The organism is Microlunatus endophyticus (assembly GCF_014646195.1).
Lineage (GTDB): Bacteria > Actinomycetota > Actinomycetes > Propionibacteriales > Propionibacteriaceae > Microlunatus > Microlunatus endophyticus.
The window spans coordinates 1-223454 of the sequence record NZ_BMMZ01000001.1; the positions used below are offsets into that span (position 1 = coordinate 1).

Consider the following 223454-nt stretch of genomic DNA (forward strand, 5'->3'; position numbering starts at 1 on the left):
ACCTCGAACACAGTTGATGGCATACACCATCATCCCACACTGTAAACGAATTAATGACGCGCAACACTAGCTCCGCGGCAAGCATCACCGGACGGGGCGAGGCCCCCGTGCCCACATGCCGAGAAAGCTCAGTGGGTGGTGCGGAGCCCGGTGAGGTGGAGGCGGAGGAAGCGTCGCCAGGCGGTGTCGTCTCCGTCCGGTGAGACGGCGACCACGGCGCGCATGGCGACGATGAGCGCTTTGATGTCGTGAGCCGTCACATGCGGCGCGAGGGCTCTCGCGTCGACCGCGGCCTGGGTGAGCTGGTGGACTCTTTCGCTTGTGCGGGCGCTGACCTCGTCGCTGGCGACCCGGTCGATCAACGCGGCGGCGTAGCGGCGCTTCTCGGCGTTGAAGGCGCCGACGAAGTCGAGAAAGCGCTCCAGACCGTGAGCGGGATCAGGGTCGGCCAACGCGGTCTCGGCGGCCTGGTCCATCTCCTGGACGAAGGTCTGCGCGATGGCGTCGAGGAGGGCGTCCTTGCCTGCGAAGCGGCGGTAGATCGTCCCGACGCCGAGTCCAGCTCGAGCTGCGATGGCCTCCATGCTGGCCTGAGGCCCTTGTTCGGCGAAGACCGCACGTGCCGCCTGGATGACGATGGTGTCGTTGCGCAGCGCGTCGCGGCGCGGTGCACGGCGCGTACGTGAGGCATCGGTCGGGGAGGGCACAGTCCATTCTATCAAAACGGAATACGGATTCACGATCGTGCTAAAATGAATTAGGATTCCGTTATAGAGGAGGACATCGTCCATGAGAACCACCACCGGCTGGCAGAGCCTCGACCCCGAGACCAACGCGCTCACCCGCGTCACCATCGAGCGCCGGGACCTGCGCCCCGATGACATCGCGGTGCGTATCGACTATTGCGGGGTCTGTCACAGCGACCTGCACCGCATCCACGGGATGCTCGGCGAGAAGGATCTCGTTCCCGGGCACGAGGCCACCGGTGTGGTGACCGCTGTCGGCAGCGGGGTCAACGGTTTCGCCGTCGGCGAGCGGGTCGCGATTGGCACGATCATCGACTCCTGCGGGGAGTGTGCCATGTGCCTGGCCGGGCAGGAGAACTACTGCTACAACCGCCCCACCACTACCTACGGCGGTACCGACCGCGTCGACGGCACCCCCACGAAGGGCGCCTATAGCCGCGAGTACGTCCTGCGGGAGAAGTTCGCCTTCCACCTGCCCGACGGACTCGACCCCGCGGCGGCCTCGCCGCTGATGTGCGCGGGCGTGAGCGTATGGGAGCCCATGCGAGCCGCCGGGGTGGGCCGCGGCACGCGGGTCGCCATTGCCGGGCTCGGGGGGCTCGGGCACCTCGCGGTGAAGATCGCCGCGGCCCTCGGAGCGGAGGTCACCGTCCTGAGCCGCAGCACCGCGAAAGAACAGGACGCTCTGAGCCTGGGGGCGAGTGGGTTGCTCGTCACCACCGACGAGACCCAGGTCGCCGCCGCGCGAGGACGGTTCGACTTCATCCTCGACACCATCTCCGGCGACCACGACCTCCTGCCGATGATCGGCATGCTGGACCTGGACGGCACCCTGTGCGTCCTCGGGAATCCCCTGCTCGACGGTCCGAAGCTGTGGGCACTCGGCGCCGGCCGCAAGAAGCTCACCTCCTCTGGCACCGGCGGGCTCCCACAGACCGAAGCCATGCTCCGATTCTGCGCCGCCCACGGCATCACCGCCGACGTTGAGATCCTTCCCTCGCACGAGGTCGAAACCGCCCTGGACCGGCTCGCCGCCGGCGACGTCCACTACCGCTTCGTCCTAGACCTCTCCGACCTCGACCAACCCGTCGCCTGACCGGCGTCATTCCTAGGCTGGCCGCTCACTGACGGCAACGGCCGGACGGCGGCGCAGGAACAAAGACCAGGGCTGTGAGGCTTCACGGACGGGCAATACCAAATGCGCGGCCGCGGAACTGAGCGCGGCCGTTCGGGCCGAGGTGCGATGTCGCCAATTCACGCTGCGGGCTGGGGGCGGCGTCCGCGGGGCGGATCTCAATGCTTTCCGCAGCTACCGCCCTTCTTACTGCCTGTTGGCTGACGCCGAACTGCAGTCCGACCTCCATGAGCGTCAGCCCGCTCTCGTACAGCCGCACGGCTTCGGGAGTGTCCACTTCCGAAATCCTTCGCTGATGCAGTGGGACGGAGCGACGGACAAGATGGGCGGCGGTCGTCCTGGTGTAGATGCCGAACGTCCGGCTGCCCTCGGCGATGCTCAGTCCCCTGCCGTACAGGGCGATGAGTTTCGTCGACCTAGGTGGCGGTCAGAAATTTGAGTCTTCCCAACTGAACGGATCAACCGACCCCGGTCTCGGTCATCGAGGGCCCCGAGGGCCGCTCGCCATGCTTGTAAGCCCCCGAGACGGGCAGGAAGCCACGGTTTCAGGGCTGGGAAAAAGTTCTCAAACCCTCTACTAAGGTGCACAGCGTTTCTCCTAGCGAGAGCCAAACTAGATCGCCAAGACTCGCCAGACGTGCAACCTCCGTGCAACATCTCTCCGGCTCGGGCGGGAAGAGATCCTCAGGTTCGAGCAGCCAACCAAACCAAGCCGGGCGATGGCTCGCGTCGACGCCGAACAACCCACCTATCACGGCCCGTCGTGGTGGACTGTCGGCGACTTCCACGACATCGAGCGGTTTCCCCGGCGGACGGCTGGGCTCATCGTCGGGAGACGTTCAGCCCCGGCGATGGGGACTTTGTCGCTGCCGAATTCTACGAGTGCGGTCCGGGCGAGCGCGGCGGCCACGAGCTCGGCGACGGGATCAGTCTCTGCTACCGAGGCCGGTCGGTCGAGCGGCCCCGGGATCTCGCTGCGGCGATCCTGCGGGCCGCCGACCTGGTCGAGGGGTCAGGCGTGACCTTCGACCTCATTCCGACCGCTGACGCCGAGCCAGACACCTATCGGGTGATCCTGTACGGCACCGACTGACCCACCCATGTCGCCATCACGCGGAGCACGCTCGCGTTTCCGGACTACTCGGAGCTATCGGCCGTGTTCGAGCCGGTCGACGCCGTTCGGTTTGCTACCGCACTGCTGAACGCGGTGACGGCGCTGAGCGACATCGCCGCCACCCGCGAGATCGAGGGACTGGCATGGCCGCACCGATCGAAGTTCCTGAGGGCTGGGAGATCATGAGGGCCCGCGTGATCGACGGTGCCGAGGAGATCCTGTGGAATCAGAAGCTTGTGCTGATCAGCGACACCACAGACGACAAGGAGCGTGCCCGAGCGCGCGCGATCGTGCACATCGTCATGCACGACCAAGGACGCTGGCAGTTCATCCGCAGCAAGAGCAGCAGGCTGACGATCTCGTGGAGATCTGGGCGGCCAGCCGTCTGACTTCACTGGGGGTCAGTCGAAATGAACGACACCAGGGACCGTGTCTCCGCACCTTGTTGCGTGTACGGCGAGCAACGAACAGTCAGCGACGACTACCATGGCAATGGGTATGTCGGAGAGCCAACGTATCCCGCCTTGGGGACACCTCGTTGTGTCCAGAGGCTTAAGTGCAGTCACCGCGGGCGCAGGACTGTCCACGCCCCTGCTTTGCCCCTGCTTCGCGATGACAGGCGTGCAGATTACATCGCGTTACGATCGCGCCGGAATCTCGGCCAACCAAATGGTGCTCCGCGGTGCCGAATGCTGGTTGCGCCGTGGATGGGGGATCTAGCTAGCGGCCTCCCCCGCACTGAATGGTCACGAGGTCCGGGAGCGAACTCTTTGAACGGCATCGTGCGTTTCGCGGGTGGATACATGTGCTCCATCGAGGTACAAGACGGCTACCTCGTAATTACCGCCAAGAACCTGATGTCTGGCCAACCCTCATTGGCGCAGGAGATGGTGGCCAGTAGGTGATGGGCTCCAATGTCGCCATTCCTCTGAACAACCTTCAGGCCGTTCAAGTATCACCGGCGACCGTGCTCACCAATGGGCGGTTCACGATGTTTGCTGGCGCCGTTGATGGTTGCGGACCTTGGCCTTCCACACAATGGGCAGATCGAAGTTACGCGAGACCCATCACACCAAGAGCCGCCGCAAGCTGTTCCACGATAACGGTATCCCGATTGCGGCAACCGGCGTGACGCTACAAAACCTGCGTTGCGTATTCGTCCCCGCGGCATGGAACGAGCACGATCCAAATGCTGTAGCTGTCACAACCGGTCGACATCACATCGGCTACATTCTCGGAGCTCTAGCGCCTGCCTACTCGCAGTATCTTCTCGCGTGTGCCCGCGACCGGAAGCTCATCGCTGGAGTCGCCAGGGTGTGGGAAAGACGATGGTGGAGGAATGATCCGTGCGTAGGTAACCATTCTGGTGCCAGAGGTTGACCTCTTGTGAAGCTTGGATGTTCCTGACTCCGAAGGCCATGAATTGCCCTGCATCCCATCACCTATGGGGCCCCTTGTCGACCTCTGCGGGATCCTTGACCTGCCCAATCGGTTCACGTCGGCTTCCAACAGATGACCATAATCATCGAGCCCGGCATTGACGAGGTCGTCGTCATCCGGTCCGACAAGCTGGCAGAGGCATCTGATCCAGAGACACAGAATGCACACAGCTAGCTCAGTCGATCTGCTCAGCGTCCGCTCCGACACTTGAACTATGAGACAATCGCAACGACACCCGCGGCGTACGCGGGCCAAGGTCGTCAACCGAGGCAACCGCCAAGGCCTAGAGGTCCTCGGGGTGTTCGCAGTGATCGCGTTAGCGCTGTTCTGGGTTGTCTTCGGCTAGCTCGTCCCAGGTCATTCCGGGTGAACCCATCAACTCAGGATACCCAGGCCGCGCTCTTGCCAGTCAACTGCGGCGATCCGTGCGGCTTCTCGTCGAGGCTAATCGCAACCGCCGACCACTTGCTGCACGTCTTGTAACTCCGGATCTCACTCACGTAGCCGCCAGACGTCGCCCGCGCCTCACGTCTGCCGTTGGTGCCGAAGATCTTCTTCACGTGAGCTTCGGTCATCCCCTTCTCCGCCTTCTTGTATTCGGCCTTCGTCACACAACCCGGCGACTTGTTCGCCGCCGCGGCAGACGGCACCAAAGTGACAGTGCCGACCAGCAACGCCAGAACGGCGCACGCCGATACCAGAATCTTCCTCCTCATGCCCTCTCCAGCCCCCCGAGAGAAGCGCACCATTCGCTTCCTGCGGGGTAAGCATCGACCCCGCGTATCTACGCCGCAGGAAAACCAGCAAGTTCGCTTGAACCATTCGAGGCAGGCCACGTGAGCAACCACACCGCCACCGTTATGCGCGACGGCGAATTGTGGATCATCGAAGTCGTCGACCTGGAAAGCGTCACCCAGGCACGCGTCCTGGGCGACGCCGAACTGGCCGCCCGGGAACTCATCGCCGTCAGCACCGGCAGCGCGCTCGAAGATGTGACCGTTGATCTGGAAGTTCTCGTACTCGGAGTTTCCCGGCTGACGGAGCGCCTCGACAAGATCCGCAACGAACGCGAGCATGCCGCGGCACTCGAGGCTGATGCGGCAGACGAAAAGTAGCAGGAGCGCCCGGTGGTGACGTCTCGGGTGGATGGGTAATCCCGGCTCGGACGGTAGGTCTGCAGCGCCGGTGATTTTGTGGACCTATCGTCCGTCGGCGCTACCGCGTTGGCGCGGCATATGCCCGAGGGCGGCAGCGGTTAAGCAGTCAGCCGCTGTCGCCCTTGGCGCGCCAAGGGGCTGCACAATCTGCGGAGCCCGTAGGCGAGGTTGCCCGAAGGTGAACGACGGAGCCGATCCGTTGTGTAAAGACCCTGACTAGGAGTAGAAACTGCTCAGGGTCGGGACGCGACTACTGGGGGTGTCCGTCCCGGGGTTCTAGGTGCTGCCGGCCGACCCGTACAGAAGGCCGGCAGCACCGCCACGAGGCCGGGGCGGACCCTGGGGCACATCGAGTTCGGGCGTTCCCCCGAATACCACCGGCATAATGCGCCACCAGAGGACCGCCGCTCATCATGGCATTTGGTGCAGTTCCATAACGGGCTCAGTTTCGAAAATGGGACAATTTGCTCGTACCAGCCGCGAACTGGTCTGACCGGAGTTACTGTGAATGACAGAGGGGACGAGGACCCTCTTCGGCGAGACACGGCAGGGCTCCCCCCGTCATAGGTATCGTCTCGTCGCCGCATCCCGCCCGGTCGTGATCGAGGCCCCCGACTCTCCCATCCGACCGGGCGGGAACGACGGACAGGGCACAGATCAGAGAGGACGAACCATGCTCATCTGTCAGTCCTGCCTCACCCGTACGTCAACCCGGCCAACGCCATCTGGCCACCGATCCGCGTCGTCAGAACGCGCGTAGCTGTTCCGGGTCCTTGACGTCGTTGTCGTGCACGTCGACGTTCGCCCCGGGGCGCTGCACTAGCGCCTGCTGGAGCGCGTTGTGCTGGTTGCCGTTGAACACCGGCTCCGGGTGACCCGTGGCACCATGCACGACCGTCGTCCCCGGCTGTAGCCAGCCGCCGTTGTTGTCGTACCAGCCGGCCGACAACTCGTGAGCCCACGGTTTCGCAGGATCGCCGTACTGGTCCGTGATGTACTGCAAACCCCACGTGATCTGCGTCAGCGTTCGTCTTCCAGTCGGCACCCACCAGAGCCGACCTGGATGCGATCGCGGCCGGAGTGCTGTCCGATGCCGCCGTGACGCACGACCTGACGACTTCGGGGTCGGTGATGCGATACATCTTCGACAATCTGAGCTATCACCTTCCCAAGGACTTCGACGCTTTGGACACCCACCACGCACAGCAGGTGCAGCAGTTCCTGGCGGGGATGTTCTCCCAGGAAGTACAGGACAAGATCGATCTGCTGGCCGAGGACGAGCTCTTCGCCCGGTTTCAGAACATCGTCTTCCTGAAGTCGATCGACGTCGCCTGGATCGAGCAGGTCGACTTCCTGGAGCAGTTGAAGACGGTTGTTCAGGATCGCAACATGGCCCAGCACAAGGTCGAGTACGAGTACCGCCGGGAGGCCTACTTCGCATTCGAGGAGATGAAGAAGCGCATCAACCGCGACATCGTCCGACTGCTCTGCCTGAGTCGCATCGAACAGGGTGACGACGGCGGTCTGATCATTCAGTTCGCGTGATCGGCGACGACGCGTGCGGGTCTTCAACATCAACAAAGCGGTCGGCCTGGCCTCCAGCGGCGTCGAGTACGCCCAGAAGTACCGGCGCGACGTGCTCGCCGACATCGCCGGCATCGACGACTACTACGTCTTCACCGACTACCTGGCGACCAACCCGAGCAGGTTCACCGACCGGCTGGGATTCGAGCGCTCACAGGTGCTCTGGATCTACAACGTGCTGACCGGGCGCGACACACTCGGGTGCACGCTCGGGGTGGACGACTTCATCGCGATGATCAAGCAGCCACACGCCGCTCCCCAGGTCGCACCCGACCACACCGACGTCGTCGTTTCCGGCTCGGCCGTGCGCTATCGGATCCAGACGCTCCCGGGTCGACTCGTCAATCGGGTCGAGATCATGATCAGCGATCAGCTGGTGAGCGTGGAACATTACGACGAGTCACTGAACAACATCGAGCACTTCTACCAGAACCGGCTGGTTCGGCGTACGTTCTACTCTCCCGACGGACGCCTTGCCGCCGAGCAGTTCTACCGGCCCGGGCCTGAGCCGGGAGAGACGGAGATCACCCGGACGGTGATCACGCCGGTCTCACCGCTCTACGACTCGACCATCCGGGCCGTCCGACGCCGGCCCAGCTCGTTCGTCGGTGATGTCGTGCTCGAAGGCCGGTCGCAGTTCTTCCAGTATGTCTTCGCTCGCCTCTTCAGCCGGCCGGACGATGTGGTGATCGTCGATCGGGCACTGGACGTGATCGACGGCATCTACCCGGTGATCGGCGACCACCGGCTGTATTCGATCGTGCATGCCGAGCACTACGACCTCAAGCAGATCGAGGACGGGGTGCTGCTGTGGAACAACCACTACGAGAATGTCTTCACCCGGCCGGACCTGGTCGACGGATTCATCGTCTCGACCCATCGCCAGCAGGAAGTGCTGGAGGCTCAGCTGGCAGGGCGTCTGCGGTCGGAGGAATTCTCGGTGGCGTGCATCCCGGTCGGAGTGATCAAGGAACCTGTCGGCCGACCCGATTACGACCGATCCGCAATCGTCACCGCGAGCCGGCTCGCGGACGAGAAGCACATCGATCTGCTGATCCGTGCGGTCGCTGCGGCGCGGAAGGTGCTGCCCGGACTCCGGCTGGACATCTACGGCGAGGGGAAGCGGGACGGTCTGCTCGCCGCCGTCCGGGAGACCGGGACGCAGGACTGCGTCCGGCTGATGGGTCACCAGAAGCTGGACGGCGTACTGGGCTCGTACGGCCTGTACGTCTCCGCGTCGACCTCGGAGGGCTTCGGGCTCTCGCTGCTCGAGGCGATGGCCGAAGGCCTGCCGATCGTCGGCTTCGACGTCGACTACGGGAACCGGGAGCTGGTCGAGCCTGGTGTCAACGGTGAGCTGGTGCCCTGGACGTCTGATGATCACGGCGTCACAGCGATCGCCGACGCCATTGTCAAGATCCTGACCGCCGGATCCCTGGATGACATGCGCAAGCAGAGTCTGCGGAAGGCGGGGGCCTATACCGCGCCCAACATCGGCAAGCTCTGGGAACGGCTGTTGCGCCCGGAGCAGATGTGCTAGCGCTCTTCGATCACTACGACGACGCGGCCCGGGAGCTGCTGCGGTCGTTGGCCACAGCGGGCATCACCTGCACGCCGGTGGTGATCTCCTACGACGGCGAGTTACCGGACGGTGCGGTCTGCCCGTTCACGACCTATACCGGGATCGAGCGGAAGGGTTCGCCGCTGTTCTTCAACGAGGTCCCGGTTCCGGCCTGGTGCGAGATCCGGCACGCGCAGCAGGCCTACGGCGAGATTCTGCGCGACGGGAGCCTGCTCGGCCGGATCAACTACGAGCCGAACTCCTTCCGGCAGGTGGCCAGCGTCGACTGGCTGCTGCCGGACGGCACCCTCGGCCACACCGATCTCTATGACCGCTACGGCAACCGGTACGCGACCATCCACGCCAGCGACGGCGTCGCCTACCAGACCGTCTACCGGGGGCCGGGGGAGTACGAGATCGAGGTCGATCATCGCAGCCGGCTGGTGACGATGCGGTCGCGGGACAGCCGGTTGAGCTTCGCGACCCTGACCGACTTCGTCTCGTACTTCCTGGATGATCGTGTGGTGGGCGACTCAGGGCCCGTCGACGATCGGGTCTTGATCAACTCGCTGTCCTATCCGCTGTTCGTGGCGCGCAAGCGCGCTGCGGGGCAGCCGAACACCACCTTGTTCTGGCAGGAACTGATGCCGGGCGCGGTGCCGGAAAACATGGTCACGGAGCTGGAGCAACCGACGGCTCTGACACGTATCGTGTTCTGCGACCAGCGACTGCTCCGGAAGGTGGTGTCGCAGCACCCGGACACCGCCGTGGAGCTGACCTACCTCTCGCACCTCGGACAGTTCGCCGACAAGGAGGGCTATCACCTCCGGCGTGCATTCACCCTGACGAACAGCGACGAGATCCCCGCTCTGGTCGACTTGCTCGAGACCTTCCCCGAGGTGACCTTCTCGGTGGCGGCGCTGACGCTGATGAGCCAGAGGCTGCACGAGCTGGCGGCCAGGTACGCCAACCTGACGCTGACTCCGACGATCAATCTCCGGGGGTTGAGTGAGGAACTTGACAAGGCGTCCGTCTATCTCGATATCAACGCCGGCTCGCAGGTCCTCGATGTCGTCAGGGCGGCGTACTACCTCGACCTGGTGGTGCTGGCACTCACCCCGTACGCCAAGGCGCCCGACTACTCCCTCACGTTCTCGACAGTCGAAGAACTGAAGGAGCAGCTGGCTGCCGTGATTACTGATCCGGCCGGCCGATCGCGGGCACTGGATGCGTTGCACACCCAGCACGGCCCGCGATCGACCCCGGCTGATTACCGACGGCTCTTGTCCGAGGCGGACTTGTTGTAGGCGGACTTGTTCAGGCGGACTTGTTCAGGCGGACTTGTTCAGGGCGGCGGGAGTCGTGGGCAGGGCCTGGGTGTTCCAGTAGTCCTTCTGCGCCATCGGCACCACGACCTCCTTGAAACAACGGGTTGCCGATCGTCGCCAGCGGATCGGTGACGCCTTTCGGCCGGTGACCGTTGTGGGTCAGGTCGGTGATCGGCACCTGCAACGCGATCGGGTGCACGTTGAGGTTCTTGGTGACGTTCACCCATCCTGACGACGAGGTCGAGGATCGGCTCGACCACGTCCAGGCCATCCGACCTGTGGTCGAAGAATTGACCGGGGCCGATCCGCACGACATCGCCCGCTTCTGCCGGGTGGCGATCAACCGGCTCCGGCCCGACGAGCAGTTCCGGGGTGCGTCCTGCTTGGGCCGATACCCGTCCGGCGTTCGTCACTTCTCCTGCTTGGGGTCCTGGTCGACGAGTTGGTCGATGGTCCCGATCAGTTCCCGTACGGCCGGAAGTGCGGCGGTGATCAGGTGCTGCCAGCCCGGGTGCAGGTCGTCGTAGGCGGTCCGCAGGATCCCCGCGTTGGTGGCCTGCCACCGCAACACCGCATCCTCGCCGGTCGGCGTCAGCGTGAGCCGAACGGTCCGGCGGTCGTCGGTGTTGCTGCTTCGGGTGATCAGATCAAGTGCTGACAAGCCGTTGACCAGGGTGGTCACCGAGTTGGGTGCCAGGTGCAGGAAGCGGGCGATCTGGCTCGGCCGGGCGCCGGGATTCTCCGCGACCGCGGATAGCAACTCCAGTTGCGCCACCGACAGCGCGTTGTCCGGGTCGGCGGACCGGGCTGCCCGGCGCATCGCGCGGCGGAGTCGGGCCACGGCGTCGGCAAGCTCGCGCTCGGACCCGGGGGCGACCGGGTCCCTTCCGGTCTGCCGTGTCGATCCCTGATGCTCCAGTTGCGTCACGTCGGTCACTGTATTCCTATATTTCCTGCACAGAGGCAATGGATCACACGGTGGGCGGTGCGGATTCCGTGTCACGTGGCGAGCGGGTCAGCACCGCCGTGGCGATTCCGACCAGTCCGACGGTGGCCAGGCACAGCAACGCCACCCGGCCGCCGGAACCGGTGTCGGCGGTGTGGAGGGAGAGGGTGACCACCGATACGCCGAGGGCGGTGCCAAGGCTACGGGCGACATTCACCAGCCCGCCGCCGGTTGCCGAGAGCCGTGCCGGGATCTGGGACATGATCGTGGTGTTGTTGGCCGGAATGAAGAGCCCGAGCCCGGCTCCGACGGCGAACAACAGCGCCGCCGGTGCGAGTGGACTCGTCGCCACACGGGGCATCACCCAGGCGAGCCCGGTGACCGCGGCGGTCGCCACGAGCGCGCCGAGGATCGCTCGCGCGCCCACCGTCAGCCTGGCCGGTAGTAGGCGCTGGACCAGAACGGCCGCGAAGCCGAAGCCCAGTGGAAGGCACGACAGAACGAGGCCCGAGGCGCTGCGGGAGCCGAAGAGCTGGGGCAACAGTGTGAGCGGACCGAAGAGCACCAGGTAACCGCACAGGGCCCCGATCAGGCCGAGCCAGACCTGCCGCGGCCGCAGCATCGACGGCCGGATCAGCGGATCGGCAGCCGAACTCTCCCAGCGCAGGAACCCGGCGCCGGTCACCAGGCCGCCGATCAGCAATGCCAGCGCGAGCCACCACGGCATCGGCAGGCCGGACAGCCCGGAGATTCCGAGCAGGACCGCGGCCGCCGCCGCCAGCAACGTCGTCAGGCCGGCCAGATCGAAGCGCTGGACCGCCGTACGCTCCCGGGTGCGCGGCAGCAGGAACCATCCCGAGACCAGCCCGAGGATCCCGAACGGCAACCCGATCCAGAAGATCCAACGCCAGCCGAGGGTGGAGACCAGAATGCCGCCGACCAGCGGGCCGGCCGCCAGGCCGATCGCCTGGGCGGCGGACTGGATCCCGAGCGCCGTCCGCATCTGCTCGCGCGCGACGCTGGTCACCACCAGTGCCACGCTGTTGGCCTGCAGCATCGTCGCGCCGATCGCCTGGACGACCCGGAAGCCGATCAGCCAGCCGAGGTCCGGCGCGAAGCCGCACGCCACCGAGGCGGCCGTGAAGACCGCGAAGCCGTACAGGTACATCAGCTTCCGGCCGCTGGCGTCGGCGATCCGGCCGGCCGCCGGCAACAGCCCCACGAGGGTGATCAGATAGGCCAGGGAAACCCATTGCACGCCGGCCAGCGGCTGGTGGAACTCTCGTTGCATGGCCGGGAACGCCAGTGTGGTGATGCTGGCGTCCAGTTGTCCGAGAAAGGCGCCGAAACACACCGTGGCGACGGCGAACCAACCTGCCGAGCGGTGCTCGCGGACGGCGTCCGGGCGGGGGCGTTCGGTGCGCAGGGCTTGGAAGGGCTCGAACATCCAACTTCTTCTGTAACCGAATGATTGGGGCGCTTACGATCATACGAGTCAACGGAAGTGTCACCAAAATCATTCTCAAACAGATGTAAAACGCCCGGTATCGGGCAGCCGACTGGCTTCGGGCGGTCGGTCAGGTGGCCACTCCGGGCGGTCGCCTGCCAGACTTGCGCCGTGGATCTGCGCTACGGAATGAACCCGAACCAACCGCATGCCTCGATCGAGCCGGTCGGCGACCGGCTCCCGTTCGAGGTGGTCTCCGGATCACCCGGCTTCATCAACCTGTTGGACGCCCTGAATTCCTGGCAGCTGGTCCGTGAGGCCACCGCGGCGACGGGCCGTGTCGCCGCAACCTCCTTCAAACACGTCTCGCCTGCTGGTGTTGCAGTGGACGGGCCGGTGCCGGGCTTCCTGCTGGACGTGCTGCGCACCAGCGACGACAAGCTGAGCCCGGTCGCCTCGGCCTATCTGCGCTCCCGCAGCTCCGACCCGCGGGCCTCCTACGGTGACTTCATCGCGGTCAGCCACGAGGTCGACGAGTCCTGCGCCCTCTTGATCAAGAAGGTCGTCTCCGACGGAATCATCGCTCCCGGATACACCGCGAAGGCACGCGAGATCCTGGCGCAGAAACGGGACGGCAGGTACCTGGTGCTGCAGGCCGACCCGGATTTCGAGCCGCCCGCGACTGAGACCCGGGAGATCTTCGGCGCCCGCCTGGTGCAGGACGCCGACATCACGCCGCTGACCAAGGACTCCGAGCTGGGCAATGTGATCATCGGCAAGCTCGAGGACGGCGTCGGTGATGACCTCATCCTCGGCCTGATCGCGTTGAAGTACACCCAGTCCAATTCGGTCGCGTACTCCCGCGAAGGTCAGGTGATCGCGATCGGAGCCGGACAGCAGTCCCGGATCGCCTGCACCCAGCTGGCGGGGGAGAAGCTCGCCACCTGGCTGTGGATCCAGCATCCCCGGATCCGCGAGGTCGCCTCGGCCCAGAAGGGCCAGGACCGGCTGAATCTGCTCTATGCCTTGGCTTTGGCCGACCAGGCCGGCACCGGCGACTTGATCAGCCAGGCGTTGACCGATGCCGAACGTGCCGAGATCCTCGACCGGGCCACCGGGGTGAGCTTCACCTCCGACGGCTTCCTGCCGTTCTCCGACAACGTCGAAGAGGCCCATAAGTACGGGGTCTCGGCGATCGCCGCGCCGACCGGCTCGGTCCGCGACGACGCCGTTTTCAATCGTTGCGAGGAGCTGGGCATCGCCTTCGTCGGCACCCCGAGGCGCTACTTTCATCACTGATTCGTCCGCCGCTGCCGCGATCTTGGTCTTGTGGCGCGACTTCCGGGGACGAGCTCCGTACGCGTTTGCCACAAGGATTCGATGAGTCGCGCTGGAGGTGTTGATCATGGATTGGCAGTCTGTACGCGAGTATCGGGTGCTGTACGGCGATGATCACGTGCTGGTGATCGACAAGCCGGCAGGGATCGCGCTGGTCGGGGAGCGCAACGACACGGATCTGATGCAGCAGGCACGGGAGGCCGGCGACTTCGTGATGCCGGCGCACCGCATCGACAAGGTCACCAGCGGCGTCGTGCTGCTGGCCCGTGATCAACCGACCCACGCCGTCCTGACCCGGCAGTTCAGCGACCGGACCGTGATCAAGGACTACCTGGCGATCGTCCGCGGCACCGGCTTGGCCGACGAGGGCGAGATCGACCTGCCGCTGAGCGTCGGGCGCAAGTCCCGGGTCCGGATCGCTGCGGACCGCGAGGCCATCCGCGAGCAGCCGCCCGGGCACTGGTCGGTGCCCGACGACCGGGTCTTCGACCACGTACGCAGCTATCCCGCCCGGACCAGCTACCGCCGGCTCGCCCGGAGCGAGCCCGCCCGGGACGAGGGGGACACCGGGCACACCGTTCTCCAACTGCGGCCGCACACCGGGCGTCGGCACCAGTTGCGCGTGCAGTTGGCCTGGATCGGACACCCGATCGAAGGCGATCCGCTGTTCTGCCGGCCGCCGGTCGACCGCACCTTCCTGCACGCCTGGCGGCTCACCTTCGCCGACCCCGCGACCGGTCACCCGATCACTGTGACCGCGGAACCGGATGACGCCTTCTGGGCCGGGTTCGACGGGTCGCGCCCACCGACCCGCTGAAGGCGGGAGCTGCGGTTGCTCGCCGGGTCCTGCGGGTAACCGGGCAGACGATGAACACTGCGCCGGACAAAGTGATCGCCTCCTTCGACTCGGCGAGCGTGCTGCACGCCGCGCTGGTGGCCGCGCTCGAAGGACGGCCGTTCTCCAACCTGGGAAATCCCGAGCCGCTCGGGCGCCTGGTGCGGGTGGCCGCCCGGTTGCCGTGGCCGCTGCTGCGGGGCATCTACAGCCGGATCGGCGGCGCCGAGGGAATCCCTCCGGACAGGCTCGGCGAGATCGACCTGTCCGCCGTCGCATCGGCATTCGCAGGCGCCTACCCGCGGCGCCGCTATCCGGCCGCAGTGATCGGCGCCAGCAACGGCGCCCTCACCCATCTCGCGGCAGCGATGCAGATCCCCTGGTTGCCGCAGACGGTGTTGGTCCCGGTCAGCCGGCACGCGGAGCCGGAGCGGGCGGACCTGGCTCTGGAATTCGGCCGGCGCTGGGGCGCCGACCTGCTGGCCGCCAATCCGCAGGTCGTTCTGCACCAGATGCACGACGCCGCCCAGGACGAGCTGATGATCGCCCGGATGGCCTATTTCCGGGTCAAATGGCAAGCGCTGCCGGAAGCGTACGCGACCTTCCTGGCCGAGCGGCTGACACCCGGGGCCCCGGTGTTCCTGGCCGAGGACCGGCTCACCTGGCCGGCCACCCGGGTCGGTGACCGGCACTGGTTCCAGACGGGCGGGCTCGGCGGGCTGTCGCCCGAGGAGCATCTGGCCGCGCCGCACGCCCCCGCTCCGGACGAGCAGGCGCCCGAGGCCGAATGGGGGGTCGAGCCCGGGTTCGTGGACGCGATCCGGCAGTGGTGCGCCGACCATGATCATCCGCTGGTAAGAATCAGCTACCGCGGACCGCAGCAGGCTTCCGGTCCGGTCGCGCAGATACTGCGATCATGGCAGCGCGAGCGGGGCGAGCGCAGCGACGAGTTGATCATCCCGTCATTCATCCTCGGCGATCCGTGGCGGACCATCAACCGGGCACTGGTCCCTTACTGGACGTACTTCGCGGTCCGTGACGCGGTCTCCGCCCTCGACGAATACCTCGCATCCGCCGATCGGTTCCGACGAGTGTTCGTACTCGGTTTTCAGCACGGCGCCGAATCGCCGGGGCTGGCCAGGCCCGAGGACTACCGGTCGGTCATCGGCCGACACGGGGCCGAATCGGTGATGGTCGGTGTCCGAACTCGCCAGTGGCCACACGACATCGGCAGCCTGGCCCGCTACGGGCAGGCCCTCGATGATCTGCCGCCCGGCAGCCGGCCATGGGAGCCGCTGTGTCCCGACGCCGTGATCACGGCGTTGCAGCAGTCGGGGATGGTGACCGGCTGATGGGCTACGTGATCATGGTGCCCGGACTTGCGGTGCAGGGTTATCTGCGGCCGTCGGCGGCCAGACTGCGTGCCGAGGGTCACGAGGTCGACCTGCTGCCACCGATCGGCTGGCCGGAGTCCGGTACCGATCTCGACGGCTATGCGGCGCGGATCGTCCGGCATGCCGAACGCCACGGCCCGGTGGACCTGCTGATCGGGTTGTCGGTCGGCACCCAGGCAGCCACCCTGGCAGCAGCCGGGACCGGGGCCGTACGACGGCTGCTGCTGATCAGCCCGACCATCGATCCGGCCCGAAGATCAACTGCGGCTGCGCTGCGTGCCTGGTCCCGCGGAGAACAGCATCCCGACTCCCCGCGGCTCAGCGTCCAGGCCCACGACTGGGTACGTGCCGGGCCGACCGGGATTTACCGCGGCCTGCAATCAGTGATCATGATGCGGCTGGAGGAGGAGCTTCCGCGGGCAGCAGATCCCGGCCGTCCGGTGACCGTCGTCCATGGCGAGGCCGATCAGCTGAGCCCGCTGCCGTTCGCCCTTGATGTCGCGGGCCGCGCGGGCGCCCGGATGTTGATCATTCCGGACGCACCGCACTCCTGGCCGATCGGCGACGGTGACCGGTTCGCGGCGCTGGTGAGCGATCTGATCATGGAGCCTGGTTATGGCAGGATGCCTGCCAGGGAAGACGTAACGTCGGCGGACCGCGGACGGTGACGGCCCCATAACCGGCCAGACTTGTGGGGGTTCGATCGTGGATGCGGCGTTCGGTGAGGAGTGGCAGGCCGACGGGCTGCGCACGCTCGGACGGATGGACAGCCTGTCCGAGATGCTGGAGCAGGCAGCAGATCTGGCCGTTGGGTTGCCGGGTGCGGACATGGCGGCAGTCAGCCTGGTCACCGACCAGACCCGGATCGAGATCGCGGCGGCGACCGACCCGATTGCAGGCCAGGCCGGCCGGTTGCAGGTGGAACTGGGGGAGGGCCCGTTGTTCCGGGCGATCTCACGTCAGGTTGTCGTCTACCTGGACGACCTGCACTCCGAGCACCGCTGGCCACGGTGGGCCGCGAAGGTGTCGGGGGATCTCGGCCTGCGCTCGATGCTGACCTACCAGTTGTTCACCGACGGTAGCGAGCTCGGTGCACTGAGCCTCTACAGCCGGAAGCCGGACGCCTTCGATCCCGAGGTCGTTGACACCGGATATCTGGTCGCAGCCCACGTCGGCGTCGCGGTCTCGCAGATCAAGGAACGAAAGTCGCTGCAGTCGGCGATCGCGTCGCGGACGCTGATCGGACAGGCGGAAGGGATCCTGATGGAGCGTTACGGTCTCGACGGGGATGCCGCCTTCAGCGCCTTGCGGAGAGTGTCGCAGAATCGCAATGTCAAGCTCCGCGAGATCGCCTCCGAGCTCGTCCGGACCCGGCAACTGGAGGGTCTCAGCGACGCTGCGGCGGATGAACGGCGACCAGATTGATCTTGTGGTGGTGATCCGGTGGGGGCTACTTTGGCGCCGTTGAAGCTATCCGCTTAACCAATACTTGCGGATCGTACGGTCGCGTGGTTGGCTGAGGTCCAGTGGTCGAGCAACCTGCCACGTGACGTTTTCTGACCTGACAAGGCGGAGAACCATGAACGCAAGTGCCGTCGCTTCACCCGATTCCCGTAATGAATCGGCCCAACGAGAGCAGCAGACAATCGATCTGCTGACCACAGCACGGGATTCCAACACCTCGCAGGCGGAAGCCGAGCGGTGCCGTGACCAGGCTGTGCAACTCAATCTGTCCGTCGCCGACGGACTCGCCCGCCGCTACCGATCCCGGGGCGAGGATCTTGATGATCTTGTCCAGGTAGCTCGACTGGGACTCGTCCACGCTGTCAACCGGTTCGAGCCGGGCAGCGGAGCTTTCCTGTCATTCGCAGTTCCGACGATCACCGGGGAGATCAAGCGACACTTCCGGGATCACTGCTGGACCGTGCGGCCGCCACGTCGGTTGCAGGAACTGCACAGCGAGGTGATGGCTGGCTGGTCCGATCTGGCCCAGGAACAGGCGGCCACGCCGACCGCCAAGGACATCGCCGATCGCATCGGCGCTGATCGTGCAGATGTCAACGAAGTCCTGCACAGCAACGCTTTCACCTCGAGTTCCTTGGACAACCCCGAGGCATCGTCGTGGATGGCCGCTGCAATCGGACATCGTGAGACCGGCTTCGATGCCGTCGAGGACGCCATGGAGCACGAGGACTTGATGCAACAGGTCCGCCACGCTTGCACGGTGTTGTCGGACGAAGATCGGCAGCTGTTGATGATGCGGTTCGTCGACGGATCGTCCCAGTCGGTGATCGCGGAGAAACTCGGCATCAGCCAGATGTCGGTGTCCCGCCGGTTGCGCAAGATCACCACCACGTTGCGTGCACAGATCACTGAGGGCAGGTCCGCCACGATCGTCGGGCCGTCGTCCGGTCGGGTGGTTGCCGCCGCGTGACGGCTGCTCTGCGCGGGTACTGGATCGCGAGCAGGAAGGAGGCAGCTCATGCCCATGCTCAAGAAGAGTGGAAAGCCACGTAAGAAGGAACTTCCGGGCACCATTGCCCGTTCCGGCAAGCACGCCCAGAAGACCTTCGCCAAGGCCCACGACGCCGCCGCCGAGGAATATGGTGACGGCCGGCGGGCTCACCAGACGGCCTACTCCGCGCTGAAGCACAGTTACGAGAAGGTCGGAGATCACTGGGAGCGCAAGGACAAGGGCGCTCGGGGCCCGTCGGATGCACACGCTGCCGAGGGCCGCAACAGCCGCAAGAAGACTGCTGGCGGTGTCGATGCCAACGCCAGCAAGGATCATCTGATGGACGTCGCACGGCGGTTGGACATCCCCGGGCGATCGAAGATGAAGAAGCGCGAGCTGGTCTCGGCCATCGAGAAAGCCAACTCACGCAAGGCAAAGAAGAAGTAGTAGCCGGAGAACCCAGTGAAAGCCCCGCCGATCCCGATCTGAACGGCGGGGCTTTCACTTGATCAGCACTCCTTGATCATCACTCATCGATCATCATTGGAAGCCGGCCTGGTTGTTGAATCGCCGTACGGCATTGCGGGCCAGTGCCGTGAACCGATCGAAGACCTTCGGCAGCCCGGCAGCCGCCCGAAAGCCAGGAGCCTGATCATCGTGGGTCTGATCATCGCCGGATGCGTCATCGGGTGGGCGTGGCAGCAGTCTGCCGGCAGCACCGACCACCGTGCCGACGCCGACCGGGGACAGCCGGTAGACGAAGTCGCCGAGCCTTGCCGGCAGCGTGAAGATGATCTTGCGGCGGCCCGCCGCGACCCCGGCGGCGATGATCCTGGCCGCTCGGGAGGCATCCATCGCCACGATGGGTAGCGCCGACAACCCGGTGAACCAGGCGTACTCCTGCTCCGACCGGCCGACGTAACCGGCTTGCCAGTGGCCTCCGGTCCGCATCAGGCCCGGAATGATGGTGCTGACCGTGATGCCCGAGCCGGTGAGTTCCTCCGAAAGCCCCCGTGCGAATCCGACTGCACCGTGTTTGGCTGCGGAATAGGCGAGCAGATGGGGGACCGGGATCACCCCGGCGATCGAGGTGACGATCCCGATCCGACCTCGGCGACGCTCCCGCATCCCGGGCAGGACCGCATGGACGACGTTGATCGGGCCCCGCAGCATGATGTCCAGTGACTCGTCGTAGGCCTCCGCGAGGTCGGGCACGGGTCCGACGGTGATCACTCCGGCGACGCTGATCACGGTCTCGATCGACCCATAGCGGGATTCGATCTCCTGGACCAGGTCCCGGGCCCCGGCTGCATCACGGACGTCGTGGACCCGGGTGGTCACCTCCGCGCCCGCGGCCCGGAGCTGGTTGGCCGCCCGGGCCAGATCGGTCTGGGTGCGCGCCGAGATGACCACGTGGTAGCCGGCCCGTCCGAGCTCACCGGCCAGCGCGTAGCCCAGTCCCCGGGATCCACCGGCAACCCAGGCCACCGGCTTGCGGTCCTGCGGGGGCGATTCGGTCATCACCATCACCTCGTGTCCTACGCGTCGACATCACGTTCCAGCTGTGCATACCCCGTGGACTCTGCGACACACGGGTGGGTGCGGTCCGCCACCTACACTGGATCCAGCGGGACCGTCGGGCCCGCTGCTCGACCGGACGCCGACCAGGCTCCGGTTGATCCAGGACAGGCAATGTCGTATCAGGACAGGCGAGGACAGGCAATGTTGCGTAGCTCGAACCCGGTGCTCTCACGCCGGGACGCGTTCACACCGGCTCCTGCCCAGGGGCAGTCACCCTTCATCGGCCAGCAGGCCGACCAGTACGCGGGCCAGCCCTTCGGCTACGGCCAGCAGTACGGCCAGCAGTACGGCCAGCCGTCCGGTCAGGCCTCGTACGGCGTCCAGGCGCCGCCCGAAGGGCGGATGACCTTCGACGATGTGATCACCCGCACCGCGATCACCATGGCCGTGCTGGTAGCCGCCGCGGTGGTCAGCTGGTGGAGCATCTCTGCTGGACTGGTGCCCCCCGCCGTGATGCTCCCGGCGATGTTGCTTTCGGCCCTGGTCGGCTTCATCACTGCCTTTGTGGTGACCGTGCGGCACCGGGTCAGCCCGCCGCTGGTGCTGGTCTACTCGGCCATCCAGGGTGTCTTCATCGGCATGCTGAGCCGGCTGTTCGAGTCGCTCTACGACGGGATCGTCGGCCAGGCGGTGATCGGCACCTTTGTCGCCGCCGGGGTCACCCTCGCGGTGTACAAGATCTTCAACGTCCGGGTCACCTCGACCTTCCGCAAGGTCGTCATCATCGCCACCGCGGGCTTCGCCGTCACCATGCTGATCAATCTGGTGTTCGCGCTCTTCGGCATCGACCTCGGGCTGCGCGGCGTCGGCAACTTCAGCGCCCTCTCGGTGCTGTTCTCGGCGATCGGCGTCACCCTGGCGGTGCTCAACCTGGTGCTCGATTTCGACTACATCGAACGCGGCGTCCGGATGGGTGCGCCGGCCAGCCGGTCCTGGCTCGGCGCCTTCGGCCTGACCGTCACCATGGTCTGGCTCTACGTGGAGATCCTGCGGATCCTCTCCTACTTCCGTCGCTGAGCCGGTCCGGGCCGGCAGCACCCCACTAGGCTCGCGTCCGTGGAGTATGTGAACTCGCTGATCGAACTGGTCGGAAACACCCCGCTGCTGCGCCTGACGCGGATCACCGGTGAGGTCAAGCCGCTGGTCCTGGCCAAGGTGGAATACCTCAACCCTGGCGGTTCGGTGAAGGACCGGATCGCGGTCAAGATGATCGAAGCGGCCGAGCGCGAGGGCAAGCTCAAGCCCGGCGGCGTGATCGTCGAACCGACCAGCGGCAACACTGGGGTCGGGCTGGCGATCGTCGCGCAGTCCAAGGGCTACCACTGCATCTTCGTCTGTCCCGACAAGGTCAGCGAGGACAAGCGCAACGTGCTGCGGGCGTACGGCGCCGAGGTCGTCGTCTGCCCGACCGCCGTCGAGCCCGAGCATCCCGACTCCTACTACTCGGTCTCGGACCGGCTGGTCCGGGAGACCCCGGGTGCCTGGAAACCCGACCAGTACAGCAATCCGAACAATCCGGCCAGCCACTATGAGAGCACCGGCCCGGAGATCTGGAAGCAGACCGAGGGCAGGATCACCCACTTCGTCGCGGGCATCGGCACCGGCGGCACGATTTCCGGAACCGGGCGCTACCTCAGGGAGGTGTCCGGCGGCAGGGTCAAGATCATCGGTGCGGATCCGGTCGGGTCGGTCTACTCGGGTGGTAGCGGTCGGCCGTATCTGGTCGAGGGGGTCGGCGAGGATTTCTGGCCCGACAACTACGACCGACAGATCTGCGACCAGGTGATCGAGATCTCCGACTCCGACTCGTTCGCGACCACCCGGAGGCTGGCCGGCGAGGAGGCGCTGCTGGTCGGCGGATCCTCGGGGATGGCCGCTGCGGCGGCCGTCCGGCTCGCCGAGCAGGTCGATGACCCCGAGGCGGTCATCGTCGTGCTGCTGCCTGATTCCGGCCGCGGCTATCTGACCAAGATCTTCTCCGACGACTGGCTGGCCCGTTACGGCTTCGCGCCGCGGCCGGATGCCGCGGTCCGCACCGTCGGCGACGTGCTCCGGGAGAAGTCCGGTGCGCTGCCGACACTGGTGCACACCCACCCGAACGAGACGGTGGCCGAGGCGGTCCAGATCCTGCGCGAATACGGCGTCTCCCAGATGCCCGTCGTCCGGGCGGAACCGCCGGTGATGGCCGCTGAGGTGGTCGGGTCGGTCAGCGAACGCGGGCTGCTCGGTGCCCTCTTCAATCATCAGGTGCAGCCTGCGGCCGCAGTCGATGCGGCGATGGAGCCCGCGCTGCCGATGCTCGGCGCGAGTGAGCCGGTCTCGGCCGCGGTTGCGGCGCTGGTGGACAACGACGCGTTGCTGGTGCTCGAAGGCGGCCGGCCTGTCGGCATCGTCACCCGCCAGGATTTGTTGACCGACATCTGATCCAGGCTCGCTTGGCGCCCGGCCGGGCTTTGCCGTCCGTTTTCCGATCAGGGCCGGCTTTCTCTGGCTGCGCCGGGTTCCATGGTGGACGGAGCAGGACACCAACCTCGGCGTGCTGTTGACCAGGATGCTCGCCGAGACTGCTCAGCATGCCGGTCATGCCGACATCGTGCGTGAGCTGATCGACGGGAAGGCGGGAAACACCGAAGATCGACTCGGCGACGATCCTGTGTTCTGGAACAAATTCACCGGCCGGATCCGGGATGCAGCCGAGACGTTCAGATCCGCCTAGCCGAAGAGACGGGTGACGATCTCGAGCCAGTTCGGATTCCAGGGCTGGTCCGGCCAGCTGTCGTACGGGAACCAGGTCGCGGCCGAGGTCGTGCCGCCGACGTCGATCACCACCGGATCGGTCGGCTCCGGGCAGTGGGCGCGGTAGATGATCCGTACGGCGTGGAAGTCCTCGAGCACGCCTGTGGGGCTGTGGCCGATCCAGTGCCCGGTGTCGACCCCGACAAGCTCGCCGAGGTCGATCGTCTGCGAGGTCTCCTCCATCACTTCGCGATGGACCGCATCGACCGGTTCCTCGCCCGGATCGATGCCGCCGCCGGGCAGTCCCCACCGTCCGACCGGTGCCGGGCGATAGAACTCCGAGGCCAGGATGCCGCGGCTGGACTCCACCCAGGCGTACGCGGCGACCCGCTGACGGCGTACGGCCTCGGCTCCGTCGGCGCCCGGCTCTGGGGGTGGCACGTCCTCGCGAGTGGTCGGGGCCTGCGGAACCGGAGTAGGGCCAGGGTCGGGCTCCACCCGCCAGCTGATCGTCAGGTCGCCATCGGCGCCTACCGCGGTGAGCGCCTGCACGGTCCGGAAGCCGCGGATCCTGAACTGCTCGGTGGGATCCTCACCATGGCCGAGATCGAATTCGGCCAGAATCTGCCCACTGCGGTCCTGACCGACGATGCGCATCCCGCCATGATGCCTGATCCCACCCTGAGCCATCGACCAGCGCCTGTATCACCGGTGATACCATCGAGCCGTGGACAGGGTTTCGGTACGTGATCTTCGCAATCATGGCGGTGAGGTGCTGTCGCGCGTCGAGCGGGGCCAGGCACTGATCGTCACCCGCGACGGTGCCGAGCTGGCCGAACTCCGGCCGTTGCGTCGACGCAGCGCGCGGCCGGCCGAGCTGATCGAGCGTCGTCGTCATGTCCGTCAGGTCGATCCGGAGGCACTCCGGCGCGACCTCGATGACGTTCTGGACGCGTCGCTGTGAACGAGACCGCGTGAAGGAGTTCGCGTGAGCGATTCCGCGGTCGACAGTCGCGGGGTGCTGGACACCTCGACGGTGATCCTGCTCGGCCGGCTGACCGATCCCGGCGAGTTGCCCGACGATTGTGTCGTCAGCGCCATCACCCTCGCCGAGCTCTCCGCCGGACCGCTCGTCGCTCGAACGGATGCTGAACGGTCTGCCCGGCAGGAGCATCTCCAACTCGCCGAGTCGGATTTTGATGTCCTCGCATTCGATACAGCGGCGGCTCGTACCTTCGGTGCGGTGGCCGCTGAGCTGCGTCGTAGCGACCGCAAGCACTCGGCGCGGGCCTATGACGCACTGATCGCCGCTACCGCGATGGCCAACGGGCTCCCGCTCTACACCTGCAATCCGCACGACTTCGCGGGGATCAGTGGGCTCGATCTTCGACCGGTGAGTCACCCTGATGGACTTTCGGACACTGCAGAAGATCCCGACGAATGATCGCATGGTTGACCTATGTCGTGATCGGCATCGCCGTGGTGGCGGCGATCTGGGGCGGAATCTCGACGGCGCGCGGCAAGCCGCCGGGCGATGCCCAGTTCTACTGGAGTTTCCTGACCGAGCTGGGAGTAATCGTCCAGTCCGTGGTGGGCTTCGTGGCGATCGCCCGCGGGCACGGGCCGGCCGAGACCGCGACCTCGATCGGTTACCTGGCAGGGATCATCGTCCTGATGCCGGCCGGAATCTGGTGGGGTGTCAGCGATCGCAGCCGTTATTCCGGTCTGGTGATGACCATCGCCGGTGCGGCGATTGCCGTGATGTCGTTGAGATTGCTCGATCTGTGGAGTGTGTGACCGTTGCCCGACCACGTATCTGATCACCTGCAGGACCGGTCAGACGTCCCGGCTACGCGGACCGGGCCGGGACGGGTCCTGATCGCGGTGTACGGGTTGTTCGCGATCGCAGCGACCTCCCGGGCCGTCGTGCAACTGGCCATCCAGTTCCACGAGGCACCGTTGGCCTATCTGCTGTCGGCGTTCTCCGGTTTGGTCTACATCCTGGCCACCATCTCGCTCGCGCTCGGCAACCGCACGGGGCGACGGCTGGCCTGGGCGACGATCGGCACCGAACTGGTCGGCGTGCTCGCTGTCGGGACCGCGAGCACGGTCGTGCCGGACGCGTTCCCGCAGGCAACAGTCTGGTCGACGTACGGCATCGGGTACGGATTTGTCCCGCTGGTGCTGCCCTTCATCGGCCTGTTCTGGTTGTGGCGGACCCGTACCAAGAGTTGATCATCGGGTTGATCGCACCACCTCGAGAGTTACGTCCGGCTATTGCGATCCGAGTCTTGACCCTCACGCTACGGAAGGTGCTGGACTTGCGGTATGACCGAGACGAATGTTCCCGACGCCATGCGATCGTGGTCGGTGCACACCCCGTACTCCGACCCCGGCCGCTACACGGATCTACTGACGGCCGTCCCTCCGCGGATCCCCGAGCTGTCGGCGGTCGCGCGCAACCTGATCATCCACTATCGGGCCTCCGGCCTCGACCTGCCGGAGGAGTCCAAGGGCGACATCAACGCGCGGTGGATCTCCGCCATCCTCGATCTTGATCAACGACGCCACCGGCAGCCGCTGGATGCCGAGCGGGATCCGCTGACCCGGGTCCAGGGATGCTGCCGTGATCACTCGCTGTTCAGCGCTGCCGTGTTGCGCCAGCACGGCGTCCCGGCCAGGATCCGGTACGGCTTCTCCCACTACTTCGCGCGGGACCACAACTTCGACCACGTGATCGTCGAGACCTGGCTGCCCGAGGGCCGTTGGCTGCGCTTCGATCCGGAGGTCGGCGAGCCGATGGAGCGACTCGCCACTCCGCAGGACATCCCGCACGGCCCGGACTCGCCCTTCACCACCGCGGCAGAGTCCTGGAAGGAGTACCGCCAGGGGAGCATCGATCCACAGCTCTACGGAGTCGCCCCGGGCGTGCCGATCGGTGGCGCTTGGTTCATGCAGGGCGCAGTCTTCTACGACGCCGCCTTCCGTGCCGGGATCGAGCTCCTGCTCTGGGACGGCTGGGCGCCGCTCAGTTCCCCGGACGGCGTGACCGACGAGGAGGCCGGGACCGCCGACGAGCTCGCGGAGATGATCATCGCCGCCGACAACGGAGATGCCGAGGCTGAGCGGCGGCTCATCGAACGCGTCCGGACGGATCCGCTGGTCGGGCCCGGGACAGCCGTACGCACCAATTCGCCCTACGGCGACCCGCCGATCACGACTGACCTCACCAAGATTCCTGAGCTCGTCGAAGGGCACTGACGGCTCGGATCAGGGCATGCTTGGGCCATGATCCTCATCGTCGTGAAGTACACCATCCTGCCGGAATACCGGGATCGCTGGCTGCCGGCGCTCGATTCGTTCACCCGGGCCGTCCGGGCGGAGCCCGGCAACCTCTGGTTCGACTGGTCGATCGATACGGAGGACCCGGATCGGTACGTCCTGGTGGAGGGATTCGCCGATGCCGATGCGGGAGCGGTGCACGTGGCAACGGATCACTTCAAGGCCGCGATGGAGCTGATGCCGACGATGTTGGCGAAGACCCCGGAGATCATCAACATCGAGATCCCCGACCGCACGGGCTGGTCCCAGATGGCCGAGTTGACCGTTCCTGACCGCCGTTGATCCCACCGGGTGACCCGGGAGCGGGCATCAGGTCACGGTCCGGCAGGCTGTAGCCATGGCAGACACCGGGACCAGTCCCGTACGACTCCGGCTGGGCATCCACATCCCGCCGACGATCCGACCGGAGCGGCTTCGTGATCTTGCCCGGGCCGCGGAGCAGGCCGGGCTGGACGACCTGTGGGTCTGGGAGGACTCGTTCAAGCAGAGCGGGATCGCCTCGGCAACCGCAGCGCTGGCCTGGACCGAGACCATCCGGGTCGGGATCACCTTGTTGCCGGTGCCGTTGCGCAATCCGGCCCTGGCGGCGATGGAGATCGCCACCATCTCCCGGATGTTCCCGGGCCGGTTCGTCGCGGGTATCGGTCATGGGATCCAGGAGTGGATGGGCCAGGCCGGCGTCCGGGCGGCTTCGCCGCTGACGCTGCTGCGGGAGCAGGCGACGGCGATCCGGCGACTGCTGCAGGGCGAGACCGTGACCGCCCACGGTCGCTACGTCAACCTTGATCAGGTACGCCTGGACTGGCCGCCGGCGGTGCTTCCGCCGTTGATGCTCGGCGGCTCCGGGCCGAAGTCGGTCGCCCTGGCCGCCGAACTCGGCGACGGCAATCTCCTCGGCAATGCCTACACCGACGACGAGGTCAGAGCGATCGGCGAGGCGGTCCGGTCGGCCAAGCAGTCTGCCGGACGGCCGGACGCCGATCACCCGCAGATCGTCGCCTGCGAGATCGTCGCGACCGGCCCGGACGCCGGGCGGCGACTGGACGCAGAGCTGCCGCTCTGGGGTGCCGCTACCGGCCGCGGCATCGGTGTTGCGGGCGGGGCGGCCGACATTGCCGACTCGGCGCTGCGTTACGCATCCTTCGGGGTGACGGCGTACGGCGTCCAACCGACCGCCGACGAACCAGACCTCGAGGGCTTGATCAACTTCCTCGGCCGCGAGGTCAAACCGCTGTTGACGAAGGGAATCCAGTGACGCGCAGCGAATCGATGACAGCCCGGATCGTCACCCCGGACCGGCGGGCGACCAGAGCCGGGCAGGCCGTCCTCGATGCCGGCGGTACGGCGGTCGACGCGGTGATCGCTGCCAGCGCGGTGTTGTGTGTGGTGTATCCGCAGAATGTCACCCTGGGCGGCGACACCTGGACCTTGGTCGCGCCGCCGGACGGCGACCCGATCGCGATCAACGGCACCGGTCGGGCACCGGGGGCGCTCTCGGCGCAACTGCTCGTTGACGAAGGATTCACCGGTGTTCCCGGCAACGGACCGCATTCGATCAGCGTCCCCGGATTGGTGGCCGCCTGGGGCGATCTCTACCGGACCTGGGGCCGTACGCCGTTCGCCGACCTGATCACTCCCGGTCGTGATCTTGCCCGCGACGGGAGCCCGGTCGCACCGGCACTGGCCCGCGATCTGCAGAATCTCGCCGACGTGTTGATCAACGACCCCGGCTGCGCCGGAGTCTTCTTCGCCGACGGGAAGGTGCTCGGCGAAGGAGATCCGATGGTCCTGCCGGCGCTGGCCGACACGTTGTCGCAGATCGCCACCGAGGGACCGGCAGCGCTCTACGGCGGGGCGGTCGGACGGCGCTTCGTCGACGGTCTGCGCCGGGCCGGCTCGGTGATCAGCATCGATGATCTTGCCGGGCATCGCACCGACCGGGTCAGTCCGCTCGCGATCTCGTACGCCGGATTGGACGTGCTGACCACGCCGCCCAGCTCCCAGGGCTTCACCCTGCTGAAGATCCTTGCCCTGATGGCAGAACTCGGCCTGGACGACCCTGCGGGGTCCGACCAGGCCGTGATGATCATGAATGCGGTCGCGCTGGCGGCCCAGGACCGGGACGCGATCTCCGGAGATCCTGAATTCGTCGAGGTCGCCCTGGACCAGGTCTTGGCGGCGGATCGGATCGGCACCCAGGCCGCGGCCATCCGGGCCGGCGCCGTCCCGGCGGATCTGGCCGGTGGCCCGTGGCCGCCGCTTGGCGGCGACACGATCGGTATGGTCGCGGTCGATGCCGAGGGTTTGTGGGTGAGCTCCGTGCAGAGCGTCGCAGGAACATTCGGATCCCGGGTGCTGGAACCGTCCACCGGCATCCTGGCGCACAACCGCGGCAGCGGTTTCAGCCTCGATCCGGCCCGTCCCGGCTATCTCGTCGGCGGTCGACGGCCACCGCACACACTGATGCCGTCGCTGATGCGCCGAGACGGCCGGACGGTCGGCGCGATCGCCACCATGGGCGGCCACAACCAGCCCTTCATCGTCACCCAGGTGCTCTCCCGGATCCTCGCCGGTGATCATCCGCAGCAGGCGGTCGGCGCCCCGCGCTGGGTCGTCCAGCGGGCCAGTGGCGACAAGCTGGTGCTCGCCGACGAGCGCCTCGACCGGGCCGTACGCGACCGGCTGGCACAGTCGTCCGCGACTCAGACGGTGCTGATGAACGACAACCGGCTCGGCCATGCACACGCGATCTGGACAACCGCCGAGCCCGGTGAGCTGGTCTGGGGAACCGATCCCCGCGCCGACGGTGGCGAATAGGAGTAACCGGTCAGACGGCAACCGTCAGACCACGAGCAGCTTGGGCCCGGCATCCTCCAGATTCCTGCGCTGGTGGGAATCCACGTCGGAGTCGGTCACGATCTCGTTGATCTCGGCGAGATGGGTGATCCGCGCGAAGGTCACCCTGCCGATCTTGGAACTGTCGGAGACCACAATCCTGCGTTGTGAGCGGTGCAGGAAGGCCCGGTCGGTCTGGGCCTCCATCTCGTCGAAGGTGGTGCAGCCCTCCTCGGCGGTCAGGCCGTCGACCCCGATGAACGCCGCATCCAGGTGGTAGTTGGACAACATCGCCTCCGCTGCCGGCCCGACGAGTTCCAGCGAATGCCGGATGATGCCGCCGATGACGATCAGCCGGATGGAGTTGCGCTCGGCCAGTTCGGACGCGACGTTGATGGCGTTGGTGACGATCGTGATGCCGCGGCGCTCGGCCAGCGCCCGCGCGATCTCCAGCGTCGTACTGCCACCGGTCATCCCGACGACGGCGCCGTCGGGCACCAGGTCCGCCGCGGCCCGGCCGATCCGCTTCTTCTCGTTGCGGCGCAGTACTGCCTTGACCCGGGTGGAGACCTCCTCGCCGGTTTCGACGGCGACCGCGCCGCCATGGGTTCGCATGATGTGCTGACTGCGACTCAGTGATTGAAGGTCCCGGCGCACCGTCGCTTCCGACACACCGAAGCTGCTCGCCAACCCGGCGACCTCGACGCTGCCGTTCTCGGCGAGCCGATCGAGGATCGCCGACAGCCTTTCCACCTTCCGCACAGGATGCGATTTTAGCAACCTGCGCGGCCACTGCTCATATGCGCAACCGCATCCGCATGTGTTACAGATTCGTGCAGATCGTTGACGATTGCCGTTCATATCTCCTATGTTCCAGAAGGGATCGCGCAAATCGATCACACTCGCGCAGCGTGAAATGCGCAGCCGGGTGTGCTGCGGGGTCCTCACGACAAAGGCGTCCGAATCGCACTCGAGCACCGGGGAGGCACCATGTGGGGCAACGGAGAACGTTCGGTGAAGCGCGGCTGGCGAGCTGCATCAGCAGCGCTGATGGCAGGGCTGCTGGTGGCTGCGGCCGGTTGTTCGGGTGGCGGACAGCCCAGCGGCGGTTCGACCGAGGTTTCGGGCGCGACGATCACGGTCGCGCTGGGTGCTCCGCCACCCGCCGCGGCGCTGAAGGATTTCACCGCCCAGACCGGGATCAAGGTCAAGTGGGTCAACCTCGACTGGGACAGCCTGCAGACCAAGATCTCGGCGGCGGCGACCGCGAAGACGTACTTCGCCGATGCCACCGACGTCGATTGGTCCCGTGTCGGCCAGCTGGGCAAGCTCGGCTGGTTCTATCCGATGGACTCCTATCTGGACACCAAGTCGATGGCGGCCGATATGCCGCAGCTCGCCTCGTTCACCACGGGCGGCCACGTCGTCGGGATCCCGTACGACGCGTCCTTCATGGTCACCACCGTCAACACCAAGCTTCTCAAGCAGGCCGGGGTCAGCGGTACGCCGAAGACCATCGACGAGTACACCGCCGATCTGCAGAAGGTGAAGTCGTCGGGCACCGTCAAGTATCCGCTGAACATCCCCTTCTCTGCTGCCGAAGGCCTGTCGACCTACTGGTACGAGACGACCGGCGCCTTCGGCGGTACGGTGCTGGACAAGCAGCAGAAGCCGGCGTTCACCTCGCCCGACTCAGCCGGCTACAAGGCGGCTCAGTGGATGGTCAACGCTCTCAAGACAGGGCTTGTCCCGCCGGGGAACATCAACGTTGCCGACAGTCAGGGGCAGCAGACCCTGATGGCCAAGGGCCAGGTCGCCAGCACCTTCTCCGACTACTCGGGCAATGTCGGAACCCTGTACAACATCAAGTCGTCCTCGTCCGTCGTTGGTGACACCCAATACATCCCGACTCCGGGTGCGAACGGGCCCGCCGGCAACCTCAGCAACCCCGACGGGATCGGGATTCCCAAGCAGGCCAAGTATCCGAAGGCGGCGGCCGAATTCATCAAGTGGTTCACCTCCGCACAGAAGCAGGCTGATTTCACCGGCCTCAACGGCACCGACAAGGTCTACTCCGGCTTCACCATCCCGTCCCGGCTCTCGGTGGTGCAGCAGATGACCGCCAAGGGCAACCTGGACGGTGGCGAGGAGTTGCAGGCGATGCTGAAGACGGCGCAGCCGGTCTTCCCGGGCGGCGCACCGTCCTGGTATCCGAAATTCTCCAACTCCGTCTACACCAACCTGCACGCGGCGGCGACCGGATCGATCACGGTCGACGCAGCGATGAAGGCGATCGCCGACACGGCGAACCAGGCAGCGAGCGGCTCGTGACGTTCTCCCGCGGAGTGGAGTCGTCATCACAGGCGGTCGGTCAGCCGGGCGCCGCACCCTCCGGCGGTGTCACGACTGTCGTGGTGCGCCGCGGTCGGCGACGGTTCGAGGTGCTGCCGTACGCCCTGGTGGCGCCAGTGATGATCTTCATCATCGCGTTGGCGCTGGTGCCGGCGGTATTCACCATCGTCGAGTCGTTCTTCACCGTCAACCCGCTCGATCCGCCGACCCGGTTCTCCGGCCTGGCCAACTTCGTCCACATCGCCCACGACAAGGCGGTCATCTCCAGCATCGGCAACACCGCCTTCTACATGGTGGTGGGCGTGCTGCTGTCGACCGCGATGGCACTGGCGATCGCCGTCGTGCTGCAGCGGCCGTTCCGTGGCAGGAGCCTGGTGATCGCGGTCCTCATCCTGCCGTGGGCGCTCCCGGGCGTGGTCGAGGGCATCCTGTGGACCGGCATCTTCGACCCGAACGCAGGGCTCATCAACAGCCTGTTGACCACCCTGCACCTGGGCGGCACGGGTGTCCTGCTCGGCCAGAGCCGGCTGCTCACCATCACCTTGATCGAATTGGTCCAGGTCTGGCAGATCACCCCGCTGTCGGTGTTGCTGATCCTGGCCACTCTGCAGTTGATCCCCGACGAGTTGTACGAGGCGGCCGAGATCGACGGCTGCAGTCCGTGGCGCTCGTTCCTGGCGATCACCTTTCCGCTGGCGCGGCCCGGGATCGCCGTCTGCATGGTGCAGGCCGTGATTGCGACGATCAACATCTTCGACCAGCCCTACATTCTCAACGGTGCGGCCGATACCGGGGCCTCCCTGACGATGCAGACCTACTTCATCAGCTTCCAGAACCTCGATTTCGGTCAGGGGTACGCGTTGAGCTTGTTGATCACGGCAGTCACCCTGGTGATCTCACTGGGCGTCGTCCGCGCGATCTATCGGAAGGTGGAACTGTGAGCCCGGCCTGGAGTGCCCGCAGGCGTCGGCCGGTCAGGGGCGGCACCTCGACGGTCCGGCGGATCGGGGTCGTCCTGATCGTGCTGTGGTCGGTGATCCCGATCTACTGGGCGCTCAAGATGAGCTTCCAGACCGAGGGCGACGCCCGGGCGATACCGGCGCAGTTCTTCCCGATCCGTCCGACGCTGCAGAACTACGCGCGGCTGCTGGGCAGTGGCAGCGACGTCTCGGGAGGGATCCGGCAGTCCACGATCAACATCGTGATCGAATGTGCGCTCGCCACCATCATCACCATCCTGCTGGCGACCATCGCGGCGTACGCGTTCTCCCGGCTGCACTTCAAGGGCAAGAACATCTTCTTCTACGCCGTGCTGGCGACGATGGCCTTTCCGCCGTATACGACGCTGATCCCGCTCTACCGGATCATGAGCGGCTTCGGCCTGGTGAACACCTATACCGGGATCGTGCTGGTCTATGTGTCCGGCTTCCTTCCGTTGGCCACCTGGATCATGCACAACTACTTCCAGAGCCTTCCCGACGGCATCGAGGAGGCCGGCCTGGTCGACGGTGCGCGCCGGTTGCAGGTGCTCTGGCACCTGCTGCTGCCGCTGGCACGTCCTGGCATCATCTCGACCGCGCTGATCACCTTTCTCTTCGCGTGGGGACAGTTCCTGTTTCCGCTGGTGCTCTCCAGTGACCTGTCCACCCAGCCGCTGACCGTGGTGATCGCCGCGCTCCAGGGCCGGCACGACGTGCCGTCCACCCTGATGAGCGCCGCGGGGGTGCTGGCGATCATCATCCCGGCGCTGATCGCACTGATCTTCAACCGGTACATCGTCAACGGCCTGCTGACCGGCAGCACCCGCTGACCCGGTGCTGGAAGAAATGGGCGCACTCGAAGGAAATGGCGTGGACAACTCAATCGTGCTGATCGGCGCGGGCAGCACCGTCTTCACTCCCGGCCTGATGGCCGATCTCGTCGCATCGCCGGTCTTCTCCGGCTGGACGGTGCATCTGGTCGACCTCGTCGCCGATGCTGCCGAGACGATGGCCCGGCTCGGTTCGCGGATGGCCGCCGAACGCGGCGCGGACCTCACCTTCGTCCCACACGTCGACCGGCGTGAGGCGCTGCCGGGCGCCCGGTTCGTCACGACGACCGTCGCCGTCGGCGGGGCTGCAGGGTGGAAGGCTGATCTTGAGGTGCCGGCCCGCTTCGGCATCGCCCAGACGGTTGGAGACACGGTCGGACCCGGTGGCGTCCTGCGCGCGCTGCGACACGTCCCCGAGCTGGTGGCCATCGGCGAGGACATCGCTGAGCTGGCCCCCGATGCCCAGCTGATCAACTATTCGAATCCGCTGACTGCCAACGTCCGCGCCGTTTCAGCGGCGACGCCGATCAAGGTCATCGGGTTGTGCCACGGGACGATGCACACGCTGTCCAAGCTCGCAGCCGATCTTGACGTTCCGCGGGCGGAGATCCACGGTGTGTTCGCCGGCATCAATCACCTGTGCTGGTTGCTGGATCTGCGTCAGGGAACGGCCGACCTCTATCCGCGGCTCCGCGAGCTGGTCGACCGGCGGGCAGATGGGATCGACGCACCGTCCACCCGCGAGGAGGGCGTGCACCTGGCAGTCAGTGCCCAACTGCTGCAGACCTTCGGCCGCTACCCGGCTCCCGGCGACCGGCACGTGGGAGAGTTCTTCGGCTGGTATCTGCGCAACGCCGACGGCACCACCGTCGATGATCAACGGCTGCCCTGGGGACTGCAGGCCGGGCGGGACGCGACGATCGAATACATCGACGAGAAGCGCGATCTCTGGGACGTCCTGCACGCCCAAGCCGCCGGCAGCAGCCCGCTCCCGGCGAAGGACAACCAGGAGGCGGAACGGTTGGTCTCGATCGCAGAGGCCCTGGTCACCGGGAAAGACCACGTCGAGTTGGCCGTCAATCTCCCCAACCGGGGCAAGATCAGCAACCTCCCCGACGACGCCGTGGTCGAGGTACCGGCCGTCGTCGGCGCCGCTGGGATCACCGGCCTGTCGGTCGGCGCGCTGCCGGCGGGGATCGCTGCGGTCCTGCAATCTCGGATCGATCAGCAGGAGATCACGGTGCAGGCCGCACTGACCGGACGGCGGGACCTGGCGATCCAGGCGCTGGCGTTGGATCCGCTGGTGCCGAATCCTTCGGTCGCCGAGGCGATCCTCGACGCCGGTATCCAGGCGCACGGTGCGAGACTGCAGCAGTTCGCGGCGGTCACTCGATGACAACGGCCACCGAGAAGGAGATCCTCCAGCAACCGAACGCATGGCGCCAGCTGGCCGGCGACATCGAAGTCCGCTCCGACCAACTCTCCGGCTTCCTGGAGCCGATCGTGGCTGTCCCCGGCCTGCGGACCGTGCTCACCGGCGCCGGTTCGTCGGCCTTCGCCGGTGAACTGCTGGCCCCGTCGCTGGCCCGCAGGTCCGGCCGGCGAGTGGAGGCGGTCGCCACCACCGATCTGGTGTCCAACCCCCGCGATGTGTTCGCCGAACCACTGCCGACACTCCTGGTCTCCTTTGCCCGCTCGGGAAACAGCCCCGAGAGCCTGGCAGCCACCGATCTCGCCGACGCACTGCTGCCGGACGTCAACCATCTGGTGATCACCTGCAACCGGGACGGCGCCCTGGCTCGGAACCATGATCACAAGCAGGGGTCGCTGGTGCTGCTCACGCCCGACTCCACCCATGACCGCGGCTTTGCGATGACCTCCAGCTTCACGTCGATGGCCCTGGCCGCCTGGTCCGTGCTCAGCGGTGCTGCCGTCGATGATCAACGTGCCGCGCGGTTGTCGTCGGCAGCGGAGTGGGTGAACGACCGCCGGGCCGAGCTTCGCCGCCGCGCAACGGCAGGATACGAGCGGATCGTCTATCTGGGCAGCGGGCCGTTACGGGCAGCTGCGCGGGAGTCGGCGCTGAAGGTGCTGGAGCTGACGGCGGGCGAGTTGATCAGCTACCACGAGTCGTCACTGGGATTCCGACACGGGCCGAAGAGCGTGCTACGGGACCGTACGCTGGTGGTCGTCTACGTCTCCAATGACCCGTACACGCGTCGGTACGACCTGGACATCGTGGCCGAGGTGCGGCAGGCGGTGGGCAGGGAGAATGTGCTCGCCATCGGCGCCAACACGAGCCCGGCCGGTGCCGGGTCCTTGGACTGGATGCTGCCCGCTCTTGGTCAGGAGGATGACAGCCTGCTGGCATTGCCGTGTCTGGTGGCCGCGCAGTGGCTGGCCCTGGAATCGTCCATTGCTCTCGGCCTGACGCCGGACAACCCGTTCCCGAACGGCGAGGTCAACCGCGTCGTCCAAGGCGTGACCATCCACCCGCTCTAGCCGCCGATCGCCGGTAGCGCCGGGGGAATGCCGAACCAGCCGTGCAGGTCCTTGACCAGGCGGCCGCCCTGCAGGACTGCGCCGACCGCGTCCGGATCGCCGATCGTGGTGATCGCGGTCAGCGGGTCGCTGTCGATGATCACCAGGTCGGCCAGCTTGCCGGCGGTGACTGTGCCGAGATGATCATCCAGCCGGAGCAGTTCCGCCGCACTCGACGTGCCGGCGACGATCGCCTGCATCGGGGACAGACCCAACTCGACGAGGTGGCCGAGCTCGGCCAGATTCCGGCCGTGCGGGCAGACGCCGGAATCGGTGCCCAGCGCCACCTTGACCCCGGCGGAGAGCGCCGCCGCGATGTGTTCGCGCGCGACGGCCGACCAGCGGACCTTCTTCTGATACAGGTAATCCGGCACGAGTTTCGGGTCCGGCACCCGCAGCGCCGCGCTCAGGGTCGGAACCAGCGTCGTCTCGTTGGCCAGCATCAGGTCGATCGCCTCGCTGTCGATCTCGTAGCCGTGCTCGACGCTCGCGACCCCGCCGCGGACGGCCTCGAGGATGCCCTGAATGCCTTGCGCGTGCGCGGCGACCGGCTGGCCCTGGCGCTTGCCCGTCTCCGCGCGGATGATCTTGATGTGTTCCGCCGGAACGCCGACGTCGGTCGGCAGGTCCGACGGGCTGGAGACGCCGCCGCTGGTGCAGACCTTGATCACGTCGGCGCCGTATCTGACCAACAACCGGGTGGTGCGGCGGACGTCGTCGTCGGTGTCCACGATCGGATCCAGGGTTGCGAAGCTGCGGGTCGGTGCCCCGCTGGGCAGGTGATAGTCGGAATGCCCGCCGGTCGGCGACAGCGCCGACAGGGCCAGGTGCAGCCGCGGGCCGAGGATGGTCCCGTCGGCGATCGACTCCCGGAAACCGGCGTCGATGCCGCCAAGATCACGAGCCGTGGTGACCCCGGCCAGCAGCGTACGGCGGATCGTCACCGCGGTGCCGAGCACCTTCTGCGAGCCGTACGCGGCAGCCAGCTCGGCATCGGAGGTCTCCAGATCGGAGCCCATGTGCAGATGGGTGTCGATGAAGCCGGGCAGCACAGTCCGCCCGCTCAGATCGACCTCCGTCGCGGCCTCGACCGTGACGCTTGCGCGGTAGGACCCGGCATAGCTGATCCGGTCGCCCTCGATCACCACCTCGGCATCGGCGATCGGGTCGGAACCGCTGCCGTCGATCAGCCGGGCATGCACGAGGCGGACTGAGACCGTCCGGTCAACCGGGGTCAGCGGCAGCCGGGCAACGTGGGCGTCGACGGGGATCATGCGGTCCTCTCGATGGGGATCGTGTCGGGCAACCAAGTCGCCACACGTGAAGGTCGCTCGATGCCGCACCGTATCGATCGTGGTCCCATGCCGCGACCGGGGTCACCAGCCGCCGCGGTGTTCGGGCACCTTGTAGATCAGCGGCAACACGATCACCATCAGGCAGGCGAAGCCGATGAACACGTGCCCGAGGGTCAGGCCGTGTTCACTGCTGCGGGCGATGATCGCGGTCGCGATCGAGACGGCGATGATCGAACCGCCCTGCCGGAACATGCCACGCATGCCGGAGATGCCGGCGACCTGGTCCGGCGCCAGCTGCAGGATGGCGTTGTTGGCGGCCGGCAGCGCCAGGCCCATGCCGACACCACAGATGCCGCTGGCGATCGACAACCAGGCAAAGGGCGTGACGCCCTGCGGTGCGCCGATCGCCGTACCCAGCATGCCGACGATCAGTAACGAGAAACCGATCGTCATCGGCGGACGGTAGCCGGTCCGTCGCAGCGCGAAGGTCGCCAGCCCGGCAACGCAGATCATCCCGATGGCCCGGGCGGTGAGCAATGTGCCCGCTTGCAGCGTCGGCACCCCATAGCGGCTCTCGGCGTACAACGGGACCAGTGCCCCGAAGCCGATCGCGGCAGCGCCCTGCAGGAAGTTGATCAGATTCATCACGCCGAAACCCCTGCCACGCAGGAGATTCATCGGGATGAAGGGCGCCTTGCCGCGCGACGCGTGGCGCAGGAAGAGCACCAGCGCGACGACGGCGATCACCTCGGGGACGATGAAGCCGAGGCTCAACACGCTGCCGTTGCTGTTGCCCAGATGCGTGACGCCGAGCATCGTGCCGAGGATCAGGACACCCATCAGCAGCAGTCCGTACAGGTCGATCGACTTGCCCTTGGTCCGGACGCTCTCGGGAAGGAAGATCAGCCCGAGGATGATCAGCGCGGCGCCGATCGGCACGTTGACCAGGAAGATGCCGCGCCAGGACCAGTAGGTGACGAAGACGCCGCCGAGGATGGGGCCGACGATGCCGCCGATCGGGAAGATCGAGGTGAACATGCCCAGGGCGCGGTCCCGGTTGCGGCCGAAGTGGTCGGCGACGATGCCGCTCGCCGACGGCAGGAAGGAACCGCCGCCGATCGACTGGATGGCCCGCAGGACCACCAGCAGCGCGATGTTGTGCACCAGGCCGCAGCACAGCGAGGCGATTGTGAAGACGGCTGCCGCGGTCAGGAAGACCCGCTTGCGTCCGAACATGTCGGCGAACTTGCCCGCCAGCGGCAGCACCAGGACCTGACCGAGCGAATAGATCGTGATCGTCCAGCCGCTCCACTCGATCGATGCGCCGAGGTCCTTCTGGATCGCGGCCAGCGCGGTGGCGACGACGGTCTGGTCGACCGAGGCCATGAACAGGGCCATCGCGACGATGCCGAAGACCAACCGACGCCGGGGGAGCGGTTCGTCGGGAAGCGCCGGCGGGGTGGGCTTCGCCGGGGCCGCCACGGTGCCCGGGCGCGCGGTCACAGGGACCTCGACCCGCTCGCCGGTCCGGGCGGAGGCGACGGTGGGATTGGTGAGCACGGGATTGGTGAGCACGGGCTCGGGGTGCACGTGCTCGCGGAGCACGGGCGGCAGATCCTCACGATGCGAATGGCTGAGGACGTCTTCGGTTGGGTGACGTGGCATTCCGGGCGGATTTCCCTAAGGTGAGCAGGAGGTGTGTGGACCGGCGAGCCCGGGCCAACTATATTGCGTGCCGGCAAGCAAGTAAATGAGTGACCGGATGACGGACGTGTCCGGCTCAGGTAAGGGGTGGGTGTGGATCTCGACGTGTCCGCAAGGCTGCGGGGTGTCGTGATGCGGTTGTCCCGGCAGTTGAACGCATCGGCCACCCATGAGGGCCTGACGCCGTCACAGGCGTCGGCACTCGGGCTGATCAACGGACGGGGGCCGCTGAGCCTGTCGGAGCTGGCCGCCATCGAGGGACTCAACCCGACGATGGTGTCGCGGATCGTCGGTCGGCTGGACGAACTCGGGCTGATCAGCCGGCGACAGAACCCCCAGGATCTGCGATCGGCCGTGGTCGAGATCACCGACCAGGGGCGGCAGACCCACGACCGGGTCCGCGGCGAGCGGGCCAAGGTGCTGTCGGACTGCTTGGAAGAGCTCAGCGCCGCCGAGCAGCAGGCGGTGGTGACCGCTCTGCCGGCGCTCGAGGCGCTGGCCGAACAATTGATCAACTCGTCCACCGGCCAGCGGGACAAGTGACCGGTCGTCACCAGACATGAGCGAGTAAACGGAAGAGGCATTCAGATATGAGCACAGCACAGGCGGAAGCCGGGTCCGAGGTCGACGTCTACAAGGCCGTTCCGACCGGAGAGATCAAGGGCGGCCTGATCGTCATCCACGAGATCTGGGGGCTTGTCGACCACATCAAGGACGTCGCCGACCGGTTCGCTGCGCAGGGCTATGTCGCGTACGCACCGGACATCCTGAGCAAGGCCGGCATCACGCCCCAGGCCGGCAAGGAACTGAGCGAACTCGTCAGCCACCCGGACGAGAAGGTACGCGTCGCGGCCCAGCCGCGATTCCGCGAGTTGATGGCTCCCGCGCAGGACCCGGCGTACGGCGCATGGGCGGTCGGCGCGCTGAGCGCTGTCGTCGATGATCTTGCTGCCCAGCCCGGTGTGGACGGCCGGATCGGTGTCGTCGGCTACTGCTTCGGCGGTTCCTACAGCTTCGCGCTGGCCGCGACCGATGACCGGATCAAGGCTGCCGTCCCGTATTACGGTGCGCCGCCGGACCAGATCTCGGTCGCCAACATCACCTGCCCGGTGCTGGCGATCTACGGCGAGGACGACGAGCGGCTGATCAGCGGATTGCCCGAGGTGACCAAGCGGTTGCAGGACGCCGGCGTCGATTTCACCAGCAAGGTCTACCCGGGAGCCGGGCACGCCTTCTTCAACGACACCAGCTCGCGCTACGACGCCGAGGCGGCCGCAGATGCCTGGACACTGACCTTGGACTTCTTCGCCCGCCATCTCGGGTCAGCCGGCTGATGACCGACTGGATCCGTCCGCTCGGCTCGACCGGGTTGCAGATCAGTGCGATCACCATCGGCGGCGGGCCGCTCGGCAGTCAGCCGCAGCTGTTCGGCTACGAGACGCCGCCGGAGCAGGCCGCCGAGTTGATCAAGGAGATCCTCGCCGGTCCGATCCGCGCGATCGACACCTCCAACGGCTATTCCGGTGGTGAGAGTGAGCGGCGGATCGGCCAGGGGCTGGCCGCTGCGGGCGGTCTGCCCGACGACTTCCTGGTGGTCACCAAGGTCGACGCCAAGGACCGGGACTACTCGGGCGCGCGGGTGCGTGCTTCGGTGCAGGAGAGCCGGGAACGCCTGGGACTCGACGTGCTCCCGCTGGTGCACCTGCACGATCCGGAGTCGTACGACTTCGAGCTGATGTCGGGTCCCGGTGGTGCCGTGGAGGCGTTGGTCGCGTTGCGGGACGAAGGAGTGATCGGCCACATCGGACTGGCCGGCGGACCCGCGCCGCAGATGCAGCGCTATCTCGATCTCGACGTCTTCGAGGTGCTGTTGATGCACAACCGCTGGACGCTGGTCGACCGCAGCGCGACCAAGATCATCGAGAACGCGGCGTCACGAGGCATCGGCGTCGTCAACGCGGCGGTCTACGGCGGCGGCATCCTGGCCGCGCCCCGGTCGGGCTCGACGAAGTACGCCTACCGCCCGGCGAGCGCGGAGACGCTGGCCGCGGTCAGTGCGATGGCCGGCCTCTGTGACGAGTACGGCACCGACCTGGCGACCGCGGCCCTGCAGTTCTCCCTGCGGGATACCCGGATCGCATCGACGATCGTCGGGATCAGCAAGCCGGAACGCCTCGGGCCGTTGATCACTGCCGCTGCCGCGGAGCTGCCGGACGAATTCTGGGACCGGATCGAGGAGTTGGTTCCGGGCCCCGCCAACTGGCTCGATCACTGAACCGGACCGCTAAGAACGTTCTCGCGGATTCTGGAATCGCGCCGAAATCGCGCGACACGCTGATCCGCGATGACGTTCCTGGCGGTTTATGCGATGCCCTCCAGCCAGCCGATCGATCGGAACGTATTGAGGGCGAAGTCGCCCACGGTCGGCGCGCGCAAGTCGCTGCGAGAGAACCACCGCGCGGCGTCTACTTCGTCGCCGTCGGGGACGACGGTCGGGTCGCCGACGATGCGTGCGGTGTAGACGATGCTGACGCACGCGACCTGATCACCGTTCGGGTAGATGATCTTGAACTCAGGGCCGCCGATGGCGCCGACGAGCTGGGTCAGTTCCACTTCGAGTCCGGTCTCCTCCCGGACCTCGCGGCGCCCGGCGTCGGCTGGTGACTCATCTTCGTCGATGGCTCCGCCCACGGTGCCGTACGTGCCGAAGTCGGTCTGTCGTACGAGAAGCACTCGACCCTGATCATCCATCGGCAGCACTGCAACCGTCGGAAGCAGTAGAAGGTCATGGCCCACCTTGGCTCTCAGACGAGCGATGTGAGGGGATACCGGCACGATGCCAATCTAGGCGACCGATGGACGGGATGGTGGTCAGCACCTGGTTCTGTAGGGTCGACTGCGTGACGACTGCTTCCGCCAGCCTGGAGGCGCACCGTGACAGTGTTCGCGCCATCGCCCACAACTTCGGTGTCTCGGACCGGGAGATCTCCCTTGCGCCGCGGCAGGGCCAGGTGAACCTCACTGTCTTCTTGGGGAACGATCTCGTCCTCCGGTTGCCGAGAAAGCAACGGTTCGAAGATCGACTCTCGAAGGAGGCCGAGCTGATCCCCTTCGTGCTGGATCGCGGGATACCGACAGCCCGGCTGGTGAGTTTCGATCCGGGGCACACGGTTGCCGACATCACCTACATCGTGCTGGAGCGACTGCACGGACAAATGATCAACGACATACCATCGCCGGCGGACGGCGGCAGTCGACTCTATGGCTCCCTGTTCGAGATCTTGTCCAGCCTGCATTCAATACGCAGGGATTCCGAGCCGCAGATTCGGAGCGTCGAGACCGCGGAGTTCGCGTACGAGGTGCTCGACGAGTTGACGAGCTCTGGCGAGATCGGGGGAAGTCAGGCAGCTTGGCTGCGGAGATGGTTCGATCATCTGGAGTCGCAGGGCGCGCGCGACTCGGAGCCGGTGCTCCTGCACGGGGACGTCATGCCCTCGAATCTGATCATGAACGAGTCGGGTGACGTGACCGCGATCATCGACTGGGGATCCGCCTGCTGGGGTGAGGCCGCCCGCGACCTGGCCAGCTTCCGAACCTCGACGCTTCCGGTTGTGGTGGACACCTATCGGGCTGCTACAGCATCGCACCAAGCCGCCGCCGGTGGCGTTGGAGCGCTCGAGGCGAGTGTGCTGTGGTATCAGTTGATCTTCGCACTGTTGAAGCTGCTTGGTCGGCAATCGACCTCCGAGACGCGCAACTGGTCCGCGCCCAGGGAGGCGAGGCTGATCGAGATCGTACGGTTCCTGACGACGAACGTTCCGGATCGTTGGAAGAGCCTCCTTCCGGAAGATTGAGCAGACGTGACGGGTCACGAGCTCGCTGGCTAGCAGGAGTTGAGCCTGTCTAGTGCGACGCGGCGGTCGAAATTCACGGACCCGCGCGGACTGCAGTCGATCGATGAGCTCGACCCCAAAGGCTAACCCGCATCGGATGTCGCCCGCGCGTGGTGATCCTGCGGCCGACTGATGAACAGATCGAGTGCCACCGGGCCTCGATGCAGGATGTGGGGTACGTCGACCCAGGTGAGCCAGGGATCTGTAGGTCCAAGGGCTTCTAGTCGTCTGACCGCTGCGACGCTCACTTGATTGACAGCCCGCAGTGTCGCCGTAGTCATCGGCAGGTAGTCGTGCTCGTCGGCGGGGTCGGGCCAGTGGCCGTTCCGGCCATGGCGCATCAGTCGGATGATGCACCGGCTCGGGTCCAGGGCAGAGGCATCGATTGTGGCTGGCTCGATGTCGCGGACGTCGTGACCGGAGCGGCGCAGCGCGTCGAACAGCGGACCAGGGTGGAGAGGTGCGAAGAACACAACGTCGGCCCAGGTGCAATTCAGCGCCGGTATCGGTTCATCGAGGTCTTGTTCTCGACCGCGGTACTTGGCGACGTGGCGGGCGTACAGGTCGGGGTAGGCGTGTTGCAGTTGGCGCAGGGGCAGCAATCGGCTTCCGCGGGTCGTGCTGGGGAGCAGGTGGTAGAGCGTGCCTCGGACGGGCGCGCTGCGGGTGACGGCTTTTTGCTGTGTGGGCATGAAAAAAGCCTCCACACGGCGATCCGGTGAAGGCCTGCTGTTTCCAATGATTCTACCACTGCGGGGGTTCAGCCGCCGGCAGTCGACGTAGTCGGCTTCCGTCCAGTTTCATAGCCGGACCAGCAGTGAAGTATCCGGTCTACTACCTCGGCTGGCGCCTTGTCGGTTACGTCGACCCGGATTGCACCGGGGAGCGTGACGCCGCGCCACCGCTCATAGAAGGTCACTGCCCAGTCCATCGGCACTGGAGTGTCGCGCAGTTGTAGGTGCGCAGCGAGGGCTTCCGGCGAGCAGTCAAGCTGAACCAGCATGACTCGACCGGTGGCACTGCGCCGGATGGCGTCGGCTTCTCGAGCGGTCATGGCGGTAAGTTCTGCCACCACCGGCCAGTTGTTGCTCAGGTACGCGCCGATAGCATCGACGTTCGCAGCGAACATGCGTTGCTCGAGGGCCAGTCCTTGTTCAGGCGTCAGACTCGTCGGGATCGGATGGTGTCGTGGTTGGCAGAGGTCGGCCTGCCAGAGCAGCCAGTCGCCACCAAGCCGATCATGTATCTGCTGTGAGACGGTGCTCTTTCCCACGCCGGAGGGACCGGTGACCAAGATCAAATCGGCGGTGGTCTGTGACACTGTCTACTCCTCGTGAGGACGTTGGCCGGGGCGACACTATGTCCGGCCCTTGAGCACGGCGACGAAGTCGGCCCGTCTTTTCCTGATCATGTCTCGGTCAGCAGTCGCCCAGGCGATAGCCGTTGTGGCGTGTGCCCTTCGACCGGGAGCGCTGGCTGGGTGGTCCAGAACTCGTTGCTCCGTCGTGACCAGATTCTGTTGCGCGGTGACGACCCGGTCGAGAAGGTCGCTGGCCGACAGCCCGAGGTCGCGTGCCTGGTAGCCGTCGGCCAATTCTTTCAGGCGATGCGCTTGCTCGCTGATCGGGACGTTCCCTGCGGATTGGATGCACCACGTCCACGCCATGTAGGCAAGATCGTCGACGGGGTTGCCGGGATGTGCCGCATCCCAGTCGATCAAGGCAACAGGCGATCCGTCCTGGAAGATCGCGTTGTACGCGCCAGGGTCGCCGTGCAGGATGCATTGTCGATCGGCGATCGACTCCGGCCACTCGGTGATCAAGGAGTCCCGCCGAGTCAGCTCGTGGAGTTGCCGAAGCATCCCGCCACCTATCCGGTAGGCGCCGGACTGTCGTTGGCTGGGATGGTCGGTGGTCACCCCGGGTATGAAGCTGAGGATGTCCCGATCCTGATCATCGACGCCGTAGTAGCGCGGCGCGTACGGGTAGCCGAGCTCTTCGAGGCGGATCAGAACGCGGTTGATCCAGTCGGAGTGCTGATTCCGGGGACGGCGCACCGTGTTGCCGATGCGTACGACCCCCGGGGTGATGCGACCACCTGTGAGTTCGATCTCCTTCACGTCCCCCAGAATCGCACGTCGCGTGCTTGAGCCGGATCGACGTTAACCTCCAGTGGGATGGTTCGGTCGGCTATAGGAGTTGCTCGGAACGTGGTTGGCGTCGCGGACATGCTGGGAGTCGTTACACCCGATCGAGCGGCGTTGCCGACGATCGGTCGGGATGGGCGGTTGGTCGCGATGACCGTCCGAGTCCGGGCACATGCCCGCTCCCGGCATGGTCTTTCAGATTCGAGGTCGTCAGGGCTTCCCGACGAGGCGTCCGCGGGACAGCGCGTTCGGGTGTGGCAAACAGGCGACGGCGGCTGGCTCGAGCCATTCGCGGACTGGACGACGAGTTGGGGCGCCCAATGGTCGCCAGATGGGACCAGGTTGGCGGCCTATGTGCATCGTGACGGCGGCGCGGCGACGCTCGCCGTCTGGGATACGCAAGACCGCGTCGTTCGTGACCTGGCGATCACGGCCGGAACCCACTTCACCTTCGAGCGCCCGCAGTGGGCTCTCGACGGCAGCGCGCTGCTGGCCGAGACGTACGGCCCCGTCGTCGCGACCGAGGAGCACAGCGTCGCCCCTGATGCGTCAGGGCCCGCCTTCGTACGGGTGCTGCGCTCTGATGACGATCCGCAGGACTCGCGGGCCGCCCCCTGTGCTGGATGCATCAGACCTAACGCTGATAGGTCTGGACGGGACCAGCAGGGTCCTGATCCGTGATTGGACCGTCCGGAGCTGGAGGGTTGCACCCGGGGGTCGCCGGGTGGGGTGTCTGCGGCTGCGCCGATTGGACGTTCTGCATCATCAGCCACGATTCGATCTGGAGATCATCGATCTGGATTCGGGACGCGTGACGACCGCTGCTCGCGAGATCCCGCAGCAGTACGGCTTGGCCTGGTCCTGGTCGCCGGACGGCGCGACCATCGCCTATCTTGCGTCGGAGCAGCACAGCGCGGACGAGTTGTGGGTGGCGGCGGCCGACGGCACCGGCAGCCGGCGATTGATCGGTAGCGCAGATGGGCGATACGGCGGCTTCCGTGCTGGCGACTCGCACTATCAAGCGCCGCGGTGGCTGGATCACCACACCGTGATCTGGCATCGGGAGGGGGAAGGCTTCCTCAGCGTCCCGCTCGCCTCGGGTAACCCCACGCTGGTGCCGACGCCGACAGGTCAGGTTGAGCAGTGGCTGATCGATCCGGACGAGTCCTCCATCCCCGTCGAGAGCGCCGATTTCTTGTACTCCGTCCGCAGTTCGGCAGGCCAGGTTGCGCTCGACCAGATCGATCCGACCCACGGATCACGTCGTACGGTAACCAGTCTTCCGGGCTCGATCTCGCCGTCTCAGTTGCATGTGGGCGGCTGGCGCGGCGGCGGTACGTTTCTGATCCAGTCGGCGGACCAGCCGGGCGAGCTGTGGATCGGAGAACCTGAGGGCGCTCGGCGGATCGCCTCCTTGAATCCTTACCTGGAGCCAGTCCATACGGCTCGCCGGATCAGCTGGGGTGAGGGCGAGGCCGGGCTGGCCGCCGGCGTGCTGGTTCCCGCGGGTTCGCCGCCCGCGACGGGCTGGCCGGTAGTGATCAGCGTGTACGGCGGCGATCGCGGCTCACGGAGGGTCGACCAGTACGAGCCCGAGAACGGCATCCTGTACCCGAGTCTGCTCACCTCCCGTGGGTGGGCCGTCGTCTATCCTGACCTTCCGCTGACCGACATCGACCCGATGCGGCAGTTCGCCCCACTTGTCCGAGCAGCGCTGGACCACCTGTCGGAGGTCGTCCCGATCAATCGCCGCCGGATCGCCCTGATCGGCAACAGCTACGGCAGCTACACGGCCCTCAGTCTGCTGGTCACGATGCCGAAGACGTTCTGCGCCGCCGCAGTGTCAGCGCCGCTGATCAACCCGTTGGCGTCCTACGGCGCTCTATACGCCGACGGCCGCTCGCTCGAAGGATTTTGGGAGAACGCTCAGGGCAGGATGGGGTGCCCGCCATGGGAGGCACCACAGAGGTGGCTGGAGAACAACCCGTACCTGTGGCTTGATCGGGTCGACGCACCGGTGCTGATCGGGGTCGGCGGTCCCGGCCTGCCCGGGGAGGAAGCCCAAGCAGAGCAGCTCTTCGCCGGGCTCCGACGGCTTGGGCGCCGGGCAGAGTTGCGTCACTATCCCAGGGAGGGTCACGCGCCGTCCAGCTGGGGGACCGCAGCCTACGGAGACTTCGCTACCCGGATCGTCGACTGGATCACCGGTCACGATGGGCGGGTGGGATAGCGTTCGAGCATGGTGCAACCCGCCGGCTACTTGGAGGGGCTGACCGACAGCCGACGATGGGAGGGATTCCTTTTCCGTCCCGGCGACATTGTGATCAGTGTGCCTTCGAAGTGCGGGACGACCTGGTTGCAGATGATGTGTGCACTGTTGATCTTCGGTCCGGAATTGCCCGGGCCATTGACGAGGTTGTCACCATGGCTGGATATGCGGCTGCGGCCGGTGGATGAGGTCCGCAGTGTCTTGGCCCGGCAACAGCATCGGCGGTTCATCAAGACGCACACCCCGTTGGACGGATTGCCGCAACGAGATGACGTCACCTATCTGGTGATGGGACGAGATCCCCGTGATGTGGCAATCTCGATGGCTCATCATCGGGCCAATCTCGACGGCGACCTGATCTCAAGACGGCTGGCCGCTCCGTCCGATAGTTCGGATCGTCCGTCATCTGGGTCGCCTCCGATGAGTCTGCATGACCAAGTGATGAACTGGATCGAGGATGATCGCGCGACACAGATCGCGTTGTCGACGCTCAAGGGCGTGGTCTGGCATCTGGGAGACGCCTACCGCAGACGTGACCAGGCGAACATCGTCGTGTTTCATTACGCCGAGCTGACAGATGATCTTGAAGGCGAGATACGTCGGCTGGCGAGCCGACTGGGGATCGACGCTCCGACTGCGCCGTGGCGGGAGCTCGCGCGGTTGGCACGGCTGGACTCGATGCGCGTTGACGCGTCCATGGTCGTGTCGGACGAGGGCATCGGATTGCTGAGGGAGCCCGATCGATTCTTCCATGCCGGCCGTAGCGGGCAGTGGACGGATTTGCTCGACTCAGACGATCTCAACCGCTACGAAACCCGTTTGGCGGAACTGGCCGAGCCGGAGCTGATCGCCTGGCTGCACCAAGAGGGTCGGTGATCCCTCTATCGCTACTCGATCTCGGGTATGGCATGCAGCTCAGTCGTCTTGGGTGTGGCGCCGATCGGCTTGCTGAGGGTGGCCAAGAGGCTCCAACTGCCATGAGGGGATCCGTCCGGTGGCTTGGACCAAGATGCCGGCGACGGGCTGTCGGCGAGCATCCGCGGTGATGACCACATCAGCGCCCCTAAGCAGATATCGCAGCCCACCGGTCGATGATGATTGGGATCGCCGTGTTGTGCCACCAAGAAGGGCTGACGTTGCACGGGCTTTGACGGCGGCCGTTGACATTTAGAGACGATCGGTCTAAATTCAAGTTCCGTGACTGAGACACCCGTCCGTGGCCGTCGGGGCAGACCCCCGAAGGTGCCGCGAGAGCACGGCGATACCCGCGAGGTGTTGTTGCACTGCGGCGTGGAGATCCTCACCGCCCAGGGCCTGACGGCGACCGGGATCGACACTGTCCTCAAGCGGGTCGGTGTACCGAAGGGCTCCTTCTATCACTACTTCGACAGCAAGGAATCCTTCGGTCTCGAGGTGTTGCAGCGCTATGCCGAATACTTCGCGCGCAGGCTGGACCGGCGGCTGTTGGACGAAGATCAACTGCCGTTGCAGCGGCTGGCCGGAATCGTCGAGGACGCCAAGGCCGGCATGATCAAGTACGACTTCGAACGCGGCTGCCTGGTCGGCAATCTCGGCCAGGAGGTGGGGGCGCTTCCGGACAGTTTCCGGGCGGAACTGCAGGCCGTCCTCGCGGACTGGAAACAACGCCTTGCCGCCTGCCTCCGGCTGGCGGTCGAGGCCGGACAGCTCAGGCTTGACACCGACTGCGACAAGCTCGCGGAGTTCTTCTGGATCGGGTGGGAGGGCGCGGTCCTGCGCGCCAAGCTCGATCGCAGCGTCCACCCGCTCGACGTCTTCATCGACGGATTCCTCGAGCGGGCATAGATCACCTCGCTCATCAATCAACCACTGCCAACCAGGAAGTAGCAGTTGTGACGAAAGTTGCTGTGCTCGGCGCGGCCGGAGCGATCGCGAAACTCGCGATCCGGCAGCTCCTCGAAGATCAATCCAACGAGCTGACACTCTTCTTGCGAAACTCCAAGCGCCTGAAGGACCTGCCCGATGATCATGTCCAGATGGTCGACGGCGACGTCCTTGATCAAGAACTGCTGACCAGGTCGGTCAGCGATCAGGATGTCGTGTACGCCAACCTCGGCGGCCATGACATCGAAGCCCAGGCCAGAGCCGTGGTCTCCGCGCTCGGCGCGGCGGGCACGCGCCGGCTGATCTGGATCTCGACCCTCGGCATCTACAACGAGGTGCCCGGCGAATTCGGCAAGTGGAACCACCAGATGCTCGACGGGGGCTACCTGGAGCCCTACAGCGCCGCCGCCCAGGTCGTCGAATCATCGGACCTCGACTACACGATCATCCGGCCGGCCTGGCTGACCGACACGGACGAAGTCGACTATGAGCTGACCCAGAAGGGAGAGCCGTTCCAGGGCACCGAAGTCTCCCGCAGGAGTGTTGCCGACCTGGTCGTACGCCTCATCCAGGACCCGACCCGCGACATCGGCAGTTCCCTGGGCGTGGACAAGCCCGGCACCGACGCCGACAAGCCCAGCTGGTACTGATCGGCCTGTTCAACCGATCTGCTCACGCCGCAAGGCGGCGACGGCAGCCCCGACAGGTACGTCACCGCCGGTCAGCACCAGCGTCCGACCCGGCGCCGGATTGATCAACAACTCGGTGATCACCGCCGCAACATCAGCCCGCGGGACACTGCCCGGCGCAGCCGGGGCATTCTCCAGTCGGACCCGGCCAGTGCCCGGATCATCGGTCAGCCGCCCGGGGCGCACGATCGTCCAGTCCAGGTCACGGGCCCGAAGATCATCCTCGGCCTTGGTCTTGGCATCGAGATAGGCGGCCCAGACCTCATCCGAGCCGGCAGCAGGCGGTTCACCGGCCCCGATGGTCGAGATCTGGACGAACGCTCGTACGCCTGCGGCCCGGCAGGCGTCGGCCAACAGCACCGAACCGCCCAGATCCACGCTGTACTTCCGTTCCAGGCCGCTGCCCGGGCCGGCGCCGGCAGCGAAGACCACCGCATCGACGTCGGCCAGGACGGGGCCAAGATCGTCGGCCGAGCCTCGCTCCAGATCGAAAAGCACGGGCTCCGCCCCGGTCGCCCGCAGCTCGGGTGCATGATCAGCATTGCGGACCAGATTGTACGCCTGATGGCCGGCTGCGCTCAGCTGGCGGGCCAACAGCAGAGCGATCTTTCCGTGACCTCCGGCGATCAGCACCTTCATGATCAACTGCCTCCTCGTCAGCCGGGACGACCCGACTCTACCCGGCTGCGCCATAGTGGCTCCTGACGCAGATCGACGATCGAACGAGAGGCAGTCATGACCGAACCGGCCGAGGGCCCGACGAAGCAGACGGTTCCAGCGTGGTCGAGGGGATGGCTGGAGATCCGCCAGCTCGCGACCGGCCGCGGCAACTGCGCACTGATCATCGCACCCGATGGCACCAGCTACGTCGTCGATGTCGGCGAGTCCCACCGGGAAGCTCGATCCTCGACAGCGCCCAAACCGGACGGCTCCCGGCGCCCAGGGGAGTGGGCGGCCCGCTATATCGCCCGCCATCTGCCCGAGGGCGGGCGTGACCGGATCGACTACCTGATCGCCACCCACCTGCACGGTGATCACATCGGTGAGGTCGGCGGGGAGAACGGTGTCACCGGGCCGGCGTCGGCCGACGGGTCGTACGTCCTGACCGGCATCCCCGACCTCGCCCAGCACCTGGAGATCGGGATGCTGGTCGACCGGGCATTCCCTTCGTACGACTACCCGCAGTCGCTGGAGGACCCGACGGTGAGCAACTACCGCAACTTCGTCCAGGCCAGGGTGCACGGCGGCGGATCGGTCGCCCGGATCGAGGTCGGCGCCACCGACCAGCTGGCCCCGCGCACCGACCCGCAGGCGTTCCCCGGCTTCTCCGTTCGCGGCCTCGCTGCGAACGGCGTCGTCTGGGCCGGCAGCGGCAACCACACCCGGAGCCTGTTTCCCGATCTTGATCAACTGCCTCCGGACCAGTATCCGACCGAGAACATGTGCTCACTGGCGCTGCTGTTCTCCTACGGCGCCTTCCGGTTCTACACCGGCGGTGATCTCCCGTTCGCGACCGCCGACGGCGCCGAGTCCTGGCGCGACATTGAGACCCCGGTCGCCCGCGCTGCCGGTCCGGTCGACGTCGCGGTCCTGAACCATCACGGTTATGTGGACGCCGACGGCCCCGAGTTCGTTCGCGCGCTCCGGCCGCAGGTGTTCGTCGGGTCCGGCTGGGACTCCTGCCATCCGACGATCGAGGTGCTGGCCAGGCTGCTGGACCGCCGGCTCTACCCGCAGGACCGGGAGGTGCTGGTGACGAACATGATGGAGGAGAACCGGATCGTCAATCGTCGGCTCGACGAATGCGGCAGCGACGAGGGGCACATCGTGATCCGGGTGGCACCGGGCGGGTCGACCTTCGAGGTCAACATCCTCGACAACTCCGACGAGGAGGATCGGCTGTTGAAGACGTTCGGACCGTATCAGTCCGGACGCGCGAGACGTTGAGCATCGCGGGCTGCCGCCAGTGCTTCGTCCCGTTGGTCCCGCCAGGAGGCGCGATAAGCGAACGCGGCGTCAGCCGCGTCGGCGGAGATCACGGCCAGCGAGGCCGGAGCCAGTTCGGCGACGTCCGCCGGATCGACGGCATGAGCCAGCGGAAAGCCGTACTTGTCCCGGAAATGATCCATCCACAGCACGACCAGCGCCCGATCACCGGGCAGCCGGGCGGTCTCCTCGTTCCCGCGTTCCGACCTGACGACCGTCCAGCTGCCGTCTGCGCCCGGCATGGCGCTGAAGCTCGGATCACCCAGCCAGGCCCAAGCCGCCCACCGGGTCGGAGCGGGTGCGTCGCGGTGGTGCCGGCTCAGTGTCCGCGCCAGCGACTCTGGCGTCCACGGGGCAGGAAACCAGCTGGTCAGGCTCACCGACAGCTCGACCGCGGTGAGCCAACCCCAGGACTGATCAGCGGCGCCGGCCGCGGCATGGTCCAGCGCTGCCGACAGCGCTACCGTCGACAGCGCCGGCGATCCTCCGTCGAGCAGTGCGAGGTGCAGTTGCAGGAACCGTAGATACCGCCGATGCTCGGCCTCGTCGCGAGACGGCGGCAGCGGGATGTTCGCGACAGTCGGGCTCTCCCAGCTCAGCTCGACGTCCCACGGTCCCATCCGGTTCACTCAGCCGACGTTGCAGGTGACGCCCGTCGCGTGCACCGGGCAGTAACCGTTCGGCACCTTGATCAGATACTGCTGGTGGTATTCCTCGGCATAGTTGAACGGCTCTGCCGGCAGGATCTCGGTGGTGATCTCGCCGTAGCCCTTCTTGGTGAATTCCGCCTGGAACTCATCGCGGACCTTGGTCGCGACCTCGGCCTGCTCCTCGTTGGTTACGTAGATCGCCGAGCGGTACTGGGTGCCGACATCGTTGCCCTGCCGCATGCCCTGCGTCGGGTCGTGGTTCTCGAAGAAGATCTTGAGCAGCCCGGCGTAGCTGATCTTGTCCGGGTCGTAGGCGACCTTGACCACCTCGGCGTGACCGGTGCCGGCGCTGCAGACCTCTTCGTAGGTCGGGTTGGGGGTGTAGCCGCCGGCATAGCCGACCGCGGTCTGGGTGACGCCCTCGGTCTGCCAGAACAGCTTCTCCGCACCCCAGAAACAACCCAGGGCGAAGTAGCCGACCTCGGACCCGGCCGGAACGGTGTGCAACTCGGTCCCGTAGACCTCGTGGAAGGTGGGGGTTTCGAGGATCGGCGTATCCCGGCCCGGCAGCGCACGCTCCGGCTCGATCATCGTCACCTTGTGGCGCAGCGATGAGAACAGTGACACGATTTCTCCCCTTTCGTCATGGTCTCCCAACCTGGTGCGGCGGGGGAACCACAGGAGTCAATGGCCCGGGACGGGCAGGTATTCCCCTTCCATTGTCCACGCCATCTGTGCATGCCGTCTGTCCACGCCATCTCGATAGCCGACTCAGGCCGGCCGGTACGCTCGCCAACTATGAGCCAAGAGCCCCACCCCCGATTCCAGCAGCCAGGATTCGAGACGCTTGCGATCCACGCCGGACAGGAGCCCGATCCGACCACCGGAGCGGTGGTTCCGCCGATCTATGCCACCTCGACCTACGCCCAGGACGGCGTCGGCGGGCTGCGCGGCGGCTACGAGTACTCCCGGTCCGGCAATCCCACGCGTACGGCGTTGGAGGAGTGTCTGGCCGCGCTCGAGGGCGGCGTACGGGGATTGGCCTTCGCCAGCGGGCTGGCGGCCGAGGACACCCTGATCCGGACGCTCGCCAACCCCGGTGACGAGGTGCTGCTGCCCAATGACGCCTACGGCGGCACGTACCGCCAGTTCGCCCGGCTGCACGACCGCTGGGGGATCGTCAGCACACCGGTCCCGATCACCGATGCGGACGCCGTCGCCGACGCGATCACCCCTGGCAGGACTGCCGTCGTCTGGCTCGAGACACCGACCAATCCGCTGCTCAACATCGCCGACGTCGCCCGGATCGCCGAGGCTGCTCATGCCGCGGGTGCCAAGGTGGTCGTCGACAACACTTTCGCCACGCCCTACCTGCAGCAGCCGCTGACCCTGGGGGCCGACGTGGTCGTGCACTCGACGACCAAGTACTGCGGAGGGCACTCCGATGTCGTCGGCGGCGCCTTGGTCACCAGCGATGTCGATCTTGGAGAGAAGCTCGCCTGGGCCCAGAATGCGATCGGTGCGGTGGCAGGGCCGTTCGATTCCTGGCTGGTGCTGCGCGGCCTCAAGACCCTGGCCGTACGGATGGACCGGCACTGTGTCAATGCTGCCGCAATCGCTTCCTGGCTTGAGGATCACTCGGCTGTTGCGGAGGTCTTCTACCCTGGGCTCGCGTCCCATCCTGGTCATGATCTTGCTGCCCAGCAGATGCGGGCCTTCGGTGGCATGATCAGCTTCCGGACTGCGGCCGGGGAACAGGCGGCCGTGGACTTCTGCGGCCGCACCAAGATCTTCACCTTGGGCGAATCGCTCGGCGGCGTCGAATCCTTGATCGAGCACCCCGGACGGATGACCCACCAGTCCGTTGCCGGAACCGCGCTCGAGGTGCCCGCCGATCTCGTACGCCTCAGTGTCGGCATCGAGAACCTCGACGACCTGCTCGCCGATCTCGACGCCGCCTTCGGCTAGCCTTCGACCCGCCAGTCGATCGGGTCGGCGCCGGCCTTGATCAAGTAGCCGTTGGCACGGCTGAAGGGGCGCGATCCGAAGAAGCCGCGGTCGGCCGACATCGGCGACGGGTGCGCGCTGGCGATATAGGGAACCTGACCCAGCATCGGGATCAGCGACTGGGCGTCGCGGCCCCAGAGGATGGCGACCAATGGGCCGCCGCGTTCCACCAGTGCCTCGATCGCCCGTTGGGTGACCTGCTCCCAGCCCTTGCCGCGATGCGAGCCCGGTCGGCCGGGCTGGACCGTGAGGACTCTGTTGAGCAGCAGTACGCCCTGCTCGAACCACGGGCCCAGGTCACCGCTGCGGGCCCTCGGGATGCCGAGGTCGGCCTCGAGTTCGGTGTAGATGTTGCCCAGGCTGCGGGGAATCGGCCGGACATCGGGAGCGACCGAGAAAGACAACCCGACCGGATGGCCGGGCGTCGGATAGGGGTCCTGGCCGACGATCAGCACCCGGACGTCGGCCAGCGGTCGACTGAAGGCGCGCAGCACTGCATCGCCCGCCGGCAGATAGCCGCGTCCGGCGGCCAACTCGCCGCGCAGGAATTCACCCATCGCGGTCACCGTGCCGGCCACCGGCTGCAGCGCGGTCGCCCAATCCGGGCTGATCAGTTCGGACAGCGGCTTCGGGGGCACGGATCCCTCCTGTGGGTCGAGTGGCTCGCGGACGATCGTGCCATGCCGGGCGCGGGATCCGTACGCTTGGTCGTCGCGGATGGAAGACTGGCGGCGTTGTGGTCAGCCGGATCCGGGTACAGCTGGACGAAGGCGAAGGTCTGACCCGAGTCTGAGGAGGAACGCGTGGCGAATCGTCGATTCGGCATCGGTCGGCTGCGTCGTACCCGGCGGTCCGGGCCTGATCGCGCCGCCGGCACAGACGGACCCACAAGCGCGACCGGTGGCGACGCCAAGAGCGCCGCCGACGCGGATCTCACGGTGATCAGCAGGCCGGAGCCGACCGAGCATGAGGTCATCGAGCGCGATGTGCCGCGCCCGGTCCGGGTCGCGGCGGGGTGGGCCTGGCGGATGATCGTCATCGTGATCATGATCGCCGGGATCGGCTGGCTCTTCGGCTATCTGTCCGAGGTCACGATCCCGATCGCGGTCGCGATCCTGCTGACCGCGCTGATCTCCCCGGTCGCCAACTTCTTCAACCGGCGGCGTTTCCCGAGGGCCCTGTCGGCGCTGTTGGCCATGATCATCGGCGTGGTTCTGGTCTCCGGCACGTTGACCCTGATCGCCACCCAGATCGCCAGCCAGGCCGAGGGGATCGGGACCAAGGTCGCCGACGGATTCGGTCAGCTCACCGACTGGCTGGCCAATGGCCCGCTGAACATCCCTCAACAGTTCCTGCAGATCGACCAGTTGACCAATCAGGTCCGGTCGTTCCTCAACTCCAGCAGCGCAACCATCGCCAAGTACGCCGCCGGCGTCGGCAGCGGGATCGGGCACTTCTTCGCCGGGTTCGCGATCACGATCTTCGCCACCTTCTACTTCCTCTACGACGGCGGCGGGATCTGGTCGTTCTTGATCAAGTTGGCTCCGTCGCGGGCCAGGGCCGGGATCGACGGTGCCGCCAAGACCGGCTGGATGTCCTTGGTGCACTACGTCCGGGCCACCATTGCAGTGGCCTTCGCCGACGCCGTCGGTGTCCTGATCCTCGCCCTCATCCTGCGAGTGCCCGGTGCTGCAGCGCTGGCTGCGCTGGTCTTCCTGGGTGCGTTCATCCCGCTGGTCGGCGCCTTCGTGTCCGGATTCGTGGCGGTCTTCGTCGCCCTGGTGATGCTCGGTTGGGTGCAGGCGCTGATCATGCTGGCCGGCATCGTCGCGGTGATGGAGCTGGAGGCCCACATCCTGCAGCCGTTCCTGTTGGGGCGCGCGGTCAAACTGCATCCGTTGGCCGTACTGCTCGGAATCGCGATCGGCGTGATCGTCGGTGGGATCGTCGGCGCGCTGATGTCCATCCCGATCCTGGCCTTCGCCAAGACCTTCATCCAGTACGTGGCGACCAGGAAGGAACCGCCCCTGGCCGCCGACCCGGTGGTGATGAGACCCGAATAGCCCCGACCCGCAGCGGCGCCTGCCCCCAGGGCGGCATCTCTACAGCGCGGATCCTTCGGCGTACGTGTCGAAGTCAACATTCCAGTCGGTCAGCCCGTTCAGCGCGTCGAGTGAGCGGCTGGTTCCGGAGACCACCACCGGGCTTCCCGCCGGTGCGTTCTCGTAGAGCCAGCCGGCGTCGGCTTCGCTCATCCCTACGCAGCCGTGACTGGCGTTCTCCCGGCCGAAATAGCCCGCATTCCACGGCGCCGAGTGCAGGAATTCACCGGAGTTGGTGATCCGCAACGCGTACTTGACGGTCAGGTCGTAGGACTGCGGCCCCTTCTTGGGCAGGCCGATCATCTGCGAGGTCATCCGATAGTTCATGGCCTTCTGGGTGATCAACGAGGTGCCGCTGCGCGTCTCCCAGCCGGGCTTGCCGCCACTGACCTGGATCGTGCGCACCAGATCGCCGTTCTCGTAGACCTTGGCGACGTCGGAGCCGAGATCGACCTTGGTGATCACCGAGTTCCCGACAGTGAAACTGGTCGAGGTGCTCAGCTGCCCGTACTCGCCGCCGCCCGCCGGGATGCTGTTGAGGTCGGCGGTGGCGGTCACGGTGGTGCCGGGCTTCCAGTAGTTGGCCGGGCGCCAGTGCACCTCGGTGTCGCTGTACCAGTGCCAGCTGCCCTTCTGGTGGTCGCTGCTGGAAACATGCAGGTGCTTCTCGAAGGTCGCCTTGTCCTTCACCGGACGGTCGAAGGTGAGCACTACCGGCGTGCCGACCCCGACGGTCCCGCTCAAGGTGCCGTTGAAGCTGGGGTAGATCTGCTGGTCGAGGCTGAGCTCGTCGGAGGTGAACGAGCTGGTCGTTGTCGACTTCGCGCCGTGGTCGCTGACGCCGGTCATGGTCACGGTGTACCTGCCGTTGGGCTCCAGCAGGTCCGACGCCGTCCACCCGGTCTTCGCGCTGTTGAGCTTGCCGTCGATCGTGATCGACTTGGACTTGCCGTGGTCGGTGTAGTGTCCGCTCACCTTGACCGAGGACAAGGTGCCCTTGTGGGAGGACACCTTGATCACCTTGTTGACCTTCACACCGGTTGCGCCGTCGCTGACATTGGCGGCCATGGTGACCGGGTCCGGGGTCGGGGACGACTTCGGGCTGGGCTGACTGCCGCCGGTCGAGCCGTCCGTCCCGCCGGCATCGGTCCCGGACGTCGCGTGGGTGCCGGGCAGCGGGCTGCCGCCGTGGGCGATCTGGCCGCAGCCGGCGAGCGCGGCGCTGGTCAGCAGCGCGGCGATCGCGACAGCCGTCCTGCGGCCGTGTCGTGCACCGAACGGGGTCATGCTTCCTCACTCACTCGTCGTAGGCACAGGCTTCGGCAAATGTGCCATCGCTGGCCGGTCAGGTCGACCGCGCGGCCCAATGGGTTGTGAAGATGTGACCTCGGGCGCGTGACAGGCCACCCGTGACAGGCCACCCGTGACAGGCCACCCGTGACAGGCCACCCGTGACAGGCCACCCGTGACAGGGGCACACCCTGACGGCACCCTGGAAAAGCGAAAACGGGCTTTCCACTCTCGAAGGTCCGACTTAGATTCTTTCCATGACTTCATCGCAGGACATGACCGCGATCCTCGAAGATCTCGCCGCCGGACGGATCGATGCTGCCGAGGCCGCCCGCCGGATCGATGCGCTGTCGACCTCCGAGCCGGCTGAGCCGGTGACCGAAGCGCCCACCGAAACCGTCGACGCCGATGCCTGGGCTGCCACGACGGATCGTCCGCAGACACCGGGCGCCACCCGGGAGTCCTTCCGCACCGAGCCGGCCGAGTCGGCCTCCGCGGCTTCCGGCCCGACGTCCGGATCATCCCCGTCCGGATCATCCTCGTCCGGATCATCCCCGTCCGGATCCCCGTCCGCTGGGGCCGGCGGCCCTCGCGGCTGGCTCGGCCGGTCGCGGGTCCCGGCCACGGGCAACGGCACCAACGGGGTCGAGAAGCTGTCGGTCCGCGCTGTCGGACGCCGGGTCCGCATCGTCGGCGAGCCGTCGGTCGCCACCGTCTCCGCAGACGGGCCACACGTGCTGCGCCGCAACGGCTCCGTGCTGGAGGTGTCCAGCGACGGCGAATTCGGCGCCTCGATCGACGGCTTCCAGCTGCTCCGCGCCACCCGGAGCCTGGACGACTTCCGCTCACTGGGGCTCGGCAAGGAACTGCTGCTCAAGGTCAACCCGGCCCTGCTGGTCGATGTCGAGGTGACGGCGGGCAGTCTGAACACCGAGGGCGTGCCGCGGCTCGGCAGCGTACGAGTCACCGCCGGCGGAGCCCGGTTACTGGACGTCAGCGAGATCGCCGACGCCCTGATCCAGGCCGGTCAGGCCACCGTCAAGGCGGCGATCATCAGCGGCCGCTCGCGGATCCGGGTGGAGTCCGGCTCGCTCAGCCTGCAGCTGGCCGATTCGTCGAATGTGACGGTCTCCACCGACTCCCAGCTGGGCAAGGTCAGCTGGGGCGGCGCCCACGCCGGCTTCACCGGTGACGAGGTCGTGATGGGCAACGGCAGCGCCCGGCTGGAGGTCGAGGTCGTGATGGGCCACGCCTCGGTCAAGGCCGGCACCGTCCCGGCGGCCTCGGGCACGGCAGCGTCGGGGGCGGCGTGACCGCAACCGGCCACCCGCACCTGAGGTCGTACGACTCCGGGAGCGAGCCCGTCGCCGACCATCGGGCACCCAGCGACTGTCCGGTCTGCGGGGACCATCTGGTCGTCACCCGGCTCGGCTGCGCCTCCTGCGGTACGGAGCTGGCCGGGATCTTCGCCCCGTGCGAGTTCTGTGCCCTGTCGGCCGCCGAGCTGGACATGCTCCGGGTCTTCCTGGCAGCCCGCGGCAATCTCCGCGAATTGGAGAAGCACCTCGGCGTCTCCTACCCGACGGCGCGCGCCCGCTTCACAGACCTGCTGCAGAAGATGGGCCTTGCCGATCCTGCACCCGAGCCCGAACGGCCGACCGCTCCCGGCCGGGAACAGATCCTGGCCGAGGTGGCGACCGGTGCCCTCACTCCGGCCGAGGCCGTCCGCCTGCTGGGGTGAGTCTGCCGGCGTGAATCAGGACCTGGTCAGGACCTGTACGGCTCGACCTTGATCACGGTCACGCTGATCGGCTTGCCGTTCGGCGCCTGATAGGTGACCTCGTCGCCGGGCCGCTTGCCCAGGATCGCCGAACCCAACGGCGACTGCGGGCTGTAGACGGCGTCCTGGCTGTCGTCCAGCCCGAGCACCTCGCGGGAGCCGAGCAGGAAGGTCTCGGTGTCGGACTCGTCGCCGAAGAAGGCGATGGTCACCTGCATGCCCGGTGCGACCTCATCGGAGTTGGTCGGCGCCTCGCCGACCTTGGCCCGGCGCAGCATGTCGGTGAGCTGCCGGATCCGGGCCTCCTGTTGGCCCTGTTCCTCGCGGGCCGCGTGGTAGCCGCCGTTCTCTCGCAGGTCGCCCTCTTCACGCGCCGCGGCGATCTTGGCCGCGATCTCGGCCCGACCCGCACCGGAGAGGTGGTCGAGTTCGGCCGCCAACTTGTCGTAGGCGTCCTGCGTCAGCCAGATCGTCTCGGTAGAGGTGTTCTCAGACATTCGACAAGCCTAGCAACGTGGCCGTCGCGGGGACCAAACTCAGGCGCACAACGCGCCACTCAGCTGTTGGCCCAACCCTCAGCTGTTCACCCAACACTGGCTCACCGAGACCGAGGTGGCCTCGCGGATCGTCTTCAGCTCCTGGGGCACGTCGACCACCGAGGTGGGCGCAGCGGGCACGCTGATGGTCTTCTGGCCGACCGTCTCGAAGTCGCTGGCCTGGGCGATCACCGTGCAGCTGACGGGCACCGACGGATCCTTGCGCTGCACGGTCAGGGTGAAGCTGACCTTCTGCGCCGAGTCGATGGTGAACACGTGGACGTCACCGCTGACCGCCGGGTCGGCCTGTTCGTACGCCGCCCAGAGCAGCCAGCCCAGACCGATCGCGGCGACAGCGGCGACGATCGCGATCAGCAGCGGGCGACGCCGGGTCCGGCGACGGTGGGGATAGCGGGTGACGCTCGGGGCAGGCACGCAGGCCATTGTCCCCGAGCACCGAAGCGGTCGTCAGGCCGAGGCCGGATTCTGTTGTCCGGGATGGGAAGATAGCCAGCGTGACCTTTCCTGCCCGACGCGTCGACGAGTCCGGCGAGCGGCTGCGCTTGCTGGCCGTCCACGCCCACCCCGATGACGAATCCAGCAAGGGCGCCGCGACGGCGGCCAAATACGTCGCCGAGGGCGTCGACGTCTGGGTCGCCACCTGTACGGGCGGTGAGCGCGGGTCGATCCTCAATCCGGCGATGGACCGGCCGGACGTCCTGGAGAACATGGCCACGATCCGCAAGCAGGAGATGGACGCCGCCCGCGAAATCCTCGGGATCCACCAGGTCTGGCTCGGCTTCGTCGACTCCGGGCTGCCGGAGGGCGACCCGTTGCCCCCGCTGCCGGAGGGCTGCTTCGGGCTGGCCGACTTCGATGAGGCGGTCGAGCGGCTGGTCCGCGTGGTCCGGGAATTCCGGCCGCACGTGATGACCACCTACGACGAGAACGGCGGCTACCCGCATCCGGACCACGTCCGCTGCCACCAGATCAGCGTGGCGGCCTTCGAGGCGGCCGGCAAGGACGGCGCCTATCCCGATGCCGGGCCGCTGTGGCAGCCGCTCAAGCTCTACTACCACATGGGCTGGCGCAAGCGGTACGAGACGCTGCACGCCGCGATGCTGGCCAAGGGCCTGGAATCGCCGTACGCGAAGCGGCTGGAGAACTGGAAGTCCGACCCGGCCCGCGACGACCGCGTCACCACCCAGGTCGACTGCGCCGACTATTTCGAGGTACGCGACCGGGCGCTGATCGCGCACGCGACCCAGATCGATCCGACCGGCCACTGGTTCGCGGTGCCGCTGGACATCCAGCGTGAGGCCTGGCCCACCGAGGACTACGAATTGGGCCAGTCGGTGATCGAGGCGCCGGTTCCGGAGACGGACCTGTTCGCCGGAATCCCGACCCGGCCCGGACCCGGGGCTGCGGAGTAAGGTCGAATCATGCTCTTCCTGGACGTCGACCCCAGCCTGGTCAAGCCCGGCTGGACCCCACTGATCATCACGATCCTGCTCGCCGCGGCGATCGCGCTGTTGATGATCAGCATGCGTCGTCAGATCCGCAGGATCAACGCTCCCAGCCGCAGCGAGCTGGACGGCTCGACGACCGCCGAGTCGGCGGCCGCCGGCGACCCGTCCGAACAGTCCGACCAGTCGAGCGATCCCGACCAGACCGCCGGGACGACCGGCGAGCGGCACCCGATCGCCCACAGCTGAGCTTCCCGGCGGCCGTCACCCTCGGCTTCCCGGTGAGACGCTGCGGACCTCGACGTAGCGCGACAGGTCCGACCGGGTGACGATGCCGACCAACCGATCTCCCTCGAAGACCAGCACCCGGCCGCCGGTGTCCGGGGTGATCTGCTGGAAGACGTCGATCAGCAACTGCGAGGGCTCCGCTCGGGGCACTCGCTCCAGCGGGATCGCGACGTCGCTGACCCTGGTCGTGGCCCGATGCTCAGCCGGCACGGCACGGAGCTGGGTGAGCGTGATCATGCCCTGCACCCGGCCGTCGATGTCGGTGACCGGGAATGCCGAGTGCGGCTGCGACATGACGTACTGATCGACGAAGTTGTCCAGGGTGAACCAGCCCGGCGCCGTACGCGGCCCACGCGTCATCACGTCCTGGACCCGTACGCCTTCCAACAGTCGACGCAGACCGGCCTGCTGTTGCTCGCCACGCGCTGCCGAGAGCAGGAACCAGCCGATGAAAATCGTCCAGATGCCGCCCAGATTCCGGCCCGTCAGGAAGTCCAGCAGGCCCAGGGCGATCAGCAGCACGCCGAGCACCACACCCGCCCTGGCTGCGCCGACCGTGGCCTTCAGCCGATCCTTGGACCGCGACCAGAGGATCGAACGGACGATCCTGCCGCCGTCCAGGGGAGCGCCGGGGAGCAGGTTGAAAACGCCGAGCAACAGGTTGACGCCTGCCAGCCACCAGCCGACCCGTACGGCCAGCGGCCCCAGGCCGAGAGCAGCGGTCGCCGCACTCGCACCGCCGAAGGCAGCGGCCAGCACCAGACTGGTGGCCGGTCCGGCAGCCGCGATCCGGAAGTCGGCAGCCGGTGTCTTGGGCTCGTCGGTGAAGGTCGCGACGCCGCCGAACATCCACAGTGTCAGGCCTTCGACCCCGATCCCGTGCGCGCGGGCGATCACCGCATGCATGATCTCGTGCGCGAGCACGGAGGCGATCAACAGCACCGCGCCGCAGATGCCCGCCAGCCAGTAGATCGCCGGCGGATGTCCGGGGGCGGCCGCGGGCAGGGTGGCGCTGGCCAAGCTCCAGGCGAACAACCAGATCATCACCAGGATGCTCCAGTTCATCCGCACCGGGAATCCGAAGAACCGGCCGACCGGAATGCCACTCCTCATCGAATGCCTCCTTGCCCACCCGCACTGCCCACCCGCACTGCCGCTCGCACCGCGCTACGACTCGGCGCCGGCCTCCAGGCTGGACCGCAGCCACTCCTCGACACCGGCGATGTGAACGGTAGCGCTGATCGCTGCCAATTCGGGGTCCCGGCGACGGAGCGCGTCCAGGATCGCCTGATGCTCGGCCAGCGTCCGGGTCAGCGCGCCGTGTTGGGTCAGACCGCGCCAGACCCGGGCACGGTGGGTCGGACCCGCCACGCTCTCGATCATCGAGGCCAGCATCGGGTTGCCGGATCCGGCGGCGATCCGGCGGTGGAATTCGGTGTCGACGTCGACCAGGTCCTCGACCGGCGACCGGTCATCGGCGCGGGCCAGCAACTCGCCGAGCTCCTCGAACTGGTCGTCGGTCATCCTGGCGGCGGCCCTGCTGGTCGCCGCGGGCTCCAGGATCCGGCGCACCTCGAGCAGGTCCAGGACCGAGTCGTCGTGGTGGAACTCCACCACGAAGGTCAGTGCCTCCAGCAGAGATTCCGGCGCCAGGCTGGAGACGTAGGTGCCGTCCCCTTGGCGTACATCGAGGATCCGCATCAGCGACAGTGCCCGCACGGCCTCCCGCAGCGAATTCCGGGACAACCCGAGTGAGGTGGCCAGGTCGGCTTCGCGCGGCAATCGGTCGCCGGGCCGCAGCCGCCCGGAGATGATCATGCTTTTCAGACTCTCGATCGCTTCGTCCGTCACCGCCATGGGCCCAGGCTAGTCAGACATCGGGTTACTCGCCGGCAATTGTGCTGTCCGAGCCCTGGCACCCCCGGTGCGGTTGGGCATTGATCCGATCTATGGTGGTGCCTGCTTCGCGCGACGACGGGAGAAGGGACCAGATGCGACTCGCACGCCACGGCCGGCCGGGCCAGGAGACTCCGGTGATCGGTGACAACTCGGGCAATTGGTGGGATCTCAGCCCGCTCACCGCAGGGATCGACGGGGCGTTCCTGGCCGACGGCCTCGCCGGCGCCGTTCGGTCCGCCACTGCCGGTGAGCTGCCTCGGGTGGAGGTGGCTGATCGTTTCGGGCCGCCCTTGTCGGGGATCGGCAAGATCATCTGCATCGGGCTCAACTATCGTGATCATGCTGCCGAGACCGGTGCCGCGATCCCGGAGGAGCCGATCGTCTTCCTCAAGACTCCGGACACCGTCGTCGGTCCCGCCGACACCGTGCTGATCCCGCGCAAGTCGGTGAAGACCGACTGGGAGGTCGAGCTCGCGGTGGTCATCGGCGCGCAGGCGCGCTATCTCGATTCGCCCGATGACGCGCCGGGGGTGATCGCCGGGTACGCGATCAGCAACGACGTTTCCGAACGCGAGTTCCAGATCGAGCGTGGCGGCCAGTGGGACAAGGGCAAGAACTGCGAGACGTTCAACCCGCTCGGGCCGTGGATCCTGACCGCCGACGAGATCGCCGATCCCCAGCAGCTGGGATTGCGGCTGTGGGTCAACGGCGAGCAGCGGCAGGACGGCACCAGCGCGGACATGATCTTCGGCGTCAACCACCTGGTCTGGTACCTGTCGCAGTTCATGGTGCTGCGTCCCGGCGACGTGATCAACACCGGCACTCCCGCCGGGGTCGCGATGGGGATGAAGGACCAGCCGTATCTGCGGGCCGGCGATGTGGTCGAGTTGGAGATTGACGGGCTCGGCCGGCAACGGCAGACCTTCGAGCAGGCGTAGAGCCAGGTACAGGGGAAGAGACGGGCATGGGTGAATTCGACGGACGCAAGGCGCTGGTGACCGGTGGCGCTTCGGGGATCGGGGCCGCGATCGCGGCTCGCTTGACTGCCGGCGGCGCCACGGTCGCCGTCCTGGATGTCAATGTCGATGGGCTTCCAGAGGGTCTGGTGGGGGTGCGGGCCGACGTCACCGACGACGCATCGGTACGCGCCGCGGTGGCTTCTGCCGTTGATCAACTCGGTGGCCTGGACCTCGTGATCAACAACGCCGGCATCGGTGCGCAGGGTGGTGTCGAGGACAACGACGACGCCGAGTGGCACCGGGTACTCGACGTCAACGTGGTCGGCATGGTGCGGGTCACCCGGGCCGCACTGCCGGCATTGCGGCAGTCGGATGCCGCTGCGATCGTCAACACCAGTTCGATCGCCGCCACCGCCGGCCTGCCGCAACGGGCGCTCTACTCGGCCAGCAAGGGCGCCGTGCTGTCGTTGACCCAGGCGATGGCCGCCGACCTGATCGATGAACATATCCGGGTCAACGCGGTCAATCCCGGGACCGCGGACACCCCGTGGGTGGGCAGGCTGCTGGACAAGGCACCGGACCCGGCCGCCGAGCGGGCCGCACTGGAGGCGCGCCAGCCGCACGGCCGGCTGGTCGCCGCCGACGAGGTCGCTCAGGCCGTCTGCTACCTGGCCTCACCCGCGGCCGGATCGACCACCGGCACCTCGATCGCCGTCGACGGCGGCATGCAGGGTCTGCGACTGCGCCGGTGACCAGACGGGTGATCGGATGATCCGCGTCGACGCACACCACCACCTGTGGGACCTGGCCGTCCGCGACCAGCCGTGGACGGAGGACCAGCCGGCGATCCACCGCAGCTTCAGCCTCGATGATCTTCGCCCCGAGCTGGCCGGTGCGCGCATCGATCGTACGGTCGTGGTGCAGACGATCACGGTGTCGGAGGAGACGCCGGAGCTGCTCGCACTCGCCGATCGGGAGCCGGTGATCGCCGGCGTCGTGGGCTGGGTCGATCTGACCGCCCCGGAAATCGGTGATCGCCTGGCCGAGCTGAAAGGCCTGCCCGGGGCCGGGAAGCTTGTCGGGATCCGGCACCAGGTCCAGGGCGAGGAGGATCCACGCTGGTTGCTGAGGCCGGAGGTGATCAAGGGGCTGCAGGCAGTTGCCGATCATGATCTGGTCTACGACCTGTTGATCATCCCGCAGCAGCTGCCGGCCGCCGTGGAGGTGGTCCGTGCCCTGCCCGGGCTGACCTTCATCCTTGATCATGCGGCCAAGCCGGCGATCGCCCGGAACGGCTATGACGCCTGGCATCCCGGCTTCGCCGAGCTGGCCGGGTCGCCGAATGTCGCGGTCAAACTGTCGGGCCTGATCACCGAGGCCGATCATGATCGTTGGACGGTTGCCGACATTGAGCCGTACGCACGGTCGGTGATCGAGGACTTCGGTCCGGAGCGGGTGCTCTTCGGCTCCGACTGGCCGGTCTGCCGGGTTGCCGGGGGCTATCGACGAGCTCTCGACGTGGTGGATGCGGCGATCGCCGGACTGCCGGCCGGCGATCAGGAATTGATCATGGGTGGCAATGCCGTCCGATGGTACGGACTTGATCACGACAACGAGGACTCGGGGGAGCGCTGATGCAGCGTCACAGATTGGGCCGCACTGCGGTCGAGGTGACCGAACTCGGCTTCGGTGGCGCGCCGATCGGGAATCTCTACACCGCACTCAGCGACGAGCAGGCGTACGCGACCGTGCGGGCCGCCTGGGACGGCGGCATCCGCTACTTCGACACCGCACCGCACTACGGCATCGGGGTCTCGGAACGCCGGCTCGGCAAGGCGCTACAGGAGTTTCCGCGCGAGGAATTCGTGATCTCCACCAAGGTCGGACGGCTGTTGCGCCCCAACCCGGATCCGGTCGGCGCGGACCAGGAGGGTTTCGACACTCCCGACGATGTCATCCGGGTGCGTGACTACAGCGCCGACGGCGTACGGCAGAGCCTGGACGAGAGCCGGGAGCGGCTGGGCCTGGACCGGATCGACATCGCCCTGGTTCACGATCCCGATGATCATCTGGAGCAGGCCGCCGAGGAGTCGATCCCGGCCCTGTCCGAGCTGCGGAACCAGGGCGTGATCGGTGCCGTAGGGCTGGGCATGAACTTCGTCGATCCGCTGCTGGGATTCGTCACCCGGGACTATCCCGACGGCGTCGGGATCGACGTGATCCTCGTCGCCGGTCGCTGGACGCTGCTGGACCGATCCGGACGGAAGCTGCTGGACGCCTGCGCGGAACGGGGGATCAGCGTGATCTCGGCCGCGCCATTCAACAGCGGCCTGCTGTCCAGTCCGGAACCGCCGACCAGTGGCACCTTCAACTACGAGCCGGCGTCGGCGGCCCTGCTGGCTCGGGCACGCGAATTCGCGACGGTCGCCCGGGAGCATGGTTCCCAGTTGCCGCAGGCAGCCGTACGCTTCCCGCTGCGTCACCCGGCGGTGGCCGGCGTGCTCGCCGGGATGCGGTCACCCGAGGAGGCGGCGATGGACTGCACGCTGATCGCCGACGATCTTGATCCTGCCGCCTGGCAGGCGATCGACGCGATACCGGCGGCGATCGCCTGAGCCAACCGCAGGGCTTGCGCAGACAGGCCGCGGTGTCACTCGTAGTGGGCGCGGTAGTTGTCCTCGAGCAGCTCGGCCTTGCGGCGCATCTTCTTGGCCAGTTGCTTGAACATCGTCGTCGGCGCGATCCCTGAGGAGTAGAGCGTCTCGAACGCGTCGTCCATGAAGTTGCTGGCGTCCGGGATGACCAACCGGGCGAGGTCCTGGGTGCGTGCCTTGGGCAACTGGTCCAGGGAGGTGGAGAAATTCGGATCCTTCTTGATCAGGTCGACAAGCCGGGGGTCCTGCTGCGCCTTCTTGACGATCGGCAGATAGCCGGTCGCCATCGTCCAGGTGGCCGAGGTCTCCGGGCGCCCCAGATACTTCAGGAATTCGAAGGCAGCCTGTTTCCGATGGGCTGGCGCATGGGCCAGGATGCCCCAACCGGAACCGCCGGTCGGGCAGCCGAAGGTCTCGTGCTCCGGCAGGAATCCGGTGCCCAGATCGAATTTCCGCGCCTTGGCCAGCTCGACGGTCTGGGCCAGGCTGGCGGTGCTCATCAGCGCGCAGGACGCCGCCTGGTTGCCGAAGTCGACAGAACTGCTGGGCGACAGGTAGGCGGCCTTGTCCTTGTGGACGAAGTCGGCCATCCAGGTCACCGCGGCCATACCGTTCGGCTCGTCCAGCCGGATGTCCAGTCCGTCGGAATACCTGGCCTTCCACTGCCACATGTTGCCCTGGAAATACCAGGCGGAGTAGCCGCCGTCCAGGGCGAGCGGCATGACGGCATTGCCGCCGCCCTTCTGGCGTTTGATCGCCGGTGCCCACTGCCGGAATTCGGTCCAGGTCCTAGGGGCGCGATCGGGCAGGCCGGCCTTCCGGAAGAGCGTCTTGTTGAAGTAGAAGAGTGGCGTGGACCGGGCGAACGGCAGCCACCAGATGTGATCTTTGACGGTGCCTTCGGTGATGAACTGCTCGATGTAGTCCGACGGCTGCAGATCGGTGTCGAAGTAGCCCTCGAGCGGTTCCAGCGCGTCGGCCAGGTGCATCGCCCGCCAGGTCACCTCGGACAGCACGACCAGATCGGGGATCTGCCGGGCGATCAACGTCGCCGACAGCTTCTGCTGGGTCTCCTCGTAGCTGCCCTGGTACTGCGGCTCGATGAAGATCTCGGACTGACTGGCGTTGAACCTGTCGACGATGGCCACCAGCGCCTCGCCGGTCGTGCTGGCGAAGGAGTGCCAGGCGATCAGGTGCAGTCGACCGCGGTACCTGGCGGGGACGGCCGAACCACCGACCTGGGTGTAGTCGCGGGCACATCCGGCTGCCGCGCCGATTCCTGCGGCGCCGAGCAGGCCGAGCATGCTGCGCCGGCCGAAGCGATTGATCAGTGCACTCATCCCTTGGTCGCTCCTTGGGTCAGGCCGGCAACGATCTGTCGCTGGGCGAAGAAGAAGACGACCAGCACCGGGATGACCACGAAACAGGTCGCTGCCATCACGGCACCCCAGTCGGTGTAGCCCTCATCGCTCTTCAGCATCAACAGGCCGACCGGCAGGACGCGCATGCTGTCGGTGTTGGTCACGATCAGCGGCCAGATGAAGTCGTTCCACTTGGAGACCATCGTCACGATCATGACCGTGACCACCATCGGCTTGGACAAGGGCAGCACGATGCTCCAGAGCGTACGGAGGTGGCCGGCTCCGTCGACCCGGCTGGCTTCGGTGATCTCGGTCGGCAGCGTCATCATGTGCTGCCGCAGCAGGAACATCGCGAAGACGCTGCCCCAGCCGGGCACGATCAGGCCGGCGTAGGTGTTGACCCAGCCCAGTTGCGCCACGGTCATGTAGTTGGGAAGCAGCACGACCGTGCCGGGGACCATCATGGCGCCCAGGAAGATCCCGAAGATCAGGTTCTTGCGAGGGAAGGGCAGGAACACGAAGGCGTACGAGCTGAGGACGGCGACGCAGATCTCACCCACCGTGCCGAGGACCGTGATCACGACCGAGTTGATGTACATCTGTCCGAACGGCGCGGAATGCCAGGCTTCGACGAAATTCATCCAGTGGAAGTTCGTCGGGAACCACCGCGGCGGGAAGACGAAGATCTCCCCGGACGGCTTCACCGATGAACTGAGCAGCCAGTAGATCGGGATGATCGCGGCGAGTCCGACGACGACCAGGCCGAGATAGAGCAGGAACTTGACAACGATCGACTGACGCGGGCCAGAGTGCCGCGAGTCGTCACGCCGGGTGATCGGTGACCTGGCGGTGCGGGAGAGCGTTACGGGAGCTGTCACTGGTAATGCACCCGATTCCTGGTGAAGCGCGCCTGGGCCGACGTGATGAGCACCAGCAGCACGAACATGATCATCGCTGCGGCGCCGGCATGCCCGGCGTCGAAGGCCTGGAACGCCTGCTCGTAGATGTACCAGGACAGCGTGGTGGTCGCGGTGCCCGGACCGCCGCCCGTCATCACGGCGATCACGTCGAATGCCTGGAAGCTGCCGATGATCGAGGTGACGACGACGAAGAACGTCACCGGTGAGAGCAGGGGAAGTGTGATCCGGAAGAACATCGTCAGCGGTCCGGCGCGGTCGATCCGGGCGGCCTCGTAGAGATCACTCGGCAGGCCCTGCAGGCCGGCGAGGTAGATCACGGCGACGAAGCCGGCCGTCTTCCAGACATAGACGATGATCAACCCGGGTAGCGCCCAGAAGGAGTCGGTCATCCAGGCCGGGGATGCGATCCCGACGATTCCCAACAGCTGACGCAACAGTCCGTAGCTCGGATCGAAGATGTAGAGCCAGATGGTCCCGACCGCGGCTCCGGAGACGATGTGCGGCGCGAAGGAGAACGTCCTGACGAGGTTGCGGCCCCGCAGCTTCTGGTCCAGCAGCAGAGCGACCAGTAGACCGAGCACGATCGAAATGATCACGATGCCGCCGGAGAAGATCACCGTGCGCAACACCACCATCCCGAACTCGGGATCGGTGAACATGTCGGTGTAGTTGGCGAACCAGACGAACGGCTTGGTGTCGGAGAGCAGGTTCCAGCTGGTGAGTGACAAGTATCCGTTGTAGACCACCGGCCAGTAGGCGAAGACGGCCAGCAGGATCACATTCGGCGCGATGAAGGCCAGGAACAATGCGTAGCCACGGCGGCGCAGCGTACGACGGGATCTCGTGCTGGAGCGGTCGGGAACCACGGCTGTCGTCGGCGCTTCACCTCCCCGCGCCAGTGACGGCGTCGATGCGGTCACAGATTCTCCTCTACGGTGAGGTGGGAACGTCGAAGATCGAACGGGTCGAGACTATTCACCTTGCGTTCATCGTGTGTTCATTTCCTGCGGCGGGTTGTCCGATCCGTGAGGAGTGTCGGAGGCGCGGAGCAGAATGCTGCCGTGGCTGAACGACCCGAGATCCCGGCGGCCCTGCTGCGCCGCCTGGACAAGGTGATGAAGCGGTTCCCCGATTGCCGGTCCGAGGAGGCCTGGATCGGGATCCGCTGGCGCGTCCGCAATGCCACCGTGGCCCACGTCTTCGGAGGCGAGGACCAGCGCTTCCGGATCACCTTCCGGGCCGAGCCGGAGGAGGTCAGTGCCTTCGAGCACCTGGGTGAGCCGTATTTCCGGGCGGAGTGGGGCGGCAACGTGGTCGGCATGGTGCTCGACAGCCGGACCGACTGGCGTGAGTTGGAGGAGATGCTGACCGACTCGTACTGCCTGCAGGCGCCGGCCAAGCTGGCGGCCCAGGTCGGCAGGCCGGACTGACGGCGGACACCGATGGCCACCTGGGACGACGTGGAAGCGATCGCCGGTGCACTGCCGGGGGCAGCGATCGGCCGGGCGCCCGACGACGCACCGACCTACACCGTCGGGCGACACCCGTTCGCCCGGCTGCGCTGGAGCGACGAAGGCCGGGAGATCCTGCAGTTCTGGACCATGGAGCCCGGGATCGGCGAAATACTCGCCGACCGCCGCGACACGTTCGTCCGGATCGACTCGTTCAAGGTCAAGACGTCGGTCTGGGCCCGGCTCGATCGGTTGGACGTCCAGGAATTGGTCGAGATCCTGGCGGAGTCGCACCGCGCAAGACGTGGGGTCGCGCGGTGATCAGGAAAGGCCTGCGAGTCGGTAGGCGACCAAGCTGAGCGCGTCGCGATAGTGCGGAGTACGGGGCACGGCCAGACAGGTGCCGATGGCGTCGCAGGTGCGCAGCAGTGTGCCGAAGTTGAAGGGAAGCTGACGTCGCCGGTGCGTTGCGAGGCCCCGAATCGAACGGGGGCCGACGGGCTTATGAGGCCCGTGGCGTCACCCGACACTCGCACCGAGCTTCCAGGGAAGGAGTCGAACCTTCGTCCTCCAGATTCAGAGTCTGGGCGCGGCCGTCAGCGCACCTGGAATCGATCGCGGGACCGCGGGGGGCGAACCCCGCCCCACCGGGCTTCAACCGGTCGCACCGCCGTCAATGCGTCGGTCCCGATGGTGGGAGTGCAGCACTCCCACGCGTGTGATCTCTGTGCAGTTGTGTCGCCCGGGTGCCGAGAGTCGAACTCGGTTTTGCTCGGTTTTGGAGACCGAGTGCCTATCCGTTGGCTCACCCGACTGATGATCGAGCGGCTGGTCCCGGAGACGACGAAGGCCGCCCCATCGAGACAGTCGTCTCGCCGGAGCGGCCCGATGATCGGGTGCGTAGGCACCTACATCGGCGGCTCCAGGAACGACTGCCACATGAAGAAGCCGTATGAGAAACACCTGGGGACAGCCGACGTCGCACGAATCGCCCGGCGATCCGTGTCAGCCTGCTGACACCTGGTCGATTCCACTGCCCGTCCTTCGTGATCTTGGTAGGTCCAACTCCGCGGCGAGATTACCGGGCGCTTGCGTAGGCCGCCAAGTGCTTTTCGAGTGGGCTACCGGTATCACTCGGCCCGACCCGCGGACGATGTCGGTGCCGGCTGGAACACTCTGAGGCATGACCGGACCGACTTCGAAAACCACCGAGCGCGATGTGAGCGCTGCGCTCGTCGTGCCTTCTGACGGGCCACTGGTGGACCGCATCTGCCATCCGCGTCAACTCGGCCCTGACACTGATGAACTGGCACATCGGCCGCATGATTGACGTGGAGGTTCTGCGCGAGGGCCGCGCGGGCTACGACCAAGAGATTGTGGCTACGCTGTCGCACCAATTGAGCTGGAGCCACTTCAAGGACCTGCTGCCGGTCCTCACCGACGAAGCCCGCCAGTTCTACATCGACCAAGCGATCACTGCACGGCTGAGCGTCCGAGCACTGCGGGAGCTCATCGGCCGCAAGGGTTTCGAGCGCAAGGAGATCGCGAACGCTCAGACCCTTGGTGGGTCTGCCGTTCCTGCGGACAGTTTCCGCGACCCGTACTTCCTCGACTTCCTGGGCCTGCAAGGTGCCCATGACGAGCGAGACCTCGAAGATGCGGTCGTCCATGACCTCGAGGCATTCCTGCTGGAGGTCGGCAACGGCTGGGCGTTCGTTGCCCGGCAGAAGCGGATGACGGTCGACAACGGCGACTTCTACCTCGATCTGCTGTTCTTCTCGCGTCCGTTGCGGCGCCTCATCGCCGTGGAGTTGAAGGTCGGCCCGTTCAAGCCGGCCTATGAGGGCCAGATGAAGTTCTACTTGAAGTGGCTGGACCGCTACGAGCGTCGCGACGGCGAGGAAGCGCCCATCGGCCCGATCCTGGGAGCGGGTTGCCCGGCGGGGACTGCTGTCGGCTGACGACGCCTGAACAACTTTGCCGGAGGTCCTCCGCGACGGCATCCCGACCCACCTCCTAGGCTGGAACCAACGTACAGACCACTGGTAGGAGTAACGGGGATGGCCAATCGACTGGCAGCCGCGACGAGCCCGTACTTGCTCCAGCACGCGGAGAATCCGGTGGATTGGTGGGAGTGGATCCCCGAGGCTTTCGAGGAAGCCAGACGTCGCGACGTTCCGATTCTGCTGTCGGTCGGCTATGCCGCCTGCCACTGGTGTCACGTGATGGCCCATGAATCGTTCGAGGACGAGGCGATCGCAGCCAAGATCAACTCCGGTTTCGTGGCGATCAAGGTCGACCGGGAGGAACGGCCTGATGTCGACGCGGTCTACATGCAGGCGACGCAGGCGATGACCGGACAGGGTGGCTGGCCGATGACGGTCTTCCTGACGCCGGCGGGCGACCCGATCTATGCCGGGACGTACTTCCCGATGACGCCGATGAGCGGGATGCCCTCCTTCGACCAGGTGCTGGATGCGGTGTCCGGGGCCTGGCGCGAGCGCGCCGACGAGATCCGTGCCGGCGCGGCCGATATCAGCCGGCGGCTGTCCGACGCCGGTGGCGGAGACGTCGCAGCGTCGATCGGTCGAGACGACATCGTCCGTGCGCTGGAGGGCCTGGGCGGAGACTACGACGAACGACACGGCGGCTTCGGCGGTGCACCCAAATTCCCGCCGTCGATGGTTCTCGAGGCATTGCTGCGAATCGTCGGCAGTTGGCCCGACCAAGATCAACGCGGTGCGGCGGAGCGGATGGCCTACGGGACTCTGATCGCGATGGCCGAGAGCGGGATGTACGACCAGTTGGCCGGCGGCTTTGCCCGTTACAGCGTCGACTCCGGCTGGGTGGTGCCGCACTTCGAGAAGATGTTGTACGACAACGGCCTGCTGCTCGGCTGCTACCTGCATGCCTGGCGACTGGCCGATGATCAAGAACTGCGGGACAGGCTCGGCCCGGTGATCACTGACACGGTCGACTGGCTGCTGTCGGAGATGGTCACCGACCAGGGCGGGTTCGCCGCCAGTCTCGACGCGGACTCACGCGGTCCGGACGGCAGGCTGACCGAGGGGGCCTACTACCTCTGGACGCGGGACCAGGTCCACGCCGCGGTCGGGCCGGAGCTGGCGCCATGGGTGTTCGAGCACTGTCGCGTCACCGAGACCGGAACGGCCGAGGGCGGACAGTCGACCCTCCAGCTGACGGATCTCGATCATGACGATCATGAGCGCTGGTTGGAGATCCGGGCCAGGCTGACGGCTGCACGGGCCGTCCGGCCGCGACCGGCCCGGGACGACAAGGTGGTCGCCGCCTGGAACGCACTGGTGATCGACTCGCTCGCCGATGCCGGTGCACTGTTCTCCCGACCTGCTTGGATCTCTGCAGCCGAGCGCGCCGGCCGGCTGCTCTGGGACCTGCACTGGACCGGGGCGCGATTGCGCCGGGTGTCCCGCAAGGGAGTTGTCGGCCGAGCCGATGGAAGCGCGGAGGACTACGCCGGCGTCGCCCGGGCCTATGTGCGGCTGGCCGAGGTGACGGACGATCCGGTCTGGGCCGCACGCAGCCGGCAACTGCTGGACATCCTCGATGATCATTTCAGCGCGCCCGACGGCGGCTTCTACGATGTCGCCGACGATGCGGAGTCCTTGATCAACCGTCCGAAGGACCCGACCGACAACGCCTATCCATCCGGGCTGAGCACCGCTGTGCATGCACTGACGCGTCTGGCCACCTATGCGGGCGATCCGGAGTTGTCCGCGCGGGCAGAGCGGGCCGCCAGGTCGTCGGCAAAGTTGATCACCGCTGCACCGAGATTCGCCGGCTGGCTGCTCGCCGACGTGGTCACGCGAGTGACGGACTCGCTCGTCGAGGTGGCGATCACCGGTGATCCGGATGATCAGCAGGCCCGCGACCTGGTCCGGTTGGCCAGGATGAAGGTGTCCGCCGGATCGGTGGTCGTCGGTGGACTGCCGGATACTCCCAACGTGCCGCTGCTGCAGGATCGGATCATGATCAACAACGCGCCGACGGCGTATGTCTGCCGACAGTTCGTCTGTCGGATGCCGCTGACGGATCCCGATGATCTTGTCGCCGAGCTGACCGGAGCCACCGACTAGCGATCGCGGACAGGGTGCCGGATCGGCGGGTCTGCCGTTCTGGTCACAGCGCCGACGGGTCTGCCTCGGGCACGCGTCGGGAGTGTCTTCTGTGTCGTGGACAGCACAGCGGCAAGATCGGGAGGCAACGGCATTCGGTGAGGGCTGATCGGGCGGTTCGGATCCTTGTGCTGGCCGACTGCCGGTCGAGTGGTGGGAAGACCGACCAGGCGAGGGTCTGCAACGCCCTTGTCCCGCCCGAGCCGTTCGGCCGCGACCTTGAAGGGCTTGCCGTTCTTGCGATGTTCAAAAGCGATGATCTGTCGGATCGGACGTTGGTCACCCTCCACTGGTTCGAATTCGCGGTAGATCAATCGGTGCGACGGTCCGAGCCGTCGTCCACTCTTCGCGTACTCCCGAACGAGTTCAACCTTGATCTCGGCGCAATCGCGGAGGTCGTAGTGGGTGCGATCGAAGCCAAGCCGCTCGCCCCGGAAGTTCGCTTCCTGACCATCGCGCACTGCCCGCATCGCACTCATCGCGGCCCGGGCTGCGACCGGCCGGCTTCCGGATGGGGCGAGTCGCCGGAACTCCTGGAATTGAGGTCTGAAGTCCGGATGGACGATCACCCGGTACTTACTCATGCTCATCGTCGAGGTCTTTGAACTCGGCGAGAAAATCATCGAGGTCGATGGAGTCCTCGAGCGGAGCCTTCTTCCGCTCCCGTACGATTTCGGCGATCCGCTCGTCGCCCGCTTCCTCGTCTTCGAGATCCAGATATTCCAGCCAGTAGTCGACGGGGAGCATCACACCCTGAGCAATACCCGCGTCGCCGAGGATGATCACCTCCAGCGCGCCGGACTCCAGGCAAACGATCACGTCAGCCAGGTGGCGCTGGACGATCTCGACATCAACAGCGTCGGTTCTTTGTTCACGGAGCGGTGGAAGCCGCCGCTGTGGATCGGCTCGTCCCGTGGGGGCTGCCGCAAGCAGCGCCGTGAAGTGCTCTTCGGATTGCCACTCTCGTTGCGAGTCTTGGAGCCTTCGGCGAGCGAGAGCCTCTGCTCCGGTCTTGGCGCGCCGATCTTGGAGGGCGATGTCGTGCAGCCAGACAGTTGTCGGTAGCGCGACTGCCTGGGCACGTTCTTCGGTCCCGATGACGAGCGACTCCTTCGAGCCCTCCATGTAGCTCCACAGCATCCGCTGGAGATATTTCTGGCCCGTCCCCACGTCGTGGACGTGCAGCGTCGTACCGTCCGGCAGCAGATGGTTGTACTGGACCATGGCGGCAGCGTACGCCGGATCCGGACGCCGACGGCTGCTTCATCCACAGGCCGCGGTCGGGCCCGATCACAGGCCCACGAGCCGGTTGGCGAAGGTCGACATGGTGTAGGCACCGATGCCGTAGACGATCTCAAGCGCGTTCTCCGGGGTGAATCCCGCGGCCAGGAATTCCTGCAGTTCGTCGTCCGGCACGTCACCGGTCGTCGCGAGCAGCCGCAGTGTGAACTGCCGTACGGCCTCCAGCATCGGATCATCCAGTGGCCTTCCGCTGCGCAGCGGCGCAATCAGTTCGGCTCGACCCAGCTTGCGCAGGAACCCGCTGTGGATGCCGACGCAGACCCGACAACCATTCCTTACGGCGACTGTCATGATGACGACCTCCTGGGCGATGCGATCCAGGGAGCTGTGTTCGAAGGCGGCCGATGCGTCCAGGAACCCGTTCAGCAGTACCGGCGAGGTTGCGAGCCGTCCGAGCGCGGGCGGCACAGTGCCGAATTCGGCCGCGGTCCTGATCATGGCAGGCCGCGCCGCGGCGGGCGCGGTCTCGGGCGTATGGGTGGGAAAGCTGGTGGTGGACATGTGGTCTCCTAGGTAGTCAACCAGGTTGACGAATACCTGGGACGATACAGTCAACCGGGTTGACGTTCAAGGAGGTTTGATGAGCCGACCGGGATTCGTACTGCCGCTGTTGCTGCTCGCCGGATTCGAGGCGATCACCGACGAAGCCAACCGGCGCCTGGGGGAGCAGGGACATCCGAACATGCGTTCCGCGTATGGATTCGCTATGCAGGCCGTCGGTCGGGGGGCATCGGTTTCCGAGGTAGGAAGAACGCTGGGGATCTCCAAGCAGGCCGCGACCAAGACCGTGAACCGGTTGGTTGACCTCGGCTACCTGCGCATCGACGCCGATCCCCAGGACGCCCGGCGCAAGATCGCCACGCGCACCGAGCGGGGGATGGACATGCTCGATCGCAGCGCGGTGATCTTCGAGCAGCTCGCCGACGAGTGGGCGACGACGATCGGTCGGCGCCGTCTTGATCAGCTCGAAGATGATCTTTCCAGCCTGGTGGGAGACCGAGCGCTCCGGCTGGAGGGGCGGGCGGGATTCGGACCCGAGGGCAGCGCCGACTGATCGCTCCGCACCCGATGGCGCCAAACGCACGCCGTCGGGGCTGGCCCCCGCCACGGTCGGAAAACGTACGCGATCCAGCCGGGATCCGCCGTCGAACCCGGCCGTGGTCGGGAAACGCACCTGGGCGGATACGCAGATACGAGTATCGCCGCACCCGCGGGCCGGGTCAGTCGGCCGCAGCGACCGCCGAGAGCGCGACGTACTGCAGAGCGAAGGCCGCGACCGTGCAGGCGTGGAAGACCTCGTGATAGCCGAACCAGCGTGGCGCCGGATTCGGCCAGCGGACGGCATAGACGACGGCCCCGACGGAGTACACGAACCCACTGCCCAACATCATCGCGAAGATCCCGGGGCCGACATCGGGGAGGAACTGCGGCAGCCAGGCCGCTGCCGACAGTCCCATCACCCCGTACATCAGGGTGTAGAGCCAGCGCGGGGCGCTCAGCCAGAGGGTCCGGAACAGCAGCCCTGCGACGGCGGCGGTCCAGACCAGGGTCAGCAGCCAGCCGCGAGACGCACCGGAGAGCAGGCAGAGCGCGTACGGCGTGTAGGACGCGGCGATGAAGAGGTAGATGTTGGAGTGGTCGATCCGTCGCAACAAGCGGTAGCTGGGCGGGTTCCAGTTGCGGCAGTGGAAGACCGCGCTGGTCCCGAAGAGCAGCACCGCCGAGGCCAGGAAGATCAGCGATCCGGCCCGAGCCGCAGACGAGGTGGTGTGGGTGACCAGGATCAGCCCGGCGACGCACGCCGCGGGCGTGACGCCAGCATGCAGCCAGCCCCGCATCCGCGGTTTGACCAGCCGCAGCGCCCCCACACCAGGGTCCGGCATGGCATCGAAGTCGTACGGCTCCGGGGCCGGCGTCAGGTCGGCCTGCCGGTCGACGTTGCTGGTCATCCGCGCTCCTCGTGCCGATCGGTTTTGCCGGCGATGCGGTCGGTGCAGCCGGCTGAACGCACCCCGACCGTATCGAGCGGCGTGTGTCCAGCCTATGAACGCTGTCTGAGCGCCGTGTGTGATGTTGCCCAATCTTGATCATCGGCCGGGTTGGCTGCCGGGCACGGTTGCGACAGCGTAGTCTGCAGTCCGTGTCACGACTGGAGCGGCTGCGCGAGATCGCCGACCGGCTGCACCCGTCGAGCTGGCTGTATTCGACCTACGAACACCGGCTGATCTCCGAGCTCGACCATGATCAACTGCCCGAGCATGTCGCCGTGCTGGCCGACGGCAACCGGCGCTGGGCCCGGGTCAATGCGCCGGGCCAGCCGCTGGCCGTCGGCTACCGGGCCGGTGCGGACAAGCTCAAGGAATTCGTCGCCTGGTGTGAAGAGGTCAAGATCCCGGTCGTGACCTTGTGGGTCCTCTCCACGGAGAATTTCGCCCGCGACGGCGACGAGATCGTGCCACTGCTGAAGGTGATCGAGGAACTGGTCACCGATCTCGCATCCACCCGTCGCTGGCGGGTGCACCCGGTCGGGGCGATGGACCTGGTCCCGGCCGAGACCGCCGAGGTGCTGCGCCGGGCCGAGGCCGACACCAAGGACGTCGGCGGGATGATGATCAACATCGCCGTCTCCTACGGTGGCCGGCACGAGCTGCGGGACGCGTTCCGGTCACTGCTGGCCGAGAAGGCCCAACAGGGAATGACCATCACCGAACTGGCCGAGACCCTGGAGATCGACCACATCGCCGACCACCTCTACACCGCGGGCCAGCCCGATCCCGATCTGATCATCCGGACCTCGGGGGAGCAGCGGCTTTCCGGCTTCCTGATGTGGCAGTCGGCGCACAGTGAATTCTACTTCCACGAGGCTTTGTGGCCGGACTTCCGCAAGGTCGACTTCATCCGCGCACTGCGGTCCTACAACCAGCGCGAACGTCGCTTCGGCAAGTAGCCCGGACCGCATTTCCCCGACCTGCGACACACCCACTGCGATCCATCGATGCGGCGCCGGCGGGACTAGCGTTGTCGATGCGAGGCATGGGGAAGTGCCTCGCCGGGGAGGCGGCGAATGCACCTGGTGCGAACGCGTCACCGGACAGCACGTTCGACGACGAGCACCTGTCCGCCCCGGCCGACCACGTGAGCACGTGGGGCCGGGTGACGCTGTTGCGCGGCCCCCAGTGAGGACCGAGAGTGCCAGAAGCAACATCAGACCCGGGTCAGCGCACCTATGTCATCGACACGTCCGTCCTGTTGAGCGATCCTCGGGCCCTGCGCCGGTTCGCCGAACACGATGTCGTCCTGCCGGTCGTGGTGATCAGTGAACTGGAGGCCAAGCGTCATCATCCCGAGCTCGGATATTTCGCCCGCGAGGCGTTGCGCAGCCTGGACGACTTGCGGATCGCCCACGGCCGGCTGGATGCACCGGTGCCGGTCAATGACGAGGGCGGCACCATCCACGTCGAGCTCAACCACACCGATCCCGGCGTTCTCCCGGTCGGTTTCCGGCTGGGCGACAACGACTCCCGGATACTCGCCGTCGCGCTGAATTTCGCCAAGGAAGGCCGTGAGGTCGTCCTGGTCAGCAAGGACCTCCCGATGCGGGTCAAGGCCTCGGCGGTCGGTCTGCCGGCCGAGGAATACCGGGCGGAGCTGCCACCGGACTCCGGATGGACCGGGATGACCGAGGTCGTGGTCTCCAAAGATGATCTTGATAAGTTGTACGAGACCGGTCGCGTTGATCTCGACGACGCCCGGGATCTGCCTTGTCACACAGGGATCGTGCTCGGCACGGGTACGGCGACCGCGCTCGGCCGGGTGACGCCCGACAAGGACGTGAAGTTGATCAACTCCGATCGGGACGCGTTCGGCATCCACGGCCGGTCCGCAGAGCAGCGGGTCGCCCTCGATCTGCTCCTCGATCCCAGTGTCGGCATCGTCTCACTCGGCGGACGGGCCGGCACCGGGAAATCCGCCCTGGCCCTGTGCGCCGGGCTCGAAGCGGTGCTGGAGCGCCAGCAGCACTCCAAGGTGATCGTCTTCCGTCCGCTCTATGCGGTCGGCGGCCAGGATCTCGGCTATCTGCCGGGCTCGGAGGGGGAGAAGATGAACCCCTGGGCCCAGGCGGTTTTCGACACCCTCGGTGCGGTCACCTCCAAGGTGGTGATCGACGAAGTGCTGGAACGCGGCTTGCTCGAGGTGCTGCCGCTGACCCACATCCGCGGCCGGTCGCTGCACGACGCCTTCGTGATCGTCGACGAGGCACAGTCGCTGGAGCGTAATGTGCTGCTGACGGTGCTGTCGCGGATCGGCCAGGACTCCCGGGTGGTGCTCACCCACGACATCGCGCAACGGGACAACCTGCGGGTGGGTCGGCACGACGGCGTGGTCGCGGTGATCGAGAAGCTGAAGGGCCACCCGCTCTTCGCCCACGTCACGCTGCACCGCTCCGAACGATCGCAGATCGCGGAGCTGGTGACCGACCTGTTGGAGGAGTTGCCGCGTTAAAGGCCGGTGACGAAACAAAACCACCTAGTGCGCTCGCTCCGGGGTTAGTGATTGACTGGCCGGCAGGCCATCACGCACATCCTTCTCTCCCGGAGGTCATCGATGATCAGATCCGTACGATGGCGGGGCTCGTCGCGCCGGCTGGCTGCCGGCGCGACGGCCCTCGCAGCCATCGCAGCCGTGGGGCTCGGCACCGCCGCCCAGGCACATGCCGACCCGGCCGTCGCCCGGGCGACCGCCTTCGCCCAGGCGTCCAAGGAGTTCGGCGTTCCGGAGTCGCTGCTCGAGGCGCTGTCCTACTCCCAGACCTTGTGGGACGCCCACGACGGCCAGCACAACACCGACGGCGGCTACGGCCCGATGAATCTGATCGACGGCACGCTGTTCGCCGACGACGGTGCCGGCAAGACGGCCGCCGCCGGGCAGCCGACTTCCGTGGACTCACTCGGCCAGGCGGCCACACTGCTCGGCGTTGGCCGCAACCAGGTGCGTACGAACCCGGTCACCAACATCCGCGGCGGAGCCGCACTGCTGGCCCACGACCAGAAGTCGCTCGGCCTGGCCACCGGCGCCGACACCGATCCCGGCCAGTGGTACGCGGCCGTCGCGAAGGTCGGCGGCTCGGCCGATCAGTCCACTGCCAGGACCTTCGCCGATGACGTCTACGCGGCGCTGGCCGGCGGCGCCTCCCGGACTACCGACGACGGCACCCGGGTCACCATGGTCGCTGACCGGACGACGCCCAGGACGGCACAGTTGAGCAAGCTGAAGCTCGCCGGAGCGACCCAGAGCTCCGCCAAGAAGAACCCCAACGTCGAGTGCCCGGCGAGCCTGGACTGCGAGTGGATCCCGGCGCCGTACGAGCAGTACGGGACCGGGTCGGGCGACTACGGCAACTACGATCTCGCGCCGCGCGACACCCCCGCCGGCCCGACCGTCGACTACATCGTGCTGCACGACACCGAGGCCAGCTGGGACACCACCCTGCAACTGGTGCAGGATCCGACCTACCTCGGCTGGCACTACTCGATCCGGTCCTCCGATGGCCAGGTCGCCCAGCACATCGCGACCAAGAACGTCGGCTGGCACGCCGGCAACTGGTACATCAACCAGCACTCGATCGGCGTCGAGCAGGAAGGCTTCGCCGCCCAGGGTGCGACCTGGTTCAGCGAGTCCCTCTATCGCAACTCGGCCCGGCTGGTCCGCTACCTGGCCCAGAAGTGGAACATCCCGCTGGACCGGGCCCACATCCTCGGCCACGACAACGTGCCAGGGATCAACGCGGCAAATGTTGCGGGCATGCACTGGGATCCGGGTCCGTACTGGAACTGGGAGCACTACTTCGACCTGCTGGGCGCCCCTTTGCAGGCTCGGCACGGCAAGCCGTCCAGCCAGATCGTGAGGATCCTGCCGGGCTTCGACGACAACCAGCAGCCGGTGACCGGATGTACGACCGTGGGGCAGCCGTGTGACCCGCAGGGCACCAACTTCGTCTACCTGCACACCGAGCCGAGCCAGGATTCTCCGCTGGTCAAGGACATCGACATGCATGCCGGCGGTGACAGCACTACCGACGTCGCCGATGTGGCAGCGCGTGCGGCGGCGGGTCAGGACTATGCGGTCGCCGGCCGGTCGGGGAACTGGACGGCGATCTGGTATCTGGGCCAGCAGGCGTGGTTCTACAACCCGAAGAAGCATCCGACGGCGATCGCCTACGGCGGTTACCTGATCAAGCCGAAGCCCGGAGTGGCGGCGGTCACGACCTACGGCCGCGCCTATCCCGAGTCGTCGGCCTATCCGGCCGGCATCCCGGACCAGGGCACGGCGTCGCTGGACTATCAGCTGCTGGCCGGGCAGTCGGCCGTGCTCAGTGATGCCACGGTGTCGACCGACTACTACCGGGCGGTCACCTTCGACGGCACGCCGCCGACCGATCACATCGACATCCGAGGCACGACGAAGTATCTGCAGATCTCCTTCGGCCACCGGATCATGTACGTGAAGGCGGCTGACGTGGACATCGTCCCGGCGCGATGATCGGCTTCCCGGCCCGCTGCGACCCAGCGGGCCGGGACCCGGTCTTCCGGGTTACCGATGTGGCGTCACTGCTGGGCGCGGGATGCCGAGGCGATGCCGTACGCGAAGAGCGCGACGACATCCATCAGGATGACCACGAGCCAGAAGACGGCCCAGTTCGGCGGGGTGACGTACGACGCACCGTCGGCGCCGTAGGCCGAACTCGGCCCGGGCGTCGGTGCAATCGTGAGCGCCAGGCCGATGAACCCGGTGATCAGTACGGCGAACAGGAAGGCTCCGATGCCTTCGAGAATCAGTTTGGACCGCCGCTGCGGGTCCATGGCCGCCCGGGACTTGGGTGCGGTTCGCCGATCGGTATGGCGGTGGCTGTGCAGGAATGACGGCGTTGCGTGCGAGACAGACATTGTCAGCGTCCCTTCCTGTCGGTGGTTGACACCGGCGTCGATGACAGGTGGGTTGATTCCGCTGGACGGCCGGTCAGCTCGTGGGCCGTCCCGGTGACAGGGTTGCTGTCTTGTTGTTGCTGTCTTGTTGTTGTCTCGGTTACCCACCTTACGCCCGGGAAACGACCGGCCAGCAGATCTCGGTCCGGGATTCCGGGGCGCCGAAGCGTACGTCCAGGGCATCGGCCGCCGGGTCGATCGGGAGGTAGCGCTCCCGGATCAGGCCCGGCGCTCCGATCACCTGCTCGCTGACGTATCTCCCGAGCTCGCCGTAGGCGCGGTCAGCCTCGTGGTGTGATCCGTGGTGGGTGAGCACCGCGTAGTCGCCGCCCGGGATCGTCACTGCTGCCACACCCGGCGGCGGGTCGACGGCCGGCGTCGGGACGAACAAGGTCATCCGCCCGAACTCGTCGCTGACCAATTCGCGCTCGAAGACTCCACCCAGCGGGCCGGTGACCGGGATCGCCTTCCGGCGAGCGGCGGTGATCAGCCGGTCCAGCGAGTCGGCGAACCAGGCTCCAAGATCATCAGAACCCACGGCACTGCTGATCGACCAGGCGGGCAGCGCGTCGAATGTCTGGAAGCTGACATCAACAGCCGCCGGGTGCGGCGACAGCAGGTCCCGCAGCGCGGCGACGGTGTCCGCGGTCTGGCGTAGGTGTGCCTCCATCCGGTGCAGATGCGCTGTCAGCAAGGCATTGCGGCTGTCCTCGTCCGGTGCGGCCAGGACGGCCTTGACCTCGGGGATGCCCATCCCGAGATCACGGAACCGGCGGATGAGTTGCGCGGTGCCGATCTGGTCGGTGGCGTAGTAGCGGTAGCCGTTGTGCTGGTCGACCTCGGCCGGCTCGAGGAGACCGAGCTCGTGGTAGATCCGCAGCGCCTTCCGGGACAGGTTGGTCATCAGCGAGAATTCGCCGATCGGCACCAGCGTCGACATGATCACGGCTCGATCGTCAGGTGCACGATCTGATCGTCGAGGACGGCGAAGCGGTAGTGCAGGTCGGCGACCCCGCCGGGGAAGTTCCCTTCCAGGTGCATGGTCAGACCGTACGTGTTCGGCCCGGTGGCGCCTGCATCGGTGATCTCCTGGGTGTAGGTCCATTCGCTCGCCGGGCCGTTGCGCCAGGCGCTGATGGCATCCCGGCCGAAGTAGGCGTGGCCGTCGTCGATGACTGTCGCCGCGGGCGCGAAGGTCGCTGCCAGAGCAGCGGCGTCGGCCGACTCATCGGCCGCCAGGTAACGCTGGACCGGTGCTGGTGCGCTCGTTGTCGATGTGCTCATCTGTCGTCTCCTGATCGTCCTGGACGCCGCCCGGTGCGGCGCCGTGATCAGGCTCCGGCTTGCCCCGGGGGCAAGGTCAAACCGTGCGGTCGAAACTCGGAGGTTCCGCCGGATGGCGGACTCGTACCACCGGAATCGCCCCAGTCGGCGGTGGTCGGAGCCGGTGTGGTCCGGGAAGGATGGTCTGTGAAATCTCAACGAGGAGGTACCTGGATGACCACCGTCGAAGAACGTGCGCTGCCGCGGCCGCCGTACGATCCCGAACTGCTGCCGATGCTGGAAGCGGCGGCCCAGCAGGGCCTGCCGTCCAGCATCACGCCGGAGATGATCGCGCCGATGCGCGAAACCGGAAACGACGGCTGGGCACCGCCGATCGAGGAACTGATCGCTGATCGTCCGATCGTGCACACCGAGCGGACGGTGCCGGGACCGGCGGGTGCGCCGGACATCATCCTGTCGATCCTGACCCCGGCCGAGCCGTTGGCGGCCGCACCGGCGATCTACCACACCCACGGTGGCGGCATGATCATCGGCAACCGGCACGACGGCGTCGCGGGCTTCCTCGACCTGATCGAGCAGCACAAGCTGGTGCTGGTCAGTGTCGAGTACCGGCTCGCGCCCGAGCATCCTGACCCGGCGCCGGTGGAGGACTGTTACGCCGGTCTGGTGTGGACCGCCGAGCACGCCGACGAGCTCGGCATCGATCCGAGTCGGTTGATCATCGGCGGCGCGAGTGCCGGCGGCGGCCTGGCGGCCGGGGTCACCTTGCTGGCTCGTGACCGGGGAGGCCCGGCACTCGCCGGGCAGCTGCTGCTCTGTCCGATGCTGGACGATCGCAACATCACAGTCTCCAGCCGGCAGTACCAGGGCATCGGGGTCTGGGACCGGACGAGCAACAAGACCGGTTGGGACGCGCTTCTCGGCGAGGGGCACGAGAGCCGGGACGTCTCGGTGTACGCCGCCCCGGCCAGAGCCGATGATCTGCGCAACCTACCGCCGGCCTTCATCGACGTCGGATCGGCGGAGGTCTTCCGGGACGAGGACATCGACTATGCCTCCCGGATCTGGGCGGCCGGCGGTCAGGCCGAACTGCACGTGTGGGCCGGCGGTTTCCACGGCTTCCAGCTGATGGGCGGCCAGGCGGCGGTATCGGTCTCGGCCCGCGGTGCTGCCGAGGACTGGATCCGCCGGACGCTGTCGCTGTGAGGACCGGCGGTCTCGGCGAAGCCGGCCTGAGCGTTGTCACTGCGGTGTAGCGTGTCAGCACCATGCAGGAGCTGCTCGGGCGGTTGCAGACGCTCGATCCGCAGGCCGGCGCAGAGCTGCGGATCGTGGCGCACTTCGATGTGCTCGTCGCCTCCCACGTCGGACCCGAAGCACTGTTGAGAGCGGCGGTCACGCTGGCCGGTTGCCCGGCCGGTTACGCCGACCGGCGGACAGTGATCATCATCGACGGTGCGGGACATCGTCGGACCGACGGCGGTCCGGTCGGACTCCGCCGGTCGGTCCCCGGACGTGCTGGCGCATGCGTATGGCTGGATCGTGCCGGCGAGCCGCAACCCACCGACGAGATGATCATCGAACGACTCGCGCTCGCCGTCTCCGTGACCGAACAGCGGCGGCTGGAACTGCAGCAGCCGCTGCTGGTGTTGATCGACCCGGACGCATCCGAGGAGGACCGCCGCGCCGCCGGGGCCCGACTGCGGCTGAGCGGCCGCAATGATCTCCGGATGGTGGCCCTCGCCGAGCACGACCCGCTGCCGGACGGTGTCACCGGTGTCAGCGTTGCGATCGGTCCGGACCGCTGGCGGGCCGTCCTGGACCTTGATCAACAGCACTATCGGCTGGCGGGGCTGGGCGTCCGCGGGGCGGTGGACGAGCTGCCGACATCCTGGCAGACCGCCGTAGCGGCGCGCCGCCTGGCAGGCAGGCTGTTACCTGTCGTGGACGCCGAGGATCTCGGCATCCTGACCACGCTGGCGGATCACCGCGCCGATGATGCTCATGATCATGGTCGCGGCCGGCATGCCGATCATCGCCGGCTGGCTGCGGTGATCGAGGAGGTCCCCTGGGCCGCGATCACCGTCGAGGCGCTGATCCTGACCGGGAGCCGACGCTCTGCTGCCTCGGTCCTGGGGGTGCACCATGCGACGCTGCAGGCCAGGGTCGAGCGGCTCACGACGTTGCTGGGCTACGACATCACCGCACCGCTGGGCAACCACCGGCTGATGGTCGGCTACCTGTCCTACCGCCTGGCCTGACCGGGCCGCGGCCCCAGGATCAGGACTGCCTTCGAAATCAGGACTGCCTTCGAAATCAGGACTGGGGCCGGCGGGCCATCGCGAGCACGTCGAGTGCGGCGTCCAACTGCTCCTCGGTCAGCTTGCCGTCGGCGACGAATCCCTTGTCGATCACGACTTCGCGGATCGTACGACCCTCCTTGAGCGCCTGCTTGGCGACCGCCGCGGCGTTCTCGTAGCCGATGTAGCGGTTCAGCGGCGTCACGATCGACGGCGACGACTCGGCCAGCTGGCGGTCGTGTTCGACATTGGCGGTGATGCCGGCAATGCACCGGTCGGCGAAGAGGGTGCTGACATTGGCCAGCAGTCTGATCGATTCCAGGATGTTGCGGGCGATCACCGGGAGCATGACATTGAGCTCGAAGTTGCCTTGGGCACCGGCGAGGGTGATGGTCGTGTCGTTGCCGATCACCTGCGCCGACACCATCACGGTCGCCTCGCAGAGCACCGGGTTGACCTTGCCGGGCATGATCGACGAGCCGGGCTGCAGATCGGGGAGACTGATCTCGCCGAGCCCGGAGCGTGGCCCCGAACCCATCCACCGGATGTCGTTGGCGATCTTGGTCAGGCTGACCGCGATGGTCTTCAGCGCCCCGGAGGCCTCGACGATGCTGTCCTGGCTGCCCTGGGCCTCGAAGTGGTTGCGCGTCTCGACCAGCGGCAGCCCGGTCTGCTCGGCCACGATGCTGATCACGGACTCGGCGAAGCCCGGCGGAGTGTTGATGCCGGTGCCGACCGCTGTGCCTCCCAGCGGCAGTTCGGCCACCCGCGGCAGTGTTGCCTGGACCCGTTCGATCCCGTTGTTGATCTGTGCGGCATAGCCGCAGAATTCCTGCCCCAGCGTGACCGGCGTGGCGTCCATCAGGTGCGTACGGCCGTTCTTCACCACCTCGGCGAATTCCTCGGCCTTGGCCGCCAGCGTGTCGCGCAGGTGTTCCAGGGCCGGCGCCAGGGTGTTGATCAAGCCGTCGGTGGTGGCGATGTGGATCGCGCTCGGGAACACATCGTTGGACGACTGTGAGGCGTTCACGTGATCGTTGGGATGGACCGCGCTGCCCAGGATGCTGCTGGCCAGCGAACTGATCACCTCGTTGGCGTTCATGTTGCTCGAGGTGCCGGAACCGGTCTGGAACACATCGATCGGGAATTCGCCATCGTGCTGCCCGTCGGCTACTGCGGACGCGGCCTCGACGATCGCAGCGGCCATCGCCTCGTCGATGACGCCCAACCGCGCGTTGGTCGTCGCGGCCGCACCCTTGATCCGGGCCAGTGCTGCGATCAGCGCCGGGTCGATCGGCCGGAAGGAGATCGGGAAATTCTCCACCGCTCGTTGGGTCTGGGCCTTCCACAGCGCGGCGGCGGGAACCCGCACCTCGCCCATGGTGTCGTGTTCGATCCTGACGTCGTCGTTGGAGCCCGAGGCGCTTTCGCTCATGAGCACATTCTTACCCGACAGCCTGGGGATGGCAGGATGGGGCCGTGGCACAGGCAAGGAGACCGGCGGGCAATCGGGACATGTTCCTGTCGCTGCTGGTGATCCTGGTCCCGCTGGCGATCATCGTGGCGTTCTTCACCCGGGGCCCCAGTGATGCGAAGGTGGCGACGGTCAACTGGCGGCCGGTCGCGGCGCAGGCCCGCCAGCAAGCGCCGTACGCAGTCCTCACTCCGATCGAGCTGCCGGCCGGGTGGCGCGCCACCCGGGTCTCGTGGACCAAGATCGGTCAGCCGGATCCGACCGGCCAGGAATCGGTCCGCAACCAGTGGCAGCTCGGTGTGCTCACCGATTCAGGCCTCTACATCGAGCTCGACCAGGGCGACCAGTTGCCCAATGACATGGTCGCCGCCGTCTCCCGGGAGGGCGAACCCGACGGCACCAGCACCGTCGACGGTCAGACCTGGAAGCGCCTGGTCACCGACGACAACCGGACCCGGTCGCTGGTGCTCAGCGCGCCGCATGTGACATCGATCGTGAGCGGCGACGTCGACTACTCCCTGCTGGAGACCTACGTCGGCTTACTGCACTCTGAGACGAAGTCGTAGCGTCGCGCCTGCCGATCGCGATTGTTGGTCAGGTTTGTTGATCGCCGGCGCGGCGGGCGGCCTCGACCGTCTCCTTCGCCCCGTCCAGCCACTGCTGACAGACGGCGGCGAGCTTCTCGCCCCGCTCCCAAAGGGCGAGCGACTCGGCCAACGGGGCGCCGCCGGACTCCAGCCGCTGGACGACCGCGACCAGTTCCTCGCGAGCCTGCTCGTAGCTCAGCTGGGAGAGATCCTCGGTGTCGGGGGATTGCTCGGTCATCACTGGTCCAATTCTTGCCGGTCGGGGTCAGGCTGGTCGGCGTCGGGCTGTTCTTGGTCGGTCAGGTGGCGCTCGGCAACCGTCAACGACAGCCGCCCGGATGCCAGGTGTGCGGTCAGCGCATCGGCCTCGCGCACCTGGCCGGCAGCGGTCACGGTGACGGCGTCCTGATCGACGAGGATCGCGTATCCGCGCTCCAGGGTTGCCTTCGGCGACATCGCCCTGACCCGTGCCAGGGTGTGATCGATCGTCGACGACTCGGCGGACAGCAGGTGGCTGATGGCCCGATAGCCGCGGTGTCGCAGTGTGGTGAGCTGTTCGTAGCGCAGGTCGAAACTTGCGGTCGGGTCGGTCAGCACCGGCCGGCTCCGGGTCGCGGTCAGGAACTCCTGCTGACGCTCGATGATCTTGGTGATGGCCGCCAGGCCGCGGTCCCTCGCCTGCCGGACGCGCTGCGACTCCTCGGTCACATCCGGGACGATCCGGCGCGCGGCATCGGTCGGCGTCGAGGCCCGGACATCGGCGACCAGGTCCAGGATCGGCTGGTCGCTCTCGTGGCCGATCGCGCTCACCACAGGAGTTCGGCAGGCGGCGACAGCACGGACCAGACCCTCGTCGGAGAAGGCCAGCAGATCCTCCAGCGAACCACCGCCGCGCGCGATCACGATCACGTCGACGCCCGAGTCGCGGTCGAGCTGCTGCAGCGCGCCGATGATCTCCGCGGCCGCCTGCGGACCCTGCACCAGGGTGTTGCGGATGTCGATGCGGACTGCCGGCCAGCGGCGCCGTGCGTTCTCGACGACATCGCGCTCGGCCGCGCTCTGCGCCCCGGTGATCAGACCGACCGTCCTCGGGAGGAAGGGCAGCGGCTTCTTGCGGACCCGGTCGAAGAGGCCCTCGGCCTGCAACAGCCGTTTGGTCTGCTCCAGCCTGGCCAGCAGCCGGCCCTCGCCGACCGGTCTGACCTCCTCGCAGTAGAAGGAGAATCTGCCCGTCGGGCTGTAGTAGGTCGGCCGGACCTTGGCCGCGACCGTCGCCCCCTCCGAGAGGGGACCGGCGAGGTCGAGATTGGCGGGGGAGATGGTGATGCTCGCCGAGACGTCGGCCAGCTTGTCCCGCAGGGTGAGGAAGACCGTACGCGACCCCGAGCGCCGGTTGATCTCGATCAACTGACCCTCGACCCAGACCCAGCCCAACCGCTCCACCCAGCCTTTGACGGCATGGGCGACCACCCGCAGCGGCTGCGGGTTGTCCGGCGAGGAGTCCATCGGCATGGCCGAGACGATAGTGCGCCCCGCGGACAACGACCGAAACAGGCGGTCGAACATGGTCGTTACGTACTTGTTCGTAACGAACATGTTCGTTACGCTGATTCGTGTGAGCGAGTCACGAACGAGCCGGCGCGAGCGACCGGCCAAACCGGCCCTGACCCGGGAAGGCATCATCGCTGCCGCCGTCGCCATCATGCGGACGGAGGGCCTGCAGCGGGTCACGATGCGGCGGCTGGCCACCGAACTCGACACCGGTCCCGCTTCGTTGTACGTCTACGTCGCCAACACCGCTGAGTTGCACGCCGCGGTCCTGGATGAACTGCTCGGCGAGGTCGAGCTGGGCGGCGCATCGGGGGACTGGGCTGACCAGCTGATCGGGGTCCTCACCTCCTACGTCGAAGTCCTGACGGCAAATCCGCAACTGGCCCGGACCGCTGTCGCCACCCGGCCGAACGGGCCGAACTACCTGCGACTGGTCGACCGGATCCTCGGGCTGTTGGCCGACGGCGGCGTCGCCAGGACCCGCGCCGCCTGGGGTGTCGATCTGCTGCTGCTGGCCGGGACCGCGCACGCGGCCGAGCATGCCGGTGCCGGCGCGACCGCCGACCAGGAGTGGGAAACCCTGGGGCAAACGCTGTCGACGGTCGATCCCCGCCGCCACCCACACATCCACGAGCTGTCCGATCTGCTGCTCGCCGGGAGTCACACCGAACGGCTGACTTGGAGTTTCCAGGCTCTGATCGAGGGCCTCAGCCGGACCGAAGTTCCGGGCGAGTGATCACCGACCACAGCCCGGCACACCACCCCACTGACCTTGGAGGAATCATGACTGACGACCCACAAGCCGAGCATGTGCCGATCGCGATCATCGGCGCCGGCATGTCCGGCCTTGCCTTGGCCGCGGTGCTGCGCGCCAACGGCGTCGAAGCGACGATCTTCGAGGCCGAAGCCTCCGCCGACGCTCGTACCCAGGGCGGCATGCTCGACATCCACGAGGACACCGGCCAGGCCGCGCTGCGTGCCGCCGGGCTCTACGACGGCTTTCGTGCCATCGTCCACCCTGGTGGCCAGGAGCTGCGACTGATCGACCGCAGTGGCCGGATCCGCCACCAGCACAGCGATGACGGCTCCGGCGGCCGCCCCGAGGTCGACCGCGGTGATCTTCGTACGCTGCTGCTCTCGGCCCTCGGGCCCGACACTGTCCGCTGGGGTCACAAGATCACCGCTGCCCGGCCGCTCGGCGACGGGAGACACGAGGTGATCTTCGCCGCCGGCGGCTCGGTGATCGCGGATCTGCTGGTCGGCGGCGACGGCGCCTGGTCCCGGATCAGGCCGCTGCTGACCGATGCGCTGCCGGCCTACGCAGGGATCTCCTTCGTCGAGACCGACCTGCAGGATCCTGACACTCGTCACCCGGAGGCGGCGGAGCTGCTCGGCGGCGGGTTCGTCATCGCGCTGGACGGCGAACGCGGAATACTCGCGCACCGGGAGACCGACGACAGCCTGCACGTCTACACCGCCGTGCGCGCCCCGGAAGACTGGCTGGACGGCATCGACTTCCACCGCACCGAAGCCGCCGCGGCGGCGGTCTTGGCGAGCTTCGGTGACTGGCACCCCACCCTGCAGTCCCTGGTCACCGACGCGGACGGTCCGGCAGTGCCCCGCAAGATCCACGCGCTCCCCGCCGGAACGCGCTGGGACCACCGGTCCGGTGTGACACTGATCGGGGACGCCGCGCACCTGATGTCTCCCTTTGCCGGCGAAGGAGCCAACCTGGCGCTGTTCGACGGTGCCGAGTTGGCAAGGCGGATCATCGAGCAGCCCGACGACCTCGACGCCGCGGTGCAGGCGTACGAGGGGGAGATGTTCGCCCGAGCCGCGGACATGGCCGGCCAGACCGACGCCCAGATGAGACTGATGTTCTCCCCGGGCGCGATGGACAACCTGGTCGCGCTGTTCGAGGGTTTCGCCGCCGAGCAACCGCCGCAGTAGCCGGCGGTCGGATCGACCGGCCGGCGCTCATACACTGGCGGCATGCCTCAGCTCGATCTCTCCACCGACCAGCCGCACACCGACTCGACCGGCCGGCGGGTCGTCGTGGCTGCGCCACGCGGCTATTGCGCCGGCGTGGACCGGGCTGTCGTCACCGTGGAACGGGCGCTGGAGACGTACGGAGCACCGATCTACGTCCGCAAACAGATCGTGCACAACAGGCACGTCGTGGAGACGCTCGAGCAGCGCGGCGCGATCTTCGTGGACGATCTCGGGTCGGTTCCTGAGGGGGCCACGGTAGTCTTCTCCGCCCATGGTGTCTCGCCGGCGGTCCGGGACGAGGCCAGGGGACGCGGACTCAAGACGATCGACGCCACCTGCCCGCTGGTCACCAAGGTGCACCACGAGGCCAAACGCTTCGCCCGGGAAGACCTGGACATCCTGCTGATCGGCCATGCCGGCCACGAGGAGGTCGAGGGCACGACCGGCGAGGCGCCGTCCAACATCACCCTGGTGCAGTCCCCAGCCGACGTCGACTCCCTCGAGGTCCGCGATCCGTCCAAGGTCTCCTGGCTCAGCCAGACGACGCTGAGCGTCGACGAGACCATGGAGACCGTTCGGCGGCTGCGGGAGAAATTCCCGGACCTGATCGACCCGCCGAGCGACGACATCTGTTACGCCACGTCGAATCGACAGGCAGCGATCAAGCAGATCGCCGATCATTCGGATCTGGTGATCGTCGTGGGTTCGGCAAACTCGTCCAACTCCGTACGCCTGGTCGAGGTCGCGTTGGAGGCCGGGGCCACGGCGGCCTACCGGGTCGACAACGCCGGCGAGATCGCCGACGAGTGGCTCGACGGGGTGCGCAGTATCGGGATCACCAGCGGAGCCTCGGTTCCCGATGATCTTGTGCAAGGAGTGCTCGATCACCTGCAGCGCAAGGGATTCCCGGTTGCGACCGAAGAGCGACTGACCGAGGAGTCCCTGGTCTTCGCACTGCCTCCGGAGCTGCGTCGTGATCTTCGAGCGGGTGCTTCGGCCGACTGATCCTCAGCTGCCGAGGGACTGGAAGTCCTCCAGCAACCTCCCGATGTGCGCACCCATCTCCACCTGCGTCAGCAGCACTGCGACCGTGCCGTCGGGGTCGACGTAGAAGTCGGTGCCCAGGCCACCGGACCACCCGTAGCGGCCCTGCCGGGATCCGGTGGTGTGGATGATCACGCCGTAGCCCCAACCCATCCCGTCCCAGAAACCGGGAAAGAAGAAGCTCTCCGGTGTCTTGCAGTCGGCGGGCACCTGGTCGCTGGTCAGCTGCCGGAGATGGTCGGGAGAGAGCAGCGGTCGTCCGTCGATCTCGCCGCCGCGGGTGAGGACGCTGAGGAATCGGCCGAAGTCGGCGGCGGTGGAGACGAGCTCGCCGTGACTGACGTCGAAGGGTGGCGGCCCCGCATAGAAGCCGCCGCCGGCCGGCTCAATCTCGATCCACCCGGTCTCGCCGTAGCGATAAGCGGCTGGCAGCCGGTCGAGCTTGTCCTCGGGCACCCACATCGCCGTGTCGCTCATGCCGAGCGGCTGCAGGATGTCGGCCGCCAGTTGCTCACCGAGCGGTCGGCCGGTGATCCGCGAGATCAGGATTCCCAACACCCCGAAGGAGTGGTGATAGCGCCAGCCTCCTCCCGGCTGGAAGGCCAGCGGCAGGTCGGACAGCCGGCGCAGCCATTCGTCGGCCCCGAAATCGACCGGATCCGATCCGGCCTCCGTGCCGTTGGCGGTCATCGCCCGCTGCAGCGGTGACGATTCCATGATCATCCCATAGCCGGAGGTGTTGGTCAGCAGGTGCCGAAGCGTGATCGGTCGGGTTGCCGGGACGGTGTCGTCCAGCTCCGCCAGCGGAGTCCGCAGCACCTGCCGATCATCGAGCTCGGGCAGCCATTCGGTCAGCGACCCGTCGAGCTGAAGCCGTCCCGATTCGACCAGGCGCAAGGCTGCGACGGCCTCGATGATCTTGGTCATCGACTGGATCCGGACGATCGCGTCCGTAGGCATCGGCGGGCCACCGATCGACGCCGCGCCGGCGCTGACCGGCTCGGTGCCGTCCCCGGCGTCGACCAGCGCGACAGCGCCGGGAATCGTTCCGGCGGCTACATGACGGTGGAGCAGTTCGTTGACCGGTGAGTTCACCCGCCCAACTCTGCCAGGAGTCAGTGGCGTCCGGGGCGGGTCGGGAGTCGGGTGCTGTTGTCGTTGAGGATGGACTGAAGCTCGCGCAGACCATCGGTGATCGTCTCCAGCTCCTTCTGCCGCTGTCGCAGATACTCGGCCGCGAGCTGGTGACGGCGACTTTCGGCGACAAGGTCGAGGACGGCATCGGCGTCTTGTTCCAGCTGCGGCTGGGCGTGTTCGGCCCGGAGCAGCTGTGACAGCCGGTTGACATCGGTCTGGTAGGCGAACAGGGCCCGGGCACGATCGCGTACGGCGGTGAGATCGGTCGTGAGATCCTCGGCGTACTGCCGGTAACGGGCAGCCACCGGTGTGTCGCGCAGGGCGTCGGCCTGTGCGCTGAATTCGGCAATCTTGGCGGCGATCCGGCCGAGGTAGTCGTAGATCTCGGTCGCCTCACGAAGCGGATCGACCTCGAGTTTGTGTTCTGGCAGCCACGAATCCGACCAGGCGTTGGAGGTGATGATGCCCAGGGCGATGTCGCCCGGCTCGGTTCCGGCGAGCGCGAATCCGATCCGATTCTTGGGCTGGCCCTCGGGGAGCGAATCGAGCGCGTCCCGAAATCGACCGTACGCGGCGCCCAGCTGCGCGATCTCCGCCTTCTCCTGGTTGGAGACTCCGGGTGGATAGCTCGGGCGGCGACGCGGAGCTGGGTGGTAGTCCTTGGTGGACAGCAGAAGGGTCAAGATCGCAACCCCGACGCCTGCCAGCACGATCAGGATGTTGATCGGCCCCATGCCGGCGAAGGCACGGTGGAAGACGATCGGCGAGACGATCAGGATCAGCGCGATGCTGCCGCTGACGACGTGCGCCGGGAGATTCTCGACCGCGTGGTGCGGGCCGGCCGGGCGGAAATCCGCAACCTTCCAGGTATGGGTCGGTCGAACGGGAATTTTGGCGGCAGTCGATCGACTGCCGCCGCTGCCTCGAGATGGTTCGACCATGATTGTGCCTCCGGAACCAGTATGCGGCCAGGACGGTTCGTTCGGCCAGCACCTTGTGGTCGTACGGAATTGCTGTGGTTGGGCGTTCCCGCGGGACGCGGTGTGGACACTGATGATCTCACCGATCAGCGCAGATCCTTCTTGTAGTACGTGGCCGATTCGGCGTATCCGATGGCACGGTAGAAGTCGTCGGCCCGGCGCGTTGCGACGGCGACGTAGCGGGCGTCGGCGGTATGCCGGGCACATTCCTCGAATCGCTCCATCAGCCGACGTCCAAGTCCTGTCCCTCGTTGGCCGGGGTCGACGTAAAGCTCCTCCACCCAGCCGATGTTGCCGTTGGCGTGGAAGGCGGGATGGGTGAGTCCGTAGAGATAGCCGACAAGACCGGAATCGGTTTCGGCAACGATGAGGTATCGGTTCGGGTCGTCGAGGATGTCGGCCAGGACCTGCGTGAACGCTTCGCGGCGTGGTGTTGCGGAAGTGGCCAGGAGTCGGGCCATCCCGAACAACTGCTCGGCGTCGGCGAACGAAGCCGTGCGGAGTGCGGGCTCGGGTCTCATGGTCGCTTCGATGCCGTCAGCAAATAGGTCGCCGGGAGGCGGGTGGCTCCTGCCCCGAGGTGAGGGTAGTTCTCGGCATCCGGAAATTCCTCCAGCGAGCGCACTGTCAACCCGGCATTCACGACGGCACGGACGACGGCCCCCAGGTTCCACACGTAGCTGACCGGCACCTGCGCCGGGGCTCCGATCTCCCGGGTGATTTGAGGAGCCTTGTCCGGGTCCGGGTAGCCTTCGCGGGCGGCGTGGAAGTAGTCCCCGCTGACCGAAAGTGTCCCGTCCTTACCGGCGGACAGGATCTCCCACAGCGGATGGTGTTCGCTGATCACCAGCAGCCCGCCGGGATTCAACCGACCCGCCAGCGATCGGGCCCAGGCCTCGAGGTCGGGCACCCAGCAGATGCCGCCCCAGGAGATGTAGATGAGGTCGAAGTCGGTCAGTGCGTGATCGAGCGCCATCATGTCCTGCTGGACGAAGTCGATCGTGACGCCGACCTGGTCTGCCTTGGCGCGTCCGATCTCCAGATGGCTGGGCGCGATGTCGACCCCGGTGACCCGGGCTCCGAGCTGGGCGAAGGTGATCGCCTCATCGCCCATGGAGCATGCCAGGTGCATTACCCGGCGATCGCGGACCTCACCGATGGCGGCCAGCTCCTGGTCCGTCAGAGCGTTTCCGCCCTGGCGGAAGAAGTCGACGGGCTCCCCGTGGCGGTGCGGTGCCAAGGCCTCCCAGTACGCCGAATTCCGGGTGGTGGTCTTGTCCCATGCGTCAGTCGTCACAGGCATCGAACCTAGTTCGAACAACGAGGTCGTGCACGTGGGTTTCATGGTGGGGAACCGCTTAGCCGACCGGTAGCCCGATGCGGTCCCGTTCCAGCGCCCCACGGAGCTGCGCGAGTGCCTCGCGGGCGGGAGTGAGCCGGTCGGGAGCGACAGCCGGTGTCACCAGCTCGTTCAGTCGTCGGGAAAAAGTCGCCTCGGCTTCTGCCACCAGCCGTTCTCCTTTGGCGGTGAGGCGCAGCAGGGAAGAGCGCCCGTCGGCGGGATTCGGCGTCCGCCTGATCCAGCCGCGTGCCACCAGCCGGTCGCAGCCCTTGCTGGTCGCACCGATCCCGGCCGCGAAGTTCGTCGCCACGTCGGCCACGCGGCAACCGGGGTGATCGCGTACGTAGCGCAGGAACTCGAACTGGGACGCAACGATGCCGTGTTCGGCTCGCAGTGTCTCACCGATGGCGTTGTAGATGCGGGTCTCGCACCGGACCAGATCATCGAAGAAGCCGTCGAGCTCGTTTGAGGAACTAGATGCCATGGCATATAGTCTATCTAGTACATGCCAGGGCATGTACTTGCCCGGACCAAGGAGATGATCATGAGCAGGAAGCAACGACAGGAACTTGACGCCGAGCTCAAGCGGGCGCCCCAGCCGGCCGGTCCGCTGACGATCGACGAGGCACGGGCCGGTCTCGCGGCGCTGATGGGCAGCTTCACCGTGCCTCCAGGTATCCGTCGTACGCCGACGACGCTCGGCGGCAGGCCGGCCGTTCTGGTCGAGCCCGAGAGCGGGGCGAAGCCCGGAACGATCTTGTATTTCCACGGCGGATCGTTTTCCCAGGGCTCACCCGAGACCGCGATGGTGCTGACCGCGAACCTGGTTCTGCGCACCGGGATCCCAGCGATCTCACTGGACTACCGGCTTGCCCCTGAGCATCCGTTCCCCACCGGTATCGCGGACTGCCTGGCGGCGTACCGGGCACTGCTCGACAACGGGCTGGATCCGGAATCTGTCGTCTTCGCCGGCGATTCCGCAGGTGGCGGGCTGACGGTCACCACCTGTCTCGCTGCGCGCGATGCAGGGCTGCCGATGCCCGTGGCGATCGCCACCTTCTCGGCCGGACTCGACCAGACGCGGACGGGCGCCAGTATCGGCACCAAGCAGGGCATCGACCCGTTCTTCACGGCGGACGGGCTTCGCTGGACTGGCGATCTCTACCTCGCCGGACAGGATCCGAGCCAGCCGCTCGCCTCGCCCGCGGTGTTCGCCGATCTCACCGGCTTCCCGCCGATCCTGCTGCAGGTGGGCACCAACGAACTCCTGCTGGACGACTCCGTACGACTGGCCGAACGGGCCCGGGAAGCCGGCGTCGACGTCATCCTCGACATCACCGCCGACGTGCCGCATGTCTTCCAGGCATGGGCGGACACGCTGGACGAGGCGGATCAGGCATTCGACCGCGCGGCGCTCTTCGTCTCCCAGCACGTGCACGCGAATTGATCCGGAACGGCCACGAGCGCTGGAATGCAGGCGCAGAATGCGTTCGTGGCCGAGCACGTGCGCAAGCGCACCTGGTGGGGGTTGTACGTCGCGCTGGTCGCGGCGGGGCTCGGCTACATCGTGCTCGGGTACGCGACCGGCTGGGCCTGGACCGGTCTGTCGAAGCAGGTCAAGCTGTGGGACTGGCTCGAGGGACTCGCGTTGCCGATCACCGTCGGCCTGGTCCCGCTGCTGCTCAAACGCAGGCAACATCTCCAGCCTGTCCACAAGACTACGGGGGTGATGATCCTCGCTGCTTTCGTCGTGCTCGTGCTGGCCGGCTATCTGGTGCCATGGGACTGGACGGGCTTCACCGGGAACACGCTCTGGGACTGGCTGAGCCTGGCACTCCTACCGGTGGTGATCGCGACGGCAAGTCTGTGGCAACCGCCGCCGCGGTGGCCGGCCCGCCACGTGGCGCTGTTGTCGATCGCGACTGCACTCGCCATCGGTCTGGTGCTGGCGGGGTATCTGGTGCCCTGGAAGTGGACCGGTTTCACCGACAACACCGCATGGGACTGGATCAAGCTCCTGCTGTTGCCTGTGCTGGTGCCGACCGTGTTGTTGCCGCGGTTGCTCGACGTGGTAGAGGCGGGCCTTGGTCCGGTGGGCCGAGTTGATCAAGCCGAGCGGCCGTAGCCGATAACGAGTCGATCCGTATCCACCGCCCCGGTAGCCTGCCGCGCGTGATCCGGATCGGAAGGGTGAGCGCCGTGTACGTCGCAATCGGCAGTCGTCGTGCGATTTGATCAGCTCAGGCCCGCAGTGGAGGCGGTTCTCGGCGTCGAGGTCACAGAGGTCGATCGAATCTCCGGCTCGGTTGCGAATCAGGACTTCCGCGTTGATCTTGCTGACGGTCGACGGGTGTTCGTCAAGACTGGGCCCCGGTCCGAGCTCAGGGCCGAGGCATGGGCGATCGGCCGCGCCGCGGCGGTCGGAGTGCCGGTGCCGAAGGTTGCGGGGTACGAGGAACGGGTGGACCTGACACCCAGCCCCTTTCTGGTGATCGAACTCCTCAGGTCCGACGGGGATCTGTCAGCCGCGGTGCTGCGCTCGGTCGGGCATGCGTTGCGGCTCATCCACACCGTTCCGGTGCCCGGCTACGGGCCGGTCGACGTGGTCGGGGACCCACTGGCACCCGAGTCGGTGTCCGGGCGGTACGACAGTTGGCGGGGCTTCATCGAATCGATGATCGACAACATCGACGAGCTCATCCGGGCCGACCTGATGACGACCGATGTCGGCGACTCGATCCGTCGGCTTGCGACAGGGATCGACGGCTCGCCACTGGCAGGGGAGACCGGTGTCCTCCTGCACGCCGACCTCAAGCGTGATCATCTGCTGGCACTGGACGGCAGTCTCACGGGGATCATTGACTGGGGCGACGCCAGCTCGGGGGATCCCGCTTGGGACCTCGCACGGGCATCGATGATGGGGGCGGGAGACTTCGAGTCGTTGCTGGAGGGCTATCCCGGTGCGGGCGTCGACGAGGTTGCCCGGATCCTGCCCACCTATCGCATCCTCTGGAACACGCGGGCACTGTCCTACGAATATCGGGCAGGCGGCGACTGGTTCGCTGAATACCAGCGGCGGATCGCGAGTGATCTTGATCATCTTTAGGTCTCGACGATGACCTCGAGATCCGCCAACTCGTCAGCGGTCGGCGGCTGGAAGAGGGACCAAGCGGTCTCGAGTTCGGCACGAGTCATCGGGTAAGCACCGCGGTCAGGCCCGAGGTTGCGCCCCTGGAGTCGGGCCCACAGCGTCTCCAGATCGACGTCGAAGACGTGTAGCTCGATCCGCGCACTAGCAGCCCGAGCATCGCGGAATTTCTCGGCCCGCTCGTCGCGGCGCCACAGGCCGTCCTCCAAGATCACGTCGGTGCCGTGGCGGAGCAGATCGAGGGCGTGCCGGTACAGCACCGGCTGCAGCCGTTCGTGGAAGGCAGCATCGGAGTGGGGAACACCCAACTCGGCCTGCCAGTCGTCGGTGCAGATGCGCACGCCGCGGCCTTCGGCCTCAAGTCGCTTCGCCAGCGTGGTCTTGCCGGCCCCGGGAAGGCCGCAGAAAAGGATCAAGGTCGCCATCTCACGCCTTCTCCCTCCGTACGACGACAGCAAAGGTCTCCGAGGCAGGATCGTACGGTGAGCCGGCAAGGTCACCGACGAGGTCGGGCTCGCCGAAGCCAGCACCCCGCAGCTCTGTGGCGACCTCGTCGGGCGTCAGACACTGCATCCAGTTCCAATACTGCTTGGTCGCGTCCTCGGTGATGATCGTGAAACGGTCCAGGACCAGCCGCAGGTCGGCATAGGTGAAGGTCTCCTGGATCCCGTCGTACGGAGTCGGCGCCCAGAATCCGTTCATCAGGTCCGGCTCCCGGCGGATGCCATCGTGCTCGGCGGCGAACCGCGCCGCCGACGTCACGTCCATGGCGAAGGCGCCTCCCGGTCGGAGCGAGGCGATGATCTTGGTGAGCAGCAGTGATCGCTGCTGCGGACTCAGGACGCAGAAGTCCTCGTAGACGAGCAAAGCGGCGTCGTACGGGCCCCCAAGATCATCCTGGAGGTAGTCCGAGACCAGGAACTCGGCCGACAGACGCTCTGCGCGCGCCGCACCGGTGGCGTACGCGATGGATCGTCGGGACACATCGACGCCGCGCACGAACATCCCTCGCCGCGCCAGTCCGCAGGCGACCAGGCCGGGGCCGCAGCCCAGGTCGAGCACCCTCGAACCTGCGCCCAGCGCCAGGCGTGCTGCGATCCAGTAGACCGCGCGATCGATGAAGTCGGGTCGCCGTGAGGCAGCATCGATCCCGGGATCCAGGTGCGCTGTGAGCATCTGGGCGGAGATGTGGTCGTCGTCCCAGAACTCCGGCGTCGTGTATGCGCTGAAGGGCGCGGGCCGATCGCTCTCCATGGCCTCCTGCTCTGCGGATCGATTCCGCCCCGGCCGACGCGACCCGGAGCCCACCCATTATCGACCGGGCATGTCGCTTCCACGGACCGGTTTATGGGTCTGGGAGGGTTGGGCGGTGGCCGGATCTGAGTGCGCGGTGGTGTTGACAGCAGGTTTCGGGAGTCGGATGTTCCCGGTGACGGCGGTGGTGCCGAAGAGCTTGATGCCGGTCGCGAACCTGCCGGTCCTGCACTACGTTCTTGCCGATCTTGTGGCCGCCGGGGTGCGGGACATTGCGATCGTCGTCGATCGCGGCGACCGGGCCATTCGGGAGTATGTGATGGGCGCGCCGACGGTGCGCCGGACACTCGACGCCCGGGGCTGGTCCGCGAAGTACCAGGCCATCGCGGAGGCACATGCCGCACTTGCGGACGCCGCCTTCACCTTCATCGAGCAGGACGTCACCGGTGACTACGGCACGGCCGTCCCGGCCCGGCTGGCCGCGGATTTCGTCGCTGGCCGCACTTGCTTCTACCTGTCCGGAGATGATCTTCTGATGCCGTCCGGTGGTGGGCCGAATGTCGCCGACTTCGACTCCCTGCGCACAGCCGCCGCGAGCCGCGGCGTGGCGATGCAGGTTGCCGAGGTTCCGCCCGGCCGGGCTCATCTCTACGGGATGGTGGAATTCCGGCGGCACGGTGCGACCGCAGAGTTGGTGTCGTTGGCGGAGAAACAGGGTTCTGCCCGGAGTAGCTATGCCAACATCAGCCGCTACTACTTCGAACCCGCGGCCTTCAGCGCAGTGACGTCGGTGAAGCCGAACCCACACACAGGCGAGCTGATGATCACCGATGCCCTGATCCTGCTGCAGCAGGAGGGCCCGGTCGGTGTCTCGGTCGCCTCCGGGCGCTACTTCGACTGCGGCTCCGTCGACGGCTGGCACCAGGCCAACGTGGCGATGGCCGCCTCACGCTGACAGCCGCGGTCCTGGCGGAAAGGTCCAGGCAGAGCTTGCCCAGGCGTACCGTTCCGGCAGCTCGGGAACTGCCCAGTCCGGATCCGGGTGGAAGTCGAGCCACCGGCCGTTGAACGCGCCGGTCCCCGTCCGTAGCTCGGTGAGGACGTCGGCCGCCTCGGCCTCGATGTGACCAGCCACCGACCGGTCGAGGGTGCCATCCTCCAGGACCGTGCGGAAGTCATCTTCGTCCTTCCAGTGCCAGGACCGGTCCGGGTCCACCCAGAGGTCGAGGACGAGATCCATGCTGACGATGCCGGAGGAGGTCGTCTGCGTCGGCAGCTCGAAATTGACATACCAGCCACGGAACTCGCCGGTGACCGGGTCCCAGCCGAGGATGGTCGTCGACCAGCGGTCCGGCCGGCGGATGAACAACTTGTCCGGCGCCTCGTACACCTCCGCCACCCGCGCCTGCCTGCTCCTCAAGGTCAGGAGCTTGCGTTGATCACGGTTGAGCGACTCGGTGCCCGGCATGCCGCGGTTGCTGGCTCGGGTTGCGACGGTTCCGTTCGCGACGTAGGTGATCAACTCCGCCGGTTTGCTGGACACGACCCGGTGCGGCACCGCGCTCCACAGCAGGTCGTGCCAGCGTTCCTCGGCGATCATGGTCGATCCGGGAAGGAACTCGGGTAACTCCATGCTGGAAAGAATCCCAAGGCGTGCTCGACACCGCGACCCGTCGAGGCCCGGTTTGAGACGGACCAGACGATTCGTCAGTAGTCAGTGCCGGTGTTGCCTCGGCCGTGATCATCCTCCGGCGCTTCAGCGGCGGTGAGCTCGAACAGATCCGGCTCACCACGTACGAGTTCGTCGGCCTCGGGAACCGAACCGCGAGGTCGTCGAGACCTCCGCCCGACCATCGGCTCGACCTGCACCGCGTCCTCGACCAGCTCGGCCGCTTGGATCTGCCGGACCGGCGTCTCGACGGGGGAGAGCGCCTCCAACTCGGATTCGGTGACCTTGAGATCGGTGAACCGGCGAGCTCGCACCAGCACGGTGCCCTCGACGGTCGCGATGGTCTCGTTGTAGGCGTTCACCGAGGTCCGCAACGCCCGGCCGAGCTTGTCGAAGCGGTTGCCCATCAGGCCGAGCTTGTCGTGCAGCTCTCGGCCCAGCTTGAAGACCTCGGCCGCACTCTCGGCCAGCGCCGCCTGCCGCCACCCGTACGCGACCGAGCGCAGCATCCCGATCAAGGTCGTCGGGGTCGCGAACACCACGTCCTTGCGTGCCGCGTAGTCGAAGAGATCCGGGGCCTCCTCCAATGCAGTGGAGTAGAAGGCCTCGCTGGGCAGGAAGAGCACCACGAACTCCGGCGTCTCCGCGGCCTTCCAATACTGCTTGCCGGAGAGTTGATCAACGTGCTTGCGGACATGCCGGGCGTAGCGCTGGAGATGCTCGGCACGCTTGTCAGGATCCTCGGTCTCGGCGGCGTCCAGGAAAGCGCTCAGCGGTACCTTCGAGTCGACGAAGATGTACTTGCCCTCGGACAGGTTGACCCGCATGTCGGGCCGGATCGAACCGTCATCGGTCCGAGTGGTCGTCTGAAGATCGAAATCGCAGTGCTGGAGCATCCCCGAGATCTCGGCCACCCGCTTGAGCTGCACCTCGCCCCAGGCTCCGCGGACCTGTGGTTTGCGCAGCGCGGTCACCAGCGCGTTCGTCTCCTTGCGGAGGGTCTCGCCGGTCTGCCGGACGGTCTGGACCTGGGCGCGCAGATCGGCCGACATCGCGGCGCGTTCCTTCTCCACATCGGTCAGCCGGGTGTTGAAGCGCTCGAGAGACTCACGGACCGGAGCCATCAACTGCTCGGTCGCCTTCAGTCGGGCCTCGGCGGCCGCATCGGCCTGCTGGGACTGGCGCGCGATCGTCTCCGCCGACAGCACCTTGAACTGGTTGAGCATCGCCTCACGGTCGGCGGCGATCTCGCTCGCCCGGCGGACCGCGGCGTCGCGCTCGGCCACCGCCTTGGCCAGCCCCGCCGACACGTCGGCCGCCTCCGCCTGGGCAGCCGACGCCTCCGCCTTGGCCTCGGCGACGCCGGTCTGTACCCGGGCCAGCTCCGCGCGCGATTGGGACGCCTCGGACCTGGCCTCGGCCGCCTGGGACTGAGCGTGCGCCAGTTCGGCCCGCGACTGCGCCAGCCGGGCGTCGTCGTGGGCCACCTGGGTCTCGGCCCGGGCACGCAGGATGAACCACGCCGCGGCACCGCCCACCAGGGCGCCGAGGAGTAGTCCGCCGAGCAGAGCCAGCACGATCGAGGTAGCCATGGTCTCGATCTTGACCGCTGCCACCGACAAAACCCGGAAGCCGCCATCTTCGGCGCGCCGGTGATGTTGTTGGATGGACCCGTGGCTGCTGCGCTCGAACACATCAAGGATCTCGGCGACTTCGTCGTCGCATCACCGACTCCGTTCCACGCCGTCGCTGAGGCGGGACGTCGGCTGACCGAGGCCGGATTCACCGAACTGGACGAGACGGCCACCTGGGAGCTCGTGCCGGGCGGCTACTACATCGTCCGGGACGGCAGCCTGGTCGCCTGGCGGATCCCCGACGGCGCGACACCGGGCACGGCATTCCGGATCATCGGATCGCACACCGATTCCCCGACCTTCAAGCTCAAGCCCCGTCCGGACATCCGCACCGGCGACGGCTGGCAGCAGATCGGCGTCGAGGTGTACGGGGGGCCGCTGCTGAATTCCTGGCTGGACCGCGAGCTCGGACTGGCCGGGCTGGCGGTGATCGCCGACGGCGACCAGACCCGTACCGAACTGGTGAAGACCGGCCCGATCATGCGGATCCCGCAGCTGGCACCGCATCTGGACCGCGGCGTCAACGCGAACGGGCTCACCCTCGACCCGCAGCAGCACACAGCCCCGGTCTGGGGCGTCGGTCGTCCCGACCGCGGCATTCTTGATCATCTCGCCGGACTGGTCGGGATCGGTCGTGATCAACTGCTCGGCTACGACATCACCGCCTACGACACCAATCCGCCGGCCGTCTTCGGCGCCGACGACGAATTCTTCGCGTCCGGACGGTTGGACAACCTCAGCAGCGTCCACGCCGGACTCAGCGCCCTGCTGCACGCCGAGCCTGGGGCGTACATCCCGATGCTGGCGGCCTTCGATCATGAGGAGGTGGGCAGCTCGTCCCGGTCCGGCGCTGCCGGTCCGATCCTGGAGGACGTACTGACCCGGATCGGGTCTGCGCTCGGCTATGCCGGACAAGATCAACTCCGGGCATACGCGGGCTCGGTGTGCCTGTCCGGTGACGCCGGCCACTCGGTGCATCCCAACTATCCGGGTCACCACGATCCCCAGAACCGCCCACTGATCAACGGCGGTCCGCTGCTCAAGATCAACGCCGTCCAGCGGTACGCGACCGACGCGCGTGGTGCTGCCATCTGGCGCCGGGCCTGTGCCGCTGCCGGGGTCCGCAGCCAGGATTTCGTCTCCAACAACGCGATTCCCTGCGGTTCGACGATCGGGCCGATCACTGCGACCCGGCTCGGCATCACGACCGTCGACGTCGGCATTCCCCTGGTCTCGATGCATTCGGCCCGGGAACTCGCCGGTGTCAACGACGCCCTCGCGCTCAGCCGAGCGATGCAGGCGTTCTTGACTGACCACGCCTGACCCGGGCGATGATCATCCACGGCCAGGTGATCAACGCCCAGATCACGAACATCGCGACGAACGCGCTGAGCAGATACATCGGCCACGGACCCATCACGTCCAGCAGTGACGCACTGGCCGGAGTGGCGTTCAGGAAGCCGTAGTTGGTGCCGGCGACGACGTTGAAGCCGAAGGTGAAGACCGCCCAGATCACGGTCGCGATGATCCCGATCCAATAGCTGCGCCAGGTCGGAGTGTGGCCAAGCCCCCAGGTCAGGAAGATGGCCGCCCACATCACCAGGATGTGCAGCGACCAGTACATGAAGAAGTCGTAGAGCGGCGACCAGGTGTAGTGCAGGTTCGGCGTGATCAGCGACTGCGGATTGAAGGTCAGTCCCCAGTAGTAGACCAGCGCGACGGCCCAGAACCGCCGCCGCCACAACGCGTACGCCGACACGAAGCGCAGCAAGTCCGACAGTTGCAGCGGGATCGAGCCCTGCATCCGGAAGTTGCCCGGCAGAAGGCCGTGGATCAGGTGGATCACGGTGATGATCAGCAGCACCACCGCGAACACCACGGACACGGTCGTCGCGGCCGGCTTCCCACGGATCCGGCGTCCGACGATGACCAGCACGACGGAGCCGACAACGGTCAGGACGAGCATCGCCCAGTGTCCGAAGCCCCAGCGCACGAATGTGTCACCGATGAGATGCACGGGGCCAATCTAGGGGCAGGTAGGGTGGGCGGTTGCCTGGACAGTCATCAACTCGAGCCTGGAAGCTGCTGAATGGCCCTCACCATCGGAATCGTCGGCCTGCCCAACGCGGGCAAGTCGACGCTCTTCAACGCACTGACCCGCAACAACGTGCTGGCCGCGAACTACCCGTTCGCCACCATCGAGCCCAACGTCGGTGTGGTCGGCGTCCCGGATCCGCGGCTGGCCGTCCTGGGGGAGTTGTTCAAATCCGAGCGGCTGGTCCCGGCAACCGTCAGCTTCGTCGACATCGCCGGCATCGTCCGCGGCGCCAGCACCGGCGAGGGCATGGGCAACGCCTTCCTGTCCCACATCCGCGAGGCGGACGCTATCTGCCAGGTCACTCGGGTCTTCGAGGATCCCGACGTCACCCACGTCGACGGAAAGATCAATCCGGCCAGCGACATCGACACCATCTCCACCGAGCTGATCCTGGCCGACCTGCAGACCATCGACAAGGCACTGCCACGGCTGGAGAAGGAAGCCCGCTTCAACAAGGACCAGCAGGCCGTCGTCGCCGCGGTCAAGGAAGCGCAGGCGGTGTTGGAGACCGGCAAGACAGTCTTCCAGTCCGGACTGGATCGGGCTCCGCTACGGGAGCTGTTCCTCCTTACCGCCAAGCCTTTCCTGTACGTCTTCAACACCAGCACCGACGAGACCGACGAAGCCACCCGGGAAGAACTGCGCAAGCTGGTCGCGCCGGCCGAAGCGATCTTCCTGGACGCCAAGATCGAATCCGAGCTCTCCGAGATGGAGCCTGACGAGGCCGCGGAATTCCTTGCCGACATGGGAATCGACGAGCCCGGGCTTGATCATCTCGCCCGGGTCGGTTTCGAGACCCTCGGGCTGCAGACCTATCTGACGGCCGGCCCCAAGGAGTCCCGGGCCTGGACCATCCGCAAGGGGGCCACCGCGCCCGAGGCGGCCGGCGTCATCCACACCGACTTCCAGAAGGGCTTCATCAAGGCCGAGATCGTCTCGTACGACGATCTGGTCGCCGCGGGAACCATGCTGAAGGCGCGCGAGGCCGGCAAGGTGCGGATGGAGGGCAAGGACTACGTCATGCAGGACGGCGACGTCGTCGAATTCCGGTTCAACGTCTAGGCAGCGCGCAGGATGGTTTGCCACGAGGTCTACCTCAGGACGTTGCGGCACGATGATGCCGCGGATGTCCTCGCCGCCTTCGCATCGAACGCCGACATGGACCGGCAGGGGGACGTTGCGACCCTGCCTCCGGAGCCGTCGCCCGTGCGGCGGGTTTCGTGAAGGAAGGTACGGAGCGGGCCAAGTTCCTGGTTGATGGGGTCCGTGTCGATGTCGACACCTACGGTCGGTTGCGCTCCGATCCATGGCCCCGACTCGAACCGCTCGAATTCGGGCTCGACTCCGGAGGAAGCCGGGGATAGTCCGCGATCGGGTAGATACCGATCGCGAATCCGTGAACGACGTCACCGCGACGGGGGAGCGTGTCGAATTCATCGACCAGTGCCACCATCCGGTGCCAGAACTCCTGTTTCTGGTCCTGGTCGATCCGGGCGTGCCGGATGAAACCCCACAGCTGTCCGTCCGCGTACGCCTGCTGGGACTCGCCGGCCGCCACCTCGAGATCGTTGAAGTCCAGCGGTCGGTCTTCGCCACCTCCCGCCGGCTCGGGCAGCGAGACGTAGAAGTTGCGTGCACTCCGGCCGTAGAAGGCCTCCTCGACGGCACGCACCCGCCGGGTCCTGACCACCCGGACCAGCCCCGCCTCTGCAAGCACTTTGATGTGATGCGCCACGGTGCTCTTCGGCCGGCCGACCGCCGTGCTGAGCTCGGTGACGCTGGCGGCACGCTCGTGCAGGAGACCAAGAATCGTCGTACGGAGCGGATTGCCGAGTGCCCGGACCTGGTCCGGGGAGGTCAGCGCCAGCTGGTCCTCGAGGTCGTAGTCGGGAGTCTTGCCAGCCATGGAAGAACATACTAACGTTCCGGAACGTTCGAATTAAATGGTTCATTGAATGGAGTGCAGATGGCCGAGATTCTCCTGTTCCACCATGCCCAGGGCCTGACCCCGGGCGTCCACGCGTTCGCCGACCGTCTGCGGTCCGCCGGTCACACCGTGCATACGCCCGATCTCTTCGACGGGCGCACCTTCGGCGACGTCGAGTCCGGCGTCGCCCACGCCCAGCAGCTCGGATTCGGCCAGGTGTTCGCCCGCGGGGTCGCCGCTGCCGATGAGCTGCCCACCGAGCTCGTCTACGCGGGTTTCTCGATGGGGGTGATGCCGGCGCAGAAGCTCACCCAGACTCGGCTCGGTGCCGTCGGAGCACTGTTCTACGACTCGTGCCTGCCGGTGTCGGAATTCGGTGAGTGGCCCGACGGCGTGCCGGTCCAGATCCACGGTGGCACCGACGATGAGTGGTTCGCTGAGGATCTGGAAGCCGCCCGGGCGCTGGCCGATTCGACCCCGGCGGCCGAGCTCTTCCTCTACTCCGGGACGGCGCACCTGTTCGCTGATTCGTCTCTGGATGCCTACGATCCCGCGGCAGCCGAGCTGGTCCTGGAACGGACGCTGTCGTTCCTGGAGAACCTTTCCTGATCATCAAGATCTGGCTGCCCTGGAATACGGAGCATCAGCGTCGGTGTCGTAGATCTGGACCAGGCAGAATTCGTTGCCTTCGACATCTCGCATGACGACGACCACGCCTTCGTCGTTATCGTGCCGCTCACCGGTCACCGAGCCACCCAACTGCTGCACCTCGTCGATGCCGGTATCGATATCGTCCACCTCGACGTCGAGGTGCAGCCGGTTCTTGCCGATCTTGGGGTCGGCAACCGGTTGAAACACCAGCCGGGGAAGAGTGTCGGGTCGGGTGCCCAGGTAGACCCAGCCAGGTTCGGTGGGCCCCGGAGCGCGATCCAGCAGCGCACTCCAGAACGCTGCCACCCGCTGCACGTCCTGGCAATCGATCGTTATCCCGGACCACCGGTTCGCCATGGCGAACACCGTAGCTTGATCAGTAGTCGGCCTCGCCCTGCCAGAAGTCCCAGGTGGTTCCCCACGGATCGGTGACCGAGACCGTACGCGGGCCGTAGGGCTTGTCCTGCGGCTCATCGACCTCGACACCGGCATCCCGGATCCGTCGGTAGACGGCGTCGGCGTCCGGTACGCCGATGATCAAATAGCCGGACCGAGGACGAGTCAGACCGCCACCGATCGCGATCCGCGCGGATCCGACGGCGATGTCGCCCTCGTACCAATGCCCGTCGCCATCCCTGGAGACTCGTGCCGGTCCGAACCCGAGGACGCGGATCAGCCATTCGACGGCGGCATCACCGTCGGGATAGCGCAGGTACGGTGTCACGCTGAGGAACTGTTCGTCGCTCATGATCACCATCTTGGCGCCCGGACGGTCCGAGGTCTTGGAGAAAATCGTCATTCATCCTGACGTGATACGGGCTCGCGGACCCGGCCCGGTGCCAGCGTGCTCTGACCGACGCCGAGACAGTCGGCGACCTCGGTCACGGATCGCGCCGATCGCAACAGCGTGATCGCGGCCCGGCAGCCGGCGTCCGGCTCGGGCCGATCGGTCAGCAATCGTACGAACTCGTGCTCGAGCAGGTCGAGCACCTCGGCGCCTGACCGCCCGGCACCGGCTCGTACGGACCGGGTCGACAACCGGTCGGCGTCCAGGTTGATGATCACAGTGATGCCACGTATCCGGCGACCCCGGTGGATTCACGAGCGCAAATCTAGGGGACCGCGGGTCGCGGGTGCCCAGGATCAGATCAGGGACCGCCGGGATTTCGAAAGCTGGCAGCGATCCTCGCGGTGCGGGCCGTGCCGCGGACGATCACGATGCCCAATGCCTGACCGGTCGGATTCCCGTCAGCCTCGGCCGTGTATGCCCGGAACCCGTCGGGCAGCTGCAACTCCCCAGTCGGCGCACCCTCGATGGCACCTGTCCACGGTCGGCCGACAGCCGGCGAACGTTTCGCAGAAAGCGGTGCCCCAACTCCTGTCCCAGCTCGGCTCGCTCGCCCGGAGCAGTGTCGCCCCGGGGAGCGATCAGCCCGTCGCCGTGCAGCAGCCACTCGATGGGCTCTTCATGGTCCAGTACGACGTCCACCACGTCGGTCCATCCGCCGGGCGTCAGATCGAGGCGGCGGGACAGCCGGCATCCCGGCCAGTTCGCAACGCCCACGACCTGGGTCGGCGTGAACTCGGCGATCGCACCGTCGCAGCGGGGCTGGGGTTCGTCGCCGACGAAGACGGTGCTGTGGGCCGCCGGTGATCGCAGCCAGTTGGTGAAGTCGGCACCATATCCGCTGGTGCCGAGATCAGCGCTGCGCCAGCCCGAGCTGGTCTCGATGTCGACGGCGAGTTTGTCGTGATGATCATGCCAACCGGAATCGGGCCCCGAGCGGAGCGCGATTCGGGTCGTCGCGTCCCGCAGCAGAGCGATGCCGCAACCCGGCCAGTCGAAAGACTTCAGGTCCGATGCCTGGTTCATTGGCACCGATCCGGACCGAAGATCAGAGCCGCGATCGAGGCTCGACCGGCGAGCGCCGGCGACGGGCCGACCGGTGAGGTAGCTCCACCCCAGAGCTGGATCGGCTGCTCGTCGGCCCGGTCGTAGAAGGGCGCCAGGTCGATGGTGTTGCCGGGAACGAGCCGACTCGTGGCTTCGGCGTGCGGGGCAAAGGTGGCCAGCCGGACGTCAGTCCAGCCGTCCCCGTACGCTGGCAGCAGGCCATCCGAGTAGGCCAGTTGTGTCGGCGCCACGACAGCACGCTGAAGGGTCTCTGCCATCGCATCGGTGATCGCCTGCTGGCCGACTGCCTCGACCCAGCAGAGCAGTGCCTGCACGGTGTAGTAGTGGTAGTTCGGGTTGATCTCCCACCACATTCCCTCCGACCGGAATCCCTGAGCCGAATCGACCGCACCGCCAAGATAGTCCGGCCGGATGCTTCACTGGGGGCCGTGACTACACCAGCAGAGCGCCCGGTCGAGCTGTCGTTCCCGACCCGGGTCAAGGGTCCGGTCGTCCAGCGGCGCGGCCAGGTCGAGGCGACCACGACCGATCAACGCCTACTCGACCATCGCGGCCCCCAGGACTGGGTGCATTCCGATCCGTGGCGGGTGCTGCGGATCGAGGCCGAATTCATCGAGGGCTTCGGCGCGCTGGCCGAGATCGGCCCGGCGATCGCCGTCTTCGGTTCGGCTCGGACCAAGCCCGGGTTCCCGGACTACGAGATCGCCGAGCAGGCCGGACGCAAGCTCGCCGAGGCCGGATTCTCGGTGATCACCGGCGGCGGACCAGGCGCCATGGAAGCCACCAACAAGGGCGCCCAGCAGGCCGGCGGCGTCAGCATCGGTCTCAACATCGAGCTGCCGTTCGAGCAGGAACTCAACCACTGGGTCGATCTGGGCGTGAACTTCCGCTATTTCTTCGCCCGCAAGACGATGTTCGTCAAGTACGCCCAGGGCTTCCTGGTACTCCCCGGCGGCTATGGCACCCTCGACGAGCTCTTCGAGGCCGTCACGCTGGTGCAGACCCACAAGATCACCAGGTTTCCGGTCGTGCTGGTCGGTACGGCCTATTGGGGTGGTCTGGTCGACTGGCTTCGGCAGGCTCCGCTGTCCGGTGGCGCGATCAACGCGGATGATCTTGGTGTACTGACCGTGACCGACGATCTCGATGAGGCGGTCGCGCTGATGGTCGCCGCACGCGACCAGCCATGATCATCCAGCCATGATCACCGCGTGATGCTCATTCAGGCGTGAGCAGGTCCCAGTCGAGCACCACCGGAAAGAGCTCGGCCGCCGCCCAGGCGGCATTCTGATCGGTATGGTGCGGATCACCCGGCAGACCGGAGGCACCGAACGGGACCGCCCAGCGGCTGTTGGACCGATCGGCGAGGTCCCAGACGTACCGGGTCACCGAGCTCATCGAGCATCGGTGGGTGACACCGGGGGTGGAGTGGGTGGCCCGGACGGTGTTCCCGTCACCGGCCAGCCGCGGATCGGGAAGGGGTGGCACATGATCATCGGCCAGCCCGGTTAGCCCGTGGATGGGTGCCAGCCGGTGCACGTCTCCCCAGGTGCCGATGGGCGGTTCGTCGGCGACGGCGGCAAGGGTGGACCGGACACCCGCCGCGAGGTCAAGATCGAGTTTCTCGGCGTTGCGGCAGATCGCGTCGAACACCGAGGCGATCTTGATCCGGATGTCGACCGAGGCGGCGAACAGATCCGGCACCGGATCGGGGTCACGCAGCGCGACGAATGCCGGCTGCTCGGCGATCCACCGCAGCATCGCCGCCCGCCAGCTCGCGTAGAGCAGGGCATCGCTGCTGTCGGCGTCCATCCGGCCGTCCCAGGCCAGCAGCCTCTCCTTGATCGTTTCCGCGGGGCCTTCGACCTCGACCCGACTCAGCAGCTCCTTGGCCAGCCGGGCAGCACCAAGATCGACATCGCCGTGGATCGCCTCCATGGCAGCGGGATCAGCCTCGCCGGGTGACAGCGCACGCAGCCGGGTGGTCACCCGGCCGGCACGCCATCCCGGGGCGTAGAACTTGCCCATCCCGCCGCCACTGGACCGATCGTTTCCGTTGGCCACAAGATCATCGATCACGTCCACCGGCATCGGGACGTAGTCGCCGGTCCATGCGTACTGCGGATCCCAGGCCGGCACCGGGACGTCGAGATTCCTCTCGTCCCGCAACGGAGTCCTACCCACCACGGCATGCCGGACGGCTCCGGCGCGGTCGGCGATCAGCGCGCTGTTGACCGGCTCGACCCAGCCCTGGAGCGCCGCGACGACATCGTCGACAGTGTGCGCCCGCAGCAGCGGCAGCAGGGTGCCGAAACCAAGATCGTCATCGACCATCGTCGGTGTCCGCAGGCTCACCGTCAGCCCGGCGTCGTCGATGATCACCGGCCCGCGTCGCGTGATCAGGATCTCGATCTCCTCGGCCGTCCCGTCCCGGAGATCGATGGTCTCAATCCGCCGTTGCACCGGCTCGATCCCGTCCGGGCCGCGGGCGGTGACCCGGTCTGCGTTGCGGTGCAGGTCCTCCTCGAAGAGGTCCTGGTAGTCGGCCATCGCGTTGGTGATCGCCCAGGCCACGTCGCCTGCATGGGCGAAGTGCTGGACACCAGGGACGCCGGGGAAGGTGAAGCCGAAGACGTCGAATTCGTCGCAGGCCAGCCGTACCTGTTGGTAGGGACCGGGGAAGTCGATCTGGCGATGGGAGTCGCCGGCGATCAGCGGCAGGCCGCCGACGGTCCGACTGCCGTGCACGGCCCACGCGTTGCTCCCGATCGAATCCGGGATCTCGGAGTCCAGCAGCTCGATCGCCGCCTCACCGAGGCGCTGCGCCAGGTGCCGGCGCCAGAGCTTGTAGCCGAAGCCGCCGAAGATCAACTGCTGCACGGCGAAGACCGCGAGCGGAGTCCACGGCTGCCAGCGACCGGGACCAACGCCCAGCGACCCGAATTCGTACGCCCGGGCGGCGCCCTGGTCCAGTCCCGAATTCACCCCGTCGGTGAAGGCAGCCACCCAGTCCCGGGTCGTCTCGTCGAGGTTGTCGAAACAGCGCCGGGCGACCGCATCGATCTCGGCCCGGCGGGCGAACCGGTCGAAGGTCAGTCCCGGCGCCCCGACGATCTCGGCAGTCCGGCCCTCAGCGCGACGGCGGTGCCACTCGATCTGCCAGGCACGGTCCAATGCCACCGTCCGGCCCTGGAGACCGGCCAGCTCGTTGCAGGAGTCGGCTCGCAGATGCGGTATGCCCTGGGCGTCGCGGAAGACTTCGGCCACCATGGCAGCACCCTAGTGGCCGGCCCCTGGTCGCCTGAGGCGGTGCTGCCCCGAGTCAGTGCTGCCCCGAGTCAGTGCTGGGGAGTTCGGTTCTCCGCCGACACCATCCACGCCAGTTGCTCGAGGCGCTCGATGATCTGGTGCAGCAGGTCGGCGGTCGTCGGATCCTCTTCGTCGATATCGTCGTGGATCTCGCGGGCTGTCCTGGCCACCGCATACAGGGCGGCGGCGATCGCATCGACCGCATCGGTGGTGCTGATCTCACCTTCGGCAAACGGCTTCAGGCCCGACAGCTTGGCGATCGTCTGGGCCCGCCCGTCCGGCGCGACATAAACCGCCCGGAGCCGCTCGGCGATGTCGTCAGCGAAATTGCGGGCAGCGTCGACGATCTCGTCCAACTGCAGGTGCAGGTCCCGGAAGTTGGGTCCGACGATGTTCCAGTGCGCCTGTTTGCCGACCAGGTGCAGGTCGATCAGTTCGGCCAGCAGGTGTTCCAGATGCTCGGCGAACTTCGTGGAAGCGCGAAACACATCGGTCTGGTCTGCCATCTCGAATACCTCCGATTGTCAATCTGTGAAACCGATTCACTTGTGCGTAGTTGGGTACCCCAAGGACACCGTGACGAATCCCAGAAGAACCCCGCATTGCTGAATACCCGTCGCGAACCGTTTAAACGGCGCAGATGATCAAGTTCGTCTCCCCCAAGTATCGACATCCAGGTGAAGAGGACGCAAGATGGAAGTGGCCCCGAGGATGGTGCACCGATGATCGATGAGGTCGTTCCCCCGCTCGTTCCTGGCAGCCTTGTGTCTCCCAGTGTCGTTGAAATATCCACAAATGATCATGAACTGCCGGCGACCGTCGTTGCGGTGCCCGCAGCGGGGACCGACCGCACGGCGGCAGGACTGAGTCCGGTCCCGGTCTGGCTGCCGGATTCGATGCTCGACGAGCTGCAGTGGGTCGCCGAGCAGGAGGGACGCGACGTCGCCGACATCGTGGTCAACGCGCTCGACGAATTCCTCGCTGACCACTGGTCGCGCAACGCCGATCTCGATCTCGACCTTTAGAACAGGTCGAGCGCGGCGATCTCCCGGGCCATCTCCAGGTCTTCGCGTGCGGTGACCACCACGGTCCGAACGGTGGCGTCGTCGCCGGTCAGCTCCAGATCGGGTCGGGCAGTCCCATTGCGCGTCTCGTCGATCGCGACCCCCAGCCAGGCGAGCCGGCGGCACACCAATTCCCGCAGCAGTTCGGAGTGCTCGCCGACGCCGCCCGTGAAGACGAGCAGGTCGATACCGCCCAGCGAGCCCGTCATCGCGCAGATCGAACCGACCAGCCGGTGCACCTCGACCTCCATCGCCAGCACGGACTCGGCGACGCCGTCGCGATAGCCCTGTTCGACGGTCCGATGGTCCTTGTCTCCGGCCAGGGCCAGCAGTCCCGAGCGCGACTCGAGCATTTCGGTCACCGCGGACGGTGACAGGTTCTGGTGTTCCTCGAGCCAGAGCACCAGGCCGGGGTCGACCGTCCCCGACCTGGTCGCCATCACCAGACCCTCCAGGGGAGTGAAGCCCATCGTGGTGTCCATGCTGTGCCCGTCCCGTACCGCACACAGGGACGCACCCGCACCCAGATGGCAGACCACCACCCGGGACCGGTCCTCCGGGAGCCCGGTCAACTCACACCCGCGCCTGCTGGCGTAGGCGTGTGACAGGCCGTGGAAGCCGTACCGTCGCACACCGAGATCCCGCCACTGCCGGGGGATTGCGTAGGTCGACGCGCCTACCGGCAAGGTGGCGTGGAAGGCGGTGTCGAAACAGGCGACGGCCGGTACGTCCGGCAGCAGCCGGGAGACGGCTCGCAGCCCGGCCAGGGACTTCGGCTGGTGCAGCGGCGCGAGATCGGTGAGGTCTCGCAGCTGCTGCTCGACCTTGGGCGTGATCACCACGGCCGAGGAGAACAGCGTCCCGCCGTGCACGACCCGATGGCCGACGACATCGGGCTGCGGCCACCCGTCCAGGGCCTTGTCGACCTCGTCCGGATCAAGCTCGCCGCCGCTGATCGACAGGTCTCCGGTGTGCAGGGTCTCCTGGTCCTCCAGCAGCCGGAGCTTCAGACTGGAGGACCCCGCGTTGACCGTCAGGAGCCGCATGGACCGACCTCAGCCGACCGGCTCGGTGGTCCCCAGCTGGGAAGGGAATCGCCAGCCCGAAATGGCTGGATCGTCCTCGCCGTACTCCCGGGTGTAGGCGCGGGCCGCCAGGCGCGCATCCTCCATATCCTGGCGCAGCCGCGCCGCCCGGCTGCCGAGCGACGGCACCCGGTCGATCACATCCATCACCAGATGGAACCGATCAAGATCATTGAGCATCACCATGTCGAACGGCGTCGTGGTGGTGCCCTCCTCCTTGTAGCCGCGGACGTGGAAGTTGTGGTGGTTGGCGCGCCGGTAGGTCAGCCGATGGATCAGCCAGGGATACCCGTGATAGGCGAAGATCACCGGCTTGTCCAGCGTGAACAACGCGTCGAAGTCTGACTCGGAGAGACCGTGCGGATGCTCGCTCTCGGGTTGCAGTCGCATCAGGTCGACGACGTTGATCACCCGGACCTTGAGGTCGGGCAAATGCTTGCGCAGCAGATCGACGGCAGCCAGCGTCTCCAGGGTGGGGATGTCACCAGCGCAGGCGAGCACGACGTCAGGCTCGTCGTCGGCGGTGCCCGCCCACTCCCAGATCCCCAGCCCCCGGGTGCAGTGGGCGATGGCTTCATCCATGGTCAGGTAGTTCATCGCCGGCTGCTTGCCGGCCACCACGACGTTGATGTAGTTGCGGCTGCGCAGGCAATGGTCGGCCACCGACAGCAAGGTGTTGGCATCCGGCGGCAGGTAGACGCGGACGACCTCGGCCTTCTTGTTCATCACGTGGTCGATGAATCCGGGGTCCTGATGGCTGAAGCCGTTGTGGTCCTGCCGCCAGACGTGGCTGGACAGCAGGTAGTTCAGCGATCCGATCGGCCGGCGCCAGCCGATGTCGCGGGTGGTCTTCAACCATTTTGCATGCTGGTTGACCATCGAGTCGACGATGTGGATGAAAGCCTCGTAGCAGTTGAAGATGCCGTGCCGGCCGGTGAGCAGGTAGCCCTCGAGCCAGCCCTGACACAGATGCTCCGACAGCACCTCCATGACTGTGCCGTCGGGCGACAGATGATCATCAGTGTCGAGCAGGTCGGCCTCCCAGACCCGATCGCTGGTCTCGAAGACCGCGCTCAGCCGGTTGGACGCCGTCTCGTCCGGGCCGAAGACCCGGAAATGGTCGCGGTTGCCGGTGATGGTGTCGCGCAGGAATTCCCCGAGCACGCGGGTCGCCTCGCTGGTCGTGGCCGCGGGCTCGGGCACCTCGACCGCATAGTCCCGGAAGTCGGGCAGGTCAAGATCACGCAGCAGTACGCCGCCATTGGCGTTCGGGTTGGCACTCATCCGACGGTCGCCGACCGGTGCCAGCTCCCGCAGCTCATCGATCAGGGCACCGTCGGAGGTGAAGAGTTCCTCGGGCTTGTAACTGCGCATCCACTCCTCGAGCTGGGCCAGGTGCTCGGGATTGGTCCTGGTCTCGGCCAGCGGCACCTGGTGGGCCCGGAAGGTGCCCTCGACCGGAAGCCCGTCGACGGTCTTCGGTCCGGTCCAGCCCTTCGGGGTCCGCAGGATGATCATCGGCCACGGCCGGCGGGTCCGGTTGCCCCCGGTGCGGGCGGACTGCTGGATGTCGGCGATCTCGTCCAGGCACTCCTGCAGGGTGGCGGCAAGATCCTGGTGCACCTGAGCCGGGTCGTCGCCCTCGACCAGGTGCGGTTCGTGCCCGTAGCCGCGCATCAGGTCTGTGAGTTCGGTGTCGCCGATCCGGGCCAGCACGGTCGGGTTGGCGATCTTGTACCCGTTCAGGTGCAAGACCGGCAGCACGGCGCCGTCGCGGGCCGGGTTGAGGAACTTGTTGGAGTGCCAGCTGGCGGCCAGCGGCCCGGTCTCGGCCTCGCCGTCGCCGACGACACAGGTGACCAGAAGATCAGGATTGTCGTAGGCCGCACCGTAGGCATGCGCGAGCGAATAGCCGAGCTCGCCGCCTTCGTGGATTGATCCGGGTGTCTCCGGCGCGACGTGGCTGGGAATGCCGCCGGGGAAGGAGAACTGCCGGAACAGCCGCTGGATGCCGTCGGCGTTGGTGCCGATGTGCGGGTAGTACTCGGAGTAGGTGCCCTCGAGATAGGCGTTGGCCACCAGTCCTGGTCCGCCGTGACCGGGGCCGGTGATGAAGATCGAATTCAGGTCACGCTGCTTGATCAGCCGGTTCAGGTGGGCATAGATCAGATTCAGGCCCGGCGTGGTGCCCCAGTGTCCGAGCAGCCGCGGTTTGACGTGCTCCGGCAGCAGCGGCTCGGTCAGCAAAGGATTGTCCAGCAGATAGATCTGCCCGACCGAGAGATAGTTTGCCGCCCGCCAATAGGCGTTCAGCAGTTCGAGCTCGGTGCTGTCCAGGGGTGTCTTCGCCTTGCGTGCCATCGATTCCCTCCATGGTGAATCTCACGGGGTGCCGGGTGCTAGCTGCTGCTCCGGGAGCCACGCTACCGCCAGAGGGATCGGCCTCAGAAGAAGTCGGTGGTGAATGCGGCCGGATCGCTGCCGAATGCGCTGGTGATCAGACCCGCCATGCCCGGTGTGTGTTCGGTCAGCAGTCCGGCCCGGGCGAACGTCGTCGCCGGTGTCCCGCCGAGGTAGATCGCCGCCAGTTGCCGGGCACTCAGGCTCAGGTCCGGCGTGTGATCTGTACGGGTCACGCCGGATCCGTCCGGTCCGCCCTGGAGCCGGAACCGGCCGCCCGACTTGGGCAGGAAGTCGTCCACCACTTCGATCACCAGATCAAGATCAACTGTGTAGCTGCGGGCGCCGAGGGCAGCCGGCACGTCGACGATCCGCGCGTACGCGGCATCCGACAGCTCGGTCTTGATCATCCGCGGGTTCGCCACCAACTCGTGCAGCGGATCGTCGACAGGGGCGTTGCCCCGGCGGAAGGCACGGATCAGATCGAGGTCAAGCAGCCACCGCCACAGAGCGGCGTACGCCTGCGGTGTCGTGGCGTCGATCTCGGACACCTGGACCTCGCGTCCGTCGGCGATCGAGCTGTCCCGTTTGGTGCGGAAGGTGGCGTACCCGTCCGGGGTGCCGTCGGCGGCGAAGTGGAGCGCGAATCGCCATGCGCTCGCCCCGTCGCGCCAGCGCTCGGGATCGGTGAAGACCCCGTCCCACCACACGTCGTCACGCTCGAGATGGCCCGGACGCGTTCCGAGCAGCGAGGCCCGTAGCGGCACGACGACCGTGCGGTAGTGATCAAGGTCGACCTCGTCGACCGAACCCTGCCCGAGGTCGACCTCGGGCAGGAAGCCCAGCTCCCGGGTCTTGCCGGACAGCCGGAGGTGCCGGGTCAGGCTGCCGTAGCCGAACCGGCCGTAGATCAACGACTCGGTGGCGTACAACATCGCGATCGGTTCGCTGATCGTGGTCAGCTGGTGGCGCATCATCGCGGTCAGCAGGCCACGGCGCCGGAAAGCCGGGGCGACCGTCACCGCGGTGACGCCGGCAACATCGACCATCCCTCCGGGTACCGACATCCGCCGGGGGAAGGACAGTGCGGTGGTCACCCAGCGATCACCCGTACGGAAGCCGAACCAGCGGCCGGGGACGTACGACTTCCGCTCGGGAACCCATTCGTCGCCGTGGAAGTCGCTGTGGAATCCACGGGTCACCACCCGCTCGAAGTCCTCGATCTGGTCCTCGGCGACCGTCTGCAGATCGAGTTCGGCCTGGTGCGGTGGCGTGTGCGGCGCAGGAGTCGACATGGGAAAGGAGTCAATCATGATCGGCTCCCGCGCCGCCAACTCCTTACTTGAGGAAGATCTCGACCACCGGGACCGCTACATCCGGCGGCTGGATCGGCAGGTCGAGGGTGACCGTGCCGGCGGGCTGACCACCCGGAGTGGTGTTCTGCGCGGTCTGGGACGGGTCGGCCTCGCTGTACCTGACCTCCGAGGCGTCGTTCAGCAGCTGCGCGTAGGCGATCTTGCCGGCGAGCCCGGCGATGTGGACGTGCCGCATCGGCCAGCTGAACAGGTGCAGGTAGAGCCGGTTGCCGTTAGCAGTGAAGCGGGTGTCCGCTGGCGCGGTGAATTCACTGGCCCCCGCGCCGTAGATGGACCGGCCGTGCAGTTTGGTCCATTCACCGATCCCGGCCAGGCTCTCGATCGCCCGCGGGTCGAAGTTGCCCCGCCCTGTCGGCCCGACGTTGAGCAGCAGGTTGCCGTCCTTGCTGACGCCGTCGACCAGCATCTTGATCAACAGCTCGACCGATTTGTAATCGCTGTTGTCCCGGTCGTAGCCCCAGCTGCCGTTGAGGGTCTGGCAGGCCTCCCAGATCACCGGCTGGCCGTCCTTCAGCATCGGCCCCGAAGGCTGGTACTGCTCCGGGGTGACCAGGTCACCGGGGATGTCCAGCCGGTCGTTGACGATGATGTTGGGCTGCAGCTCCCGGACCAGGTTGATCAATTCGGGGCTGTTCCAGTCGTCCTTGCCCTTGCCCTCCAGGCCGTTGGCCGACCTGCCGGGGAAGGAGAAGTCGAAGAAGATGTAGTCGATGGTGCCGTAGTTGGACAGCAGTTCGCGGACCTGCCCGTGCAGGTAGTCCCGATACTTGTTCATGTCACGGCCCTCGTTGAGGGCGGCGGCGTTCTCGTCGTCGCGGCGCGGGTGCACCGGGTCGACGGTGTAGTCGGGATGGTGCCAGTCGATCAGCGAGTGGTAGAAGCCGACCTTCAGGTCCGCCTCGCGCAGCGCCTCGACATAGGCCGCCACGACGTCCTTGCCGTGCGGGGTCTTGGTCACCTTGTAATCGGTCAGGGCCGAGTCCCACATGGCGAAGCCCTCGTGGTGCTTGGTGGTCAGCACCACATACTTCATCCCGGCTTCCTTGGCCGCCTTGGCCCACGCGCGCGGGTCGTACAGGTCGGCCTCGAAGTAGTCGAAGTACTTCTCGTAGTCCTCGGTGTGGATGCGTTCGCGGTTCATCACCCATTCGTGCCGGGCGGGCAGGGCGTACAGGCCCCAATGCACAAACATCCCGAACCGATCATGGGTGAACCAGGCATGCTCAGGGTTCATGCTCCCAGCAAATCATCGGATGTATCCGGGCGTCAATGGCGCCATGCAGGTCTGGACAGGCGATTTTGGTGGGCCGGTCATCGGATCAATTTCCGGAAGTTTGAACCCTGTGTGAACACTTGTTACAGAAGACTGCATACCGGTGGACAGTCGTTTCATGACCGCGTACGCTCCCGGGTCGTGAGCAGAGGTCCCCGACAGCTTCGCGCACTGGTGTCCGAGGTCGCGGTGGGTTCTGTCCGTCCGGTGCTGATGCTGGACTTCGACGGTACCGTCAGCCTCGGCGACGGACCGGTCCTGGCCTACGCCGACGAGGCGTTCGCCCAGCTTCCGGCGCCGCTGCGGGCCGCCGCGGGCGAACAGCTCCGCCGATTCCTGGGCGGTGACCCGGAGCTGGTCCGCCGCTACGCCGACGGCTACGGCTGCGTACGCGACCTGACCGCCGGTCGGCTGACCTCCGACCAGCTGTCCGCCGCCTATCTGGCGAGCCGCCGGCGGCTGGCCGTCGACGACCTGGGAAGCTATCCGGCGCCCGGCGTGGCCGACTTGCTGACCGCAATCGGAGACCGGGCCACCACGGTGCTGCTGACCAATTCCCCGGCCGTCGGCGTGGTCGAGTCGCTCGAGCGGTTCGGACTGGCGGGTCTGCTCGACCAGGTCGTGGTGAGTGCCCACAAACCGCACCGGATGGCCGAGCATGTCGATGCACTGACCGCAGGGCGACCGCCGGAGACGTTGATCAGTGTCGGTGATCACTGGACCAACGATCTCGCGATCCCGCTCGAATGTGGTTGTGCAACCGCCCATGTCAGCTCTGCCCCCGCGGCCGACCAGCCGTCCCACGCCTGGGGACCCGATCTTGCGGCGCTGGCTCCGGCGATCCTCGACTGGGCGGAGGATCCGGCCGGCTTCGTCGCGTCCCGTCGACCGGTGGCGGTGTCGCGGTGACCGATCCGGAGCAGGCGCACGGGGCACCTGCGGACGTGACCGCCAGGATCAGCTCGTTGCTGCCCTCGTTGCTGCCGGCCGAGCGTCAGGTGGCCCAGGTGCTGCTGGACCGGGCCGCCGACGCCGCGGAATTGTCCAGCCAGCAGGTCGCTGATCTGGCCGCGACCTCGCGCGCGACAGTGGTCCGTACGGCGCAGAGCCTCGGCTACAGCGGCTATCAGCAGTTGCGGGTGTTGCTCGCCCGGGACGCGCTGCTGCAGCGGCAGGCCGCCGACTCCGGTGATCACGGCGTACGCGGTGTGGCCGCCGCAACCTTCGCCCACTTCCACCAGGTCCAGGACAGCGCCGTCCAGATGACGGCTCTGCTGGATGCCGACGAGGTGGCCCGGGCCGTCGCGCGGCTGGCAGCGGCGCGACGGATCCTCGTGGTCGGGCACGGGCTCTCCCGGTCGCTGTCGGTCGACGTGACCGCGCGGCTGGTCCGGCTCGGACTGCAGGCCGAGCAGCTCAGCGACCGGATGGATCAGCTGGTCGTGACCCGGCTGCTCGGGCCGCACGACGTGGTGTTGGTGATCAGCGGCAGCGGTGCCCACAGCGACTCCCTGGCCCTGGCCCGGGAGGCCGCGGCAGGGGAGCCCGGACTGATTGTGATCACTGCGTTCGCACGATCGGCGATCGCCCAACTGGCGGACATTCTGTTGGTCGTCGGCATGCCGAACACCTCCTTCACCGACGAACTCACCTACACCACCCGGATCCCGCAGGCGATCCTGATCGAGGGCCTGATGGGCTCGTTGCGCGACCAGCTGGGAGAGCGCGGCCGTCGGGCCGCGGCACTCGCCCTCTCGGCGGTAAGTGATCACGTTCATGAGTGAGACGGTGCAGACCCGGTTCCGTTTCCGGCCGCTGAGATCACCGGTCGCCTATCTCTTCGTGCTACCGGCGATGGCGATCTTCGCGGTGTTCACGATCATCCCGACGGTGTACGCGTTCGGGGTCAGCACCTTCAAATGGAACTACCTGAATTCGGCCCTGAGCACGTTCGTCGGCCTGGACAACTACAAGGCGATGATCCAGGGCACCTACGAGCCGAGTTTCGCCTCCACGATGGGGGTCAGCCTCTACTTCGTGGCCTCCATGGTCGTGCTGGGCACGATCCTCTCGCTGCTGTTGGCCGTCCTGTTGTATCGGGCGTCCACCGTGTTGCTGGCAGTCCGCAGCGCACTGTTCCTGACCTACGTCACCCCGCTGGTCGCCACCTCGCTGGTGTGGGTCTGGATGTTCAATCCCCGTTTCGGCCTGGCGAACGCGGTGGTCAACCTCGTCGGCATCCACCCGGTCGACTGGCTGAACAACACCCACACCGCCATGCCGAGCATCATCATCTACTCGCTGTGGCATGAGATCGGCTTCACCACGATCGTCTTCGTCGGCGGTCTGACGACGATCTCCACCGAGCTCAGCGAAGCCGCCAGGATCGACGGCGCCGGCCCGGCCCGGGAATTCCTGTACGTGACCCTGCCGCAGCTGCGGCCGTTCGTGATCTTCGTCGTGGTGATCGGATCGGTCAGCAGTCTGCATGCATTCACCCAGTTCTTCGTGCTGACGGGTGGCGGCCCCGGCTACGACACGTCCACCCTCGGATTCCAGCTCTACCAACAGGCCTTCGTGCTCCGTAACACCGGATACGCGGCGGCGCTGGCGGTGGTGTTGTTCCTGATCACCATCTTGCTCTCGCTGGCCCAGCTGGCAGCGTCGCGCTCATTGCGTTCCTCCGACCACTAGAGATCTTGCTCCGAAATCCTGTACCGAAAGGCAATCTCGCAATGTCTGTTCCCTTCACCCCCAGTCGACGCACTCTGCTGGCAGGCGGCCTCGGCCTGGCCGCCGGCGCCGTGGGCCTGAGCGCCTGCGGTTCCAAAGGCTCGTCCTCCTCCGGATCGTCCAATCCGAGCACTGTGCCCTCGGGAGACGCCAATGCCAAGGTGACGATCAGCTTCATGGAGGCGATGTCCTCCGGCGCCCAGAAGACCGCCCTGGCCAAGATGACCAAGGACTTCATGGCCGCCAATCCGAACGTCACCGTCGATCTTCAGGAGCAGCCTGACTACGGCACGCTGCAGACCAAGATCAGCGCCCAGACCGCGGCCGGCAAGCCGCCGACCATCGCGCAGGTCTACGAGGATTGGGCCGCCGAGTACGCCGAGTCCCAGGTGATCGTGCAGTTGGACCCCTACATCGCCAAGGCCCAGCAGTACGAGGATTTCTACGACGGCATCAAGGCCGACCTGCAGCTGCCGGACGGCAAGACCTGGATGTGGCCCTTCAACAAGTCCGTCGTCGTCATGTACTACAACGCCGACATGGTCAAGACGGCACCGAAGACCTGGGACGAATTCGCCCAGGTCGCCAAATCGGTGTCCAACGGTAAGGTCGTCGCCCTGTCGATCGATCCTGGCAGCTCGTCCTCACCGGCGGGCGGGACCGCCTTGTTCGAGATCGTCGCCGAGGCTTTCGGCGATCCGGTCTTCGCCAAGGACGGCACGCCGCAGTTCACCAAGCCCGGTGTGGTCAAGGCCCTGCAGTATTTCGTCGACCTGAAGAAGGCCGGAGCACTGGCCCTCGGTAAGAACTACCCGGGCCAGACTGCACTCGGCAGCCAGACCGGTGCCTTCGACATCTCCAGCGTGGCCAGCTATCCGTACGACCTGGCCTCGGCCGGCAAGAAGTTCACGATGGGCGTCGCCCAGTTGCCGACCGGTCCGGGCGGCAAGGCGGCCAACCAGTTGGCGGGCACCAACATCGCACTCTTCGCAGCGGCCGACGACAACCAGAGGGCCGCCGCCTGGAAGTACATGCAGTTCCTCACCCAGCCTGACCAGCAGGCGTACTGGGCGGCCCAGACCGGCTATCTGCCGGTCTGTCAGCAGGCCACCCAGCAGGCCGACTTCAAGGCGTACGCCAAGAAGACGCCCTTCGTCACCGGAGCGACCGAGCAGCTCAATTCGGCGACCGCGCTGCCGCCGGTCAAGTGGGTCAACTCCTGCAGCGGCTACCTGTCGGTGGCGATCCAGCAGGCCGTCACCCAGGGCAAGGATCCCAACGCCGCGCTGCAGGCGGCGCAGGCGGACGCCATGAAGGCCAAGCAGCAGGGATGACGACCACGGCGGGCGTTCTTGCCAGGCGGCGCAGGCTTCGTCCCGGCCGCCTGGTCCGGCAGGTTGTTGCGGTGATCATCGGGCTGGCCTTCCTGGCGCCGCTGATCTGGACGTTCCTGACCAGCGTCTCCACCGAGTCCGATGTCTACCGCTTCCCGCCGAAGCTCTGGCCGGCCTGGGACTGGTCGAATTACAGCAGGGCCTGGCAGGCCGCGCCCTGGCTGCGGTATTTCGGGAATACGATCTTGATCGCCGGCTGCGTGGTGGCGTTGGTGCTGGCCACCTCGCTGTTGGCCGGATTCGCCTTCGCCGTAATGAAGTTTCGTGGCCGGGGCGCGCTCTTCCTGATCGTGATGGCGGTGATGATGGTGCCGCAGACCGTGCTGTTGATCCCCAACTTCCTGATCGCCCAGCGGCTCGGGCTCTACGACACCTACGCGATCCAGATCCTGCCGTGGGGCGCCTCGGTCTTCGGCATCTTCCTGTTGCGGCAGTTCTTCAACACCCTGCCACCGGAGCTCTTCGAGGCCGCCGAGCTGGAGGGTGCCGGCCCGATCAGGATGCTGTTCAGCATCGCCGCACCGCTGGCCAAGCCGTCGATGGTGCTGGTCGGCCTGAATTCCTTCATGGGCTCCTGGAACGCCTTCGTCTGGCCGTATCTGATGACGAAGTCCGACAGCATCCGGCCGATCGAGGTGGGCCTGCAGTCCTTCTACGGCACCGATGGTACCGACTGGACCGGATTGTGCGCGGCGGTGACCTTCACAACCGTGCCCATCATCCTGCTCTTCCTCTTCCTGCAGAAGTATTTCGTCAACGGTGCCTATGGAGTCGAAGGAGCAGTGCGTGGCTGAGACAACGATCGAGTTCTATGGCGGCCTGGGAGTGATCGGCGGCTCCAAGATCATGATCAGTACGCCGTACGGCCGGGTGCTGCTCGATCTCGGCCTCGACATCCCGTCCGGTACGGATCTCTTCCGCAGCCCGGTCGGCACTCGCACGGGGCACGAACTCGCGGACTATCTGAACACCGGCCAGGCACCGGACCTGCCAGGGATCTACGATCCGGCGCTGCTGCCGCTCCGCGGGCCGCGCGCTGCCGCAGTTGTCGATCTCGGCCAGCCCGATCCGCGGCCGTCGGCGGTCTTCATCAGCCACGCCCATATCGACCACGACGGCATGATCGGCTTCGTACGGCCCGATCTTGCCTGCTATGCCCACCCGACGACGGTCTCGATCCACCGGGCACTCCGCTCCGCCGGGCTCGGTCCCGCCGGGCATGCGCCGACCCTGCAGGACGCGCCACCCGGTCGGGCGGTGGTGGTCGGCGACATCACCGTCGAGCCGATCGCCGTCGATCACGATGTGCCGGGTGCGTGCGGCTTTCTGATCACCACGCCGGACGGCCGGATCGCCTACACCGGCGACATCAACGTTCACCGCGGCGACGCGAGCCGCGACTTCGCGGACCGGGCCAAGGGCGTCGACGTGTTGATCACCGAAACCACCATGCTGAGCTTCGATCCATTGCCCCTCGAGCCGCCGGGCGAGCAGGCGGTCGGTGACGTCGTCCGCGATCAGCTCGGTCGCCCGGGCCTGCAGTTGATCAGTCTGTACGAACGTGATCTCGACCGTTGCCAGACGATGATCAACCTGGCAGCGCAGCTGGGACGGGTCCTCGTCTGGCCCGGGCAACAGGCGGCTTTCCTGCAGCTGATGGGATTGTCCGGGGTGGTGACCTGGGACGACAGCAGGCCGCAACGACCCGAGCACACCGAAGCGCTGGCCAACGCGACAACCGAGGTCGGCCCGATCCGGACGGTGTCGCTGGCCGACGTCTGGGCGCACCCCGGGGCGTACCTGCTGCAGACCGACAGCCGTGATGATGCAGGGCTGCTGGACCTGCCGATCGGCGAGCAGACCACCTGGATCCACTCCCAGGGCGAGCCACTCGGTCCCTTCATGCCGGACTGGCAGCCGTTCGTTGACTGGCTTGATCATTTCGGCATCGAGCGGATCGAGGCCGGTTCCAGCGGACATGCCGGGCCGGCGGGTCTTGTTGATCTTGTCCGGCGGATCAATCCAGGTGTCGTGTTCCCGATCCACGGCTTCAGGCCGGAAGCACTCGTGACCGCATTGGCCCAAGTGATCCCTGTTGTGCCGGCTATCGTGCCGGAGGCCGGGCGGGCCTACTTCGTGCGCTGACCCAGCGGTGCGTGACGAGCCCGGCGAGCAGTGAGAGGAGCGTCCCCAGGGTCAGATCGCCCAGGGTGTCGGTGTAGGCAGTCTGCAATTCGGCCGAGCGCCGGACGAAGGTGGCGTATTCACCGAGCTCCCAGGCCAGTGCGGCGGGTGCGCCGAATCCCATGGCCAGGAAGATCGCCGTGGTGCGGCTGAGTCGCCTCGGGGCGAAGGTGATCATCACGCCGGCGGTGAGCAGCGTCCAGTTGACGAAGTGCATCGCGTCGTCCCACCAGCCGATCGTGTCGAAGAGATTGAATCGGTTGCCGAGCAGATCCAGCAGCCACGGCAAGGTGATGAGCAGATCCCCGGTCCAAGGGAAACCCGGTCGACGGAACCGACCGAACACCAGCCACCACACAGGAATTGCCAGAGCGCCCAGCGGATAGACGATCAGTCTGGCCGTCGATGCTTTGCCCTTCAGTCCGCTGAGGTCGGGCCAGAAGAGGGCGGCTGCCAGGAGTAGTAACAACAACGCCTTGGTGCCGAGAACGGCGGTCGCTGGTGCGCCCGATGTGCGGGGACGGGCTCGATCGCTCATGGCTGGATGCTAGGCGATGCAAGCTCGGACAACAGCTGGATCGAACGGACAACACCTGGGCCGGATGGACAACACGAGAAACGACCGGAGTGTCAGTATCCAATCGTAAAATAGCATTCATGTTCGATCGGTATGTTCCGGAGATGGATGCCTCGATGGTGGTCGGGGCGCTTCGGGAAGGTGCCTGGGACGAGGTCGTGACCCAGTCCCGCCAGTTGTCCCTGGTCGCGCAGTGGGCCGCGGTGCACCCCGGTGCCGAGCTGCCCTCGGCGGGGACCGGCCGGCTGAGCGTGTTGGGCGAGCGAGCCGTCCGCTACGGCGGGCCGGGCACTCCCAAGGTCGCCGAGTTCGCCGCCGCCGAGCTGGCGCCCGAGGTGCGGCTCAGCGTCTATCAATCACACTCCTTGATCGCGGACGCGGTGGATCTGAAGTTCCGGTTTCCGTTGATCTGGGAGCGACTGCGACGGTGCCAGGTCCGGGCCTACGTCGCCCGTCAGATCGCTCGCCGGACGCGAGAGCTGCCCCTCGAGGTCGCGCAACGGATCGACCGACTGCTGGCCGACAAGGTGACGAACCTGCCGCCCCAACGGATCGAACACTTGGTGGACGCGGCTCTGGTGAAGGCAGATCCGGAAGGAGTGCGCAAGGCGGTCGAGGAGGCGAAGCGCGCTCGGCTGGCTCATTTCAGCCCGTCGACACCGTATGGGATCCGCAGCCTGTATGCACGACTGGACGCCCCCGATGCCACGCGGCTGAAGGCGATGATCTCCCGGCTGACCGACATCCTGATGAATTCGCCGGAGCCGATTCCTGGCGTTCGCTATGGCGATGCCCAGACTAGGCCGGAGTGGGAGGCGATCGCGTTGGCGACGCTGGGAAATCCAGGGCTGGCATTTCGGATCCTGGTCGAGCATGATCAGCCGGACCTCTTCACTCCGACGTCGGCACTGTTCACGCCGGATACTGACGCACCACTCAACGATCCGGCAGCCGGGTTCGACTACGACGTCGACGGCGAGCCGCCGGCCGATGAGCTGCCTCCGGATCCGGTGACGCTTCCGCCCGGTGATCTTGATGATCGTGGGGACGTGCCCGAGTCCACAGAACTCGGTCTTGGCACCATCGCGAATGACACCCATCGGCCCGAGGCCGATGCGGACAACGGCGTCGGACGAGAGCCGACCAGCGAGGCCGCCCGGCAGGCAGCGCTGGAGGCCCTGGTCAAGGCGATCGACCCGACCAGGCTCTTTGCTCCCGTCACGTTGTACGTGCACCTGACCGACGCCGCACTGGCGTCGGCCGTCAGCGCGGAATGCGGTCACGGCGACCTCGGCGAGACACCGACCGCTCGGGTCGAGCAAGTCGGTCCGGCGTTGCTCTCCCAGGTGCAGGAATGGCTCGGCAGTGCGAGCAGGATCCGCGTCGCACCGGTCATCGACCCGGGCGCGATCCCGCCGGTCGACGCGTACGAATTCCCCGAGCGGATGCGCGAGTCGCTGTGGCTGCGAACGCCCGCCAGCGTGTTCCCGTATTCGACCAACATGAGCCGGGACATGGACATCAACCACACCGATCCCTATCGGACAGGCGGCCGCGGGCAGACCGGCCTGCACAATGCCGGACCGCTCGGGCGGGCGGAGCATCGGTTCGTCACCCACGGACGCATATCGATGCGACAACCGGGCCCCGGCGTCTACGTCTACAAGACGATGTACGGCCGGGTGCTGATCACCAATCCGACGGGCACCTTCGATCTGGGTGACCAGGAGTGGGCTGCTGCCGTCTGGCAGTTGGCAGATCAGCGATCAGCCGCCGCGGCCGCCTGATCGCGCCCGTAGGAAGGCGTGGATCTCGCCTGCCCACACTTCGGGTCGTTCGAAGTGGCACATGTGCGCTGCCTCATTGATGACGGCAAGTCGACTGGTTGGCAATGCAGCGTGCAGTCTCTCGGCAAGAGGCAACGGAAACCCCATGTCCCGCCCACCGTGCAGGATCAGGGCCGGTTTCGCGAAGCCTCGCAGAATCGACTCCGGGTCGCCGTTGACCCACGGGTGCATGCGTCCGTCGACATACCGTTCGTAGCTCCAGTCGTCCTCGTCCAGATCGTTGATCATGGCGAGATAGTCGGGCACCTTGTCCAGATCCCAGACGAAGATAGTCGACGTGCGGAGCGCGCCGCCGGCATCGGCCTCCACCTGCCGACGACGCTGGTACTCCGGCCAGTCGCGGAGGTACGGCTCGGCATCGCTGGCCGGGTAGGCGCTCGTTGAGGCCAGGATCAGCCGTCGCACCTGGTCGGGGTAACGCCGTACGAATTCGATCGCGGCCCGTCCACCCGTCGAGAATCCCAAGAGATCAACGGCTCCGAGGCCCAACCGTTCTGCGAGCTGATGAGCATCGGTGATCACGTTCTCCGGCTGCAGAGCGTCCTCGGCGAGCCCGCGGCTGCTCCGACCACACCCGCGGAAGTCGAAGAGCACGACATGATGATCATGAGCGAGCGGCTCGAATCCCGGCAGCAGGTAGCTGTGTCCGACGTCCGGACCGCCGTGCAGCACGAGCAGCGACGGCCGGTCTGGACGTGGCTCGCCCAGCTCACGGACGAAGAGCGTCACCTCGTCGAGTCGTATCCACCTGCCATCCGTCATGGTCGCTCAGTAGTGATCGCGGATCCGCACCGGCCGGCCGCCGAAGATCGCGCCGAAGGTGTCGTCGTGGTCGGTCGGGCCGGAGAGGCCGCCGACGGTCCGGATCCCTGCCGAGGACTGGGATCCTGCGTAGGCGAGCGCCAGCCCGTTGGGTGTGAAGACTGGGACGGACGTCTCGGGACCAAGATCACCAAGACGGGTGCACACCGCCTTACCGTCGGCCAGCTCGAGCCGATAGTGCCCGTCGATGCCGGTGATCGGATCTCCGGAGACGCCGAACTCGAGGGTGGTGCTGATCACCGCCGGGTAGCCGCGAGTCTCCAATGCCCCGACGACATCGAGGATCTTCATCATGTACGGCTGGGAATCCAGCACCTGCCACTCCGAAGTGGGGAAGAGCTCCAGGACAAGATCAAGACCAGAGGCGTTCTGCACCTTCACCCAACCGACGATGCTGGCGTACGACCCCAGAGCGGCCAGCAGCGCGCGATAGCCGTCACGCTCGGACGCGATCAGGTCGAAGACGTTCAGCGTGCCCTCGGGGCCGAAGGACGAGCCCCGGTTCCAACTGGTGTAGCCGATGATCACGCCGTCCCGCTCCGCGATGGTGATCCCGGTGAAGCTCTTGATCAAGTTCTCGTCGTCGGGCGGGAACGACGCACCCCGGCGGCTGAGCGGGCCGTTGTTGGCAGCCGCCCAGACGTCGTACACCTCGCGGATCGCCGGCACGTCGGCGATCGTCGCGCGGCGGGTGCGGATGCCGTCGGGTGTCGAGATCCGGGCGAGTGCGGAGATCGGGAACCGGGCCGGATCGGCGGTGCCGATCACCTCGTAGCCGAGGCTGCGATAGATGCCGGCCGATGACGGATAGAGCGCCGACAGCACGGCGCCGCGGCCCTTGGCGATCCGGAACAGCTCGGTGAAGAGCGGTCGCAGCAGTCCCTGCCCGCGATACTCCATCGCCACGGTCACGCCGCCGATGCCGGAGGTCGACACCAGCCGGCCGCCGAACCAGCAGTCGAAGTCGCTGTCCACCATCCGCCCGGCCATCGTGTCGCCGTCCATGGCGATTACCGAGATCGCTCCGGGTCGGTCGAGACTGCCGGGGTCGGACGGGGTGGTGGGGAAGCCGAATGCCTCATGACCGAGTCGCCAGAAGTGCTCGGCTTCTTGCTCGGCGACGGTGCGGATCTCAAAGTCCATGATCAGCATTCTTGCGTTAGGGTCACCGCATGCCGAGTCTGACCCGCCTCGAGGCCCAACAGCGCGCTGCAACGATCACGGTCCGCGACACCCGCGTCGCCCTCGATCTCAGCAGTCAGGACGGGCAGGGTGCGAGCGAGTTCGGGTCGGTGACGACGATCGGATTCGAGGCCCGGCCGGGCTCGGACACCTTTCTGGACTTCAAAGGCGTACGGCTGAATTCGGCAACTCTCAATGGCAGCGAGCTTGACCCCGAGAGCTGGCAGGACGAGCGCATCCCGCTGACCGACCTGCAGGCATCGAACACCGTCACCGTCGACGGCGTGATGGCCTACTCCAGCGACGGCGAAGGGCTGCATCGGCACGTCGATCCTGCCGACGGCAACCTCTACCTGTACGCGATGAGCTTCCTGGACGCCGGCCCGCGGTGGTTCGCCTGTTTCGACCAGCCGGACCTGAAGTCTCGCTACACCTTCCAGGTCAGCGCACCCGACGACTGGACTGTGCACGGTAACGGCCCTGCCGAGAAGGGCCCTTCGACAGTCTCGGGGATCGGGACGTGGACGATCACCCCGCCGCAGCCGCTGTCGACCTACTTCGTGACCTTGATCGCCGGCCGGTACGCCTCGCTCTACAGCGAGCATGACGGCATACCGCTGGGGATCCACGTACGGGCCAGCCTCGGCAACGCGCTGCGGCGCGAGGCCGAGAACATCTTCGAGGTCACCGGGCAGGCCTTCGACTACTACCACCGCACCTTCGGGGTGCGGTACCCGTTCGGTGAATACCACCAGGCCTTCGTTCCCGACTTCAACGCCGGCGCGATGGAGAATCCGGGCTGCGTCACCTTCCGGGACTCCTTCATTTACCGCTCCCGCGCGACCCGCTCGGAGCGCGCCGGACGGGCCGGCGTGATCGCCCACGAGATGGCCCACCAGTGGTTCGGCGACCTGGTCACCATGCGGTGGTGGGACGACCTGTGGCTCAACGAGTCGTTCGCCGAATACATGGCCCACCGCTGCTGCACGGAGGCCACCGAATATCCGCTGTGGACCGAATTCGGGATCTCCCGTAAGGCCTGGGGTTACGTCGTCGACCAGTCGGCCGCGACCCACCCGATCGCCGGCAACGGCGCTGAGGACGCGCAGAGCTCGCTGCAGAATTTCGACGGCATCTCCTACGCCAAGGGTGCGGCGACCCTGCGTCAGCTGGCCGGCTACCTCGGCGACGACGTCTTCCTGGCCGGGCTGCGCCGGCACTTCGACCAGTACGGCTACGCCAACGCCGACTTCTCCGAACTGGTCGCCTCCTGGACGGCCGCCGGCGGCACCGGCCTGGATGACTGGACCCGCCAGTGGCTGCTCACGGCCGGTGTCGACACCCTCGCGGTCACCGACGGCAGCCTGGTCCGTACGCCGCCGGCCGACCGCCCGGCCGACCGCAGCCACGCGGTCCACCTCGCCGGGATCAGCAGCACCGGTGAGCTGCTCGGCGTGGCACCTGTGGTGGTCGCGAGCGACCCGATCGCGTACGACCGGCCCGACGGCGCGATCGCTGTGGTGCCGGACGCGTACGACCAGACCTGGGCCAAGCTGCGCTTCGACGCCGCCGACTGGCGGCAGTTGCGCTCGGTGGTGAGCCGGATCGACGAGCCCGGCAGCCGGGTGGCGATCTGGAACAGCGTGCGCGACCAGGTGCGCGACGCCGAGCTCGATCCGCGCGAGGCGCTCGCGATGATCACCGACCAGCTCGCCGACGAACCCGACGACGTCGTGGTCAACATCATGCTGCAGACGGCCCGCCGCAGCCTGGCCGGGCCGTACACACCGATCGCCGAGCGCGTCGACCGGCTCGCCGAGGTCGCCGCCCTCGCCGACCGGATCCTGGCGGCGGCCGAGCCAGGTTCGGATCGGCAGCTGATGGCCTTCCGCAATGCCGTCCCCGCCTGCTCCGACGTCGACCGGCTGGACGCCTGGCGGCTGGGCTTGGACCTGCCGTCGGGGATCGAGCTGGACCCGGATCTGACCTGGGCGATCGTCACCCGGCTCTGCACCCTGGCCGACCGGCCCGAGACCATCGACCAGACCCTGGCGGCAGATCGATCCGCGGCGGCCGAGGTCAACGCTGCCCGGGCACGCGCCGCACTGCCGACCGCGGAGGCCAAGCAGCAGGCGTACGACCTGCTGATGAAGCCTTCGGAGGCCTCGGCCTACGTGCTCTACGCCACCGCCGAGGCGCTATTCGGCGATTCCGCCGAGCAGGTGCAGCTGACCAAGCCGTACGCCCTGAGCTTCTTCACCGACATCGCCGCCACGGCCGGCTTCCGGACCGGCTGGGCACTCGGCCGGATCCCGAGTCTCGGGTTCCCGCTGTCGGTCACCGAGCCCGAGGTGCTGACCGCGGCCGAGGCGGTGCTGGACGACGACAACACCTCGCCGGTGATCCGCCGGGTGGTGCTGGAGGATCTGGACCAGCTTCGCCGGGCGCTGGCCTCGCTGGACCGCTTCACAGGGCAGTAACGAGGGCAGTGACGAGGTCACGATCAGGTTTCGTGTCTGAGGCGGTTTTGACGCTCAACTTGCTCGAAGGACCCGGTTGAGGTTAAAAGTTGTTCTAACGTACCCGCGGGTAGCGGTCGGGAAAATCACAGAAATCGGCTGCCGTGCGGGCGCTGCGTCCGAGATCCGGACGCACGAAACGGGAGGACATCCAATGCGAGGACACACTCGCGCGGTGGCCGCTGTAGCCGGGGTCGGTGTGGCAGCAGTGCTGCTGGCCGCATGCGGTGGCGGCGGTTCAACAAGCGGCAGCAAATCCAATGCCTCATCCGAGATCTCGATCGGCGCCTGTACGGTGCAGAGCCCACTCCTGCCTGGCGACACCAACGAAGTGTGCGGCGGCACCGTGTTGAACAACACAACCGCCAAGCTGGTCCGCTACAACCCCGATACTTCTCAACCTGAGAACGACATCGCCCAGAGCATCACCACCAAGGACAACCAGCACTTCGACGTCAAGATCAAGCCGACCTACAAGTTCTCCGACGGCACGAGCGTCAAGGCTTCGAACTTCGTCGACGCGTGGAACTGGGCGGCCGACTGCAAGAACGGTCAGGCCAACTCCTACTTCTACACTCCGATCAAGGGCTACGCCGACCTGCAGACCGACGGCGGCGCGTGCAAGACGGCGCCCAAGACCGACAAGATGTCTGGCCTGAAGGTCATCAGCGACACCGAGTTCACGATCACCACGACCGAGAAGGTGTCCAACCTGCCGGTCCGCCTCGGCTACGTCGCGTTCGCCCCGCTGCCGGACTCCTTCTTCAAGAGCGCCGCCAACCAGAAGGCGCAGGAGAAGATCCCGGTCGGCGCCGGACCGTTCAAGGTGGTCAGCAACAACACCACCGACATCGTGCTGCAGAAGAACCCGTACTACGCCGGGCCTTACAAGCCCCATGTCGACAAGGTCGACTTCCGGGTATACAAGGATCCGAGTGCGGCGTTCAACGATGTGCTGGCGAACAACCTGGACTTCACCGGCACCATGGACCCGATCCCGAACGACCAGTTGATCAACAACCAGTGGCAGAAGGAGCTCGCTGGTCGTTGGGGACAGAAGGGCTCCAGTGTCTTCGGCTACATCACCTTCTCGCCGATCGACAAGCAGCTGACCGGCGCATCGGGCCTGAAGTTGCGTGAGGCGATCTCGATGTCGATCAACCGGCCGTTGATCATCAAGCAGGTCTTCGCAAACTCCTACTCACCTGCTAGCGGCTGGGTGTCTCCGGTCGTCGAGGGCTACAAGGCGGGTGCGTGCGGGGAGAACTGCACCTACAACCCGGCCAAGGCCAAGCAGCTGTTCAAGGAATCCAACGGCTACAAGGGCACCCTCACCCTGACCTACAACGCCGACGGCGGACACAAGGCATGGTGTGAAGCGGTGGCCTCCGAGGTGAGCCAGAACCTCGGGATCAAGGTGGTCGCGAAGCCGCTGCCTGACTTCAAGACCCTGCTGGACAGCCTCGACAAGAAGGAGATCAGCGGGATGTTCCGTAACGGCTGGGTGATGGACTACCCGTCGATCGAGGACTACCTGGCGCCGATCTACGGTACGGGCGCCGACTCCAACTACGCGGGCTACAGCAACAAAGCCTTCGACAAGCAGCTGCAGGTTGCCGCATCGGCCGACACCGGCGCGCCTGCCGATGCGGCCTATCAGAAGGCTGAGCAGATCCTCGGCAAGGACTTCCCGACAGCTCCGCTCTGGTTCGAGAAGACCAACTATGCCTGGTCCAACAACGTGACCGACATCAAGGTGGACGCCTTCCAGCAGCTCGATCTGTCCTCTATCCAGCTCAAGAAGTCCTGAGGTGGAAAGCCTCCTGGGCGAGCGCTGAGGTGTGGGCCGGCCCGCCGGGCCGGCCCACACGCATAGGCTCAGGAACGGACATGGAGAGGGACTGATCCGCCAATGGTGAGATACATCATCAGACGCCTGTTGCAGATGATCCCGGTCGTCCTCGGCACGACCTTCTTGATCTACACAATGGTGTTTGGTCTCGGGGATCCGGCAAAGGGACGCTGCGGCGAACGGCCCTGCCCACCGGCGTACATCGCGAAGTTCAACGCCGAATACAACCTCGACAAGCCGCTTGTTCTCCAGTACCTGCTGTATCTGGGCAAGTTGGTGCACGGCAATCTGGGTGTCAACTTCTATGGCAACGACGTCAGCCAGGAGCTGACCACCAGGTACCCGATCACAATCAAACTGACGATCATCGCCATCCTGTTCGAACTGGTCGTCGGCATTGCCGCGGGTGTGCTGGCGGGAATCAGGAAGAACGGCTTCCTGGACAATCTCGTGCTGGTCAGCACTCTATTGGTGGTCTCGATCCCGGTGTTCGTCATCGGCGCCTTGGCGCAGATGGTTTTCGGCGTAAAGCTGCAGTGGTTCCCGGTCACCTCGACACAGGGAACACTGGGCCAACTGATATTGCCGGGCCTGGTTCTGGGCTCGTTGTCCGTTGCGTACGTGGCCCGTCTGACACGGACGAGTCTGGTAGAGAACCTCCGGGCGGACTATGTGCGAACCGCGCGAGCGAAAGGGCTCAGCCGAGGTCGAACTGTCGGGGTACATACGCTGCGAAACTCATTGATCCCAGTGATCACCTATGTCGGCGCCGATGTCGGCGCATTGATGGGTGGTGCGATCGTCACCGAACGGATCTTCAACATCAACGGCATCGGCAACTTCATCTACCAGAGCATCTATAACCACGACGGTCAGTCGGTCGTCGGCGCCGTAACGGTGCTGGTGCTGGTCTTCCTGTTGATCAATCTGATCGTCGACATCCTGTATGGCGTGCTGGACCCGAGGATCGCAAGTGACTGAAGCCGCAACCGAACAGTCGATCGCGCCGGTCGGCGACGTGCCCTCCGCCTCGGCGGGTCGCTCGGAGTGGAGTGCTGCCTGGGTCGAGCTGCGGCGCAAGCCGCTGTTCTGGGTGTCAGCGGTGTTGATCGTGATCTTCGTCGCGATGGCCGTCGCCCCGCAGCTGTTCACCCATACCGATCCGCGATATGCCAACCTCGCCGACGCCTTCAAGAAGCCGTCGACGCACGGTCCCTTGTTCGGCATGGATCGTCAGGGCCGATCCGTTTACGCGCGGACGATCTACGGGGCTCGGGCATCGCTATCGGTCGGGCTGCTGGCAACCGTCGCGACGACCATCCTGGGCATGATCATGGGTCTGTTGGCGGGATTCTTCGGCGGCTGGGTGGATGCCATCCTGCAGCGGATCGGTGAGATCTTCTTCACGATTCCGCTGCTGCTCGGCGGAATCCTCTTTCTCTACAAGTTCCCGACCAGCGTCGATGCACCGCTCATCGTGCAGGTGCTCAAGATCGTTTTTGTGCTCGCGCTTTTGGGTTGGCCGAACATCGCGCGCCTGATGCGCGGTGCGGTGCTGCAGGTCAAACCCAGCGATTACGTGCAGGCCGCGAAGGCTCTAGGAGCGAAGCCGGGAAGGATCATCTTCAGCCACATTCTGCCCAACGCTCTCGCGCCGGTCATCGTCGTTGCCACCATCAACCTCGGCGTCTACATTGCTGCCGAGGCAACGTTGTCCTTCCTCGGTATCGGACTGCAGGATCCCGCTATCTCATGGGGCAGTGATATATCGGACGCTTCGGGGCTGGGTGAGATCACGGCAGCTCCGCACATGTTGCTCTTCCCGAGCCTGTTTCTGTCGCTGACCGTGCTTGCCTTCATCCTGCTCGGCGACGCCGTCCGGGACGCGTTCGATCCGAAGCTGCGCTGAGGAGTGGTTGATCATGACTGATACTGCCGAAGAGGTCTCCCGGATCGGCTCCCGCTGGCAGCCTGGGCCGGACGGACTGCTGCTGGACGTCCGCGATCTGCAGGTCGAATTCCGAACCCGGGAGGGCGTCGCGAAGGCGATCAACGGCGTCGACTTCGATCTCTACGAAGGCCAGACCCTGGCGATCCTCGGCGAGTCCGGTTCCGGCAAGTCGGTGACCGCCCAGGCGATCATGGGGATCCTCGACTCGCCGCCCGGCTTCGTCACCGGCGGCACGGTCGAATACTGCGGCACCGATCTGCTGAAGCTGCCCGAGTCCCGGCGGCGCACGGTCCGGGGCCCGGAGATCTCGATGATCTTCCAGGACGCCCTGAGCGCGCTGAATCCGGTCTTCCCGGTCGGCTGGCAGATCGCCGAGATGTTCCGCAAGCACCGCGGGATGAACCGCAGCGATGCGATGCGCGAGGCCGTACGGCTGATGGAGCGGGTGCAGATCCCGGGTGCCCAGCAGCGGGCCAAAGCCTATCCGCACCAGTTCTCCGGCGGCATGCGGCAGCGGATCATGATCGCGATGGCGATCGCCCTCGACCCGGCGATCCTGATCGCCGACGAGCCGACCACCGCACTCGACGTCACCGTGCAGGCCCAGATCATGCAGCTGCTCGCCGACCTGCAGGACGAGCGCAAGATGGGCCTGATCCTGATCACCCACGATCTCGGTGTGGTGGCCGACGTCGCCGACCGGATCGCGGTGATGTACGCCGGCCGGATCGTCGAACAGGCCGACGTTTTCGACCTGTACGCCAACCCGGGCCACCCGTACACCAAGGGATTGCTGGAATCGATCCCGCGGGTGGACCTGAAGGGCCAGGAGTTGTCTGCGATCGGTGGCCTGCCGCCGAATCTGCTGGCGATCCCGCCGGGCTGCCCGTTCCATCCGCGCTGCCGCTACGCCCAGGACGTCTGCAAGGACGGGGCACCGCCGCCACTGCGCGAGGTCGGCCGCAACCGGTACGCGGCCTGTCATTTCGCCGAGGATGTCCTGCGAGAAGGAGCACACCAGTGACCGCGACGCATGCGGAATCCACCGGGAGCACGGCGACCGACGACGTGATCCTCAAGGCCGAGGGCCTGATCAAGTACTACCCGATCAAGGCCGGCGTCTTTCGCCACACCATCGGCCACGTCAAGGCGGTCGACGGAGTCGACCTCGAGCTGCACCGCGGCGAGACGTTGGGCATCGTCGGGGAGTCTGGGTGCGGCAAGTCGACCCTCGGCCGGCTGTTGATGCGGCTGGAGGAGCCGACCGCCGGCAAGCTGACCTTCGAGGGCACTGATGTGTACGCCCAGCGCGGCGCCGCGATGCGCCGGCTGCGCCGTGACATCCAGATCGTCTTCCAGGACCCGTACACCTCGCTCAACCCGCGCAAGACGGTCGCCGACATCGTCGGCGAGCCGTTCGAGATCCATCCGTCGGTGCTTCCGCGTGGCCAGCGCCGCAAGCGGGTCCAGGAGCTGCTCGAACTGGTCGGTCTCAACCCGGAGCACCTGAACCGTTACCCGCATCAGTTCTCCGGCGGGCAGCGGCAGCGGATCGGGATCGCCCGTGGGCTGGCGCTGAACCCGAAGGTGATCATCTGCGACGAGCCGGTGTCGGCGCTGGACGTGTCGGTGCAGGCTCAGGTGGTCAACCTGCTCAAGGAACTGCAGCAGGAGCTGGGCCTGGCCTACATCTTCATCGCCCACGACCTGTCGGTGGTCCGGCACATCTCGGACCGGGTCGGCGTGATGTATCTGGGCAAGATCGTGGAGATCGGCAACGACGCCGAGATCTATGAGCACCCGACCCACCCGTACACCCAGGCGCTGTTGTCCGCTGTTCCGGTGCCGGATCCGACCCAGCGGCAGAACAAGCAGCAGATCGTGCTCACCGGCGACGTGCCCAGCCCGGCCAATCCGCCCACCGGTTGCCGCTTCCACACCCGCTGCTGGAAGGCGCAGGAACGCTGCTCTGTGGAGGATCCCGAGCTGATCCCGCGTCCGGACGGCGTCGGCGAACACGTCTCCGCCTGCCACTTCGCAGAGCCGCGCGCGATCGTCTGATCCCTGAGCCTGTCGCGGCCCTGAGCTTGTCGAAGGGCTTGGGCGGCAGGTCGCGGTGTCCTTTTCAGCGGCGACACGATGGCGGTGATGGCGAACCGGACCGCGAGCTTCATGCGGTCCTGTCCCAACAACATTCCGCTGTCCCCGGGGCTGGTGCGCCAGATCGTGCACGCCTCGGCCGAGCGCTACATCGGCTGGCTGACCGACACCATCCGCGACCCGGACGAGCGATACGTAGGATCGACCCTGTGACTTCGGAGACTTCTGCACCAGAACTGGCTGACCGGCGGCTGCTGGTCGTTCACGCCCATCCTGACGACGAATCCATCGGCACCGGCATCACGATGGCGAAATATGTCGCCGAGGGAGCGGCCGTCACCCTCGTCACCTGCACCCTGGGCGAGGAGGGCGAGGTCCTCGTCCCCGAGTTGGAACATCTCGGCGCCGAGCACGAGGATCGGCTCGGTCCGCACCGGCTCGGCGAGCTGCACGAAGCGATGACGGCGCTCGGGGTGACCGACTACGTACGTCTCGGTGGCGACTACCGGTTCCGCGACTCCGGTATGAAGTGGAGTGAGGACGGCCGGGGCGCCATCCCGCGCGACGTGCTGCGGGAAGGCATCTTCTGGACCACCGACCTGCTGGAGGCGGCCAGCGAGCTGGTCGCGATCATCCGCGACCGGCGGCCGCAGGTGTTGATCACCCAGGACGAGCGCGGTGCGTACGGCCATCCTGATCACATCCAGGCGCACCGGGTCGCCACCTATGCCTACGCGCTGGCCGGAGTGCCAGGCTTCCGTCCCGATCTTGGCGAGCCGTGGACCGTCGACCGGGTGGTCTGGGCCTCGATCAGCGAGAGCCGGATGCGGGACCGGATCCGGACGCTGCGGGCGATGGGGGACACCGAGAGCTTCAACGGGGTCGATCCGGACGTCGCCGGCTCGTTGCCGATGGGAACCCCGGACGAGTGGATCGTCGCCGAGATCGTCGCCCCCGAGCACATCGACAAGAAGATGGCAGCCTTGCACGCCTACAAGACCCAGATCGCCCAGGAGAGCTGGTTCTTCCAGGCCGCTGCCAAGATCGACGACTTCTGGGCGGCCGAGCACTATCGCTACGCCGGCGGCAAGGAATTCCCGCAGGCGGACAAGTGGGCCGATGATCTCTTCGCCGGGCTGGACTGATCAGGCCGGCCGCAGATACAGGTAGTCGTGGTGGCGTACGAAGCCCAAGGACTCGTACGCCGCGACCGCACCGGAATTCTTCATTTCCACCTGCAGGTAGGCATTCCGGGCACCGAGCCGGGCAGCCCAGTGTCCGAGTTCGATCATGATCATCGTCGCCAGGCCCTGTCTGCGGTGTTCCGGCCGGGTCCACAGGCCGGCCAGGCCGAGCCACTCGTTGCTGACCTGGCCGCGGCCCAGCGAGGCGATCTGGCCGGCGTCCGGGCCCTCGGCCCGGATCGCAGCCAGGCCGACCGGCTGCGGGCCACCGAGGATCCGTCGCCCCACCTGATGATCACTGACGTCGCGATAGTGCAGATACGCCTGCCACCAGTCCTCGGTCAGCTCGGAGTCGATCGTCACCCGCGGGTTGCGGGGATGATCGTCGAGCAGTGCCGACAGTGTGCTGGTCATCACAGTCGTCCGGACGTAGGTCTCGACCCAGCCGAGATCACGTAATGCCTGCTCGATCGGTCCGCCGGCGACCGTCTGGACTCTCGGCTCGAGTCCGAGACCGGTGTAGTGGCCGATGATGATCTTGGCCGCCTGGTCGTATCCCAGCCTGGGATCACCGACCGCGAGACACGAATTCGCCCGCCCGGTGAAACCGTTGCCCGACCGCAGCAGCCAATCCCCGAGCGGCTCGTGATCGGCGATCCAGCCCGGTGCTGCCGCCGCTTCGACCTCGTCCGCGCTCCACCGCTCCGGGGGCCTGCCGCCGCGCGCCGGCGGCACCCGCTTGGCCAGGATGATGCTCCCGCGACCGACGACCGCTCGTCGATCACCGGGGGAGAGCACCTCGACCAGGGTCGGGTCGAGACGACTGATCCAGCCGACCACGTCGGTCGCCGAACCGTCGCCGAGGCGATAGCGGATCGTCACCCGGTCGTCGATCCGGATCGGCGGATCGATCGCGGCGAGCGGATCGGTGTCCATCAGGCGGGGCTACTTTCGAGTCGTGGCAGTAAAGGCGTGATACTAGTGACCTGTTGTTGCTGCTGAACTGAGGAGGACGCTGTGACGTACGTCATCGCGCAGCCGTGTGTCGATCTGAAGGACCTGGCCTGCGTCGAGGAATGTCCGGTGGATTGCATCTACGAGGGCAAGCGGATGCTCTACATCCACCCCGATGAGTGCGTCGACTGCGGCGCCTGCGAGCCGGTCTGCCCGGTCGAGGCGATCTTCTACGAGGACGATGTGCCGGAGGAGTGGAAGGCCTACTACGACGCCAACGTCGGCTTCTTCGACGACCTGGGATCCCCGGGTGGCGCCGCCAAGCTGGGCCCGATCGACAAGGACCATGATCTGGTTTCGGCGCTGCCGCCGCAGGAACACGACGAGTGACCAACCCCGCGCGTCCCAACCCGTTGGCGGCCGCCCTGGCCGACTATCCGTGGGACGCGCTCGCACCGGCCAAACAGCGGGCCGCAGCGCACCCCGGCGGGATCGTCGACCTGTCCATCGGGACTCCGGTCGACGACACCCCTGAGGTCGCTGTCGAGGCGCTCTCGGCCGCCGGCAACAGCCCCGGGTACCCGACGGTGGCCGGGACCCCGGCACTGCGCTCTGCGGCCGCCGGCTATCTCGGTCGACGCGCCGGAGCGGACGTGGCACCCGACGCCGTCCTGCCGACCATTGGCAGCAAGGAGTTCGTCGCCTGGCTGCCCACCCAGCTCGCGCTGGGACCTGACGACGTGGTCGTCATCCCCGAAGCCGCCTATCCGACCTACGAGGCCGGTGCGGTGATCGCCGGCTGTCGGGTCGTCGCTACCGATGATCTGACGGGTCTGGGTGGCGTACGCCCCAAGCTGGTCTGGCTGAATTCGCCGTCCAACCCGACCGGCCGGATCGCCGACGCCGCCAAACTGAGGGCGACGGTCGAGCTGGCCCGGTCCTGGGGAGCGGTGGTCGCCTCGGACGAGTGCTACCTGGAATTCGCCTGGGACGCACCGGCGGTCTCGGTCCTCGATCCTCGCGTCTCGGGTGGCGATCACACCGGCCTGCTGGCGGTGCACTCACTGTCCAAGATCGCCAACCTGGCCGGTTATCGGGCCGGGTTCGTGGCCGGCGATCCGCAGATCATCGCCGAGCTGACCTCGATCCGCCGGCATGCGGGCATGATCGTCTCCCGTCCGGTCCAGCAGGCGATGATCGCACTGCTCAGCACCGACGAGCACGTCGATGCCCAGCGGGAGCGCTACCGGGCCCGTCGTCAACTGCTGCGACCGGCACTGGAACGGGCCGGCTTCCGCGTCGACGACTCCCAGGGTTCGCTCTACCTGTGGATCAGCGACTCCGACGGCGACTGCTGGAAGACCGTCGACCGGCTCGCCGACCTCGGAATCCTGGTCGGCCCGGGAGCCTTCTACGGCAAGAATTCCGGCGATCACGTCCGGGTCGCGCTGACCGCGACCGACGAACGCATCCAGGCCGCCGTCGAGCGGCTCAGCACCGCGAGCTGACCGGCTGCCACCACTGCGCCGCGACCTTAGTAGGGTGCTGGCCGATATGGACCTGCAGACGAAGATCGGCCAGTTGACCACGCTCCTGGTGTACGGCGACTCCGCGGACACGGCCGACGACCGCAACACCGAGTTGTACGGCGTCGCGACGCCGGCCGAGGTGATCCAGCGCTACCGCCCCGGTGGCGTGATCTACTTCGCCTGGGCCGGCAACACCGACAACCCGCAGCAGATCGGCCGGCTGAGCAACGGCCTGCAGGCCGCGGCCAAGGCGGCGGGGCTGCCACCACTGATCATCGGCACCGACCAGGAGACCGGCCGGGTCGCCCGGATGGGGCCGCCCGCCACCCAGTTCCCGGGGGCGATGGCGCTGGCGGCGACGCATTCACCGGACTTGGTGCGGCAGGCGTACGCGATCACCGGCACCGAGTTGCGAGCGGTCGGGATCAACGCCGACTTCGCGCCGGTCGCCGACGTCAATGTCAACCAGTCCAACCCGGTGATCGGGATCCGGTCCTTCAGCAGCGAGCCCGACGTGGTCTCGGACCACGTCGCAGCCGCCACCGCCGGCCTGCAGCTGGACGCCGGCATCAGCGCCGCGGCCAAACACTTCCCGGGCCACGGCGACACTGCGAGCGACAGCCACCACGGCCTTCCAGTGATCACCCATTCCATGATCGACTGGGAGTTCCTGGATGCGCTGCCGTTCCGGGCCGCGGTCCGCGCCGGCATCGACATGATCATGACCGGTCACCTCGCACTGCCGGACCGGGATCCGTCGGGCGACCCGGCCACCCTGAGCCGCCCGATCCTGACCGGACTGCTCCGCGAGGATCTCGGATTCACCGGTGCAATCATCACCGATTCGTTGCGGATGGACGGCGTCCGTGAGACCTACGGCGACGACGAGATCGCGGTCCGCGCCATCGAGGCGGGAGTGGACATCCTGCTCGAGCCGGCCGATCCGGAAGCCGCCGTTGCGGCGATCGCCCGGGCGGTCGCCGACGGACGGCTGTCAGAGGACCGCATCGACGCCGGCGTGCAGCGGATCCTGGACCTGAAGCGCCGGCGGGGCCTCTTCGAGGCCGCCCCGACCGATCCGGCGACGATCGACCGGGTGGTTGGCTCAGACGCTCATCAGGCCCGCGCGGCGGCGATCGCCGACGCCACCATCACCCTGGCCCGGGATGATCAGTTCCAGATCCCGCTGCGCCGGGCCCTGACCTGCGTACTGGGCCCGGACGAGGCGAGCGTCGGCCGGGTCACCGAAGGCCTGCAGGCTGCGGGTCTGCAGACCTCGGCGCTGGTCACCGGCAACGAACCCGGGCGGCTGTTGATCGACGCAGCAAGACGACAGGCCCGGGCCGCCCAGCAGACCGTCCTGATCACCAATGCCGGTTGGCGGAGCCAGCGGCAGCGGATGCTGGTCCGGGCGGTGCGGCAGGCGGCCGAGCGGGTCAGCCTGGCCGCGATCACCGAGCCGTACGACGTCGGCCTGGTCGCCGACGGTGGCACTCTGTTGCTGACCTACTCGGCGACGCCCGGCGCGATCGACGCTCTGGTCCGGGTGCTGGTCGGCAAGGTCAGACCGACCGGACGGCTGCCGCTGTCGGTCGGAGAGATCGCCGACCATCCGCTCTTCCCCTACGGCGCCGGCGTGGTCCGCCGATGAGCCAGCCGATCATGGACCCGGCCTTCGACGAGCCCTGGGAGCGGCTGACGGCCCTACGGTCCGCCGTGGTCGACCGGCCGCTCTTCGCAGGCGCGGTCCTGCTCTGCGGCGTCGGGGACACGATCGTCGACCACCGGTCCGCCGGCTGGGCGTTGTGCTACGCGGACCAGGAAGGGACGCTGCTCGAGGAGCCGGACCGGATCCCGATGCGACTCGACACGATCTTCGATCTCGCGTCGATCTCCAAGCTCTTCACCTCGCTGGTGATCATGCAATTGGTCGAATCCGGCCAGGTGCAGCTGGACCGCCAGGTGGTGGACTACCTGCCGGAATTCGCCGCGGCCGGCAAGACCGCGGTGACCGTTCGCCAGTTGCTGATCCACACGTCCGGCTTCCCGGCCGAGATCCCGCTCTGGCGGCTCTACGACGATCCGCAGGCGCGGATCCGTGGTGCGCTCGAGGCCGAAGTGGTCGCCGCGCCCGGAACCGCCTACTGCTACAGCGATCTCAACCTGATCACCCTCGGCGAGCTGGCCCGGCGGGTCACCGGGCAGCGGCTGGACCGGTTGGTCGCCGAACGGATCAGCGGGCCGCTTTGGCTGACCGACACTGGTTACAACCCCGACCTCGCGCTGCGGCCGCGGATCGCGGCCTGCGAGTACGAGGCGGTCCCGGACCGGGGCATGGTGCACGGCCGGGTGCATGACGAGAACGCCTGGTCGCTGAACGGTGTCGCCGGGCATGCCGGCGTCTTCTCCACCGCCACCGATCTCGGCCGGCTGGCCCTGGCGGTGATCAACAGTGAACTGCTCGGCGAGACCGCAGCGCAACAGATGATCACCAACCAGACAGCGGACTTCGCCGATCATGATCACGGTCTGGGCTTCGAGATCAACCAGCGCTGGTACATGGGCGATCTGGCCGGCCCGCACACCATCGGCCACACCGGCTACACCGGCACCTCGATCGTCATCGACCTGCAGCGCCGTGCCTATGTCATCCTGTTGACCAACCGGGTCCATCCCAACCGCGGCTGGGGGAGTGTCAACCCGGCCCGGGTGATCGCGGCAGATGCGCTGGCGGCGTACCTGAGGCGGTAGGCGGCTCAGCGCAAGGTGATCTTCACCGCGTGCGAGCCGATCGGCCGTGCGGCGGTGTGCCAGCTGGCCAGATCCATCCTGCTGATCGCGAAATAGCGGCTGCCGACCTGCACGCTGGAGACACCATGATCACGGGCGTTGGCCAGCGCGAAGTGGGCGTAGGACCAGGCCAGGGCCTGCGACTTCGCCGAGATCGTGATCACCACCCCGCTGCGCTTCGGATGGATCTTGTACGTCTTGTGCAGCGCCTTGCCGAGTCCGGCCGGGTCGGCCTGGTGCTGGTCACGGATCAGGCAGCGCAGCCCGGCCGGGCTCTGCCCGGTCAGCACTGAGGCCAGGATCCGGCCGTCGGCCTCGTGGTCGCGGTAGGCGTCCGGATAGCCACTGATCTGGATCTTCTGGGCGATCTCGGTGATGTCGGCCGACTCCCAGCCGTGGATCTTGACCAGCGCGTCGTAGAAGCGGCCGGTGGCGTAATAGGGATCCTGCAGCTGCTTGGCGGTTCCCCAGCCCATCGAGGGACGCTGCTGGAACAGCCCGATCGAGTCCCGGTCGCCATGATCGAGATTGCGCAGATTGCTCTCCTGGTAAGCAGTCGTGATCGCGATCGAGGCAGCCCGGGGAGCGAGCCCGCGGCGTACGGCCACACCGGCGATGATCGCGGCGTTCTGGACCTGTTCGGTGTCCACCGCGACCGCGTTGCCGGCGGCAGTCGCGACACAGCGCTGCTCGCCGGGGATCGGCTTGTGATCGGGGATCAGATGCACGACCACCAGTGCGGCCACCACCAGCACCGCCAGCAGCCCGACCACGATCAGCACCGCCGCTGCGGCGGTGTGTCTGCGACGTGCCATTCCTCGGGTTGCCCGTCGTCAGATCGCGTGCAGCGACTCGTTCAGCGCAACGGTCCGACCGGCACGATCCCGTACCTCGACGGCGCCGGTCAGCGAATTGCGGATGAAGAGCAGGTTGTCCTGGCCCGACAGTTCGAGGGCCTTGACCACCCGGTCCTCGCCGCCGTCCTTGCCGCGCAGGGTGATCTTGGTGCCTGCGGTCACGTAGAGCCCGGCCTCGACGACGCAGTCGTTGCCCAGCGAGATGCCGATCCCGGCGTTGGCGCCGATCAGGCTGCGCTCGCCGACCGAGACGATGTGGGTGCCGCCGCCCGACATCGTGCCCATGATCGAGGCGCCGCCGCCGACGTCGGAGTCCTTGCCGATCACCACGCCCTGGCTGACCCGGCCCTCGATCATGGCCGGGCCGAGGGTGCCGGCGTTGAAATTCACGAAGCCCTCGTGCATCACGACGGTGCCCGGCGCGAGGTGGGCTCCCAGTCGCACCCGGGACGCGTCACCGATCCGGACGCCGGAGGGGATCACGTAGTCCAGCATCCGCGGGAACTTGTCCACTGCGTGCACGGTGAGCTCCCGGCGATCGGCCCGCATCCGGGTCCGGATCGCCTCGAAGCCGTCGACCGCGCACGGCCCGACCGAGGTCCAGACGACCGTGTTGAGCAGGCCGGCCCAGCCGTCGAGGTTGATCTCGCGGGGGCGTACCAGCCGGTGGCTGAGCAGATGCAGCCGGAGGTAGACGTCGGCGGCGCTGACCGGCGGCTGGTCCAGGTCGATCACCGTGTGCACCAGCTCGGTGTGCACGTGCCGGATCGGGTCGCCGCTGCTGGCGCCCGCAGCGGTGATCGCCAGTTCCTCGGGCGGGGCGGCGGTGTCGGGCGCGCCGAGCTGCGGCTCCGGGTAGTAGGTGTCGAGCACCTGACCCGAGGCGTGCGCAGTGGCGATGCCCCAGCCCCAGGCGGTCCGGCCCTGATCGTCGGTTGCATCGCGGGTCACATCGGGGGTCACATCGCGGGTCACATCGTCGGTCACGGGGCAACTTTATGTGCTCCGGTGGATACACTCGCCGCATGGAGTGGGCGATCGCGATCCTGGTGATCGCCGTGCTGGGAGCAGCGGCCGTCGTTGCGGCCGGGGGAGTCGGAGAGATGAACCGGGAACCGGTCCGTGACACCTACCGCCAGGACCTGCCTGACCGGCCGTTGACCGGTGCCGAATTGGAGGAGTTGCGCTTCGGCATCACGATCCGGGGCTATGCGATGGATCAGGTCGACGACGTCCTGGCCAGGCTCAGCCACGAGATCGCCGACCGCGACGCCCTGATCAGCCGGCTGACCAGCGCACACCCCCGCGAACACACCAGCGAACACACCAGCCGAGACAGCACGGATAGGAAGGTGGCCCGGTGACACTGCGATTCAACGGGTCAGCGATGGTGCCGGCCGCACCGGCCGAGGTCTGGCCGCATCTGGTCGACTGGGTCGGCCAGTCCCGCTGGATCCCGCTGACCACCATGCGGGTGATCCAGGAAAGGGTCGAGGGCCTGGGATCACGGATCCGGGCCGAACACGGACCGCGCGTGGGCCGCAAACGGGTCGGGATCAGCGACGAGATGGTGGTGACCGGCTGGGAACCGCCGTACGAGCTTGAGGTGGCCCATCTGGGTCCCTGGTTCACCGGCGTCGGCGTCTTCACCATCGAGGCCCGCGGGCTGCGCAGTTGGCTGTCGATCCGGGAGCGGGTCGATCTGCCCGGCGGCCGGGCAGCTGAGGCCGCGGTCCTGGCCGTACGGCCGGTGCTGCAACGCCAGCTGACCGGGAGCCTGCGCAAATTCGCCCAGCTGGTCGCCGACCATGCGCCGCGCCCGACCGAACTGTCCGACCCGGCCCGCCGCTACCTGGCCCGGCACACTCGGGCCGCGGTCTTCGACGACGAGGCGGCCAAGCGGAAACGCCGCCAGGACCGGCGCCGCCATTCGGACTCCGAAAGGGTCAGCTGATCGTGCCGGAGGCGCACAGCGGGTCCGTCGTCGGGCCCGACGGCCGTCGACGCTGCCCGTGGGGCACCGGCGATCCGGTCTATCTGGACTATCACGACACCGAATGGGGCAGACCCGTCAGCAGCGTCCAGGGCCTGTACGAGCGGTTGACGCTCGAGGCGTTCCAGTCCGGGCTGTCCTGGATCACCATCCTGCGCAAGCGTCCCGCCTTCCGGGCCGCCTTCGCCGGCTTCGTCCCCGAACAGGTGGCAGCGTTCACAGACCACGACGTCGTACGACTGATGGCAGACGCCGGGATCGTCCGCAACCGGGCCAAGATCGAGGCAGCGATCAGCAACGCCCGGGTGGTGGCCGACTGGGGCCAGGGCTTCGCCGAACTGGTGCTGTCCTACGCCGAACCCGATCGGCCGCGGCCGGCCCACGTCAGTGCCATCCCCGCGGTGACGCCGGAATCGTTTGCGCTGTCCAAGGCCCTGAAGAAGCACGGCATCCGGTTCTTCGGCCCGACCACCGCCTACGCCAGCATGCAGGCCGTCGGCCTGGTCGACGACCACCTGGTTGATTGTTTCGTCACTCTCTGATCTAGGCAAATACTTCGCCACGCGAAACCCCAGGTGTTGCGCCCGATGCCCGCCCGAGGCTCCGGATACGGGATAATGGGCTGCAAGCCCGTGAGCGGGCTTCATGGCTGAAAGACAGAGATGAGGATGCAATGGCTGCGATGAAGCCGCGGACCGGCGACGGTCCGATGGAGGTCACCAAGGAAGGCCGCGAGATCGTCATGCGCGTTCCGCTCGAGGGCGGCGGCCGACTCGTGGTCGAGCTCAACGCGGATGAGGCAGCCGAGTTGGCCGGAGCCCTCAAAGAGGTCGTCGGCTGAGCTATCGCCGATCCTGAGCGGCCCGGATCCAACGGGATCCGGGCCGTTGTTATGCCCAGCAGGGAGCACAGCGCCGCGCTACGAGGTCAGCAGGGAACGCCAGCGGCTCGACGAACTCGAGACACCCGGGTCGGGATCACTCGCCGATAGCCCGGATCAGTCAGGTTCGATCTCCTGCGCGGCGGCATGGACGTAGCTCTCGAGGACGGACCGCAGAAGCCCGATTGTGCGCTCGAGGGTGTCGATCTCGTCACCGTCGAGCGCCGCCAGGGCCTCGTCGAGCTGCTGGGCGAGCGGCTCGAAGAACGCGTCCGCGGCGTCGTTGATCGATGTCGTGGAGCGCAGGGTGACCACGCGCCGGTCTGCGTGTTCTCGGGTTCGCTGGATGAATCCGCCGGTTTCGAGGCGGGAGAGCAGGATCGAGGTCGCCCCGGGTGACAGGCCGATCCGCTCCGCCAATCGCGCCGGCGTGAGGAGCCGACCCTGGTCTTCGTGTTCGATGATCTGCACCACTGCGGCCGCATCGCTGAGGTGCATGCGGTTGCTGCGTGCGAACAACCGGAGGAGTTCGTTCTGCGCCGAGCCGAATGCGGTGAGGCCGGCAAGAAGACGCTGGCGCTGCTTCGGCCTCGAAGCTCCGTCCGTCATCGAGTTCTGCTCCCTGCCCGAGTGTCGCCGACGGTCAAATAGTTCGACTACAAAATAGTTTCGCACACCGCGCTTGATTTCCGTGAGTGATGCTCCTTGCCGCTAGATTATTATGTGGCATAATAATTTTGTGGCGGAAGTGAATCGGATCGGGCGTCTGGCCCGGCCTCGCCGCTCGCGAAGGAGATCGATAACCCATGAACCCCGTCGTCATCGTCGGAGCCGGCCTCGCCGGGCTGACGCTCGCCCGCGTGCTGCACCTCAACGACATCCCTGCCGTCGTCTACGAGGGGGAGGAGTCGTTGAATCCGCGCGCGCAGGGCGGCCAGCTCGATATTCACGACTTCAACGGCCAGGTCGCCCTGAGGCAGTGCCAGCTCATGGACGAGTTCCGGTCGGTCATCACCATGGGCGCGGAGGCCATGCGGTTCCTCGACACGGACGGCCAGGTCGTCGGTGAGATCCCCGACGACGGTGAGCTCACCAACCCCGAAGTGCTCCGCGGCGAGCTGCGACGCATCCTCGTCGAGTCGCTGCCCGAGGGCACTGTCCGATGGGGGCACAAGGTCGCATCGGTCGAGGCGGCGAACGGCGCACACCGGGTCAATTTCGCGGACGGGGAATCGGTCGGGGCCGATGTGCTTGTCGGGGCGGATGGTGCCTGGTCGCGGGTGCGGGCCTACCTGGGCGGCGCTGTCCCGGAGTACACCGGCACCCTCTGGGCCGAGACGTTCCTGCACGATGTCGAAGTGCGTCACCCAGCCGCCGCCGCGATCGTCGGCCGCGGGGCGATGCTCGCGATGCAACCGGGGAAAGGCATCTTCGGACACCGCGAAGCGAACGAGGTCATCCACAGCTATGTGGTGATGAAGAAGCCGCTGTCCTGGTCGGACACCCTCGATCTGACCAATCGTGAGCGGGCGCTGCGAACCATCGCCGACCAGCTCGGTGATGGATGGGCGCCGCAACTGATCGAGTTGATCACCGCCGGCGATACCGCCCCCGTGATCCGGCCGATCTGGGGCCTGCCGCTCGGACACACCTGGGACCGGGTCTCCGGCGTGATGCTGGTCGGCGACGCCGCGCACCTCACCCCGCCCGACGGCGACGGTGCGAACTGGGCCCTGTTCGACGGCGCTGAGCTCGGCACGCTGATCGCGGAGAACCCGGGCGACATCGATGCCGCGTTCGACGCCTTCGCCGAACGGATGCTGCCCCGTAGCGCCGAGTCCTCCGAGGAGGGCTACCAGTCCTTCGAACGCACGTTCGGCTACAACGCACCCGCCAACCTGCGGAACATGATGGAGGGCATCAAGACCTACGGGCGCGAATACCACCAGTAGCGACGAACTTGACGGGCCAACTGCCTCACCCGCGGGACTGGAGCAGGTCCGGCCCCTCGTCGTCGGTCAGCTGGCGAAAGTCGCGGTAGGCCGCGCCCACCTCGGCGATGCGCGTCGTGACCGGTTCGACCAGCACAAGGTCGGCCGCCTGACGGTCACGAAATCTCATCGCGATCTAGCCTCCAGCGTGCACCTCGACCGCGCGCTGATAGACAGCAACCGTCTCGGCCGCGATCTTGGCCCAGGAGAATTCGTCGATGGCCCGTTGCCGCCCGGCCCGGCCGAATCCCGCCGCGCGGTCGGGGTCACGGATCAGTTCATTGATCCGGTCGGCGAGCGTGGCCTCGAAGGTTGCGACCGCGGCCGGGTCGTCGGCGCGTGCGGGGTCGTAGTCGACCAGCGAGCCGGTCCGACCGTCGACCACGACCTCCGGGATGCCGCCGACGGCGCTGGCGACCACTGCTGTCTCGCAGGCCATCGCCTCGAGATTGACGATGCCGAGCGGTTCGTAGACCGACGGGCAGCAGAACACTGTCGCGTGACTGAGGATCTGCCGGACCTCAGCCCGCGGCAGCATCTTCTCGATCCACACCACGTTGCCGCGGGAACGCTCCAACTCGGCGAATGCGTCGCCGACCTGGCGGGCGATCTCCGGGGTGTCCGGAGCGCCGGCCAGCAACACCAGCTGGGTGTCCGGGTCCAGCCGTGCTGCGGCCCGGACCAGATGGATCAGTCCTTTCTGCCGGGTGATCCGCCCGACGAAGACCACCGACGGGCGGCCCGGATCGATGCCGTACGCGTCCAGCGCCGACTGGTCATGGTCGGGCTTGAACTCGTCGGTGTCGATGCCGTTACGGACCACGTGCACCCTGTCCGGGTCGAGATCAGCGTAGGAGGCCAGGACGTCGGTCCGCATGCCGGAGGAGACCGCGATCACCGCATCCGCGGCCAGGAATGCCTCCCGTTCCGCCCACGACGACAGCCGGTACCCGCCGCCGAGTTGTTCGGCTTTCCACGGCCGATGCGGTTCCAGCGAGTGTGCGGTGACCACGTGCGGGATGTCGTGGAACAGTCCGGAGAGCCGGCCGGCGAGATTGGCGTACCAGGTGTGGCTGTGGACAAGATCAACATCGTCGCCGATGGCCGCGGTCATCGACAGATCTGCGCCGAAGACCCGCAGCGCGGCGTTGGCGCCGGCCGGGAAGTCCTCGGCATGGGCGGTGGCACCGTCGCGGGGCTCACCCATGCACTGGACGTCGACCTCGATCAACCGCCGCAGCTGAGGTACGAGCTGTGCGACGTGAACGCCCGCCCCGCCGTAGATGGTCGGAGGGTATTCCCGGGTCAACACGGAGACCTTCATGTGGGGCATCGTTGCACGCACGGCCCGCTACCTCTAGGTTCACTGCATGGCGGTGCGTCCGAAGATCTTGTCGATAGTGCTGGCGGGCGGCGAAGGCAAGCGGCTGATGCCGTTGACCATGGACCGCGCCAAACCGGCCGTGCCGTTCGGGGGGACGTATCGGTTGATCGACTTCGTGTTGTCCAACCTGGCCAACGCCGGGCTCCGCCAGGTCGCGGTCCTCACCCAGTACAAATCGCACTCACTCGACCGGCACATCTCGCTGACCTGGCGGATGTCGACGATGCTCGGCAACTACGTCACCCCGGTACCGGCCCAGCAGCGCCGCGGGCCGCGCTGGTACCAGGGCAGTGCCGACGCGATCTTTCAGTCGATGAATCTGATCACCGATGAGGATCCGGACTACATCGTCGTGTTCGGGGCGGACAACATCTACCGGATGGACGTCTCGCAGATGGTCGAGGCGCACATCGACAGCGGACTGGACTGCACCGTCGCCGGGATCCGGGTGCCGCGCGATCAGGCGAGCTCCTTCGGAGTGATCGACGCCGATCTGGACAACAAGATCAAATCCTTCCTGGAGAAGCCGGCCGATCCGCCCGGGCTGGCCGATGATCCGGAGTCCTCCTACGCCTCGATGGGCAACTACATCTTCACCAAGACCGCACTCATCGATGCCCTGGAGGCTGACGCCGACGACCCGGAGTCCCGGCACGACATGGGCGGCGACATCATCCCCGGATTCGTCGACCAGGGTGCCGCCCAGGTCTACGACTTCACCCAGAACTCCGTCCCCGGGGCGACGGCCAAGGACATCAACTACTGGCGCGATGTCGGCACCATCGACGCCTATCACGAGGCGCACATGGATCTGGTCTCGGTCGATCCGATCTTCAACCTCTACAACGACGACTGGCCGATCTGGACCTACCCGGTGCAGATGCCGGGCGCCAAATTCGTCCTGGAGGGGACTGCCGAGGACTCGATCGTCAGCCCCGGCTGCATCATCTCCGGTGGCCAGGTGGAGAGTTCGGTGCTGGCCCCCGCGATCGTGTTGCAGGAGCGTTCCCAGATCAACCGGTCGGTGCTGCTGAGCGGAGTCCGGGTCGGCCCGGGGGCGGTGGTGGACAACGCCATCCTGGACAAGAATGTGATCGTGCCCGCGGGCGCTCAGGTCGGTGTCGACCACGAGGCGGACCTGGCTCGCGGCTACACCGTGTCGAGCGGCGGCATCACGGTCGTCGGCAAGGGCGTCACGGTCTCACTGACCTAGCCACGCGGCGACACCAGGACCTACGACACCAGCACGTACGCACCGTAGCTTCGACGAAGGAGAGAGATGGCTGCCAAGAGGAAAGTCGATCTTGGTCCGCGGACCAAGAAGATCTTGATCGCGGTCGGTGCCGGTGAGACGGTGCTCAAGATCATCGCGCTGATCGACCTGATCCGCCGGCCGAAGGATTCGGTCCGCGGCAGCAAGATCGGCTGGGCGACGGCAATCGCGACGATCAACTCCGCCGGAGCCGTACCGATCGGTTATTTCCTGTTCGGCCGGAAGTCCTCCTAGCGCGCTCGTCGTCACCGTCGCGCGACGGCGCGGCGTTCGGCAGCGCCGCGCAACGCCGGCCGGGCGATCCCGAACCAGCCCAGCGCCGCGACGACGACCACACAGCCGCCGAGAATGACGAACGTCAAGCCGACCGGGAGGTCCCAGACGATCTCCCAGTCACGGCCGTCGAAGAACACCCTCTGCGTCTGGCCATGCCACGAATCGGTGACGCTCACCTCGTGGTGCCGGCCCGGATACCGCGGATCGTCGAAGTACAGGACGTAGGTCGTCTGGTCGTCGCAGCTGGTCCGGGACTGCCCGTTCGAATCGGTGTGGGTAGTGCAGGACCGCTTCGTGTGCTCGTCGTAATGGGTGATCGTGACGGTGTAGATCGTGGCGTTGCCCGGATACCGGATGAGGAACTGACTGCCCATCGACAGCAGGACCGTGAGCAGCACGGCGATCCCGATGATCGACCCGATGAACCGGAAGAGAGCGCGACGGATCGTCCGTTGCGGCACCCCGCCTCGCTTGTCGGTCAGAGCTTGACCGCTATCAACAGGCCGTCGCCGCTCGGGACGAGCGTGCTCAGGAGTTCCTCGTTCTCCCGGACCGCCTGTACGGCGTCGCGGATCGCAAGCGTCTCGTCGTCGTTGTTGCCCGGGTCGGCGGTGCGGTTGTGCCACAGGGTGTTGTCGATCACCAGCAGTCCGCCGTGCCGCAGCAGCCGGAACGACTGCTCGACGTACTCGGGGTATTCGAGCTTGTCCGCGTCGATCAGCACCAGGTCGTACGCCCCGTCGCTCAGCTTCGGCAGCACGTTGAGCGCGGCACCGGCGATCAGCCGGAACCGCTGGCTCGGGATGCCGACCGAGCGGTACGCCTGCCGGGCGGCGTTCTGGTGCTCCGGTTCGATGTCGACCGAGGTCAGGATGCCGTCCGGCTGCATGCCGGCGAAGAGCGCAAGACCGGAGACCCCGGCGCCGCTCCCGACCTCCACGACGGCGCGGGCGTTGATCGCCTTGGCCAGCACGGTGAGCGTGCTGGCCGCGCCGCGGCTGACCGGAGTGGCGCCGAACTGTCGGCCGGCCTGTCTGGCCTCGGTCGCCGCCGGATTCTCCTCGTTGAAGAGCTCGGCGTAGACCCAGGTGTCCTGGGTCGGGTATTCAGCGCCGGTCTGCGATGCAAGCGAGCCGAAGGGGCTGTCCGGGGTGGTCACGCTCCTTACCCTAGCGAAGGCCGGATCGCCAACGCCTAGGATGACGGCCATGAGTCACACCGTGACGGCTGAGCTCGTCGCCAATGTCCTCAAACTCGAGGCCGGTGTGGGCGACAGGGTGAAGGCAGCCGACCCGGTGCTGATCCTGGAGTCGATGAAGATGGAGATCCCGGTGCTCGCCGAGGTCGACGGAGTGATCGTCGAGATGGTCGCCGCGGTCGGTGATGTGGTCACCGACGGGGACCCGCTGGTAGTGATCGATGAACAAGGGGAGCTGAGATGATCTTCACCGAAGGGCCGCTGTTCGGCCGGCTGCTGACGGCGATGGTCACACCGTTCGACAAGGACCTGGCAGTCGACCTCGGCGTCGCGGCCGATCTCGCCCGCTACCTGGTCGACGATCTCGGCAACGACGGCCTGGTGATCAACGGCACCACCGGCGAGGCGCCGACCACCACCGACGAGGAGAAGGCTGCGGTGGTCGCTGCCGTGGTCGCGGCTGTGGGGGACCGGGCCAGCGTGCTCGCCGGCGTCGGCACCTTCGACACCCGCCACACCGTCGACGCTCTGCAGGCTGCCCGGCAGGCCGGCGCCGACGGCGCCCTGGTCGTGACCCCGTACTACAACCGGCCGCCGCAGTCGGGATTGATCCGGCACTTCACCGCGATCGCCGATGCCAGCGAGTTGCCGATCATGATCTACGACATCCCCAAGCGCACCGGGACACCGGTCGAGACACCGACCATGATCGAGCTCGCCGCGCACCCGCGGATCGTCGCGGTCAAGGACGCCAAGGGCGACCTGAGCGCTTCGTCGGAAGTGCTGGCTGCGACCGACCTGCTCTACTACGCCGGTGACGATGCGATGACGCTTCCGCTGCTGGCCATCGGCGGCGTCGGCGTGGTCGGCACCTCGACCCACTTCAGCGGCCGCGGCATGAAACAGCTCATCCAGGCCTTCCTGGACGGCAAGAATGACGAGGCGAGCCGACTGCACCAGCAGTTGATGCCGATCTTCACCGGCGTTTTCGCCACCCAGGGCTGCATCCTCGTCAAGGCCGGGCTGGCCCTGCAGGGCCACGCCGTGGGCGGACTGCGCTCCCCGATGGTGGAGGCCACCGATCAGCAGCGTGCCGCCTTGCAGCAGGCGCTGTCCACCGCCGGATTGTGAGGCGGAACCAACGGTTGCGGGCAGTCGTTGATCCGATCGGGAGTATTTGACAGCGACCTGCCAGCGACCTGCCAGTGACTAGGACTGCGGCGATAAGAAGGGTCCAAGAAAAGGGCGTCGAGACTTGGGCGGATTACCAGTGTTCTCACAGCGGTTTACCAGGCTGGTTCACAAGAATCCCGATGTGACCACCACGAAGGGCGAGCCGACCTCCGCCGAGCCTGCCGACTGGGCGCCCCCGACCTGGACTCCGCCGACCTGGGAAGAAGTGGTGCGCGAGCACAGCGCACGGGTCTACCGGCTGGCCTATCGGCTGACCGGCAACCCGCACGACGCCGAGGACCTCACTCAGGACGTGTTCGTCCGGGTCTTCCGTTCGCTGCACAAATTCCAGCCCGGCACCCTCGAGGGCTGGCTGCACCGGATCACCACCAACCTCTTCCTGGACGGCGCTCGGCGTCGCAAGAAGATCCGCTTCGACGGTCTTGCCGAAGGCAGCGAGGAGCGTCTGGAGGGCGGCATGCCGGCGCCGGCCGAACAACTCGCCGATGCCGATCTGGATCATGACGTAGCCGCCGCGCTGGCCGCGCTGGCGCCGGAATTCCGCGCCGCGGTGGTGCTGTGCGACATCGAGGGCATGTCGTATGACGAGATCGCCGACGTCCTGGGCGTCAAGCTGGGCACCGTCCGCAGCCGGATCCACCGCGGACGCGCCCAGTTGCGTACGGCCCTGGCTCACCGCAGCCCGTCAGCGGAACACCGGCGCTATTTCGGCGTCGACGCCGAGGACGGCCGTTCGCGGCTGCCGGCACCGATGACGGGAGCCCTGGGCACGTCGTGAGACGACGATCATGTCGGGACTTCGCCGAGAGCCGTTCGGCGTACGTCGATGGTTACCTCGGGGAGAACGAACGGCAGGCATTGCTCGCCCACCTGTCCGACTGTGCGACCTGCCGGGAGGAGGTCGCTGCCCTGCAGCGGCTGCGGTCGCTGCTCACCGACACCGGCAGGCAGGCCGGCGTGCTGCCGGCCGACCTGACGTCGCGGCTGGCCGCCATCGCCGAGGCCGATGACGACCCGGACCAGTCCAGGACCGTACGACTGCGAACCGTCTCACTGGCCGGCATGGCAGTCCTGCTGGTACTGATCACCGGTGTCGGCTACCTGGCTGCGCCTCCCGAACGCGACGGAATCGCCGATCCCACCGCCGCCGTCCGGGCCGACTTCTCCAATGCCGTGTCCCAGCTTCCCCTGACCAGTCCTGCCGTTGCGGCCGCCCTGGCCGCAGATCCGCGCCGCCTCGGTGCCGGCGACACCGACCCCGACACAGACATCGATCCGGACCCGACGATGACCGGCCCCGCACTGGACCGGCAGCGGATCGTCGAGTTGCTGCAGCGCGCCGAATGGGCCTCGGCCCGGGTGTCCTACTCCGGGATCCAGCGGGTGATCGCGCCGCGTGACGACCGGACCAGCGCCGCCGACGTCAGCATCGACTTCGCCCCGACCACCGGCAGCCGGGTCGTCGTACGATCTCTGACCGGCACCGCTGTGATCGGCGGCACGCTTCCGACGCCGGCCGCCTCGCGAATCGCGGCGAACGACCTGATCTCCGCGCTGGCCGCCCGGTTCCGGTTGACCGGCGACAGCGGCGGCACCGTGCTCGGCCGTCCGGTGATCCGCGTGCAGGCGTGGCAGCGGGACCCGGCGCTCACCCAGCCGGAGTCGGTCTGGTGGATCGACTCGGCCACCGGTCTGGTGCTGCGGCAGCAGCTGTACGACCAGACCGGACGGCTGGTGCTGGCGGCCCGCTACACGCGTCTCGCGATCGAGCCGGCTGGCCCGTCGAGTCCCACTGTCCGCAACCTGCTCGCCGGGCCCACGCCCGCCGCACTGCTGACGCGGCCGACCACCACGGCCACCTTCACCACGGCCAGCGCCGGCGAACTGTCCCATCAGGGCTGGTTCTGCCAGGCCGAACTGGCCGGGATGCAACTGGTGCGGTTGCGTGCCGACGCTCCGGCCGAACCGGGCGTGCTGCACATGGTCTACACCGACGGACTGTCGACGGTCAGCGTGTTCGAGCGCCGTGGCCGGCTCACCGATCCGCCGTCGGCCTCGGCCTGGGATCCCACGCTCGCCGCCTACCGGGCCGATGCGATGGTCAACACCGCCACCTGGCAGTCCGGCACCGACGTCTTCACCGTCGCCACCGACGGTCCGACCGGACTCCGGGACAAGGTCGTCGCGGCGTTGCCCCACGATCCGGACGCCGGCCGAACTACGATGGGCCGCATCCGAGCGGGCTGGTCCCGCGTCCTGCACGCGTTGGGATAGACGATGTCTGAGAACGGCGGGTCCGGCGGCAGCGATCGGCCGGACCCGGGTTCTTTCCAGACCCCGGCCCGGCCGTACGACAACCCGGATCGGCCGCAGTTCCGCCCCGACTTCCACTCGCCGTACCAGAACCCGCCGCCGTACCAGCAGCCGCCCGGTTACGGTCCGTTCGGACCGACTGCACGACCGACTGCACCGCCGAGCATCCAGCAGGCCCCACTGCGTCCGGCCACGAGACCACGCAGCGCCGGGATCCTGGTGATCGCCGCTGTCCTGGCGGTGCTGCTCGGCGGCGGCGCCGGGTATCTGGGAGCGCGTCTCGGCACCCAGCAGCAGTCCGGTACGGCCGCGCCGGCCGCCTCCGCGCCGGCCCCCTCCGCGCCGGCCCCCCACCCGAAGTCGGCGACCAGCTCCGAGCCCAGTGCCGCTGCCCCGACCGCGGCATCGGCGCCGAAGGACTCCGGTTCGCCGATCCCGCCCGGCCGCGGCAGCGCCGACACCGTCCGGATCGCTGCGCGGATGCTGCCCAGCACCGTCACGATCGAGGTGTCCGTCGGCTCCGAGGGCGAACTCGGCTCCGGCTTCGTCCTGGACGACGACGGCCGGATCATGACCAACAACCACGTCGTCGCCGACGCCGCCGACGGCGGTTCGATCATGGTGACCTTCTCCGACGGCCACCGGTCCCGGGCCGAGATCCTCGGCCGCAGCCCGAGCTATGACCTGGCCGTGATCCAGGTCGCCGACCACGCCGGGCTGCACCCGGCCGACCTGGGCGACTCCGATCGTACGAAGGTGGGGGAGCCGGCGATCGCCATCGGTTCGCCGCTGGGCCTCGGCGGCACGGTGACCGAAGGAATCGTCTCCGCGATCGACCGTCCGGTCGCCGTCGGAGACCCCGACTCCTCCGACGGCCAGGCCTACCTGAACGCGATCCAGACCGACGCCCCGATCAATCACGGCAACTCCGGCGGTCCGCTGGTCAACGGTGACGGTGAGGTGATCGGCGTCGACTCCGCGATCCTGACCGGGTCATCGTCGGCCAGCGGCCAGGAGTCGGGCAACATCGGCATCGGATTCGCCATTCCGATCAACCAGGCGCGCCAGATCGCCGCGCTGCTGATCAAGGACGGCCATGCGACCTATCCGGTGATCGACGCGACGGTCACCAGCGACGGATCCGACAGCGGTGTGCGGCTGTCCAAGGTCGTCCGTGGCGGAGCCGCCGATGAGGCCGGACTGCGGGCCGACGACGTCATCACCGCGATCGACGGCAAGCGGGTGGCCGAGAGCGAGGACCTGATCGTGGCCATCCGGACCCACCGTCCCGGCGACGTCGTGAGACTGGAATTCAGGCGGAACGGAAGCTCTCACACGGTTCAGGTCCGCCTCGGGTCAAAACGGGGCTAACCTTTCTGCATGTTCGATATGGGGGCACCGGAGCTGCTGGTGCTGGGGATGCTCGCGATCATCGTGTTCGGACCGGACAAACTGCCCGGCATCGCGCGCAAGGCTGCGAAGGCGATCAGCTACGTGCGGCAGATGGCGGGCACCGCGCAGAACCAGCTGAAGAGCGAGCTCGGACCCGAGTTCGACGATCTCGACTTCCGCGACCTCAACCCCAAGGCATTCGTCCAGAAACATCTGTTCAGCGACGTCGATCCACTGGTGACGGACCTGAAGGATCAGTTCAGCGACATCAGCAGCCTCGGCATGAGCACCGTCACCGAGGCCACAACGGCCATCGACGACGCGAAGCGGCACGCCACGGCCCAATCGATCACGACCGGGAACGGCGTGGTCGCCACGATCATGCCGGCCCTGGCCGCTCCGCGGATCACCACCCCGTACGACCCGGACGCGACGTAGTCGATCACGGGTAACCAAGGACCTCGGGGCGCTTGCGCATCCAGGCCAGCACCGAGGCGACACCGTCGGCGAGGTCGTGTTCGGCCTTCCACTCCAGCACACGTTCAGCCTTGCTGACGTTGGCATAGGCGCCCACCGCGTCGCCCGGCCGGGGTGGCGCAGTGCGGGTCGGGATCGGTGCGCCGGACACCCGTTCGACGGTCCGAACCAGTTCGCCGATGGTGACGCCGGAGCCGGTGCCGATGTTGATCACGGTGCTGGTCGCGTTCAGCTCGGCCAGCACCCGGTCGAAGTCCTCGACGGCCCGGACGTGGGCGCGTGCCAGATCCCAGACATGGATGTAGTCACGGATCCCGGTCCCGTCGGCGGTGGGGTAGTCGGTGCCGGTGATGATGAATTCCGGCAGTTGACCGAGGGCGACCCGGGCCAGGATCGGTACGACGTGGGTCGGGTCGGCGTTGTAGACGCCCGATTCCAGGTCGGGATCGGAGCCGATCGGGTTGAAATAGCGCAGGATGATCGTCCGCAGCTCGGTCGCGGCGGACAGGTCGATCAAGATCGACTCCAACATGGCCTTCGTCCGCGCATACGGCGACTGCGGCGCCAGCGGCGATTCCTCGGTCACCTCGAAGGTCTCGGTCGGGGCGTACAACGACGCGGACGAGCTGAACAGCACCCGCGGCTTGCCCAGCCGGGTCAGTTCGTCGAAGAGCACCAACGATCGCGCGACGTTGTTGTCGTAATAGCCGTACGGCTCGGCGACCGACTCCGGGACCACCACCCGGGCCGCCATGTGGATCGTCGCACCGAGGTCGGGATGATCATCGACGATCCGTCGCAGCAAGCTGCGGTCGGCGATATCGCCCTGGTAGAAGATCCGGTCCCGCACGAAGACCCGCGGGCCGATCTCCAGCGAGTCCAGGATGATCGGGGTGTGCCCGGCCGACTCCAGCGCCTTGGCGGTTACCGAGCCGATGTAGCCGGCACCACCGGTGACCATCACCTTCATGGTTGGGACCCGTTCGTGGTTGGGATCGGGGGCGACTCAGCGGCCGACCGGCTGCAGGTTGAGCTTGCGGCCGGCGAGCCCGCGGCCCTTGCGGAGCAGGGAATCGGCAAGGCCGGTGACCGCGGTTGCCGAGGGCTGTGCCGGATCGCTGCCGACGATCGGCTCACCGGTGTCACCGCCGGCGCGCAGCTGCGGGTCCAGCGGGATCCTGGCCAGCACCGGGACGTCGTAGCCGAGCCGGGTGCCCAGGGTGGTCGCGACCTCGTCCCCGCCGCCCGAACCGAACACGTCGTAGCTGTGCTGTTTGCCGCAGTCCGGGCAGGTGATGAGCAGGTAGGACATGTTCTCCACCACGCCGATCACCCGCTGGTTGACCATGGAGGCCATCGTCCCGGCGCGTTCAGCGACCTCCGCGGCCGCCTGCTGCGGGGTGGTCACCACGATCACCTCGGCATTCGGCAGCTTCTGGCCGACCGAGATGGCGACGTCGCCGGTGCCGGGGGGAAGATCGAGCAGCAGGTAGTCCAGGTCACCCCAGTAGACGTCGGCCAGCATCTGGTGCAGCGCCCGGTCCAGGATCGGCCCGCGCCAGGCGACCACCTGGTCCCGGCGCGGCTTGAGCATGCCGATGCTCATCACCTTGAGCCCGTTGCCCTGCTCGACCGGGACCGGCACGGGCATGATCATGTCCTCGACGGAGGTCGGCCGGGCGTCGGCGATCCCGAGCATCGCGGGCACCGAATGGCCGTAGATGTCGGCGTCCAGGATGCCGACGGTCTGACCGCGGGCGGCCAGCGCCATCGCCAGGTTGACCGTCACCGATGACTTGCCGACGCCACCCTTGCCGGACGCGATCGCGATCACCTTCGTCAGCGACTCCGCCCGCGCGAACGGGATGTCCTTCTCGGTCCGACCACCCTGCAGATTGTCCCGCAGCGAGGCCCGCTGCTCGTCGCTCATCACGCCCAGGCTGACCTCGACCTGCTCGACGCCGGCCACACTGCTGGCCGCCGCTGTGACATCGCGGCGCAGGGTGTCCTTCAGAGGGCAGCCGGCAACGGTCAGCAGGACCTCGATCTCGGCCCGGCCGCCGTCGCTGATGTCGATCCGCTTCACCATGCCCAGCTCGGTGATGGGTTTGCGGATCTCCGGATCGTTGACTCCTGCCAGCGCCTTGGTGATCTCGGTCACCAACGGATGGTCGGGGGTCAGCGTCTCAACATCTGGCATGTCGACCAGCCTAATCGGCCTTGCGAACCGGGCGGTCATGGGACCGATCGTGCGGATCGTCGAGATCGGCGAGGATGGCGCGCAACTCGTTGCGCAGCTCGGTGCGCAGATAGTCCCGGGTCGCCAGGTCGCCGACCGACATCCGCAGGGACGCGATCTCCCGGGCCAGGAAGTCCATGTCGGCACGGGACTGCGCGGCCTGCTGCCGGTCCTGGTTGAGCGCCACCCGGTCCCTGGCCTCCTGCCGGTTCTGGGCGAGCAGGATCAGCGGAGCGGCGTAACTGGCCTGGGTGGAGAAGAACAGATTCAGCAGGATGAAGGGATAGGGATCCCAGCGGAAGCCGTACAACCCGACCAGATTGAGGACCACCCAGACGATCACGAACATCGTCATGTAGAGGATGAATCTCGCCGTCCCCATGAACCGGGCGAACGCCTCCGCGAAGTCGCCGAACGCCTCCGGGGAGAGCCGGAGCCTCGGCACCAGAGAACGCTGCCGGGCACCGGGGATGTTCAGCCGCTCCGGCTCACGCTCGCGGGCCCGGGCCATCAGCGCACCTCCTCGGCGTCGCTCATGGCGTCGAGCTGATCACCTCGCCAATCGGCCGGCAGCACATGGTCAAGGACGTCGTCGACGGTGACCGCGCCGATCAGCCGGCCCTCCTTGTCGACCACCGGCGCGTTGACCAGGTTGTAGGTCGCGAAATAGCGGCTGACCGCGTGCACGTCGGCCTGGTCGGTGAGCGGCTCGAGCTCGGAATCGACCACCGCCGACACCAGGGTCGACGGCGGTTCTCTCAACAGACGTTGGAAATGCACGCCGCCCAGGAAACGTCCCGTCGGCGTCTCCAGCGGCGGCCGGCAGACGAAGATCATCGCCGCCAGCGCCGGAGACAACTCCTCCTGGCGGACCAGTGCCAGCGCATCGGCGACGGTCGCGTCCGGGGAGACGATCACCGGTTCCGGGGTCATCATGCCGCCGGCGGTGAATTCGGCGTAGGTCAGCAACCGCCGCAGATCATCGGCCTCGTCCGGCTCCATCTCGCCGAGCAGCATCTCGGCCATCTCGTTAGGCAGTTCGTTGATCAGGTCGGCGGCGTCGTCGGCGTCCATCTCCTCCAGCACCGAGGCCGCCCGTTCCACGTCCAGAGCCTGGATCAGCTGGACCTGTTCGTCCTCGGGCAGCTCCTCGAGCGCGTCGGCGAGTTTTTGATCATCGAGGGCGGAGGCGACCTCGGAGCGCCGCTCCGGGGTGAGGTCGTGCAGTTCGCGCGCGACGTCGGCCGCCTTCATGTCCTCCATCTCGGCCAGCAACTGCTCGGTCGCCTGGCCGTACGCCCCCAGTCGCGCCGCGATATCGGCCCAGTCCAGGATCGCCACCTGGGCCCTGCGGCTGAATGCGCGGCCCAGGCGGCCGCGGGAGGCCTCCCGGACGGCGACCTCGGAGATCTCCCAGTCCGACGTACGGATCTGGTGCATGGCGACGTCGAAGATCACCCAGGTGCCGGGATTCGAGGGCCGCGTGATCCGCTGGTCGAAGAGGTCCTCCACGACCATCGTTTCGGATTCGCGGCGGGCGAACCGGCGGGTGTTGACCACACCGGTGGTGACGATCTGCACGGCGTCGACGCTCCGCACCCGGGCCATCGGAATGAAGATCCGATGCCGGGCGAACAACTCGACGACCAGACCCTTGACCCGGGGTGGTCTGCTCAGCGTGCGTTCGGTGATCAGGACGTCGCGCAGCCTGCCGATCGTGTCGCCTGCATCGTCGAGGATCGGCAATCCACGGATCCTCGAGATGAATACCGAAGAAGTGGACCCGTTCACGCGGTGAGATTACCGCTTCGCCACCGGCAGAGCCCAACTGTCAGATGCTGCGGATGGCGCCGGTCGGCAACAGGGCGTGCACACCCCAGGTCTGGTTGGCGATCTGGGTCACGCGCATACTCACCGTGGCACTGGCCATCGCCAAGGCCTCGGCCCGGGTGATGGCGTACGTCGCTGCCAGCCAGTCGATCATCGACGACAGCGCGATCGCGGCGGCCTCGTTGAGATCGGCCTCGAAGCCGAAGGTGATGCGTCCGGCCGGAGTGATCGCGTACACGCTGTCCAGGGCCGGCTCGTCGACCAGGTCGAGGGTCATCGTCGTCGTCATCCCGCACTCGATCGCGGTCCCGGACACCTCGCCGTCGCCCTGGACGGCGTGGCCGTCGCCGACCGACAACAGGGCGCCCTCGACGGCGACCGGGATGAACAGCGTCGACCCGGCAAGCAGGTCCCGGCAGTCGATGTTGCCCGCGCCGACCGGTCGCGGTGGCGTGGTCGAGTGCTCACCCGGCTCGGCCGGGGCGACCGCCACCACGCCGAGGAACGGGTCGGTCGAGGTGGCCAGGCCCAGTTGGTTCGTCGCGGTCCGGGTCTGGTTGTTGATCGTCCAGATCAGCCGCGCGCCGTCCTCGGGCTTGAGCCCGAGCCGGGTGTTCAGCGGGGTCTCGCGCAGAGCGGCGCCGGTGAATCCCCAGTCGTCGGGCACCAGCGAGTCGAAACGCACTGCCAGCGACTGACCGGGCTTCGCCCCCTCGACCGCGATCGGTCCGACCAGGCAGTGCCCGCGGGCCTCGCCGAAGAACCGCGGCGGCAGCTCGCCGTCGGCGCTCGGCGTTCCGACGTGACCGCCGGAGTCCAGGGTGTGCACGACAACCGTGTCGCCGGGGGAGACGGTCAGCACCGGTTCGAGATCCCGGGAGAAGTAGTTGATCGCGGTGGCTTTCGTGGTGTCGAGGTGGTGGGTTGCCATGGTGCTCCGTTCGGGGATGGGGTGGGGGTTCAGGCCAGGCGGATGCGGGGGTCGAGCAGCCCGTACAAGATGTCGACGATCACGTTCGCGACCACGACGAAGGTGCCGCCGAGCAGCACCACACCGATGATCACAGGTCGATCCTGTGCGGTCACGGCCGTGATCGCCAGCGCGCCGACGCCCTGCAGGTTGAAGACCTGCTCGGTGATGATCGCACCGCCGAGCAGCATCGCGACATCGGAGCCGAGCTGGGTGATGATCGCGGTCAGGGTCGATCGGAGCCCGTGCTTGTAGACGACCCGTCGCTCGGAGATTCCCTTGGCCCGGGCCGTACGGATGTAGTCCTCGCCGAGCACGTCGAGCAACTGCCCGCGGGTCAGCCGGGCATAGATCGCCGCATTGACCAGCGCCAGCGTGAACCAGGGCAGAACCAGGTGCCGGGCCCACTGGCCGATCCCTTCCGAGAGCGGGGCATAGCCGCCGGCGGGGAACAGCGTGAAGTTGGCCTGGCGGGGCAGGAAGTACAGCACGAAGAGCATCAGCATCCCGAGCACGAAGCTCGGAAAGCTCAACCCGACCAGGGTGAAGCCCTGTCCCAGCCGGTCGCGGGCCGAGCCCGGCGACCTGGCCGATGCGACTCCGACCGGGATTCCGATCAAGAGCCAGACGACGACGCCGCCCAGAACCAGCGAGGCGGTCGCCGGGATCCGCTCGCCGATCAGCGTCAGGACCGACTCCTGGCTGTGGTAGGAGAAGCCGAGATTGCCGTGCAGGGCGTTGTCGATGAATCGCAGGTACTGCACGTAGATCGGGTCGTCCAGCCCCAGCGAGTGCCGGATCTGGGCCAGCAGTTGGGCGGAGGCCTCGTCGCCGCCCAGAGCCCGTGCCGGGTCGCCGGGAGCGATGAAGAACAGACCGAAGACGAAGATGCTCAGGGCGATCAGCACAACCGCGCCGAACACCAGCCGGGTGACCACAAGTCTGATCATGCTGCCGCCTTCCTGGCCGATCGGGAGGAGCGTCGGCGGGTCAGCCGGACGAATCCGACCCGGCGGGCCTTGGGATCCAGAGCGTCCCGCAGTCCGTCGCCGAGGATGTTGAAGGCCAGGGTGGTGAGCAGCAGGATCCCGCCGGGGAAGATGACCATCCACCACGCGACCATGTAGAGCGATCCGTTGAGCGCCTCGGACAGCATCCCGCCCCAGCTGGCCGCCGGCGGGACGATGCCCAGCCCGAGGAAGGACAGTGTTGCCTCGAAGACGATCGACGACGGGATCATCATCGTCGTGTAGACGACGATCGGCACGGTCAGGTTGGGCAGCACGTCCCGGACGATGATCGACACCGGGCCCGAGCCCAGGGACCGGGCCGCCTCGACGAATTCCCTTTGTCGCAGAGAAAGCACCTGACTGCGGACCACCCGGCCGATATGGGTCCAGCTGAAGAAGATGATCACGCAGATGCTCAGCGTCAGGCTGGGGCCGCGGACCGACACCAGGGCCAGCGCACACAACAGGAACGGCACGCTCATCACCAGGTCGATCACCCGGCTCAGCAACAGGTCGGCCCAGCCGCCGAAGTAGCCGGCGATGGTGCCGATGGTGACGCCGATGGCGGCAGCGACCAGCGATGCGACGACGCCGACCAGCAGCGACACCCGGGCTCCATACGCCAGCCGGACCAGGACGTCGCGGCCGAGTGAGTCGGTGCCGAGCAGGAAGGTGTGTCCCGGGCCCCTCGGGATCCCGGCCGAGGTCAGGCCGGTGTCGCGGAACTGCTGGGCCATGCCGTGGCCGGTGGCCGCGGCGACCAGCGGCGCGCAGAGCGCGAAGATGATCAACAGCAGGACGAAGCCGAAGGCACCGAGCGCTGCGCGGTCGCGCAGCAGCCGGCGGATCGTCAGCTCTCCCGAACCGCGTTGTTTGACCCGTCGGGTGCCGATCTCGGCCTCGGCCGGGTCGACGGCAAGAGCGTCCGACATCAGGCCACCTCCTGTACGCCGTCGGGCCGGGCCGGTGCACTCAGTGACTCCACCAGGGTGCGGGGCTGGCCCGAGATCGGATACGGCCGCGACATCGATGCGCTGAGCAGGGTCCGGGTGAATTCCTGCTGCGGCGCGTCGTAGATAGAGTCCGCGTCGGCGAGCTCGATGATCATGCCGCCGTCCATCACCGCGATCCGGTCGCAGATGTGCCGGACCACGGCCAGATCGTGGGAGATGAACAGGTAGGTGAGGCCGAACTCCTGCTGCAGCGATTTGAGCAGGTTGAGGATCTGCGCCTGGATCGAGACATCCAGGGCCGACACCGGTTCGTCGCAGATGATCAATTCCGGTTGCAGTGCCAGGGCCCGGGCGATGCCGATCCGCTGCCGCTGGCCGCCGGAGAATTCCGAGGGGAACCGGTTGTAGTGCTCCGGATTGAGCCCGACGAGTTCCATCAGGGACTGCACCCGGCTCCGGCGCTGGGCGCCGCTCAGCCGCTCGTGGATCCGGTACGGGTCGCCGATGATCGACCCGACCCGGCGGCGGGGATTGAGCGAGCCGAAGGGGTCCTGGAAGACCAGCTGTACCTCCCTGCGCATCCGCCGCCACGCCGCACGGTTGATGTATTGCAGATCGGCACCCGCAACCGTGACGACGCCCTCGGTGACCGGGGCCAGCCCGGCGATCACCCGAGCAAGGGTGGTCTTGCCGCAGCCGCTCTCGCCGACCAGACCGAGGGTCTCACCACGGTGGATCTCCAGGTCGATGCCTTTCAGTACCGGCACCGACTTCCGCCGCCCCAGAGGTCCTGTCCGATAGGTCAGACGGACGTCCTGCACCGAGGCTGCCAGCACGTTTGCCGCCCGATGCCGGGAGATCTTGCGGGCGGCGACGGTCGCCGGCCGGCGCTCGGTGGCCGGCGCCTTGTGCTCCAGCCAGCAGGCGGACCGGCCGCCGTCGGCGTAGACCCGGACCGGCGGCGGCAGGCGTCGACAATCGTCGACCGCGGACTCGCAGCGTTCGAGGAACGGGCATAGTGCCGCCGGCTGCAACAGGCTCGGGGGCCGTCCGGGGATTGGCACCAGCTCCTCGCCCGGGGTGTAGTTGGCCGGCGAGGACAGGAGCAGTCCGGCGGTGTACGGGTGGGCCGGCCGTCCGAAGATCTCCGCGCGGGCGCCGATCTCCATCCGGTTGCCGGCATACATCACCATCACGTCACTGGCGATCGTGGACAGCAGGCCGAGATCGTGGGTGATCATGACGATGGTCGCGCCGGACTCCTGCTGGACCTCCTGCAGCAGTTCGATGATCTGGGCCTGGACGGTGACGTCGAGTGCCGTCGTCGGCTCGTCGGCGATGATCAACGGCGGGTTGAGGGCCAGCGCCATCGCGATCATGACCCGCTGCCGCATGCCGCCGGAGAACTGGTGCGGGTAGCTGGAGAAGCGTGTCCCGGCATCGGAAATGCCGACCTTGGCCAGCAACTCGATCGTCCGGGCCTTCGCGGCGGCCGGGCTGACCCGCTCGTGGGCATGGATCAGCTCGGTGATCTGGGATCCGATCGTGTAGTAGGGATGCAGCGAGCTCAGCGGGTCCTGGAAGATCATCCCGATCCGCCGGCCGCGCATCGACTGCAGTTCCTCGGGGCGCATCGTCAGCAGGTCGACCCCGTCGAAGCGGGCGCTGCCGGTGATCTCCGCGAAGGGCATCAGCCCGCTGATCGCCTGGGTCAACACGCTCTTGCCGGAGCCGGACTCGCCGACGATCCCGAAGATCGTCCCGGCCTCGACCGAGAACGACACCTCCTGCACGGCGTGCACGTTGCCGTCCTCGGTCGGGATCCGGACCGACAGCTGCTCGACCTCGAGGACGCTGGTCACGACTTCAGCCAGAGGTTGGTCCAGTCGGCCTGCGAGCCGATCGGGTAGATCTGATAGTTCTGCACCCGCTTGGAGTAGTAGAGCACCGACTTGCGAGCGTAGGTCGGGATGATCGGCGGATCGGCCATCACCTTGTCGTCGACCTGCTGCCACAGCTCGGCACTCTTGGCCGAGTCCGTGGTCGCCTCGGCCTGTTCGGCCAGCTTGTCGGCAGCCGGATTGTCGTAGTCGGCCAGGTTGTAGGTCTGTGGGGTGCCGTTGTAGGTATACAGCGTCCCGAACACCGCTCGCGCCGCGCCGCCGACCCAGTCGGCCTGCCAGCCGATCATGCCGAGATCCCAGTTGCCGGCGGCGGCACCTTTCTTGTCGGTAATGATCTTGGTCGCATCCACCGGGTTCTCGGGCATCAGCTTGAGAGTGACACCGGCCTTCCCGAAGGACGCCTGCAGGATCTGCACCAGAGCCGGGTTGGGGTCGGCCGTGCTGTATGGCAGCTTGAGCGTCAGCCCGTTGGGATAACCGGCCGCGGCCAGCAGTTGCTTGGCCTTGGCCGGATCGCCGGCATCGCCGGGCGACGGGTACGGCGAGAAGTTGTGGTAGCCGTTGATGCCCGGGCCGAGGATGCCGTGCTGGGGCGACGAGGTCAGCGGGCCGCCGAGCTGCTGGACCAGGGCCTTCTTGTCCACCGCGTATTCGAGCGCCTGCCGGACCTTGAGCTTCTTCAGTGCGCCACCGTTGTTGTCGGACAGCGTGTTGAACCAGATGAACGAGGTGGCACCGGTGTCGAAGGTCACCAGATGATCATCTTTGGCTGCGCTGAGCTGCTGCAGTGTCGCGGCCGGCATGGTGATGTCGTAGGTCAGGTCCCCGTCACCGGACTGCAACTGCTGCATCGCGGCCTGGGGTGTGACGCCCTGTTCGATGTGGATCTTGTCGACGTAGGCCTTCCGGAGCGGATCGGTGCTGGCCTTCCAGGCCTTGTTGCGGACCAGGGTGAGTTGCTGGTTGGGGGAGTAGCTGCCGACGGTATACGGGCCGCTGGCCACGAAATTTCGCTTGTAGTCAAGGGAATCCGGGAGATACTGCAGTGCTTCCTCGGGCTGCGGGGCCATCGCCGGCAGGGTGACCATGTAGTTGAAGTCGCCGGCCGGCTTGACCAGATGCACAACGACCGTCTTCGGGTCGGAGGTGTCGATACCGGAAATGGTGTGGGTGTCCAGGTACTTCTTGATCGCCGGCGCCGTCGGGTCGATCTTGGCGAAGGCCGCGCAGAAGTCGGCCATGCCCTTGATCAAGTCGAGGACGTAGCCGAGGCGGGGCGAGGCCATGTACGGATTGCACATCAGCGCCACGCCGCGGGCGAAGTCCGCTGAGTTGATCTGTCGGGCGCCGCTGGGGGCATCCCAGTCGGCGCCGTCGCGGATCGTGTAGGTGTAGGTCAACCCGTTGTCGGTCGGCTCGGGCACGGCGGTGGCCAGGTCCGGCCGCAGCTTGTTCCGGGTGGCCAGGTCCATCGACGACTGGTAGCCGAGCAGCGAGCGGGTCACTGCGTGCTGGACGTTGTTGCCGGCGATCGAGCCGCCCTGGGTCGGATCGATGTGATCGACATCGGCGGTCGCCAGGATCTGCAGCGTTCCGCCCTTCGTCGGGGTCCCGGCATTCGCGGAGGTGGTGGACGTACCGTTCTGGGAACAAGCCGCCAGGACGAGCGTGAGGGAGGCCAGGCCCACGACGAGCGTGGTCCGGGCCGAGCGGGTCGAGGGCATTGGGGTACTCCGGAGGCAGGCGACTGGTGGGTTCGATCCGTTACAGATGGTGTGGATCAACCCGCTTAGGTTATTCGTGTTTCAGCCTCTGCAGACTGTGTGAGACGATCCTTTAATCGGTCGGTAAAGCGACTGAAACACGAGACCTCGGGGCCGGCCGGCCGTAGGCTGTGACGCCATGAGCACCGACGATGCTGCTGCGTACAAGGACGTCGTGATCGACGCCGTCGACGGCACCCGGGCGGCCGGTTTCTGGTCCGCAGCGATCGGGCTGCAGGCGTCGTCGACCAGCCCCGGCGGCGACTTCGTGTTGCGCGGGTCCCGGCCGGAGCAGACGGTCTGGATCAATCAGGTGCCGGAACCGCGTACGGTCAAACAACGGGTGCACCTCGACCTGCACACCTCGGGTGTGGAGGAGTTGATCACGCTCGGTGCGAGCGTCGACACCGAGTTCGCCGGCTGGACGATCATGCGGGATCCGGAGGGCGGCGAATTCTGCGCCTTCGATCGCGAACCGGAGCGACTCGGCGATTATCGGATGTACGAACTGGTGGTCGACGCCGCGGATCCGGAACGGATCTGCCGCTGGTGGGCCGCTCGATTCGATCTTGAAGCCCGCCACGACGATCATGGTCCGTGGTGGTGGCTGGAGGGTGGGTCGCTGCCCTGGCCGATGGTCTTCAATCCGGTGCCCGAGCCCAAGACGGTCAAGAACCGGGTGCACTGGGATGTCTGGGGCCTGACGTCGGACTACCTGGCCGCCGGAGCGAGTCTGCTGCGCGGTCGCGACGACGAGATCGACTGGGATGTGCTCGCCGACGTCGAAGGTAACGAATTCTGTGTGTTCTCGCGGTAGCGTTGGGCTATAGATCGGAGGACAGCAGCAGATGTCACTATCCAATCCCGGCGGTTTCGCCCGCCCCGGCGGTCCCGGCACAAGTTCGCTCTTCGAGTTGCAGTTCCCGCAATCGGTCGGGCTCTACAACAGTTATGAGGATGCGCAGAAGGCTGTCGACTACCTCGCCGACAACAAGTTCGAGGTGCAGAATCTGGCCATCGTCGGTACCGACCTGAAGCAGGTCGAGCGGGTGCTGGGCCGGCGCAACTGGGGGACCGTGATCGGACAGGGCGTCCAGTCCGGCCTGACGACCGGCGTCGTGGTCGGCTTCGTGATGTTGCTCTTCGCACCGGTGCACAACTTCGTGGCGTTGATCTTGGTGGCGCTCGGCATCGGCATCGTCCTCGGCGTCGGGTTCCAGGCCCTGGGCTATGCGATGAGCCGCGGCCGGCGTGACTTCACCTCGATCACCCAGGTGGTGGCCACCAAGTACGAGGTGCTCTGCGAGCACAAGGTGGCGGCCAAGGCGCGCGAGATGCTGCAGCAGATGCCCGGCGCCCGCGCGGCCTACTTCCAGTAGGTCACAACCAGCCGTTCTTCTTGAAGCCGATCCAGACGCCGACCATCACCGCCAGGATCAGCCCGACGAAGATCCAGAAGTGGTACGCCCCGGTCGCCCACGGCAGCGGGCTGAAGTTCATCCCGTAGATCCCGGCCAGCGCGGTCGGCGCGGCGATCATGGCCGCCCAGGCGGCCAGCTTGCGCATGTCCTGGTTGTCGCTGACCGACAGCCGAGCCAGGCCGGCCTGCATGATCGAGGTCAGCACCTCGTCGTAGGACGACACGGCCTCCGCGGCGGCGACGTGATGGTCGTGGAGCTCCCTGAAATAGGCCCGGGCGTCCGGCGGGATCATCGGGTAGCTCCGTGTCGCCAGTCGCTCCAATGGTGCCGCCAGGGGTACAACCGATCGTTTGAACTCGATCAGTTCGCGCTTGAGCTGGTAGACGTTGCTGATCTTGCGCTCGCCGTCCTCGGCAAAGACCATCGCCTCGACCTCGTCGACGTCGGTCTCGAACTCGCCGACCACGTCCAGGTAGTCGTCGATGATCATGTCGGCGATCGAGTAGAGCACCGTCCAGGGGCCTTCGGCCAGGCGCTCGGGATCCTGCTCGAGGGTGCGCCGGATGTTGCCCAGCGGGGCATGCTCGCCCTTGCGCACGGTGATCACGAAGTGTTCGTTGAGGAAGATCATGATCTGGCCGGTGGAGACGATCTCGGCGGTGTCGGTCAGGCGCTTGTGCTCGACATAGGCGACGGTGGAGATCACCACGAACATGTCGTCGCCGAAAAGCTCCATCTTGGACCGGGTATGACCCTCGACCGCATCCTCGATGGCCAGCGGGTGCAGGTCGAACTGCTGCGGTAAGGCGTGCAGGTCGGCATCGGTGGGATCCTTCAGACCGAGCCAGACGAAGCCCTGTTTGTCCGCCACGGCGCGCCGGGCAGCCGTCGCCACATCGGGGGCGCTCTGCCGGACACCGTCGACGTACCAACCCCAGTCGACGACCGAGTTGGGCGCGGGGTCGGCAGCGGCGGGCGCGGTCCGGGGACGACGACGCCCCAGGACGCTCAGCGATTCGAAGTAGCGATCACGCGCCCGCTGGGCCGGATCCTCCGGCGACGGTCGGGCGGGAAGATGCGGCCTCGGGCTCATCGGCGGATCACTCCTTCAGAAGCGTTGCCATCCAGGCTTCGACGTCGTCGGCACTTCGCGGAAGTGCTGCCGACAGGTTCTCGTTGCCGTCCTCGGTGATCAGGATGTCGTCCTCGATCCGTACCCCGATACCCCGCAACTCCTCGGGCACCAGCAGGTCGTCGGCCTTGAAGTAGATACCCGGTTCGACGGTGACCACCATGCCGGGCGCCAGCGTTCCCTCGCGGTAGTTCTCCCGGCGCGCCTGCGCGCAGTCGTGCACATCCAGCCCCAGGTGGTGGGAGGTGCCGTGCACCATCCAGCGCCGGTGCTGGCCGCCGTCCTCCGACAGCGACTCCTCGGCGCTGACCGGCAGGATGCCCCATTCCTCCAGGTATCCGGCGATCACCCCGATCGCGGCCTTGTGCACCTCGGAATAGGTGGTGCCGGCCTTGGCGGCGGCGATGCCGGCCTCCTGTGCGGCCAGCACGGCCTCGTACACCTTGCGCTGGGCATCGGTGAAGGTGCCGTTGATCGGCAGCGTCCGGGTGACGTCGGCGGTGTAGAGCGTGTCGATCTCGACCCCTGCGTCGATCAGGATCAGCTCACCCTCGCGCAGGTCGCCGTCGTTACGGATCCAGTGCAGGGTGTTGGCGTGGTCGCCGGCGGCGGCGATCGAGTCGTAGCCGACCGCATTGCCGGTGTGCCGGGCGTGCAGGCCGAAGATGCCCTCGACCCAGCGCTCACCGCGCCCGCGGCGTACGGCTTCGGGGAACTGCTTGACGACCTCGGCGAAGGCCTCAGCGGTCCGGGCGCAGGCCTCGCGCAACTGGCCCTGCTCGAATTCGTCCTTGACCAGCCGAAGCTCCGACAGCAGGACCTCCAGCTCCTGGTCGGCCTCGGCCGCCTGCTCGGCGTCCAGACCGTGTTCGGCGCGGATCGCATCGATCAGCTCCGCCAGGCCCGGATCGGCGGCGCGGAGCAGCCGGATCGCGGTCTGGTCGGCGTTCTTGCGCAGGGCGTCCTCGAGTTCCTCGATCGGTACGCAGCGCAGCGCCGACCGGGCCGCCATCTCCTCCAGCGTCTCGCGCTTGCCGACCCACATCTCGCCGTAGCGGGCGTTGGCGTAGAACTCCTCGGAGTCCCGGGGTGCCCGCGGCTTGAAGTAGAGGGTGGCGTCGTGCCCGCTGTCGGTCGGCTCAAGCACCAGGACGGCGTCGGGCTCCTTGTCGGTGCCGAGCCCGGTCAGGTGGGCGAAGGCCGAATGCGGGCGGAACCGGTAGTCGGTGTCGTTGGAGCGCACCACGAGCCCACCGGCGGGGATGACGATCCGCTCACCCGGGTAGGCGGCGCCGACCTTCTCGCGGCGCGCGGGAGCGTAAACGGTCGCGGGCAACGGGTCGGGCAGGTCACTTGATCCGGGCGCCCAATCGGTACCGATGAATGCCCGGAACGCCTCGGAGAACGGCGTCTGCCGATTGGGAAGGGCTGCCTGCTTCTCGCTCATGGTGGCATTGTTGCACCGTGCCGAAGCGAACAGGGTGCGGCTTCGCGCGCTCTGGACGTCGGCCTTAAGGTTCACTCGTGGCCTTGACCCCTGTAGCCGATCGGCTGACGGCGATCGATGACGAGCACTTGACCCGGCTCGGCTTCCGAGCCGACGACCGACACGACGCCCTGCTGACCATCCGCCGCGCGCTCGACGAGCCAACGGTGCTCGCCCGCGTCCAGTACATCGCCGATCAGCTGCTGGAGCAGCTCGGGATCTTCGACCGGCCGAAGGACCCGTTCGCGGTGCCGGAGGGCTTCGACGACCTCGACCCGGCTGTGCTCGACAAGGAATGGGGAGTCGGGGTGCTACCGCTGCTGGCGCTGGTGGCGACCGCCGACGACGTGGCCGGTTTCCACGCCGGTCGGGGGATCGACCCGGAGGTCTCGCGCCGGAGCCTGTCGGATCTCGGCCAGCAGGCCTGGGTGCACCGCCGGACGTTCTCCGGCTTCGGCCTGCACACCTATCCCTGGATGCGGATCTGCTGGTCGGGAGCGCTCTACTGGCTCGGCCGGCTGCAGTTCAACCTGACCCGCTACCACGGTGACTGGGTGGTCTCCACCCACATCCCGGAGTCCGGTCCGCTGACGCCCGAGGCCTGCGCCGAGTCGTTCGGATGGGCCAGGACATTCTTCGCCGAGCACTTCCCCGACTACCCGACGACGGTGTTCCACTGCGGATCCTGGTTGCTGGACCCGCAGCTGACCGAAGTGCTCGCGCCGGAGTCGAACATGGTGAGATTCCAGCAGCTGTGGGAGCTCGACGACGAGCAGCGGGTCGGCGACCCGGACGCGCTGTTCTTCGTCTTCCGCCGTCGAGGCGAGGTCGACCTCGAGACGCTCCCGCAGGACACCTCCCTGCAACGGGCGATCGTGGCCAAGATCCGTGCCGGAGGCCACTGGCAGCTGCGCGAGGGTACGTTCGGTCAGGACCGCTTCGCCGGATGACGGGTCTGTAGATGACCGAGCTGTATCTGGTCCGGCACGGCGAGACCGAGTGGAGCAAGAGCGGTCAGCACACGTCGGTGACCGATCTACCGCTCACCGCGGCCGGCCGACGGCAGGCGGAATCGCTGAACGGCCGGCTGCGGCCGGAGGACTTCGCGCTGGTCCTGTCCAGCCCGCGGCAGCGGGCCATCGACACCGCCGAACTGGCGGGCTTCACCGGTGCTCATGCGCCCGAGCTCAGCGAGGACCTGATCGAGTGGGCCTACGGCGACTACGAGGGTCTGACCAGCGACCAGATCCACCAGCGCGATCCGGACTGGGACCTGTGGCGGGACGGCTGCCCCGGCGGCGAATCGCCGCAGCAGGTCGTCGACCGGCTGGAACGCTTCGAGAGCCGGGTCAAGGAGTCCGGTGCCGAGCGGGCGATCGCGTTCGCCCACGGGCATTCATTGCGGGCGCTCACCCTGTGCTGGCTGGACCTGGACATTGGCCTGGGGGAGCAGTTCCCGCTGCAGACCGCGAGCGTGTCCGTGCTCGGCTGGGCCAAGGGCGAGCCGGCACTGATCCGCTGGAACGCCGTCTAGCGATCAGGCCGACGGGTGGCTGCGGGGCAGGTCGGCCGCGGGCATCGCCAGTTCCGCCTCCAGCATCCGACGCTGGTGGCGCCGGGCCGGGATCAGCATCGCCGCCGCCAGGGCGGTGGCGAAGAACAGGATCCCCGCCAGCGGCAGTGCCGTGCCGTTGCTCAGCGCGCCGACCAGCGGCGTCGTGATGCCTCCCATCAGGAACTGCGCCGAGCCGAGCAGCGCCGAAGCGGTGCCGGCATTCTCGCCGTGACGGGACAGCGCGATCGCCGCAGCATTCGGCGAGGCGACGCCACAGGCCGCCAGCAGCATCCAGATCGAGACGATGAAGCCGAACAGGCCCAGCCCGAGGACCGCGGTCGCGACCATGCCGAGTGCGGCCAGCACACCGACGATCACCGCGCCGACCAGCACCCGCTCCGGAGAGAATCGGCGGGCGAACATCGGGTTGATCTGGGCGAAGACGATCAGGCCGACCGCGTTCACGGCGAAGACGATGCCGAACGTGCTCGGGCTCAGCCCGTAGATCCCCTGGAGTACGAACGGTGATCCGCCGACGTAGGCGATCAGCGCGGCGAACATCAGGGCCGCCACCGCGACCATGATCAGGTAGTTCCGGTCCCGGAAGAGCACCGCGTAGGCCTGCAGCCAACGCACCGGCTCGGCCGGGGTACGACGTACCGGCGGCAAGGTCTCCGGCAGCGCGACGATCGCCACCACCATGCTCAGGATGGCGAAACCCGCCAGCACGACGAAGATGCCCTGCCAGTCGGTCAGGGCCAGCAGGGCACTTCCGATACTGGGCGCCAGGATCGGCGAGACACCGGTGACCAGGACCAGCCGCGACAGCAGCTGAGCGGCCTTGATGCCCGCGAACAAGTCACGGACGATCGCCATCGCCACCACCGCGACGGCGGCGCCGGCCAGGCCCTGGACGGTCCGGGCGATGATCAACATCTGGATGCTCGGCGAGATCGCACAGAGCAGCGACATCAGCGCATGTCCCAGCAGGCCGATGATCAACGGCTTGCGCCGGCCCACCGAGTCCGACAGCGGCCCGATGATCAACTGGCCCAGACCGAGACCGAGCATCAGACCGGTCATGGTCAACTGCGCGCTGGCGTCGCTGGCGTGCAGCTCTCTCGACAGCGCCGGAAGGGCCGGCAGGTAGGTGTCGACGGTCAGCGGACCGATCGCGGTCAGGACTCCCAGCAGGAGAACGAGGTAGACGAAGCGCTTCCCGACGTAGCGGTCGCCGGAAATGAGCGTGGTCGTGGGCGCAGCAGCGCTGGACATGGCGGTCCTAGAACAGAAGAACAGGGCGGGTCTGGGCCGGTCACGACACCGTGACCAAGAGTGGGGTGGGTCTACCGGCCTGGGTCGAAGACCGCTTCCGTGGCCAACCTGCGGATCCGCAGATTCATTCCCCGTCGTCGTCGCTGTTCCGGCATGATCATGATGCACCATCCGGCCCGCCAGGGTCGAGTTGGCGTCTCGATCTGCGACGTGTCGGCGACGGCGTAGTCTCACCGGGAACAGTGCACATCTGAATCACGGAGGGCGGACTCATCCAAGCCGATCACGCGACCCAGCTCCGGCTGCTCGACCTGCAGGCCGTCGACACCGCGATCGCCCAGCTGAAGCATCGCCGGGCGAATCTTCCCGAGCATGCCCAGCTGGCGAAACTGGCCGCCGAGCGCAGTGCCGCTGATGCGGATCTGGTCGCGGCCGAAACCCGGGTCTCTGACCTGGAACTGGCCCAGTCCCAGGCCGAGGCGGACCTGGAGCCGGTACGCCAGCGGCGGGTGCGCAACCAGACCCGGGTGGACGACGGTTCGGTCGGTGATGCCAAGGCACTCGCCGGCCTGGTCGAGGAGATCCAGCACCTAGATCGGCGGATCAGCGATCTGGAGGACGCCGAACTGGAGGTGATGGAGCAGTTGGAGGCCGCCACCGCCGAGCGGGATGATCTTGCTGCCCGCAGAGCCGAGTTGGACGGCCGGATTGCCGAGGTGACGTCCCGCCGCAACGAGCAGGTGGCCGCCGTCGACGCCGATCTGGCGACCCAGGCCGGCTACCGCGAGGCGATCGCGGCTGATCTTCCGGCCCCGCTGATCGCCGCTTACGACCGGCTGCGTGCCGGTCACGGGGGAGTCGGCGCTGCCGAATTGCGCAACCGCCGCTGCACCGGCTGCCAGCTGGAGATCAACGCCGCCGATCTGCGGACCTACGCCTCAGCGGCGGAGAACGAGGTGCTGCGCTGCGAGGAGTGCGGCCGGATCCTGGTCCGAACGATCAACTCGGGCCTGTGACCGCGCCGGTGGCTCAGAGCGTGACGAAGTCGTACTCCTGGAAGTCGGCCACCTCGGTCTCCCAGCGGTCGGCCACGAAGCCGAGATGGGACGGATGGCTGTTGTAGCCGTCGTACGCGTCCTGGTCGGCGAAGATCATCGAGAACTGGAGGGTCAGATCGCTCTTCGGACTGACTTGGCGGTTGACCGTGAATCCCCCGACACCGGGGATCCCGCTCAGAATGCTGCGGGCGTCGGCGAGGAACGCTTGCTCCTCGGCAGAGCTGGCCGGGTGGCTGAGGCGGAAGACGACGGTGTGCTGGATCGACATGGCAGGAGTATCGCAGTACGGCTAGGATGGCCCGCTGGGTGAGTCGGCCAGGCGGTCGCGGTACCGGGAGACCGGTATCGAGGAAAGTCCGGACTCCACAGAGCAGGGTGGTGGGTAACGCCCACCCGGGGTGACCCGCGGGACAGTGCCACAGAAAGCAAACCGCCCAGGTGTGCCGAGCAGAGGGGCTCGCCTGGGTAAGGGTGAAACGGTGGTGTAAGAGACCACCAGCGCTCCAGGTGACTGGAGCGGCTCGGTAAACCCCACCCGGAGCAAGATCAAGAAGGGAACGCCTGCGTTCCCGCGGGAACTGTTCGAGGGCTGCTCGTCCGAGGTTCCCGGGTAGATCGCTTCAGGCCGTCGGCAACGACGGTCGCAGATAGATGATCGCCGCCCGGCGTTCGCGCCGGGCACAGGATCCGGCTTATCGGCCGGCTCACCTCCTCCGATACACCGGAACGGCCCCACCCGCTGTGCGGATGGGGCCGTTCGGTTCGGTCGCGTACGACCTGGGTCAGAGCGGGCGGATGTTCGAGGCCTGCGGGCCCTTCTGGCCCTGGGTGATCTCGAATTCGACCTGCTGGTTCTCGTCCAACGAGCGGAAGCCGTTGCCGGCGATCTCGGAGAAGTGAGCGAAGACATCCTTGCTGCCGTCGTCGGGGGTGATGAAGCCGTAACCCTTCTCAGAGTTGAACCACTTCACGGTGCCTTGGGCCATGCTGTATTCCTTTAGATATGTGGTGTCCGGGATCGGACACCGGTCGGTAACGCCGTGCCGGCGTCATACATGATCATCGGCGGGTTCGCCGATGACCAAATCTATTCTCGCCCCAGTCGTGCGGCGACGGGACAGGCGAACGGGTCCCGGGCCGAGAGCCCGACCTCGTTCAGATAGTTGATCACGGTGCGGTACGAGCTGAGCAGTGATGCCTCGGTGTATGGCACGCCGTACCGAGCACAGTGATCGCGGACCAGCCGCCGGGTCTCGGCCAGGTGCGGCCGTGCCATCGACGGGAAGAGATGATGCTCGACCTGGTAGTTCAGACCGCCCATCAACACCGTCGGCCAGATCCGTCCGCGGATGTTGCGTGAGGTGCGGACCTGCCGGGTGAGGAAGTCCACCTTGACGTCGGCCGGGACGATCGCCATGCCCTTGTGGTTGACGGCGAACGAGGAGCCCATGTAGAGACCGAAGATAGCCATCTGCACGCCGACGAAGGCGAAGGCCATACCCAGCGGCAGCACCCAGAAGACGGCGGCCAGATAGAGCGCGAACCGGCCGAGGATCAATCCGAGCTCGATCACCCGCTCCTTGTTCGGTCGCACGGTGACCAGCGAGCGGACCGACGCCAAGTGCAGGTTGAGCCCTTCCAGCAACAGCATCGGAAAGAACAGGTAGCCCTGCTTCGTCGCCATCGCCGCCCGGAACCCCTTACGGGTACGAGCCTCCTCGGTGTAGAAACTGATCATCGGCTCTTCGATGTCAGGATCCTTACCGATCCGGTTGGGGTTGGCGTGATGCCGGGAGTGCTTGTTCATCCACCACGAGTAGCTCATCCCGACCACACCGTTGCCGAGCACTTTGCCGGCAAGATCATTCGCGGGACCTGAGGTGAAGATCTGCCGATGGGCTGCCTCGTGGGACAGGAAGGCGAATTGGGTGAAGATCACGCCGAGGGCGCCGGCGATCAACAGTTGCAGCCAGGTGTGTCCGAGCAGGACGAAACCGGCCACGGCGCCGCCGAGGGCCAGGATGAGCCCGGCGAACAGCAGGCTGTAGAAGGTGGGCGCCCGCCGGAGCAGTCCGCGTTCGCGGATCTGCTTGGAGAGCTGGGTGTAGGAGTTCGTCTCGGCCTGGCCCGCGAGCCTTCGCGCGGCCCGGGCAGCGCCGGATACGTCAAGAACCGTCATAGGAGCACCTCGCCGTCACGTGCAGTGACCGCATTCCCAGGCGCTGATCGACAGAACCTTGTAGTTGAAGGAAGCGTAGCCGGTCGCAGGCCCGCGGGACAAACATCGCGGGCGGCTATTCAGTCAGTGTCAGGATCTCCGCGCCGTCGTGGGTGACCACGATCGTGTGTTCGAACTGAGCGCAGCGGGAACCGTCGGCCGTGACCACCGTCCAGCCGTCGTCCCACTGCCGCCAGGCGTACCCGCCGGTGGTGATCATCGGCTCGACCGTGAAGGTCATTCCGGGCTCGATCACGGTGTCGTATATCGGCTCGTCGTAGTGCGGGATCACCAGGCCGGAATGGAAGGTCGAGTGCACCCCGTGCCCGGTGTAGTCGCGGACCGAGCTGTAACCGAAGCGCGCTGCGTACTTCTCGATGACCCGGCCGATGACGTTGACCTGGCGGCCCGGCTTGACCGCCTTGATGCCCCGCATCATCGCCTCGTGGGTGACCTCGGTCAGCCGGCGGGCCTCGTCGTCGACGTCGCCGCAGAAATAGGTCGCGCAGTTGTCGCCATGCACGCCGCCGATGTAGGCGGTCAGGTCGATCTTGACCAGGTCTCCGTCCCCGAGCGGCCGGCCATCGGGGATCCCGTGACAGATCACCTCATTGACCGAGGTGCACAGCGACTTGGGGAAGCCGCGATAGCCCAGGGTCGACGGGTAGGCATGGTGATCGAGAAGGAACTCGTGCCCGACCCGGTCGATCTCGTCGGTGCTGACGCCGGGGGCGATCGCCTCCGAGGCCGCCTGCATCGCCTGGGCCGCGATCCGGCCGGCGATTCGCATCTTCTCGATCGTCTCGGCACTTTGGACATGGGATCCGGTGTATGGCGCCGGGCCGTCCTTGTCGACGTACTCCGGTCGCGGGATGGCAGCCGGGACGGCTCGCCGGGATGAGATCGGGTACGGCTTGATCGGTGACGCGACGGGTTCCACACAGGCGATCCTATGCGCGCTAGTCTCCTGAGCTATGGCCGACGAAGAGGGCAAAGAAGAGGGCAGCGAAGAGGGCAAGTGGTACTACTGCCTGGACCACAAGACGGTCGAGGACGCCGGAGGCTGTCGTTCGCTCAACCGCTTCGGCCCGTATCCGACCCGCCAGGCGGCCGAGAACGCCCTGCAGACCGTCGCCGACCGCAATGAGAAGTGGGACGAAGAGGACCGCAAGTGGAACGAGCCCGAGCAGTAGTCACTTCGAAGTAGCAGTCAGTCCTGGTCCGAGGCACCGCAGCGCGGGCAGACGACCCACTGCTGCGATCCTGCGGCAAAGGATCTGTCGGCGAAGGTCACCGGCACGATGCCGCGTCCGGCGCAGCGCGGACAGGACCGCTCCCGGTCCCAGCCGAGCGAATGCATCGCCCGCCGGGGCGTGAGTACAGCGGATAGCCCGGGCGCTGCCGGCCGGGACGGTCGGCGGAGATAAAAGAACATGATCATCCCGCGTAGCTGATGCGGGCTCCTCATCGTCCAGTGCAGCACCGCCGTCTGTGCAACCGACATCGCGGGCCCAAGAGGCTGCTAAGAAAGCGCTCGAAGGTTTCTTGAATCGTTCCAGAAACAGTGATTCAATCGGGTTATGGGGACGATGACCAGCACAATCGCGGCAGCTGCGACCGGGCCCGACTGGCGTGAACGGCTCCGCTCCGCGGGCCTGCGCGTCACCCAGCCGCGGCTGGCGGTGTTGGAGACGGTCCGGGAGAGTTCCCACCTCGCGGCAGACCAGGTCTGCGACCGGGTCCGGGAACGGATCGGGACTGTCTCCACCCAGGCCGTGTACGACGCGCTCAATACGCTGACCGACCATCAGATCCTGCGCAGGATCGAGCCGGCCGGCTCGGCCATGCTGTTCGAGATCAACGCCGGCGACAATCACCACCACATCGTCTGCCGACAGTGCGGGGCGGTCGCCGATGTCGACTGCGCAGTGGGGACCATGCCCTGCGCCGTGCCGCAGCAAACGCACGGATTCGTCGTAGAGGAGGCCGAGGTGACCTACTGGGGCTTGTGTCCTGACTGTGCGTCGGACCCCCAACGGCGTAGCGTGGAAGCAACGTGACTTTGACGAGCCAGGGGTCTGGTCCCTACCCTGAACCGCGAGTGCCCGCTCCACCCCCGAGGAGCGGGCACTCGCTTGTCAGCCACTCGCTTGTCAGCCACCTACCCGCAGCTGGGCGAGCACCTTCTCGTCCAGCGCGGCCCGGCTCGTGTCGCCCAGCGGCACCATCCCGCACCACATCGAGTACGCGTCGTTGCGACCGTCGTCGACCGCGACGAAGGTGAGCTGGTCCCCGCGGACGCTGAGGCCGGGGGTGTCGTCGTAAACCCGCCAGGTCAGGATCCAGGCAGTATGGCCGTCGATGCTGATCGGCGCGTCCTGGACGCTCTTGTGGCCGGTCAGGTGCAGGTACCAGTCGGTGCGCATCGCGCACTCCATCGATGCGTGGGCGGCGTCACGGACCGTGCCGAAGTTGCCGGCGCGCTGCAGTTCGCCGACCGCGAAGATCGACTCCCAGCCGGGTTCGGTGGTCTGACTGATCCCCTCGGTGTCCGACATCCAGCTGAGCATGTACTCCGGTCCGGGGGCCGAATAGCCCGGCACCCTCGGCATGGCCAGCCGGCCGCCGTGCACGCTGCCGTCCATCGGATGCGGCGCCAGCTCAGCCGGCCGGCCGGCCGGGCAGCTGAGACCGGACGTCGCCGCCGTTGACCGGCTGGCGGCCGCGGTCGTCGACGGCCCGTCCGGGGCGGCACTCGGACTGTGGCCGGTACCCGCCGACGGTGCCGAGCCGACCTCGGCGCCGAACTGGTCCGGGTCGGCGACCCGCCGGATGATACCGACCGTGCTGGCCACGACGACGACCAGTGTGAGCGCCGCTACCCCGAAGGCCACGCCGCTGTAGTGCCGGTGCTCGTCGGCCGTGGCCGGGCGCCGGTGGCCGGGTGTGCCGGGGGCCGGGTCCGCCGGGTCGCTCGACATCTCCTGGGACCAGGACGTCCCGCTCCAATACCGGTATCGGTCGGGCTGACCGCCCGGATCCGGATACCAGCCCGACATTCTCGCCCTCCATCCGTCAGCGCCTCCGCCTGGCGGAGTTCCAGAACGCGGCCGTGCGACCGACACTAGTGCGCCCGCTCAAGTTGGGCCGCTCAAGTCGGGCCGCTCAAGTCGGGCTGGTCAAGTCGGGCTGGTCATCCCACCCGCAGGCCGGCGATCGTGGTGTCCAGGAGTTTCAACCGGGCCTGGTCGCCGATCGGGACGAAGCCGGCGAAGTAGGAGAGCTGGCCGGTGACGCCCGCGTCGAGCACGATCACCTCCACGACGTCCCCGGAGGCGTGCACCTCGGGATTGTCCACCCTGATCTGGGCCCGGATCGCCCATCCGGATCGGCCGTCGCGGGTGAAGGCGCGGCTGAAGAGCGTCGTCCTGCCGACGAAGTACTGGTAGTAAGCCGAGCTGGCAATGCACTGCATGATGCCGTCGGCGGCCTGCTGCGGGTTGTGGAAGCCGTCGGCGGCATGCACATCGCCGACGGCGACCATCGCCAGCCACTCCGGCTCGACCCATTCGTCCGCCCCGGCGACGTCGTAAGCCCAGGTCATCTGGCGGGCATAGTCGTCGTCCCGCTCCCAGTCGCCGCCGGGCTGGACGATGGACAGCGATCCGCCGTGGATCCGGCCGTCGGAAGGATGGGTCTCGGTCTGGTACGGGTCGCCCGCTGCGCAGGCCGTCTGTCCCTGGGGATCGCCGCTGGGCGAGGTCGGCGGGGGTGTGGGGGACGGGCTTGCGGTCGGCAACGGGCTCGAGTCGTTCCAGCCGGAGATGCTCGGTGCCGGCGGATTCGGATCGGTCAGGGCGGCGGGACCGCCGCCACGAAGCACCAGGACCGCGATCACGACGACGACGAGCACGAGCGCCAGGGCACCCGCCAGCAACGGCCAGCGGCTGTTCCGCCGGGCGGTCCGTGGCCCGGAGGCCATCCCCGGTGGCGGAGTACGGGGATCGTCGGCCGTCTCGGCCGACCATCGGGTGCCGTCCCAGTAGCGATACCGGTTCGGCGTCCCGGCGGGATCGGGATACCAGCCGCTTTGTGCCATCAGTCGACCTGGAGACCGGCGATCGTCTGGTCGAGGAGCTGGGTTCGGTGCTGATCACCGATCGGCACGAAGCCGGCGAAGAACGACAATTGCCCGGGTTTGCCGGTGTCGACGACGATCACCTCGGCGGTGTCGCCGGGGACGCTCAGGCCGGCCGGCTTGTCGACGAAGATCTGGACCCGCAGCGCCCAGCCCTGATGGCCGTCCACCGTGACGGCCTTGCTGAAGACGTTCTTGCGACCGGTGAACCCGTCGTAGTAGGCGGACGAGGCGATGCACTGCATCATGCCCTCGGCCGACTGCTCCGAGGTCCGGAAGCCGTCGTCGGCATGCAGGGCGCCGTCGGCCATCATCGCGGCCCAGCCCGGCTCGGTCTCCTCCTCGGTGCCGTCGACGTCCCAGGCCCAAGTCATCTGCTGGGCGTAGCCCGTGTCCTCGGGAAAGACCGGCGTGAACGACAGGTCCCCGCCGTGCACCCGGCCGTCGTTGGGGTGCGGAGCGCGCTGACCGGGATTTCCGGTGGCGCAGGCGACCTGGCCCTGCGGGCTGGGGCTCTTCTTCGGAGTAGCGCTCTTCTTCGGGCTCGGGCTGTGCTTCGGGCTCGGGCTGGGCGAAGGGGGCGGTGTCGCGGTCGGTAACGGGCTGGAGTCGTTCCACCCGCTGACGGTCGGCGCGGGCGGGTTGGGATCGGTGAGTGCCTGGCCACGATCGGCCAGGCCTCTGATCACCAGCACACCGGCCACGATGATGACCAGCGCCAACGCCAGGATGCCCACGGTCAGGCCGGTCCGGTTGCGGCGCGGCCGACCGGAGGCGTACGGCCCCGGGCCGGCGGACGGCGGCGCGGAATTCGGGTTGTCGGTCGTCTCGGCCGACCACCGGGTGCCGTCCCAATAGCGGAAGCGACCGGGTGCGCCCCCGGGATCGGGATACCAGCCGCTGGATGCCACCCGGAAACCTTAGATGATCAGAGCGTCACTTCCGGGTGTCGGCCGGTCACTCGGCCAGATGCTTCTCAACCCGTTCGACCTTGGCCTGCAGCTGTCCGGTGTAGCCGGGCCGGATATCGGCCTTGATCACCAGGCTGACCCGCGGCGAGATGGCGGTCATCGCGTCCACCGCCTGTTTGACGACGGCCATCACCTCGTCCCACTCGCCCTCGATGTTGGTGAACATCGAGTTGGTCTCGTTGGGCAGCCCGGAGGCGCGAACGATCCGGACCACCTCAGCGACAGCGGCCGAGACCGAGCCTGTCTCGTCCGAGGTGCCGGGGGACATGCTGAAGGCGACGATCATGATCCGATCATCCCAGGTGGACCGCAGCACTGCCGTACAGCGGCCGGGTGAAGGACGTCAGGTAGTCGTGCGAATCCTGGTCGGGCAGGTTGTAGGTCAGGAAGACGCCGTAGTGCTCGTCGACCGTCTGCCGGGCCAGGTCCGCCGCCGTCGTCGGATCGGTCGCGTTGATCTCGATCGCCGCCGGCCCGAGTTGCGGTCGGTGCAGCCCCGGAACGTCCGGCACGCCCCAGGAGCCGTAGTACGGGTTCCAGGCGTAATCGATCAGTCTGCCGACCTGGACGCCGCGGTACTCGAGCGCGGTCGACGCCGGACCGATGTCGTACAACGAGATGATCTTGTGCGGCATCAGTCGGCGCAGTGCCGACACCAGATACACGAAGGAGTACGCATTGGGTTGGGGTGTGGCGTTGGTGCCGTAGTCGGAGTACTCGTCATCGAAGTCGATGCCGTCCAGGTCGTAGCGTCTGACGACGATGTCGGCGAGCTGGCGGGCGAAGGCGGTGGCGGCGGCCCGGTCGGGGAAGTTGGCCAACCCGGCACCCTGGTGGTTGCCCAGGATCGACAGCAGCACCTTGATGCCCCTGGCCTGGAGCGGGCGGATCTGGTTGACCGCATCGTCGAGTGTGGCCTGGACCTGCGGGTTGCAGAACAGCTGGGCCCGCTGCCCGTCGTAGTTGATGTTGGCGGCGAAGATGATGCCCAGGTCGAACACGCTGGCACCGGTCCGGGCCAGGGCATAGTCGGCGACGTTGCGGAGCTGGTAGTTGTTCACCTCGACGTAGGCGACCGAGATCGGATGGTGAGCCGGCTTGTGATGGCTACGCGCCTGCTGCGCGGCTGCGTCCGGATCGGCTGCTGCGAGCACGGCCGCACCACCGATCGCGGTCAGCCCGGAGTTGATCAACAGCGACCGGCGGGACAGCGTGGTCATGGTTGCTCCCATCTTCCCCCGATACTTGTGGCGTGGATGGCGCTCAAGCTATCAGCGGGGGACTGCTGATGACCGATGTCGGCAAGAGCTACCGGGGTCGGGTCGTATTGGACCGGATCAGCTCCGACTGCTGTCCGGTACGTCGACCGCCATCGGGGGCGCGAACGGATCGGGGAAGTCAACACTCTTGCGGATCGCGGCAGGCGTGTCCCTGCCGGACTCCGGCTCCGTGGCCAGCCGTCCGCCGACGGTCTCCTATCTGCCGCCGGCATTCGCACCGCCGGCCCTGATGCGGGCCGGGGACTACGTCACCCAGTTGGCGACGATCCGCGGGCTGCCGCCTGCGACCGCCCGCCGCCGGGCCGCCGACCTGCTCGAGCAGCTGAATCTGCTACCGGGACCTGCCGCGCGGATGGGCGGTCTGAGTACCGGGAATCTGCGCAAGGTCGGCATCGCCCAGGCGTTCCTGATCAACGCGGATTTGATCGTCCTGGACGAACCGCGGGCCGGCCTCGATCCCGATGCCCGGGTCGTTCTTGATCAGCTGGTCCGCATTGCGATCGTGGACGGGGCAGCGGTGATCACTGCTGATCATGAACCGACGGCGGCCGGTGATGATCACCGGTTCCGGTTGTCCGGCGGACGTCTGGAGCGTGTCGCCGCCGGGTCCGAGGATGTACGGCACTTCATGATCACGACCGTCGACCCGACGGGCGCCCCTAGCACCGTACGGGTTGCTGATCATGAACGGGACCGGCGGCTGGCCGAGTTGCTGGCCAGTGGCTGGTCGGTGATCGGAGTGCAGGCCGATGCCGAACGTTAGCGTCATCGGCTACACCGCGGCCCGTAGCGTGCTGCCCGCCTGGACACCCGTCTGGGTGGTGTTCTTCCTGGTCATCGCCATCGGATACGCGTCCGGAAGCCATGCCGCCGCCTCGCTCGAGTTCGGCGCCGCGATCCTGGTGCCGATCTCCGCCTGGATGGCCGTGGCCACCTTCCGGGGCGAGGACCCGATCCAGGCGGCGACCCACGGACTGCATCACGGCAATCCGACCGGCTACCGGTTCCTGGTCTCGGCGTCGGCCTTCCTGGCGTCGCTCGCGGTGCTGCCGATCTCCCTGCTGCTGGCACTGCTGCGAGCGCCACGGTATCCGCACATCTCGCCGCTGTTCCTGATCATGGCGCTGCTGGCCCAGGTCGCCGGAGCTGCGATCGGGACGGCGATCGGGACCTGGCTCACCCGGCCGATCATCGAGCGCGCGTCGACGGGGTTCATCGTCGGCGGCGTTGTCGGCATCAGCCTGATTGCGATCCCGAACATGCCCCCGATCAGGTTGCTCACCGACGTGATCATCAGAGCCCCGGCCAGCGGGACGATTGCCGCGCCCTCCGGTGTACGAGTCATCGAGGCGGTCCTGATCACCCTGGGCTCGCTGATCATCGCCGCTGCTGCCTGCTGGCTGGCCGGTGCGTTCGCCCGGCGCCGGATCTGACCCGACGATCACCCCGATAACACCGATCACCTGATGATCAGTTGTCCACCCGCAGTGACGACGTTGCCCGGTCGAGCTGCTTGATCAGGTCCGTACGCTCCATCGGCACCGCGTCGAAGTAGTAGGTGACCGGGTCGGACTCGACCACGATGATCCGGATCCGGGATCCGGTCGTCTTCAGCTGCGGATGGTGGAAGCGCAGCAGCGCATCGCGCTGGACCGCCTTGGTGTCACCGATCATGATCGGCCTGGAGCTGTTCTCGGTGACCTTGACATGCACGCTGGCGTAGAAGTCGCTGGTCACCAGGCACTGCAGCAGCCGGGCCGTGGCCTGGTCGGCGCCGGGAAAGGGTCGCATGGTGTTCACCCCGACCTCGGCGCTGGCCTGCCAGCCCAACTCCTCATGCATGTCCTGGCTCTGGACGTAGCTGTCCTTGCTGAAGGGGAACCGGTTGAGTGCGACCGGCTTGCCCCAGTTGCCACCGAGTTCGGCGAAGGACAGCGGTCCGCCGTGCACCCGGCCGTCCTCCGGCTCGGCCGGCGGCTGGCTGGCGTCGTACTGCTCGCAGGCTTCGGGATGCCCGGTCGGCACCGGCTGCACCGACGGTGTGGGCGAAGTGGTCGGGAGCGGACTCGAATCGTCCCAGGCGCTGCTGGTGCTCGGCGGGGGATCGCTGTCGGCCACCGCCGCGCGATGCGACCTGATCACCAGGGCCGTGATCACCACGGCCACGACCGCCAGCACCAGGACCGCGACGACCGGACCGCGACGCCGGCGGCGCGGCCCGATCAGGCGGGTCCGGTCGGTCCACGCTGACCCGTCCCAATACCGGTAACGGCCGGGTGTCTGGTCGGGGTCGGGATACCAACCGGCGGACGGCATGCCGGGAAGACTAGGCGATCAGAGGGGCCCTGGGCGTAGGCAATCCGATCACACAGTGGCAGCATCGGGTATGTGACCGATGTGAACCAAGCCCAGACCATCGCCTATCCCGCACCCGGTTCGGTTCCCGCGCTGCGGGAGGACCAGCCGGTCAACCCGCACGTGATCGTGCTCTTCGGAGCCAGCGGCGACCTGGCCAAGCGCAAACTGCTGCCCGGACTGGCCCACCTGTCGCTGTCGGAGCTGGTGCCCGACATCGAGGTGGTCGGCACCTCGCTGGAGGAGATGGACGACGACGGCTTCCGCAAGCTCGCCTCCCAGGCGATCCGCGAGTTCAGCCATCGCCAGCTGGAGAAGGACCAGTGGTTCCGCTTCGCCGACAAGCTGACCTATGTGCCGACGTCGGCCGGGCCGGAAGGCCTGGCGTCGGCGGTCAAGGCGGCGGAGGAGCGGCTCGGCGGGGATGCCCGCCGGATTCACTATCTGAGCGTGCCACCGAGCGCCGCGCCGGCGGTGATCAAGACCCTGCGGGACGCCGACCTGGTCGAGCGTTCCCGGGTGATCATGGAGAAGCCGTTCGGCACCGACCTGGCCAGCGCGATCAAGCTCAACAACCAGGTGCACGAGACCTTCGACGAGAACCAGATCTTTCGGATCGACCACTTCCTGGGCAAGGAGGCCGCGCTGAACATCCTGGCCTTCCGCTTCGCCAACGGCCTGTTCGAGCCGATCTGGAACCGCAACTTCATCGACCATGTCCAGATCGACATCCCCGAGACTCTCGGGCTGGATCGGCGCGCCAACTTCTACGAGGCGACCGGCGCGTACAAGGACATGGTCGTCACCCACCTCTTCCAGGTGCTCGCCTTCGTCGCGATGGAGACGCCGACAGCGCTGGAACCGCGGGCGATCAGCGAGGAGAAGAACAAGGTCTTCCGCTCGATGGAGCCGATCGACCCGGCCGACGTCGTCCGCGGCCAGTACACCGGCTACCGCAGCGAGGAGGGCGTGGCCCGGGACTCGGAGACCGAGACCTTCATCGCGCTCAAGGTCGGCATCGACAACTGGCGCTGGGCCGGCGTGCCGTTCTACTTGCGGACGGGCAAGCGGCTGGCCGAGGGCCAGCGGATCATCTCGATCGCTTTCAAGGAGGCGCCGAAGTCGATGTTCCCCGGCGGCTCCGGGGTCGGTGCCCAGGGCCCGGACCATCTGACCTTCGATCTGGCCGACGAGTCCAAGGTGTCGCTGTCCTTCTATGGCAAGCGGCCGGGTCCCGGGATGCGGCTGGACAAGCTGTCCATGCAGTTCTCCACCGACGAGACCGACCGCGCCGCCGACGTGCTGGAGGCGTACGAACGGCTGTTGCTGGACGCGATGCGCGGTGATCACACCCTGTTCACCACCGCCGAGGGCATCGAGGCGCTGTGGGAGCGGTCGGAATTCCTGCTCCGGATGCCGCCGCCGGTCAAGCCCTACCCGCAGGGCTCCTGGGGTCCGAACGCGATCCACCAGATGATCGCACCGCATGCCTGGCGACTGCCTTTCGAGAGGACCTGGCGGGAACACAAGCACTGACCGTCGGCGCGTCGGTGCCCCGGTAATGTACTTGTTACAGAGAACCGGCAGACTCTCCCTATGGATAAGCAGACGGAGTTCGTGCTGCGGGCCATCGAAGAACGAGACGTCCGTTTCGTCCGGCTGTGGTTCACAGATGTGCTGGGGTTCTTGAAGTCAGTGGCGATCGCCCCGGCCGAACTCGAAGGTGCCTTCGACGAAGGCATCGGCTTCGACGGCTCGGCGATCGAAGGCTTCGCCCGGGTGTACGAGGCGGACATGGTCGCCCAGCCGGATCCGGCGACCTTCCAGGTGCTGCCGTGGCGGGACCAGAAGCCGGCGACAGCCCGGATGTTCTGCGATATCCAGATGCCCGACGGGTCGCCGTCCTACGCCGATCCGCGGTTCGTGCTCAAACGGGCGATGAACAAGGCCGCCGATCTCGGCTTCACCTTCTACACCCATCCCGAGGTCGAATTCTTCCTCTTCAAGGATCCGCTGCTGCCGGGCGTACGCCCGGAGCCGGTGGACAGCAGCGGCTATTTCGACCACACCCCGCAGAGCGTCGGAAGCGACTTCCGTCGCGAGGCGATCACCATGCTGGAGCAGATGGGCATCTCGGTGGAGTTCTCCCACCACGAGGGCGCTCCGGGCCAGCAGGAGATCGATCTGCGCTACGCCGATGCGCTGAGCATGGCCGACAACCTGATGACCTTCCGGGTCGTCGTCAAGGAGGTCGCCCTCAGCCAGGGCATCCACGCCTCCTTCATGCCCAAGCCGTTCACCGAGTATCCGGGGTCGGCGATGCACACCCACATGTCGTTGTTCGAGGGCGACACCAACGTCTTCTACGACGCCAGCGCCGAGAACCACCTGTCCAAGACCGCGCGGCACTTCATCGCCGGCATCCTGCAGCACGCCGCCGAGATCAGTGCGGTCACCAACCAGTGGGTCAACTCCTACCGCCGGATCGCCGCCGGAGGCGAGGCGCCCGGCCACATCTGCTGGGGGCGCAACAACCGCTCCGCGCTGGTCCGGGTGCCGATGTACAAGCCGAACAAGGGCGCCTCCGCCCGGGTGGAGTTGCGGTCGCTGGACTCCGGCTGCAATCCCTACCTCGCCTTCGCGCTGGTGCTGTCGGCCGGGCTGGCGGGGATCAATGGCGAGTACGAGTTGCCCGAGGGTGCCGAGGACGACGTCTGGTCGCTGACCGAACGCGAGCGCCGGGCGCTCGGCATCAAGCCGCTGCCACAGAATCTGGACGAGGCGATCCGGGAGATGGAGGGCTCGGAACTGGTCGCCGAAACCCTCGGCGATCATGTCTTCGATTTCTTCCTGCGCAACAAGAAGGCCGAATTCGCCGATCATCTCAAGCAGGTGACCGAGTTCGAACTGCAACGCCTGTTGCCGGTGTTGTAACGTCGACCCATCGGGGCTTGAGCCGACGAAGGGGAGCAAGCCGATGAAGACATTGCTGAAAATATCGCTTCGACAGGTCGCCAGACGCGGACTGGTCGCCATGATCACCGGGACGCTCGGGCTGGCGGTGGGCGCCTCGGTGGTGGCTGCCCCGCAGGCCAGTGCCCATGACATCTCCGCCTCGTCATCCAAGTATGGCAAGGGCTGGAAAGCCTGTACCCGGAATCTGAACGGCGCCAAGACCAAGATCGCCAAGACCCAGCGCACCGTGCTGGTGGTCAACCAGACGTCCAAGACCCATGCCGACACCCGCTTCTACGTGCGGATCAACGGAAAGGCCTGCAGTTTCGTACGACTGTTCCGAGCAACCGGGTCGCGGCTGGGCTACGGCGGCACCGTGGCCGGCACCAAGCGCAAACAAGGCACCGGCACCACCCCGCTCGGCACGTACACGATGACCTCGGCCTTCGGCATCAAGTCCGATCCCGGGTCGTGGTTGCCCTACCACAGAGTGAAATCAGGCGACTACTGGGTCGAGGACAACGCCAGCAAGTACTACAACAACCTGCGCAACAAGAGCCAGGGCGGATTCCGGTACAAGCTCCCGGTCTCCAACGCCAACGGCAGTGAGCGACTTGCCTCCTATCCCGGCCAGTACGACTACGCGATCGTGATCAACTACAACCGGCCGTCACCGGTCAAACATCGCGGTGCCGGGATCTTCCTGCATGTCAAGGGCGACGGCGCGACCGCGGGCTGTGTGTCGATCAGCAGGACGAACATGAAGATGGCGCTGGCCTACATCCGCAAGGGCGACAAGATCGTCATCCACAAGTGATTCAACTGAGCACTGGCAGGATCTCCGACAGATCCGCGCGCTGACCGCTGGCCGATACCTTGCCTGCCGCTCTGGCCTCGGCCCAGTTGGTCCGGCCGGTCGCCAAACGCAGGAAGGTCGTCGGGTCGGTTTCGACGACATTGGGCGGGGTGCCCCGGGTGTGCGAGGGGCCCTCGAGTCCGATCCCGCACTGGACGGCGGCGTACGGCGGCACTCGCACCTCGACCGACTTGCCGGGATGCTGCTCGGCCAGCAGCCCGGCAAGCGTGCGGCAGCTGATCGCCATCGGCTGCCTGCCGGTCGGCACCGGGGCGCCCGCGGGGCGCGAGCGGCTCAGATCGTCACTGTGCACGACCGCGTCCACCAGCCGGGTCCGGACGAATTCGGCCAGCCGACCCGGTCCGCGCGGGGTCTGGATGGCGGGCGGCAGCAGTGGCGACGCGAGCAGGGTCTGCAGCCGATCCGTGCTGGCGCGCAGTTCGGAAAGAAGTTGATCTTTGGATTTGTCCGACGTCCAGGTCGCCGTACGCTCCTCGATCTGATCGACATCGCGCCGGTAGCGGGTGACCAGGACCGCCGCGGGCAGCGGTCGGCCGACCGGCCGGCGGTCGGTCAGCGCATCGTCCAGGATGTCGGCGAATCCGCCCGCCATCATGACCAGGTGGCCGGTCAGCGTCCGGATGTCCCAACCGGGCAGCACAGTCGCCTCACCGAAGTCCTCGACCGGCACCGCGTCGAGCCAGTCGGCCAGGACGCGCAACTGCTCGATCAGCGCGGAACTGTCCTTGGGACTGAGGGCGAGGCTTTGTGCGGGCACGGCCCAACTGTACGCAAGATCAACTTCTCAGTTCCGCCGGACAATTAATCTATCCGTGATCTGCGCCGGTCGCTCAGGCACTAGGGTGTGTCGGGTCGTGCGGCGCGGAGGGTTTTCGTGGAACTGGTTGTGCTGGGAGGATCGGGTGGCTGGCCTCGCGCCGGGCAGGGTTGTTCGGGCTATCTGATCGAGCACGACGGTTATCGGCTGCTGGTCGATCCGGGCCACGGAGTGCTCGGGGAGTTGTTGCGTCACTGCGATCCTGCCGCGGTTGATGCGGTCCTGATCAGCCACGGTCACCTGGATCATTGTGCCGACCTGGTTCCGCTGCTGCGGGCCCGGATGCTCGGCGCGAACGGGTCGGGGACTGAGACTGTGCCGCTTCCCGTCCTGGCGCCCGACGGCGCACTCGACGGGCTGCTGTCGCTGGATCCGGTCCGGCCCGACGGTCTCGAGCTGATCTCGGCCGGCAGTGGCGACAAGATCATCTTCGGTCCGCTGACCGTGCTGGCGCAGGAGTTGCGTCACCAGGTGGTGACCTTCGGCTATCGGATCATCTCCGACGACGGCCGGGTGCTGGCCTACACCGCGGACTCGGGGGAGAGCAGTGATCGGGTGGATCTGGCCCGGCACGCCGGCCTGCTGGTCGGCGGTGCGAGCTATCCCGATCAGGTCCCGGCCGCGGACGCCCGCTACCTTTCCGATGCCGTCCAGATCGCCCGACTGGCGATCGAGGCCGATGTCGACCACTGTGTGCTGACCGACCTGTTGCCCTTCACCGATCCGTTCACCGCGCTGCTGCGGGTCCGCGGGGCCGGCTTCGATGCCGTCGAGGTCGCCCGACCCGGCCTGCGCCGTACGATCGCCCCGCGCCCCGACGCCGTCGGCCTGCCGCGCCGGGCCGCGCAGCGGGTGATCGCCATCACCAACGCCGAGCCGCGGCGCGCGTCGTCCTGATTCGTCGGCACGGGTGCCGCTGCCGCCGGTCCTGGTCGTGTGGCGTCAGTTGCGGGGGACGACCCCCGCACCCCCGGATCGGTTGGGTCCAGGGTCAGTCAGACTCGCCGGCTTCGTTCCTCCGCCGGCGGCTCGCTTCGCTCGCGGTAGCCAGCCGCTCGTCCTGATCAAGGTTGCGGATTGCTGGCGTCGTAGGCGAGGAAGCGGCGCTGCCAGACCATCGCGAGGATGATCAGCAGGACGCAGAGCGAGCCGCCGATCATGGCCGCCCTGTTCTCGCCCCACCAGTCGGCCCAGCTGCCGAGCAGCAGGTCGCCGAGTCTCGGACCACCCGCGACGACGACGATGAAGACGCCCTGCAACCGGCCGCGCATCTCGTCCGGCGTTGCCGACAGCAGCAGCGTGTTGCGGAAGACCGAGCTGATCGAGTCAGCGCCGCCGGCGAAGGCCAGGAAGAGGCCCGCGAAGATCAGCGGGATGATCAGCGTACGACCCGGGCTGGTGTCGCCGGTGGCGGTCAGCACCACGCCGAACAGACCCACCGACAGTCCGTAGACGATGATCGCGGCCACGATCGCCCGGCCCTGCATCCTGATGTGCACCAGCCGTCCCGAACCCAGCCCGGCCAGCACAGCGCCGACTGCGAAGGCGGCGTTCAGGATGCCGGTCGTGGTGGCACCGCCGCCGAGGAACAGCACGCCGACCGCGGGATAGAGCACCCGTGGCATCGCGGTGATCATCGCGATCAGGTCGACCAGGAAACTGGTCCGGACATTCGGCCGGGTGGCCAGGTAGCGCAGCCCCTCCAGCACCGAATGCAGGCCGAGCGCCCGGGGCCGCTGTCTCGGCAGATCCGACCCACCATCAGCAGCCGCGGCAGCCTGGCCGACCGGCGGCAGGTCCGGCAGCCGCCACAGCGCCCAGAGCGCCGCGGTGAAGAAGATCACGTCGCAGCCGTAGGCGGCCCCGAAGTTCCAGGCCGACAGGGCCGCGCCCAGCAGCGGGCCGACGGTCATCGCGACGTTGAAGTTGGTGTTCTGCAGCACCTGGGCCGACGGCAGCAGCTCCGGATCGATCAATCGCGGCACGATCGCCGACCGCGCCGGGTTGTTGATCGCGAAGCCGCAGGACTGAAGGGCGACCAGCACGTAGAGCAGGTAGACCGAATGGACGCCGGCCCAGGCCTGGACCGCCAGCGCGATCGAGACGAACCACAGCCCGAACGAGGCGATCAGTGCCACCCTGCGGCGGTCGTAGAGGTCGGTCAGCGCGCCACCGTACAGGCCCAGCGCTACCAGCGGCACCAGCACGCAGATCCCGAGGATACCGACGGCGAAGGTCGATCGGGTGATCGCGTACACCTGCAGGCCGACGGCGACCTGGGTCAGCTGGGCGCCGAGATTGGAGATGCCGAGGCCCCACCACAACCGACGGAAAGCAGGACTCCGGCGCAGCGGCGTGAGGTCGATCAGCAACGACATGGTGGCATGATCCTAAGTTGTGCAGATCACCCAGGGGACACTGGCCCGGCGGGGGTTCGCCGATTCGTCGGCCGCCCACCAGCGGCTGGCCGGCTGGGACGAGGCGTATGAGCCGCTGCTGGACCTGATCGCCGGCTCCGCCGACCCGGACCAGGCGCTGCTCGGCCTGGACCGGCTGACCGAGCAGGTCCCCGGACTGCTGGACCGGCTGCTGGCCGATCGCGACCTGGCCCGCCGGACGATCCTGGTGCTCGGCGGCAGCTCGGCCCTGGTGCAGCATCTGCTGGCCCACCCCGGCGATCTCGACCAATTGGCCAGCCCGCCGCGGCGGACGCCGGCGGACCAGCTGCGCTCGGAGCTGCTCCGGGCGGTCGGCGCCGACCCGGCATCGGCCACACCGGTGGCCGGCACCGACGGCGATCCGCTGCGGATCGCCTATCGCGGCGCTCTGGTCCGGGTCGCGGCCCGGGACCTGTGTGCCCCGGAGCCGATCGAGATCATGCCCGACATCGCCGCCGAACTGGCTGACCTCGCTGACGCGACCCTCGAAGCCGCGCTGGCGGTCGCACGCCGCGACGTCGGCCCGGACCGTGCGGCCCGGGTGCTGCTGTCGGTGATCGCCCTGGGCAAGACCGGCGCCCAGGAATTGAACTACGTCAGCGATGTCGATGTGCTCTTCGTCGCCGAGGCCGCCGACGATCACGTACCGACCGACGAGGCGATCAGGATCGCCACCCAGCTCGCCTCCCGGCTGGTCGTGATCTGCTCGGCCCACACCGCGGCCGGGACGATCTGGCAGGTTGACACCGCACTGCGCCCGGAGGGCAAGGCCGGCCAACTCGTCCGCACCCTGGCCAGCCATCGCGGCTACTACGAGAAATGGGCCCAGACCTGGGAGTTCCAGGCGATGCTCAAGGCCCGGCCGGCGGCCGGCGACCTGGCACTCGGGCAGGACTTCGTCGAGATGATCACGCCGATGGTATGGCGGGTCGCCGAGCGGGAGAACTTCATCGACGACGCGCGGAACATGCGGCTGCGGGTCATCGATCACATTCCGGAGAAGGTCGGGGAACGGGAGCTCAAGCTCGGTGCCGGTGGGCTGCGCGACGTCGAGTTCTCCGTCCAGCTGCTGCAGCTGGTGCACGGCCGGGTGGACGAGCGGCTGCGCAGCCGCTCGACGCTGGAAGGCCTCCGGTCGCTGGTCGATCACGGGTACGTCGGCCGCGAGGACGGCAAGAGCTTCGCGCTGGCCTACCAGTTCCTGCGCAGCCTGGAGCACCGGATCCAGTTGCAACGGCTGCGGCGGACCCATGTGCTGCCGACGGCTGAAGATGATCTTCGGCGACTGGGCCGTTCGCTGCACTACGCCGATCCGATCAACGGGCTGCTGAACACCTGGCACTCGACCGCACAGCGGGTCCGGGCGCTGCACCGGCGGCTGTTCTACTCGCCGGTCCTGGACGCGGTGGCCAACATCCCGTCGGAGGGCCTGCGGCTGACCGCCGACGCAGCCCGGGATCGGCTGGCCGCGCTCGGCTACGCGGATCCGCGGGCTGCCCTGCGGCATATCGAGGCGCTGTCCCAGGGGGTCAGCCGGCGGGCCGAGATCCAGCGCCAGCTGCTGCCGGCGATGCTCGGCTGGTTCGCCGACGGCGCCAATCCCGATCACGGGCTGCTGGCCTTTCGGCAGACCAGCGAAGCCCTCGGCAACAGTCCCTGGTATTTGCGGGCCCTGCGGGACGAGGGTGAACTGGCGCACCGGTTCGCGACCATCCTGGCCTCCAGCCGGTACGCCACCAGCCTGCTGCTGCGGGCGCCGCAGAGCGTCCAGATGCTGGCCGACGACCGGGAGCTGATCCCTCGCACCTTCGAACGGCTGCGCTCGGAGATGTCGGCGGCTGCCGGCCGGCAGTCCAGCCCGACCGGAGCGGTCGAGGCGATCCGGGCGATCCGGCGTCGGGAACTCTTCCGGATCGCCGCCGGGGACCTGCTCGGGGTGAGCGACGTGCTCCAGGTCGGCGAGGCGCTCACCGACCTTGCCTCCGCGACCATCCACACGGCGCTGTCGGTGTGCCGGGAGGCGGAGGAACTTGATCCGGAGTCGACCATCGCGGTGATCGCGATGGGACACTGGGGCGGACGGGAGCTGGGCTACGCCTCCGATGCCGACGCGATGTTCGTGCTGTCCGGTGACGACACCAGAGGCGGCTCGGCGGTCATCTCCGAGCTGCGCCGATTGCTGTCGCGGCCCGGTGCGGACCCGGTCCTGGAGATCGACACCCGGTTGCGGCCGGAGGGCAGCGGCGGTCCGCTGATCCGGTCGCTGGCGGCCTACCGCGGCTACTACCAGCGCTGGTCGGCCACCTGGGAGATGCAGGCGTTGGTCCGGGCGGCGCCGCTGGCCGGTGATCTTGATCTCGGCCGCGAGCTGATGGCGATCGTGGAGCCGTACCGCTGGCCCGCCGACGGGCTGACGGCGACACAGGTGACCGACATCCGCCGGCTGAAGGCCCGGATGGAGGTCGAGCGGCTGCCGCGCGGCGCCGATCCCGCCAAGCACCTCAAGCTCGGTCCCGGCGGGCTCTCCGACGTCGAGTGGACCGTGCAGCTGCTGCAGTTGCAGCATGCCGGTCGGCTGCCGCAGTTGCGGACCGGCAGGACCCTGGAGGCGCTGGATGCGGCGACGGCGGCCGGGCTGATCGGGCAACGGGAGGCCGATTGGCTGCGGGACGCCTGGCTGATGGCCAGTCGGATCCGCAACCGGATCATGCTGGTCAGGGGTCGCGCGTCCGACACCTTCCCGACCGACCCGCGCGAGTTGTCGGCCGTCGCGCAGTTGCTGGGCCGGCGGCCCGGCGAGGGTTCCCATCTGGTGGCCGACTACCAACGAGTCGCCCGGCGCGCCCGGCGGGTGGTCGAGGACATCTTCTGGCAGGGGTGAGGCACTCTTCATGACAGCATTCGAGGACCAGGCAGCCATCGAGGATTACGGGCTGATCGGGGACTGCCGGTCGGTCGCGTTGATCAGCAAACAGGGCAGCATCGACTGGCTCTGTCTGCCGCGCTTCGACTCCCCGGCGGTCTTCTGCGGCCTGCTCGGCACCGATGATCACGGGCACTGGTCACTGGCACCAGCCGACGAGGTGCTTGAGTCCAGGCGCCGCTACCTGCCCGACACATTCGTGCTCCAGACCACGCTGCGGACCGCGACCGGTGTGGTCGAGGTGGTGGAGCTGATGCCCGTCGACCACCACCCGGCGATCATCCGCAGGATCACCTGTCTGGAGGGTGAGGTGCGGATGCACCAGGAATTGGTGATCAGATTCAGCTACGGTCGGGTGCTGCCCTGGATCCAGCGTCAGCAGGACCGTGGGGATGGCGACGGAAGTGTGCTGGTGGCGACCGCGGGCCCCAGTGCGCTGGTCCTCCGCGGTGATCATCTGCCCCGATCCTCGGGCCACCGCCACGTCGGCGATTTCACTGTGCACGAAGGGGAGACCACCGATCTCGTCCTGCAGTCCTATCGCTCCTACCATGACCTGCCCGGGCCGGTCGCCGTCGAGCAGGCGATCGAGCAGACGTCGATCTGGTGGCAGTACTGGGCCGGTCGGCGACCGCATCACGGTCAGGATGACTCCGGACCGTACGCGGAAGCGATCAGCCGGTCGCTGCTGGTGCTGCGGGCCCTGACCGATCGGGAAACCGGCGGGATCGTCGCTGCGGCCACCACCTCGCTGCCGGAGCAGTTCGGCGGCGGGCGCAACTGGGACTACCGCTACTGCTGGCTCCGGGACGCCGCGCTGACGCTGGAAGCGCTGCTGGAGTACGGCTATCGGGAGGAGACCGAGCACTGGCGGCTGTGGTTGCTGCGGGCCGTCGCCGGTGATCCCCAGGACATCCAGATCATGTACGGCCTGGCCGGTGAGCGGGAGCTCGACGAACGCTCTCTGGACCACCTGCCCGGCTATGCGGGGTCCCGACCGGTCCGGATCGGCAACGGTGCGGTGGGCCAGTTCCAGGCTGACGTGATCGGCGAGGTGATGGTCGCCCTGGACGCGGCACGCGGCCACGGCGTCGACGAAGATCATTTCTCCTGGTCGCTGCAGCGGGCCATGATCAGCCGGATCGAGGACACCTGGCAGCAGAAGGACTGCGGTATCTGGGAGATCCGTGGCGACCCGCAGTACTTCACCCACTCCCGGGTGATGGTCTGGGCAGCACTCGACCGCGGCATCCGTGCTGTCCGTGATCACGGCCAGGACGGCCCCGTCGAACGGTGGGAGAGCCTGCGCGACCGGATCCGGGACGAGATCGAGACGCAGGGATTCGACCAGTCGCGGGGCAGTTACGTCCAGCACTACGGCTCCGACCAGGTCGATGCGGCGCTGCTGCAGTTGCCGCAGGTCGGCTTCTGCGATCCGGACAGCGAACGGATGCTGGGCACGGTCGCCGCGATCGAGAAGGACCTGGTGGTCGACGGGCTGTTGCTGCGCTACCGCACCGAGTCGGCTGTGGACGGGCTGACGCCGGGGGAATCGCCGTTCCTGGCCTGCTCCTTCTGGCTGGTGGAGCAGTACGCCCGCAGCGGACGCACCGACGATGCCCGCAGGTTGATGGACCGGCTGCTGAGCTTCCGCAATGATCTTGGACTGCTGTCGGAGGAGTACGACACCACTGCCGGACGCCAGGCGGGCAACACCCCGCAGGCGCTGTCACACCTCGCGCTTGTGCGGGCGGCCGGAGCCATCGACGGGGTGATCGGACGCCGCGGAGGGACCCGATAGCTGGGCTATGGTGTCGCCCGTGGCAGATTCCAACGGTGCAGTCATCAACGGCGTGAAACGGCGGCATTCGGTCGCGGCGAACATCCTGCGCGGCTCGCTGGGAAACCTGATCGAGTGGTACGACTTCTACGTCTTCAGCGCCTTCGCCACCTATTTCGGCGCCAACTTCTTCGACTCCGCGGATCCGATCTCCAACACTCTGAACACCCTCGGAGTGTTCGCTGTCGGCTTCTTCATGCGCCCGATCGGCGGCTGGCTCTTCGGCCGGATCGCCGACCGGATGGGCCGACGCTTCTCCTTGACCCTGAGCGTCTTATGATGGCCGTCGGCGCGTTGATCATCGTGGTCTCCCCGAGTCGGGCGACCATCGGCGTCCTGGCGCCCGTGCTGCTGTTGATCGCCCGACTGCTCCAGGGCCTGTCGGTGGGCGGCGAATACGGCAGCAGTGCGACCTACATGTCCGAGGTCGCGACCCGCAGCCGCCGGGGCTACTACTCCAGCTTCCAGTACGTGACACTGGTCGGAGGCCAGGTGCTGGCGCTGGTCGTGCAGCTGATCCTGCAGGCATTCCTCACCGATGACCAGCTGACCACCTGGGGTTGGCGGATCGCCTTCGCGATCGGCGCCGCAGCAGCCGTCACCGTGCTCTGGCTGCGGCGCGGCATGGACGAGTCGATCAGCGATGATCAACTCGCGGCGACCCGGACGACGAGCGCTGCCGTCCAGCCGGGGACGCTGCGGGCGCTGGCGGCCCACTGGAAGCCGTTCCTGATCGTCTTCGGCCTGACCATGGGTGGTACGACCGCCTTCTACACCTACACCACCTACATGCAGTCCTTCATGATCAACACCAGTGGCATCGCTAAGCGCACCGTGACCTGGGTGAACTTCGTGGCCCTGTTGATCTTCATGGTGCTGCAGCCGGTCTACGGGGCGATCTCGGATCGGATCGGCCGGAAACCGGTGTTGATCTTCTTCGGGGTCGGTGGCGTGATCGGCACCTGGCCGATCCTGCTCACCCTGTCCCACACGAGCAATCCGGTCGGCGCGTTCTTCCTGATGATGATCGCGCTGCTGATCGTTCTCGGCTACACCTCGATCAACGCGATCGTGAAGGCCGAGCTGTTCCCTCGCGAGGTCCGGGCGGTCGGAGTCGGATTGGCGTACGGCCTGGCGAATGCGATTTTCGGTGGCACCGCTCCCTACATCGGGACCTGGTTCGCCAAGATCGGGCACAACTGGCTCTTCTACACCTACGTCACGGTGTTGATCGCGATCTCCCTGGTGGTCTATGTGCTGGCCTTCCGGAACCGCAGTGCCACCCATCTCGATCGAGAGCAGGGGCACGCGTACTGACCGGACCGCCCGGTGGCGTACTAGCGTGACTTCATGGGACAGACCGTCCGACAGGACGACACCGATACCAGCGTCGCGGCCCGCGCCGTGCGGGCGTTCGAGGCCGCGCGGGGCGCGCAACCCGGGTGGGCGTCCTGCGATCCCCGGGACCGCGCCCGACCCTTTCATACCTTGGCCCACGTGCTGCTCGAGCGACGGGAGACGGTGCTGGATGTGATCCAGGCCGATACCGGCAAGGCCAGGTCACACGCCCTGGAGGAGTTGCTGGACGCGGTGCTGTCGATCAGCTACTACGCGCGCAATGCTGGCCGGCTGCTGCGACCGCGACGCCGCCCGGGGCCGTTGCCGGTGCTGTCGCGGACCACCCAGTACGCGGCGCCGCTGGGCGTTGTCACGGTGATCACACCGTGGAACTATCCGCTGGCGTTGGCCGCCGACGTGGTGCCGGCCCTGCTGGCCGGGAACACCGTCGTCCACAAGCCGGACCTCCGGACGGCCCGGTCCTCACTGCTGCTGCGTGAGTATGCCATCGAGGCCGGGCTGGAGCCCCAGGTCTGGCAACCGGTGCTCGGCAGCCCGGACGAGCTCGGCGACGTCCTGATCGAGCGCGCCGATTTCGTCTCCTTCACCGGGTCGACGGCGGTCGGACGCCGGATCGCCCGGCAGTGTGCCGAGCGGCTGATCGGCTGCAGCCTCGAGCTCGGCGGGAAGAATCCGATGATCATCCTCGCCGATGCCGATCTCGAGCGGGCCGTACCGGCCGCGATCCGGGCCTGCTTCGGCAACGCCGGCCAGCTGTGTATCGGTATCGAGCGGATCTATGTCGACCGCAGCATCGAGGCGGAATTCCTGCGCCGCTTCGTCACCGCGACCAAGATGCTGCGGCTCGGCGCCGGCACCGGCTACATCGCCGACGTCGGATCGCTGATCTCGGCCGAACAGCTCGACCGGGTCCAGGGAGCGGTGGAGCGTGCGGTCGCTGCCGGCGGACGGATCGCCGCCGGCGGCCGGCCGCGTCCGGACATCGGGCCGTACGTCTACGAGCCCACGATCATCACCGGGGCCACCGAGGACAGCGAGCTGGTCCGCGAGGAGGTCTTCGGGCCGGTAGTCAGCGTGCAGGGCTTCAGTACCGATGCCGAGGCGGTCCGGCTGGCCAACGACACGCCGTACGGACTGAATGCCTCCGTCTTCGGACGCGCCCGCCGGCGCACCCGCTCGGTCGCCACCCGGCTCGAGGCTGGCATGGTCAACATCAACGAGGGGTACGCGACCGGTTACGGCTCGGCGGCCCCGGTCGGTGGCTGGAAAGAGTCCGGAACCGGTCGCCGGCACGGACCGGACGGGCTGCTGCAGTACACCAGGTCACAGCTGGTCGCCAGCCAGCAGCTGCTGGGATTCGACCCCGTTGCAGGGTTGTCCGCCGAACGCTACGGAAACCTTCTGGTCACCGGAGTGAAAGCTCTGCGCCGGCTCCGCATTCGGTGAAAATCCGGGGCGGTGAGACGTTTGGGGGATCGATTCCCGTAATCTCTGCCCCATGCTCACCGGCCTGAAACGCCTCGTCACCGTTACGGGTGCCGGTGCATTGTTCATCCTTGTGAGTGTGCTGTGCGGCCTCCTGGTGGCTGGCCTGGCGATCCCTTTCGCCGCCGCCTCCGGGGTCTCGGCACAGGCCGCCGACCGGGAGCTGAACAATCTTCCGACCAACATGACCCTGCCGGCTGCGCCGCAGCGGACCAAGGTGTTGGACGTCAACGGCCACGTGCTGGCGTACTTCTACGACCAGAACCGGATCTACGTCCCGCTGAGCAAGATCGCGCCGGTGATGCGCACGGCGCTGCTGTCGATCGAGGATCACCGCTTCTACGAGCACGGTGCCTTCGATCCGCAGGGCACCCTGCGCGCCTTCCTGACCAACCAGGCCAGTGGCGGAACCGTCCAGGGCGGCTCGAGCATCACCCAGCAGTACGTGAAGATGGTCCTGGTCAACGAGGCCGAACTGGACGGCGACAAGTCGGCGGTCGCGGCCGCCCAGGCCACCACGTACGAGCGCAAGATCACCGAGCTGCGCTACGCGATCGCGCTGGAGAAGAAGCTCTCCAAGGACCAGATCCTGGAGCGCTACCTCAACCTGGTCTACTTCGGTGACGGCGCCTACGGCGTCGAGGCGGCCGCCCGGCACTATTTCGGGACCACCGCCGCCAAGCTCACCCTGCCGCAGGCGGCCATGCTGGCCGGCCTGGTGCAGAGCCCCGACTCGGACAACCCGGTGTTGCATCCGGAAGCCGGCCTGGCCCGGCGCAACGAGGTCCTCAACCGGATGTCGGAGTTGGGCGAGATCACGCCCGCCGCGGCCGAGGCGGCGATCCGGACCGGTTTCACCAAGGCCGGGGTCCAGGCCTTCAACAACGGCTGCGTCGGCACCCGCTACCCGTTCCTGTGCGACTACGTGCGCCGATCGCTGCTGGCCACGCCGAGCCTGGGGTCGACGGTCGACGAGCGGGAGAAGACCATCGACCGGGGCGGGCTGACGATCTACACCAAGATCGATCCGAAGGCCCAGGACGCCGCCCAGAAGGCCGTCAGCTCGATGGTCGGGGCGACCGACCCGTTGATCTCCACCATGGACATGATCGAGCCGGGCACCGGGCTGATCGTGGCGATGGCGCAGAGCCGACCGGTGATGGGCTCCGATGCCAAGAAGGGCCAGACCTACTTCAACTATTCGGCGACCCAGTCGATGGGCGGCGGCCAGGGCTTCCAGGCCGGATCGACGTTCAAGGCGTTCACCGCGGCAGCGGCGTTCGACAAGGGCATTCCGATCGCCAAGAAGTACGACGCCAAGAAGACCGTCAACTACAGCGGGAAGCCGTTCGACTCCTGCGAGCGCAGGACCGAGGTCACCGGGAGCTGGAAGGTGTCCAACTCCACCGGCGTCAACGGCGAGATGGACATGTCGAAGGCCGCGGGCTGGTCGGTGAACAACTACTTCGTCCCGCTCGAGCTGGACACCGGCATGTGCTCGGTCACCCGGATGGCGGCGACCGTCGGGGCGCAGAGCAGCGTCGCGAGCGAGCCGATCAGCTCCTACGACGACAAGCCGTCCTTCACCCTCGGAACTGTGGACGTCGCGCCGATGTCGATGGCCGAGGCGTACGCGACCTTCGCCTCCGGGGGCATCCGCTGCAACCCGATCATCATCTCCAAGATCACCACGCCCAGCGGCAAGAGCCTTGCGGCCCCGAGCGCGGACTGCAAGCGGGTGATCAGCGCCGACGTGGCGAACGCGGTCAGCAAGCTCCTGACCGCGCCGGTGACCACCGGTTCGGCGACGGCCGCCCGGTTGCCCGGCGACAGGCCGATGGCCGGCAAGACCGGAACCATCGACAGCAACGCCGCGGTCTGGTTCGTCGGTTACACGCCACAGATCGCCGGAGCGGCGATGATCTCGATCGACTCGACCAAGAAGCCGTTCGTCAAGGGCAAGGCCGGATATCGTCCCGGCCTGAAGGGCTACACCGTTCCGTCCACCCACGTCTACCTTTCGGGCTCGGGTGGTGGCGACGCCGGTCCGGGCATCTGGAAGCCTGCGGTGAGCGCCTACCTCAAGGGCAAGCCGGTGGAGCAGTTCGAGCAGCCGCCGGATGCCCTGGTGCGCGGGAAGATGATCAACTTCCCGGATCTCAGCGGACTCAGCACGGCGGAGAAGATCGCCAAGCTGCGCAAGATCGGGATGACCGTGGTCAAGAAGACCAAGACCAGCGACAAACCCAAGAACAGCTTCCTGGGCTTCTCGCCAGACAGCGGGAAGGTCCCTCAGTACGGAACCGTCACCGCCTACTTCTCCTCGGGCCCGCCGAAGAAGAAGACCGACAAACCCAAGTCCGACGGGGCACCCAAGTCCCCGACCTCGCCGACCAGCCCGACTCGTCCGACCGGGCCGACCAAGCCGGGCAATCCCGGCGCACCGCCGTTCGGTCCGGTCAAGCCCCGCGACCAGGGACACTGACCATGCTCGACGCGGTGGTCGTCGGGTCCGGGCCCAACGGTCTCGCCGCTGCTGCGACCCTGGCCAGGGCCGGCCTGATGGTCACCGTGCTCGAGGCGCAGCCATCCATCGGCGGCGGCGCCCGGACGCTGGATCTCGGCCTCGCCGACGGCATCCGGCACGACCTGTGCTCGGCGGTGCATCCGATGTCCTGGGCGTCGCCCTTCTTCAACTGGTTCGATCTTGCCGGTGCGGGCGTCGAGTGGCTGACGCCGGAGGTCTCCTACGCCCAGCCCTTCGTCGGCCGACCAGCCGCGATCGCCTACCACTCACTGGAAGCCACCGTCGAGCGCCTCGGCCGCGACGGTCCGGCCTGGCGCGCGCTGCTCGGGCCGATCGCCGAGCGCCCGTACGCCGCTGCCGAGGTCGGACTCGGTGACCACCGGTCGCTGCCGTCACTCGATGCACTGCCCACCGGAGCGCGGATGATCATGGCGACGGCCGAACAGGGCACTCGGGCCTGGGGAGTGCGATTCCGTGATCAGGAAGCGCCGGCGCTGCTGTCCGGGGTGGCGATGCACGCTGTCTCAGAGCTGCCGAGCCTGGTCTCGGCCGGGACCGGGATCCTGCTGGGTGCACTCGGGCATTCGGGCCGCGGCTGGCCGATCCTGCGAGGCGGATCCGGCGCGATCCCGGGCGCGCTGGCCGGCGACCTGCGCTCCAACCGCGGGGAGATCATCACCGATCACCCGGTACGCAGCGCGGGTGATCTTCCGCCGGCCAGGGCCTATCTCTTCGACACCACCCCGCACACCGCGTTGGATGTCGTGGGGGATCGGGTCAGCCCGTTCTTACGCCGCGCGCTGACCAGATTCCGGCACGGCGACGGAGTCGCCAAGATCGACTTCGTGCTCTCCGGCCCGGTTCCCTGGAACGATCCGGAGGTGGCCAGGTCCGGCACCGTGCATCTCGGCGGCAGCCGGGAGGAGATGGCACACGCGGAGGCCGAGGTCGCCGCCGGCCGGCATCCGGAGCATCCGCTCTGCCTGATCAGCGATCCGGCGGTCGTCGACCCAGGCCGTGTGGTGAACGGGTTGCGGCCGCTGTGGGCCTACACCCACGTGCCGGCCGGTTCCACCCTCGACCTGACCGCCGCGGTGAGCGCCGAGATCGAGCGATACGCGCCAGGCTTCGGTGATCTTGTGGTCGCCTCTCGTTGCATCCCGGCGTCGCGGATGGTCGAGCACAACCAGAACTACGTCGGCGGCGACTTCACCGCCGGCGCCATGACCGCGCGACAGATGATCGCCAGGCCGACCCTGCGGCTGGATCCGTACAAACTCGCGACGGGCATCTACCTGTGTTCGTCCTCGACGGCACCCGGACCGGGCGTGCATGGCATGTGCGGTTGGCATGCGGCCCGGCGGGTGCTGGGGGACGTCTTCGGTATGCGGGGCTCAGATCAGAGGTAGCCTGGCAGGTCGAAGAGGCTGACCAATCGGCTGGTTGGTGGTATGGGCGCGGAGTTGCGCGGATCGATCAGCAGGGCGCGGATTCCCTGCTGCCGTGGGCCTTCGTAGTCGGCCGCGTAGGTGTCGCCGACGAACAGGGCGCGGCTCGCGTCGACGCCGAGCCTGTCCAGCGCTGCCCGGTAGATCGCCGGATGCGGCTTGCGGTGGCCGATGTCGACGGACAGCACGACGGCGTCGAACAGGTCGGCGACGCCCATCGCCTGGAGGTGATCGGGAACCAATCTCTGGCTGTGAGTGTTGGACACCACCGCGAGCCGGAAGTGCTCCGCCAGTTCCTCCAGCAGATTGGACATTCCGGCGGGATAGAGCACAGCGGAGTTCCAATCGGAGAGGTAGGCCTCCACGAATGCGGTCGTCTCGTCGGGCGTCGGCGCCCGTCCGATCGCCTGTTCCATGATCACCAAGCTCGGCTCCTGCATCGAGAACTCGCTCAGATCTGCGGCACAGCGGGTGTCGTGCTCACTGAAGGTCGCATCGCCAAATGTCAGGAAGCTGTCATAGCTGAGCGTTGCGCCGAGTCGGCGCAGGACGCCGTACGACGTCGAATAGTCCTGCTCCGTCCGGCTGGGGGAGTATTCGACGATCGTCCCGAAGAAGTCGAGCAGAAGATGCGTGATCTCGGTCGCTGCCATCCCGGGATTCTGCCATCAGGCTGCTCGAGGTGGCCGCTCCGTCAGGCTGAACAGCGCGTCGACGCAGTCGAACAGGCGGAATCCTGCACCGCCTCCTACCGGGAACACCCGGTTGGCATCGGGATGTTTGGTGTTGTGGATGTGGTCGTATGCGACCCGCAGCGCGGCGGCCTGGTCACGGAGCGCTTGGAACTCGAAGGGGCTCGTGCTCATCCTATTCATCCCGGCCGGTACGGGCGCGATGGTGCTACCGTCCGGGCGGGCGAACCGCCATCGCACTCGACAGCCGGGCTCATCGCAGGGACTGATGGTGAGGTGGTCCTCGTGCACCCGGGTGTGGTGGGTCTGACATAACAAGATCAGATTGTCGGTGTCGGTCCTGCCGCCGGACAGCCAGGAGATCCGGTGGTGGGCCTTCAGGTGCCGGATCCGGTTGCACCCCGGGAACTGGCAGCAGCCGTCGCGGATCATCAGGGCCCGGCGTTGGTGCTTGGTGATCAGTCGTTCCTCCCGTCCGACTGCCAGCGGCATACCCTTTTGGTCGACGATGATGCCCAGAACGGTGCTGTCGCACAGGGCGCGCCAGGCGTCTGAGGGTTCCAGTGCGGAGCCGCCGCGGACCCGGCAGGTGGGCACCTCGACAGTGTTCCCGCGGGAACGCTCCGCTGGGCCCGACGCCTCGTCTGCGTCGTGATCCTGCTGCGACCGGTAACGTTCGACTTCGTCCCGCCGGGCTTGACGTTGCTCCTGCTCGCCCGGTTCGGGCAGCTCCCGGTCAGCCTCGGCGAGGGCGGCGGCACTGACCTCGATCACCACCATCGTCCGGTCCGCGCCCGATCGGTCCTCCGGACGAGAACCGAGGTAGAGGTTGGCGATCTCGGTCAGTGCCTCGACCCGGGTCTGCTGGACGCGTTGCTCGCGATCCCGCTCCGACACCCGGTCCTCGGCGGCTTCCTCGCCGGGACCTGGCTCGGGGTCGGTGTTGGCATCGATCGCAGCCTGGATTGCGGCGATCACCGCGGCGCCCTGTTCCGGTGGCAGGACCGCGGACAGCTGCACGTTGCCGTCGTCGCGGACCAGCCAGGTCACCCGCTGGCGGGGCCTGCGGGTGCGGCTCGTGTCCCGCGCTGCCCGCCAACCCGCCACGGTGCGAGCAAGCTGGGAGGCGGTGCACGCCCGGGCCAGCTCGACCAGGCCGCTCTCGTCCAGACCTGCCAGGCGCGGCGACACTGGCTCGGGCTGGGGCTCGGCAGGATGCTGCTCGGGCGTCGCGACCGGCTCCGGGCGGCTGAGTTCATCGGCGACCCGGGTGAGCTCGCGTACCTTCGAATAGCTCAACTCGCCCAGCGCGAACGCCTCCCGTACGGAAGGCATCCGCCGCAACGCCCGGGCCACCCTGACATGCTCGCGAGCCGTCCCGGCGGCCATCGAGCACGCCCAGGAAAGCCAGTGCGCCGTCGACTGGATGCCGGCCCACCAGTCCACCGCACCGATCGCGTCGAACTCACCGACCAGGTCCAGAAGGACCGCCTCATGTTTGGCCACATCGGCCGCTGCGGCCATGATCCGCGCTCCGAGTGCCTCCGCCTCGACCTCCGAGATCAGACCCTCGAACCGACGCATCTTCGGCTCAAGATCAAGCACTGCCATCGCACCCGCCCCCGAATATCGATTCCGATGAGGAGAGACGCTAAGACCCACCACCGACAGTCGCTCCAACGCCGGGTCGAGTTGTCCACAGGACACGGTCCAGGGCGTTCCCGCGGGAACGCCGGACGGGGCCGGAAGGTGCTGGACGGGGTCGGACGGGAACGCGAGACGGGCCGTGATCACCCGGTGATCACGGCCCGTTCCCTCAGTTCTGTGACGAATTACACGTCGTAGTAGAGCTCGAACTCGTGCGGGTGCGGACGCTGACGCAGGGCGTCGATCTCGACCTGCTTCAGCTCGATCCAAGTCTCGATCAGGTCGGAGGTGAAGACGTCGCCGGCCTGCAGGAACTCGTTGTCGGCCTCGAGCGCCTTCAGCACCGACGGGAGGTCGGCCGGGACGGTCGGCACCGACGCGTGCTCCTCGGGCGGCAGCTCGTAGAGGTCCTTGTCGATCGGGGCCATCGGCTCGATCTTGTTCTGGATGCCGTCGATACCGGCCAGCAGTAGGGCGGAGAACGCCAGGTACGGGTTGGACGACGGATCCGGGCAGCGGAACTCGACGCGCTTGGCCTTCGGGTTCGACCCGGTGATCGGGATCCGCATCGCGGCGGACCGGTTGCGCTGGCTGTAGACCAGGTTGACCGGCGCCTCGAAGCCGGGCACCAGACGGTGGTAGCTGTTGGCGGTCGGGTTGGTGAAGGCCAGCAGCGCCGGGGCGTGGGACAGGATGCCGCCGATGTACCAGCGGGCGAGGTCGGACAGGCCCGCGTAACCCGCCTCGTCGTAGAACAGCGGGTCGCCGCCCTTCCAGAGGCTGGAGTGCACGTGCATGCCGGAGCCGTTGTCACCGAAGATCGGCTTCGGCATGAAGGTCGCGGTCTTGCCGGCGGCCCAGGCCGTGTTCTTGATCAGATACTTGAACTTCTGTACGTCGTCACCGGCCGACAGCAGCGTGTTGAAGCGGTAGTTGATCTCCGCCTGACCGGCCGAGCCGACCTCGTGATGGGCGCGCTCGACCAGCAGGCCCGAAGCCTCGAGATTGCGCACCATGTCGTCGCGCAGATCAGCGAAATGATCGACCGGCGGGACGGGGAAGTAGCCGCCCTTGTAGCGGACCTTGTAGCCGCGGTTCGCGCCGTCCTCCTCGCGACCGGTGTTCCACGCGGCCGCCTCGGAGTCGATCTGGTAATAGCCGGCGTTCTGCTTGGTCTCGAACCGGATGTCGTCGAAGATGTAGAACTCGGCCTCCGGCGCGAAGAACGCGGTGTCCCCGATGCCGGTCGACGCCAGGTAGGCCTCGGCCTTGCGGGCGATGTTGCGCGGATCCCGGCTGTACGGCTCCTTGGTCAGCGGGTCGTGCACGAAGAAGTTCAGCACCAACGTCTTGGACTTGCGGAACGGGTCCACATACGCCGTGGTGGGATCCGGCAGCAGCGCCATGTCGGACTCGTGGATCTTCTGGAATCCGCGGATCGACGAGCCGTCGAAGGCCAGCCCATCCTCGAACACCTCCGGACCGAACGAGCTGACCGGCACGGTGAAGTGCTGCATGATGCCGGGAAGGTCGCAGAAGCGGATGTCGACAGTCTCGACACCCTCATCCTTGACGTAGGCCAACAGATCGTCGGCGCCTTGGAACATGGATCCTCCGCAAGATTCGGTGACACAGCTTTGATGACACGGTGACGTCGCAGAGCCTAGGGCGAGGGGTTTTCCCGGCCGTTGCGGCTATGTTTCAGCGATGTTACGCCAGCTGTGATCATCGGCTCAGCCGCCCGGCCCGGTCACTCCAGGAGCGGGCGGATCTCGATCCCGGTGTAGTGGGCCATCGGGTGCTTGGCGGCGATCGTCCGGGCGACCTCGAGCGACGGCGCCTCGATCAGATCGAAACCTGCGATGTACTCCTTGGACTCCAGGAATGGACCGTCGGTGACCAGGATCTCGCCGTTGCGGACGCGTACGGTCTCGGTGTGGCCGTTGAGGGCGTTCCCGACGTGCCGCTTGCCGGCCCTGGCCGGGTCGCCGGTGTCGTACTCGTCCACCCAGACATCGACGTCGTCGCTCACCGGGTCGAGGGTGCCGGCCACGGTGCCGGCGTCGGCAGGTGTCGGGGTAGGGCGGCCCTGGGCTGCGCAGATCAGGAACAGGAACTTCATCGTTGTTCTCCTTGGTGAGACGTTCGGCCGGCGGCCGCTACACCTGCTGTACGAAACCGAGCGCGTCATTCGACAATTCAGGTTAAGATCTCCGATCGTGATGTCCTCCCGTACTAACTAGGTCTTCGGACCGGCTCCGGACAGCGGATCGCGTGATCCGCCGGTCGTGCCTGCCCGAATCTCACCGTCGATTCACGCGGCCTGAGCCCCTCCGGAGATCCGTCGCTGTCCAGCAGCGACGCGTAGTAGCGACCACATCATGATGTGACCGATTCCCAGCTCGGCGCCGCCAATCAGTGCGAGCGAAGGAATCATCATGCCTGTTATCCATGCGTCCGGTCTGACCAAGACCTATCGCTTCCATCGGTCCCGTGTCGGCTTGGGCGGGGCGATCACCGATCTGTTCCGCCGTCGGTACGACACCCGGGTCGCCGTTGCTGATCTCGATCTGCGGATCGACGAGGGCGAGTTCGTCGGCCTGCTCGGCCGCAACGGCGCCGGCAAGACGACGACGCTGAAGATGTTCTCCGGGCTGCTCCGGCCGAGCGCGGGAGCGTTGGATGTGCTCGGCCACCAGCCGTCCGCGCGCCGGTTCGAGTATCTCCGCCAGATCGCGGTCGTGCTCGGCAGCAAGTCGATGTTGTGGTGGGACGTCTCCACCCGGGCGAGTCTTGATCTCCATCAGGCGATCTACGACCTGCCCCGGCCGATGTATGCCGAGAGCGTTGATCAACTCGCCGGCCTGCTGGAGCTCTCGGACGTGATCGACATCCCGGTGCGCCAGCTGTCCCTGGGCCAGCGGATGAAATGCGAACTGGCGGTCGCCCTGGTGCACCAGCCGAAGCTGCTGTTCCTGGACGAGCCGACCATCGGACTCGATGTGGTCTCCAAGGCGGCCGTCCGACGGTTTCTTGCCAAGATCAACTCCGAGTACGGGATCACGGTCGTGTTGACCAGCCACGATATGGACGACGTCTCCGAGCTGTGCCGGCGGCTGGTGCTGATCGATCATGGATCGCTGCAGTTCGACGGCACCCCGGACGAGTTGGTCCGACAGACCAGACCACGCAAGCGGATCACTCTGACCTATGCCGGACCGCCGGGTCAGGTCGAGTTGGAGGTCGACCGCGAGGACACCCAGCGGGTGTTGGCCGAAGCGGCCGGCCGAGGAGAGTTGCTGGACCTCGAGGTCCGCGACGCCGACCTGGACGATGTGATGCAGGCGGTGATGGGCGCATGATCGTCGAGCTGCGACGACACGGTCGGGTCTTCAACAAGCTGCTCGTGCTGAATCTGTCGGCGTCCTTCAGCTACCGCGGCGAGATGTTCCTGTGGCAGGTCGGCAACGTCCTGGTGCCGTTGATCTCGCTGTTCGTCTGGCAGGCGGCGGTCGCCTCCGGCGCACAATTGCCGATCACCGGGCGGTACCTGACGGCGTACTTCGTGTTGATCTCGATCATCAACATGCTGACCAATTCCTGGACCGCGTACTTCCTGGCCGAGGAGATCCGCGACGGCGGTCTGAATCGCTATCTCTGTCGGGCGACCTCGACCCACATCAACGCCCTGGCCAACAACGTCGGGGAGAAGGTCGTCAAACTGATCTTGCTGGTGCCGATGGTCGCCGTGCTGGCCCTTGTGCTGGGTGATCAGTTCGAGTTGCCACGGTCGGTGTGGCGCTGGTTGCTCGCCTTCGGCTGCCTGATCATATCCGCCTTCATGACCTGGCTGCTGGACGTGATGATCGGCTCGTTGGCCTTCTGGTTCGCCGACGTGAACGGTTTCCTGCGGGCATCGGAGGTGATCGTCCCGCTGCTGTCCGGGGCGGTCATCCCGCTGGCGCTGTTGCCCCAGGCCTTTCGCGGTCTCGGGCAGGTGCAGCCGTTCCGTTTCCTGGTCTCGTTCCCGCTGGAAGTACTGCTGGGCAACGTTTCCGGCGGCCTGGCACTCGGGTTGGCCTACCAGCTGGGCTGGTTGATGATCTTCGCTGCGGTGGCCCGGCTGGTCTGGTGGCTCGGCATCCGCAGCTATTCGGCGGCGGGGGCATGATCATGCAACAAGCTCTGAAGCACGGTTTGCGAGTCGGGCGGGCGGTGGTGGCGATGGCGCTGATCCGAGAGGCACAGTTCCGGGCCCAGGCGTGGACCACGATCATTGTCGGCCTGGTCGAGGTGGTCGCCGAGGTGGCGCCGGTGCTGGTGATCTTCAGCCACTCCAGCCGGGTCAACGGGTGGGACGCCGGTCTGGTGATCGCGATCGCCGGTGTCGCAGAGGTGATGACCTCGTTGTTGGCCACCTTCATTGCGCCGAACCAGTCCAAGATGACTGACTACATCCGTGGCGGCCAACTGGATCTGATCTTGATAAGGCCGGTTGCCAGCCAGCCGTTCGCGGCGCTGCGCTGGGTGCAGCCGGCCGAGGCGTGGGGGGTCCTGACCGGGACCGCACTGACGATCATCGGACTGTCGGCCTCCGAGGTGCCCGTCCGACCGGAGTTGATCATCGCTGCGGTGCCGGGCTTCCTGCTCGGCCTCGTCGCGGTTGCGCTGGTGTGGACCAATCTCGGTTATCTCGCATTCTGGTTGACTTCGGTCGCAGCGCTCGGAGAGCTGTTCTCGGCGCTACTGACCGCGGGCAAGTATCCGCTGGCGTTCTTTCCCCGAGCGGTGCGCGTGATCATGCTCTCGCTGCTGCCGCTCGGCCTCGCGACGACGATCCCGGTGCAGCTGCTGACCGGCGGCGTACGGCCGCGACTGCTGCTCTACGGGGTGGGGCTGGTCGTTCTGCTGGCGATCATCACCCGGGTGCACTGGTTGGCCGGGATGCGCCGCTACAGCAGCGCCAGCTCGTGAGCTCCCGGGTCAGGGCCGTTTGACGTGGGTGTTGCAGAAGGCGATGTAGTGCCGCCAGTCCTCGGCTGTCAGCCCGTGGCCGCCGGGACGTAGGTGGAATCCGACCGGGCCACTGCCGCCGTTGCGCTGTCGGGCCGAGCGCACGGCCAGGAACTCGCCGTCGGGGTCGGCCCAGGTGTCCTCGGAGCCGCTGCCGACGTAGACCGGCCGCGGGGCGATCGAGGCGAGCAGCTCGTCCTGGTCGACCGGCAGTTCATCGTCCCGGTCGGCGAAGTCGGCGTAGCCGGGGGTGAACCAGTAGCCGAAGCGGCCGGTGATCGCGGCGATGTCCTCGGTGCCCTCGGCGCGGTGGGTGTGCAGCGAATCGCCGCTGCAGCCGGCCGCATTGCTGATCACGGCGGCGAATCCCTGGTCCTGGGCCGCCGACCAGAGCGCGGCCTTGCCCATCCGGGAGTGCCCGATCGCGATCACCTGGTCGCTGCGGATGTGGGGCAGGTTCGCCAGCTCGCGGCGTACCACGCTGAGCCCCCAGGCCCAGACCCCGATCGTCCCCCAGGGCGCCTCGGCCGGCGGGTCCGGAAGAATCCGTCGTACGCCCTCGGCCGCACCGTCGGCACGGTCCGGTTCGAAGGCATCCGCGTGCACGGTCGCCAGGCCGTAGCCGTTGCGTAGCAACAGGTCGATCGGGAAGGTCGCCAGGACGTCGTCGTTGCCGTTGAAATTCAGGCAGCTGAAGACCGGCGACCGGTCGGTGTTCGGAAGGCAGAGCAGCAGCTCGACCAGATGCCGGCCGCGTTCGGTGCTGATGATCAACTCGTGCCGGCTTCGGCTGCCGGCACCAAGGGTGACCGGCTGGTCCAGCGCGCGGAGTTCGACAGCCGGCTCCGCCTGCGGTGCGATCCCGTAGACGTACCGGCCGAAATCGTCGATCACCCTTGTCTGCTCGATGGTCACAGCACTGCTCCCGGGTTCATGATGCCCTGGGGATCGACGGCGTCCTTGATCTTGGTGCTGAGGGCCATCACCTCGGGGCCGAGCTGATCGGGCAGCGCGGCCTTCTTGAGCCGGCCGACGCCGTGCTCGCCGGTGATCGTCCCATTCAGGCTGATCGCCAGCGCCATCACCTGGTCGAAGGCCTGTTGCGCTGCCTCGCGGGCACCGGGCCGGCCCGGGTCGTAGATGATATTGGGGTGGGTATTGCCGTCCCCGGCGTGCGCAACCACCGGGATCATGGTGCCGGTGCGCTCGGCGATCGCCGCGATCCCGGTCACCAGGTCGGGCAGCAGCGGCACGGCGACCCCGACGTCCTCCAGCATCAGCGACCCAGCCCGTTCCATGGCGGGGAAGCTGGCCCGGCGGGCCGCCACGAAGAGCTCGCCCTCGTCCGGGTCGTCGGTTACGAAGCACTCCAGTGCGCCGAGGTCGGCGCACACCTTCTCCATGATCGCGATCTCGAAGGAGCGGGCCGGCCCGGGCGCATCGGACTGGGCGATCAACATCGCGCCGGCCTCCCGGTCCAGCCCGGCATGCAGATAGTCCTCGATCAGGTTGATCGACGGCCCGTCCATGAATTCCAGCATCGATGGCCGGATCTGCGCGCACATCCCGACCACCGCATCGGCCGCGGTCCTGATGTCGGCGAAGGTCGCGACCAGGGTGGCCTTCTCAGCCTGCTGTGGCACCAGTCGCAGGATGGCACGGGTGATCACTCCGAGGGTGCCTTCGCTGCCGACAAAGAGTTTCAGCAGCGACAGCCCGGCGACGTCCTTGACCTGGGTGCCGCCGAGCCGGACCCGTGAGCCGTCGGGCAGCACCACATCCAGGCCGAGCACGTAGTCGGTGGTGACGCCGTACTTCACGCAACACAGCCCGCCGGCATTGGTGGCCAGATTGCCGCCGATCGAACAGATCTCGTACGACGCCGGGTCCGGGGGATACCAGAGCCCGGCCTCGGCTGCAGCGGCCTTCACCTCGGCGTTCAGCGCACCCGGTTCGACGATCGCCACCCGGGCGGCGGCGTCGATGCTGACGCTGCGCATCCGCTCGGTGCTGATCACCAGTCCCTGCTCGACCGCCGTCGAGCCGCCGGAGAGGCCGGTGCCGGCACCGCGCGGCACCACCGGCACGCGGTTGGCGGCCGCCCACCGGACCGCCGCCTGCACCTGTTCGGCATTCTCTGCCCGGACGACCGCCAGCGGCATTCCGGCGTGCTCGTCCTGGGCCCAGTCGCGCCGGTAGCGGTCCATCACCCCGGGAGCAGTCGTGACGACGTCCGGGCCGAGTTCAGCGGCCAGCTCGTCGATCGCCGGTGCATCCGGGGCGGCACTGCTCATGGCGGTCAAACTACTCTGGTGCGGTGGTTCATCTGCTGGGCACCCAGGCCGTCGGTCTCGACTTCCCGACCCGGTCGATCTTCCGTTCGCTGACGGTCGGCATCAACTCCGGTGATCGGATCGGTGTGGTCGGTCGCAACGGCGACGGCAAGTCGACGCTGCTGCGCCTGCTGGCCGGTCGGCTGCGCCCCGACACCGGAGAGGTGATCCCGCGCCGGGACCTGCGGCTGGGCATGCTGGACCAGGCCGACACGATCGACTCCGCGGCCACCATCCGGCAGGTGGTGGTCGGCGACCGGCCGGACCACGAATGGGCCTCCGACGCCCGGATCCGGGACGTGATCGGCGGGCTGCTCTCGGATCTGGATTTCGACGCGGTCACCGGCACGCTGTCCGGCGGCCAGCGGCGCCGGGTCGCGCTGGCAGCGCTGCTGACCGGCGACGACGATGTGCTGTTCCTCGACGAGCCGACGAACCACCTGGACATCGAGGGCATCGGCTGGCTGGCCGATCACCTCAACCGGCGCTGGCGTCCAGGTGACGGCGGCCTGGTGGTGGTCACCCACGATCGGTGGTTCCTGGACGCGGTCTGCACGCTGACCTGGGAGGTGCACGACCAGACCGTCGAGCCGTTCGAGGGCGGCTACGCGGCGTACGTGCTGCAGCGGGTCGAGCGCGACAGGCTGGCCGCCGTGGCCGAGGACAAGCGGCAGAACCTGATGCGCAAGGAGCTCGCCTGGCTGCGCCGCGGCGCTCCGGCGCGGACATCCAAGCCGCGGTTCCGGATCGACGCGGCCAACCAGCTGATCGCCAATGAGCCGCCCGTCCGCGATTCCGTACGCCTGCAGCAGCTCGCCACCGCCCGGTTGGGCAAGGACGTCATCGACCTGCTCGATGTCTCGGTCGGCTACGACGGCCGCGAGGTGCTGACCGATGTCGAGTGGCGGATCGCGCCGGGCGAGCGCAGCGGCATCCTCGGCCCCAACGGCGCCGGCAAGACGACCCTGCTGAAGTTGATCACCGGTGCGCTCGAACCTGATCATGGTCGGGTCAAGCGCGGCAAGACCGTCCGGACTGCGGTGTTGAGCCAGCAGCTGGGCGAGCTGGCCGAATTCGATCACCTCCGGGTACGGGAACTGCTGGCCACCAAGAGAACCGAGTACGTCGCCGGTGGCAGGGAGTTGACACCGGCGCAACTACTGGAGCAGCTCGGATTCCCCACTGCGCTGCTGTCGACGCCGATCAAGGATCTCTCCGGCGGGCAGCGGCGTCGCCTGCAACTGCTGATGATCCTGCTCGACGAGCCCAACGTGCTGGTGCTCGACGAGCCGACCAACGACCTCGACACCGACATGCTGGCAGCGATGGAGGACCTGCTGGACTCCTGGCCCGGGGCGCTGCTGGTCGCCACCCATGATCGTTATCTGCTGGAGCGCGTTACCGACCAGCAGTACGCGATCCTGGACGGCCGGCTGCGGCATCTGCCCGGCGGAGTCGATCAATACCTGCAACTGGTTGCCGCTCGCCCTGCGACCGGTTCCGGATCCGGCCTGATGGGGTCGCCGGCCAGCCGCGCGGTGCCGACCGAGGGCTCCGGGTCGCAACCGCGGATCTCCGCGGCCGAATCCAGGGCGATCGGCAAGGAGATCGCGGCCATCGAGCGGCGAATGTCGCGGCTGCAGGACGAGATCGCCCGGTTGGAGCGGGACATGGCCGACGGGATGGTGGACGCCGACTACGTCCGGCTGGCGGCCCAGGGCGGGCAGCTCAACGGACTCCGCGCCGAAGTCGCCGGCCTGGAGGATCGTTGGCTGGAGCTGTCCGCCGCCGCGGAGGTCTGACCTGTGCGGCTCGCCGGGTAAGGTAGTTCGGCAGCAGAATCTGATACCGAGGAGTCCGCCGTCGACGTGACCGCCGAACACGCCACCCCCCTGACGCAACGCGTCGAGCCGCTACCCGACGGCGCTCGATTGCTGCACATCGGTATTCCCAAGACCGGCACCACGAGCCTGCAGCGCAGTGCCGCTGCGCGGCGACAGCAGCTGCTGGAGCATGGTGTCTGCTACCCGGGAAAGTCGCTGAACCATCGCGAAGCCGTATCCGCGTTGATGGACCGGTCCTTGGGCTGGAAGAACAGCGAGTCCACTCCGGCATTCCAGATCTGGAAGAGGATCGAGGACGAGGTCAAGGCGAGTCGGGCGCCTCGATCGCTGATCAGCCACGAGTTCGCCTGTGAGTCCACCGATGAGCAGGCACGCCGCTTCATCGAAGCACTCGGCCCGAACACCCACGTGGTCATCACGCTGCGCGGCTTCGCCGATCTGCTCGGCTCCAGCTGGCAGCAGTACGTCAAGGCCGGGTACCGCAGCGGCTACCGCAGCTGGCTGCTGCAGATCCTGGGCGATCGCGAGAAGCTGCACACGACCCCGACCTTTTACAAGCGCAACGACCAGGCCGCGATCGTCCAGCGCTGGATCCGGGTCGCCGGGGTCGACAACGTCACTGTGGTGATCGCCGACAAGCGTAAGCGTGATCAGCTGATCACTGCTTTCGAGGACCTGCTGGCGATCCCACGCGGTCTGCTCGGCGAACTGTCCACCGGGGGATATGCGGCCAACCGAAGCTTGTCGATGCCCGAGGCCGAGCTGGTCCGGCGGGTCAACCGGGTGTTCCGCGAGCAGGGCATGACCTGGGACAGGTATTCAGATCTGATGCGGCACGGGTTGATCGCGCGGCTGCAGGAGAACCGCACACCGGCACCGGATGAGCCGATGTTGACCCTTCCGGAGCGCCTGGCCAAGAAGGCGTTGGCGCAGGCGCGCGAATACGCCGAGGCCATCGATGCGACCGGCTGCCGGGTGATCGGGGATCTGTCCGCGTTGAGCGCACCGGTACCGACGGTTCCGCGGCTTCCGAG

The 223454-nt window shown here is 67.0% G+C and carries 231 protein-coding genes, 1 tRNA gene and 1 other RNA gene (1 of these 233 running past the window's edge); 132 read left to right on the plus strand and 101 right to left on the minus strand.

Features of this window, described 5'->3' with window-relative positions; genetic code table 11:
- Window positions 1-128 precede the first annotated feature (128 nt).
- Window positions 129-707 (minus strand): TetR/AcrR family transcriptional regulator, encoded by a 579-nt coding sequence (locus IEY07_RS00005; protein ID WP_229669569.1) that lies wholly within the window; start codon window positions 705-707, stop codon window positions 129-131.
- An 82-nt stretch (window positions 708-789) separates the two neighbouring features.
- Here IEY07_RS00005 and IEY07_RS00010 point away from each other — a divergent pair, with 82 nt between their 5' ends.
- Window positions 790-1842 (plus strand): NAD(P)-dependent alcohol dehydrogenase, encoded by a 1053-nt coding sequence (locus IEY07_RS00010; protein ID WP_188893137.1) that lies wholly within the window; start codon window positions 790-792, stop codon window positions 1840-1842.
- An 82-nt stretch (window positions 1843-1924) separates the two neighbouring features.
- Here IEY07_RS00010 and IEY07_RS00015 read toward each other — a convergent pair whose 3' ends face one another.
- On the minus strand, window positions 1925-2158 hold the full coding sequence (locus tag IEY07_RS00015; RefSeq protein WP_188893138.1) for a hypothetical protein: 234 nt from the start codon (window positions 2156-2158) through the stop codon (window positions 1925-1927).
- A 486-nt stretch (window positions 2159-2644) separates the two neighbouring features.
- Between IEY07_RS00015 and IEY07_RS00020 the strand changes: the two genes are divergently transcribed.
- Both IEY07_RS00020 and IEY07_RS00025 read left to right on the plus strand, forming a co-directional pair.
- The gene (locus IEY07_RS00020) at window positions 2645-2974 is read left to right on the plus strand and encodes a hypothetical protein (protein ID WP_188893139.1); all 330 of its coding nucleotides are present in this window, start codon (window positions 2645-2647) and stop codon (window positions 2972-2974) included.
- Between the two features lie 164 nt (window positions 2975-3138).
- Complete coding sequence (locus IEY07_RS00025; RefSeq protein ID WP_188893140.1) at window positions 3139-3384, plus strand: hypothetical protein; 246 nt, start codon at window positions 3139-3141, stop codon at window positions 3382-3384.
- 1431 nt (window positions 3385-4815) lie between these two features.
- On the opposite strand, the gene IEY07_RS00030 is transcribed toward IEY07_RS00025, so the two are convergent.
- Window positions 4816-5151 (minus strand): hypothetical protein, encoded by a 336-nt coding sequence (locus IEY07_RS00030; RefSeq protein WP_188893141.1) that lies wholly within the window; start codon window positions 5149-5151, stop codon window positions 4816-4818.
- A 120-nt stretch (window positions 5152-5271) separates the two neighbouring features.
- On the opposite strand from IEY07_RS00030, the gene IEY07_RS00035 reads away from it, so the two are divergent.
- Complete coding sequence (locus tag IEY07_RS00035) at window positions 5272-5550, plus strand: HicB family toxin-antitoxin system (protein ID WP_188893142.1); 279 nt, start codon at window positions 5272-5274, stop codon at window positions 5548-5550.
- A gap of 787 nt (window positions 5551-6337) precedes the next feature.
- On the opposite strand, the gene IEY07_RS00040 is transcribed toward IEY07_RS00035, so the two are convergent.
- A complete protein-coding gene (locus IEY07_RS00040) occupies window positions 6338-6595 on the minus strand; it encodes a hypothetical protein (protein ID WP_188893143.1) in 258 nt (85 codons plus the stop codon).
- Window positions 6596-6690: 95 nt separating this feature from the next.
- Here IEY07_RS00040 and IEY07_RS00045 point away from each other — a divergent pair, with 95 nt between their 5' ends.
- The 3 genes from IEY07_RS00045 to IEY07_RS00055 are packed head-to-tail and all read left to right on the plus strand — an operon-like array spanning window position 6691 to window position 10044.
- A complete protein-coding gene (locus tag IEY07_RS00045) occupies window positions 6691-7137 on the plus strand; it encodes a hypothetical protein (protein ID WP_188893144.1) in 447 nt (148 codons plus the stop codon).
- 13 nt (window positions 7138-7150) lie between these two features.
- Window positions 7151-8716 (plus strand): glycosyltransferase, encoded by a 1566-nt coding sequence (locus tag IEY07_RS00050; RefSeq protein WP_188893145.1) that lies wholly within the window; start codon window positions 7151-7153, stop codon window positions 8714-8716.
- Window positions 8710-10044 (plus strand): hypothetical protein, encoded by a 1335-nt coding sequence (locus IEY07_RS00055; RefSeq protein ID WP_188893146.1) that lies wholly within the window; start codon window positions 8710-8712, stop codon window positions 10042-10044. Before IEY07_RS00050 ends, IEY07_RS00055 begins: the two co-directional genes overlap by 7 nt.
- A 10-nt stretch (window positions 10045-10054) precedes the next feature.
- Here the strand turns inward: IEY07_RS00055 and IEY07_RS00060 are convergent, their stop codons facing one another.
- The 3 genes from IEY07_RS00060 to IEY07_RS00070 all read right to left on the minus strand — a co-directional run bounded on the left by IEY07_RS00060 (window position 10055) and on the right by IEY07_RS00070 (window position 12458).
- Window positions 10055-10288, minus strand: a complete 234-nt coding sequence (locus tag IEY07_RS00060; protein WP_188893147.1) for a hypothetical protein — start codon at window positions 10286-10288, stop codon at window positions 10055-10057.
- A 186-nt stretch (window positions 10289-10474) separates the two neighbouring features.
- The gene (locus tag IEY07_RS00065; RefSeq protein ID WP_229669570.1) at window positions 10475-10993 is read right to left on the minus strand and encodes a MarR family winged helix-turn-helix transcriptional regulator; all 519 of its coding nucleotides are present in this window, start codon (window positions 10991-10993) and stop codon (window positions 10475-10477) included.
- 43 nt (window positions 10994-11036) lie between these two features.
- Window positions 11037-12458, minus strand: coding sequence for an MFS transporter (locus tag IEY07_RS00070; protein ID WP_188893148.1), 1422 nt, complete (start codon window positions 12456-12458; stop codon window positions 11037-11039).
- Window positions 12459-12629: 171 nt separating this feature from the next.
- Between IEY07_RS00070 and IEY07_RS00075 the strand changes: the two genes are divergently transcribed.
- From IEY07_RS00075 to IEY07_RS00105, 7 genes are all read left to right on the plus strand, one after another.
- Complete coding sequence (locus tag IEY07_RS00075; protein WP_188893149.1) at window positions 12630-13757, plus strand: 5-aminoimidazole-4-carboxamide ribonucleotide transformylase; 1128 nt, start codon at window positions 12630-12632, stop codon at window positions 13755-13757.
- Window positions 13758-13863: 106 nt separating this feature from the next.
- The gene (locus IEY07_RS00080) at window positions 13864-14613 is read left to right on the plus strand and encodes an RluA family pseudouridine synthase (protein WP_188893150.1); all 750 of its coding nucleotides are present in this window, start codon (window positions 13864-13866) and stop codon (window positions 14611-14613) included.
- A gap of 50 nt (window positions 14614-14663) precedes the next feature.
- Complete coding sequence (locus IEY07_RS00085; protein WP_188893151.1) at window positions 14664-15983, plus strand: hypothetical protein; 1320 nt, start codon at window positions 14664-14666, stop codon at window positions 15981-15983.
- Window positions 15929-16693, plus strand: a complete 765-nt coding sequence (locus IEY07_RS00090; RefSeq protein ID WP_188893152.1) for an alpha/beta fold hydrolase — start codon at window positions 15929-15931, stop codon at window positions 16691-16693. The genes IEY07_RS00085 and IEY07_RS00090 overlap by 55 nt, the downstream gene beginning before the upstream one ends.
- Window positions 16694-16730: 37 nt before the next feature.
- Window positions 16731-17450, plus strand: coding sequence for a GAF and ANTAR domain-containing protein (locus tag IEY07_RS00095; protein ID WP_188893153.1), 720 nt, complete (start codon window positions 16731-16733; stop codon window positions 17448-17450).
- Window positions 17451-17604: 154 nt separating this feature from the next.
- Entirely contained in the window at window positions 17605-18459 is an 855-nt protein-coding gene (locus IEY07_RS00100) for a sigma-70 family RNA polymerase sigma factor (protein WP_188893154.1), read from the plus strand.
- Between the two features lie 48 nt (window positions 18460-18507).
- On the plus strand, window positions 18508-18927 hold the full coding sequence (locus IEY07_RS00105; protein WP_188893155.1) for a ChaB family protein: 420 nt from the start codon (window positions 18508-18510) through the stop codon (window positions 18925-18927).
- 93 nt (window positions 18928-19020) lie between these two features.
- On the opposite strand, the gene IEY07_RS00110 is transcribed toward IEY07_RS00105, so the two are convergent.
- On the minus strand, window positions 19021-20001 hold the full coding sequence (locus IEY07_RS00110) for an SDR family NAD(P)-dependent oxidoreductase (RefSeq protein WP_188893156.1): 981 nt from the start codon (window positions 19999-20001) through the stop codon (window positions 19021-19023).
- Window positions 20002-20202: 201 nt separating this feature from the next.
- On the opposite strand from IEY07_RS00110, the gene IEY07_RS00115 reads away from it, so the two are divergent.
- The 3 genes from IEY07_RS00115 (at window position 20203) to IEY07_RS00125 (ending at window position 22777) form a co-directional block, all read left to right on the plus strand.
- Window positions 20203-21078 carry a Bax inhibitor-1/YccA family protein gene (locus IEY07_RS00115; RefSeq protein WP_188893157.1) on the plus strand — a complete coding sequence of 292 codons (876 nt, stop codon included), beginning with the start codon at window positions 20203-20205 and terminating at the stop codon, window positions 21076-21078.
- Window positions 21079-21117: 39 nt separating this feature from the next.
- Window positions 21118-22485 carry a cystathionine beta-synthase gene (locus tag IEY07_RS00120; RefSeq protein WP_188893158.1) on the plus strand — a complete coding sequence of 456 codons (1368 nt, stop codon included), beginning with the start codon at window positions 21118-21120 and terminating at the stop codon, window positions 22483-22485.
- Window positions 22486-22597: 112 nt separating this feature from the next.
- Window positions 22598-22777 (plus strand): mycothiol transferase, encoded by a 180-nt coding sequence (locus IEY07_RS00125; protein ID WP_229669571.1) that lies wholly within the window; start codon window positions 22598-22600, stop codon window positions 22775-22777.
- Here IEY07_RS00125 and IEY07_RS00130 read toward each other — a convergent pair.
- Window positions 22774-23454 carry an NUDIX hydrolase gene (locus IEY07_RS00130; protein WP_188893159.1) on the minus strand — a complete coding sequence of 227 codons (681 nt, stop codon included), beginning with the start codon at window positions 23452-23454 and terminating at the stop codon, window positions 22774-22776. The two genes, IEY07_RS00125 and IEY07_RS00130, sit on opposite strands and share 4 nt — an antisense overlap.
- Window positions 23455-23524: 70 nt before the next feature.
- Here IEY07_RS00130 and IEY07_RS00135 point away from each other — a divergent pair, with 70 nt between their 5' ends.
- The 8 genes from IEY07_RS00135 (at window position 23525) to IEY07_RS00170 (ending at window position 28956) form a co-directional block, all read left to right on the plus strand.
- On the plus strand, window positions 23525-23761 hold the full coding sequence (locus IEY07_RS00135) for a type II toxin-antitoxin system Phd/YefM family antitoxin (protein ID WP_188893160.1): 237 nt from the start codon (window positions 23525-23527) through the stop codon (window positions 23759-23761).
- Window positions 23762-23785: 24 nt separating this feature from the next.
- Window positions 23786-24241, plus strand: coding sequence for a type II toxin-antitoxin system VapC family toxin (locus IEY07_RS00140; protein WP_188893161.1), 456 nt, complete (start codon window positions 23786-23788; stop codon window positions 24239-24241).
- Window positions 24238-24594 (plus strand): hypothetical protein, encoded by a 357-nt coding sequence (locus tag IEY07_RS00145; protein ID WP_188893162.1) that lies wholly within the window; start codon window positions 24238-24240, stop codon window positions 24592-24594. Before IEY07_RS00140 ends, IEY07_RS00145 begins: the two co-directional genes overlap by 4 nt.
- A gap of 3 nt (window positions 24595-24597) precedes the next feature.
- A complete protein-coding gene (locus IEY07_RS00150; protein WP_229669572.1) occupies window positions 24598-25032 on the plus strand; it encodes a hypothetical protein in 435 nt (144 codons plus the stop codon).
- 93 nt (window positions 25033-25125) lie between these two features.
- Window positions 25126-26058 carry a transglutaminase domain-containing protein gene (locus IEY07_RS00155; protein ID WP_188893163.1) on the plus strand — a complete coding sequence of 311 codons (933 nt, stop codon included), beginning with the start codon at window positions 25126-25128 and terminating at the stop codon, window positions 26056-26058.
- 27 nt (window positions 26059-26085) lie between these two features.
- A complete protein-coding gene (locus IEY07_RS00160; RefSeq protein ID WP_188893164.1) occupies window positions 26086-26421 on the plus strand; it encodes a putative quinol monooxygenase in 336 nt (111 codons plus the stop codon).
- 55 nt (window positions 26422-26476) lie between these two features.
- Complete coding sequence (locus IEY07_RS00165; protein ID WP_188893165.1) at window positions 26477-27394, plus strand: LLM class flavin-dependent oxidoreductase; 918 nt, start codon at window positions 26477-26479, stop codon at window positions 27392-27394.
- Entirely contained in the window at window positions 27391-28956 is a 1566-nt protein-coding gene (locus tag IEY07_RS00170) for a gamma-glutamyltransferase family protein (protein WP_188893166.1), read from the plus strand. Before IEY07_RS00165 ends, IEY07_RS00170 begins: the two co-directional genes overlap by 4 nt.
- A 24-nt stretch (window positions 28957-28980) precedes the next feature.
- On the opposite strand, the gene IEY07_RS00175 is transcribed toward IEY07_RS00170, so the two are convergent.
- Window positions 28981-29736 carry a DeoR/GlpR family DNA-binding transcription regulator gene (locus IEY07_RS00175; protein WP_188893167.1) on the minus strand — a complete coding sequence of 252 codons (756 nt, stop codon included), beginning with the start codon at window positions 29734-29736 and terminating at the stop codon, window positions 28981-28983.
- Between the two features lie 228 nt (window positions 29737-29964).
- Here IEY07_RS00175 and IEY07_RS00180 point away from each other — a divergent pair, with 228 nt between their 5' ends.
- Genes IEY07_RS00180 through IEY07_RS00200 form a run of 5 tightly spaced genes read left to right on the plus strand, consistent with a single transcriptional unit; the run spans window position 29965 to window position 35638 of the window.
- On the plus strand, window positions 29965-31305 hold the full coding sequence (locus IEY07_RS00180; RefSeq protein WP_188893168.1) for an extracellular solute-binding protein: 1341 nt from the start codon (window positions 29965-29967) through the stop codon (window positions 31303-31305).
- Window positions 31302-32267, plus strand: coding sequence for a carbohydrate ABC transporter permease (locus tag IEY07_RS00185; RefSeq protein ID WP_188893169.1), 966 nt, complete (start codon window positions 31302-31304; stop codon window positions 32265-32267). Before IEY07_RS00180 ends, IEY07_RS00185 begins: the two co-directional genes overlap by 4 nt.
- A complete protein-coding gene (locus IEY07_RS00190; RefSeq protein ID WP_188893170.1) occupies window positions 32264-33136 on the plus strand; it encodes a carbohydrate ABC transporter permease in 873 nt (290 codons plus the stop codon). Before IEY07_RS00185 ends, IEY07_RS00190 begins: the two co-directional genes overlap by 4 nt.
- A 40-nt stretch (window positions 33137-33176) precedes the next feature.
- Window positions 33177-34532 carry a family 4 glycosyl hydrolase gene (locus IEY07_RS00195; RefSeq protein WP_188893171.1) on the plus strand — a complete coding sequence of 452 codons (1356 nt, stop codon included), beginning with the start codon at window positions 33177-33179 and terminating at the stop codon, window positions 34530-34532.
- Window positions 34529-35638 (plus strand): SIS domain-containing protein, encoded by a 1110-nt coding sequence (locus tag IEY07_RS00200; protein ID WP_188893172.1) that lies wholly within the window; start codon window positions 34529-34531, stop codon window positions 35636-35638. Before IEY07_RS00195 ends, IEY07_RS00200 begins: the two co-directional genes overlap by 4 nt.
- On the opposite strand, the gene IEY07_RS00205 is transcribed toward IEY07_RS00200, so the two are convergent.
- Together IEY07_RS00205 and IEY07_RS00210 are read right to left on the minus strand one after the other, a co-directional pair.
- The gene (locus IEY07_RS00205; protein ID WP_188893173.1) at window positions 35635-36951 is read right to left on the minus strand and encodes a metal-dependent hydrolase family protein; all 1317 of its coding nucleotides are present in this window, start codon (window positions 36949-36951) and stop codon (window positions 35635-35637) included. The genes IEY07_RS00200 and IEY07_RS00205 overlap by 4 nt on opposite strands.
- Before the next feature lie 102 nt (window positions 36952-37053).
- Window positions 37054-38577 (minus strand): MFS transporter, encoded by a 1524-nt coding sequence (locus IEY07_RS00210; RefSeq protein ID WP_229669573.1) that lies wholly within the window; start codon window positions 38575-38577, stop codon window positions 37054-37056.
- A 204-nt stretch (window positions 38578-38781) separates the two neighbouring features.
- Between IEY07_RS00210 and IEY07_RS00215 the strand changes: the two genes are divergently transcribed.
- Genes IEY07_RS00215 through IEY07_RS00225 form a run of 3 tightly spaced genes read left to right on the plus strand, consistent with a single transcriptional unit; the run spans window position 38782 to window position 40951 of the window.
- The gene (locus IEY07_RS00215; protein WP_188893174.1) at window positions 38782-39219 is read left to right on the plus strand and encodes a MarR family winged helix-turn-helix transcriptional regulator; all 438 of its coding nucleotides are present in this window, start codon (window positions 38782-38784) and stop codon (window positions 39217-39219) included.
- Between the two features lie 47 nt (window positions 39220-39266).
- Window positions 39267-40010 carry a dienelactone hydrolase family protein gene (locus tag IEY07_RS00220; protein WP_188893175.1) on the plus strand — a complete coding sequence of 248 codons (744 nt, stop codon included), beginning with the start codon at window positions 39267-39269 and terminating at the stop codon, window positions 40008-40010.
- Window positions 40010-40951 carry an aldo/keto reductase gene (locus tag IEY07_RS00225; protein ID WP_188893176.1) on the plus strand — a complete coding sequence of 314 codons (942 nt, stop codon included), beginning with the start codon at window positions 40010-40012 and terminating at the stop codon, window positions 40949-40951. Before IEY07_RS00220 ends, IEY07_RS00225 begins: the two co-directional genes overlap by 1 nt.
- A gap of 86 nt (window positions 40952-41037) precedes the next feature.
- Here the strand turns inward: IEY07_RS00225 and IEY07_RS00230 are convergent, their stop codons facing one another.
- Window positions 41038-41511, minus strand: a complete 474-nt coding sequence (locus tag IEY07_RS00230) for an NUDIX domain-containing protein (protein ID WP_188893177.1) — start codon at window positions 41509-41511, stop codon at window positions 41038-41040.
- Between the two features lie 65 nt (window positions 41512-41576).
- Between IEY07_RS00230 and IEY07_RS00235 the strand changes: the two genes are divergently transcribed.
- Complete coding sequence (locus IEY07_RS00235; protein WP_188893178.1) at window positions 41577-42530, plus strand: phosphotransferase family protein; 954 nt, start codon at window positions 41577-41579, stop codon at window positions 42528-42530.
- A 122-nt stretch (window positions 42531-42652) separates the two neighbouring features.
- Here IEY07_RS00235 and IEY07_RS00240 read toward each other — a convergent pair whose 3' ends face one another.
- The 3 genes from IEY07_RS00240 to IEY07_RS00250 all read right to left on the minus strand — a co-directional run bounded on the left by IEY07_RS00240 (window position 42653) and on the right by IEY07_RS00250 (window position 44688).
- On the minus strand, window positions 42653-43261 hold the full coding sequence (locus IEY07_RS00240) for a hypothetical protein (protein WP_229669574.1): 609 nt from the start codon (window positions 43259-43261) through the stop codon (window positions 42653-42655).
- A gap of 68 nt (window positions 43262-43329) precedes the next feature.
- Entirely contained in the window at window positions 43330-43890 is a 561-nt protein-coding gene (locus tag IEY07_RS00245) for a P-loop nucleotide/nucleoside kinase family protein (RefSeq protein ID WP_188893180.1), read from the minus strand.
- Between the two features lie 36 nt (window positions 43891-43926).
- Window positions 43927-44688, minus strand: coding sequence for a phosphotransferase family protein (locus IEY07_RS00250; protein ID WP_188893181.1), 762 nt, complete (start codon window positions 44686-44688; stop codon window positions 43927-43929).
- Window positions 44689-45057: 369 nt separating this feature from the next.
- Here IEY07_RS00250 and IEY07_RS00255 point away from each other — a divergent pair, with 369 nt between their 5' ends.
- The 5 genes from IEY07_RS00255 (at window position 45058) to IEY07_RS00275 (ending at window position 49497) form a co-directional block, all read left to right on the plus strand.
- Window positions 45058-45396, plus strand: coding sequence for a hypothetical protein (locus IEY07_RS00255; RefSeq protein WP_188893182.1), 339 nt, complete (start codon window positions 45058-45060; stop codon window positions 45394-45396).
- Between the two features lie 130 nt (window positions 45397-45526).
- A complete protein-coding gene (locus IEY07_RS00260; RefSeq protein WP_188893183.1) occupies window positions 45527-46945 on the plus strand; it encodes an alpha/beta hydrolase family protein in 1419 nt (472 codons plus the stop codon).
- Between the two features lie 9 nt (window positions 46946-46954).
- Window positions 46955-47860, plus strand: coding sequence for a sulfotransferase domain-containing protein (locus tag IEY07_RS00265; RefSeq protein WP_188893184.1), 906 nt, complete (start codon window positions 46955-46957; stop codon window positions 47858-47860).
- Between the two features lie 321 nt (window positions 47861-48181).
- Window positions 48182-48808: an acrylate utilization transcriptional regulator AcuR gene (gene acuR / locus IEY07_RS00270; RefSeq protein WP_188893185.1), complete on the plus strand. Its 627-nt coding sequence runs from the start codon at window positions 48182-48184 to the stop codon at window positions 48806-48808.
- Window positions 48809-48855: 47 nt separating this feature from the next.
- The gene (locus IEY07_RS00275; protein ID WP_188893186.1) at window positions 48856-49497 is read left to right on the plus strand and encodes an SDR family oxidoreductase; all 642 of its coding nucleotides are present in this window, start codon (window positions 48856-48858) and stop codon (window positions 49495-49497) included.
- Window positions 49498-49506: 9 nt separating this feature from the next.
- Here the strand turns inward: IEY07_RS00275 and IEY07_RS00280 are convergent, their stop codons facing one another.
- A complete protein-coding gene (locus IEY07_RS00280) occupies window positions 49507-50229 on the minus strand; it encodes an SDR family oxidoreductase (RefSeq protein WP_229669575.1) in 723 nt (240 codons plus the stop codon).
- 42 nt (window positions 50230-50271) lie between these two features.
- Here IEY07_RS00280 and IEY07_RS00285 point away from each other — a divergent pair, with 42 nt between their 5' ends.
- Window positions 50272-51483, plus strand: coding sequence for a ComEC/Rec2 family competence protein (locus tag IEY07_RS00285; RefSeq protein WP_188893187.1), 1212 nt, complete (start codon window positions 50272-50274; stop codon window positions 51481-51483).
- Here the strand turns inward: IEY07_RS00285 and IEY07_RS00290 are convergent.
- Entirely contained in the window at window positions 51459-52142 is a 684-nt protein-coding gene (locus tag IEY07_RS00290) for a hypothetical protein (protein ID WP_188893188.1), read from the minus strand. The genes IEY07_RS00285 and IEY07_RS00290 overlap by 25 nt on opposite strands.
- A gap of 9 nt (window positions 52143-52151) precedes the next feature.
- Window positions 52152-52763: a peptide-methionine (S)-S-oxide reductase MsrA gene (gene msrA, locus IEY07_RS00295; RefSeq protein ID WP_229669662.1), complete on the minus strand. Its 612-nt coding sequence runs from the start codon at window positions 52761-52763 to the stop codon at window positions 52152-52154.
- Window positions 52764-52970: 207 nt separating this feature from the next.
- Here msrA and IEY07_RS00300 point away from each other — a divergent pair, with 207 nt between their 5' ends.
- The gene (locus tag IEY07_RS00300) at window positions 52971-54140 is read left to right on the plus strand and encodes a cystathionine gamma-synthase (RefSeq protein WP_188893190.1); all 1170 of its coding nucleotides are present in this window, start codon (window positions 52971-52973) and stop codon (window positions 54138-54140) included.
- Here IEY07_RS00300 and IEY07_RS00305 read toward each other — a convergent pair.
- Window positions 54137-54817 carry a uracil-DNA glycosylase gene (locus IEY07_RS00305; RefSeq protein ID WP_188893191.1) on the minus strand — a complete coding sequence of 227 codons (681 nt, stop codon included), beginning with the start codon at window positions 54815-54817 and terminating at the stop codon, window positions 54137-54139. The two genes, IEY07_RS00300 and IEY07_RS00305, sit on opposite strands and share 4 nt — an antisense overlap.
- Window positions 54818-54982: 165 nt before the next feature.
- On the opposite strand from IEY07_RS00305, the gene IEY07_RS00310 reads away from it, so the two are divergent.
- Window positions 54983-56242, plus strand: a complete 1260-nt coding sequence (locus IEY07_RS00310) for an AI-2E family transporter (RefSeq protein WP_188893192.1) — start codon at window positions 54983-54985, stop codon at window positions 56240-56242.
- Window positions 56243-56281: 39 nt separating this feature from the next.
- On the opposite strand, the gene IEY07_RS00315 is transcribed toward IEY07_RS00310, so the two are convergent.
- The gene (locus tag IEY07_RS00315) at window positions 56282-57568 is read right to left on the minus strand and encodes a L,D-transpeptidase (RefSeq protein WP_188893193.1); all 1287 of its coding nucleotides are present in this window, start codon (window positions 57566-57568) and stop codon (window positions 56282-56284) included.
- Window positions 57569-57828: 260 nt separating this feature from the next.
- Here IEY07_RS00315 and IEY07_RS00320 point away from each other — a divergent pair, with 260 nt between their 5' ends.
- Complete coding sequence (locus tag IEY07_RS00320) at window positions 57829-58884, plus strand: hypothetical protein (RefSeq protein WP_188893854.1); 1056 nt, start codon at window positions 57829-57831, stop codon at window positions 58882-58884.
- On the plus strand, window positions 58881-59312 hold the full coding sequence (locus IEY07_RS00325; protein ID WP_229669576.1) for a DUF2089 domain-containing protein: 432 nt from the start codon (window positions 58881-58883) through the stop codon (window positions 59310-59312). The genes IEY07_RS00320 and IEY07_RS00325 overlap by 4 nt, the downstream gene beginning before the upstream one ends.
- Before the next feature lie 26 nt (window positions 59313-59338).
- Here the strand turns inward: IEY07_RS00325 and greA are convergent, their stop codons facing one another.
- A complete protein-coding gene (gene greA / locus IEY07_RS00330) occupies window positions 59339-59848 on the minus strand; it encodes a transcription elongation factor GreA (protein WP_188893194.1) in 510 nt (169 codons plus the stop codon).
- Between the two features lie 78 nt (window positions 59849-59926).
- Window positions 59927-60322 (minus strand): DUF4307 domain-containing protein, encoded by a 396-nt coding sequence (locus IEY07_RS00335; RefSeq protein WP_188893195.1) that lies wholly within the window; start codon window positions 60320-60322, stop codon window positions 59927-59929.
- A gap of 80 nt (window positions 60323-60402) precedes the next feature.
- Here IEY07_RS00335 and mca point away from each other — a divergent pair, with 80 nt between their 5' ends.
- Window positions 60403-61320 (plus strand): mycothiol conjugate amidase Mca, encoded by a 918-nt coding sequence (gene mca, locus IEY07_RS00340; RefSeq protein WP_188893196.1) that lies wholly within the window; start codon window positions 60403-60405, stop codon window positions 61318-61320.
- Between the two features lie 9 nt (window positions 61321-61329).
- Entirely contained in the window at window positions 61330-61602 is a 273-nt protein-coding gene (locus tag IEY07_RS00345) for a hypothetical protein (protein ID WP_188893197.1), read from the plus strand.
- Window positions 61603-61617: 15 nt separating this feature from the next.
- Here IEY07_RS00345 and IEY07_RS00350 read toward each other — a convergent pair whose 3' ends face one another.
- Both IEY07_RS00350 and IEY07_RS00355 read right to left on the minus strand, forming a co-directional pair.
- On the minus strand, window positions 61618-62754 hold the full coding sequence (locus tag IEY07_RS00350; protein ID WP_188893198.1) for a site-2 protease family protein: 1137 nt from the start codon (window positions 62752-62754) through the stop codon (window positions 61618-61620).
- Between the two features lie 54 nt (window positions 62755-62808).
- Entirely contained in the window at window positions 62809-63498 is a 690-nt protein-coding gene (locus IEY07_RS00355) for a FadR/GntR family transcriptional regulator (RefSeq protein WP_188893199.1), read from the minus strand.
- Between the two features lie 134 nt (window positions 63499-63632).
- On the opposite strand from IEY07_RS00355, the gene IEY07_RS00360 reads away from it, so the two are divergent.
- From IEY07_RS00360 to IEY07_RS00375, 4 genes are read left to right on the plus strand one after another with little or no spacing between them, the layout of a single operon-like run.
- Entirely contained in the window at window positions 63633-64478 is an 846-nt protein-coding gene (locus IEY07_RS00360) for a fumarylacetoacetate hydrolase family protein (RefSeq protein WP_188893200.1), read from the plus strand.
- A gap of 26 nt (window positions 64479-64504) precedes the next feature.
- Window positions 64505-65251: an SDR family NAD(P)-dependent oxidoreductase gene (locus tag IEY07_RS00365; protein WP_188893201.1), complete on the plus strand. Its 747-nt coding sequence runs from the start codon at window positions 64505-64507 to the stop codon at window positions 65249-65251.
- Between the two features lie 16 nt (window positions 65252-65267).
- Window positions 65268-66134 (plus strand): amidohydrolase family protein, encoded by an 867-nt coding sequence (locus IEY07_RS00370; RefSeq protein WP_188893202.1) that lies wholly within the window; start codon window positions 65268-65270, stop codon window positions 66132-66134.
- A complete protein-coding gene (locus IEY07_RS00375; protein ID WP_188893203.1) occupies window positions 66134-67114 on the plus strand; it encodes an aldo/keto reductase in 981 nt (326 codons plus the stop codon). The genes IEY07_RS00370 and IEY07_RS00375 overlap by 1 nt, the downstream gene beginning before the upstream one ends.
- Window positions 67115-67149: 35 nt before the next feature.
- Here IEY07_RS00375 and IEY07_RS00380 read toward each other — a convergent pair whose 3' ends face one another.
- Genes IEY07_RS00380 through IEY07_RS00390 form a run of 3 tightly spaced genes read right to left on the minus strand, consistent with a single transcriptional unit; the run spans window position 67150 to window position 70354 of the window.
- Window positions 67150-68493 (minus strand): ABC transporter substrate-binding protein, encoded by a 1344-nt coding sequence (locus IEY07_RS00380; RefSeq protein ID WP_188893204.1) that lies wholly within the window; start codon window positions 68491-68493, stop codon window positions 67150-67152.
- Complete coding sequence (locus IEY07_RS00385; RefSeq protein WP_229669577.1) at window positions 68490-69392, minus strand: carbohydrate ABC transporter permease; 903 nt, start codon at window positions 69390-69392, stop codon at window positions 68490-68492. Before IEY07_RS00385 ends, IEY07_RS00380 begins: the two co-directional genes overlap by 4 nt.
- Window positions 69389-70354 carry a carbohydrate ABC transporter permease gene (locus tag IEY07_RS00390; protein WP_229669578.1) on the minus strand — a complete coding sequence of 322 codons (966 nt, stop codon included), beginning with the start codon at window positions 70352-70354 and terminating at the stop codon, window positions 69389-69391. Before IEY07_RS00390 ends, IEY07_RS00385 begins: the two co-directional genes overlap by 4 nt.
- A gap of 141 nt (window positions 70355-70495) precedes the next feature.
- On the opposite strand from IEY07_RS00390, the gene IEY07_RS00395 reads away from it, so the two are divergent.
- Window positions 70496-70864 carry an MmcQ/YjbR family DNA-binding protein gene (locus tag IEY07_RS00395; protein ID WP_188893205.1) on the plus strand — a complete coding sequence of 123 codons (369 nt, stop codon included), beginning with the start codon at window positions 70496-70498 and terminating at the stop codon, window positions 70862-70864.
- A 12-nt stretch (window positions 70865-70876) separates the two neighbouring features.
- A complete protein-coding gene (locus tag IEY07_RS00400) occupies window positions 70877-71206 on the plus strand; it encodes a hypothetical protein (protein WP_188893206.1) in 330 nt (109 codons plus the stop codon).
- 219 nt (window positions 71207-71425) lie between these two features.
- Here the strand turns inward: IEY07_RS00400 and IEY07_RS00405 are convergent.
- Window positions 71426-71496 (minus strand) — tRNA-Gln (locus IEY07_RS00405).
- Between the two features lie 690 nt (window positions 71497-72186).
- Between IEY07_RS00405 and IEY07_RS00410 the strand changes: the two genes are divergently transcribed.
- The 3 genes from IEY07_RS00410 (at window position 72187) to IEY07_RS00420 (ending at window position 75644) form a co-directional block, all read left to right on the plus strand.
- A complete protein-coding gene (locus tag IEY07_RS00410) occupies window positions 72187-72846 on the plus strand; it encodes a PDDEXK nuclease domain-containing protein (RefSeq protein WP_188893207.1) in 660 nt (219 codons plus the stop codon).
- A gap of 99 nt (window positions 72847-72945) precedes the next feature.
- A complete protein-coding gene (locus IEY07_RS00415; RefSeq protein ID WP_188893208.1) occupies window positions 72946-75000 on the plus strand; it encodes a thioredoxin domain-containing protein in 2055 nt (684 codons plus the stop codon).
- A 167-nt stretch (window positions 75001-75167) separates the two neighbouring features.
- Complete coding sequence (locus tag IEY07_RS00420) at window positions 75168-75644, plus strand: hypothetical protein (RefSeq protein WP_188893209.1); 477 nt, start codon at window positions 75168-75170, stop codon at window positions 75642-75644.
- Here IEY07_RS00420 and IEY07_RS00425 read toward each other — a convergent pair.
- Window positions 75616-76263 (minus strand): hypothetical protein, encoded by a 648-nt coding sequence (locus tag IEY07_RS00425; protein ID WP_188893210.1) that lies wholly within the window; start codon window positions 76261-76263, stop codon window positions 75616-75618. The two genes, IEY07_RS00420 and IEY07_RS00425, sit on opposite strands and share 29 nt — an antisense overlap.
- A 66-nt stretch (window positions 76264-76329) precedes the next feature.
- Window positions 76330-76842, minus strand: a complete 513-nt coding sequence (locus tag IEY07_RS00430) for a carboxymuconolactone decarboxylase family protein (protein WP_188893211.1) — start codon at window positions 76840-76842, stop codon at window positions 76330-76332.
- Window positions 76843-76921: 79 nt separating this feature from the next.
- On the opposite strand from IEY07_RS00430, the gene IEY07_RS00435 reads away from it, so the two are divergent.
- Window positions 76922-77395: a MarR family winged helix-turn-helix transcriptional regulator gene (locus IEY07_RS00435; RefSeq protein ID WP_188893212.1), complete on the plus strand. Its 474-nt coding sequence runs from the start codon at window positions 76922-76924 to the stop codon at window positions 77393-77395.
- Between the two features lie 166 nt (window positions 77396-77561).
- On the opposite strand, the gene trhA is transcribed toward IEY07_RS00435, so the two are convergent.
- Window positions 77562-78290, minus strand: a complete 729-nt coding sequence (gene trhA, locus IEY07_RS00440; protein WP_229669579.1) for a PAQR family membrane homeostasis protein TrhA — start codon at window positions 78288-78290, stop codon at window positions 77562-77564.
- Between the two features lie 191 nt (window positions 78291-78481).
- On the opposite strand from trhA, the gene IEY07_RS00445 reads away from it, so the two are divergent.
- The 3 genes from IEY07_RS00445 (at window position 78482) to IEY07_RS00455 (ending at window position 82881) form a co-directional block, all read left to right on the plus strand.
- Window positions 78482-79288, plus strand: coding sequence for an isoprenyl transferase (locus IEY07_RS00445; protein ID WP_373288779.1), 807 nt, complete (start codon window positions 78482-78484; stop codon window positions 79286-79288).
- Window positions 79289-79530: 242 nt separating this feature from the next.
- On the plus strand, window positions 79531-80844 hold the full coding sequence (gene phoH2, locus IEY07_RS00450) for an RNA 5'-3' helicase PhoH2 (RefSeq protein ID WP_188893213.1): 1314 nt from the start codon (window positions 79531-79533) through the stop codon (window positions 80842-80844).
- Window positions 80845-80946: 102 nt separating this feature from the next.
- A complete protein-coding gene (locus tag IEY07_RS00455) occupies window positions 80947-82881 on the plus strand; it encodes an N-acetylmuramoyl-L-alanine amidase (protein ID WP_188893214.1) in 1935 nt (644 codons plus the stop codon).
- Window positions 82882-82946: 65 nt separating this feature from the next.
- Here IEY07_RS00455 and IEY07_RS00460 read toward each other — a convergent pair whose 3' ends face one another.
- From IEY07_RS00460 to IEY07_RS00470, 3 genes are all read right to left on the minus strand, one after another.
- Window positions 82947-83285 carry a hypothetical protein gene (locus IEY07_RS00460; protein WP_188893215.1) on the minus strand — a complete coding sequence of 113 codons (339 nt, stop codon included), beginning with the start codon at window positions 83283-83285 and terminating at the stop codon, window positions 82947-82949.
- Window positions 83286-83433: 148 nt separating this feature from the next.
- Window positions 83434-84264: a MerR family transcriptional regulator gene (locus tag IEY07_RS00465; RefSeq protein WP_188893783.1), complete on the minus strand. Its 831-nt coding sequence runs from the start codon at window positions 84262-84264 to the stop codon at window positions 83434-83436.
- A 2-nt stretch (window positions 84265-84266) separates the two neighbouring features.
- Complete coding sequence (locus IEY07_RS00470) at window positions 84267-84608, minus strand: nuclear transport factor 2 family protein (RefSeq protein ID WP_188893216.1); 342 nt, start codon at window positions 84606-84608, stop codon at window positions 84267-84269.
- A 213-nt stretch (window positions 84609-84821) separates the two neighbouring features.
- Here IEY07_RS00470 and IEY07_RS00475 point away from each other — a divergent pair, with 213 nt between their 5' ends.
- Window positions 84822-85814, plus strand: a complete 993-nt coding sequence (locus IEY07_RS00475) for an alpha/beta hydrolase (RefSeq protein WP_188893217.1) — start codon at window positions 84822-84824, stop codon at window positions 85812-85814.
- 62 nt (window positions 85815-85876) lie between these two features.
- Window positions 85877-86869, plus strand: a complete 993-nt coding sequence (locus tag IEY07_RS00480; RefSeq protein WP_188893218.1) for a helix-turn-helix domain-containing protein — start codon at window positions 85877-85879, stop codon at window positions 86867-86869.
- Window positions 86870-86924: 55 nt separating this feature from the next.
- On the opposite strand, the gene IEY07_RS00485 is transcribed toward IEY07_RS00480, so the two are convergent.
- The gene (locus IEY07_RS00485; RefSeq protein ID WP_188893219.1) at window positions 86925-88343 is read right to left on the minus strand and encodes a class II fumarate hydratase; all 1419 of its coding nucleotides are present in this window, start codon (window positions 88341-88343) and stop codon (window positions 86925-86927) included.
- Between the two features lie 44 nt (window positions 88344-88387).
- Between IEY07_RS00485 and IEY07_RS00490 the strand changes: the two genes are divergently transcribed.
- Window positions 88388-88948 carry a DUF4245 domain-containing protein gene (locus IEY07_RS00490; RefSeq protein ID WP_188893220.1) on the plus strand — a complete coding sequence of 187 codons (561 nt, stop codon included), beginning with the start codon at window positions 88388-88390 and terminating at the stop codon, window positions 88946-88948.
- A 28-nt stretch (window positions 88949-88976) separates the two neighbouring features.
- Here the strand turns inward: IEY07_RS00490 and IEY07_RS00495 are convergent, their stop codons facing one another.
- The gene (locus IEY07_RS00495; protein WP_188893221.1) at window positions 88977-89207 is read right to left on the minus strand and encodes an exodeoxyribonuclease VII small subunit; all 231 of its coding nucleotides are present in this window, start codon (window positions 89205-89207) and stop codon (window positions 88977-88979) included.
- Window positions 89207-90481, minus strand: a complete 1275-nt coding sequence (gene xseA, locus IEY07_RS00500; RefSeq protein ID WP_188893222.1) for an exodeoxyribonuclease VII large subunit — start codon at window positions 90479-90481, stop codon at window positions 89207-89209. Before xseA ends, IEY07_RS00495 begins: the two co-directional genes overlap by 1 nt.
- 103 nt (window positions 90482-90584) lie before the next feature.
- On the opposite strand from xseA, the gene IEY07_RS00505 reads away from it, so the two are divergent.
- Genes IEY07_RS00505 through IEY07_RS00515 form a run of 3 tightly spaced genes read left to right on the plus strand, consistent with a single transcriptional unit; the run spans window position 90585 to window position 93517 of the window.
- Window positions 90585-91256, plus strand: coding sequence for a TetR/AcrR family transcriptional regulator (locus IEY07_RS00505; protein ID WP_229669580.1), 672 nt, complete (start codon window positions 90585-90587; stop codon window positions 91254-91256).
- Window positions 91257-91303: 47 nt separating this feature from the next.
- Window positions 91304-92470 (plus strand): FAD-dependent oxidoreductase, encoded by a 1167-nt coding sequence (locus IEY07_RS00510; RefSeq protein WP_188893224.1) that lies wholly within the window; start codon window positions 91304-91306, stop codon window positions 92468-92470.
- Between the two features lie 42 nt (window positions 92471-92512).
- Entirely contained in the window at window positions 92513-93517 is a 1005-nt protein-coding gene (locus tag IEY07_RS00515) for a 4-hydroxy-3-methylbut-2-enyl diphosphate reductase (RefSeq protein ID WP_188893225.1), read from the plus strand.
- Between the two features lie 3 nt (window positions 93518-93520).
- Here the strand turns inward: IEY07_RS00515 and IEY07_RS00520 are convergent, their stop codons facing one another.
- From IEY07_RS00520 to IEY07_RS00540, 5 genes are all read right to left on the minus strand, one after another.
- Window positions 93521-94651 (minus strand): serine hydrolase domain-containing protein, encoded by a 1131-nt coding sequence (locus IEY07_RS00520; RefSeq protein ID WP_229669581.1) that lies wholly within the window; start codon window positions 94649-94651, stop codon window positions 93521-93523.
- A gap of 20 nt (window positions 94652-94671) precedes the next feature.
- Complete coding sequence (locus IEY07_RS00525; protein ID WP_188893226.1) at window positions 94672-95634, minus strand: hypothetical protein; 963 nt, start codon at window positions 95632-95634, stop codon at window positions 94672-94674.
- Window positions 95635-95759: 125 nt separating this feature from the next.
- A complete protein-coding gene (locus IEY07_RS00530) occupies window positions 95760-96194 on the minus strand; it encodes a GNAT family N-acetyltransferase (RefSeq protein ID WP_188893227.1) in 435 nt (144 codons plus the stop codon).
- A complete protein-coding gene (locus tag IEY07_RS00535) occupies window positions 96191-96970 on the minus strand; it encodes a class I SAM-dependent methyltransferase (RefSeq protein ID WP_188893228.1) in 780 nt (259 codons plus the stop codon). The genes IEY07_RS00530 and IEY07_RS00535 overlap by 4 nt, the downstream gene beginning before the upstream one ends.
- 61 nt (window positions 96971-97031) lie before the next feature.
- Window positions 97032-97499 (minus strand): MarR family winged helix-turn-helix transcriptional regulator, encoded by a 468-nt coding sequence (locus IEY07_RS00540; protein WP_188893229.1) that lies wholly within the window; start codon window positions 97497-97499, stop codon window positions 97032-97034.
- 60 nt (window positions 97500-97559) lie between these two features.
- Between IEY07_RS00540 and IEY07_RS00545 the strand changes: the two genes are divergently transcribed.
- The 3 genes from IEY07_RS00545 (at window position 97560) to IEY07_RS00555 (ending at window position 100121) form a co-directional block, all read left to right on the plus strand.
- Complete coding sequence (locus tag IEY07_RS00545) at window positions 97560-98462, plus strand: alpha/beta hydrolase (RefSeq protein ID WP_188893230.1); 903 nt, start codon at window positions 97560-97562, stop codon at window positions 98460-98462.
- Between the two features lie 45 nt (window positions 98463-98507).
- Complete coding sequence (locus tag IEY07_RS00550; protein WP_188893231.1) at window positions 98508-99140, plus strand: hypothetical protein; 633 nt, start codon at window positions 98508-98510, stop codon at window positions 99138-99140.
- 126 nt (window positions 99141-99266) lie between these two features.
- Complete coding sequence (locus IEY07_RS00555) at window positions 99267-100121, plus strand: phosphotransferase family protein (protein ID WP_229669664.1); 855 nt, start codon at window positions 99267-99269, stop codon at window positions 100119-100121.
- On the opposite strand, the gene IEY07_RS00560 is transcribed toward IEY07_RS00555, so the two are convergent.
- Both IEY07_RS00560 and IEY07_RS00565 read right to left on the minus strand, forming a co-directional pair.
- The gene (locus IEY07_RS00560; protein ID WP_188893233.1) at window positions 100118-100588 is read right to left on the minus strand and encodes a P-loop nucleotide/nucleoside kinase family protein; all 471 of its coding nucleotides are present in this window, start codon (window positions 100586-100588) and stop codon (window positions 100118-100120) included. The genes IEY07_RS00555 and IEY07_RS00560 overlap by 4 nt on opposite strands.
- A gap of 1 nt (window position 100589) precedes the next feature.
- Window positions 100590-101417, minus strand: coding sequence for an SAM-dependent methyltransferase (locus IEY07_RS00565; protein ID WP_188893234.1), 828 nt, complete (start codon window positions 101415-101417; stop codon window positions 100590-100592).
- A gap of 115 nt (window positions 101418-101532) precedes the next feature.
- Here IEY07_RS00565 and IEY07_RS00570 point away from each other — a divergent pair, with 115 nt between their 5' ends.
- Window positions 101533-102372, plus strand: a complete 840-nt coding sequence (locus IEY07_RS00570; RefSeq protein WP_188893235.1) for a sugar phosphate nucleotidyltransferase — start codon at window positions 101533-101535, stop codon at window positions 102370-102372.
- Here IEY07_RS00570 and IEY07_RS00575 read toward each other — a convergent pair.
- Window positions 102364-103050 (minus strand): ribonuclease FAU-1 family protein, encoded by a 687-nt coding sequence (locus tag IEY07_RS00575; RefSeq protein WP_188893236.1) that lies wholly within the window; start codon window positions 103048-103050, stop codon window positions 102364-102366. The genes IEY07_RS00570 and IEY07_RS00575 overlap by 9 nt on opposite strands.
- 74 nt (window positions 103051-103124) lie before the next feature.
- On the minus strand, window positions 103125-104678 hold the full coding sequence (locus IEY07_RS00580) for a DNA recombination protein RmuC (protein WP_188893237.1): 1554 nt from the start codon (window positions 104676-104678) through the stop codon (window positions 103125-103127).
- A gap of 63 nt (window positions 104679-104741) precedes the next feature.
- Here IEY07_RS00580 and IEY07_RS00585 point away from each other — a divergent pair, with 63 nt between their 5' ends.
- A complete protein-coding gene (locus IEY07_RS00585) occupies window positions 104742-106043 on the plus strand; it encodes a M18 family aminopeptidase (protein ID WP_188893785.1) in 1302 nt (433 codons plus the stop codon).
- Here the strand turns inward: IEY07_RS00585 and IEY07_RS00590 are convergent.
- Window positions 106003-106737, minus strand: coding sequence for a YwaF family protein (locus tag IEY07_RS00590; RefSeq protein WP_229669582.1), 735 nt, complete (start codon window positions 106735-106737; stop codon window positions 106003-106005). The genes IEY07_RS00585 and IEY07_RS00590 overlap by 41 nt on opposite strands.
- A gap of 72 nt (window positions 106738-106809) precedes the next feature.
- Between IEY07_RS00590 and ychF the strand changes: the two genes are divergently transcribed.
- Window positions 106810-107880, plus strand: a complete 1071-nt coding sequence (ychF, locus tag IEY07_RS00595; RefSeq protein ID WP_188893238.1) for a redox-regulated ATPase YchF — start codon at window positions 106810-106812, stop codon at window positions 107878-107880.
- Window positions 107881-108100: 220 nt separating this feature from the next.
- On the opposite strand, the gene IEY07_RS00600 is transcribed toward ychF, so the two are convergent.
- Window positions 108101-108724: an ArsR/SmtB family transcription factor gene (locus IEY07_RS00600; RefSeq protein WP_188893239.1), complete on the minus strand. Its 624-nt coding sequence runs from the start codon at window positions 108722-108724 to the stop codon at window positions 108101-108103.
- 60 nt (window positions 108725-108784) lie between these two features.
- Here IEY07_RS00600 and IEY07_RS00605 point away from each other — a divergent pair, with 60 nt between their 5' ends.
- The gene (locus tag IEY07_RS00605) at window positions 108785-109354 is read left to right on the plus strand and encodes a dienelactone hydrolase family protein (protein ID WP_188893240.1); all 570 of its coding nucleotides are present in this window, start codon (window positions 108785-108787) and stop codon (window positions 109352-109354) included.
- 3 nt (window positions 109355-109357) lie between these two features.
- On the opposite strand, the gene IEY07_RS00610 is transcribed toward IEY07_RS00605, so the two are convergent.
- From IEY07_RS00610 to IEY07_RS00630, 5 genes are all read right to left on the minus strand, one after another.
- A complete protein-coding gene (locus IEY07_RS00610) occupies window positions 109358-109753 on the minus strand; it encodes a VOC family protein (RefSeq protein WP_188893241.1) in 396 nt (131 codons plus the stop codon).
- Between the two features lie 19 nt (window positions 109754-109772).
- A complete protein-coding gene (locus tag IEY07_RS00615) occupies window positions 109773-110195 on the minus strand; it encodes a VOC family protein (protein ID WP_188893242.1) in 423 nt (140 codons plus the stop codon).
- Entirely contained in the window at window positions 110192-110461 is a 270-nt protein-coding gene (locus IEY07_RS00620; protein WP_188893243.1) for a hypothetical protein, read from the minus strand. Before IEY07_RS00620 ends, IEY07_RS00615 begins: the two co-directional genes overlap by 4 nt.
- Before the next feature lie 148 nt (window positions 110462-110609).
- On the minus strand, window positions 110610-111269 hold the full coding sequence (locus IEY07_RS00625; RefSeq protein ID WP_188893244.1) for a heparinase II/III domain-containing protein: 660 nt from the start codon (window positions 111267-111269) through the stop codon (window positions 110610-110612).
- Window positions 111266-111664 carry a hypothetical protein gene (locus IEY07_RS00630; protein ID WP_188893245.1) on the minus strand — a complete coding sequence of 133 codons (399 nt, stop codon included), beginning with the start codon at window positions 111662-111664 and terminating at the stop codon, window positions 111266-111268. The genes IEY07_RS00625 and IEY07_RS00630 overlap by 4 nt, the downstream gene beginning before the upstream one ends.
- 75 nt (window positions 111665-111739) lie before the next feature.
- Here IEY07_RS00630 and IEY07_RS00635 point away from each other — a divergent pair, with 75 nt between their 5' ends.
- On the plus strand, window positions 111740-112501 hold the full coding sequence (locus IEY07_RS00635; protein WP_188893246.1) for an LOG family protein: 762 nt from the start codon (window positions 111740-111742) through the stop codon (window positions 112499-112501).
- Window positions 112502-112529: 28 nt separating this feature from the next.
- Here IEY07_RS00635 and IEY07_RS00640 read toward each other — a convergent pair whose 3' ends face one another.
- Entirely contained in the window at window positions 112530-114581 is a 2052-nt protein-coding gene (locus IEY07_RS00640) for a penicillin acylase family protein (RefSeq protein WP_188893247.1), read from the minus strand.
- 68 nt (window positions 114582-114649) lie between these two features.
- Window positions 114650-115126, minus strand: a complete 477-nt coding sequence (locus IEY07_RS00645) for a Dps family protein (RefSeq protein ID WP_188893248.1) — start codon at window positions 115124-115126, stop codon at window positions 114650-114652.
- A gap of 216 nt (window positions 115127-115342) precedes the next feature.
- On the opposite strand from IEY07_RS00645, the gene IEY07_RS00650 reads away from it, so the two are divergent.
- Window positions 115343-115645, plus strand: a complete 303-nt coding sequence (locus IEY07_RS00650) for a hypothetical protein (RefSeq protein WP_188893249.1) — start codon at window positions 115343-115345, stop codon at window positions 115643-115645.
- On the opposite strand, the gene IEY07_RS00655 is transcribed toward IEY07_RS00650, so the two are convergent.
- The 4 genes from IEY07_RS00655 to IEY07_RS00670 all read right to left on the minus strand — a co-directional run bounded on the left by IEY07_RS00655 (window position 115642) and on the right by IEY07_RS00670 (window position 121779).
- Complete coding sequence (locus IEY07_RS00655; protein WP_188893250.1) at window positions 115642-116730, minus strand: acetate/propionate family kinase; 1089 nt, start codon at window positions 116728-116730, stop codon at window positions 115642-115644. The genes IEY07_RS00650 and IEY07_RS00655 overlap by 4 nt on opposite strands.
- A 9-nt stretch (window positions 116731-116739) precedes the next feature.
- Complete coding sequence (locus IEY07_RS00660) at window positions 116740-119130, minus strand: phosphoketolase family protein (protein ID WP_188893251.1); 2391 nt, start codon at window positions 119128-119130, stop codon at window positions 116740-116742.
- Window positions 119131-119213: 83 nt separating this feature from the next.
- Window positions 119214-120464: a GNAT family N-acetyltransferase gene (locus IEY07_RS00665; RefSeq protein WP_188893252.1), complete on the minus strand. Its 1251-nt coding sequence runs from the start codon at window positions 120462-120464 to the stop codon at window positions 119214-119216.
- Between the two features lie 43 nt (window positions 120465-120507).
- Complete coding sequence (locus IEY07_RS00670) at window positions 120508-121779, minus strand: alpha-L-fucosidase (protein ID WP_188893253.1); 1272 nt, start codon at window positions 121777-121779, stop codon at window positions 120508-120510.
- Between the two features lie 180 nt (window positions 121780-121959).
- Here IEY07_RS00670 and IEY07_RS00675 point away from each other — a divergent pair, with 180 nt between their 5' ends.
- The 6 genes from IEY07_RS00675 to IEY07_RS00700 are packed head-to-tail and all read left to right on the plus strand — an operon-like array spanning window position 121960 to window position 128090.
- Window positions 121960-122727, plus strand: a complete 768-nt coding sequence (locus IEY07_RS00675; RefSeq protein WP_188893254.1) for an HAD family hydrolase — start codon at window positions 121960-121962, stop codon at window positions 122725-122727.
- Entirely contained in the window at window positions 122724-123602 is an 879-nt protein-coding gene (locus IEY07_RS00680) for a MurR/RpiR family transcriptional regulator (RefSeq protein ID WP_188893255.1), read from the plus strand. Before IEY07_RS00675 ends, IEY07_RS00680 begins: the two co-directional genes overlap by 4 nt.
- The gene (locus IEY07_RS00685; RefSeq protein WP_188893256.1) at window positions 123595-124512 is read left to right on the plus strand and encodes a carbohydrate ABC transporter permease; all 918 of its coding nucleotides are present in this window, start codon (window positions 123595-123597) and stop codon (window positions 124510-124512) included. The genes IEY07_RS00680 and IEY07_RS00685 overlap by 8 nt, the downstream gene beginning before the upstream one ends.
- Window positions 124513-124553: 41 nt before the next feature.
- Complete coding sequence (locus tag IEY07_RS00690; RefSeq protein ID WP_188893257.1) at window positions 124554-125885, plus strand: extracellular solute-binding protein; 1332 nt, start codon at window positions 124554-124556, stop codon at window positions 125883-125885.
- Window positions 125882-126739, plus strand: a complete 858-nt coding sequence (locus tag IEY07_RS00695) for a carbohydrate ABC transporter permease (protein WP_188893258.1) — start codon at window positions 125882-125884, stop codon at window positions 126737-126739. Before IEY07_RS00690 ends, IEY07_RS00695 begins: the two co-directional genes overlap by 4 nt.
- A complete protein-coding gene (locus IEY07_RS00700) occupies window positions 126732-128090 on the plus strand; it encodes an MBL fold metallo-hydrolase (protein ID WP_188893259.1) in 1359 nt (452 codons plus the stop codon). Before IEY07_RS00695 ends, IEY07_RS00700 begins: the two co-directional genes overlap by 8 nt.
- Here the strand turns inward: IEY07_RS00700 and IEY07_RS00705 are convergent.
- The gene (locus IEY07_RS00705; RefSeq protein ID WP_188893260.1) at window positions 128050-128667 is read right to left on the minus strand and encodes a hypothetical protein; all 618 of its coding nucleotides are present in this window, start codon (window positions 128665-128667) and stop codon (window positions 128050-128052) included. The two genes, IEY07_RS00700 and IEY07_RS00705, sit on opposite strands and share 41 nt — an antisense overlap.
- A 119-nt stretch (window positions 128668-128786) precedes the next feature.
- Between IEY07_RS00705 and IEY07_RS00710 the strand changes: the two genes are divergently transcribed.
- Window positions 128787-130493, plus strand: coding sequence for a DUF222 domain-containing protein (locus IEY07_RS00710; RefSeq protein WP_188893261.1), 1707 nt, complete (start codon window positions 128787-128789; stop codon window positions 130491-130493).
- Here the strand turns inward: IEY07_RS00710 and IEY07_RS00715 are convergent.
- Window positions 130473-131315 carry an alpha/beta fold hydrolase gene (locus tag IEY07_RS00715; RefSeq protein WP_188893262.1) on the minus strand — a complete coding sequence of 281 codons (843 nt, stop codon included), beginning with the start codon at window positions 131313-131315 and terminating at the stop codon, window positions 130473-130475. The two genes, IEY07_RS00710 and IEY07_RS00715, sit on opposite strands and share 21 nt — an antisense overlap.
- A 6-nt stretch (window positions 131316-131321) precedes the next feature.
- Window positions 131322-132518 (minus strand): GNAT family N-acetyltransferase, encoded by a 1197-nt coding sequence (locus IEY07_RS00720; protein ID WP_188893263.1) that lies wholly within the window; start codon window positions 132516-132518, stop codon window positions 131322-131324.
- A 29-nt stretch (window positions 132519-132547) separates the two neighbouring features.
- On the opposite strand from IEY07_RS00720, the gene pepN reads away from it, so the two are divergent.
- The 8 genes from pepN (at window position 132548) to mshB (ending at window position 142124) form a co-directional block, all read left to right on the plus strand.
- Window positions 132548-135037, plus strand: coding sequence for an aminopeptidase N (gene pepN, locus IEY07_RS00725; RefSeq protein ID WP_188893264.1), 2490 nt, complete (start codon window positions 132548-132550; stop codon window positions 135035-135037).
- A gap of 193 nt (window positions 135038-135230) precedes the next feature.
- Window positions 135231-136886 (plus strand): peptide ABC transporter substrate-binding protein, encoded by a 1656-nt coding sequence (locus tag IEY07_RS00730; RefSeq protein ID WP_188893265.1) that lies wholly within the window; start codon window positions 135231-135233, stop codon window positions 136884-136886.
- A 102-nt stretch (window positions 136887-136988) separates the two neighbouring features.
- The gene (locus IEY07_RS00735; protein ID WP_188893266.1) at window positions 136989-137909 is read left to right on the plus strand and encodes an ABC transporter permease; all 921 of its coding nucleotides are present in this window, start codon (window positions 136989-136991) and stop codon (window positions 137907-137909) included.
- Window positions 137875-138837 (plus strand): ABC transporter permease, encoded by a 963-nt coding sequence (locus tag IEY07_RS00740; protein ID WP_188893267.1) that lies wholly within the window; start codon window positions 137875-137877, stop codon window positions 138835-138837. Before IEY07_RS00735 ends, IEY07_RS00740 begins: the two co-directional genes overlap by 35 nt.
- A gap of 13 nt (window positions 138838-138850) precedes the next feature.
- The gene (locus tag IEY07_RS00745; protein ID WP_188893268.1) at window positions 138851-139903 is read left to right on the plus strand and encodes an ABC transporter ATP-binding protein; all 1053 of its coding nucleotides are present in this window, start codon (window positions 138851-138853) and stop codon (window positions 139901-139903) included.
- Window positions 139900-140940: an ABC transporter ATP-binding protein gene (locus IEY07_RS00750; protein ID WP_268239173.1), complete on the plus strand. Its 1041-nt coding sequence runs from the start codon at window positions 139900-139902 to the stop codon at window positions 140938-140940. Before IEY07_RS00745 ends, IEY07_RS00750 begins: the two co-directional genes overlap by 4 nt.
- An 87-nt stretch (window positions 140941-141027) precedes the next feature.
- Window positions 141028-141192: a hypothetical protein gene (locus tag IEY07_RS00755; protein WP_188893269.1), complete on the plus strand. Its 165-nt coding sequence runs from the start codon at window positions 141028-141030 to the stop codon at window positions 141190-141192.
- Window positions 141189-142124 (plus strand): N-acetyl-1-D-myo-inositol-2-amino-2-deoxy-alpha-D-glucopyranoside deacetylase, encoded by a 936-nt coding sequence (mshB, locus tag IEY07_RS00760; protein WP_188893270.1) that lies wholly within the window; start codon window positions 141189-141191, stop codon window positions 142122-142124. The genes IEY07_RS00755 and mshB overlap by 4 nt, the downstream gene beginning before the upstream one ends.
- Here the strand turns inward: mshB and IEY07_RS00765 are convergent, their stop codons facing one another.
- A complete protein-coding gene (locus tag IEY07_RS00765; RefSeq protein WP_188893271.1) occupies window positions 142125-143099 on the minus strand; it encodes a GNAT family N-acetyltransferase in 975 nt (324 codons plus the stop codon).
- An 81-nt stretch (window positions 143100-143180) separates the two neighbouring features.
- Between IEY07_RS00765 and fdxA the strand changes: the two genes are divergently transcribed.
- The 4 genes from fdxA to IEY07_RS00785 are packed head-to-tail and all read left to right on the plus strand — an operon-like array spanning window position 143181 to window position 147397.
- Window positions 143181-143507, plus strand: coding sequence for a ferredoxin (gene fdxA, locus IEY07_RS00770; RefSeq protein WP_188893272.1), 327 nt, complete (start codon window positions 143181-143183; stop codon window positions 143505-143507).
- Window positions 143504-144625 carry a succinyldiaminopimelate transaminase gene (gene dapC / locus IEY07_RS00775; protein ID WP_308422901.1) on the plus strand — a complete coding sequence of 374 codons (1122 nt, stop codon included), beginning with the start codon at window positions 143504-143506 and terminating at the stop codon, window positions 144623-144625. The genes fdxA and dapC overlap by 4 nt, the downstream gene beginning before the upstream one ends.
- Before the next feature lie 46 nt (window positions 144626-144671).
- Window positions 144672-146297, plus strand: coding sequence for a glycoside hydrolase family 3 protein (locus tag IEY07_RS00780; RefSeq protein WP_188893273.1), 1626 nt, complete (start codon window positions 144672-144674; stop codon window positions 146295-146297).
- Window positions 146294-147397 (plus strand): serine hydrolase domain-containing protein, encoded by a 1104-nt coding sequence (locus tag IEY07_RS00785; RefSeq protein WP_188893274.1) that lies wholly within the window; start codon window positions 146294-146296, stop codon window positions 147395-147397. Before IEY07_RS00780 ends, IEY07_RS00785 begins: the two co-directional genes overlap by 4 nt.
- A 5-nt stretch (window positions 147398-147402) precedes the next feature.
- Here IEY07_RS00785 and IEY07_RS00790 read toward each other — a convergent pair whose 3' ends face one another.
- Both IEY07_RS00790 and dapD read right to left on the minus strand, forming a co-directional pair.
- Window positions 147403-148251, minus strand: a complete 849-nt coding sequence (locus tag IEY07_RS00790; RefSeq protein WP_188893275.1) for a hypothetical protein — start codon at window positions 148249-148251, stop codon at window positions 147403-147405.
- A gap of 18 nt (window positions 148252-148269) precedes the next feature.
- Complete coding sequence (gene dapD, locus IEY07_RS00795) at window positions 148270-149280, minus strand: 2,3,4,5-tetrahydropyridine-2,6-dicarboxylate N-succinyltransferase (protein WP_373288786.1); 1011 nt, start codon at window positions 149278-149280, stop codon at window positions 148270-148272.
- A 38-nt stretch (window positions 149281-149318) separates the two neighbouring features.
- Here dapD and IEY07_RS00800 point away from each other — a divergent pair, with 38 nt between their 5' ends.
- The 4 genes from IEY07_RS00800 to IEY07_RS00815 all read left to right on the plus strand — a co-directional run bounded on the left by IEY07_RS00800 (window position 149319) and on the right by IEY07_RS00815 (window position 151127).
- Entirely contained in the window at window positions 149319-149657 is a 339-nt protein-coding gene (locus IEY07_RS00800) for a DivIVA domain-containing protein (protein WP_188893276.1), read from the plus strand.
- Complete coding sequence (locus IEY07_RS00805; RefSeq protein WP_188893277.1) at window positions 149654-150247, plus strand: SRPBCC family protein; 594 nt, start codon at window positions 149654-149656, stop codon at window positions 150245-150247. The genes IEY07_RS00800 and IEY07_RS00805 overlap by 4 nt, the downstream gene beginning before the upstream one ends.
- Window positions 150248-150249: 2 nt before the next feature.
- Complete coding sequence (locus tag IEY07_RS00810) at window positions 150250-150828, plus strand: DNA-3-methyladenine glycosylase I (RefSeq protein ID WP_188893278.1); 579 nt, start codon at window positions 150250-150252, stop codon at window positions 150826-150828.
- A 131-nt stretch (window positions 150829-150959) separates the two neighbouring features.
- Entirely contained in the window at window positions 150960-151127 is a 168-nt protein-coding gene (locus IEY07_RS00815; RefSeq protein WP_091521298.1) for a DUF3117 domain-containing protein, read from the plus strand.
- A 156-nt stretch (window positions 151128-151283) separates the two neighbouring features.
- Here the strand turns inward: IEY07_RS00815 and IEY07_RS00820 are convergent, their stop codons facing one another.
- Window positions 151284-151775, minus strand: a complete 492-nt coding sequence (locus IEY07_RS00820) for a MarR family winged helix-turn-helix transcriptional regulator (RefSeq protein ID WP_188893279.1) — start codon at window positions 151773-151775, stop codon at window positions 151284-151286.
- 197 nt (window positions 151776-151972) lie between these two features.
- Here IEY07_RS00820 and IEY07_RS00825 point away from each other — a divergent pair, with 197 nt between their 5' ends.
- Window positions 151973-153118 carry an FAD-dependent oxidoreductase gene (locus tag IEY07_RS00825; RefSeq protein WP_188893280.1) on the plus strand — a complete coding sequence of 382 codons (1146 nt, stop codon included), beginning with the start codon at window positions 151973-151975 and terminating at the stop codon, window positions 153116-153118.
- A gap of 25 nt (window positions 153119-153143) precedes the next feature.
- Here the strand turns inward: IEY07_RS00825 and IEY07_RS00830 are convergent, their stop codons facing one another.
- Both IEY07_RS00830 and glgA read right to left on the minus strand, forming a co-directional pair.
- Window positions 153144-153287: a hypothetical protein gene (locus IEY07_RS00830; protein ID WP_188893281.1), complete on the minus strand. Its 144-nt coding sequence runs from the start codon at window positions 153285-153287 to the stop codon at window positions 153144-153146.
- 6 nt (window positions 153288-153293) lie between these two features.
- A complete protein-coding gene (glgA, locus tag IEY07_RS00835) occupies window positions 153294-154481 on the minus strand; it encodes a glycogen synthase (RefSeq protein ID WP_188893282.1) in 1188 nt (395 codons plus the stop codon).
- Between the two features lie 46 nt (window positions 154482-154527).
- Between glgA and glgC the strand changes: the two genes are divergently transcribed.
- Both glgC and IEY07_RS00845 read left to right on the plus strand, forming a co-directional pair.
- Entirely contained in the window at window positions 154528-155754 is a 1227-nt protein-coding gene (gene glgC, locus IEY07_RS00840) for a glucose-1-phosphate adenylyltransferase (protein ID WP_188893283.1), read from the plus strand.
- 66 nt (window positions 155755-155820) lie between these two features.
- Entirely contained in the window at window positions 155821-156048 is a 228-nt protein-coding gene (locus tag IEY07_RS00845) for a PLD nuclease N-terminal domain-containing protein (protein WP_188893284.1), read from the plus strand.
- An 11-nt stretch (window positions 156049-156059) separates the two neighbouring features.
- Here the strand turns inward: IEY07_RS00845 and IEY07_RS00850 are convergent, their stop codons facing one another.
- Both IEY07_RS00850 and IEY07_RS00855 read right to left on the minus strand, forming a co-directional pair.
- Entirely contained in the window at window positions 156060-156551 is a 492-nt protein-coding gene (locus tag IEY07_RS00850; protein WP_188893285.1) for a hypothetical protein, read from the minus strand.
- A 17-nt stretch (window positions 156552-156568) separates the two neighbouring features.
- A complete protein-coding gene (locus IEY07_RS00855) occupies window positions 156569-157249 on the minus strand; it encodes an O-methyltransferase (RefSeq protein ID WP_229669585.1) in 681 nt (226 codons plus the stop codon).
- A 49-nt stretch (window positions 157250-157298) separates the two neighbouring features.
- On the opposite strand from IEY07_RS00855, the gene IEY07_RS00860 reads away from it, so the two are divergent.
- The 6 genes from IEY07_RS00860 (at window position 157299) to IEY07_RS00885 (ending at window position 162625) form a co-directional block, all read left to right on the plus strand.
- Window positions 157299-157532: a biotin/lipoyl-binding carrier protein gene (locus tag IEY07_RS00860; protein ID WP_188893287.1), complete on the plus strand. Its 234-nt coding sequence runs from the start codon at window positions 157299-157301 to the stop codon at window positions 157530-157532.
- Window positions 157529-158419: a 4-hydroxy-tetrahydrodipicolinate synthase gene (dapA, locus tag IEY07_RS00865; protein ID WP_188893288.1), complete on the plus strand. Its 891-nt coding sequence runs from the start codon at window positions 157529-157531 to the stop codon at window positions 158417-158419. Before IEY07_RS00860 ends, dapA begins: the two co-directional genes overlap by 4 nt.
- A 184-nt stretch (window positions 158420-158603) precedes the next feature.
- Window positions 158604-159260: an RNA polymerase sigma factor SigE gene (gene sigE, locus IEY07_RS00870; RefSeq protein WP_188893289.1), complete on the plus strand. Its 657-nt coding sequence runs from the start codon at window positions 158604-158606 to the stop codon at window positions 159258-159260.
- Complete coding sequence (locus tag IEY07_RS00875; protein WP_188893290.1) at window positions 159257-160756, plus strand: zf-HC2 domain-containing protein; 1500 nt, start codon at window positions 159257-159259, stop codon at window positions 160754-160756. Before sigE ends, IEY07_RS00875 begins: the two co-directional genes overlap by 4 nt.
- A 3-nt stretch (window positions 160757-160759) precedes the next feature.
- Window positions 160760-162166 carry a S1C family serine protease gene (locus tag IEY07_RS00880; RefSeq protein ID WP_188893291.1) on the plus strand — a complete coding sequence of 469 codons (1407 nt, stop codon included), beginning with the start codon at window positions 160760-160762 and terminating at the stop codon, window positions 162164-162166.
- 9 nt (window positions 162167-162175) lie between these two features.
- Window positions 162176-162625, plus strand: coding sequence for a sec-independent translocase (locus tag IEY07_RS00885; protein ID WP_188893292.1), 450 nt, complete (start codon window positions 162176-162178; stop codon window positions 162623-162625).
- A 4-nt stretch (window positions 162626-162629) separates the two neighbouring features.
- Here the strand turns inward: IEY07_RS00885 and galE are convergent, their stop codons facing one another.
- From galE to IEY07_RS00930, 9 genes are read right to left on the minus strand one after another with little or no spacing between them, the layout of a single operon-like run.
- Window positions 162630-163634 (minus strand): UDP-glucose 4-epimerase GalE, encoded by a 1005-nt coding sequence (gene galE / locus IEY07_RS00890; RefSeq protein WP_188893293.1) that lies wholly within the window; start codon window positions 163632-163634, stop codon window positions 162630-162632.
- 36 nt (window positions 163635-163670) lie between these two features.
- Entirely contained in the window at window positions 163671-164864 is a 1194-nt protein-coding gene (locus IEY07_RS00895; RefSeq protein WP_188893294.1) for an Mrp/NBP35 family ATP-binding protein, read from the minus strand.
- 10 nt (window positions 164865-164874) lie between these two features.
- A complete protein-coding gene (locus tag IEY07_RS00900; RefSeq protein WP_188893295.1) occupies window positions 164875-165414 on the minus strand; it encodes a DUF1003 domain-containing protein in 540 nt (179 codons plus the stop codon).
- A complete protein-coding gene (locus tag IEY07_RS00905) occupies window positions 165414-166694 on the minus strand; it encodes a magnesium transporter MgtE N-terminal domain-containing protein (protein ID WP_229669586.1) in 1281 nt (426 codons plus the stop codon). Before IEY07_RS00905 ends, IEY07_RS00900 begins: the two co-directional genes overlap by 1 nt.
- Before the next feature lie 40 nt (window positions 166695-166734).
- Window positions 166735-167664: an acetamidase/formamidase family protein gene (locus IEY07_RS00910; protein WP_188893296.1), complete on the minus strand. Its 930-nt coding sequence runs from the start codon at window positions 167662-167664 to the stop codon at window positions 166735-166737.
- A gap of 29 nt (window positions 167665-167693) precedes the next feature.
- A complete protein-coding gene (locus IEY07_RS00915) occupies window positions 167694-168653 on the minus strand; it encodes an ABC transporter permease (RefSeq protein WP_188893297.1) in 960 nt (319 codons plus the stop codon).
- A complete protein-coding gene (locus tag IEY07_RS00920) occupies window positions 168650-169645 on the minus strand; it encodes an ABC transporter permease (protein ID WP_188893298.1) in 996 nt (331 codons plus the stop codon). The genes IEY07_RS00915 and IEY07_RS00920 overlap by 4 nt, the downstream gene beginning before the upstream one ends.
- Window positions 169645-171528 carry a dipeptide ABC transporter ATP-binding protein gene (locus IEY07_RS00925; RefSeq protein ID WP_188893299.1) on the minus strand — a complete coding sequence of 628 codons (1884 nt, stop codon included), beginning with the start codon at window positions 171526-171528 and terminating at the stop codon, window positions 169645-169647. Before IEY07_RS00925 ends, IEY07_RS00920 begins: the two co-directional genes overlap by 1 nt.
- Window positions 171525-173294 carry an ABC transporter substrate-binding protein gene (locus IEY07_RS00930; RefSeq protein WP_188893300.1) on the minus strand — a complete coding sequence of 590 codons (1770 nt, stop codon included), beginning with the start codon at window positions 173292-173294 and terminating at the stop codon, window positions 171525-171527. Before IEY07_RS00930 ends, IEY07_RS00925 begins: the two co-directional genes overlap by 4 nt.
- A gap of 178 nt (window positions 173295-173472) precedes the next feature.
- On the opposite strand from IEY07_RS00930, the gene IEY07_RS00935 reads away from it, so the two are divergent.
- Window positions 173473-174150 carry a VOC family protein gene (locus IEY07_RS00935; protein ID WP_188893301.1) on the plus strand — a complete coding sequence of 226 codons (678 nt, stop codon included), beginning with the start codon at window positions 173473-173475 and terminating at the stop codon, window positions 174148-174150.
- A 31-nt stretch (window positions 174151-174181) separates the two neighbouring features.
- Window positions 174182-174712 (plus strand): YflT domain-containing protein, encoded by a 531-nt coding sequence (locus IEY07_RS00940; protein ID WP_188893302.1) that lies wholly within the window; start codon window positions 174182-174184, stop codon window positions 174710-174712.
- A 1-nt stretch (window position 174713) separates the two neighbouring features.
- On the opposite strand, the gene IEY07_RS00945 is transcribed toward IEY07_RS00940, so the two are convergent.
- Window positions 174714-175847: a magnesium and cobalt transport protein CorA gene (locus IEY07_RS00945; protein ID WP_188893303.1), complete on the minus strand. Its 1134-nt coding sequence runs from the start codon at window positions 175845-175847 to the stop codon at window positions 174714-174716.
- Between the two features lie 7 nt (window positions 175848-175854).
- The gene (locus IEY07_RS00950) at window positions 175855-177333 is read right to left on the minus strand and encodes an aminopeptidase P family protein (protein ID WP_188893304.1); all 1479 of its coding nucleotides are present in this window, start codon (window positions 177331-177333) and stop codon (window positions 175855-175857) included.
- A gap of 77 nt (window positions 177334-177410) precedes the next feature.
- On the opposite strand from IEY07_RS00950, the gene IEY07_RS00955 reads away from it, so the two are divergent.
- Window positions 177411-178322 (plus strand): acyltransferase domain-containing protein, encoded by a 912-nt coding sequence (locus IEY07_RS00955; protein ID WP_188893305.1) that lies wholly within the window; start codon window positions 177411-177413, stop codon window positions 178320-178322.
- 11 nt (window positions 178323-178333) lie between these two features.
- Window positions 178334-178906: a histidine phosphatase family protein gene (locus IEY07_RS00960; RefSeq protein WP_188893306.1), complete on the plus strand. Its 573-nt coding sequence runs from the start codon at window positions 178334-178336 to the stop codon at window positions 178904-178906.
- Window positions 178907-178909: 3 nt separating this feature from the next.
- Here IEY07_RS00960 and IEY07_RS00965 read toward each other — a convergent pair whose 3' ends face one another.
- The gene (locus IEY07_RS00965) at window positions 178910-180202 is read right to left on the minus strand and encodes a multidrug effflux MFS transporter (protein ID WP_188893307.1); all 1293 of its coding nucleotides are present in this window, start codon (window positions 180200-180202) and stop codon (window positions 178910-178912) included.
- A gap of 311 nt (window positions 180203-180513) precedes the next feature.
- Here IEY07_RS00965 and IEY07_RS00970 point away from each other — a divergent pair, with 311 nt between their 5' ends.
- Entirely contained in the window at window positions 180514-181218 is a 705-nt protein-coding gene (locus IEY07_RS00970; protein ID WP_444543314.1) for a zinc ribbon domain-containing protein, read from the plus strand.
- Between the two features lie 13 nt (window positions 181219-181231).
- On the opposite strand, the gene IEY07_RS00975 is transcribed toward IEY07_RS00970, so the two are convergent.
- Entirely contained in the window at window positions 181232-181528 is a 297-nt protein-coding gene (locus IEY07_RS00975) for a Dabb family protein (protein ID WP_188893308.1), read from the minus strand.
- Between the two features lie 39 nt (window positions 181529-181567).
- On the opposite strand from IEY07_RS00975, the gene rnpB reads away from it, so the two are divergent.
- Window positions 181568-181971, plus strand: an RNA gene (rnpB, locus tag IEY07_RS00980) — RNase P RNA component class A.
- Window positions 181972-182042: 71 nt separating this feature from the next.
- Here rnpB and cspE read toward each other — a convergent pair.
- From cspE to map, 3 genes are all read right to left on the minus strand, one after another.
- Window positions 182043-182246, minus strand: a complete 204-nt coding sequence (gene cspE, locus IEY07_RS00985) for a transcription antiterminator/RNA stability regulator CspE (protein WP_188893309.1) — start codon at window positions 182244-182246, stop codon at window positions 182043-182045.
- Between the two features lie 101 nt (window positions 182247-182347).
- A complete protein-coding gene (locus IEY07_RS00990) occupies window positions 182348-183439 on the minus strand; it encodes a fatty acid desaturase family protein (RefSeq protein ID WP_188893310.1) in 1092 nt (363 codons plus the stop codon).
- A 115-nt stretch (window positions 183440-183554) separates the two neighbouring features.
- Window positions 183555-184418 carry a type I methionyl aminopeptidase gene (gene map / locus IEY07_RS00995; RefSeq protein ID WP_188893311.1) on the minus strand — a complete coding sequence of 288 codons (864 nt, stop codon included), beginning with the start codon at window positions 184416-184418 and terminating at the stop codon, window positions 183555-183557.
- A gap of 34 nt (window positions 184419-184452) precedes the next feature.
- On the opposite strand from map, the gene IEY07_RS01000 reads away from it, so the two are divergent.
- Both IEY07_RS01000 and IEY07_RS01005 read left to right on the plus strand, forming a co-directional pair.
- Window positions 184453-184671 (plus strand): hypothetical protein, encoded by a 219-nt coding sequence (locus IEY07_RS01000; protein WP_188893312.1) that lies wholly within the window; start codon window positions 184453-184455, stop codon window positions 184669-184671.
- A 387-nt stretch (window positions 184672-185058) separates the two neighbouring features.
- Window positions 185059-185538 (plus strand): Fur family transcriptional regulator, encoded by a 480-nt coding sequence (locus IEY07_RS01005; RefSeq protein WP_308422902.1) that lies wholly within the window; start codon window positions 185059-185061, stop codon window positions 185536-185538.
- A gap of 93 nt (window positions 185539-185631) precedes the next feature.
- On the opposite strand, the gene IEY07_RS01010 is transcribed toward IEY07_RS01005, so the two are convergent.
- The 5 genes from IEY07_RS01010 to IEY07_RS01030 all read right to left on the minus strand — a co-directional run bounded on the left by IEY07_RS01010 (window position 185632) and on the right by IEY07_RS01030 (window position 189807).
- Window positions 185632-186537 (minus strand): DUF2510 domain-containing protein, encoded by a 906-nt coding sequence (locus IEY07_RS01010; protein ID WP_188893313.1) that lies wholly within the window; start codon window positions 186535-186537, stop codon window positions 185632-185634.
- 134 nt (window positions 186538-186671) lie between these two features.
- Entirely contained in the window at window positions 186672-187577 is a 906-nt protein-coding gene (locus IEY07_RS01015; protein ID WP_188893314.1) for a DUF2510 domain-containing protein, read from the minus strand.
- Complete coding sequence (locus IEY07_RS01020; protein WP_188893315.1) at window positions 187577-188527, minus strand: DUF2510 domain-containing protein; 951 nt, start codon at window positions 188525-188527, stop codon at window positions 187577-187579. Before IEY07_RS01020 ends, IEY07_RS01015 begins: the two co-directional genes overlap by 1 nt.
- Before the next feature lie 46 nt (window positions 188528-188573).
- On the minus strand, window positions 188574-188873 hold the full coding sequence (locus IEY07_RS01025; protein WP_188893316.1) for an MTH1187 family thiamine-binding protein: 300 nt from the start codon (window positions 188871-188873) through the stop codon (window positions 188574-188576).
- A 7-nt stretch (window positions 188874-188880) separates the two neighbouring features.
- Window positions 188881-189807, minus strand: a complete 927-nt coding sequence (locus IEY07_RS01030; RefSeq protein ID WP_229669588.1) for an endo-beta-N-acetylglucosaminidase H — start codon at window positions 189805-189807, stop codon at window positions 188881-188883.
- Between IEY07_RS01030 and IEY07_RS01035 the strand changes: the two genes are divergently transcribed.
- Both IEY07_RS01035 and IEY07_RS01040 read left to right on the plus strand, forming a co-directional pair.
- Window positions 189806-190630, plus strand: coding sequence for an ABC transporter ATP-binding protein (locus tag IEY07_RS01035; RefSeq protein ID WP_188893318.1), 825 nt, complete (start codon window positions 189806-189808; stop codon window positions 190628-190630). The genes IEY07_RS01030 and IEY07_RS01035 overlap by 2 nt on opposite strands.
- Window positions 190617-191300 carry a hypothetical protein gene (locus IEY07_RS01040; RefSeq protein WP_188893319.1) on the plus strand — a complete coding sequence of 228 codons (684 nt, stop codon included), beginning with the start codon at window positions 190617-190619 and terminating at the stop codon, window positions 191298-191300. Before IEY07_RS01035 ends, IEY07_RS01040 begins: the two co-directional genes overlap by 14 nt.
- Window positions 191301-191337: 37 nt before the next feature.
- Here the strand turns inward: IEY07_RS01040 and IEY07_RS01045 are convergent, their stop codons facing one another.
- On the minus strand, window positions 191338-192183 hold the full coding sequence (locus tag IEY07_RS01045; RefSeq protein ID WP_188893320.1) for a DUF2510 domain-containing protein: 846 nt from the start codon (window positions 192181-192183) through the stop codon (window positions 191338-191340).
- A gap of 81 nt (window positions 192184-192264) precedes the next feature.
- On the opposite strand from IEY07_RS01045, the gene zwf reads away from it, so the two are divergent.
- The 3 genes from zwf to IEY07_RS01060 are packed head-to-tail and all read left to right on the plus strand — an operon-like array spanning window position 192265 to window position 195994.
- The gene (zwf, locus tag IEY07_RS01050; protein ID WP_373288795.1) at window positions 192265-193758 is read left to right on the plus strand and encodes a glucose-6-phosphate dehydrogenase; all 1494 of its coding nucleotides are present in this window, start codon (window positions 192265-192267) and stop codon (window positions 193756-193758) included.
- Window positions 193759-193818: 60 nt separating this feature from the next.
- Window positions 193819-195156 carry a glutamine synthetase family protein gene (locus tag IEY07_RS01055; protein WP_188893322.1) on the plus strand — a complete coding sequence of 446 codons (1338 nt, stop codon included), beginning with the start codon at window positions 193819-193821 and terminating at the stop codon, window positions 195154-195156.
- 43 nt (window positions 195157-195199) lie between these two features.
- Window positions 195200-195994 carry a L,D-transpeptidase family protein gene (locus IEY07_RS01060; protein WP_229669589.1) on the plus strand — a complete coding sequence of 265 codons (795 nt, stop codon included), beginning with the start codon at window positions 195200-195202 and terminating at the stop codon, window positions 195992-195994.
- Between the two features lies 1 nt (window position 195995).
- Here the strand turns inward: IEY07_RS01060 and IEY07_RS01065 are convergent, their stop codons facing one another.
- On the minus strand, window positions 195996-196811 hold the full coding sequence (locus IEY07_RS01065; RefSeq protein WP_188893323.1) for a maleylpyruvate isomerase family mycothiol-dependent enzyme: 816 nt from the start codon (window positions 196809-196811) through the stop codon (window positions 195996-195998).
- 117 nt (window positions 196812-196928) lie between these two features.
- Between IEY07_RS01065 and IEY07_RS01070 the strand changes: the two genes are divergently transcribed.
- Window positions 196929-197768: an MBL fold metallo-hydrolase gene (locus IEY07_RS01070; RefSeq protein WP_188893324.1), complete on the plus strand. Its 840-nt coding sequence runs from the start codon at window positions 196929-196931 to the stop codon at window positions 197766-197768.
- A gap of 167 nt (window positions 197769-197935) precedes the next feature.
- Here IEY07_RS01070 and IEY07_RS01075 read toward each other — a convergent pair whose 3' ends face one another.
- Window positions 197936-199249 carry an MFS transporter gene (locus IEY07_RS01075; protein ID WP_188893325.1) on the minus strand — a complete coding sequence of 438 codons (1314 nt, stop codon included), beginning with the start codon at window positions 199247-199249 and terminating at the stop codon, window positions 197936-197938.
- A 19-nt stretch (window positions 199250-199268) separates the two neighbouring features.
- On the opposite strand from IEY07_RS01075, the gene IEY07_RS01080 reads away from it, so the two are divergent.
- The 7 genes from IEY07_RS01080 to IEY07_RS01105 are packed head-to-tail and all read left to right on the plus strand — an operon-like array spanning window position 199269 to window position 210852.
- Complete coding sequence (locus IEY07_RS01080; protein ID WP_188893326.1) at window positions 199269-202190, plus strand: bifunctional [glutamine synthetase] adenylyltransferase/[glutamine synthetase]-adenylyl-L-tyrosine phosphorylase; 2922 nt, start codon at window positions 199269-199271, stop codon at window positions 202188-202190.
- Between the two features lie 10 nt (window positions 202191-202200).
- A complete protein-coding gene (locus IEY07_RS01085; RefSeq protein ID WP_188893327.1) occupies window positions 202201-204033 on the plus strand; it encodes a glycoside hydrolase family 15 protein in 1833 nt (610 codons plus the stop codon).
- Window positions 204034-204052: 19 nt separating this feature from the next.
- Window positions 204053-204352, plus strand: coding sequence for an MFS transporter (locus IEY07_RS24420; protein WP_268239174.1), 300 nt, complete (start codon window positions 204053-204055; stop codon window positions 204350-204352).
- Window positions 204352-205389, plus strand: a complete 1038-nt coding sequence (locus tag IEY07_RS01090) for an MFS transporter (protein WP_268239175.1) — start codon at window positions 204352-204354, stop codon at window positions 205387-205389. The genes IEY07_RS24420 and IEY07_RS01090 overlap by 1 nt, the downstream gene beginning before the upstream one ends.
- 33 nt (window positions 205390-205422) lie before the next feature.
- Window positions 205423-206877: a succinic semialdehyde dehydrogenase gene (locus IEY07_RS01095; RefSeq protein WP_188893328.1), complete on the plus strand. Its 1455-nt coding sequence runs from the start codon at window positions 205423-205425 to the stop codon at window positions 206875-206877.
- A 52-nt stretch (window positions 206878-206929) separates the two neighbouring features.
- Window positions 206930-209401, plus strand: coding sequence for a transglycosylase domain-containing protein (locus tag IEY07_RS01100; protein ID WP_188893329.1), 2472 nt, complete (start codon window positions 206930-206932; stop codon window positions 209399-209401).
- 2 nt (window positions 209402-209403) lie between these two features.
- Window positions 209404-210852: a phytoene desaturase family protein gene (locus tag IEY07_RS01105; RefSeq protein ID WP_188893330.1), complete on the plus strand. Its 1449-nt coding sequence runs from the start codon at window positions 209404-209406 to the stop codon at window positions 210850-210852.
- Here the strand turns inward: IEY07_RS01105 and IEY07_RS01110 are convergent.
- The 4 genes from IEY07_RS01110 to IEY07_RS01125 all read right to left on the minus strand — a co-directional run bounded on the left by IEY07_RS01110 (window position 210843) and on the right by IEY07_RS01125 (window position 215352).
- Window positions 210843-211544 carry an HAD family hydrolase gene (locus IEY07_RS01110; protein WP_188893331.1) on the minus strand — a complete coding sequence of 234 codons (702 nt, stop codon included), beginning with the start codon at window positions 211542-211544 and terminating at the stop codon, window positions 210843-210845. The two genes, IEY07_RS01105 and IEY07_RS01110, sit on opposite strands and share 10 nt — an antisense overlap.
- A gap of 15 nt (window positions 211545-211559) precedes the next feature.
- On the minus strand, window positions 211560-213194 hold the full coding sequence (locus IEY07_RS01115) for an HNH endonuclease signature motif containing protein (protein ID WP_188893332.1): 1635 nt from the start codon (window positions 213192-213194) through the stop codon (window positions 211560-211562).
- Window positions 213195-213415: 221 nt separating this feature from the next.
- Window positions 213416-214837, minus strand: coding sequence for a type I glutamate--ammonia ligase (glnA, locus tag IEY07_RS01120; RefSeq protein ID WP_188893333.1), 1422 nt, complete (start codon window positions 214835-214837; stop codon window positions 213416-213418).
- 143 nt (window positions 214838-214980) lie between these two features.
- Window positions 214981-215352 carry a YciI family protein gene (locus IEY07_RS01125; RefSeq protein WP_188893334.1) on the minus strand — a complete coding sequence of 124 codons (372 nt, stop codon included), beginning with the start codon at window positions 215350-215352 and terminating at the stop codon, window positions 214981-214983.
- A gap of 316 nt (window positions 215353-215668) precedes the next feature.
- Between IEY07_RS01125 and IEY07_RS01130 the strand changes: the two genes are divergently transcribed.
- From IEY07_RS01130 to IEY07_RS01140, 3 genes are read left to right on the plus strand one after another with little or no spacing between them, the layout of a single operon-like run.
- Window positions 215669-216592, plus strand: a complete 924-nt coding sequence (locus IEY07_RS01130) for an ABC transporter ATP-binding protein (RefSeq protein ID WP_188893335.1) — start codon at window positions 215669-215671, stop codon at window positions 216590-216592.
- Window positions 216589-217401: an ABC transporter permease gene (locus IEY07_RS01135; RefSeq protein ID WP_188893336.1), complete on the plus strand. Its 813-nt coding sequence runs from the start codon at window positions 216589-216591 to the stop codon at window positions 217399-217401. Before IEY07_RS01130 ends, IEY07_RS01135 begins: the two co-directional genes overlap by 4 nt.
- Window positions 217398-218204 carry an ABC transporter permease gene (locus tag IEY07_RS01140; RefSeq protein ID WP_188893337.1) on the plus strand — a complete coding sequence of 269 codons (807 nt, stop codon included), beginning with the start codon at window positions 217398-217400 and terminating at the stop codon, window positions 218202-218204. The genes IEY07_RS01135 and IEY07_RS01140 overlap by 4 nt, the downstream gene beginning before the upstream one ends.
- A 9-nt stretch (window positions 218205-218213) precedes the next feature.
- On the opposite strand, the gene IEY07_RS01145 is transcribed toward IEY07_RS01140, so the two are convergent.
- Together IEY07_RS01145 and IEY07_RS01150 are read right to left on the minus strand one after the other, a co-directional pair.
- On the minus strand, window positions 218214-219158 hold the full coding sequence (locus IEY07_RS01145; protein WP_188893338.1) for a glucuronyl esterase domain-containing protein: 945 nt from the start codon (window positions 219156-219158) through the stop codon (window positions 218214-218216).
- The gene (locus IEY07_RS01150) at window positions 219155-220537 is read right to left on the minus strand and encodes an FAD-binding oxidoreductase (protein WP_188893339.1); all 1383 of its coding nucleotides are present in this window, start codon (window positions 220535-220537) and stop codon (window positions 219155-219157) included. The genes IEY07_RS01145 and IEY07_RS01150 overlap by 4 nt, the downstream gene beginning before the upstream one ends.
- 23 nt (window positions 220538-220560) lie before the next feature.
- On the opposite strand from IEY07_RS01150, the gene IEY07_RS01155 reads away from it, so the two are divergent.
- Both IEY07_RS01155 and IEY07_RS01160 read left to right on the plus strand, forming a co-directional pair.
- Window positions 220561-222378: an ABC-F family ATP-binding cassette domain-containing protein gene (locus IEY07_RS01155; protein WP_188893340.1), complete on the plus strand. Its 1818-nt coding sequence runs from the start codon at window positions 220561-220563 to the stop codon at window positions 222376-222378.
- A gap of 66 nt (window positions 222379-222444) precedes the next feature.
- On the plus strand, window positions 222445-223454 hold the 5' portion of the coding sequence (locus IEY07_RS01160) for a hypothetical protein (protein WP_188893341.1). The gene runs 334 nt beyond the window's last position; only the first 1010 of its 1344 coding nucleotides appear in the window; it begins with the start codon at window positions 222445-222447; its stop codon lies beyond the right edge, outside the window.

Bases quoted from the DNA above. Each gene is read 5' to 3' on its own strand.
- IEY07_RS00085 (WP_188893151.1), top strand. From the start codon at position 14,664: ATGAACACTGCGCCGGACAAAGTGATCGCCTCCTTCGACTCGGCGAGC.
- IEY07_RS01040 (WP_188893319.1), top strand. From the start codon at position 190,617: ATGCCGAACGTTAGCGTCATCGGCTACACCGCGGCCCGTAGCGTGCTG.
- IEY07_RS00495 (WP_188893221.1), bottom strand. From the start codon at position 89,207: ATGACCGAGCAATCCCCCGACACCGAGGATCTCTCCCAGCTGAGCTAC.
- IEY07_RS00990 (WP_188893310.1), bottom strand. From the start codon at position 183,439: ATGACGGTTCTTGACGTATCCGGCGCTGCCCGGGCCGCGCGAAGGCTC.
- IEY07_RS00895 (WP_188893294.1), bottom strand. From the start codon at position 164,864: ATGCCAGATGTTGAGACGCTGACCCCCGACCATCCGTTGGTGACCGAG.
- IEY07_RS00375 (WP_188893203.1), top strand. From the start codon at position 66,134: ATGCAGCGTCACAGATTGGGCCGCACTGCGGTCGAGGTGACCGAACTC.
- trhA (WP_229669579.1), bottom strand. From the start codon at position 78,290: ATGACCAGCAACGTCGACCGGCAGGCCGACCTGACGCCGGCCCCGGAG.
- IEY07_RS00815 (WP_091521298.1), top strand. From the start codon at position 150,960: ATGGCTGCGATGAAGCCGCGGACCGGCGACGGTCCGATGGAGGTCACC.
- IEY07_RS00100 (WP_188893154.1), top strand. From the start codon at position 17,605: ATGAACGCAAGTGCCGTCGCTTCACCCGATTCCCGTAATGAATCGGCC.
- IEY07_RS01030 (WP_229669588.1), bottom strand. From the start codon at position 189,807: ATGACCACGCTGTCCCGCCGGTCGCTGTTGATCAACTCCGGGCTGACC.
- IEY07_RS00155 (WP_188893163.1), top strand. From the start codon at position 25,126: ATGACCGAGACGAATGTTCCCGACGCCATGCGATCGTGGTCGGTGCAC.
- IEY07_RS00515 (WP_188893225.1), top strand. From the start codon at position 92,513: ATGCCTCAGCTCGATCTCTCCACCGACCAGCCGCACACCGACTCGACC.
- IEY07_RS00655 (WP_188893250.1), bottom strand. From the start codon at position 116,730: ATGCGGCTCCTGACGGTCAACGCGGGGTCCTCCAGTCTGAAGCTCCGG.
- IEY07_RS00860 (WP_188893287.1), top strand. From the start codon at position 157,299: ATGAGTCACACCGTGACGGCTGAGCTCGTCGCCAATGTCCTCAAACTC.
- IEY07_RS00380 (WP_188893204.1), bottom strand. From the start codon at position 68,493: ATGAGTGCACTGATCAATCGCTTCGGCCGGCGCAGCATGCTCGGCCTG.
- IEY07_RS00400 (WP_188893206.1), top strand. From the start codon at position 70,877: ATGGCCACCTGGGACGACGTGGAAGCGATCGCCGGTGCACTGCCGGGG.
- IEY07_RS01130 (WP_188893335.1), top strand. From the start codon at position 215,669: ATGCCTGTTATCCATGCGTCCGGTCTGACCAAGACCTATCGCTTCCAT.
- IEY07_RS00790 (WP_188893275.1), bottom strand. From the start codon at position 148,251: ATGGCACGTCGCAGACACACCGCCGCAGCGGCGGTGCTGATCGTGGTC.
- IEY07_RS00940 (WP_188893302.1), top strand. From the start codon at position 174,182: ATGTCACTATCCAATCCCGGCGGTTTCGCCCGCCCCGGCGGTCCCGGC.
- IEY07_RS00110 (WP_188893156.1), bottom strand. From the start codon at position 20,001: ATGACCGAATCGCCCCCGCAGGACCGCAAGCCGGTGGCCTGGGTTGCC.
- IEY07_RS00365 (WP_188893201.1), top strand. From the start codon at position 64,505: ATGGGTGAATTCGACGGACGCAAGGCGCTGGTGACCGGTGGCGCTTCG.
- IEY07_RS01125 (WP_188893334.1), bottom strand. From the start codon at position 215,352: ATGAAGTTCCTGTTCCTGATCTGCGCAGCCCAGGGCCGCCCTACCCCG.
- IEY07_RS00910 (WP_188893296.1), bottom strand. From the start codon at position 167,664: ATGGCAACCCACCACCTCGACACCACGAAAGCCACCGCGATCAACTAC.
- IEY07_RS00965 (WP_188893307.1), bottom strand. From the start codon at position 180,202: ATGTCCAGCGCTGCTGCGCCCACGACCACGCTCATTTCCGGCGACCGC.
- IEY07_RS00525 (WP_188893226.1), bottom strand. From the start codon at position 95,634: ATGGTCGAACCATCTCGAGGCAGCGGCGGCAGTCGATCGACTGCCGCC.
- IEY07_RS00370 (WP_188893202.1), top strand. From the start codon at position 65,268: ATGATCCGCGTCGACGCACACCACCACCTGTGGGACCTGGCCGTCCGC.
- IEY07_RS00705 (WP_188893260.1), bottom strand. From the start codon at position 128,667: ATGAGCGATCGAGCCCGTCCCCGCACATCGGGCGCACCAGCGACCGCC.
- IEY07_RS00645 (WP_188893248.1), bottom strand. From the start codon at position 115,126: ATGGCAGACCAGACCGATGTGTTTCGCGCTTCCACGAAGTTCGCCGAG.
- IEY07_RS00465 (WP_188893783.1), bottom strand. From the start codon at position 84,264: ATGTCGACGCTGGTGCCGATCGGCGAATTCTCGCTGATGACCAACCTG.
- IEY07_RS00425 (WP_188893210.1), bottom strand. From the start codon at position 76,263: ATGGTCCAGTACAACCATCTGCTGCCGGACGGTACGACGCTGCACGTC.
- IEY07_RS00205 (WP_188893173.1), bottom strand. From the start codon at position 36,951: ATGATCCCCGTCGACGCCCACGTTGCCCGGCTGCCGCTGACCCCGGTT.
- IEY07_RS01060 (WP_229669589.1), top strand. From the start codon at position 195,200: ATGAAGACATTGCTGAAAATATCGCTTCGACAGGTCGCCAGACGCGGA.
- IEY07_RS00785 (WP_188893274.1), top strand. From the start codon at position 146,294: ATGAGCCAGCCGATCATGGACCCGGCCTTCGACGAGCCCTGGGAGCGG.
- glgA (WP_188893282.1), bottom strand. From the start codon at position 154,481: ATGAAGGTCTCCGTGTTGACCCGGGAATACCCTCCGACCATCTACGGC.
- IEY07_RS01035 (WP_188893318.1), top strand. From the start codon at position 189,806: ATGGTTGCTCCCATCTTCCCCCGATACTTGTGGCGTGGATGGCGCTCA.
- IEY07_RS00265 (WP_188893184.1), top strand. From the start codon at position 46,955: ATGGTGCAACCCGCCGGCTACTTGGAGGGGCTGACCGACAGCCGACGA.
- IEY07_RS00665 (WP_188893252.1), bottom strand. From the start codon at position 120,464: ATGTCGACTCCTGCGCCGCACACGCCACCGCACCAGGCCGAACTCGAT.
- IEY07_RS00950 (WP_188893304.1), bottom strand. From the start codon at position 177,333: ATGAGCGAGAAGCAGGCAGCCCTTCCCAATCGGCAGACGCCGTTCTCC.
- IEY07_RS00600 (WP_188893239.1), bottom strand. From the start codon at position 108,724: ATGGCTGGCAAGACTCCCGACTACGACCTCGAGGACCAGCTGGCGCTG.
- IEY07_RS00470 (WP_188893216.1), bottom strand. From the start codon at position 84,608: ATGAGCACATCGACAACGAGCGCACCAGCACCGGTCCAGCGTTACCTG.
- IEY07_RS00780 (WP_188893273.1), top strand. From the start codon at position 144,672: ATGGACCTGCAGACGAAGATCGGCCAGTTGACCACGCTCCTGGTGTAC.
- IEY07_RS00485 (WP_188893219.1), bottom strand. From the start codon at position 88,343: ATGAGCGAAAGCGCCTCGGGCTCCAACGACGACGTCAGGATCGAACAC.
- IEY07_RS00630 (WP_188893245.1), bottom strand. From the start codon at position 111,664: ATGTGGTGGGAGATCAACCCGAACTACCACTACTACACCGTGCAGGCA.
- IEY07_RS00740 (WP_188893267.1), top strand. From the start codon at position 137,875: ATGGCGTGCTGGACCCGAGGATCGCAAGTGACTGAAGCCGCAACCGAA.
- IEY07_RS01110 (WP_188893331.1), bottom strand. From the start codon at position 211,544: ATGGCAGCGACCGAGATCACGCATCTTCTGCTCGACTTCTTCGGGACG.
- greA (WP_188893194.1), bottom strand. From the start codon at position 59,848: ATGTCTGAGAACACCTCTACCGAGACGATCTGGCTGACGCAGGACGCC.
- IEY07_RS01090 (WP_268239175.1), top strand. From the start codon at position 204,352: ATGGCCGTCGGCGCGTTGATCATCGTGGTCTCCCCGAGTCGGGCGACC.
- IEY07_RS01095 (WP_188893328.1), top strand. From the start codon at position 205,423: ATGGGACAGACCGTCCGACAGGACGACACCGATACCAGCGTCGCGGCC.
- IEY07_RS00670 (WP_188893253.1), bottom strand. From the start codon at position 121,779: ATGAACCCTGAGCATGCCTGGTTCACCCATGATCGGTTCGGGATGTTT.
- IEY07_RS00580 (WP_188893237.1), bottom strand. From the start codon at position 104,678: ATGGCTACCTCGATCGTGCTGGCTCTGCTCGGCGGACTACTCCTCGGC.
- IEY07_RS00900 (WP_188893295.1), bottom strand. From the start codon at position 165,414: ATGGCCCGGGCCCGCGAGCGTGAGCCGGAGCGGCTGAACATCCCCGGT.
- IEY07_RS00695 (WP_188893258.1), top strand. From the start codon at position 125,882: ATGACGACCACGGCGGGCGTTCTTGCCAGGCGGCGCAGGCTTCGTCCC.
- IEY07_RS00225 (WP_188893176.1), top strand. From the start codon at position 40,010: ATGACCGACTGGATCCGTCCGCTCGGCTCGACCGGGTTGCAGATCAGT.
- IEY07_RS01140 (WP_188893337.1), top strand. From the start codon at position 217,398: ATGATCATGCAACAAGCTCTGAAGCACGGTTTGCGAGTCGGGCGGGCG.
- ychF (WP_188893238.1), top strand. From the start codon at position 106,810: ATGGCCCTCACCATCGGAATCGTCGGCCTGCCCAACGCGGGCAAGTCG.
- IEY07_RS00360 (WP_188893200.1), top strand. From the start codon at position 63,633: ATGCGACTCGCACGCCACGGCCGGCCGGGCCAGGAGACTCCGGTGATC.
- IEY07_RS01105 (WP_188893330.1), top strand. From the start codon at position 209,404: ATGCTCGACGCGGTGGTCGTCGGGTCCGGGCCCAACGGTCTCGCCGCT.
- IEY07_RS00355 (WP_188893199.1), bottom strand. From the start codon at position 63,498: ATGGCGGTGACGGACGAAGCGATCGAGAGTCTGAAAAGCATGATCATC.
- IEY07_RS00240 (WP_229669574.1), bottom strand. From the start codon at position 43,261: ATGCCCACACAGCAAAAAGCCGTCACCCGCAGCGCGCCCGTCCGAGGC.
- galE (WP_188893293.1), bottom strand. From the start codon at position 163,634: ATGAAGGTGATGGTCACCGGTGGTGCCGGCTACATCGGCTCGGTAACC.
- IEY07_RS01055 (WP_188893322.1), top strand. From the start codon at position 193,819: ATGGATAAGCAGACGGAGTTCGTGCTGCGGGCCATCGAAGAACGAGAC.
- IEY07_RS00530 (WP_188893227.1), bottom strand. From the start codon at position 96,194: ATGAGACCCGAGCCCGCACTCCGCACGGCTTCGTTCGCCGACGCCGAG.
- IEY07_RS01010 (WP_188893313.1), bottom strand. From the start codon at position 186,537: ATGTCGGGCTGGTATCCGGATCCGGGCGGTCAGCCCGACCGATACCGG.
- IEY07_RS00455 (WP_188893214.1), top strand. From the start codon at position 80,947: ATGATCAGATCCGTACGATGGCGGGGCTCGTCGCGCCGGCTGGCTGCC.
- IEY07_RS00220 (WP_188893175.1), top strand. From the start codon at position 39,267: ATGAGCACAGCACAGGCGGAAGCCGGGTCCGAGGTCGACGTCTACAAG.
- IEY07_RS00830 (WP_188893281.1), bottom strand. From the start codon at position 153,287: ATGAGATTTCGTGACCGTCAGGCGGCCGACCTTGTGCTGGTCGAACCG.
- IEY07_RS00640 (WP_188893247.1), bottom strand. From the start codon at position 114,581: ATGGTGGCCGAAGTCTTCCGCGACGCCCAGGGCATACCGCATCTGCGA.
- IEY07_RS00460 (WP_188893215.1), bottom strand. From the start codon at position 83,285: ATGTCTGTCTCGCACGCAACGCCGTCATTCCTGCACAGCCACCGCCAT.
- IEY07_RS00080 (WP_188893150.1), top strand. From the start codon at position 13,864: ATGGATTGGCAGTCTGTACGCGAGTATCGGGTGCTGTACGGCGATGAT.
- IEY07_RS00735 (WP_188893266.1), top strand. From the start codon at position 136,989: ATGGTGAGATACATCATCAGACGCCTGTTGCAGATGATCCCGGTCGTC.
- dapA (WP_188893288.1), top strand. From the start codon at position 157,529: ATGATCTTCACCGAAGGGCCGCTGTTCGGCCGGCTGCTGACGGCGATG.
- IEY07_RS00180 (WP_188893168.1), top strand. From the start codon at position 29,965: ATGTGGGGCAACGGAGAACGTTCGGTGAAGCGCGGCTGGCGAGCTGCA.
- IEY07_RS00435 (WP_188893212.1), top strand. From the start codon at position 76,922: ATGAGCCGACCGGGATTCGTACTGCCGCTGTTGCTGCTCGCCGGATTC.
- IEY07_RS00915 (WP_188893297.1), bottom strand. From the start codon at position 168,653: ATGATCAGACTTGTGGTCACCCGGCTGGTGTTCGGCGCGGTTGTGCTG.
- IEY07_RS00030 (WP_188893141.1), bottom strand. From the start codon at position 5,151: ATGAGGAGGAAGATTCTGGTATCGGCGTGCGCCGTTCTGGCGTTGCTG.
- IEY07_RS00115 (WP_188893157.1), top strand. From the start codon at position 20,203: ATGTTGCGTAGCTCGAACCCGGTGCTCTCACGCCGGGACGCGTTCACA.
- IEY07_RS00545 (WP_188893230.1), top strand. From the start codon at position 97,560: ATGAGCAGGAAGCAACGACAGGAACTTGACGCCGAGCTCAAGCGGGCG.
- IEY07_RS00745 (WP_188893268.1), top strand. From the start codon at position 138,851: ATGACTGATACTGCCGAAGAGGTCTCCCGGATCGGCTCCCGCTGGCAG.
- IEY07_RS00920 (WP_188893298.1), bottom strand. From the start codon at position 169,645: ATGTCGGACGCTCTTGCCGTCGACCCGGCCGAGGCCGAGATCGGCACC.
- IEY07_RS00755 (WP_188893269.1), top strand. From the start codon at position 141,028: ATGGCGAACCGGACCGCGAGCTTCATGCGGTCCTGTCCCAACAACATT.
- IEY07_RS00625 (WP_188893244.1), bottom strand. From the start codon at position 111,269: ATGAACCAGGCATCGGACCTGAAGTCTTTCGACTGGCCGGGTTGCGGC.
- xseA (WP_188893222.1), bottom strand. From the start codon at position 90,481: ATGCCGATGGACTCCTCGCCGGACAACCCGCAGCCGCTGCGGGTGGTC.
- IEY07_RS01100 (WP_188893329.1), top strand. From the start codon at position 206,930: ATGCTCACCGGCCTGAAACGCCTCGTCACCGTTACGGGTGCCGGTGCA.
- IEY07_RS01075 (WP_188893325.1), bottom strand. From the start codon at position 199,249: ATGTCGTTGCTGATCGACCTCACGCCGCTGCGCCGGAGTCCTGCTTTC.
- IEY07_RS00565 (WP_188893234.1), bottom strand. From the start codon at position 101,417: ATGGAGAGCGATCGGCCCGCGCCCTTCAGCGCATACACGACGCCGGAG.
- IEY07_RS00025 (WP_188893140.1), top strand. From the start codon at position 3,139: ATGGCCGCACCGATCGAAGTTCCTGAGGGCTGGGAGATCATGAGGGCC.
- msrA (WP_229669662.1), bottom strand. From the start codon at position 52,763: ATGATCGAGCCGGAGCGTGCGCTGCCGGGCCGGGATACGCCGATCCTC.
- cspE (WP_188893309.1), bottom strand. From the start codon at position 182,246: ATGGCCCAAGGCACCGTGAAGTGGTTCAACTCTGAGAAGGGTTACGGC.
- IEY07_RS00945 (WP_188893303.1), bottom strand. From the start codon at position 175,847: ATGAGCCCGAGGCCGCATCTTCCCGCCCGACCGTCGCCGGAGGATCCG.
- IEY07_RS00350 (WP_188893198.1), bottom strand. From the start codon at position 62,754: ATGAGGAGTGGCATTCCGGTCGGCCGGTTCTTCGGATTCCCGGTGCGG.
- IEY07_RS00685 (WP_188893256.1), top strand. From the start codon at position 123,595: ATGAGTGAGACGGTGCAGACCCGGTTCCGTTTCCGGCCGCTGAGATCA.
- IEY07_RS00605 (WP_188893240.1), top strand. From the start codon at position 108,785: ATGGCCGAGATTCTCCTGTTCCACCATGCCCAGGGCCTGACCCCGGGC.
- IEY07_RS00615 (WP_188893242.1), bottom strand. From the start codon at position 110,195: ATGACGATTTTCTCCAAGACCTCGGACCGTCCGGGCGCCAAGATGGTG.
- IEY07_RS01025 (WP_188893316.1), bottom strand. From the start codon at position 188,873: ATGATCGTCGCCTTCAGCATGTCCCCCGGCACCTCGGACGAGACAGGC.
- IEY07_RS00160 (WP_188893164.1), top strand. From the start codon at position 26,086: ATGATCCTCATCGTCGTGAAGTACACCATCCTGCCGGAATACCGGGAT.
- IEY07_RS01045 (WP_188893320.1), bottom strand. From the start codon at position 192,183: ATGCCGTCCGCCGGTTGGTATCCCGACCCCGACCAGACACCCGGCCGT.
- IEY07_RS00315 (WP_188893193.1), bottom strand. From the start codon at position 57,568: ATGACCCCGTTCGGTGCACGACACGGCCGCAGGACGGCTGTCGCGATC.
- IEY07_RS00650 (WP_188893249.1), top strand. From the start codon at position 115,343: ATGATCGATGAGGTCGTTCCCCCGCTCGTTCCTGGCAGCCTTGTGTCT.
- IEY07_RS00885 (WP_188893292.1), top strand. From the start codon at position 162,176: ATGTTCGATATGGGGGCACCGGAGCTGCTGGTGCTGGGGATGCTCGCG.
- IEY07_RS01150 (WP_188893339.1), bottom strand. From the start codon at position 220,537: ATGAGCAGTGCCGCCCCGGATGCACCGGCGATCGACGAGCTGGCCGCT.
- IEY07_RS00070 (WP_188893148.1), bottom strand. From the start codon at position 12,458: ATGTTCGAGCCCTTCCAAGCCCTGCGCACCGAACGCCCCCGCCCGGAC.
- IEY07_RS00510 (WP_188893224.1), top strand. From the start codon at position 91,304: ATGACTGACGACCCACAAGCCGAGCATGTGCCGATCGCGATCATCGGC.
- IEY07_RS00660 (WP_188893251.1), bottom strand. From the start codon at position 119,130: ATGGCACGCAAGGCGAAGACACCCCTGGACAGCACCGAGCTCGAACTG.
- IEY07_RS00130 (WP_188893159.1), bottom strand. From the start codon at position 23,454: ATGCGCATCGTCGGTCAGGACCGCAGTGGGCAGATTCTGGCCGAATTC.
- IEY07_RS00820 (WP_188893279.1), bottom strand. From the start codon at position 151,775: ATGACGGACGGAGCTTCGAGGCCGAAGCAGCGCCAGCGTCTTCTTGCC.
- IEY07_RS01135 (WP_188893336.1), top strand. From the start codon at position 216,589: ATGATCGTCGAGCTGCGACGACACGGTCGGGTCTTCAACAAGCTGCTC.
- IEY07_RS00575 (WP_188893236.1), bottom strand. From the start codon at position 103,050: ATGGAGTTACCCGAGTTCCTTCCCGGATCGACCATGATCGCCGAGGAA.
- IEY07_RS00480 (WP_188893218.1), top strand. From the start codon at position 85,877: ATGCAGGAGCTGCTCGGGCGGTTGCAGACGCTCGATCCGCAGGCCGGC.
- IEY07_RS00935 (WP_188893301.1), top strand. From the start codon at position 173,473: ATGAGCACCGACGATGCTGCTGCGTACAAGGACGTCGTGATCGACGCC.
- IEY07_RS00165 (WP_188893165.1), top strand. From the start codon at position 26,477: ATGGCAGACACCGGGACCAGTCCCGTACGACTCCGGCTGGGCATCCAC.
- IEY07_RS00345 (WP_188893197.1), top strand. From the start codon at position 61,330: ATGCTCTTCCTGGACGTCGACCCCAGCCTGGTCAAGCCCGGCTGGACC.
- IEY07_RS00010 (WP_188893137.1), top strand. From the start codon at position 790: ATGAGAACCACCACCGGCTGGCAGAGCCTCGACCCCGAGACCAACGCG.
- IEY07_RS00280 (WP_229669575.1), bottom strand. From the start codon at position 50,229: ATGGCGCAGCCGGGTAGAGTCGGGTCGTCCCGGCTGACGAGGAGGCAG.
- IEY07_RS00765 (WP_188893271.1), bottom strand. From the start codon at position 143,099: ATGGACACCGATCCGCTCGCCGCGATCGATCCGCCGATCCGGATCGAC.
- IEY07_RS00415 (WP_188893208.1), top strand. From the start codon at position 72,946: ATGGCCAATCGACTGGCAGCCGCGACGAGCCCGTACTTGCTCCAGCAC.
- IEY07_RS00300 (WP_188893190.1), top strand. From the start codon at position 52,971: ATGAGCCAAGAGCCCCACCCCCGATTCCAGCAGCCAGGATTCGAGACG.
- IEY07_RS00825 (WP_188893280.1), top strand. From the start codon at position 151,973: ATGAACCCCGTCGTCATCGTCGGAGCCGGCCTCGCCGGGCTGACGCTC.
- IEY07_RS00610 (WP_188893241.1), bottom strand. From the start codon at position 109,753: ATGGCGAACCGGTGGTCCGGGATAACGATCGATTGCCAGGACGTGCAG.
- IEY07_RS00800 (WP_188893276.1), top strand. From the start codon at position 149,319: ATGGAGTGGGCGATCGCGATCCTGGTGATCGCCGTGCTGGGAGCAGCG.
- IEY07_RS00560 (WP_188893233.1), bottom strand. From the start codon at position 100,588: ATGGCGACCTTGATCCTTTTCTGCGGCCTTCCCGGGGCCGGCAAGACC.
- IEY07_RS01115 (WP_188893332.1), bottom strand. From the start codon at position 213,194: ATGGCAGTGCTTGATCTTGAGCCGAAGATGCGTCGGTTCGAGGGTCTG.
- IEY07_RS00585 (WP_188893785.1), top strand. From the start codon at position 104,742: ATGTTGTTGGATGGACCCGTGGCTGCTGCGCTCGAACACATCAAGGAT.
- IEY07_RS00720 (WP_188893263.1), bottom strand. From the start codon at position 132,518: ATGGACTTTGAGATCCGCACCGTCGCCGAGCAAGAAGCCGAGCACTTC.
- IEY07_RS01000 (WP_188893312.1), top strand. From the start codon at position 184,453: ATGGCCGACGAAGAGGGCAAAGAAGAGGGCAGCGAAGAGGGCAAGTGG.
- IEY07_RS00730 (WP_188893265.1), top strand. From the start codon at position 135,231: ATGCGAGGACACACTCGCGCGGTGGCCGCTGTAGCCGGGGTCGGTGTG.
- IEY07_RS00845 (WP_188893284.1), top strand. From the start codon at position 155,821: ATGGCTGCCAAGAGGAAAGTCGATCTTGGTCCGCGGACCAAGAAGATC.
- IEY07_RS00715 (WP_188893262.1), bottom strand. From the start codon at position 131,315: ATGACGGATGGCAGGTGGATACGACTCGACGAGGTGACGCTCTTCGTC.
- IEY07_RS00690 (WP_188893257.1), top strand. From the start codon at position 124,554: ATGTCTGTTCCCTTCACCCCCAGTCGACGCACTCTGCTGGCAGGCGGC.
- IEY07_RS00145 (WP_188893162.1), top strand. From the start codon at position 24,238: ATGATCGCATGGTTGACCTATGTCGTGATCGGCATCGCCGTGGTGGCG.
- IEY07_RS00290 (WP_188893188.1), bottom strand. From the start codon at position 52,142: ATGGGACCGTGGGACGTCGAGCTGAGCTGGGAGAGCCCGACTGTCGCG.
- IEY07_RS00930 (WP_188893300.1), bottom strand. From the start codon at position 173,294: ATGCCCTCGACCCGCTCGGCCCGGACCACGCTCGTCGTGGGCCTGGCC.
- IEY07_RS00540 (WP_188893229.1), bottom strand. From the start codon at position 97,499: ATGGCATCTAGTTCCTCAAACGAGCTCGACGGCTTCTTCGATGATCTG.
- IEY07_RS00975 (WP_188893308.1), bottom strand. From the start codon at position 181,528: ATGTCGATCCAGCACACCGTCGTCTTCCGCCTCAGCCACCCGGCCAGC.
- IEY07_RS00475 (WP_188893217.1), top strand. From the start codon at position 84,822: ATGACCACCGTCGAAGAACGTGCGCTGCCGCGGCCGCCGTACGATCCC.
- pepN (WP_188893264.1), top strand. From the start codon at position 132,548: ATGCCGAGTCTGACCCGCCTCGAGGCCCAACAGCGCGCTGCAACGATC.
- IEY07_RS00105 (WP_188893155.1), top strand. From the start codon at position 18,508: ATGCCCATGCTCAAGAAGAGTGGAAAGCCACGTAAGAAGGAACTTCCG.
- IEY07_RS00430 (WP_188893211.1), bottom strand. From the start codon at position 76,842: ATGTCCACCACCAGCTTTCCCACCCATACGCCCGAGACCGCGCCCGCC.
- IEY07_RS01005 (WP_308422902.1), top strand. From the start codon at position 185,059: ATGGGGACGATGACCAGCACAATCGCGGCAGCTGCGACCGGGCCCGAC.
- IEY07_RS00880 (WP_188893291.1), top strand. From the start codon at position 160,760: ATGTCTGAGAACGGCGGGTCCGGCGGCAGCGATCGGCCGGACCCGGGT.
- IEY07_RS00285 (WP_188893187.1), top strand. From the start codon at position 50,272: ATGACCGAACCGGCCGAGGGCCCGACGAAGCAGACGGTTCCAGCGTGG.
- IEY07_RS00200 (WP_188893172.1), top strand. From the start codon at position 34,529: ATGACAACGGCCACCGAGAAGGAGATCCTCCAGCAACCGAACGCATGG.
- IEY07_RS00710 (WP_188893261.1), top strand. From the start codon at position 128,787: ATGTTCGATCGGTATGTTCCGGAGATGGATGCCTCGATGGTGGTCGGG.
- IEY07_RS01085 (WP_188893327.1), top strand. From the start codon at position 202,201: ATGACAGCATTCGAGGACCAGGCAGCCATCGAGGATTACGGGCTGATC.
- IEY07_RS00960 (WP_188893306.1), top strand. From the start codon at position 178,334: ATGACCGAGCTGTATCTGGTCCGGCACGGCGAGACCGAGTGGAGCAAG.
- glgC (WP_188893283.1), top strand. From the start codon at position 154,528: ATGGCGGTGCGTCCGAAGATCTTGTCGATAGTGCTGGCGGGCGGCGAA.
- IEY07_RS00320 (WP_188893854.1), top strand. From the start codon at position 57,829: ATGACTTCATCGCAGGACATGACCGCGATCCTCGAAGATCTCGCCGCC.
- IEY07_RS00410 (WP_188893207.1), top strand. From the start codon at position 72,187: ATGAACTGGCACATCGGCCGCATGATTGACGTGGAGGTTCTGCGCGAG.
- glnA (WP_188893333.1), bottom strand. From the start codon at position 214,837: ATGTTCCAAGGCGCCGACGATCTGTTGGCCTACGTCAAGGATGAGGGT.
- IEY07_RS01015 (WP_188893314.1), bottom strand. From the start codon at position 187,577: ATGGCACAAAGCGGCTGGTATCCCGATCCCGCCGGGACGCCGAACCGG.